Origin of the sequence: Algoriphagus litoralis, from assembly GCF_003259255.1 — a bacterium.
GTDB lineage: Bacteria > Bacteroidota > Bacteroidia > Cytophagales > Cyclobacteriaceae > Algoriphagus > Algoriphagus litoralis.
On record NZ_QGOL01000009.1, the window covers coordinates 57,672 to 288,357 of the forward strand.

General features: G+C 42.0%; 196 protein-coding genes, 1 tRNA gene and 1 riboswitch (2 of these 198 only partly in view). Of the genes, 94 read left to right on the plus strand and 103 right to left on the minus strand.

The features are described from left to right. The 3 genes from DK188_RS11750 to DK188_RS11760 all read left to right on the plus strand — a co-directional run. A protein-coding gene (locus DK188_RS11750) for an FAD/NAD(P)-binding protein (RefSeq protein ID WP_111671024.1) crosses the window boundary here: on the plus strand, nucleotides 1-1,699 show its 3' portion. The gene continues 143 nt to the left of window position 1, outside the view; the window shows 1,699 of its 1,842 coding nt (coding positions 144-1,842); its start codon lies off the left edge, out of view; it ends in the stop codon at nucleotides 1,697-1,699. Next, entirely contained in the window at nucleotides 1,683-3,104 is a 1,422-nt protein-coding gene (locus DK188_RS11755; RefSeq protein WP_111671025.1) for an alanine racemase, read from the plus strand. The genes DK188_RS11750 and DK188_RS11755 overlap by 17 nt, the downstream gene beginning before the upstream one ends. 471 nt (nucleotides 3,105-3,575) lie before the next feature. Beyond that, on the plus strand, nucleotides 3,576-4,055 hold the full coding sequence (locus tag DK188_RS11760; protein WP_111671026.1) for a hypothetical protein: 480 nt from the start codon (nucleotides 3,576-3,578) through the stop codon (nucleotides 4,053-4,055). Nucleotides 4,056-4,117: 62 nt separating this feature from the next. On the opposite strand, the gene DK188_RS11765 is transcribed toward DK188_RS11760, so the two are convergent. From DK188_RS11765 to DK188_RS11775, 3 genes are read right to left on the minus strand one after another with little or no spacing between them, the layout of a single operon-like run. Beyond that, complete coding sequence (locus tag DK188_RS11765; RefSeq protein ID WP_198673011.1) at nucleotides 4,118-6,307, minus strand: ATP-binding protein; 2,190 nt, start codon at nucleotides 6,305-6,307, stop codon at nucleotides 4,118-4,120. A 12-nt stretch (nucleotides 6,308-6,319) separates the two neighbouring features. Then, nucleotides 6,320-6,787 carry a response regulator gene (locus DK188_RS11770; RefSeq protein ID WP_111671028.1) on the minus strand — a complete coding sequence of 156 codons (468 nt, stop codon included), beginning with the start codon at nucleotides 6,785-6,787 and terminating at the stop codon, nucleotides 6,320-6,322. 20 nt (nucleotides 6,788-6,807) lie between these two features. Continuing rightward, complete coding sequence (locus DK188_RS11775; RefSeq protein ID WP_111671029.1) at nucleotides 6,808-7,383, minus strand: helix-turn-helix domain-containing protein; 576 nt, start codon at nucleotides 7,381-7,383, stop codon at nucleotides 6,808-6,810. Between the two features lie 492 nt (nucleotides 7,384-7,875). Between DK188_RS11775 and DK188_RS11780 the strand changes: the two genes are divergently transcribed. Further along, entirely contained in the window at nucleotides 7,876-8,115 is a 240-nt protein-coding gene (locus DK188_RS11780) for a hypothetical protein (RefSeq protein ID WP_111671030.1), read from the plus strand. Nucleotides 8,116-8,515: 400 nt separating this feature from the next. Here the strand turns inward: DK188_RS11780 and DK188_RS11785 are convergent, their stop codons facing one another. Further along, nucleotides 8,516-9,037 (minus strand): hypothetical protein, encoded by a 522-nt coding sequence (locus DK188_RS11785; RefSeq protein WP_111671031.1) that lies wholly within the window; start codon nucleotides 9,035-9,037, stop codon nucleotides 8,516-8,518. 312 nt (nucleotides 9,038-9,349) lie between these two features. On the opposite strand from DK188_RS11785, the gene DK188_RS11790 reads away from it, so the two are divergent. Continuing rightward, nucleotides 9,350-9,883, plus strand: a complete 534-nt coding sequence (locus DK188_RS11790) for a DUF892 family protein (RefSeq protein WP_157963226.1) — start codon at nucleotides 9,350-9,352, stop codon at nucleotides 9,881-9,883. A gap of 41 nt (nucleotides 9,884-9,924) precedes the next feature. On the opposite strand, the gene DK188_RS11795 is transcribed toward DK188_RS11790, so the two are convergent. The 3 genes from DK188_RS11795 to DK188_RS11805 all read right to left on the minus strand — a co-directional run bounded on the left by DK188_RS11795 (nucleotide 9,925) and on the right by DK188_RS11805 (nucleotide 12,490). Further along, nucleotides 9,925-11,340, minus strand: coding sequence for a sigma-54-dependent transcriptional regulator (locus DK188_RS11795; protein WP_111671033.1), 1,416 nt, complete (start codon nucleotides 11,338-11,340; stop codon nucleotides 9,925-9,927). 250 nt (nucleotides 11,341-11,590) lie between these two features. Next, nucleotides 11,591-12,091, minus strand: coding sequence for a hypothetical protein (locus tag DK188_RS11800; protein WP_111671034.1), 501 nt, complete (start codon nucleotides 12,089-12,091; stop codon nucleotides 11,591-11,593). Nucleotides 12,092-12,160: 69 nt separating this feature from the next. Further along, complete coding sequence (locus DK188_RS11805; protein WP_157963227.1) at nucleotides 12,161-12,490, minus strand: hypothetical protein; 330 nt, start codon at nucleotides 12,488-12,490, stop codon at nucleotides 12,161-12,163. Nucleotides 12,491-13,040: 550 nt separating this feature from the next. Here DK188_RS11805 and DK188_RS11815 point away from each other — a divergent pair. Continuing rightward, nucleotides 13,041-13,907 carry a glucose 1-dehydrogenase gene (locus DK188_RS11815; protein WP_111671037.1) on the plus strand — a complete coding sequence of 289 codons (867 nt, stop codon included), beginning with the start codon at nucleotides 13,041-13,043 and terminating at the stop codon, nucleotides 13,905-13,907. A gap of 159 nt (nucleotides 13,908-14,066) precedes the next feature. On the opposite strand, the gene DK188_RS11820 is transcribed toward DK188_RS11815, so the two are convergent. After that, a complete protein-coding gene (locus DK188_RS11820; RefSeq protein WP_111671038.1) occupies nucleotides 14,067-16,229 on the minus strand; it encodes a catalase in 2,163 nt (720 codons plus the stop codon). 797 nt (nucleotides 16,230-17,026) lie between these two features. On the opposite strand from DK188_RS11820, the gene DK188_RS11825 reads away from it, so the two are divergent. The 4 genes from DK188_RS11825 to DK188_RS11840 all read left to right on the plus strand — a co-directional run bounded on the left by DK188_RS11825 (nucleotide 17,027) and on the right by DK188_RS11840 (nucleotide 20,625). Further along, nucleotides 17,027-17,359, plus strand: a complete 333-nt coding sequence (locus DK188_RS11825) for a hypothetical protein (protein ID WP_157963228.1) — start codon at nucleotides 17,027-17,029, stop codon at nucleotides 17,357-17,359. Nucleotides 17,360-17,392: 33 nt separating this feature from the next. Next, entirely contained in the window at nucleotides 17,393-17,713 is a 321-nt protein-coding gene (locus DK188_RS11830) for a hypothetical protein (RefSeq protein ID WP_111671040.1), read from the plus strand. Between the two features lie 483 nt (nucleotides 17,714-18,196). Continuing rightward, on the plus strand, nucleotides 18,197-19,207 hold the full coding sequence (locus DK188_RS11835) for an alcohol dehydrogenase catalytic domain-containing protein (RefSeq protein WP_111671041.1): 1,011 nt from the start codon (nucleotides 18,197-18,199) through the stop codon (nucleotides 19,205-19,207). Between the two features lie 248 nt (nucleotides 19,208-19,455). Next, nucleotides 19,456-20,625 (plus strand): AI-2E family transporter, encoded by a 1,170-nt coding sequence (locus DK188_RS11840; protein ID WP_111671042.1) that lies wholly within the window; start codon nucleotides 19,456-19,458, stop codon nucleotides 20,623-20,625. A gap of 200 nt (nucleotides 20,626-20,825) precedes the next feature. Here the strand turns inward: DK188_RS11840 and DK188_RS11845 are convergent, their stop codons facing one another. From DK188_RS11845 to DK188_RS11880, 8 genes are all read right to left on the minus strand, one after another. Next, nucleotides 20,826-21,350: a PRC-barrel domain-containing protein gene (locus DK188_RS11845; protein WP_111671043.1), complete on the minus strand. Its 525-nt coding sequence runs from the start codon at nucleotides 21,348-21,350 to the stop codon at nucleotides 20,826-20,828. Nucleotides 21,351-22,355: 1,005 nt separating this feature from the next. Next, the gene (locus DK188_RS11850) at nucleotides 22,356-23,138 is read right to left on the minus strand and encodes a LytR/AlgR family response regulator transcription factor (RefSeq protein ID WP_111671044.1); all 783 of its coding nucleotides are present in this window, start codon (nucleotides 23,136-23,138) and stop codon (nucleotides 22,356-22,358) included. Nucleotides 23,139-23,148: 10 nt separating this feature from the next. After that, nucleotides 23,149-24,171 (minus strand): sensor histidine kinase, encoded by a 1,023-nt coding sequence (locus DK188_RS11855; RefSeq protein ID WP_111671045.1) that lies wholly within the window; start codon nucleotides 24,169-24,171, stop codon nucleotides 23,149-23,151. Beyond that, the gene (locus DK188_RS11860; RefSeq protein WP_111671046.1) at nucleotides 24,143-24,325 is read right to left on the minus strand and encodes a hypothetical protein; all 183 of its coding nucleotides are present in this window, start codon (nucleotides 24,323-24,325) and stop codon (nucleotides 24,143-24,145) included. The genes DK188_RS11855 and DK188_RS11860 overlap by 29 nt, the downstream gene beginning before the upstream one ends. Then, complete coding sequence (locus DK188_RS11865; RefSeq protein WP_111671047.1) at nucleotides 24,306-24,983, minus strand: ABC transporter ATP-binding protein; 678 nt, start codon at nucleotides 24,981-24,983, stop codon at nucleotides 24,306-24,308. Before DK188_RS11865 ends, DK188_RS11860 begins: the two co-directional genes overlap by 20 nt. 2 nt (nucleotides 24,984-24,985) lie before the next feature. Beyond that, nucleotides 24,986-26,233, minus strand: coding sequence for an ABC transporter permease (locus DK188_RS11870; RefSeq protein WP_111671048.1), 1,248 nt, complete (start codon nucleotides 26,231-26,233; stop codon nucleotides 24,986-24,988). Beyond that, nucleotides 26,230-27,324: an efflux RND transporter periplasmic adaptor subunit gene (locus tag DK188_RS11875; RefSeq protein WP_157963229.1), complete on the minus strand. Its 1,095-nt coding sequence runs from the start codon at nucleotides 27,322-27,324 to the stop codon at nucleotides 26,230-26,232. Before DK188_RS11875 ends, DK188_RS11870 begins: the two co-directional genes overlap by 4 nt. Nucleotides 27,325-27,335: 11 nt before the next feature. Beyond that, nucleotides 27,336-28,679, minus strand: coding sequence for a TolC family protein (locus DK188_RS11880; RefSeq protein ID WP_111671050.1), 1,344 nt, complete (start codon nucleotides 28,677-28,679; stop codon nucleotides 27,336-27,338). A gap of 300 nt (nucleotides 28,680-28,979) precedes the next feature. Between DK188_RS11880 and DK188_RS11885 the strand changes: the two genes are divergently transcribed. Continuing rightward, a complete protein-coding gene (locus tag DK188_RS11885) occupies nucleotides 28,980-29,579 on the plus strand; it encodes a DUF1684 domain-containing protein (RefSeq protein ID WP_198673012.1) in 600 nt (199 codons plus the stop codon). 307 nt (nucleotides 29,580-29,886) lie between these two features. Here DK188_RS11885 and DK188_RS11890 read toward each other — a convergent pair whose 3' ends face one another. From DK188_RS11890 to DK188_RS11915, 5 genes are all read right to left on the minus strand, one after another. Beyond that, nucleotides 29,887-32,208, minus strand: a complete 2,322-nt coding sequence (locus DK188_RS11890; protein WP_111671051.1) for a cation:proton antiporter domain-containing protein — start codon at nucleotides 32,206-32,208, stop codon at nucleotides 29,887-29,889. 250 nt (nucleotides 32,209-32,458) lie between these two features. Continuing rightward, nucleotides 32,459-33,175 (minus strand): LytR/AlgR family response regulator transcription factor, encoded by a 717-nt coding sequence (locus DK188_RS11895; protein ID WP_111671052.1) that lies wholly within the window; start codon nucleotides 33,173-33,175, stop codon nucleotides 32,459-32,461. After that, the gene (locus DK188_RS11900; RefSeq protein WP_198673013.1) at nucleotides 33,159-33,899 is read right to left on the minus strand and encodes a sensor histidine kinase; all 741 of its coding nucleotides are present in this window, start codon (nucleotides 33,897-33,899) and stop codon (nucleotides 33,159-33,161) included. The genes DK188_RS11895 and DK188_RS11900 overlap by 17 nt, the downstream gene beginning before the upstream one ends. Nucleotides 33,900-34,424: 525 nt before the next feature. Continuing rightward, a complete protein-coding gene (locus tag DK188_RS11910) occupies nucleotides 34,425-34,943 on the minus strand; it encodes a hypothetical protein (RefSeq protein ID WP_111671054.1) in 519 nt (172 codons plus the stop codon). A 59-nt stretch (nucleotides 34,944-35,002) separates the two neighbouring features. Then, a complete protein-coding gene (locus DK188_RS11915) occupies nucleotides 35,003-35,335 on the minus strand; it encodes a hypothetical protein (protein ID WP_111671055.1) in 333 nt (110 codons plus the stop codon). 1,398 nt (nucleotides 35,336-36,733) lie between these two features. Between DK188_RS11915 and DK188_RS11920 the strand changes: the two genes are divergently transcribed. The 6 genes from DK188_RS11920 (at nucleotide 36,734) to DK188_RS11950 (ending at nucleotide 42,905) form a co-directional block, all read left to right on the plus strand. Continuing rightward, nucleotides 36,734-37,306, plus strand: a complete 573-nt coding sequence (locus DK188_RS11920) for an RNA polymerase sigma factor (RefSeq protein ID WP_111671056.1) — start codon at nucleotides 36,734-36,736, stop codon at nucleotides 37,304-37,306. A 626-nt stretch (nucleotides 37,307-37,932) separates the two neighbouring features. Next, nucleotides 37,933-38,334 (plus strand): nuclear transport factor 2 family protein, encoded by a 402-nt coding sequence (locus DK188_RS11930; RefSeq protein WP_111671057.1) that lies wholly within the window; start codon nucleotides 37,933-37,935, stop codon nucleotides 38,332-38,334. 228 nt (nucleotides 38,335-38,562) lie between these two features. Continuing rightward, nucleotides 38,563-39,195, plus strand: coding sequence for an ankyrin repeat domain-containing protein (locus DK188_RS11935; protein ID WP_198673014.1), 633 nt, complete (start codon nucleotides 38,563-38,565; stop codon nucleotides 39,193-39,195). Nucleotides 39,196-39,527: 332 nt separating this feature from the next. After that, complete coding sequence (locus DK188_RS11940; protein ID WP_111671059.1) at nucleotides 39,528-40,925, plus strand: DUF1254 domain-containing protein; 1,398 nt, start codon at nucleotides 39,528-39,530, stop codon at nucleotides 40,923-40,925. Between the two features lie 254 nt (nucleotides 40,926-41,179). Further along, a complete protein-coding gene (locus DK188_RS11945; protein ID WP_111671060.1) occupies nucleotides 41,180-41,998 on the plus strand; it encodes an oxidoreductase in 819 nt (272 codons plus the stop codon). Nucleotide 41,999: 1 nt separating this feature from the next. Next, nucleotides 42,000-42,905: a helix-turn-helix domain-containing protein gene (locus tag DK188_RS11950; protein WP_111671061.1), complete on the plus strand. Its 906-nt coding sequence runs from the start codon at nucleotides 42,000-42,002 to the stop codon at nucleotides 42,903-42,905. 210 nt (nucleotides 42,906-43,115) lie between these two features. On the opposite strand, the gene DK188_RS11955 is transcribed toward DK188_RS11950, so the two are convergent. The 7 genes from DK188_RS11955 to DK188_RS11985 all read right to left on the minus strand — a co-directional run bounded on the left by DK188_RS11955 (nucleotide 43,116) and on the right by DK188_RS11985 (nucleotide 49,877). Further along, nucleotides 43,116-43,892: a glycosyltransferase family 2 protein gene (locus tag DK188_RS11955; protein WP_111671062.1), complete on the minus strand. Its 777-nt coding sequence runs from the start codon at nucleotides 43,890-43,892 to the stop codon at nucleotides 43,116-43,118. Further along, nucleotides 43,889-44,638 carry a glycosyltransferase family 2 protein gene (locus DK188_RS11960; protein ID WP_111671063.1) on the minus strand — a complete coding sequence of 250 codons (750 nt, stop codon included), beginning with the start codon at nucleotides 44,636-44,638 and terminating at the stop codon, nucleotides 43,889-43,891. Before DK188_RS11960 ends, DK188_RS11955 begins: the two co-directional genes overlap by 4 nt. Beyond that, nucleotides 44,583-45,581, minus strand: coding sequence for a glycosyltransferase family 2 protein (locus DK188_RS11965; protein WP_111671064.1), 999 nt, complete (start codon nucleotides 45,579-45,581; stop codon nucleotides 44,583-44,585). Before DK188_RS11965 ends, DK188_RS11960 begins: the two co-directional genes overlap by 56 nt. Beyond that, complete coding sequence (locus DK188_RS11970) at nucleotides 45,578-46,525, minus strand: glycosyltransferase (protein ID WP_111671065.1); 948 nt, start codon at nucleotides 46,523-46,525, stop codon at nucleotides 45,578-45,580. Before DK188_RS11970 ends, DK188_RS11965 begins: the two co-directional genes overlap by 4 nt. Next, nucleotides 46,522-48,342, minus strand: coding sequence for an ABC transporter ATP-binding protein (locus DK188_RS11975; RefSeq protein WP_111671253.1), 1,821 nt, complete (start codon nucleotides 48,340-48,342; stop codon nucleotides 46,522-46,524). The genes DK188_RS11970 and DK188_RS11975 overlap by 4 nt, the downstream gene beginning before the upstream one ends. Nucleotides 48,343-48,352: 10 nt before the next feature. Then, nucleotides 48,353-49,339 (minus strand): glycosyltransferase family 2 protein, encoded by a 987-nt coding sequence (locus DK188_RS11980; protein WP_157963230.1) that lies wholly within the window; start codon nucleotides 49,337-49,339, stop codon nucleotides 48,353-48,355. A gap of 464 nt (nucleotides 49,340-49,803) precedes the next feature. Beyond that, nucleotides 49,804-49,877 (minus strand) — tRNA-Ile (locus tag DK188_RS11985). Nucleotides 49,878-49,976: 99 nt separating this feature from the next. Here DK188_RS11985 and DK188_RS11990 point away from each other — a divergent pair. Both DK188_RS11990 and DK188_RS11995 read left to right on the plus strand, forming a co-directional pair. Next, nucleotides 49,977-50,606 (plus strand): HAD family hydrolase, encoded by a 630-nt coding sequence (locus tag DK188_RS11990; protein WP_111671067.1) that lies wholly within the window; start codon nucleotides 49,977-49,979, stop codon nucleotides 50,604-50,606. Then, on the plus strand, nucleotides 50,599-51,708 hold the full coding sequence (locus DK188_RS11995) for a site-2 protease family protein (protein WP_111671068.1): 1,110 nt from the start codon (nucleotides 50,599-50,601) through the stop codon (nucleotides 51,706-51,708). The genes DK188_RS11990 and DK188_RS11995 overlap by 8 nt, the downstream gene beginning before the upstream one ends. 39 nt (nucleotides 51,709-51,747) lie before the next feature. On the opposite strand, the gene DK188_RS12000 is transcribed toward DK188_RS11995, so the two are convergent. The 6 genes from DK188_RS12000 to DK188_RS12025 form a co-directional block, all read right to left on the minus strand. Then, nucleotides 51,748-52,044 (minus strand): rhodanese-like domain-containing protein, encoded by a 297-nt coding sequence (locus DK188_RS12000; RefSeq protein ID WP_111671069.1) that lies wholly within the window; start codon nucleotides 52,042-52,044, stop codon nucleotides 51,748-51,750. 1 nt (nucleotide 52,045) lies between these two features. Beyond that, complete coding sequence (locus DK188_RS12005) at nucleotides 52,046-53,887, minus strand: T9SS type A sorting domain-containing protein (protein ID WP_111671070.1); 1,842 nt, start codon at nucleotides 53,885-53,887, stop codon at nucleotides 52,046-52,048. A gap of 4 nt (nucleotides 53,888-53,891) precedes the next feature. Next, a complete protein-coding gene (locus tag DK188_RS12010; RefSeq protein ID WP_111671071.1) occupies nucleotides 53,892-54,647 on the minus strand; it encodes a PASTA domain-containing protein in 756 nt (251 codons plus the stop codon). Nucleotides 54,648-54,772: 125 nt separating this feature from the next. Further along, nucleotides 54,773-57,847, minus strand: a complete 3,075-nt coding sequence (locus tag DK188_RS12015) for a M43 family zinc metalloprotease (protein ID WP_111671072.1) — start codon at nucleotides 57,845-57,847, stop codon at nucleotides 54,773-54,775. 13 nt (nucleotides 57,848-57,860) lie between these two features. Next, nucleotides 57,861-58,109: a NifU family protein gene (locus tag DK188_RS12020; RefSeq protein WP_111671073.1), complete on the minus strand. Its 249-nt coding sequence runs from the start codon at nucleotides 58,107-58,109 to the stop codon at nucleotides 57,861-57,863. Nucleotides 58,110-58,115: 6 nt separating this feature from the next. Continuing rightward, nucleotides 58,116-59,210, minus strand: coding sequence for an Mrp/NBP35 family ATP-binding protein (locus tag DK188_RS12025; protein WP_111671074.1), 1,095 nt, complete (start codon nucleotides 59,208-59,210; stop codon nucleotides 58,116-58,118). Nucleotides 59,211-59,371: 161 nt separating this feature from the next. On the opposite strand from DK188_RS12025, the gene dnaG reads away from it, so the two are divergent. The 6 genes from dnaG to DK188_RS12055 all read left to right on the plus strand — a co-directional run bounded on the left by dnaG (nucleotide 59,372) and on the right by DK188_RS12055 (nucleotide 67,034). Continuing rightward, complete coding sequence (gene dnaG, locus DK188_RS12030; RefSeq protein WP_111671254.1) at nucleotides 59,372-61,309, plus strand: DNA primase; 1,938 nt, start codon at nucleotides 59,372-59,374, stop codon at nucleotides 61,307-61,309. 87 nt (nucleotides 61,310-61,396) lie between these two features. Further along, nucleotides 61,397-62,608 (plus strand): bifunctional 3,4-dihydroxy-2-butanone-4-phosphate synthase/GTP cyclohydrolase II, encoded by a 1,212-nt coding sequence (locus DK188_RS12035; protein WP_111671075.1) that lies wholly within the window; start codon nucleotides 61,397-61,399, stop codon nucleotides 62,606-62,608. A gap of 89 nt (nucleotides 62,609-62,697) precedes the next feature. Further along, a complete protein-coding gene (locus DK188_RS12040) occupies nucleotides 62,698-63,339 on the plus strand; it encodes a hypothetical protein (RefSeq protein WP_111671076.1) in 642 nt (213 codons plus the stop codon). Nucleotides 63,340-63,516: 177 nt separating this feature from the next. Next, nucleotides 63,517-64,164, plus strand: coding sequence for a hypothetical protein (locus tag DK188_RS12045; RefSeq protein ID WP_111671077.1), 648 nt, complete (start codon nucleotides 63,517-63,519; stop codon nucleotides 64,162-64,164). 5 nt (nucleotides 64,165-64,169) lie between these two features. Continuing rightward, nucleotides 64,170-64,949: a 5'/3'-nucleotidase SurE gene (gene surE, locus DK188_RS12050; protein ID WP_111671078.1), complete on the plus strand. Its 780-nt coding sequence runs from the start codon at nucleotides 64,170-64,172 to the stop codon at nucleotides 64,947-64,949. Between the two features lie 246 nt (nucleotides 64,950-65,195). Beyond that, nucleotides 65,196-67,034 (plus strand): ATP-binding protein, encoded by a 1,839-nt coding sequence (locus DK188_RS12055; RefSeq protein WP_157963231.1) that lies wholly within the window; start codon nucleotides 65,196-65,198, stop codon nucleotides 67,032-67,034. Here DK188_RS12055 and DK188_RS12060 read toward each other — a convergent pair. The 4 genes from DK188_RS12060 to DK188_RS12075 all read right to left on the minus strand — a co-directional run bounded on the left by DK188_RS12060 (nucleotide 66,984) and on the right by DK188_RS12075 (nucleotide 72,950). Next, on the minus strand, nucleotides 66,984-67,856 hold the full coding sequence (locus DK188_RS12060) for a type 2 periplasmic-binding domain-containing protein (RefSeq protein WP_111671080.1): 873 nt from the start codon (nucleotides 67,854-67,856) through the stop codon (nucleotides 66,984-66,986). The genes DK188_RS12055 and DK188_RS12060 overlap by 51 nt on opposite strands. A 72-nt stretch (nucleotides 67,857-67,928) precedes the next feature. Beyond that, the gene (locus tag DK188_RS12065; RefSeq protein WP_232825721.1) at nucleotides 67,929-69,254 is read right to left on the minus strand and encodes an MFS transporter; all 1,326 of its coding nucleotides are present in this window, start codon (nucleotides 69,252-69,254) and stop codon (nucleotides 67,929-67,931) included. Nucleotides 69,255-69,290: 36 nt separating this feature from the next. Beyond that, nucleotides 69,291-71,729, minus strand: coding sequence for a glycoside hydrolase family 31 protein (locus DK188_RS12070; RefSeq protein WP_111671082.1), 2,439 nt, complete (start codon nucleotides 71,727-71,729; stop codon nucleotides 69,291-69,293). Between the two features lie 192 nt (nucleotides 71,730-71,921). Then, nucleotides 71,922-72,950, minus strand: a complete 1,029-nt coding sequence (locus DK188_RS12075) for a LacI family DNA-binding transcriptional regulator (protein ID WP_111671083.1) — start codon at nucleotides 72,948-72,950, stop codon at nucleotides 71,922-71,924. Nucleotides 72,951-73,291: 341 nt separating this feature from the next. Here DK188_RS12075 and DK188_RS12080 point away from each other — a divergent pair, with 341 nt between their 5' ends. The 6 genes from DK188_RS12080 (at nucleotide 73,292) to DK188_RS12105 (ending at nucleotide 86,809) form a co-directional block, all read left to right on the plus strand. Next, nucleotides 73,292-74,332: a SusE domain-containing protein gene (locus tag DK188_RS12080; protein ID WP_111671084.1), complete on the plus strand. Its 1,041-nt coding sequence runs from the start codon at nucleotides 73,292-73,294 to the stop codon at nucleotides 74,330-74,332. A gap of 91 nt (nucleotides 74,333-74,423) precedes the next feature. Continuing rightward, nucleotides 74,424-77,219 (plus strand): alpha-amylase family glycosyl hydrolase, encoded by a 2,796-nt coding sequence (locus DK188_RS12085; protein WP_111671085.1) that lies wholly within the window; start codon nucleotides 74,424-74,426, stop codon nucleotides 77,217-77,219. Nucleotides 77,220-77,237: 18 nt separating this feature from the next. Next, nucleotides 77,238-78,299, plus strand: a complete 1,062-nt coding sequence (fbaA, locus tag DK188_RS12090) for a class II fructose-bisphosphate aldolase (RefSeq protein WP_111671086.1) — start codon at nucleotides 77,238-77,240, stop codon at nucleotides 78,297-78,299. A 68-nt stretch (nucleotides 78,300-78,367) separates the two neighbouring features. Then, nucleotides 78,368-79,921 carry an alpha-amylase family glycosyl hydrolase gene (locus tag DK188_RS12095; protein ID WP_111671087.1) on the plus strand — a complete coding sequence of 518 codons (1,554 nt, stop codon included), beginning with the start codon at nucleotides 78,368-78,370 and terminating at the stop codon, nucleotides 79,919-79,921. Nucleotides 79,922-80,030: 109 nt separating this feature from the next. Next, on the plus strand, nucleotides 80,031-81,047 hold the full coding sequence (locus DK188_RS12100) for an LLM class flavin-dependent oxidoreductase (protein ID WP_111671255.1): 1,017 nt from the start codon (nucleotides 80,031-80,033) through the stop codon (nucleotides 81,045-81,047). A gap of 362 nt (nucleotides 81,048-81,409) precedes the next feature. After that, nucleotides 81,410-86,809 (plus strand): CHAT domain-containing protein, encoded by a 5,400-nt coding sequence (locus DK188_RS12105; protein WP_111671088.1) that lies wholly within the window; start codon nucleotides 81,410-81,412, stop codon nucleotides 86,807-86,809. Nucleotides 86,810-86,874: 65 nt separating this feature from the next. Here the strand turns inward: DK188_RS12105 and pfkA are convergent, their stop codons facing one another. The 3 genes from pfkA to DK188_RS12120 form a co-directional block, all read right to left on the minus strand. After that, complete coding sequence (pfkA, locus tag DK188_RS12110; protein ID WP_111671089.1) at nucleotides 86,875-87,861, minus strand: 6-phosphofructokinase; 987 nt, start codon at nucleotides 87,859-87,861, stop codon at nucleotides 86,875-86,877. Then, the gene (locus DK188_RS12115) at nucleotides 87,862-88,233 is read right to left on the minus strand and encodes a methylglyoxal synthase (RefSeq protein WP_111671090.1); all 372 of its coding nucleotides are present in this window, start codon (nucleotides 88,231-88,233) and stop codon (nucleotides 87,862-87,864) included. Nucleotides 88,234-88,402: 169 nt separating this feature from the next. Next, nucleotides 88,403-90,445 (minus strand): S9 family peptidase, encoded by a 2,043-nt coding sequence (locus DK188_RS12120; protein WP_111671091.1) that lies wholly within the window; start codon nucleotides 90,443-90,445, stop codon nucleotides 88,403-88,405. 167 nt (nucleotides 90,446-90,612) lie between these two features. On the opposite strand from DK188_RS12120, the gene mscL reads away from it, so the two are divergent. Then, entirely contained in the window at nucleotides 90,613-91,038 is a 426-nt protein-coding gene (gene mscL / locus DK188_RS12125) for a large-conductance mechanosensitive channel protein MscL (RefSeq protein ID WP_111671092.1), read from the plus strand. Between the two features lie 34 nt (nucleotides 91,039-91,072). Here the strand turns inward: mscL and DK188_RS12130 are convergent, their stop codons facing one another. From DK188_RS12130 to DK188_RS12175, 9 genes are all read right to left on the minus strand, one after another. Further along, complete coding sequence (locus tag DK188_RS12130) at nucleotides 91,073-91,501, minus strand: hypothetical protein (protein WP_111671093.1); 429 nt, start codon at nucleotides 91,499-91,501, stop codon at nucleotides 91,073-91,075. Between the two features lie 5 nt (nucleotides 91,502-91,506). After that, nucleotides 91,507-91,866 carry a hypothetical protein gene (locus DK188_RS12135; protein ID WP_111671094.1) on the minus strand — a complete coding sequence of 120 codons (360 nt, stop codon included), beginning with the start codon at nucleotides 91,864-91,866 and terminating at the stop codon, nucleotides 91,507-91,509. 31 nt (nucleotides 91,867-91,897) lie between these two features. Beyond that, nucleotides 91,898-92,443 carry an RNA polymerase sigma factor gene (locus DK188_RS12140; RefSeq protein ID WP_111671095.1) on the minus strand — a complete coding sequence of 182 codons (546 nt, stop codon included), beginning with the start codon at nucleotides 92,441-92,443 and terminating at the stop codon, nucleotides 91,898-91,900. A 90-nt stretch (nucleotides 92,444-92,533) separates the two neighbouring features. Beyond that, a complete protein-coding gene (locus tag DK188_RS12145) occupies nucleotides 92,534-93,457 on the minus strand; it encodes a universal stress protein (RefSeq protein WP_111671096.1) in 924 nt (307 codons plus the stop codon). Nucleotides 93,458-93,895: 438 nt separating this feature from the next. Next, nucleotides 93,896-95,371 carry a lipopolysaccharide biosynthesis protein gene (locus DK188_RS12155; RefSeq protein WP_111671098.1) on the minus strand — a complete coding sequence of 492 codons (1,476 nt, stop codon included), beginning with the start codon at nucleotides 95,369-95,371 and terminating at the stop codon, nucleotides 93,896-93,898. 167 nt (nucleotides 95,372-95,538) lie between these two features. After that, nucleotides 95,539-97,671: a ferrous iron transport protein B gene (feoB, locus tag DK188_RS12160; RefSeq protein ID WP_111671099.1), complete on the minus strand. Its 2,133-nt coding sequence runs from the start codon at nucleotides 97,669-97,671 to the stop codon at nucleotides 95,539-95,541. Between the two features lie 4 nt (nucleotides 97,672-97,675). After that, nucleotides 97,676-97,897 (minus strand): FeoA family protein, encoded by a 222-nt coding sequence (locus DK188_RS12165; RefSeq protein ID WP_111671100.1) that lies wholly within the window; start codon nucleotides 97,895-97,897, stop codon nucleotides 97,676-97,678. A gap of 85 nt (nucleotides 97,898-97,982) precedes the next feature. Beyond that, on the minus strand, nucleotides 97,983-98,603 hold the full coding sequence (locus DK188_RS12170) for a hypothetical protein (RefSeq protein ID WP_157963232.1): 621 nt from the start codon (nucleotides 98,601-98,603) through the stop codon (nucleotides 97,983-97,985). Between the two features lie 88 nt (nucleotides 98,604-98,691). After that, nucleotides 98,692-101,103: a TonB-dependent receptor gene (locus DK188_RS12175; RefSeq protein ID WP_111671102.1), complete on the minus strand. Its 2,412-nt coding sequence runs from the start codon at nucleotides 101,101-101,103 to the stop codon at nucleotides 98,692-98,694. Between the two features lie 534 nt (nucleotides 101,104-101,637). On the opposite strand from DK188_RS12175, the gene DK188_RS12180 reads away from it, so the two are divergent. Both DK188_RS12180 and DK188_RS12185 read left to right on the plus strand, forming a co-directional pair. Continuing rightward, on the plus strand, nucleotides 101,638-106,974 hold the full coding sequence (locus DK188_RS12180; protein WP_111671103.1) for a hypothetical protein: 5,337 nt from the start codon (nucleotides 101,638-101,640) through the stop codon (nucleotides 106,972-106,974). Between the two features lie 24 nt (nucleotides 106,975-106,998). Further along, nucleotides 106,999-111,222 carry a hypothetical protein gene (locus DK188_RS12185; protein ID WP_157963233.1) on the plus strand — a complete coding sequence of 1,408 codons (4,224 nt, stop codon included), beginning with the start codon at nucleotides 106,999-107,001 and terminating at the stop codon, nucleotides 111,220-111,222. A gap of 59 nt (nucleotides 111,223-111,281) precedes the next feature. Here DK188_RS12185 and DK188_RS12190 read toward each other — a convergent pair whose 3' ends face one another. Further along, nucleotides 111,282-112,544: an NAD(P)/FAD-dependent oxidoreductase gene (locus DK188_RS12190; RefSeq protein ID WP_111671105.1), complete on the minus strand. Its 1,263-nt coding sequence runs from the start codon at nucleotides 112,542-112,544 to the stop codon at nucleotides 111,282-111,284. Nucleotides 112,545-112,810: 266 nt separating this feature from the next. On the opposite strand from DK188_RS12190, the gene DK188_RS12195 reads away from it, so the two are divergent. Next, nucleotides 112,811-113,467: a Crp/Fnr family transcriptional regulator gene (locus DK188_RS12195; RefSeq protein ID WP_111671106.1), complete on the plus strand. Its 657-nt coding sequence runs from the start codon at nucleotides 112,811-112,813 to the stop codon at nucleotides 113,465-113,467. A 60-nt stretch (nucleotides 113,468-113,527) separates the two neighbouring features. On the opposite strand, the gene DK188_RS12200 is transcribed toward DK188_RS12195, so the two are convergent. Beyond that, nucleotides 113,528-114,331: a universal stress protein gene (locus DK188_RS12200; RefSeq protein WP_111671107.1), complete on the minus strand. Its 804-nt coding sequence runs from the start codon at nucleotides 114,329-114,331 to the stop codon at nucleotides 113,528-113,530. A gap of 190 nt (nucleotides 114,332-114,521) precedes the next feature. Here DK188_RS12200 and DK188_RS12205 point away from each other — a divergent pair, with 190 nt between their 5' ends. The 5 genes from DK188_RS12205 (at nucleotide 114,522) to DK188_RS12225 (ending at nucleotide 118,495) form a co-directional block, all read left to right on the plus strand. After that, nucleotides 114,522-115,328: a sulfite exporter TauE/SafE family protein gene (locus DK188_RS12205; protein ID WP_111671108.1), complete on the plus strand. Its 807-nt coding sequence runs from the start codon at nucleotides 114,522-114,524 to the stop codon at nucleotides 115,326-115,328. A gap of 8 nt (nucleotides 115,329-115,336) precedes the next feature. After that, the gene (locus DK188_RS12210; RefSeq protein ID WP_111671256.1) at nucleotides 115,337-116,209 is read left to right on the plus strand and encodes a sterol desaturase family protein; all 873 of its coding nucleotides are present in this window, start codon (nucleotides 115,337-115,339) and stop codon (nucleotides 116,207-116,209) included. Then, a complete protein-coding gene (locus DK188_RS12215; protein WP_111671109.1) occupies nucleotides 116,191-116,448 on the plus strand; it encodes a hypothetical protein in 258 nt (85 codons plus the stop codon). Before DK188_RS12210 ends, DK188_RS12215 begins: the two co-directional genes overlap by 19 nt. A 71-nt stretch (nucleotides 116,449-116,519) precedes the next feature. Then, nucleotides 116,520-116,855: a rhodanese-like domain-containing protein gene (locus tag DK188_RS12220; RefSeq protein ID WP_111671110.1), complete on the plus strand. Its 336-nt coding sequence runs from the start codon at nucleotides 116,520-116,522 to the stop codon at nucleotides 116,853-116,855. A 122-nt stretch (nucleotides 116,856-116,977) separates the two neighbouring features. Beyond that, entirely contained in the window at nucleotides 116,978-118,495 is a 1,518-nt protein-coding gene (locus DK188_RS12225) for a DUF4394 domain-containing protein (RefSeq protein WP_111671257.1), read from the plus strand. Between the two features lie 51 nt (nucleotides 118,496-118,546). Here DK188_RS12225 and DK188_RS12230 read toward each other — a convergent pair whose 3' ends face one another. After that, nucleotides 118,547-118,831 (minus strand): TIGR03643 family protein, encoded by a 285-nt coding sequence (locus DK188_RS12230; RefSeq protein ID WP_111671111.1) that lies wholly within the window; start codon nucleotides 118,829-118,831, stop codon nucleotides 118,547-118,549. A gap of 39 nt (nucleotides 118,832-118,870) precedes the next feature. Between DK188_RS12230 and DK188_RS12235 the strand changes: the two genes are divergently transcribed. Continuing rightward, nucleotides 118,871-120,340, plus strand: a complete 1,470-nt coding sequence (locus tag DK188_RS12235; protein ID WP_111671112.1) for a cryptochrome/deoxyribodipyrimidine photo-lyase family protein — start codon at nucleotides 118,871-118,873, stop codon at nucleotides 120,338-120,340. 1 nt (nucleotide 120,341) lies between these two features. After that, complete coding sequence (locus DK188_RS12240; RefSeq protein ID WP_111671113.1) at nucleotides 120,342-120,491, plus strand: DUF2256 domain-containing protein; 150 nt, start codon at nucleotides 120,342-120,344, stop codon at nucleotides 120,489-120,491. 185 nt (nucleotides 120,492-120,676) lie between these two features. On the opposite strand, the gene DK188_RS12245 is transcribed toward DK188_RS12240, so the two are convergent. Next, nucleotides 120,677-121,324, minus strand: coding sequence for a sulfate ABC transporter permease (locus DK188_RS12245; protein WP_111671114.1), 648 nt, complete (start codon nucleotides 121,322-121,324; stop codon nucleotides 120,677-120,679). A 79-nt stretch (nucleotides 121,325-121,403) separates the two neighbouring features. On the opposite strand from DK188_RS12245, the gene DK188_RS12250 reads away from it, so the two are divergent. From DK188_RS12250 to DK188_RS12270, 5 genes are all read left to right on the plus strand, one after another. Next, on the plus strand, nucleotides 121,404-122,600 hold the full coding sequence (locus DK188_RS12250; protein ID WP_111671115.1) for a tetratricopeptide repeat protein: 1,197 nt from the start codon (nucleotides 121,404-121,406) through the stop codon (nucleotides 122,598-122,600). Nucleotides 122,601-122,809: 209 nt separating this feature from the next. Further along, nucleotides 122,810-123,292, plus strand: a complete 483-nt coding sequence (locus DK188_RS12255) for an Lrp/AsnC family transcriptional regulator (protein ID WP_111671116.1) — start codon at nucleotides 122,810-122,812, stop codon at nucleotides 123,290-123,292. A gap of 56 nt (nucleotides 123,293-123,348) precedes the next feature. Further along, the gene (locus DK188_RS12260; protein WP_111671117.1) at nucleotides 123,349-123,891 is read left to right on the plus strand and encodes an NUDIX domain-containing protein; all 543 of its coding nucleotides are present in this window, start codon (nucleotides 123,349-123,351) and stop codon (nucleotides 123,889-123,891) included. A gap of 4 nt (nucleotides 123,892-123,895) precedes the next feature. Next, the gene (locus DK188_RS12265; protein ID WP_111671118.1) at nucleotides 123,896-125,263 is read left to right on the plus strand and encodes an MATE family efflux transporter; all 1,368 of its coding nucleotides are present in this window, start codon (nucleotides 123,896-123,898) and stop codon (nucleotides 125,261-125,263) included. Nucleotides 125,264-125,322: 59 nt separating this feature from the next. Beyond that, complete coding sequence (locus DK188_RS12270; RefSeq protein ID WP_111671119.1) at nucleotides 125,323-126,672, plus strand: M24 family metallopeptidase; 1,350 nt, start codon at nucleotides 125,323-125,325, stop codon at nucleotides 126,670-126,672. Here the strand turns inward: DK188_RS12270 and DK188_RS12275 are convergent. Then, complete coding sequence (locus DK188_RS12275; protein ID WP_111671120.1) at nucleotides 126,666-127,847, minus strand: MFS transporter; 1,182 nt, start codon at nucleotides 127,845-127,847, stop codon at nucleotides 126,666-126,668. The genes DK188_RS12270 and DK188_RS12275 overlap by 7 nt on opposite strands. A gap of 153 nt (nucleotides 127,848-128,000) precedes the next feature. Here DK188_RS12275 and DK188_RS12280 point away from each other — a divergent pair, with 153 nt between their 5' ends. From DK188_RS12280 to DK188_RS12290, 3 genes are read left to right on the plus strand one after another with little or no spacing between them, the layout of a single operon-like run. Further along, entirely contained in the window at nucleotides 128,001-128,672 is a 672-nt protein-coding gene (locus DK188_RS12280; RefSeq protein WP_157963234.1) for a hypothetical protein, read from the plus strand. Nucleotides 128,673-128,701: 29 nt separating this feature from the next. Further along, nucleotides 128,702-128,908, plus strand: coding sequence for a hypothetical protein (locus DK188_RS12285; RefSeq protein WP_111671122.1), 207 nt, complete (start codon nucleotides 128,702-128,704; stop codon nucleotides 128,906-128,908). Beyond that, the gene (locus DK188_RS12290) at nucleotides 128,901-129,158 is read left to right on the plus strand and encodes a type II toxin-antitoxin system RelE family toxin (RefSeq protein WP_111671123.1); all 258 of its coding nucleotides are present in this window, start codon (nucleotides 128,901-128,903) and stop codon (nucleotides 129,156-129,158) included. The genes DK188_RS12285 and DK188_RS12290 overlap by 8 nt, the downstream gene beginning before the upstream one ends. A 65-nt stretch (nucleotides 129,159-129,223) precedes the next feature. Here DK188_RS12290 and prfB read toward each other — a convergent pair. From prfB to DK188_RS12340, 10 genes are all read right to left on the minus strand, one after another. After that, nucleotides 129,224-130,325 (minus strand): peptide chain release factor 2 gene (gene prfB, locus DK188_RS12295; RefSeq protein ID WP_111671124.1). Its coding sequence is split into 2 segments (ribosomal slippage): nucleotides 129,224-130,264 and nucleotides 130,266-130,325, totalling 1,101 coding nucleotides; the frame shifts between segments, so codons are not numbered across the junction. 66 nt (nucleotides 130,326-130,391) lie between these two features. After that, nucleotides 130,392-130,898 (minus strand): hypothetical protein, encoded by a 507-nt coding sequence (locus DK188_RS12300; RefSeq protein ID WP_111671125.1) that lies wholly within the window; start codon nucleotides 130,896-130,898, stop codon nucleotides 130,392-130,394. 45 nt (nucleotides 130,899-130,943) lie between these two features. Then, nucleotides 130,944-132,011, minus strand: coding sequence for a branched-chain amino acid aminotransferase (locus DK188_RS12305; RefSeq protein ID WP_111671126.1), 1,068 nt, complete (start codon nucleotides 132,009-132,011; stop codon nucleotides 130,944-130,946). A 105-nt stretch (nucleotides 132,012-132,116) separates the two neighbouring features. Continuing rightward, a complete protein-coding gene (locus DK188_RS12310; RefSeq protein ID WP_111671127.1) occupies nucleotides 132,117-132,665 on the minus strand; it encodes a cob(I)yrinic acid a,c-diamide adenosyltransferase in 549 nt (182 codons plus the stop codon). Between the two features lie 59 nt (nucleotides 132,666-132,724). After that, the gene (locus tag DK188_RS12315; protein WP_111671128.1) at nucleotides 132,725-133,441 is read right to left on the minus strand and encodes an ABC transporter ATP-binding protein; all 717 of its coding nucleotides are present in this window, start codon (nucleotides 133,439-133,441) and stop codon (nucleotides 132,725-132,727) included. 77 nt (nucleotides 133,442-133,518) lie between these two features. Then, on the minus strand, nucleotides 133,519-136,284 hold the full coding sequence (locus tag DK188_RS12320) for a tetratricopeptide repeat protein (protein WP_111671129.1): 2,766 nt from the start codon (nucleotides 136,282-136,284) through the stop codon (nucleotides 133,519-133,521). Between the two features lie 2 nt (nucleotides 136,285-136,286). Continuing rightward, the gene (gene gatC, locus DK188_RS12325) at nucleotides 136,287-136,574 is read right to left on the minus strand and encodes an Asp-tRNA(Asn)/Glu-tRNA(Gln) amidotransferase subunit GatC (RefSeq protein ID WP_111671130.1); all 288 of its coding nucleotides are present in this window, start codon (nucleotides 136,572-136,574) and stop codon (nucleotides 136,287-136,289) included. 88 nt (nucleotides 136,575-136,662) lie between these two features. Next, nucleotides 136,663-137,394: a lysophospholipid acyltransferase family protein gene (locus tag DK188_RS12330; RefSeq protein WP_111671131.1), complete on the minus strand. Its 732-nt coding sequence runs from the start codon at nucleotides 137,392-137,394 to the stop codon at nucleotides 136,663-136,665. Then, the gene (locus tag DK188_RS12335; RefSeq protein WP_111671132.1) at nucleotides 137,387-137,761 is read right to left on the minus strand and encodes a globin domain-containing protein; all 375 of its coding nucleotides are present in this window, start codon (nucleotides 137,759-137,761) and stop codon (nucleotides 137,387-137,389) included. The genes DK188_RS12330 and DK188_RS12335 overlap by 8 nt, the downstream gene beginning before the upstream one ends. Nucleotides 137,762-137,790: 29 nt before the next feature. Next, on the minus strand, nucleotides 137,791-139,134 hold the full coding sequence (locus tag DK188_RS12340) for an NfeD family protein (RefSeq protein ID WP_111671133.1): 1,344 nt from the start codon (nucleotides 139,132-139,134) through the stop codon (nucleotides 137,791-137,793). A gap of 197 nt (nucleotides 139,135-139,331) precedes the next feature. Here DK188_RS12340 and DK188_RS12345 point away from each other — a divergent pair, with 197 nt between their 5' ends. The 3 genes from DK188_RS12345 to DK188_RS12355 all read left to right on the plus strand — a co-directional run bounded on the left by DK188_RS12345 (nucleotide 139,332) and on the right by DK188_RS12355 (nucleotide 141,966). Beyond that, entirely contained in the window at nucleotides 139,332-140,522 is a 1,191-nt protein-coding gene (locus DK188_RS12345; RefSeq protein WP_111671134.1) for a LysM peptidoglycan-binding domain-containing protein, read from the plus strand. Between the two features lie 122 nt (nucleotides 140,523-140,644). Then, nucleotides 140,645-141,199 carry a hypothetical protein gene (locus DK188_RS12350; RefSeq protein ID WP_111671135.1) on the plus strand — a complete coding sequence of 185 codons (555 nt, stop codon included), beginning with the start codon at nucleotides 140,645-140,647 and terminating at the stop codon, nucleotides 141,197-141,199. Next, nucleotides 141,199-141,966, plus strand: coding sequence for a TIGR02757 family protein (locus DK188_RS12355; RefSeq protein ID WP_111671136.1), 768 nt, complete (start codon nucleotides 141,199-141,201; stop codon nucleotides 141,964-141,966). Before DK188_RS12350 ends, DK188_RS12355 begins: the two co-directional genes overlap by 1 nt. Nucleotides 141,967-142,102: 136 nt before the next feature. Here DK188_RS12355 and DK188_RS12360 read toward each other — a convergent pair whose 3' ends face one another. From DK188_RS12360 to aceK, 4 genes are all read right to left on the minus strand, one after another. Then, on the minus strand, nucleotides 142,103-143,317 hold the full coding sequence (locus tag DK188_RS12360; protein WP_111671137.1) for an ATP-grasp domain-containing protein: 1,215 nt from the start codon (nucleotides 143,315-143,317) through the stop codon (nucleotides 142,103-142,105). 68 nt (nucleotides 143,318-143,385) lie between these two features. Beyond that, nucleotides 143,386-144,807 (minus strand): leucyl aminopeptidase family protein, encoded by a 1,422-nt coding sequence (locus DK188_RS12365; protein ID WP_232825722.1) that lies wholly within the window; start codon nucleotides 144,805-144,807, stop codon nucleotides 143,386-143,388. A gap of 18 nt (nucleotides 144,808-144,825) precedes the next feature. After that, nucleotides 144,826-145,950 (minus strand): alpha/beta hydrolase, encoded by a 1,125-nt coding sequence (locus DK188_RS12370; protein ID WP_111671138.1) that lies wholly within the window; start codon nucleotides 145,948-145,950, stop codon nucleotides 144,826-144,828. 78 nt (nucleotides 145,951-146,028) lie between these two features. Further along, nucleotides 146,029-147,753, minus strand: coding sequence for a bifunctional isocitrate dehydrogenase kinase/phosphatase (gene aceK / locus DK188_RS12375; RefSeq protein WP_111671139.1), 1,725 nt, complete (start codon nucleotides 147,751-147,753; stop codon nucleotides 146,029-146,031). 380 nt (nucleotides 147,754-148,133) lie between these two features. Here aceK and DK188_RS12380 point away from each other — a divergent pair, with 380 nt between their 5' ends. From DK188_RS12380 to DK188_RS12395, 4 genes are read left to right on the plus strand one after another with little or no spacing between them, the layout of a single operon-like run. Further along, nucleotides 148,134-148,811: a bifunctional isocitrate dehydrogenase kinase/phosphatase gene (locus DK188_RS12380; protein ID WP_111671140.1), complete on the plus strand. Its 678-nt coding sequence runs from the start codon at nucleotides 148,134-148,136 to the stop codon at nucleotides 148,809-148,811. 41 nt (nucleotides 148,812-148,852) lie between these two features. Beyond that, nucleotides 148,853-149,464 (plus strand): NUDIX hydrolase, encoded by a 612-nt coding sequence (locus tag DK188_RS12385; protein ID WP_232825723.1) that lies wholly within the window; start codon nucleotides 148,853-148,855, stop codon nucleotides 149,462-149,464. Nucleotides 149,465-149,510: 46 nt separating this feature from the next. After that, on the plus strand, nucleotides 149,511-150,764 hold the full coding sequence (locus DK188_RS12390; RefSeq protein ID WP_111671142.1) for a DUF819 family protein: 1,254 nt from the start codon (nucleotides 149,511-149,513) through the stop codon (nucleotides 150,762-150,764). Then, nucleotides 150,764-151,006 carry a (2Fe-2S) ferredoxin domain-containing protein gene (locus DK188_RS12395; protein ID WP_111671143.1) on the plus strand — a complete coding sequence of 81 codons (243 nt, stop codon included), beginning with the start codon at nucleotides 150,764-150,766 and terminating at the stop codon, nucleotides 151,004-151,006. The genes DK188_RS12390 and DK188_RS12395 overlap by 1 nt, the downstream gene beginning before the upstream one ends. 20 nt (nucleotides 151,007-151,026) lie before the next feature. Here the strand turns inward: DK188_RS12395 and DK188_RS12400 are convergent, their stop codons facing one another. After that, nucleotides 151,027-151,347: a YbjQ family protein gene (locus tag DK188_RS12400; RefSeq protein ID WP_111671144.1), complete on the minus strand. Its 321-nt coding sequence runs from the start codon at nucleotides 151,345-151,347 to the stop codon at nucleotides 151,027-151,029. A 229-nt stretch (nucleotides 151,348-151,576) separates the two neighbouring features. Between DK188_RS12400 and DK188_RS12405 the strand changes: the two genes are divergently transcribed. The 9 genes from DK188_RS12405 (at nucleotide 151,577) to DK188_RS12445 (ending at nucleotide 165,365) form a co-directional block, all read left to right on the plus strand. Next, a complete protein-coding gene (locus DK188_RS12405) occupies nucleotides 151,577-155,899 on the plus strand; it encodes a PAS domain S-box protein (protein ID WP_111671145.1) in 4,323 nt (1,440 codons plus the stop codon). Between the two features lie 58 nt (nucleotides 155,900-155,957). Next, nucleotides 155,958-157,271 carry a hypothetical protein gene (locus DK188_RS12410; protein WP_198673016.1) on the plus strand — a complete coding sequence of 438 codons (1,314 nt, stop codon included), beginning with the start codon at nucleotides 155,958-155,960 and terminating at the stop codon, nucleotides 157,269-157,271. 88 nt (nucleotides 157,272-157,359) lie between these two features. Then, nucleotides 157,360-157,460: riboswitch (SAM riboswitch) on the plus strand. A gap of 65 nt (nucleotides 157,461-157,525) precedes the next feature. Then, on the plus strand, nucleotides 157,526-158,581 hold the full coding sequence (locus tag DK188_RS12415; protein ID WP_111671146.1) for a homocysteine S-methyltransferase family protein: 1,056 nt from the start codon (nucleotides 157,526-157,528) through the stop codon (nucleotides 158,579-158,581). Between the two features lie 7 nt (nucleotides 158,582-158,588). Further along, a complete protein-coding gene (metH, locus tag DK188_RS12420; protein WP_394335845.1) occupies nucleotides 158,589-161,270 on the plus strand; it encodes a methionine synthase in 2,682 nt (893 codons plus the stop codon). Between the two features lie 54 nt (nucleotides 161,271-161,324). Further along, complete coding sequence (gene metF, locus DK188_RS12425; protein WP_111671148.1) at nucleotides 161,325-162,278, plus strand: methylenetetrahydrofolate reductase [NAD(P)H]; 954 nt, start codon at nucleotides 161,325-161,327, stop codon at nucleotides 162,276-162,278. Between the two features lie 38 nt (nucleotides 162,279-162,316). Further along, nucleotides 162,317-163,063 (plus strand): energy transducer TonB, encoded by a 747-nt coding sequence (locus tag DK188_RS12430; protein WP_157963235.1) that lies wholly within the window; start codon nucleotides 162,317-162,319, stop codon nucleotides 163,061-163,063. A gap of 53 nt (nucleotides 163,064-163,116) precedes the next feature. After that, complete coding sequence (locus DK188_RS12435) at nucleotides 163,117-163,968, plus strand: hydroxymethylglutaryl-CoA lyase (RefSeq protein ID WP_111671260.1); 852 nt, start codon at nucleotides 163,117-163,119, stop codon at nucleotides 163,966-163,968. Nucleotides 163,969-163,971: 3 nt separating this feature from the next. Beyond that, on the plus strand, nucleotides 163,972-164,520 hold the full coding sequence (locus DK188_RS12440; RefSeq protein ID WP_111671150.1) for a PepSY domain-containing protein: 549 nt from the start codon (nucleotides 163,972-163,974) through the stop codon (nucleotides 164,518-164,520). A gap of 158 nt (nucleotides 164,521-164,678) precedes the next feature. Continuing rightward, on the plus strand, nucleotides 164,679-165,365 hold the full coding sequence (locus tag DK188_RS12445) for a hypothetical protein (RefSeq protein WP_111671151.1): 687 nt from the start codon (nucleotides 164,679-164,681) through the stop codon (nucleotides 165,363-165,365). 35 nt (nucleotides 165,366-165,400) lie between these two features. Here DK188_RS12445 and dprA read toward each other — a convergent pair whose 3' ends face one another. The 11 genes from dprA to DK188_RS12500 form a co-directional block, all read right to left on the minus strand. Then, nucleotides 165,401-166,528, minus strand: coding sequence for a DNA-processing protein DprA (dprA, locus tag DK188_RS12450; protein WP_111671152.1), 1,128 nt, complete (start codon nucleotides 166,526-166,528; stop codon nucleotides 165,401-165,403). Then, entirely contained in the window at nucleotides 166,500-166,853 is a 354-nt protein-coding gene (locus DK188_RS12455; RefSeq protein WP_111671153.1) for a MerR family transcriptional regulator, read from the minus strand. The genes dprA and DK188_RS12455 overlap by 29 nt, the downstream gene beginning before the upstream one ends. 136 nt (nucleotides 166,854-166,989) lie before the next feature. Then, nucleotides 166,990-167,694 carry a 16S rRNA (uracil(1498)-N(3))-methyltransferase gene (locus DK188_RS12460; RefSeq protein ID WP_111671154.1) on the minus strand — a complete coding sequence of 235 codons (705 nt, stop codon included), beginning with the start codon at nucleotides 167,692-167,694 and terminating at the stop codon, nucleotides 166,990-166,992. Nucleotides 167,695-167,777: 83 nt separating this feature from the next. After that, nucleotides 167,778-169,580 (minus strand): DEAD/DEAH box helicase, encoded by a 1,803-nt coding sequence (locus DK188_RS12465; RefSeq protein WP_111671261.1) that lies wholly within the window; start codon nucleotides 169,578-169,580, stop codon nucleotides 167,778-167,780. A 249-nt stretch (nucleotides 169,581-169,829) separates the two neighbouring features. After that, entirely contained in the window at nucleotides 169,830-170,159 is a 330-nt protein-coding gene (locus tag DK188_RS12470; RefSeq protein WP_111671155.1) for a type II toxin-antitoxin system PemK/MazF family toxin, read from the minus strand. Beyond that, nucleotides 170,144-170,359 (minus strand): DUF2281 domain-containing protein, encoded by a 216-nt coding sequence (locus DK188_RS12475; RefSeq protein ID WP_111671156.1) that lies wholly within the window; start codon nucleotides 170,357-170,359, stop codon nucleotides 170,144-170,146. Before DK188_RS12475 ends, DK188_RS12470 begins: the two co-directional genes overlap by 16 nt. A 95-nt stretch (nucleotides 170,360-170,454) precedes the next feature. Next, nucleotides 170,455-171,246, minus strand: a complete 792-nt coding sequence (locus DK188_RS12480) for a queuosine precursor transporter (RefSeq protein WP_111671157.1) — start codon at nucleotides 171,244-171,246, stop codon at nucleotides 170,455-170,457. Nucleotides 171,247-171,255: 9 nt separating this feature from the next. Further along, on the minus strand, nucleotides 171,256-172,179 hold the full coding sequence (locus tag DK188_RS12485) for a ribonuclease Z (RefSeq protein ID WP_111671158.1): 924 nt from the start codon (nucleotides 172,177-172,179) through the stop codon (nucleotides 171,256-171,258). After that, nucleotides 172,176-172,553: an STAS domain-containing protein gene (locus DK188_RS12490; protein ID WP_111671159.1), complete on the minus strand. Its 378-nt coding sequence runs from the start codon at nucleotides 172,551-172,553 to the stop codon at nucleotides 172,176-172,178. Before DK188_RS12490 ends, DK188_RS12485 begins: the two co-directional genes overlap by 4 nt. A 102-nt stretch (nucleotides 172,554-172,655) precedes the next feature. Continuing rightward, the gene (locus tag DK188_RS12495) at nucleotides 172,656-173,597 is read right to left on the minus strand and encodes a phosphoribosylaminoimidazolesuccinocarboxamide synthase (RefSeq protein ID WP_111671160.1); all 942 of its coding nucleotides are present in this window, start codon (nucleotides 173,595-173,597) and stop codon (nucleotides 172,656-172,658) included. A gap of 58 nt (nucleotides 173,598-173,655) precedes the next feature. Further along, nucleotides 173,656-174,765 carry a toxin-antitoxin system YwqK family antitoxin gene (locus DK188_RS12500; RefSeq protein ID WP_198673017.1) on the minus strand — a complete coding sequence of 370 codons (1,110 nt, stop codon included), beginning with the start codon at nucleotides 174,763-174,765 and terminating at the stop codon, nucleotides 173,656-173,658. Between the two features lie 159 nt (nucleotides 174,766-174,924). On the opposite strand from DK188_RS12500, the gene DK188_RS12505 reads away from it, so the two are divergent. Beyond that, nucleotides 174,925-175,935 carry an FAD:protein FMN transferase gene (locus tag DK188_RS12505; protein WP_111671162.1) on the plus strand — a complete coding sequence of 337 codons (1,011 nt, stop codon included), beginning with the start codon at nucleotides 174,925-174,927 and terminating at the stop codon, nucleotides 175,933-175,935. A 407-nt stretch (nucleotides 175,936-176,342) separates the two neighbouring features. Beyond that, nucleotides 176,343-178,991, plus strand: coding sequence for a DUF3857 domain-containing protein (locus DK188_RS12510; protein ID WP_111671163.1), 2,649 nt, complete (start codon nucleotides 176,343-176,345; stop codon nucleotides 178,989-178,991). A gap of 77 nt (nucleotides 178,992-179,068) precedes the next feature. Here DK188_RS12510 and DK188_RS12515 read toward each other — a convergent pair whose 3' ends face one another. From DK188_RS12515 to DK188_RS12530, 4 genes are all read right to left on the minus strand, one after another. Further along, on the minus strand, nucleotides 179,069-180,247 hold the full coding sequence (locus tag DK188_RS12515) for an acetyl-CoA C-acyltransferase (RefSeq protein ID WP_111671262.1): 1,179 nt from the start codon (nucleotides 180,245-180,247) through the stop codon (nucleotides 179,069-179,071). A gap of 82 nt (nucleotides 180,248-180,329) precedes the next feature. After that, nucleotides 180,330-180,938, minus strand: coding sequence for a hypothetical protein (locus tag DK188_RS12520; protein WP_111671164.1), 609 nt, complete (start codon nucleotides 180,936-180,938; stop codon nucleotides 180,330-180,332). Further along, entirely contained in the window at nucleotides 180,928-181,572 is a 645-nt protein-coding gene (locus DK188_RS12525; protein WP_111671165.1) for a hypothetical protein, read from the minus strand. The genes DK188_RS12520 and DK188_RS12525 overlap by 11 nt, the downstream gene beginning before the upstream one ends. Then, a complete protein-coding gene (locus tag DK188_RS12530; protein WP_111671166.1) occupies nucleotides 181,572-182,537 on the minus strand; it encodes a VWA domain-containing protein in 966 nt (321 codons plus the stop codon). The genes DK188_RS12525 and DK188_RS12530 overlap by 1 nt, the downstream gene beginning before the upstream one ends. A 142-nt stretch (nucleotides 182,538-182,679) precedes the next feature. Here DK188_RS12530 and DK188_RS12535 point away from each other — a divergent pair, with 142 nt between their 5' ends. From DK188_RS12535 to DK188_RS12555, 5 genes are all read left to right on the plus strand, one after another. After that, nucleotides 182,680-185,070 (plus strand): TonB-dependent receptor, encoded by a 2,391-nt coding sequence (locus DK188_RS12535; protein WP_111671167.1) that lies wholly within the window; start codon nucleotides 182,680-182,682, stop codon nucleotides 185,068-185,070. Further along, nucleotides 185,070-185,906: a DUF4249 family protein gene (locus DK188_RS12540; RefSeq protein ID WP_111671168.1), complete on the plus strand. Its 837-nt coding sequence runs from the start codon at nucleotides 185,070-185,072 to the stop codon at nucleotides 185,904-185,906. The genes DK188_RS12535 and DK188_RS12540 overlap by 1 nt, the downstream gene beginning before the upstream one ends. A gap of 74 nt (nucleotides 185,907-185,980) precedes the next feature. Then, a complete protein-coding gene (locus DK188_RS12545; RefSeq protein WP_111671169.1) occupies nucleotides 185,981-186,319 on the plus strand; it encodes an ArsR/SmtB family transcription factor in 339 nt (112 codons plus the stop codon). A gap of 45 nt (nucleotides 186,320-186,364) precedes the next feature. After that, nucleotides 186,365-186,838, plus strand: a complete 474-nt coding sequence (locus tag DK188_RS12550; RefSeq protein WP_111671170.1) for a DUF6428 family protein — start codon at nucleotides 186,365-186,367, stop codon at nucleotides 186,836-186,838. 10 nt (nucleotides 186,839-186,848) lie between these two features. Beyond that, nucleotides 186,849-187,481 (plus strand): low molecular weight phosphatase family protein, encoded by a 633-nt coding sequence (locus DK188_RS12555; protein WP_111671171.1) that lies wholly within the window; start codon nucleotides 186,849-186,851, stop codon nucleotides 187,479-187,481. On the opposite strand, the gene DK188_RS12560 is transcribed toward DK188_RS12555, so the two are convergent. Next, on the minus strand, nucleotides 187,468-188,169 hold the full coding sequence (locus DK188_RS12560; RefSeq protein ID WP_111671172.1) for a hypothetical protein: 702 nt from the start codon (nucleotides 188,167-188,169) through the stop codon (nucleotides 187,468-187,470). The two genes, DK188_RS12555 and DK188_RS12560, sit on opposite strands and share 14 nt — an antisense overlap. A 139-nt stretch (nucleotides 188,170-188,308) precedes the next feature. On the opposite strand from DK188_RS12560, the gene DK188_RS12565 reads away from it, so the two are divergent. The 5 genes from DK188_RS12565 (at nucleotide 188,309) to DK188_RS12585 (ending at nucleotide 191,945) form a co-directional block, all read left to right on the plus strand. Beyond that, complete coding sequence (locus DK188_RS12565; protein ID WP_111671173.1) at nucleotides 188,309-188,680, plus strand: BlaI/MecI/CopY family transcriptional regulator; 372 nt, start codon at nucleotides 188,309-188,311, stop codon at nucleotides 188,678-188,680. Beyond that, nucleotides 188,680-190,053: a M56 family metallopeptidase gene (locus DK188_RS21720; RefSeq protein ID WP_111671174.1), complete on the plus strand. Its 1,374-nt coding sequence runs from the start codon at nucleotides 188,680-188,682 to the stop codon at nucleotides 190,051-190,053. Before DK188_RS12565 ends, DK188_RS21720 begins: the two co-directional genes overlap by 1 nt. 47 nt (nucleotides 190,054-190,100) lie before the next feature. Continuing rightward, nucleotides 190,101-190,883, plus strand: coding sequence for an energy transducer TonB (locus tag DK188_RS12575; RefSeq protein ID WP_111671175.1), 783 nt, complete (start codon nucleotides 190,101-190,103; stop codon nucleotides 190,881-190,883). A gap of 104 nt (nucleotides 190,884-190,987) precedes the next feature. Beyond that, nucleotides 190,988-191,491 carry an energy transducer TonB gene (locus tag DK188_RS12580; RefSeq protein ID WP_111671176.1) on the plus strand — a complete coding sequence of 168 codons (504 nt, stop codon included), beginning with the start codon at nucleotides 190,988-190,990 and terminating at the stop codon, nucleotides 191,489-191,491. A gap of 46 nt (nucleotides 191,492-191,537) precedes the next feature. Next, nucleotides 191,538-191,945, plus strand: coding sequence for an energy transducer TonB (locus tag DK188_RS12585; RefSeq protein WP_111671177.1), 408 nt, complete (start codon nucleotides 191,538-191,540; stop codon nucleotides 191,943-191,945). A gap of 84 nt (nucleotides 191,946-192,029) precedes the next feature. On the opposite strand, the gene DK188_RS12590 is transcribed toward DK188_RS12585, so the two are convergent. Further along, nucleotides 192,030-194,570 carry a M14 metallopeptidase family protein gene (locus tag DK188_RS12590; RefSeq protein ID WP_111671178.1) on the minus strand — a complete coding sequence of 847 codons (2,541 nt, stop codon included), beginning with the start codon at nucleotides 194,568-194,570 and terminating at the stop codon, nucleotides 192,030-192,032. 132 nt (nucleotides 194,571-194,702) lie between these two features. On the opposite strand from DK188_RS12590, the gene DK188_RS12595 reads away from it, so the two are divergent. Both DK188_RS12595 and DK188_RS12600 read left to right on the plus strand, forming a co-directional pair. Continuing rightward, complete coding sequence (locus DK188_RS12595) at nucleotides 194,703-195,470, plus strand: 3-keto-disaccharide hydrolase (RefSeq protein WP_111671179.1); 768 nt, start codon at nucleotides 194,703-194,705, stop codon at nucleotides 195,468-195,470. 191 nt (nucleotides 195,471-195,661) lie between these two features. Next, the gene (locus DK188_RS12600; protein ID WP_111671180.1) at nucleotides 195,662-197,005 is read left to right on the plus strand and encodes a Gfo/Idh/MocA family protein; all 1,344 of its coding nucleotides are present in this window, start codon (nucleotides 195,662-195,664) and stop codon (nucleotides 197,003-197,005) included. Between the two features lie 64 nt (nucleotides 197,006-197,069). Here DK188_RS12600 and DK188_RS12605 read toward each other — a convergent pair whose 3' ends face one another. Next, nucleotides 197,070-197,453, minus strand: a complete 384-nt coding sequence (locus DK188_RS12605; RefSeq protein ID WP_111671181.1) for a hypothetical protein — start codon at nucleotides 197,451-197,453, stop codon at nucleotides 197,070-197,072. 364 nt (nucleotides 197,454-197,817) lie between these two features. Here DK188_RS12605 and DK188_RS12610 point away from each other — a divergent pair, with 364 nt between their 5' ends. From DK188_RS12610 to DK188_RS12645, 8 genes are all read left to right on the plus strand, one after another. Next, nucleotides 197,818-199,461: a TldD/PmbA family protein gene (locus DK188_RS12610; protein WP_111671182.1), complete on the plus strand. Its 1,644-nt coding sequence runs from the start codon at nucleotides 197,818-197,820 to the stop codon at nucleotides 199,459-199,461. A gap of 17 nt (nucleotides 199,462-199,478) precedes the next feature. Then, entirely contained in the window at nucleotides 199,479-200,795 is a 1,317-nt protein-coding gene (locus DK188_RS12615; protein ID WP_111671183.1) for a TldD/PmbA family protein, read from the plus strand. 311 nt (nucleotides 200,796-201,106) lie between these two features. Continuing rightward, nucleotides 201,107-201,727 carry a DUF4159 domain-containing protein gene (locus DK188_RS12620; RefSeq protein WP_111671184.1) on the plus strand — a complete coding sequence of 207 codons (621 nt, stop codon included), beginning with the start codon at nucleotides 201,107-201,109 and terminating at the stop codon, nucleotides 201,725-201,727. A 6-nt stretch (nucleotides 201,728-201,733) separates the two neighbouring features. Continuing rightward, entirely contained in the window at nucleotides 201,734-202,726 is a 993-nt protein-coding gene (locus DK188_RS12625) for an AAA family ATPase (protein WP_111671185.1), read from the plus strand. Further along, the gene (locus DK188_RS12630) at nucleotides 202,716-203,582 is read left to right on the plus strand and encodes a DUF58 domain-containing protein (RefSeq protein ID WP_111671186.1); all 867 of its coding nucleotides are present in this window, start codon (nucleotides 202,716-202,718) and stop codon (nucleotides 203,580-203,582) included. Before DK188_RS12625 ends, DK188_RS12630 begins: the two co-directional genes overlap by 11 nt. Next, entirely contained in the window at nucleotides 203,582-204,739 is a 1,158-nt protein-coding gene (locus DK188_RS12635) for a BatA domain-containing protein (RefSeq protein WP_111671187.1), read from the plus strand. The genes DK188_RS12630 and DK188_RS12635 overlap by 1 nt, the downstream gene beginning before the upstream one ends. Next, nucleotides 204,736-206,913, plus strand: coding sequence for a hypothetical protein (locus DK188_RS12640; protein ID WP_111671188.1), 2,178 nt, complete (start codon nucleotides 204,736-204,738; stop codon nucleotides 206,911-206,913). The genes DK188_RS12635 and DK188_RS12640 overlap by 4 nt, the downstream gene beginning before the upstream one ends. Beyond that, nucleotides 206,910-208,532 (plus strand): hypothetical protein, encoded by a 1,623-nt coding sequence (locus DK188_RS12645; protein ID WP_111671189.1) that lies wholly within the window; start codon nucleotides 206,910-206,912, stop codon nucleotides 208,530-208,532. Before DK188_RS12640 ends, DK188_RS12645 begins: the two co-directional genes overlap by 4 nt. A gap of 365 nt (nucleotides 208,533-208,897) precedes the next feature. Here DK188_RS12645 and DK188_RS12650 read toward each other — a convergent pair whose 3' ends face one another. The 3 genes from DK188_RS12650 to DK188_RS12660 all read right to left on the minus strand — a co-directional run bounded on the left by DK188_RS12650 (nucleotide 208,898) and on the right by DK188_RS12660 (nucleotide 211,340). Further along, complete coding sequence (locus DK188_RS12650; RefSeq protein ID WP_111671190.1) at nucleotides 208,898-210,280, minus strand: glycoside hydrolase family 30 protein; 1,383 nt, start codon at nucleotides 210,278-210,280, stop codon at nucleotides 208,898-208,900. Between the two features lie 63 nt (nucleotides 210,281-210,343). After that, nucleotides 210,344-210,733 (minus strand): hypothetical protein, encoded by a 390-nt coding sequence (locus DK188_RS12655; protein ID WP_111671191.1) that lies wholly within the window; start codon nucleotides 210,731-210,733, stop codon nucleotides 210,344-210,346. A gap of 103 nt (nucleotides 210,734-210,836) precedes the next feature. Next, nucleotides 210,837-211,340 carry a DUF937 domain-containing protein gene (locus DK188_RS12660; RefSeq protein WP_111671192.1) on the minus strand — a complete coding sequence of 168 codons (504 nt, stop codon included), beginning with the start codon at nucleotides 211,338-211,340 and terminating at the stop codon, nucleotides 210,837-210,839. 192 nt (nucleotides 211,341-211,532) lie between these two features. Between DK188_RS12660 and DK188_RS12665 the strand changes: the two genes are divergently transcribed. Then, a complete protein-coding gene (locus DK188_RS12665; protein WP_111671193.1) occupies nucleotides 211,533-211,871 on the plus strand; it encodes a hypothetical protein in 339 nt (112 codons plus the stop codon). 90 nt (nucleotides 211,872-211,961) lie between these two features. Continuing rightward, nucleotides 211,962-212,954 carry a TerC family protein gene (locus tag DK188_RS12670; RefSeq protein ID WP_111671194.1) on the plus strand — a complete coding sequence of 331 codons (993 nt, stop codon included), beginning with the start codon at nucleotides 211,962-211,964 and terminating at the stop codon, nucleotides 212,952-212,954. A gap of 71 nt (nucleotides 212,955-213,025) precedes the next feature. Here DK188_RS12670 and DK188_RS12675 read toward each other — a convergent pair whose 3' ends face one another. After that, entirely contained in the window at nucleotides 213,026-216,250 is a 3,225-nt protein-coding gene (locus DK188_RS12675) for a S41 family peptidase (RefSeq protein WP_111671195.1), read from the minus strand. Nucleotides 216,251-216,865: 615 nt separating this feature from the next. Here DK188_RS12675 and DK188_RS12680 point away from each other — a divergent pair. Beyond that, a complete protein-coding gene (locus DK188_RS12680) occupies nucleotides 216,866-218,173 on the plus strand; it encodes a cation:proton antiporter (RefSeq protein ID WP_111671196.1) in 1,308 nt (435 codons plus the stop codon). Between the two features lie 375 nt (nucleotides 218,174-218,548). Here the strand turns inward: DK188_RS12680 and DK188_RS12685 are convergent, their stop codons facing one another. The 7 genes from DK188_RS12685 to DK188_RS12715 form a co-directional block, all read right to left on the minus strand. Continuing rightward, nucleotides 218,549-219,040 carry a hypothetical protein gene (locus DK188_RS12685; protein WP_111671197.1) on the minus strand — a complete coding sequence of 164 codons (492 nt, stop codon included), beginning with the start codon at nucleotides 219,038-219,040 and terminating at the stop codon, nucleotides 218,549-218,551. 408 nt (nucleotides 219,041-219,448) lie between these two features. After that, a complete protein-coding gene (locus DK188_RS12690; RefSeq protein ID WP_111671198.1) occupies nucleotides 219,449-220,144 on the minus strand; it encodes a DUF2490 domain-containing protein in 696 nt (231 codons plus the stop codon). A gap of 111 nt (nucleotides 220,145-220,255) precedes the next feature. Next, entirely contained in the window at nucleotides 220,256-221,017 is a 762-nt protein-coding gene (locus DK188_RS12695; protein ID WP_111671263.1) for a carbonic anhydrase, read from the minus strand. Between the two features lie 192 nt (nucleotides 221,018-221,209). Continuing rightward, nucleotides 221,210-221,524, minus strand: a complete 315-nt coding sequence (locus DK188_RS12700; RefSeq protein WP_111671199.1) for a hypothetical protein — start codon at nucleotides 221,522-221,524, stop codon at nucleotides 221,210-221,212. Nucleotides 221,525-221,715: 191 nt separating this feature from the next. Then, nucleotides 221,716-223,272 (minus strand): glycoside hydrolase family 99-like domain-containing protein, encoded by a 1,557-nt coding sequence (locus DK188_RS12705; protein WP_111671200.1) that lies wholly within the window; start codon nucleotides 223,270-223,272, stop codon nucleotides 221,716-221,718. Between the two features lie 67 nt (nucleotides 223,273-223,339). Next, nucleotides 223,340-223,888 carry a GNAT family N-acetyltransferase gene (locus DK188_RS12710; RefSeq protein ID WP_111671201.1) on the minus strand — a complete coding sequence of 183 codons (549 nt, stop codon included), beginning with the start codon at nucleotides 223,886-223,888 and terminating at the stop codon, nucleotides 223,340-223,342. A 19-nt stretch (nucleotides 223,889-223,907) separates the two neighbouring features. Then, complete coding sequence (locus DK188_RS12715; RefSeq protein WP_111671202.1) at nucleotides 223,908-224,201, minus strand: phosphoribosylpyrophosphate synthetase; 294 nt, start codon at nucleotides 224,199-224,201, stop codon at nucleotides 223,908-223,910. A gap of 293 nt (nucleotides 224,202-224,494) precedes the next feature. Here DK188_RS12715 and DK188_RS21480 point away from each other — a divergent pair, with 293 nt between their 5' ends. The 3 genes from DK188_RS21480 to DK188_RS12730 all read left to right on the plus strand — a co-directional run bounded on the left by DK188_RS21480 (nucleotide 224,495) and on the right by DK188_RS12730 (nucleotide 226,466). Next, on the plus strand, nucleotides 224,495-224,671 hold the full coding sequence (locus tag DK188_RS21480) for a hypothetical protein (RefSeq protein WP_157963236.1): 177 nt from the start codon (nucleotides 224,495-224,497) through the stop codon (nucleotides 224,669-224,671). Nucleotides 224,672-224,751: 80 nt separating this feature from the next. Then, complete coding sequence (locus DK188_RS12720; RefSeq protein WP_111671203.1) at nucleotides 224,752-225,192, plus strand: hypothetical protein; 441 nt, start codon at nucleotides 224,752-224,754, stop codon at nucleotides 225,190-225,192. A gap of 548 nt (nucleotides 225,193-225,740) precedes the next feature. Further along, nucleotides 225,741-226,466, plus strand: coding sequence for a hypothetical protein (locus DK188_RS12730; protein WP_111671205.1), 726 nt, complete (start codon nucleotides 225,741-225,743; stop codon nucleotides 226,464-226,466). A 191-nt stretch (nucleotides 226,467-226,657) separates the two neighbouring features. Here the strand turns inward: DK188_RS12730 and DK188_RS12735 are convergent, their stop codons facing one another. The 4 genes in view from DK188_RS12735 to DK188_RS12750 are tightly spaced (at most 30 nt apart) and all read right to left on the minus strand, a layout consistent with a single transcriptional unit that may run on beyond the window. Further along, complete coding sequence (locus DK188_RS12735; protein ID WP_111671206.1) at nucleotides 226,658-227,620, minus strand: transketolase family protein; 963 nt, start codon at nucleotides 227,618-227,620, stop codon at nucleotides 226,658-226,660. 24 nt (nucleotides 227,621-227,644) lie between these two features. Continuing rightward, nucleotides 227,645-228,496 carry a transketolase gene (locus tag DK188_RS12740; RefSeq protein ID WP_111671207.1) on the minus strand — a complete coding sequence of 284 codons (852 nt, stop codon included), beginning with the start codon at nucleotides 228,494-228,496 and terminating at the stop codon, nucleotides 227,645-227,647. Between the two features lie 9 nt (nucleotides 228,497-228,505). After that, the gene (gene bcp / locus DK188_RS12745) at nucleotides 228,506-228,955 is read right to left on the minus strand and encodes a thioredoxin-dependent thiol peroxidase (RefSeq protein WP_111671208.1); all 450 of its coding nucleotides are present in this window, start codon (nucleotides 228,953-228,955) and stop codon (nucleotides 228,506-228,508) included. Between the two features lie 30 nt (nucleotides 228,956-228,985). Then, nucleotides 228,986-230,686, minus strand: the 3' portion of a protein-coding gene (locus tag DK188_RS12750; protein WP_111671264.1) for a M23 family metallopeptidase. Its footprint extends 177 nt past the window's final position; only the last 1,701 of its 1,878 coding nucleotides appear in the window; the start codon falls outside the window, past its right edge — the gene reads right to left on this strand; the stop codon is at nucleotides 228,986-228,988.

The window sequence follows — 230,686 nt, forward strand, 5'->3', positions numbered from 1 at the left end:
CCTTTATGCCTTGGATTGCTTGGTTAAGGCTTTGAATAAGGCTGATTTTCCGCCATCGGTTGAAATTTACTGGTTCAATTCTTCAGATAATTTTGGAGCCGGGCCGAATTTTGACCCCAAGCAACCGGATTATCTACTAATCAATACTTGTATTGCCCAGGTTGATGGCTGGATTCGCCAAGATGGTAAGGAGGACCATTCAAATCACCTGAATCTGCTAGCTTGGATTACCAAAAATAAAAGCACCAATAAACAAGTTCAAGCCGCGGACTATGCATCAAGAGCTTTGGTTGGATGTTACTTACAAGATGTAGCCGCCAAAGTAATAGGTTCCATTTCCTTTCCGGTTCGCCTTTTTTTATGTGTCGAAACGATTCAGCAAATCAGATATGAGGGTACGTTTGTACTCAAAGGATCCACGGGTGAATTGCCTTTTCGTCTAGACAACATTTTATTAACTACCGGGCATTGTTATTCGAATCCGAGTTTGATCAGCACCGGATCTAGCATTGACAAAAAGCCGAATGATTCCTATCTGTCGGACATTTGGAAGCGAGAACAATTAGCGCCGATTCCTCCCAATAGCCGAGTCGGAATAGCTGGCATGGGTTTGACTTTCATTGATATAGTCCTCCATCTTACTGAGGGTAGGGGCGGAGTATTTACAGAAAATGGGGAGTATCTTCCATCAGGAAATGAACCGCTGGTATTTCCATTTTCCAGAAGTGGTCAACCTATACTTCCCAGATCAGCCGCATGGGATTCGCATCACTATAGACTTTTTTTCCTAACAGAAGATTGGCTCAAGTCCATGCTCGAGCAGCAGGCAATTAGGAAGATTGATTTTATCAAGGAGGTTCTTCCCATTTTGGAGTGTGAGGTGACTTTTGCGTACTACAGTACACTATTAGGGACAAGAAATCTAAGCAGGGTAAATTCCTTTTGCGAAAACCTGCCTGATTCAGAAAAATTTGACCTTGATCGTCTGCTTTTCGGACTGGTAAGCGAAAAAAGTGACAGGCATAGTGCGGTGATCCGGTTTTTTGATGAGACAGTCATGGAAGCTTCAAAAGGCGAACAAAAAAGTCCTTTATTGGCTGCAATGGCAGTTTGGAGAGAAGCTGTTCCGCTTTTGGGTCAACTTTATTCGCAAGGTGGATTTACAGGAGAATCGCAGCGATACCTGGATTGTAAGTTATTGGGCGCATTGAATCGGACCAGTTTTGGCCCCCCTATCCAAAACATCAAGAAAATCATAGCCTTGGTCCGGGAAGGTATTATTCGCTTTGGTCTCGGTAAAGAAGTCCGAGTTACAGGTCATGATTCAGGCAAATTTTTATTGACTTCCAAAGAGCAGTCTCTTCAGGTAGATTATTTAATTGATGCTCGGGTAGCGCGGCCGCGGATGGACACCAAAAATTCTTCCCTCTATCAGCATTTGGAAGAGGCGAATCTCGCCGAACCTTTCTCGAATGAAGGGTATCATCCAGGCTCGGTAAGTATGGATAAAAAAGGCCAATCCACCGTTTTTTCACCACAATCACCGCCACTGTTTTTTTATGGAAGCAATACGGAAGGAGTGTATTTGGAAAATGATTCCCTCTCCAGAACGCGAAACAATTTAGCTCGACCTTGGGCCAAATTCATTATTAATCAATTATCGAAGCAAAATAGTTTTCACGATGAACTTTCATTCTGATTCGGGATATCTTCCCCTCAAGCCCATTATTCATTCTTGGATAGATTCCCTTATCGCTAGGAAAGATCTGATGCTCGATAAAATCCGAAAGGAGGATTCCCCGGTAAATATTCATTCTCTGGATCCTTTTGTAGAAAATATTCAAACGTACCAGTGCGTATTTCAGAAATACAAACTGAAGCACAAAATCTACTTTGCAAGGAAGGCAAACAAATGTATCTCATTTGCACAACAAGCTTTCAAATGTGGTCAGGGAGTGGACACAGCCAGTTTTAATGAATTGGAGCAATGCCTTGCTGCCGGTATTCCGGCTTCTGTTTTGATCCTGACCGCAGCAGTTAAGAACAGGAAGCTCTTGGAATTGGCGGTTCAAAGCCAAGTGACTATTGTTTTAGACAATCTGGATGAGTATTTCCTGCTCAAGGAGATTGTGGAGGAGAAACAAAAAAATACTGCTGTAGTCATTCGTTTATCCGGATTTACATTGAATGAAAAGCAATTGCATTCGAGGTTTGGTTTTTCTTTAGTCCAAGCTCAAAACCTGATCGAAGAAATTCATCTGGATGCAGGCTTGTTGAGGTATTCAGGGTTGCATTTTCACTTAAATGGATATGCAGTTGACGAAAGAGTGGCGGCTATTGAACAAAGCATCAGGCTCATTGATCAACTTGATGCCATGGGAATTGGTACAGAGTCACTAGATATAGGAGGAGGATTTTTGGTGAATTATTTAAAGGAGGGAGAGCAATGGGCAGCTTTTCACCAGGAATTGAAGCTTGCTGTGTTGGGTCAGCGGACTCCTCTGACCTACCTGAATGATTCCTTGGGAATTGTGAAGTCTGAAATGGGGATTCAGGGAGAACCCTCGGTATATCCCTATTTCAATTCTAATAACAAGGCATTATTTCTGGAACGGATTCTCAAATCCCATTCGGAACTTTTTCATCAACCAATACACGAATTGATCCAACAACGAAACCTTGAATTGAGGATCGAACCCGGAAGATCTCTAGTGGATCAGGCTGGAGTCACGGTAGCCACTGTGCTATTCAGAAAGGCGGACTCTGCGGGGAATTTTTTGGTTGGGATAGAGATGAATAGATCCCAACTTAGAAGCTCAAGTGCAGACTTTTTGGTAGATCCAATTCATCTACCCTTGAAATCTGGAAATCAACATGAAGATCCCTGTTTTGGATTTTTGGTTGGAGCCTATTGTCTCGAACAGGAATTGATCCTAAAGCGAAGAGTAAAGTTTGATAAATTCCCCGAAGTGGGTGATCTCATCCTTTTTCCCAATACAGCAGGGTATATGATGCATTTTTTCGAATCAGAGGCGCATCGGTTTAATTTGGCAGCGAATCTGTTTTTTGACCAGTCGGAAGGCTCGTTAATAAAAGACGGATAAGTGGTGTACGTTCAGGTTGAGTATAAGGCTAACAGGCCTCAGACTTTACAATGGATAAAATAAGACTTTTTCCATGCCCTGTTTTTTCGAAAACCCTATGCCTAAGTTGGGGCTAACTTTTTCCAATTTGAGGTGATGAGGTAACAGACCGGGTTTTGGGGAAGGGGGTAATGTTTAGACTTTTCCGTGAAATAGATTTTTAAACTGGCACAATTTCTTTACTAGTTACAGAAGACTTAAGTGTATTGTTCTGTTTTTCAGTAGGAAATATCCCTGTCACCGCTTTTCTCGAGGTATTTGTGGCTTGGCTAGGAAGATCATTTTTCCACACACCTGCCATTCAACAAAAGTTTGATCATGGGAGGCATGAGGGCATTGATTTTGAATCCTTTAGTATAAATCAATCAAGTCGGAAAGCTGGATGCCGAATCTCAGGCAAATAGTTTTTCCCTAACCAAAATAGATTACCTGATGGAAGAAAATAGCCAAATACCCAGAACTGACGGCAGGGCACAGCCCCGAATAGAAGAACCGGATGAGGAAAACCTAAACTACATGGACATCGCGGGAGAGGGTCGGGAAAATGCTCCTACCGGAGGATTTGCTGAGAAAGATAATCCTCAGGACCTTGATCACCCTGACCATGAAGATGGATCTGATCCGAAGCGACAAAACGAGCGGACTGTTGCTCTTCCCACTGAATACGAAACTCCCGATGAAGAAAATCCAGATCGACGGGATGTCACAAAGACGGATGGCGAGCGACCTGATAGGATACCGGAAATTGAGCGCGAGGATCAGGTGGAATTTCCCGAAAATCCAGATGACGAAGATGAAATGGTTTTGCCGAGACGGGATGAAAGTGGCGAAGAATGGAAGCGACAGCAACCCGCTACTCCTCCTGAAGAAGAGCCGGAAACCCAGCCTACGGAGGACCCAAATCTGCTTTAAATCAAACCCCTCGGAACACCGGGGGATTTTTTTTGCTGTTATTTTTAGAGACTTTCCTGAGGTTAGGTGTTTTGCTGTTTTCTTGGAAAGATCAAGTAAAAACAAGCGCCTTGACCCACTTCAGAGGTTGCGTAAATGAATCCTTTGTGGTTTTCCATCACTTTTTTGCAAATAGAAAGTCCAATCCCAGTTCCTGAATATTCACTTCGGTCGTGCAGTCTTTTGAACGGAGAAAAAATGCTATCCGCATAAATTTTATCAAAGCCTATCCCGTTGTCGATGAAAGCGATCTTGAAGTATTCCTTCGGATTGGAAAGGTTGAAGCGCTCAATTTCTTTCTTGGTGATTTTCTGAGAATCAATTTCCAAGCGGAGCGGTTCGGTAGATTTGGAATATTTCAGGGAGTTTGAAATCAGGTTATCAAACAATTGACGAATCTGAAAAGGAATGACATCAGCCTCAGGTAAAATCGTGTAAGAAACTACTGATTTCTTTTCAAGCAAATCGGGGGTCAGATCTTTAATTGATTCTTCAAGCAGCTGATTTAGAGAAACGATGGAGGAGACTTTTTCTCCTTTCACGATTCGGGTTAATGAAAGCAGATCATTGATGAGCTTGCGCATTCGATCGGCAGCAGTCTGAATCCGGATCAGGTAGTCCGTCTCTTTGGAATCCCGACCAGACTGGTCCTCACTCAGAATCCTTGAGACAAATGTCTGAATTTTTCGCAGGGGTTCCTGGAGATCATGACTGGCAATATGATTGAAGGAGTCCAGCTCCCGTACGGTTTGTGTCAATTCGGTATTATTTTCCTCCAACCTGTTTCTGATGCTGATTTCATCAGAGATGTTTTTGAAAGTGATTATGGAAATATGTTCTTCACCTATGACTATCCGTTTCGTTTTGCAGGTGAGAAAAGCAAAGTTTCCACCGGGAAGTGAAATTTTGATTTGCTTGTCACACTGTTGCTCTATCAAGCGGATTAAATCCTGATCCGTATAAGATTTGCTCTGATCTACTAGGTCAGTTGCTTTCAGAATATGATCCGCAGTAGGCGTGAAACCATTGGTTTTGTACCCAAAAATGCGGTAAAGATTGTCTGAAAATTCGGTTTTGCCGGAGTCATGATGGTAGCTATAGCTGCCTGTACCAGCGAGAATCTCTGCGTTTTTGAAAATGTTGTTTTGGATTTTAAGATCGGAAAATAGCCGTTCTAATTTTGAACTTGATTCTAGCTGCTCAGTCACATCATGGACAGCTCCGATGGCAATTTTTTGAAAAAACTCATTATTCATCAGACAGACCATCATTCGGAAAGTTCGGAAAACCCCGGACTGATGGAGAAGTCTGAGTTCAATGGTGAAGGTATCCTCAGTTTCGAGAATTTTCCGGAGTGTGCTGATCAGTAGTGGGCGATCAGCCTTATGGATATGTCTGATGGCCATTTTAAAATCAGGCTGAACCTGATCATGTTTGTAGCCCAACAGTTCAAAAAAGTTAATTGAAAAGTGTAGCTTTTCATCTCCCATTTTGTAGTACCAATGTCCTGCATTCGAGATTTTTTCGACCTGCTTGTAGATTGTGTTTTGAATTTCCAGATCTCTGTTTGCTGCTTCAAGTTTTTTTAGATTTTTCTCCAAAATGATGTACGCCGTAGTGAATACACCTAATGAAAACAGGATTTCGAGCAGCAGATAAAATAAGTGAATACTGCTTTTTTGTTGATTTTCGAGTAGTTGAAGCCCTGTCTCGTAGTTTTCTGTATTTTTCAGCCCATCGCTGAGTTTTTTGATCTCTTCGATCAGCGAGGTATCACTGCCTATTTCCTCGAGGAGAAATTCGACCTGGCTGTTTGTTGAATCACTGCTAAGTTTTTTATCTAAATAATTGAAATTCAACGTGATTAGAGAATCCAGTTTTTGAAAATGTTTTCTTTTAGGATTCTCAGGCAAAATGGCCTGAGCCAAAGAGTCTAAAATTGGTTTTGTAGCAGTCTTTTTTTCTTGATAGCTTATCAGATATGGATTTTTTTTGGTCAGCAGAAAGGAGTGTTGCGCATTCTCTGCCTCCAAAACCAAAATGTAAAGCTGTTGAAGTTTGTCTTGAATTTTAAAAGAATTGACCACCTGTCCATGGCTGCCAGGAATAGACCTAAACTGTTCTAAAGTAACCACAAAAATCACTGTGAGGATCAAAAATGACACAATCAGGGACAATCTGAGAATTAACTTTGTTCTTTTTGGGTCTTTCATGATCATGGTTTGTTAAATACTCATTACAAACGTATCCGGGTCAAAATCTGAATTCATGTACTGCCAATTGATTTCCATTACTTTTTTGATGATAAGCTTGAGCTTGGAGAAATCATGCGGTTTGTTGATGTAAATGTTTGCCCCTCTGATCAGTGATTCCTCCATATCCCGCTTAGAGGAGGAGGTGGAGTAGATCGCGATTGGAATAGTTTTCAGTGCTTCCATTTTTCTTAAAATTGGCAAACAATCCAAACCGCTCAGGTAGGGCATATTCAGATCCAGAAATATGATATCCGGAATGGGATTCATGGGATTATCAAAGTATTCAATCAGTTCTTTGCCATGGTTTATTGGGATTAATTCGATCGATAGGTTTAGGCTTTCAATAGCATCTTGAAACAGAATTTGATCGTCTTGATCATCGTCTGCCAAGATTACTTTAACAGGTGGATTACTGGTTTTGCTGGGTGGATTGGCCATGAAGAATTCTAAAAACTGGATTAGACAAAGGCAGCTATTCTTTTTGACATAATGGATTGATATTCAGAAGGGGTTAGTCCTGTCTTCTTTTTGAATTGATTGCAGAGGTGACCAACACTGCTGTAATTGAGTTTAAATGCAGTTTCAGTGATGCTGACGTCATTCCGCAGGAGGTATAATTTGACTAGTTCAATCTTTTTGAGGATAATATAATTTTCTATGGATATCAGTGTGGATTCTGAAAAAATGGTGGAGAGGTAGCCGTAGCTGTATCCCAGTTTTTCAGAAAGTAGAACAGAGTTTTTTGTAGTGGGAAGGTTGTTTTCAGAGTAGACCATTTGGTGAATCACTTCTTTTATTTTGGCAACCAGTTTTTCTTTGGGATCTTCTACTACCTGGATGCCATATTCTGCGAGGCGTTTTTTTAGGATTTTCATTTTTTCCTTGCAGGGATTGCCCACCGGTTTGATTTCAGAGGAACTGACAGCTTCAAATGGGATATCAAGTCTTTTAAACTCTTTCTGAAGGACTTTTTTGACGATTTTTGAGTGGTTGAAGAGAAGCATCATGGTGTAGTCGGTTTGAGAGTTTGCCACAGGTTAACTGGTCCATTTGATTACCTGATAAAATTGTTTTTCGATTCAGAAAAAAATGGATTATCCGCTAGTTGATTTTCTTTTTTGTTAATCCAATAGCAATATAGAAATTAATTTTTTTCAAGTAAAGTTCAATTTTAGACAAAAACGGGATGACGTTTTCTGCTGCCAATGATATAAATTCCTTTTTTTTATGTGTGAATTTTGGAGTCTAAATGGGTACATATTGCCACACTTTTAATTTTAATCCATTTAGTCATTACTGCTTGGTCTAGTATGTTTCTAATTCATTTACATTATTCTGTATGTTAGTTTCAAAATATGTATCTGTAGGCCTGATAAGGATGATTTCGATGGAAATGTAAGGTTGTTGCATAAAATGAAAATTTAGGGTATGAACCTTGTTTTATATCTAGTATCGATGCGATAAGAACCTAAAAAGTCTGTTCGATTTCATCATTTAAACTAATTCTAATCTTAAACTATTCTATCATGTCTCAAGGCAAAAAAGAAGGAGAAACTGCGAAAAAAATCGAAAACACCACGTCGGAAATTCCATCTGATGTATATCTCTGGAGTGCTGTAGCTTCCATGGGGGTGTCTTTGACACTGAAAATTTTGAGAAAAGATCATTTGGCACTATTTGTAGGTCAATGGGCTGCACCTTTTCTACTGTTTGGTGTCTATAATAAAATTGTGAAAACTCAAGGCTCTGAAGGTGAAAATAACTAATCATGATTTTGTAAATAAGGGAATCGTTATCTTCGGATAACTTTTCCCTTATTTAATTTTATTTTTTTTAGCAAGATGAAGAGTGAATTTTAATCTCCCTTGTCAAATTAAACTATTGAATTGTTGAAATAAGTTTTTTGTAGCACAGTTTAGTGTTAGGTATCCTAAATAATTCTGTATTTTTATTTATGAATTTTTTAGGATAAAAATATCTGAGAATCCGAACGTTTAAGCGTGAGTTTAATTTTTCCCATTGGAAGATTTATATCATTATTTACTTGGGTGGTCTCAGTTTGATTTATCTGGTTTAAATGTAGTTTTATTCACAAGTAAATAACTTTGTGAAGACCAATAGTAGCATATTTGAAATCCAACAGCATTAATTTTTGATTTTCATTTTTTAATTAGTCAGACTATCTGTAAGAAACAATCCCCGCTCAACCATTTCATTCCATAAGGAACCTAATCCAAATTGGTCGGCATTCTGAAGTGTGAGTAAGTGGGGTGTGACATTAGAATCGAGCGCGTCGGAAGAGGATTCTTTTTTGACGTAGGATTGTAACCAGAGATTGTTGTTTTCCAAAGTATAGACCCATTGATAGTCGTATTCTCCTCTTTTGATCCAGGGTCCTATGGCCATATTCTCTTTTGAATCTATCAGATCCACAGGCTTGTGGAAGGTACTTTTAAAAGCCTCCCAATCGATAGCAGAGCTTGAATTGAGGCCAATCTTGACCGCATTATTTGTGCTGATAGGCTCTTTGTAATCGGGTTGGGGGGAGGAAGTTTTGGGAGTTGAACTTACTTGGGGTTGGTCTTCATTCTCTAACAAGGCTTTCTTTTCTTGATTACAGGAGAAAAGGACCAGAAGTGTTAGGAGGATTGTCGCAAATTTCATGGTAAAGTCGATTTGGTTTTTCATGTCGAGTAAGGGGTTAAGAGTTTCAATTTATATACCTCGGGAGGTTTTGGATCTATGGATCTAATTTTTCAAGTTTTCAGGGATCCGCAGTGTTTCTATTTCGATCAGGCTGGTACATTTCTGCCCCATCTCGTTTCTAAATAGAGACATAGGTGGGGTTCTCTGTTTTCAGGTTTCATCTTTTCCTTTGTTTGATCTTTCAAGAATAGCTGTCTGGATGGTTCAAAGGGTTTTTTTGATTCGGTTTGAAGTTTTTGTTCCCGGCGGTTAAGTGGACTAATTCTTGGAATGTTTTAAGGTGAAACCAATCTTTTGATCAGTCTATTTCAATTTGTGATGAACCACACGCCTTACAGCATATGTCTTGAAAGTTCCTACACCACGAACCAATTGATTCAACTTTTTGAATTGAAAATCCAGGAAATCTACTTTGCTGAAAATAAGGTGCTGGATATTCTTGCATTGCTTCATTTAGTGGCGAAATCTGATTCGCTTAAGGAGACCATCATGCTGTACTATCGGTCAAAAGGTCCTCAGATAGAAAGAATTCAGGAATTATTTCTCCTGATAGACAGTCCGATAGCTGGTAAAGGCAATCCCTTGACCGGTTTTATGTTGGACTATTATTCTACTGTCGCCTCACAAAAACGGGAAATCTCAGATATGGAACTCAGAGGTCTGATCGTCGGACTTTCCCGTTTTTTCCAATGTGAATATCTCTGGCTGCTGACCATGTCCAAAGAATTGGGGCTGGCAACACAGTCGGTTTTAAATCATATGATTGAGGAGGAACTTAAGATTTTCAAGAAATTAGATTCAGCAGAGTCCTCACCTTTTCAAGGTTGATTTGCGAAGGTGTGGTTTGCTGCTAGTAATTCAGGCTAGGATTACGCCATATTGATTTGTTTGAGTTTTGAGTACAGCGTTTTTCTGTGGATGTTCAGGACTTCCGCCGCTTTCGTTTTATTGTATTGAACATCTTTCAAAACCTCTAAAATCCGCTGGGATTCGGCACGGGCCGCTGTAGTCTTGAGATCTTCTGGTTCTGGATTGCGAAGGGGCTGAGGTATGGATCGGTTATAGTTTTTTGGATTGGAATCAAAAACTTCCGATTTATTTACCAGAATCCGATGAGGAAGTGAATCTACCTGGATTTCCATACTTCGATTCACAAATAGGCAACACCTTCTGATTACATTTCGGAGTTCCCTGATATTTCCCGGCCAGAAATACTGCGTAAAATATTCCATCACACCTTCACCTAATTTAGGTTTGGGTTGATTTAGTTCTTTAGCTGTCTGTTCCAGAAAGAACTCCACAAACAAGGGGAAATCATCCATCCGCTCGCGAAGTGCCGGCACTTTCAGCACAAACTCATTGAGCCGGAAAAGCAAATCTTCTCTGAACCCATATTCCTGAGATTTTTCAAGTAGATCCTCGTTTGTCGCTGCAATAATTCTTACATCGATCGGGATTTCCTTGGATCCGCCGACTTTTCGAATGACTTTTTCCTGAAGGGCCCGAAGCAAAGAGATCTGGATTTCCATAGGCAGATTAGCTATTTCATCCAAAAAGATTGTTCCGCCTTCTGCCTGTTCAAAAAAACCTGTTTTCGAGTTTAGTGCTCCGGTGAAGGCACCTTTTTCATGCCCAAATAGTTCGCTACCGGCGATTTCTCTGCTTAGGCTCCCACAATCCACTGCTACAAATGGTTTTTCTTTTCGGGGACTTTCCTGATGGATCAGCCGGGCAAGGGATTCTTTTCCAGTACCTGTTTCTCCTTCTATCAAGACGGTGAAATTGGTGTTGCCTACCTTTTGGGCCTGTTTTATCATCCATTTCGCTTTTTTACTGTTTCCATAGACGATGTCTGGATTCTGGTATGCGGTTGGTTTTGGAGTAGGGGAAGGCGACTTGAAATCACTATTCTGCTGAACCAACTCACTGGAATTTTCACAGGATTGGATGATTTCCAGCAGTTCATCGGGATTGAGCGGTTTTTCCAAAAACTGATGGACCCCTTTTCGGATGAGATTAATGGCACATTTAAGGTTGACTTCCCGAGACATAAAAATGAATTGGACCTCAGGTGCAAGAAGCCTACATTTTTCAAAAAAGGCAGTACCCTCCATATCTGGTAACAGGTACTCACTGATGATGATGTCAAATTTCTTCGAGTTTAAAAGCTCAATGGCATGAGAGCAGGTCGCGGCTGTCTCTACGGTAAAATTGTTTTTGCTGAGAAACCGCTGAAGAAGATCACGATGGGAAAGTTGATTATCAGCTACTAAAATACGTTTCATGGTGCTGTGGATTTAAAATGAGAGACAATTCACAAAATTGATTTCTCAAACCTAGCTATATGAAATAGATTCCCATTACATCAAATGCATACAAATGTTGTATCATTCGCAGATTAAATGATATAAAACAATGGCTAATTCCATGAAAATGAACTGTAGAAGGATGATTTTGATTCTGTTTTTCAGTAGCGATTTTTGATTTTAATTCTTAGAAGTTTAATAATCGAATCGGATGAGTGGTGATTTTTAATTAGTTCATGGCATTTATCCGCTGTCGAAATTCAAACCAAAACTCTGAGGGCTGAGCCAGATATGAATAAAGATTCACGGTGACCAAGCCAAACACTACGTGAGCGATTAATAGTGCGATGAAAAAGTGGAATAAATCAACCTTTGGCGGATTATGGTGCAAGTGGAAATAACTACCCCATACGATCACTGCGATCACCCCGCTAATCAAACCAATCCAAAGTGAATCTCCAATCTCGATAGCGAAGAAGCCCCAGTTCCACAGCAGGAAGTATGACAAGGAGAAAATGATACCGATCCCGAAGTGTCCTACCGTCCCGGCAAGATTTCTCTTCCACTTGTCATTGGGAACAGTTGGGCTGCCTGTTACCATGCTGCCCAGAATTGCCATTACTCTGGTGTTTTGTTGGCTGATTAATGAATAGCCATACATGACCAGTGTCATGGCAACAGTTCCCAGAATGCCGGCGAGGACCGTAGTTAAGAAATTAGATAGTTCCATATTTTACTAAAGTCGTCATAAGTGTGGGTGTGATGGGTAATGAAGGAGTTCGACGGGAACCATGGTCTTTTAATCTGGTAAAATCTGCTTTCTTGTCTTCCTTAAAACTGAGAAATCTCCTTTAATACAGAAATCTTTGCGGGTTTTTGTTCTTTTTCCAAGTGGCGCAATTCGCTGGATTCTTGGATTAACTTCAGAATATTTTTTCCGCTTTGGAACAACAGTACATAAGCAGGTAAACTCAGAAAGCGATTTTTTTGGATCGTGGACTCCCTTATGAGGTAAATGGCTGAAACCGACTGTAAAATCGCTGTTGCAAAAAAGAAATTGAATTTCAGGGTTGCTAGGGTTCTTGATTGGGTCATAGGATGGAAAGTCTTTAATCTGAAATGAAGCCATTTTAAAAGAAGGCGGATGTTTCAGATGAATCGTCTAGAAGTCAGTGCAGTATTATTTACAAGGCCTGTACCATTCAATGAAAGGGGCTGTATTTCACGGAGTTCACAGCAATGCTGTATGCCAGAAGTCAAAAAACCACGAAGTGGTAATTATTGGAAAATATGCTTTGACACCCTGTAAACACCTGATCTCAGCTTTTTTTCCGAAAAAGTTCTTTTCTCTGATATTGCGTAACGAGCAAGTTTTTGGGATTGAAAATCACTCTTGGGATTTTGAATAAAGCCTGACCTGCTTCCTTATTCGTGGTCATCTTGCCCCGATCTGTTTCCCGATTGACTCAGAAATAAGGTATGAAATCCTTAAGGAATTCAGGAGTTTAGTTCAAAGAATTAAAGAGCTGGAATTGAGGTGCGTATGTTGCAACTGACAAGCGAAATGATGTAAGGGGACTGGGTGTTGCCTTCTCTAACTTGTCCGTGCGTAAGGGAATGGGCACCGAGTTAGCTCTGCCCACGCGCCCTATTATTTTCAATTTAATCTTTTAAACATCATGACAGATTCAAAAAAAAGCGATCAAAATCCAGCTCAAAAACAGGATGTACAACCTGGAAAAGAACATAAGATGAACCCTCTCCCGGAATATTCGCCCATACAATCGGCTACAGGTACCCAATTGCGTGGAAAAACGGCGGTTATCACAGGAGGTGACAGTGGAATAGGAAGGGCGGTAGCGGTGCTATTTGCACAAGAGGGAGCGAATGTGGTGGTTTCCTATTTGGAGGAAGATAGAGATGCAAGCGAAACAAAAAGAGTTGCTGAAGAATATGGAGTTGAATGTCTTCTGATCAAAGGCGATGTGGGCAATAAAGAACATTGCGGTTCGATTATCGACACCACTGTTTCAAAATTTGGTGGGATAGATATTGTGGTCAATAATGCTGCGGTCCAATTTGAACAAGAGGATTTAACTGAAATCTCTCAAGAGCAATTGCTTCATACATTTTCAGTCAATATTTTCTCGTTTTTCTACCTGACTCAATTTGCCTTGCCTCATCTGAAATCAGGTTCAACAATAATAAATACCACTTCGGTCACCGCTTACAAGGGGCATGATTCGCTGATGGATTATGCCACAACGAAAGGAGCAATTGTCGCATTCACGCGATCATTAGCTATAAATCTGGCTGAAAAGGGAATCCGTGTAAATGCTGTGGCACCGGGTCCGGTTTGGACTCCGCTGATTCCTGCATCATTTTCCGCCAAAAAGGTAGCTGAATTTGGCTCAGACGTCCCGTTGGGTAGGGCAGGGCATCCCAATGAGATAGCCCCTTCCTACCTTTTTCTGGCAACCGAAGCCTCAAGGTATATGACTGGACAAGTACTGCATCCCAACGGGGGAAAAGTGGTCAATGGATAAATGCAGTAAGTGATTTTAATCAATTAAAGGTCAATATATTATAGCCTTCATCTGTATCCGGATGAAGGCTATTTTTTTTGAGTCTTTAAAAAAAACACACCTTCAGTAAATGAAGGTGTGGTTCTGTAATTTTTAATCATCTGGTTCGTCTTACTGTCACTAGACTAATCCCATGGCTTCCCTTTCCCAAAATCGATGTTTGCCAAGCGCTTTGATGAATTCCAAAGGATTGGAATCAGTAAACACCCCCAAGTCACTAAATGTGGCATGTGGACCAGCATTTTCTTTGATAGTTACTCCAATCCGACTTGAGGCAAACAACTCAGTTCCTTTCTTTGAAAAGCCAATAGGTTTGCAGTGTTTGAACGCCTCTTCAATAAACTCAATCTCCTCGGAAATGGCGGCTTGAGTATACTCGGAATCCTCGCCACCTAGCACATATACTGCGTCGAATAGCACGGAAGAGGAGGTTTTAAAAGTCTCATTTACTCGGACTTTTCCTCCATTGGTATCAGAAATATCTCCCTGCCGGGAAGAAATCAGGACAGGTTTTCCGCCTTTTTCCATGACCGCTTTTTTGAAGTTGTCCAAAGCAGTTTGATCAAATCCATTTGAGACCAACAGCGCAATTTTTCTGCTGGTAATAGGATTCTGGTCCATAGGTTTCATACTCAGGGCTGGGGAGAATTTCACCGATTTTGAATTTGATTTTGGTGATTTGGGTTGGTAATCCGCCGGGTCTGCATCCGCCGGGAAACTATGATTCAATGGGTATTCCGGCTCCGGGATATGAGGCATTCCCAAGCCCTCTGCCACTTTTTCAGCCAATTCCTTATCCACTTTCAGGAGTAGCCCTGTGATGCGTTCCCGGATTTCCAAATAGGTCACTTTTCCTAATTCAAACAAGAATGCAGCAAGTATGTGACCCTTTTCATATTCAGATTGACTGTTGTAAAACAGTTTGGCCTGACTGAAATGGTCTCTAAAACTGGGGCTTCTTTCCCGGACTTTATGAGCATCTATGCGTTCAGCATAATGGGTAAATCCACCGTTTTGCTGACCAGCTTGGAATGGACATCCAGCAGCCATGGTATTTGGATGGTAGCCCCCTTTTCCCATAGGTATCTGTCTTCTTGAGAATCCATCCCGCTGATTGTTGTGAATCGGAATTACAGGCTGATTGATTGGGATTTCATGGAAGTTTGGTCCACCCAATCGGATTAACTGGGTGTCAGTATAGGAAAACAGCCTGCCTTGGAGTAGGGGATCATTGGTAAAATCAATACCAGGAACTAAATGTCCGGGATGAAAAGCAACCTGCTCTGTTTCGGCAAAGAAGTTTTTGGGGTTTTCAGTCAAAGTCATTTTGCCAATAATTTTGACTGGGACTTCTTCTTCAGGAATCAGTTTGGTAGGATCCAGCAAGTCAAAATCGAATTTGTGTTCGTCCTCTTCGGGCACGAGCTGAACTCCCAGGTGAAACTCAGGATAGTTTCCATCTTCTATGGCATTCCACAGGTCTCGTCGATGGAAGTCAGAATCTTTGCCCGATATTTTTTGTGCTTCATCCCAGGCGACCGAATGCGCACCCAATACGGGCTTCCAATGAAACTTGACAAAAGTTGATTTGCCATCCTTATTAATAAATCGGAAGGTATGTACCCCGAAACCTTCCATCATCCGGTAACTTCTTGGCAAAGCCCGATCACTCATCAACCACATAATCATGTGCATACTCTCGGGCATAAGTGAAATCAAGTCCCAAAAAGTATCATGAGCTGAACTTGCCTGTGGAATTCCATTATCTGACTCGGGCTTCAGTGAGTGGACCAAATCCGGAAATTTCATCGCATCCTGAATGAAAAACACCGGGATGTTATTCCCAACCAAATCATAATTTCCTTCCTGTGTATAGAACTTAGTGGAGAATCCCCTGACATCTCGCGCCAAGTCGGTTGATCCTTTTGAACCACCGACAGTACTGAATCGGACAAATACCGGAACACTTGTACCGGGTTCCTGAAGAAAGGAAGCCGTAGTAAATTCAGCCATCGATTCGATCAACTCAAAATGACCATGCGCTCCACTTCCCCGTGCATGGACTACTCGCTCCGGTATCCGTTCATGGTCAAAATGGGTCATTTTTTCCCGAAAATGGAAATCATCCATTAAGGTGCCGCCCCTTGGACCGGCCTTCAGGGAATTCTGATCATCGACTATTCTGACTCCTTGATTACTGGTCATGAACTCGCCTTTGGAATAGGTACTTTCCTCTGACAACTGACGTGTTTTCTCGTTTTCTTTTTTGTTTGGGGTATCCATAGTGGTGAGTTTGTATTGGTTTTGGGTTGTTATTGATTGAAATTCAAATCATTGTATTTGGGATTCGATGGGGGATAAAAGAAGGTTCCAAGCTGCTTTTTATGGAAAAAGGCTTTAGGTTTTTCCATTAAACCCAAAGTTGTCATCTGCTGAATAGATCTTTGGTCCACCCATTTTTTCAGCACAGGCAAAGAATTCCCCTTCGGATAGGACAGATGTAGTCCAATACTCAGACCAAAGGCAAAATCCTATCCTGATAGGTATAAGAGTCTGTTTTAGGCGTCTAGCGTTAAGCTGGTTGGTTTCATGTGGATACACTCTGGGTAAATAGCGTTACACCGGAAAAATCCAGCGGAGTGCTGGTGTAGTATTCAAAAAAACGAATCTAAACTGGAGGATCTTAATAGGCCGGAGAACTTTAGGGCTATGGATTCATCTGAGCCTATTTTTTCTACTTTTTCAATTCGGCTCCTTTTCACTTTTTGTACAGGTATGCCATGCTTTTCAGGCCGAATCATCATTCGGAGGAGTATTTGCAGCGTCATCTAGTATAGCTGCCAAATTGTTGGTCAAACGTGTTCATTAGCAAACACTACCGATAGAAAGAAGTAATCGCCAATGGATTGAAAAATCAGAATGATGTATAGCAAGGCGATAGTAAAGTCCGGTAGATGTGACAAGAACTCAATTGTGAATATGCAATTTGACTTCAATCCGGATTTGTTTTTGGCACTAGAACTAATTCAATAAAGCGACAGAAATAATTTAATAGTTTATCCACATAAATTACATTTCACATGAGCACATCAAAATCAATGACCCCGTATTCCAAAGTTGTAGGATCATTAGAAGAAAAAGGCTACGGTCAGGAAATCAGTGTTGGCAGTGGCGGAGCCCAGTTTGGTGGTAGCGGAATGGCTTATCCTGCTGAGGAACTTAAAATCGTAAAAGTTTATCGTTTTGAAGGAGAGTCGGATCCAGCTGACATGTCGGTGATTTTTGCCATTCAAGCCAGCGATGGAACCAAAGGCTATCTAATCAATGCTTTCGGTCCTTATTCGGGTCAGGACAATGAATATTATGATGATTTTATTCGTCGAGTTCCAGTAGAAGAACTGGAAGAGATGTAATCGCTGTGTCCAAGCTTTAAACCCATCGAAACCATGACAAATCCCACTTTAGTACCCACTGGAGCGACCAAGATGATCTTCTCATATTGGTTTCAGTCGCTCAATCCTAATTCAGGTTGCAAATTTCCCCTATTCCTAATGAGAGAGCGGAAGGATCAGAAAAGTGAAGAAATTCGTAAAAGAAGCCAGTCCAACTTTCCTGACGGCAGAGAAAATAGCCACATTGATCAACAGAGAGAAAAGAGGAATGAAAGTCCTCAGGAGGAATTTATCGAGGACGAGCCCAACTGGACCGAAGAATCTGCGAAGGATCCAAAGGGAAAAAGCAAAAAGTCATCAGAGGACAAAGGTTGAGTAAAGCTAGCAGTTGGAATAAAATGGGATTAAGGGTAAGGTTAGCGGCCATGTGAAAGCCATGAGGTTTTTCATGGTCATCTGATGCCTCAAATGTCACGTGGCGACCGTCACAATCCGATAAACTTGGTTTCCAAGAATAATTGACATTGACAAACTACCCATTTTTCGGTTTCTTCTCAGACTGAAATTTTAGACTATAGAAAATATCCCTGCAATCGAACCCTAACAGACTTGACTCTCTTTTTTCCAGAAAAGAATTCCTCCCTTTTCTTCATTGAAGTCTTTCGCTGAAGGGAAAATGATAGCAAAGTGCTCCCCGGTTGGCTTTTTGGGTTTGTTGCTTAATGACCTCAATCCGAGACTTATTTTTCATTCGGTCAAGGGTAATCTAGGTAGGATTCAGCCTAATTCTTTTGATTCAAAGCTTTTGGTTTGAGGTATACTTATTGGAATCCATATTATACTTCTTCCAAGTACCTTATGCAACAATCGCCTACAGCACCAACTATTTCTGAACAAAAGACAAGCCCTGAGGAATATTTTGCCGCTCAGTTGATCAGTCCCAAAAAATTACAGTTTGTGGCCTTGAAAAAACCATGTGTGGAAAAGTATCAGGTATTGGTTAGAATCCAAGGTTCTGGGTTGTGTGTTTCAGATCTGCCGTATTGGCTGGGGCAGGATCGTGTTCACTATCCGCTACAACCAGGAAGGCCGGGACACGAAGGCTGGGGAGAAATTGTAGAAATCGGATCAAAAGTATCGTATTTCAAGGTTGGGAATCAGGTAACTTTTGTCAATGACCTGACTTTCGCAGAATATGCAGTGGTCGAAGAATCCCAACTGCTTGCCCTGCCTGATGAATTGAAAAATCAACCTTTTCCCGGACAGGCTTTCGGAAGTATTTTAAATGTCTTTCAGCGCGCAGAAATCAATCAAGAGGATTCTGTTGCGATCATTGGTCAAGATTTGATTGCAAGGGGAGTGCTTCAGCTTTGCCTCGATGAGGGGACACAAGTACTGGTAGTTTCATCCAGTCAAGCTTATATCAAGGAAGCATCAGAATACACCCCCCATTGTGTCTTTGCCGAAGATCTGGATGGAATCAATCAAGACTCAAAGCTGCTGAACGGAACCGATTTTTTTACGAGGGTGATTGAATGTTCTGGAAAACAAAGCACACTTAACTTGGCAACGAGTCTGGCTGCTCCATACGGCAAAGTCATTCTAGCAGGATATCATCTAGGAGGGATCAGACAGATTGATTTGCAATCCTGCTACAATAAATCACTCGATATCATCAACGCGCACGAAGTTTCTGAAGAAAATATAAAGAAAGGTATGATTATGGCAACTGCTGCTATTCTGGAAGGGAATCTGAATCCGTTTAAGTTGCTCACTAAAGTGTATCCATTTCGAGCTCTTGAGGAGGCCTTTACCTACTTGGAAAATTCAGAGCAAAATGAAAAAATCTATCTCGACATGTCCATTTGATGATCTTTAAATCTGGCATGGCACAACCTGATTTGAATTGAATTCAAGTGATCAATGTGGTTAAATTTTTATTGGAGAAGCTTCCTGATTTTACTTTAAAACGATTTTTTTAGCTTATCTCGAACAGGATAAGAATTATTCATTTCATCGTCCAGCCCATAAAAAGAGCTATATGGGGAAGACAGAAAGTTGAATTTGGACCCGCTCTGATTTATTGATTACCAAAACAGTAAACCTTACTATCACTGATGAATACTAAAAACAAAAGTATCCTAACTATTTTCGCATTGGTTCTTTTCCTTTTATTTTCTGGAATAAAAGGGATGGTTCTTGGAGCTTCATTTTTTATTCCGCTGTCCTTTGCAATCGTGTTGGCACTTCTGTTAATTCCATTAGCCCGTAAACTTGAAAATAAAGGGTTCTCTTCAGGTCTTGCATCGATCTCGTGTGTGGTACTTGCGATGCTGGCCTATCTCACATTCTTCTTTCTGCTTGCGGCTCAAGGGCAGAATTTATCCGAACAATGGCCTGAAATCAAAAATGAGATTAAGCCAAAAATTGAAACTACTCTCAGTAAACTGGAGGAAAAAACCGGTTATGATTTAGAACGTCACCTGCCCGGATTTTTGCAGGAGGATTCGGGTGAAAAGGCAAAGGAGGACCAAGCGAATCAGAATAATCCTTCCTCTTCTAACTTCGACATAGCTGGTAAGGTAGCTCCCGTTGCCATGAATGTTTTTGGTTTTTTTGGCAATTCGCTACTCACTTTCGTCTATCTGTTTTTTCTGATTTCATTCAGGCATAAGGTTAGGACGGCTGTTTTGTTATTTTTTGAAGAGTCAAAAAGAGATGAGGTGGAGCAAATTTTCAATAAATCGATGGGTTTGGTGCTAAGCTTTTTAGGAGGGAAATTTTTGCTTATTACCTTTTTGGCCATTATTTATTCGATTGGATTAAGCATAGCAGGAGTGGAAAATGCCATCATCATCAGTTTAATGGCAGCCTTGTTTTCATTGATCCCATATCTCGGGGTGATGACCGGTTTTGTGCTCTCGATCACCTTCACACTGGTTGGTGGAGGAGATCTCAATTCCCTCATTATCGTAGCGGTTACCTACAGTATTGCCCAGTTTGTCGAGAGCTATTTGTTGGAACCGTATGTTGTAGGGGATAAAGTCAATCTCAATCCCTTGATGACGGTTCTTGTCGTGGTGGCAGGAGGGATGATTTGGGGTGTGGCTGGAATGGTCTTGAGTATTCCCTTTACAGCCATCATCAAGGTGATTTGCGATGCGGTAAAGCCACTGGAGCCTATAGGGTATCTCTTGGGAGGCGAGGATAACAACAAGGACGATATGCCAGGGCCAATAAAAAAATGGACAGAAAAGTTAGTGAATCAAGTGAAAAAGAGGTTTTAAAATCTCAAAGTTTAATCCGTCTTGAAAGTCAAGGAGCTGGATAAAACCAGATTCACGGGCAAGAATCAGGGAATGATCTTTTCTTAGCTAATTAAAGTAAAAAGAAAAAAGGCCCGGTTTTTACCGGGCCCTTTAAACAAAACCAGCCTCATATTTTCTTTCAATTACAGCTTTGCTGAAAGGAAAAACTTCGATTTTTTTTACCAGATTCTTGATTCAGAGTTTTGGCTATCGTTTCCTTCTTCCATGTCTCCGGTGATTCCCGAACGGGCATTGCTAATGTATTCCTTGTTTTTGTCATTGGTCGAGTCAAACACTTCGTCTTTGTTATAGAAAGATTTGTTTTGATTGTTGTATCGGCCATACAAGCTGCGGGGCTCTTCACTAAAATAGGATCGCATCCTGGGAAGAAACTCGGGTTGAGGACCTGTAGGCCAGTTTTCGCTGTCAAAACCAGGAGCATTTTCCAGAGTCTCTTTCGTTTCCTTTACAATTACGAGGTCATTTTCTGCGGTGCTGAATTCAAAAGATTCAAATGGCAAGGCAAGAAGTTTTGATCCTAGATTTAAGAATCCTTCGTCCACTTTAAGGACCACATAGTCAATTTGACCGGTCTGGGTGTTGATCATAAATTCTTTGATCTTGCCAACCGATTCATCCCTTGACGTTCTGACAGTGCTAGAAAAGACTGTGGAACAGCTAATTTGAGAACTAATAGTATTCATGGTATTGTGGGTTAAATGAATAATAAACTATCAAAAGAATACTGCCAGTTATGTGCCAGTGGATATTCAGCCTGAAATCAGGAAATGAGACCACTATGCTGCCAATTGATGTGGTGATCTTATCCCATTTTGAGGCATGAATAGCCTTTTATTGGGTGATTGTGTAAAAAGTAAAAAAGCTAAAACGAGTAGGGAATTTGTTCAAAACTACTTTCGATGGTAAGTTGATTTTTGTTTTTTCCGAGTCTTCGTCCGGAATTGTATGCTGGTTACTTTTCAGAAAACCTGTCAGTGTTCACTAGCTGAAATTTTTCCGAAATGAAGTTTATTCGAAAAGTTGAATAGGGTACTTAGTGGTGCATTTTTGTGCTCCTGTTTTTTCTCCGTCTCTTTCTTCTGCCGCGCCTTTTCATTTCCATTATCAAGGCGACAAGAATAAATGAAACTAAAATTGCTATCAAAATAATAAGTATTACATCGATCATCTTACCACTGGATTTTTTGTGCTTATACTTGAAAAGTAAATGCCAAAAAAAGGGTTAGGATAAGCAATCCTTTGAATCCTACGATTGAATCCTGCCAAGAGGTTATTTAATCTCATTGCATTTTTTTATCAGATCTATAGGAAAAATTGTTTGTGGACAAGGCAGCTCAAATTGTGGAGGGAGGGCTACATTTTTAATCACATTTATGAGGAGGTGAAACCTGATTTCGAATTACTGTTTGGATTTTCCGGCAGTTTCTGGAAGCTTACTTAAGCTGTTTCTAATCAGAAGTGCCAAAACTTGCCATCTTTTTTTCAATGTCTTTCCTATTTGAAAAATGAAGAATACAGTTTCATTCCATAGACAACTGAGGCCCCGTCAAATCCTGGGCTTTTGTTTTACCTCATATTTGTCTAGATAGGAAAGGAAAGACAGGTGTTAAAACTTTGGAGGATCTGAATGCAAGCATGATTACTTGCTGATTGATACTTCTTTGGAGTCTTTTGGGTTTGCCTGCCAATCAATGCCCGCCTAGCAACCACCGTTTAAATAGAGGACTTCGTTCCCGACTGACTTCTACTGCAGAAATCTGGCTGGTTTTTAGGTGGACTTCCAGCCCTTTGTGCGTCGTTTTGATCTGCTTGATTTCATCTATCCGAATGATGAACTGTCGGTTTGCCCGAAAAAAAATGGCGGGATCCAATTTGGTTTCGAGGTCTTCCATGGTCTGGAAATCGGTAATGAATCGCCTTCCGTCCCGGTGAATGAGAAAGATTAATTCTGCTTTGTGGAATCCTGATATTTCGTCTATTCCTACAGGAATCAAACTATTTTGATGGCTTACAAGTAACCTTTCCAGATAGATTTTTCCTGAATTCAATCTTTCAAGGGCATTCCTGAAATCAGGAAGTCCAAATACTTCACGTCGTTTCCGCAGTTTTTCAAATGCTATTTTTAATTCTGTTTTTTCGATGGGTTTTAGAAGGAAATCCACGCTGTTGACTTCAAAGGCTCGAATGGCATACTGATCAAATGCGGTAGTGAATATTACCGGACATGACGGTTCAAAGCGCTTGAATACATCAAAGCTGATTCCGTCGGCTAATTGGATATCGGCAAAAATCAGATCAGGAGCTGCGGACTTTTCAAACCAGCTGATTGCCCTTTTTACACTTGGTAATACCTCGACAATTTCTGCATCTGGAATCAAATCCCGGATATGCTTACATAGGCCATCCGCAACCAAAGGTTCGTCTTCCAGAATTAGGATTTTGGGTCGATCGATTTGAAAATAGCCATTCATATATTTTTCACTAATACCTTGAAATCAGCGGAAACGATACAACATAGAACGTATCATCCTGAATTATTTTTATCGGAAGTTGGGTCAAATAGCCGTAAAGTTTCTTCAGATTGGGAAGACCTAGTTTATTGGATTCGGCCACCAGAATTTTTGGATTTCTGGAGTTTCTTACATGCAGATAGTGTTCGTCCGAAAAAATTTCGATTCTCAATGGTTGGTCAGAATCAATCGCATTGTGCTTGATGCAATTTTCCAAAGCAATCTGGAGGCTGACCGGAGCAATACCCTGATCCAGAATCTCCGGATCGATCTGGATGCTTATTTCAATCGCTTCGCCAAATCTGGTCTTTAACAAAAAAATGAAATGCCCGATAAAGTCCAGTTCTTCCCGGATCGGGACGAAGGATTGGTTTTCATTTTTAAGCACATAACGATACACTTTTGACAAATTGTTGACAAAGTCTGAGGCAAGGGTCGGGTTGTCAAAAATGAGACTGTGCAATGAGCTTAAAGAGTTGAATAGAAAATGAGGGTTGAGTTGGTTTTTTAAATTATCAAACTGAACCTGGGTTTTTTCTTTCTCCAATCGCTCTGCCCGAAGGATGCTTTTCTTCCATTCATCAAAGAAGTGCTTACCGACAAAAATACTATTGATTAAAAAAGACAAGATGATAAACACCGCATAAGAAGACATGCTAAACATGAGGGTCATGGAACCTTCCATGTATTTTCCTGCGATGGAGAATAGCAGTCTGTTCACTATCACCATGTAGATCACACCCAAAATCAGCTGGGTGTTTAACCTGAGAAGGAAGCGTCCGGAAAAGGGTAGAATCTTATTCAGGTAGCCATTCATTCCCCTGAAAAATTCCCAGGTAAATGCCAGAAAAATGAAAGTGAAAAAAATCGTCTCCGCCGGAAAAGGGCCCACTACTTCAAGTTTGTCCCAAATAGAATATCGGATCAGCCCACTGACTAAGGTGACGACCACGATCACACTGTATTCAATAGCGAAGCTCTTTCTCAAATTCATGGAAGGCTAGTTTTAGCGACTTTTTCTGCTCCTTTTCCAGTTGATCCAGGCATGCGATACTCTGGTTGAATCCTCGGATAAATGCCTGGCTGAGACTGGGCTTTCCGGATTGAAAACTTTTCCAAAATCCGGATTCAGTTCGTGACTTTTCCATCTTTCATTTCGATTATACGGTCGGTTTTGGAAGCAAAATCCTCATCGTGGGTGACTGCAATGATCGTTTGTCCCAAGTCCCGAGTCAGGCCTTTAAAGATATCGAAAACTATTCTGGAATTCACCGAGTCTAAGTTTCCCGTAGGTTCATCTCCCATCAGAATCAGCGGCTCATTGATCAGTGCTCTGGCGATGGCCACCCGCTGCTGCTGACCACCGGAGAGTTTGGAAGATACCTTCGTGGCCTGATCTGCAATTCCCAGCAGATCAAGTTTTTCCATTGCTTTGTTTTTGATCTTGGATTCGGGGTATTTCCCCAACTTCATCGCCGGGATCATCACATTTTCAAGTGCGGTAAACTCCGGAAGCAGAAAGTGAAACTGGAAAACAAAACCAATATGCTCATTGCGAAACCGGGCCAGGTAATCCGGAGATTTCCCCGTCAGTTCCTCCCCATTGATCTGGAGTTTGCCCTCAAAATCCATGTCCATAGTGCTCAAAAGGTAAAGCAAAGTGGATTTACCGCTGCCCGATTTTCCGACCAGGCTGAGAAACTCGCCTTTCTTTACCTCCAAATCAATTTCCTTTAAAACTTGAAAGGTGTTGGGGTCATGAAAATACTTGGTAATCCCCTGAGTGTGTAATAGGATGTCTTTCATGATTAGATGCCTCTTATGATTTCAATTGGGTCAATGTTTCCGGCTTTTCTGGAGGGGATCCAGCCGGCAAGGGCGGTGGTTAAAACCCCGAATACAATTCCGATTACATAGTATTTTGGGTCAAAGTTGATAGGCAGTGAGTCCAGGGAAAGCAAATCTCCTCCATCAAAGGGTACCTGAGCCAACAACAGGGAAAATCCAAATCCAACCACCAAGCCCAAAAGGCTTCCAATCAAGCCGATGATCAGCGATTGAGTCAGAAAGATTCCGGTTACATCTTTAGCGGCGAAACCCGTTGCCTTCAGAATGGCGATGTCTTTCATTTTACTGTAAATGGTCATGTTCAGGATGTTATAGATACCAAATCCTGCCACGATGAGTAGGGTGATGGACACTGAATAGGTCATGATGTCCCGGATGATCGCTCCAGCAAGCAGGGTGGCATTGGCGGATTCCCAGTCCTCTGCCTTTTCCCCAAAAGTGGACTGAATCTTCTCTGCTTTTGCCTTTGCAGCCCGGTAATCGGTGATTTTGATATTGAGATCTGTGATGAATCCAGCATCTTTTCCCAGTAGCTTTTGTACAGTGGAGATGTTGGAATAGCTCCTGACGTTGTCTATTTCTCCCAATCCCAGCTGAAAGATTCCTACCACCTTCATCGTATAGGTGACTCCCTGTGGGGTGGTCAGGATGAGCAGGTCACCTACTTGGGCAGAGAGTTTTTTAGCCAATCCGGACCCGATGATCAAACCGTTGGAAGTGGTCATGAGCGCTGTGAGAGAACCTGCTTTCATTTTTGTGCTGAGATTAAAGAGCTTATCCTCTTCCAGGATGTCTACTCCGGCCACCGATCCATTCAACTTCACGGGTCCAAAATTGTAAAACACCTGACTGGTTAATCTCGGAGCGACTCCTACTATTTCCGGGTCCTTTCTGAGTTCTTCTGCAATCTGAAGCGCATTTCTGATTTTGTCCGATTCATTTTTGGGCTTTACACTGTGTACCTGATTTAGCCCAGAAGGATGAATCCGGTCCAGAATCGTCAATCTAGGTTCAGTCACATCCTTATACATCCGGATATCAGCCGAAGCTATTTTGGTCAAATCTTCGGTGAAGTTGTTTAACCCGGTCATGAGGCTGATCATCATGATAAACATGCCTATGCCAAAAGTGACTCCCAACATGGCTACTAAAGTCTGTTTTGGCTTGGAGAGCAAGTGAGTTTTGGCTATTCTGAGAATTACCTTCATGGTTTGATGAGTGCTGACTGGTTGCTTAAGCCTTCTAGGATTTCCACCTCGCTCAAGGTTCGGATGCCCGGGCTTACTTTTGTTTTCTGGACTTTTCCATCTTTGAAAATGACCACACTGTCTCCGGGCAACAGCAATCCTGCCGGAATGACCAGGGCATCACTTTTTTCCCGAATCAGAATATTCGCCTCCAGAGCCAAGCCGGTCAATCGCTTGGGTAAGGAATCCTTCAGGTGGACATCCACCCGGAGCATTTGATCTGCGGGATCTACTTTGGAATATATTTTTGCGAGCTCTGCCTGAAATGTTTTTCCCGGAAATGCATCCATTTCCAGTAGGACTTTCTGCCCGAGACTGATTTTGCCGATGTCCTGTTCGTCGATTTTAAGGTTGCCGATATAGCCCTCGGAAGAACCAAGCGTGGCCAAGACATCTCCCTTTTTGATAAATTCTCCAATCTCAGCCAAGGATTGGAACAGGATGCCGTCTCGGTCACTTCGGATCTGGTGAAAGGCCAATTCATCCTGAAGCTGGAGCAGGTCTTTGCGGGCAGATTCCAAGTCCAGCAGGACTTGCTCTCTTTTGCTTTCCAATTGACTTTGACTTCTCTTAAAACTTTGCTTGGAGCTTTCAAAGGCAGTTTTTGCGGATTCATATTGGGAAAGAGAAACAGCCTTTTGTTCATATAGCTGGGATTGCCGAAGCCATTTCAGTGAGTCGGCTCGATACTGCTCTTCAGCAATTTTAATCCCCTGTACCATTTCTTCCATCATAGGACTGGAAGGGTCAATGTTGCTTTTCGCTAAGTCAAATTTAAGTTGAGCTGCCTGTAGCCTGCTGTCCAAGGCTAAGCCGGAGATGGTGAAGAGGACTTGTCCGTTTTCTACTTTTTCACCATCAATTCCGAATTTGTTCTGTAACACTCCTTCTGTTTGAGCTCTCAATTCAACTTGGCCAATAGCCTCCAAGAATCCTGATGCATATACAGCTTCCATCACAGATTTGGTTTCAGGTTGAAGGGTTTCTGGGGAGGAGCAGGAGAGAATGCCAGCTAGTAAAGTTGACCCGAGTAATTGATTTATTTTTTTCATGGATTTTTGATTCATTGATTTTGAGAAATGGAGTGGTTTCGAATTGCAACCAAAGCCAGAGAAGTACTGAGATCAGACAATGCAATCAAGTAGTCTAGCTGTTGACTTATCCATTCGTTTTCTACCTGAAGCAATTCATCAACGGGTATCAATCCTTCGATCCATTGGATGCCTGCCAGTCGGTAATTGGCTTCGTAGACTGAAAGCAAGGGTTTGAATCCAGTAATAAGAGCTTGATTTTGAATAAGATCTGCTTCCAGATCCAGTTTTTCCTGCATCATCGACTGGCCTGTTACCTCCAGTTGCTTTTGTGAAATTTGAAGGTCAAGAGCAGCACTTTTGGATTTAAGGCGCTGGCGTCCACCTTGGAAAAGGTTCCATTCCAAACTTAGTCCCCAGATACCCACTTCAAAGGAAGAGGCATCCGATAGATTGAATTGATTGGCCAGTGTCTGCTGAGAGAATCTACCTGAGGCAGACAGGGTGGGGAAATAGCTGCTTCGGGTTTGCCTGAGGACTTGTTCGTTTAAGTTAACCTGCAGCTGCGCTTTCTTATATTCTGGAAGCTGCTCTAATTCATAATCTACTTCCTGATCAGTTTGGGAAGGAATAGCTAGTCTGTCCAGAAAAATAAGTGTAGTACCCTGATCTCCGCCACTGAGGCGGATAATCGAATTCATCGTGGTTTTGACCTGTTTTTCTTGAATATGAACCTGGTTTTTTGCCGAGAGTGCTGAAGCTTCCAGCCGATGATATGGTAATGGCTCCAATTCTCCGAATTCAAATTTCAACTTGGCTATCTGAAAAATGGAATCTGAAATCGCGAATCTGGCGCTTGCCAAATCCAAGCTTTCCTGATGAAGCAGCAATAAGTAGTAGGATCTTGCCAATTGCTCTATCCAAGCTTGTTCCTGACTTGAAATGTCCAGTTGAGTCAGCTCAAACTGAAGTCTCTCGGTTTTTAGCCGGTTCCATAACTCGAGATTGATTAGCGGCATAGTGGCTTCCAATCCCAAGTTGATTTGGTATTGGGTTCCAAATCGTATTTCCGTGAATGTGCCCGGTTCACCCCCCACGGCTTCTGATGGCAGGAGTTGAACGGGAAGTTCTAGGTAGTTGTCCCAAGTGCCATATGCTCTCAAGCTGGGCAAGAGCTCTGATTTGGACTGCCTTTGTGTGTTTTCTGCTTGGAGAAGTTCCAGTTCCCAAATTTGCCTTTCAGCCGAGTTGCTTTTTGCAAAATTCAGGAGGTCCCGAAAGCCTTGTACACTGATTTCTTGACCTTTTACCGGGATCACCCAGAGGAATATCGAAATCAATGTGAGCGCTAGTTGGAGTAAACGGTAGTTTGACATCTTTTCATTTGATGATTGATGTCACCAAATTGAATTCAAGTCTCCATTAGGAAAAAAAAAGGAAAGCGAAGCTGAAGAATTCTATATCGAAGCGGAAGGTTTGAAAATTAAAGCGTTTTTAACTCAGTCTGAAAAAAGGGGAAAAACAGATTTCGGATAGTTTTCAATGCTGTTTTTTGATAGAGATCATGACTCTTGCCTCGAAATTTTAGTTATAAAATTTTAATCTTCAGATTAAAGAATTCACTGAAAAAGATTGCTTAGTTTCACTTTGCTAAACCTTTATTTCGCTTCTCGGATATGCTTCTACGTGTCAGTGTTTTGCTTTTCATCTGTCTGTTTTCGCTCAATTCTTTTTCACAGACCTACCAGGATTCTGTGATGAGTTTTCAGTTGGAATTGAATAAATCCTACGCTGATCCTGTGGAATCCCCATTGGGTATAGATAAATTAATGCGATTTGAAGGCCTGCCCTTTTTCCCCATAAATGAGACCTTCAGAGTAAAGGCAAAACTGGAGATTTTGCCTCCTGCAAGTCCCTTTCAATTGAAAACCAGTGACAGGCAACTCAGGGATTATGATCGGTATGCCATTGCCACATTTAGCTTGAATGGGATCGAGTATCATCTAACCATCTATCAAAATACTGCAAGTAACTTGGATCCGGATGAAGAAAAAAGCCTGTTTTTGCCCTTTACCGACTTAAGTAACGGAAAGGAAACCTATGGAGGAGGAAGATACCTGGATTTTGAAATCCCTGAAGGTGATGTATTGGAGATTGATTTTAATAAGGCTTACAATCCCTATTGTGCCTATAGCAATCGGTATTCTTGCCCGATTCCGCCAAAAGAGAATGATCTTCCTGTAGCAATTCTGGCAGGGGTTATGTATGAGAAATAGGGTAGTACGATTAGGTTGTTTGAGTCCTAAAAGTTATTCTTCTCTTATGGATGAAAGGGCCCTTGAAGCATCTTAGATTTAAAAGTTCTGTATTAGAATGGAAAACAACACCCCAAAACTACCCTGCTCATCCAGTTATGCTCCTGTATCAGGAGGTGGTAAAACTTTTTCACAACAAATTAGAAGTTGAGGTTTGAATTGACTCCAACTAGAAGCTAAGCGCCTTCAATTAGTTATAGCGTGGTTATATTCGTGTTACATTGTTTTCCAGAAAACATGGTGCCATTTCGTATTTCTGGTTCCTGTATTAGGATTGTGAAGGAATGCTTTCTTCTTGAATTTTAATTTTTTCAGATTTTTTATCTGCTAAAATCAATACTGATGGGGAATCGGAAAACCAATCCGGTTTACCTTCAAGCAGCCTTTTCCAACTTCTATATGAAATGACCATTAAATCCTGAGAACTTAAAAAATCAGAAGTAAGGTGATTTTCAAACCGTAATTGAATATGATTTGGAGCTACATGTTCAATGGCCCGAATTGCCTCTTTTATTTCAGTTCTTCCTTTTACTTCTCCAACCGCATCGATCAAGGTGACTTGGGCCCCGGAATTGTTGATCCATTTTTGAGCAAAGGGAACTAAGAAATCATCTTTTGATGAGAAAATGGGGATGAATATCCGGTCAACATTTTTGAAGCCTTTGTCTATCAATACTCCGACGGGTAACCGGCTGTTTCTGATAATGCTTCTGGTTCGTTCGTCAAAAGGAAGATTTTCAAACAGATTTTCCCTTCCTGTCACTTGATTCATCAATCTGTCGGGACTGATAATTCGTGTGGTAAATCCCAACACCTTACCCAGTAAACTTCCCTCGAAGATGGATTGACCCACACCGATGAGGAGCAAATCATAATCACCTTTGTTGGCTACTTCTACAATATCCCCTTCGATATCTGAAGAAGCTTTGAACAGCGTAGTGACTTTTTGATGAAGTGCTTGGGATTCCTGAATGACAGGTGCAAAGCTTTCCCGTTCATAGGCAGTTTGATTGAAATAGTTCAGTTCATCCACTGGACTTAAATGCATGGCCGTGATTGAGGCATTGCCGTTCAATTTTCGAATCAGTCCATGGGCCAATCTTACCAGCGATCTGCCACGTTCGGGGTGGCCGAAGGAAACCAATATTCGGTAATTGCTTTGTTGGATAATTTCCTGGGGAATAAGAGAAGGTTTGGCACGAAAAGACCAATTAATAAGATCCAATGCAGGGCCAGTCATAAAGGTAGTTACCAATGCCATGATCACCATCATCGCGAATATTTCAGGGCTCAATACACCCAGATCGTATCCGATATTGAGCACTACCAATTCCATTAAGCCCCGGGTATTCATAAGTGCTCCTATGGTAAGGCTGTCTTTCCAATTTTGCCCTACAAAACGAGCAGCTACTGCACTGCCCACAAATTTTCCTACGACAGCAACCAGAATGATCATTCCTGTCACTTTCCACAGGTAGGGATCGTTTAAAAGTCCGATTTCTGTCCTCAATCCTGTGTACACAAAAAATAGGGGAAGCAAAAGAACTAGGGCCACGTCTTCCACTTTTTCGATAAAGATATTTCTGAACTTGGTGTTCTCAGGCATAATAGCACCTGCCATGAATGCACCAAATAAGGCATGGATTCCGATCACTTCTGTGGCGTAGGCTGAAATGATTAGTGTAAGAAAAAAAATGGCTACAATTGGCTTGCTGAGGTTTTCTCGCGAGGTATGGAGATCACCGATCCGCTTAAGAAAGGGCCGGATCACTTTGATCATGACAAAAACATAGGCAATAGCCAGTGCAATGACATAAAGTGAGCTGACAAAAGAACCTGCTTTGACGATAGCAATCACGGCTGCCAAAATGCACCAGGCAGTGATGTCGTCTGCCGCTGCACAAGTAATGACTACAGTACCGAGTCTGGTTTTCTGCAAGCCTCTTTCCTGAACAATTCTGGCCAAAACCGGAAATGCCGTAATGCTCATGGCAATGCCCAAAAAAAGACCAAATGAAATAAATTCCACCTCCTCAGCGGCAAATGAAAAATAGATAAAATAGGCCAACCCTATTCCAAGGGTAAAAGGTATCACGATACTGGCATGGCTGATAACCACGGCATCATTTGCTTTATTTCTAAGGACTTTTAGATCGAGCTCCATGCCGATGACGAACATAAACAGGATTAAACCTATCTGGCTTAGAAACTGAAGGTTGCCTAAAGATTCAACTGGGAATAGGGAAATGGAAAGTTCAGGAAATACCCAACCCAAAAGTGAAGGACCCAATACTATCCCGGCAATGATTTCACCGATCACCGTGGGCTGACCGATTTTTTTGCTAAACCATCCAAAAAGCCTTGCCACCAAAATAATGGTCACAATCTGAGCCAATAAAATTGCCAAAGGATGATTCAGATTGTAAGACATGGAATTTAAAAATTCCTGCCATTGGCTGGTCTTAGATTCAGTAATTTCAACGTTCCTTCCGACTTCGAGGATTTTTCCTTTTCCCAGAATGAAGTACATCAATGCGGAAAAGAGTCCGATAGTCGAAAAGTAAAAAATGGTATTCCGGTACTTTCCCATCTATAAGGTTAGGCTATGTTTTTTGGTCCGGGCGATGCAGGTAGCTAGCTCTTCTGACTTATTGACAATCTCAATTTTCAGTAAGAAAAGGCTACCTGGCCTGGCTTGGATCAGGCAATCATCCCCGGATATTATTGGCTGTAGGCCATTCCAAATCGATACTAATTTGAGTTATATTGGATGAATAAAAACAGTCCATGCCCTGAAAATCCGCGCAAATGAATTGAGCTGGTGATTTTTTGTAACAAGTTTAGGATTTCATGTTTTTTAGAAATTCTTCCCGGAATCGATCGCTGAGCGTTAGGATCATGGGTTTGCCAGTGGAGTGGTGCAAAACCGTAGTAATCTGGTCATGGGAAAAGTACTGGACAAAATCCAGGTTTATGATTTCTTGTTTGTTGATCCTGACAAAAGACTTTGAAAGGGTTATTAAAAGGGAATCAAAAGATATGTTTTTAAGGACAATGGAAGAACCGTCTTTCATTTGTGCCAATTTGTCGCGGCTATCCACTGGCGAAGTTCCGATCCAGGCCAATTGTTCAAGTGAGATCCTGGCTTTGCCTTTGTCTGTATTGCAGGTGAAATATCTGCTGGGTTCTGCCTGTGATTTGATCTGGGTTCTAGCCTTCGATATTGCCGTTTTCAATCGTTCCAGCGAAACCGGTTTAAGCAGGTAATCCACTGCATTCAGATCAAATGCCTCAGCGGCATATTCCTTGTAGGCAGTAGCAAAAATGATCGCTTTTCCCTGAAGTAGGTTCGCTACTTTAAGTCCGTTGAACAGGGGCATTTCAATATCAATTATGCACAAATCAAATTCAAGGGCGGGGAATTCTTCCAAAAACTTAGATGGATCATTGAAAGCCTTGATGACACGCAGCCCAGGTACCTGTTCGCAAAGCATTTTGAGATAGGTCAAACCTGGCAATTCATCATCCAGTAACAGGCATTTAAGCACCTTTTCCATCCAGGTCTATTTTCAGTTGCGCCAGATAAACTTCCCCTTCCTTAAATCTTTCCAAAGTATACTTTCCCTTGTAAAGAATACTGAGTCTTTGGTCCAACAATTCCATTCCCAAACCACTGTTTGATTTTGAAAGAGATTCTCGTTCCGATACTTTATTGCTTACTAAAATTGAGAATATCCCAGATCTTAGTTCGATAATAATTCGGACAAAGGAGTCCCCACTTTGAAGATCAGCATGCTTGAAAGCATTCTCTATTAAGTCTATTGAGATCATCGGGGCCAAAACCTTGGCGAGAAAAATTGGGTCATTTTCATCAATTTTGGTTTTTACACTCAATTCAAAAAGTGGACTTAACTTTATTTTATTGATTTCAATCAGATTCAAAGCAAACGCAATTTCTTCCTTTGGGCTTACGAACTTCTGTCTGCTTTCGTAAAGTATGTAATCCAGAACATTGGCTAGTTTGTCTAAGGCGAAGTAGGTTTGATAGGCGTGGGATTGTATTGAATTGAGGATATTTTTAAACAAATGGGGATTGAGTTTGGACTCTAGGTTCTCTAGTTTGAGGGAACCGGTGTTTTCCTCCAGCTGACGTAAAAGTTCAGCAGATTGTCGGTTTTCAGAAGCGGTTTTTTGAAGCTTTTTGTAAAGCACTAAAACCGCAATCACTCCTGCTAGCAGGAGTAAGCTCAGAACCGCTATGCTGATATGTTCAATTGTCACGCTTGGTAATTAAAGTTTACCTGAAAATTAGATAAAAGTGTTTGATAATGGGCGAATTTGATGGTTTCTCTATATCAGGTAAATGGGATGCTAGCACTGCAAGCGATGGAAATTTTTATTCCTGTCCAGATAGTGATGATAAGGAGAACTGAAGTGAAAGCAGGTGGATGGTTGAACCCTCTCAACGATTTTTTTATTGGGAAATTGCTACCCAAGTTAACTTGGGAGGAAACAGAATCAGCGTTTAAAAGGATTTGAATAGACTAGAATAATGACTTTCCGAATGGTATAGGTATAGAAATTTCCTGTAGCTGAGAAGTTAACTAAATGACCAACGAAAAGTGCCTTATGGATCGATTAAAAATTATCGACTTAATGGCCTAGGTATTTTTTCGATTTTTACCTGAAAGGGTCTTCTCGCTCCTTAAAAGTCAATTGTTGAAAAATCCATTTGTTTCTTTTTCATAATAAACTGGGTGTAATCATTTTTGAATGCAAAATGACCCCACCCAGTTGAGTTTAGATTTATACTGCCAACTTGATTTTTTGGCCAGATTTTAAATGTCCATTGATGGTTTGAACCCAATAGTTTGCAATGGAGACTTCATCGTCCAGCTTGGCGTCTTCTTTTTTGTCATAGACAGAAATGCTTTTTACCGCTTTCTTGGGGTCTTTGAAGTATAGCAGGATATTCAAGTATTCTGGTCTTTTGATGCGTTCCTTTTTGTGTTTCAGTTCCTCGTAGTGAACGTCCAGAGAGGCATGGTCTACTTCCTCCAAGTTGACCGTTATTTCAGAAGGGAACTGGCCATATTTGTAGTAAATCAACATGTTTTTTTCAGTGTCCAGACCCAGAATGTAATGGTTTCGCCACTTTTGGACTTTGTTCAACACCACGTTTTTTTCAGAAGTAAATTCCTGAAATGAATGGGTGGTTTTGCTTTCCATTCCATTTGATTGGATGATGTAATACAGGTATGGCAGGCTGATTAGAAACAGCCCAAGAAGGACAATCCAAAGATTGTCCAGTGGATTAAATTCCATAGATTTTTAGAGAGTTTAGTAAACGTTAATTAGAATGGGATTCGATAATTGACGTCTCTCTACCAAGTATGGAAGAAATGAATAAATAGTTTTTTTATATCAAAAAGTGGAAGGCTTGAAAAGCTGGAGTTGAGTGTGGTAGTGTAAGAATAAATACCAAGGGAGGAGCTCCATCCTGTAGCGTGCATGAAAATCTGGGATTTCCATTCAAACTCGAAGGATATGCTTTCAGGGATCTGAAGGCATTCTGATAGCTCGACATTTACGGATTGAAGCGTTGATTTGGAATCCTCCTGAAATTGAGGCCTAAGCTCTGGAGAGAAGGTAAAAAATAGGATCAGGCCAACAATCCAGTTGAATAAAAGAACACCTAGTGTCAGCCTTGATTTCATGATTTTACAAACACATGAAATATACGATATTTTTCATTTGCTACACGTAGCATAAAAGTTTTCGAGGAATTAATCCCTTGATAAAACTTTTTCCAGGCAAATCCAGCCCCTGATTTTTTCTGGGCCAGAGACTTAGTCCATTTCAAGGAGTTTCTTCTAGTTTCGCTTTGGATGTTTGGTGGATTTGATGGAAAAGCTGTGGGATTCATCCATGCTTTGATGACCAAACCGGCCTGTGCCGACAGGCCAGATTTCTATTTAGATCGAGCTTAGAACTGACCCAGATATTTCGCCATATCCAGTTCGAGAGCGTTAAAGGAAGCAGTATCTATGGAGGGTTAAGTTGGGAGCTGGGTACCAGAGTAATTTTTGGAGGTAAAAATCCAGGAATAGACCAGTTGGGACGGTTGGAGTTGAAGGCTAAGCTTTCAAAAAATCCAAGCAGGAGTATAATTGTCCAATCTCTGGAAGTAATTTGTTGCTGGAGTTCAATAGCAGATCAATTTAGTATGGAGTAATTCCACCAAGAAACCTAGTTAAACCCAGCTATTCGATAAGTCCTTATCTGAGTAACCTTTGACTTAATCCCATGCTTTATTGAAGCCGGGTTTAATCCCTTAAAAAAAAAATTAGGTGTAGTGACGGCGGCTTTTCAGTGTATGTGCCTGAGACAGAATTTCATCCTAAGAAGTCGTGGGACAGGTGCCCTTGTTGCAGGTTTTGGGGAAGGATAAGATGTTGAAAAAAATGTCGAATCGAATTAAAGGAACAGATTGCCTAATTTCAGATCAATTTATACACAATTAAAAGTCAGGTAAGTGAGATAAAATTAAAGTTGCCGAAAAGCTGGTGAAACAAGATTTATCACCTCGGCAAGTTGATTCATTTGCTTGTGATTTTTTATTTCATGTATATCCGCAATTGCACCAGCACTAAAGTGAAAGCAGAATAAGATTTATGAAGTCGAAATTTTTACAAAAACTCAAATAGCCTTCTTAATTAGCTCCGAAGGAGCCAAACCATTCATGACCCTGTACGGAGTGCAGGGTAGTCATTGATAATTTCCTTCCTTTGAGCCCTGAAAGGGTGAAACTTTAACGTGTCACCCTTTCAGGGCTCCTTTTCTAATATCTTGACTTTGCCCCCGGCTACACTGGGGGTTATGAATTGTTACGATCCTTCGGATCTTAGGCTACCAAACATTGACCTTTATATCTCCTAATTAAATTTGCCTAGTGGCATCTTTGCGGATAATCATATTTTATTTTTTAGGAAAACCTGTTGATAATAAGTCAGAAACATAGGCTCATTTCTAAAAGCTAAAAAAAATGAAGAAAAAAAAGTCATGCTTGTAAGGTTGGAGGTGTTTTTTTCATCTTATAGGTAAATTTTATCCGGATGTCAAACTTAGTCAGTTTTGAAAAAACCTATCAGACTAGTTATTCTTCAATACGGCGATTATGCAGGGGGTATGCCAACGACCCTGAGGAAGCTGAGGATCTTGTTCAGGAAACATTTATATGTGCTTGGGAAAACTGGCATCGGTTCAGACAGGAATCTCTTGTAAGCACTTGGATTTACAGAATTGCTGTGAACGTTTGTTTAGCACATATTCGGAAAGCTGGCAAAAAGCCGATTTCCACCGTAGGTGATGTACAGAAGTTTGATTCAATACCGAGTTCAGATGATGGAGTAGAAGAGAGGCTTGAACAGCTATATCAGTGCATTAGTCAACTTCGCCCCTCAGACCGAATCCTCATCACCTTGGTTTTGGAAGAATTACCCTACCTGGAAATAGCGGCGATCACTGGAATCAAGGAGAATACGATTGCTGTAGTGCCTCCTCTGCGTTTGCCTTTGGGAAAAATTGCCTTGCAATCCCTCAATTCCAAATTGGAAAGTGTAAGTGCTGATATTCAATTCTCTAGACACATTGCAGAAAATGTGGTTTTCAATCCAGATCCTGGATAATGAAAAGATTAATACAAGACTGAAATCTGCTTGAACTATATACCTTGTCAATTCGTGCGTAGGTCGAATCACAATAAGGATACTGTTAAGACCTGTCCAATTCAATGAATATGTTTGATACACCCAGAAGCTACTTTCCAAATTGGAACAGTTTACCTTTTCTTTTTACCCGATTAGCAGGCGCTGAAAAAAATAAAGCTCTTAAGGTTGATCCGAAGTGGTTTTGATACCATATCCCGCATATATTTTAACAGTTGATCACCTTGATTTAAAGGATCCGAGCTATGAAGTGAATAGTGGAGAAAAGGTACTTTTACAAAGGAAAAAGAATACGAGTATCTGATTTGGTATTCGGACTTTACCAAAAATGCAGACTGTCAAAATATTGCAGAACTATCCGCATCTTCCTGAATTAGAATATAGGAAGAATGTCTAAAAACAGTTGAATAAAGAACAATTGCCATCAATGGTAAGAAAAGTTTAAATAGCGCTATATTCCAGAGTTTCGTGCTTATACCACTTGAGGTTTACAGGAAGTTTGGTGTTTCCAAAAAGTGTTATTTGATAAACTTACATGCGATCCGATATGCCTCCATTATAATTACACTTTACTGAACTCAAAGATTATGAAAGAAAAGAATACCAATAAAGAAATTATAAAAAGGATTTTCATGGAGCTATCCAAAGGCAATGATGAACCTCTCTTAGAAGCAATGTCAGAAGATATGCAATGGAATTGGAAGGGCTCAGGAAAATGGTCAAAATCCTTTGTGGGTAAGAAGGAAGTCATCAATGATTTATGGGCAAACGTGAGAACTTCAATTAAACAACCTTACACGGTTTTAGTACATCGAATCATAGCTGACGGAGCGAACGTGGTTGTTGAAATGACAGGACAAAATCAAACTATTACGGGCAAAGATTACCTTAACAATTATTGTTGGATTTGTAGGCTTAAAGACGGAAAAATCTGTGAGATTAATGAATACATGGACACAGAATTGGTGACAAAAGCGTTTAGCGATTAAAATAAGGAAATGATTGGGCAAAACTTTGTAGTTGATTTTGGATTGTCCTAATCTGTTTTACACTTCCAATGTCAGCATGAGCGATATTTTTGAGCACTATTAAATTTGGTAGGAGAAATGGACTATTTGCAAAAAATCCTAACGGACTTTGAATTGCATTCCGCTGACGGAATAAAGGAGTGTTTTAGAAACGGGGTGAATCCAAATCAGGAGCTCAACGGGAAACCTTTGATTTATGAACTTATTAATATGTACACCCGGGGTCCCTTGTTCAAAAATTGTGTACAGGTTTTTGTTGAAAATGGATTAGTCTTTAATGATGATGTGTTGCTTTCTGTGTTATTGGACGAGGCTTCAGCACTTGACCAATTCCTAGTTGACAATAGGGCGGCTATTTCAAAGAGGTATTCTTTAAACTGTGCATTTACACCGCTTTATGAAGTTTCACTGCTCCACATTTGTGCAGAATATAACCATGTAGCCTGCGCCAAAGTCCTGGTAAACCATGGGGCTGACATTAATTTCAAAGCAGGAATTGATGAGCATGGGTTTGGGGGACATACACCCATCTTCCATACAGTAAACCAAGATGGAAATAAGAGCATCGATGCATTGAAATTTTTGATTTCCAAACAGGCAGACTTAGCCATTACTGTGAATGGGCTTATTTGGGGAAAGGGCTATGAATGGGAAACATTTATTCCATCTGTAAATCCAATCAGTTATTCAATGATGGGTTTGCTGAGGCAATTCCAAAGAACGGAAAAACAAATTTATGAGGTCGTTTCATTATTGATTAAATCTCAATATGGCATTGACTATTTTCCAACTAACATTCCAAACAAATACTTGAAAAGTTAATAAGAATGACATAATTAAATGACAGCTACCGAGGGTTAGGTAAAAATCAATCTTGGGAATCCAAAGTCCTCAACCATCTTTTTACGCTTTAACTTTAAGTAAAAAAAAGATGTCAGTTCGATTTTTTTTATTTGAAATGGGTATTGGATCCATTAATTCAAATAACCAGTATTTACCACTTCCTTTTCACCTTAATACCCAACTCAGAATTTCAACTTTTTAATTATCTTAATCCTAATATTTGAAATCTATTACCCGCACAGTGTTAACCTTCCGATTCGATAGGTTCGATTAAAACTGAATAATTCGTTCAATAATAAAATAAGCTAACCATGAAGAGAATTAGCATGAGATTATTGTCATTTCTCCTCCTAGCTATTTGGGGATGTCAAACAGGAAACGAAAGCATTACACCTGAAGAAGCTCGTACGATAGCTAAAGAGGCTTACATTTATGGTTTTCCTTTAGTGGATAACTATAGAATCTCATACGCTTACTTTGTGGACGAGAAAAATCCGGAGTATAAAGGACCTTGGAATCAAATTAGAAACTTTTCCCGCGTTTTTACTCCTGAAGACAAAGCTGTTCAGACTCCTAACTCAGATACTTATTATTCATTTCTGGGCTTAGATTTACGAACAGAACCGATAGTTCTCACCGTTCCTTCCCTAGAAAAAAACCGCTATTTTAGTCTTCAACTTGTGGACGCTTACACTTTTAACTTTGACTATATTGGAACTCGTACTACAGGGAATGACGGTGGGAAGTTTCTGATCGCGGGGCCAAATTGGAAAGGGGAGCAACCTGAAGAAATCGAGAAGGTTATTTATTCAGAAACAGAATTGGTATTGGTTCCCTTCAGGACCCAGTTATTCAACCCTGATGACAGTGAAAATGTGGTGAAAATCCAGGAAGGCTACAAAGCCCAGCCACTTTCTGAATACCTCGGTCAATCAAGTCCAGAAGCAGCAAAACCAATCGAGTTTATCCAGCCACTTACGCCAGAGCAACAAAAGTCTTCGCTTGACTTTTTTAAAGTCCTGAATTTCACATTGCAGTTTTGCCCTACACACTCCTCAGAAATGGAATTGATGGAGCGGTTTTCAAAAATCGGAGTAGGGGCCAATAAGGATTTTGATGCCGAAAAGCTCTCCCCAGAAATTAAAGCTGCCATTGCGCAGGGTATGGAAGACGCCTGGACTGAATTTGCGGAATTGAAGAAAGAAATGGATGCGGGAAAGGTGGTTTTTGGAGATTGCTTTGGAACCCGGGAGTTTCTTAAAAACAATTACCTATATCGAATGGCAGCAGCAGTAATGGGAATTTATGGCAACTCCAAGGAAGAAGCGATGTATCCGATGTATGCCGTTGATTCCAACGGAAACGAACTCGATGGCAATAACAAATACATGGTCAAATTTTCCGCTAACCAACTCCCGCCAGCTAATGCATTCTGGTCGCTGACCATGTATGAACTGCCTTCAAGCCTGCTTTATGCCAATCCGATCAACCGCTACCTGCTCAATTCTCCGATGATTCCAGATTTCAAGCGGGATCCAGACGGTGGACTTACGCTATATATCCAAAATGAGTCACCTGGAAAGGAGTTGGAAACTAACTGGTTACCTGCTCCAAAAGGACCATTCTTGATGGTTTTACGCATTTACTGGCCAAAGGAAGAGGCATTAAACGGAACTTGGAAACAGCCAGCATTAGTTATGGTCAATTAACTGACATTACCAATGAGCTAATCGCAAGTAGGGGAGGCCGAGCTTCGAAAGATTCGAAAATGCTAAAATCGGTAGGTCGACTCGAGAGAGGAGTTTATTGGGATTAAGCAGGCGATTCACCTGTACTTATCGGTGATTGAAAGAAAGCCTTCGAACTCAGTAATCTGTAAAAAGTATACAACATCCTTGAATTTGTATTAACAGTCAGCTGTTTGCGTGATCTACTTTTGCATGGTAAACATTAGATCAAAGAAATGGACAGGAAAGTAATATTAATCACGGGTGCAAGCTCAGGAATGGGCAAAGAGACTGCCAAGGCTCTTATAGGACAAGGTCATACAGTTTATACTGTTGCTAGACGTATTGAACAAATGCAGGATCTAGAATCTTTGGGCGGGTATCCAATCCAAATGGATGTGACCAATGAACGTGATATTCAAAATGTTGTGGATACAATCATTTTGAAAGAAGGGAAAATAGATGTGCTTTGGAATAATGCAGGATATGGCCTTTATGGAGCTGTAGAAGATATCCCGGTAGATGAAGCCAGAAAACAATTTGAAGTAAATTTATTTGGCTTAGCTTCCGTTACCCAAAAGGTTTTGCCTAGTATGCGAAAAGCAAAAAGCGGAACCATAATCAATACCTCATCGATGGGAGGTAAAATGTACACGCCTTTGGGTGCTTGGTATCACGCGAGCAAACATGCTGTTGAGGGACTTAGTGACTGCCTGAGACTAGAGCTGAAAGAATTTAACATCCATGTTGTTGTTTTGGAGCCGGGAATTATTGTTACTGAGTTTGGGGATGTCATGCTTCAAAATATAAGTGCCTTTTCGTCAAAAGGTTATTATGCGTCACTTACAGGCAAACTTATAGCAGCGACGAAAAAAATGTACGATAGTGGGCGAGGTTCAAAGGCTACTGTAATAGCCAATACAGTAAGCAAAATCGTCAAATCTGAAAAACCAAAAACAAGGTACAGAGTAGGCTTGTGGGCTAAACCAATGGTTTGGATGAGAATTTATCTTGGAGATAGCCTATTTGATAAAATTGTAATGAGTCAAGTGTAAAATGAAGCCAATTATCCAACTCAAAAGCATTTTCGAGATTAACAATTTTGTACAGTGTAAAACCAAACACCCTTTGGTGGCGGTAGTTGACTTTAGCAAAACCGACGAATTTATTGAAAATGAAACCCGAATAAGTGCAGATTTCTATTCAATCATGTTTAAAAACTATTGTGCAAACAAACTTAGATATGGGAGACAGGATTACGATTTTCAAGATGGAAGCTTGATTTGCATTGCGCCCAAGCAAGTCCTAATTATGGACAATGAAATTGAAAGGAAAGAAAATATGATGGGTTGGGGTTTGTTTTTTCACCCTGACTTGCTACGAGGGACTTCATTAAGTAACAAAATGAAGGACTATACCTTTTTTTCTTATGAAACTTCGGAAGCTCTGCACTTATCAGACAAAGAAAAGCAAATCCTGTACGATTGTATTCTGAAAATAGAAAATGAGCTACATGAAAACATTGACAGTCATAGTCAAAAATTAATTGTAACAAACATTGAGCTTTTGCTAAACTATTGTGATCGGTATTATGGGAGGCAATTTATTACTCGGAAAAATACCAATACAAATACTGTTGCTCAAATTGAAAATCTATTAAACACCTATTTTAAATCCGAAAAGCTGAAGGAAAAAGGTTTGCCAACGGTGAAATATTTAGCTGACCAGGTGCATTTATCGCCAAGCTATCTAAGTGATTTACTCAAAAAAGAAACAGGAAGAAATGCACAAGACCATATCCATTATCACCTGATTGAAGAAGCAAAAAATATTTTACTGAATACAGATAATTCAGTAAGTGAAATAGCCTATTCTTTGGGCTTTGAGTACCCACAATATTTTAGCAAACTTTTTAAGAAAAAGACGGGACAAACACCAATCGAGTACAGGAAATTAAATTAGCAGAGCAAAAGTGGAAAGTAGTACTAATCTTCCTGCTATTTTGATCTAAGTCTGGGGAATTACATTTCCGCTGGGGTTATTGACGATTTTTTCCTTTATGATTAAATAAAAGCTGCGTTTTTTTCTTTTTATTAAATCAATTATCCCTGGAATTCAGGCATTGATTTTTAAAGTCTTTCGATTTTTTGGTTTCTTGAGTGGAGAGGGGTTTTATCCAGCTAGAAATCGGAGCGGTGGGTTGATGATTTTTGATAATCCTCTGGGATTCCGCAAAGGGCCTTTGAGATAGCTTTCGAAGAACGCTGCGTGTTTTCGATTGAGAAGTTGTATGGTTAGTTTTTTGGCAAAAGCATTCGTGGATTTTCTTCGAGATCCCTCCCGGATTCGGTAATAAAACCCAACCAGCTGCAATTTTTCAACTTTTCCTCCCTCCTTAAGCATGCTTATCCAAAACTCCCAATCTTCCCAGCCATAGGTGAATCGGGGGTCAAAACCACCTACTTTATGCCAGTCTGATTTTCGAAAGAGAGCTGAGACAAAAATCATGTTGTCCAGAGCAAGCTGGTTAAGTGAAAAAGGTTTTAGGCTCCAAAAACCACATTTACTGCCGAATTTCTCGGCTTCACAATATACTACCTTGACCTCCTGATCCGCTTCGATTTTTTTCACAGCGAAAGTAATGTAATCGGGGTGGATTTTATCGTCTGAGTCTAAAGGCAGAATGTACGTTCCGGAAGCGAGATGGATCGCTCGATTTCTGGCAATGGATGGTCCTTGGTTGCATTGCCGATAGACCTTGATTTTATCCGGATGGCGCTTGGACCAGTCATCGAGAATGGCAAGGGTTGAATCCGTAGAGCCGTCATCCATTACAATCAATTCGAAATTGGGATAGGTGATAGCTAAGGCAGATGCCAGCGTCTCTTCCAAAAATGTCGAAGAATTGTATGTTGGCATGACGATAGAGACAAGTGGGGAATCATTCATCGGAGGCGTATTTGTGGGTTTTTAAAAAATTGTTTTCGTTTATAATTCAAATACGAGAAGTAAGATCTGGACTCCCATTTGCATTCGTAGAAAAAACGCTCTTCGGTGGTCAACATCAGCTGCTCCCGTTCGGATTTTGTTTTCAGGGTTTGACTTTCCAGATGATCCACCTGGGAGGAGCTGACCAAGCCGTGAAGGATCTTATGCTTCTTAAGCGTATTCGCATAGTCATTGTCTGCGTACCAAAACCGAAATCGTTCATCCAATAATCCTGTTTTACGAAGCATGCTGCGCTTGAAAAACAGACACCAGCCCGCTATGTGTCTTCTGACCTCATAACCAAAATGAGTTCCGGTATTTGGGTATATCCCCCGTTCCCGATGATTAATTTCACAGAGCGGAGATGCACTTTCCAGTTCCGGATAGGTACGAAAAGTTTCAAGGATACTACTTGCCCATCCCGGCTGAAAGACCAAATCATTGTTGCAAAGGACGACGTAAGAGGCTCTTCCCTTTCTTATTCCCCAATTCATAAACCGATTGTAATTAAAAGGCTTACGGGGAAATATCGTTTGGCAAAATGGATAGGAATAGGGATTCGTATTGGCAGATTCATAAACCTGAATCAGAAAGCGGATTTTGTTGGGATCCTCCGAATTGATCAAGGACTCCAAGGCTTGGCAGGTCAACTTACGCAGTTCTGGAGTCTGTGCGTTTGACAGGATAATGATGTCTAGTTCTTGCATGGATTTTATTGATTGTTTTTCTTCTGAAATTGAGTGCTTTCAGGTAATAGGAAAAGACCATGGTCCAAGGGTAAATCCTTGACATTTTAACCAAATGGCGCATACTGGCGAGGGGCCCATGGTACATGATGTATTTGAACAGTGCCTGTTTTCGGCTTTCATTCAGATTTATCAAAAAAGACTTTTCTCTCCCAGAAAGAAATTGAGCTTCCTTGATCTGGTTTTTTAGCCAATCTCTCAGATGAAGCTCACCGTATCGCATAGTTTGGGTCTGTTGGCTTACACTGGATCGATGCACCCGAATGAGCGTATAAGCTGCTTCATTGTGTAAGTACTGAACGCGTGCCCCAGCCAAAACACACTGTGCCCAAAATTGCCAGTCCTCAGTATGGGAGACATTTTCTGGAAATAAACCAGAATGGGTAAGGATACTTTTGCGGATTAAGGGACTGCTGACCACAGCAAGATTGTTTCGAATCAACTGCTCCAAGGCAAAGACTCCGTGGCCGGAAAAGCGGATCATCCATTCCCTTCCCAAAAATTCCTGATCAGGATAGCGGATTTCAGGCACACCATCTTGGAAATAATGGTTTTCTGTATAACAAAGATCCACTTCGGGGTGGCTTTGAAAGAAGTCCACTTGAAGCTGAAGCTTAGCTTCGCTCAATAGATCATCGGCATCCAAGAACTGGATAAATTCTCCATTGGCTTTTTTCAATCCAAGATTTCTTGCAGAAGAAACCCCTGAGTTGGGTTGGTAGAAATATTGAATTCGGGATTCATAAGCCTGCCACGAGCGGACTACCTCCATGGTTTGGTCGGTGGAGCCATCGTCTATCACAATAGCCTCCCAATCGGAATAAGTTTGGGATTGCAAGTTTGAAAAGCATTCTGCCAAATACCTTCCATAGTTGTAACAGGGGATGATAATGGATACTTTCATCGGCTTCGATAGAATAGGGTTTTTAATTTTAATCCCAGGGTATATCGGAATACAAATCCCAATTGGCTGAAAAGCGAGTAGGGAAGGATTTCTAGGATCTCCGAACGTTGTTTCCAAATTTCCAAGCCCAAGTCCAAGCAGAAATACTTACGCTCTCTTGATTTGGCGAGCTTTTCAAACCTGAAAACAGGATGGGAATCGCTTCGATTTCGGATAAAGTTCGAACATTGACTGAGCCAATAGTTTTCTCTGGATATCCTTGTTAAGACTCGCTCCCTTCCGCTTACCTGTTTTTTGTTGCCCAAAATGTCGGTTTGGTTGGATTGATGTTGTCTATACTTCACCAATACCTCAGGACAGTACTTGATGGAGCCGCTTTCCAAAGCCACAAATGCCAGCCAATGATCGTAAAATCCCTGTTCGGGAAACGGCAAGGCATAGTTCAGTAGCTGTTTGTTGAATAACATACTATGGCCTGAAATACAGTTGAACAACAGGAAAGCGGATTGCCGATTCCAGCTTTTCAATCGAAATTTATCCGACATCCGAAATTCAAGACTTCGACCATGTTCATCAATCAACAGAGAGTCGTGATAGGCAATCTGATGCATACCGATGGCTTGGTGTATCCTCTCCAGTTTATGTGGCAACCAAATGTCATCCTGGTCACAGGGGGCAATAAATTCACCCTGACAATCTGTGAAAACAGCCTCAAAATTCTTTTGCAAACCCATCCTAACAGGGTTTTGCACCAGATGTATGTTTGGGAATCGCGCTTGAAATTCCTTGATGATTGCCACCGTTTCATCCTCTGATTGATCATCTCGGATTCGGATTTCGAGTGATGGATAGGTTTGTTGGACAAGAGAATCAAGCTGTTGCCTTAGGTAAGGAGCTCCGTTGTAAGTGCATAGGCCTATGGAAATCAATGGGAACTTGGTCATACTTTTTCCAGGCTTTGTTTCTCAATGAGTCTACTGTAGCTGCCTTCTTGATAGAGCAATTCAAAATGGGTTCCCCGTTCAGTTATTTTTCCGTTTTCAATAACCAGGATCTGATCCGCTTTTTGAATGGTGCTCAGCCGGTGAGCTATAACCAGAGTGGTCCGGTTTACCATCAGTTTCTGCAAAGCATCCTGAACCAAATGTTCGGATTCAGTATCCAAAGCAGAGGTGGCTTCATCCAAAAGTAAAATCGGTGGATTTTGCAAAACAGCTCTTGCTAAGCATATTCGCTGACGTTGGCCCCCTGATAAGCGTGCACCTCGATCTCCTATGGTAGTATCATATCCCTTTTCGGTGGCAATGATAAATTCATGCGCATTGGCTATGCGTGCGGCTGCTTCGACTTCCTGATCACTAGCTTCAGGTTTGCCAAAAGCAATGTTATTTCTGATACTGTCATGGAATAGAATGCTTTCCTGATTCACCATGCCGATAAGTGAGCGTATGGATTCCGCTTTGATCAGCTGTAAATCAATGCCATCAACTGTAATCTTACCCAGTGTAGGGCTGTGGAATTTGGGGATGAAATCCATTAACGTAGACTTTCCACCGCCAGAGGGGCCGACCAGTGCGATGGTTTTGCCCTTTGGAATAGTGAAACTTATTTCTTTTAGAATAGGCTTTGCTTCGTAGGCGAATGTGACGCATTCAAATCTGATTTCTTTGGAAAAAGTAGACAGATGGATTTTGTCATTGCCAGCGGATTGGCTGGGCTTTTCATCTAAAACTTCCAGAATGCGTTCGCCGGCAGCTAGTCCGGAGTTAAGCGAGCTGAATGATTCAGTCATTGCCTTCGCTGGGCGCATAATCTGAGAGAATACAGCGATGTAAGTGATAAATGAGGCTGCTGAAAGACCTGCGTCTCCCAATAAAACCAAGTTCCCTCCGTAAAGAACCAAAATGGTAACCATCACCACCCCCAGAAATTCGCTGGTGGGTGAGGCCAATTGCTGTCGGTAAGCCATTCTTTTCCCTAAGTCAGAAAATGCGAGATTCTCTTTGGAAAATTTAGCCTTAGTCCGTTCGCTTGCATTGAATGCTTTCACCACGCGAATCCCTGACAAGGCTTCATCGAGATAACTGATCATCATCCCAAACCGCTCCTGGGCTTCTTTTGCCTGAGCTTTGAGTCTACTGACAATTTTAGAAATTGCCCATGCGGACACGGGAATGACCAGACTTGCAAACAGGGTTAATTTGACAGAAATGGAAAATAAGATGACCAGATAAGCAATCAGTTGGAGAGGTTCTTTGAATAAAACCTGAAGTGTACTGGTTACTGAGTATTGAACTACCTGTACATCTGAGGCAATTTTTGATATAATATTTCCTTTCCGTTGGGCGGTAAAGTAGGCCAAATCCATGTCCAGCACATGGTTAAACAGGGAGTTCCTCAGGTTAAGAAGCGTGTGGATTCTGAAGTTTTCCATCACACGGAATGAGAAATAGCGGAAGAGATTGCTGAGCAACACAGAGGTTAGAATGGCTCCACAAATCCATTTCAATGCTTCCATCTGCCCTAACTGCTCCTGAATCCGATGCGTGGCATATTCCAACCAGGACATAAAATCCAAGTTTGATTCGGGCGGAGTCTTTTGAATTCCCTCTGAATTCTTAAATAAGGCAGCAAGCAAAGGAGCCAAAAGTGCTAGATTCAGTGTGTTGAAAACGGTGGCAATCACCGTTAGAAAAAAGTATGGAATCGCATACTTTTCTATGGGTTTGGCAAATCCCAATAGTCTCAGATAGGTATTCATATCGGATGGTTCAGGATTTCCAAACAATTTGTTGAGATTTCATCAGCCGATCGAATTCCCTGACTACTTGGCTCAGCGATCGAGAACCCTGTTTCTTTTGAAGCTGGAGTAACAACTTGTTTCGTGATTGCGAAATTCCACCCTCGAGCGCCTTCAGAGCCTTGAAGCTATTCCAGATCCACGTTTTACCGATAAGTAACTTTGGCAAAACATCCATGAAAATGGCCTGAGCTCTCCACCATCTGAGCTCTTCGACATCCAGATGTATGGCATGAAACAGCATTCGGTTTCTGAAATAGATGGTTTTGACCCACTCTTTTTGGACCTGGGTTTTCATTGTCGCTGAGCCAAGGTGGTAGCAATAGGATTGCTCGTGGAAATAACATTTCCATCCCATCCTCCAAGCCCTGATTCCTAAATCAAGGTCTTCGGAGTAAAAAGGGCTGAACAGCTCATCAAATCCACCAAGCTCAATGAGTTTCTTTCGGTCTAGTAATGCATTTGCACCTGAGAGAAAGAGGGTTGGGGCGCTGTTTGATCCTGAATTGGGAAGATATTGGAAGTCGGTCTTTACATATTTGCCGATCCTTCTGGGAATTTTTGCGCCGATTTCCAGTTTGGAACCATCCCTACTTAAGATTTTCCCCATCACTCCAAAAGTATCCGGGTTGGAAAAATAGGTGAATAACCCACTGAAATACTCAGGACTCAATTTGATGTCGGAATTGAGCAGAAAGACTAACTCATTGACTGATTCAAAAATTCCTCGGTTACAGGAATATGAAAATCCCCGATTTTCTTCGTTTTTAAGGATTCGGATTTGTGGGTAATGATGGGAGATAAATTCAATGGTATCGTCGGTAGAGCAATCATCCACGAGTAAAAATTCATAGATACACCCTGAATTTTCGAGCGCCTTGAAAGTGTAAGGCAAATAGGATTCCAGGAGGTCCCGTCCGTTGAAATTGGGCAGGACCACAGATAGCGTTGTGGTCAAAATTTTAGTGGTTTAGTTTCCTAGAAGACGAAAAGACGCTGGTTTTCCGCTACAACAAAATTGATCTGAGTCAAAAAAATATGCCGTTTAGGCTGCTGAATTTTCAGAACAGCTTCTGAATTAAGGAGGTAAAGTTTTGCACTGGTTCAAACAAAAATCTAAAGACGATTTGAGTCTTGTGGTAATTGACCTACATCCGACTAACTCCTGATCAAGCTTTATCAAAAATTTCACAAAAGCAGTCTCAATCACAAGAAATGTTGATTTTCTTTTTTCTCACGGAGATTTAAGCCGAAAAAGTAGAATTATGGATTCTTTGTTTCTACAACTGTCACTTTTGATGAGCTAATAAATCGAAGGCTTGAATTAGCGAGATAGTCCATGTTATTTGTATGATAAACAATGGTATCCGGTAAAAAAAAAAGTGGGCAAAATCATCCAAAAATGACTTTGCCCACGGGGGGTGGGCCCACCTGGGCTCGAACCAGGGACCCCCTGATTATGAGTCAGATGCTCTAACCGGCTGAGCTATAGGCCCGAGCGAAAACCTTAAATTATTGGCTTCAATCGCCTCAAACCTTGGTTTTGGGAGTGCAATGTTACATATTTGAGTCCATATACACAACCAGTTTGGCGAATGAAAAAAGCTATAGATGCTGACTTTTTGATCTTTGATTTGGGGAATGTGATAATAGATATTGATTATCAACGATCTCTGAATTTGATTAAATCCTTACTACCCATATCATTTCACGAAAAAGTAGACTTTTTCTATGCTACGGGGTTTCATAAGGACTATGAAAAAGGTTTGATTGATACGTTCACTTTTCGAAATGAAGTCAGAAAGTATTTTGAGCAAGATTGGGAAGATGAAAAAGTGGATGAAATTTGGAACAGCCTACTAGGAAATATTCCCCGCGAACGGCTGGAATTAGTTTCCAAACTTAAGACCTCCTATCAAATCGGTATCTTGAGCAATACGAATGAAATCCACATCGAGGCAGTCTACAAGCGTTTAAAATCGGATTTTGGAATGGACCGATTTGAGCCTCTTTTTGACCATGTTTTTTACAGTCATGAAATGGGATTAGCCAAGCCTTCAGCAGCGATTTACACCACCATGCTCGAGCTACTTGACACCACTGCAGATCGGGTAATGTTTTTTGATGATTTGGATGCAAATGTAGTAGGAGCGAAGTCCGTCGGAATCCATTCCGTTCAAGTGACGGGTCCGACTGTACTATTTGATTTTTTCGGTCATGTATAAAACCAAAGAGTACCTGATCCACGGATCACTATTTCTAATTACGCTGATTACCACGACCCTTGCAGGCGGGGAGTGGGTATATGGGAAGTCTGTGATAGGTGAAGGGGATTCGTTTATTACTTGGGAATATTTCCTGAAGTCTATGACCTTTTCCATTCCCTTTGTTGGGATTTTGTTAGTCCATGAATTGGGACATTTTTTTACATCAATCTACCATAAAGTGAAGTGTAGTCTGCCGTTTTTCATTCCGGGCTGGTTGGGATTCATAGGAGCTCCATCTATTGGGACTTTTGGCGCTGTCATTCGAATGAAAGGATTTATCAATAGCAGAAGAAAATTCTTCGACATTGGTGTTGCTGGTCCGATTGCTGGTTTTACGGTCGCGTTAGGGGTATTGATTTATGGATTTACTACCTTGCCCCCCGCTGATTACATCTATACCATTCACCCGGAATATGCAGATCCCGGATTCGAAGGATACGGTGAAGATGTCTTAGACTTTGAACTTGGGGGCAATTTCCTTTTCTGGGCAATGGGGGAGCTTTTGGCAGACCCAGACCGACTGCCAGAGATGTCTGAGGTAATCCATTATCCATTCCTTTTTGCGGGATATTTAGCTCTTTTCTTTACTGCGCTTAACCTTTTGCCAATTGGTCAACTGGATGGGGGACATGTGGTATTTGGACTTTTTCCAAAATATCACAAAGAAATCTCTATCGCTGTATTTACACTTTTTATGGGTTATGCTGGTTTGGGAATTATAAGTCCGTTGATGCCCTTGGAGGAGCTAGTAATTAGAATTCCACTGTATGTAGGCTTCCTATATATCTGTTATTCCAGAGCTGGATTTACCCAGCAAACGCGAATAACTTTAGCCCTAAGCATAGCTGCTGTCCAGTATGTTTTGGCATTTGTCGCTCCAGACTTGGAGGGGTATCAGGGTTGGCTTTTTTATGGCTTTCTGTTGGGAAGAGTGATGGGATTAAGGCACCCCGAAGTTTCAGGACTTCGACCATTGGATACCAAAAGAAAAATAATTGGCTGGTTGGCGATCTTACTATTTGCGCTCTGCTTTACCCCAAGACCATTCATTTTGTCATAAAAAAATCCCGAACTCGTTTGGTCAAGTTCGGGATTATTTTCAAAGGGATCGGTAAGCCAAAATTCCACCGAGGACATTTCTGACTTGGCTGAAGCCTTTGCTTTCAAGGAATTTTTTGGCATTCCCACTTCTAGCTCCGGATCTACAGTGTACGACGATCTCATCGTCTTTGTGTTTTTCCAATTCAGAAATACGATGCGGTAATTCGCCCAAAGGAATATTTTCTGCTCCTAAGTTATCTTCTTCGTATTCCCACTCTTCACGTACATCAAGGAAATAAAACTTTTCTCCTTTGTCCAGTCGATTTTTCAATTCTGAAACAGTAATATCTTCCATGCTATTTTGTAACTAAGATTCGAAATGATTTAGAACCGGTATCGGATGATAGATTAATGATATAAATCCCCGGTCTTTGTCCTTCAAAATTAATAATTTCACCGTCTTTCACTCGCTCTCTAGGTAATTTTATCTGCCTGCCAAATGAGTCGAAAATCGAAATATCAGCAAATTCACCCGCTATCGTCAGACGGTCCACTACCGGATTAGGGTAGATCCGGTATCCCGCACTCGGTACTTCACTCTGCTCAAACGGGGCTGCCAAGGATACGTGAGGTCGGATCATCAGAGATCCTTTGACGTCTTCATTTTGTACCCAGCCTCCTCCTACATTATAGAATATTTTGCTGCTGTTGTCATTGATCTTATCCAATCCTACATGGATGAAATCATTGGAAAACTGAGTGAAGCCAATGTAGAATTCCCCACTTACTCTGAGGTTGGTATCCAAAGAATAGTAGATGAAATCCTGTCCGGGAACTTTGACCGGGATAGAAGACTCTATAGTTAGAATTGGGCTTTGATCTATTTCATCCCAAACCACAATATCCAAAGGCTGATTGGCTTGGCTTGCATTGGTAAAGTTGATAGAGATGCCCTTTAAAAAAACGGGTTCGCTAGCGGAATAGCGTACTGCAAGCTGTCCAGACCTTTGATTTATCCCAGCTGCATAGTCTGCCGAGCCGTTGTCATAGGCGAAGAAATCACGGATAGGAAATTTGGTTCTTACCGTATCATTGAGCCGATAGTCTACCGAATTATAGCGTATGGTATCTCCATTGACGATTTCAAAGAGAAATTCATCTCCTGATGTGAGTGCTGTCTTAATCACTAAATCCCCTGCTATCAACGGTACTGGAACCTCGTCAAATTCTCTACTCAAAAATGATCTTCTTTCCAGAGAATTGGGAACCGGATTGAAAGGGGTGTCATCGTTCACTAGGAGTGTGGTGTTACCCAAAGTGTCCTCAATCTCAATGGAATACTCCATGGCTCTAAATCGGTCTTGAAGATTTAAAAACTCATTTTTAATTTGAGACCAAAGCCCATTTTGATCTGACTGAAGCAGCTCCAATGGGTAAGCAGTGTACTCTCCCAAGGTAACTTGATTGGGTTGAGTGATTGCCCGATCGTTGTAGAACAAATCGTTTTCATCTCTATTGAAATTCAAATAAACATAGTCCAACAACCAACTGTCAAAAGGTCCGACCTGCCTACCATTGGAGAAAAAGCGAAACTGAAATTCCTCGTGTTGCCATTCAGGTAGAATCTTGATGATTTCTTGGGTGAAAACAGACCTGTCTAAATCGTCACCTCCCGGTTGAAGCCAAACTGTAATCCACTCTTCATTGGAATTGAAAACTTGGAGGCTAAGTCGGTCATTTCTGTCAGGTGCTTCGGCTTTGCCACCAGATTGCCAAAAGAAACTTAAAAAAAGACTCGCACTGGCCTCAGGACCGAGGGTACTTAGGTCAAAAGGCTTGCTGGTCAGGAAGTCACTCTCGCCCTGATCTCGGATTTGAAGGGAGTAGGGATTTCCATTTTGATCTACGCCATTAAATAGCACAGCACCGATGGAGGGGGCATTCTGAGCAATCGTCTCCGTGTGAGATGCTCCTTGAATAGTCCACTTTAGCGTGTCTATGCCTTTCGAAAAATCATCCCAAAAGGGAAGTGAATTTTGGTTGAGTGATCGTGCAGAGCTGGGTAAACCGGAATTGGGTACAAACTTTTCACGGTGAACCGGGGCAAACTCAACAAACTGGGCAGCACTTTCCCTACTTTGTAATAGAAGAATTACAAAACAGAAAAAGATCAGCCTGAAGTTTAGAATCTTCTCCAAATGCTTAGTCTTTGGATATCCAAATATTGATTAATTCTCCGGTCCTAACTTGCATTCCCACGGGAGGAGCCTGGAGAAACACCCTTCCGGCAGGAACTGAATCGGAGGCAGCATAGTTTTTATCCCCAACTCGCAATCCAGAACCCAAAATTAAGAATTCTGCCTCTTCTTCTTCAAGGCCAGTCAAATCAGGAACTAGCAAAAGCTGATTTCCCATCCCATCACCCACGACCAAATCGATAGTGGCACCTTTTGGAATTTCAAACCCTTCCTTGACCGTGACCCCTCTGTATCGCTGTTCCAAAACGACATTGATTCCGATATCTGGCACATACACGATATCGCCCCTGTTCAAACCGATATTTGAAAGAATCTCCTGAACATTTTTCAGCGGCATATTCACCAAGTTGGGCATCTTAATTAACGGTGCATTTCGGGCATTAAGTGTCAGGTAGATTTTTCTTCCTGTTTTGACTTGAGAGCTTGCTTCAGGAATCTGCTTCAAAATTGCCAACGCTGGCAGATCTGTACTGAAGCCTGAATCTAGCGATACCTCATATTGCAAATCTGAATTTTCCAAAAGTTCAACTGCTTCTTGAAATTCATAGCCGGATAGATCTGGGACAGATACCGTCTCACCATGATTGGTGTAGTAGGGTAGGTAGACTTTCAAAAATGCAAAACCCAATAGGGCGGTCATTACCATAATGACGAGCAAATTGATGAGTATTTTCTTGAATGGGGAATTGAATGAATTCATTGATGCTAAGGAATCAGTCTAAGTTAAGGGGAAATTTGATCGGTCAACGAACAAAAATGTTAAAATCAATTCAAATCACGAGGCAAAAAATAAGCCGAAGCTTTCACCTCGGCTATTTTTTTAGATCAATTAATTATCAATCGCTTCATTTCCTGCAGAGTTGGACTACTTATTCGAAGGATATACACTCCAGTACGGAATAATTCTGTGGTGAAAGTAAAGGTCTGATTAAGAGTGCCTGGGTAAATTACCTCGTGAACTACCTGACCTGTCGCTGAGATAATCTGTATGGTGACGTCCTCTCGCGCTGGAAGATTAAATGCAACATTGAAGTAATCTGTGGCTGGATTAGGATATAGAACAGATGAACCTTGCGCAGGGATGACTGGATCTGGGTTTGCGTTTAAGAAGAGTTCGATATTGTCCAGAAAGACTGGGTTATTGTCGGTTCCCGAGATTGATAAAACAAAAGCTAATCGCACTGACAATGCTTCCGGTCCTGCATAGTCACTTAGATTGACATATTTTCGACTATAATCTCCTGGGCTGTTGGGATTAGCCTCGCCTGTTGAGACCGTTGCTAATTCTTGACCTGTAGCGATCCATACCGTATCGTAATTGATCCCACCATCCCTACTGGCCAATAAGTGTAAATTAGTAGAAGGATTGACCTGACCAGCAGCTAGATCAAAGAATATACTGGCTTGTCGGGAACCCGTCAGGTCAAACACTGGTGTACCAAGCCAATAGGAATTATTGGCATCTCCGTTTTCCAAACGGGCGGCATTATTTACTCCGGTTCCATTGGCTACTGGTGTGACAGTCCAAGAAGGCTGGTCGTTTTCCGGGTTGATGGTAGACCAAGGACTTAGGTTAGTACTGTTGTTGAAATTCTGACGCCAAGGCACCTGGACACTTTCTGAATCTTCCAAATGATACCTACTCAAAACGAAGGATTCTGCAGTATTTTGGTCAAAGTTTGGCTCACTTGTCGAGAATCGTAGTCTGTTTTTGCCGTTGGAAGTGGATTTGCTAATGTCCAATTGAAGTTGTTCCTCTGGATCTAGGGATATCTCAGAGACCAAGTATGTCTCTGGAGAGTTGGAATTTGTTGTTCGGGTAAACAGGAATTTGCTCAATGGTAAGTTTCCTGTATTCGTGACCCGAATGATTTCATCTTCATGCGTTCCTGAATTGATCGCTGTTGGGCTTAGAATTTCCTCCACTTGAACTCCGTAGCGTAATTCCTCAGTTGGAAGAATCCGAATGTTTCTCAAATAAATGTTATTCCCAAACGCATTTCTGGTTGCGAAGGAAAGGCGCACTTTCCCCAAATCCTTGAATTCGCTGAGATTAAATAATTCAGTTCGAAACTGGTCGTTTGAGGTTGGAATAAACTCATCCAATGTAGGTGGAGAAGTCTCAAGCCTAGCTCCCGATTTTTGATAATTGACATCTAACAAATCAAAGCTTGTACCACAGTCTTCCGACACAGATATGATCAATTCATCCTGAAAACCTGCTTGATTATAGGGAGCGTGTGCCACCTCAAAAACCAGTTGCGCATTCGGATATTTTGTAAGATCGATGGTTGGAGAGATGAAATAATCCACTTGACCAGGACCTTCGTATTCGTAATGCCGAATAAAGACTGTTTGTTGATTTTGTCCACCGATGAGGATATTTCTGCTTTCCCAAGTGAAAGATTGGTCAGGATTTGAAATCACCCAATTGTTTGGAAAATTTTGGATGTCAAAAGTATAGGGCAAATCAATTTCGCCCTGAAGAACAGGGGTGGAGAATCTGGAATTATTGGATTCATTTTGATCAACTTGATCATTGGCTTGAGTGATTCGAAACTCAATTTGATTGTTTCCCGCTTGCAATGATGTGCTTGCAAATTCCAGAATGGTAGATTCACCGGTATCCAAGTCGAGCGGAAATCGTTTACTTTCTACTACAATCCCATTTCGGATGAAATCAATTCGAGCTGAGGTGATCTTTGAAGAACCAGCGTTTTGAACTTCCACTTTTGGAGTAATTGTCAATTCGCAGATTGCATCTACTGGCTCGATGATTTTGATAAGCGATAAGTCAATGGTTTCCAAGACAGGGCTTTGCGTAGCTCTATTATTGACAAGAGTGACTCTTCTTGGGCTGTTTTCCAATACAACATTAAATCGCTCTACTTGTCCCACCGTGAAAAGGTTCATGCATGCATCTGGGGTATAATCCATGTAGTTCTGGATCATATCATTGGAATTGCATGAAAATCTACTGGGATTCGCGTTACAGGTGGTGTTGGAATTATCCTGATCTGGAGTATCACTTACAAAATCATCCACCCCACATCCTCCGTCGCCCCAGATATGCCTTAGACCAAAGTAATGCCCAACCTCATGTGTGGCCGTCCTTCCCAAAGATGCCGAAGTTGCATTGCCTCCTACACCAAAAAACCGGTAATCAATAGTCACACCATCGATAATGGCTGGAGTAGGAGAGAAATTCAATCCTGGCAGGTCCGAAATCGGAAATGAGGCATATCCTATAAATGGCTGAACTAGCGGAACTACATACATATTCATGTATTCCACGGGATTCCATTGACTCAACTGCCCAATGAGGACTGCGTCAGTTTCTGGGTTATAGGATGTCTTTGGTCCCTGAATACGCACGATCCCATCTGTAGGAAGTCCATTTGGATCCTGCTTAGCTAGTACAAACTCAATATTTGCGTCCGCAGCAACAGGCAAAAATTCAGCGGGAGTCCTAATGGCGTCTGCGTTCAATCGCCTAAAGTCCTCATTCAGGATTCTGATTTGTTCAAATATCTGTGAATCTGGAATATTGGTTCCAGTACCTACCGCATTTCCGTTATGGACGACATGGACTACGACGGGGATTAGCCGAGGTCCTTCTGCAGTTCTGGAAAGGGGTTGGGGCCTTAATCTTCGTGCCTCAATTTTTTGATCTATCCAACTTTCGAAAAAAGGCTTGGATCCAAAAAAGCCCATTTCCTTTTCTATTCTGGATTCAATCACTCCATGCGCACACTTATCATCATGGGCATGAGAACCTGATGATGTTGAATTCAGTGCAACGTCTATTGGCGTGATTTTTTGCCCAAAAGAGTGAATTGAATTAAAAAGAAATCCGATAAGAAGGATTACAATGCTAAAAAACTTGAGACTTGTTTTCATTAAATGGGAATAATCAAGCCACAGTTAAATTCACTGCCTCAACTCGAATGATCTCTGGAATCGCTCGCTTGATTGCCTCTTCTACACCTGCCTTCAAAGTCATTGTAGACATAGGACATGATCCACAGTTGCCCATCATTTCAATCCTGAGCACCAGATCTTCTGTCAATTCTACAATTCTGACATTTCCTCCATCGGCTTCTAGATAAGGTCTAATGGTATCGAGTGCAAATTCTATTTTTTCTCTTAGTCCAGCTTCCATTTTCAATTATGCTTTTACTTCTACTATTGATGTTTTTTGGATTGAGGCATTTCGGATCGCAATCTGCCGGGCTACGGCTTCAGCCAGATCCATGTAGGCGCCTTTCGTCAATCCGTTTTTTAAAACTGCTGGAAATCCTGTATCTCCACTCTCTCTAATACTCTGTACAATCGGTATTTCTCCTAGAAACGGAACGTCATACTTTTGTGCTAGTTTTTTTCCTCCTTCTTTTCCAAAAATATAATATTTGTTTTCTGGAAGTTCCTCGGGAGTAAAATAAGCCATATTTTCTATAACACCTAGGATAGGCACGTTAATTTGTGGCTGGCGAAACATAGACAAACCCTTATTCGCATCCGCCAAGGCTACTTTTTGCGGTGTGGTGACGATCACTGCGCCTGTCACAGGGACAGTCTGCACCATAGTAAGGTGGATATCTGAGGTACCCGGTGGTAGATCAATCAGCAAATAATCTAGTTCGCCCCATTCGACATCCGCGATGAATTGTCTCAATGCCGAACTGGCCATAGGACCTCTCCAAACCACTGCACTGTCTGTAGGAGTCAAAAAGCCTATGGACATCAGCTTGACACCATATTGGGTAATGGGAATGATGATGTTCTTTTCGCCTACTTTTTTCACTGAGGGTTGTTCTCCCTCGACATTGAACATCGTAGGAATCGAAGGCCCTGAAATATCGGCATCAATTAGACCTACTTTTGCCCCCAATTGTGCTAGAGCGACGGCAAGGTTTACCGAGGTAGTTGATTTTCCCACACCGCCTTTACCAGAAGCTATTGCAATGATATTTTTTACCTCAGGGAGTATCGGTGTTGCCTCTCTGACTGTAGTCACTTGCGAGGTCATAAAAATATCCCATTCCCAACCGCTTCCATGGTCATCATTTAGTACTTCAAGGCAATTGTTTTTGATTACCTCTTTCAGTGGGCAGGCTGGAGTAGTGAGTACGACCTTGAAACTTACTTTCTTACCTTCTATATGTATTCCCTGAATCATTCCCAAGGTTACCAAATCCCGCTTCAAATCAGGATCTTGAACTTTAGAGAGTGATTTTTTTATCGATTCTTCGGTCAATTGCATTCCAGATTTTTAAATTTTTCGCAAGTTACTTTAAGATTGCCGTTTTCTAAAGCCGGTTTCTCATCTTCTCCATGCGAAACTCTGGACTTTGGCAAATAGTTCTTTTGGTACTCCTTCCTATTCCCATCCCAGCGCTTAACTTTGCTAAGAATCCTCTATCTATGACCATAAGTAAGCTCACATCTGACAAAGTAAAAGAACGGGCAGACATCGTCGAAGTCGTGGGGGATTATGTGCCTTTGAAGAAAAAAGGTCAAAATATGTGGGCATGCTGCCCTTTTCATGGAGAAAAAACGCCTTCCTTCTCGATTTCTCCTGCCAAGCAGATTTACAAATGTTTCGGTTGCGGCAAAGCGGGCGACCCGATACAGTTTGTCATGGACATCGAAGGAATCGGTTTTCAGGAAGCTATCCGACACCTAGCTGGAAAGTATGGCATTGAGGTAGAGGAAGACGAAGCTCGAACTCCTGAACAAAACCTCGAGCAAAATGAACGCGAAAGCCTTTTCATTGCGCTGAATTTTGCCAAAGACTTTTTTGTAAAAAACCTTCAAACGGATGAAGGGAGATCTATTGGCTTAAGTTATTTCAAAGAGCGTGGTTTTTCTCCTCAGATCATTGATAAGTTTGATTTGGGATATGCATTGGATGGTTGGGATAATTTGCTCAAGTCTGCTAAAGCAGCCGGTTTTGAAGAGGATATTTTGCTCAAAGCAGGTTTGATTCTTCAAAAAGAGGGTGATCCAAGCAGGCTTTATGACCGATTCCGCGGTAGGGTTACTTTTGCGATCCACAATATCAGTGGCAAACCGATCGGATTTGGGGCACGTATTCTGACCAAGGACAAAAATCAACCGAAATACATCAATTCCCCAGAGACGCCCATTTACCATAAAAGTGACGTCCTCTACGGGATGTTTCAGGCGAAAAAAGCCATTCGCGATCTCGATAATTGCTTTTTGGTAGAGGGGTATACCGATGTCATTTCCATGCATCTCTCCGGCATAGAGAATGTTGTCTCTTCCTCAGGGACTTCACTTACCGAGGGGCAAATTAAGTTGATCAAGCGCTTTACCAATCAAGTCACAGTATTGTACGACGGAGATGCTGCGGGGATCAAAGCTTCTATCCGAGGCATCGATCTTTTGTTGGAAGGTGGATTGAACGTCAAAGCGGTTGTTTTTCCTGATGGAGACGATCCGGATAGCTACTCAAGAAAAGTGGGTACGCAGGCTTTTCAGGACTATCTCAAAAATCACAGCCGTGATTTTATCGGATTTAAAATCGGGCTATATCAGGAGGAGTTTGAGCGAGATCCGATTAGAAAAGCCGAAGTCATCCGCGAAATCGTGCAGAGCATTGGAAAAATCCCGGATCCAATCATCCGCTCAGTCTATGCAAAAGAAGCTTCTGGTTTGCTTCAAATAGAAGAAGAAATTATTCACGCTGAACTGAATAAGTCACTGATTAAAAGTCAGAAAGATCATTTTCAGAAAGCAAAAGATGAAGTAGAGGCGGAGGAAAAACTCGAGGAGTTGATTTCCACTAGCGCGCAGGTCTCCTTCATTGAAAAGCTCTCAATCCATGAGCGTGAGATCTTACGGCTCATGTCCCTCTATTCAGCTGAAAGTCTAGATGAAGAAGGCAAGACAGTACTGGAATATTTACTAAGCGAGACATTAGAAACCAAATTTCAAACTGCCAATTATGAAAGGATATATAATCTTTTCAGAGGACTGATTTCAACTGATAAGAAACTCGATCTAAAGGGTCTTTTAAATACATTTCCAGGCGAATCAAAGAATGAGATTATCGACCTAGTGCAGCAACGCTGGGAAGTCTCAGCACACTGGACTGGAAGGCATGGTATTCTCGTACCCACAGAAAAGGACGATCTGGCTATTAGCAGCTATCGTGCTTTGCTTTGGTACAAAAAGCGCTACGTGGAAAAATTAATGGCTGAAGCGAGCATGAACATTAAATCCTCAGAAGGCAGCAATGAAGATTTTGAAAAGATATTGGTGCTTCAAAGCATTTATCTTGAAGTGAAGAAAATTCAGGTTCTATTAAGTAAAGAACTTGGAATCGTGATTGGGTAAAACCAAACTTTCTTTTGTCTGTTCCGGTTTTAAAGTGTGAAAGCGCCTAACTTGCGCCCTGAATAATTACTCCCAAAAACTATCCAAGTGGAAAACTATCCTCTAGACCCAATTGAAGAAGCAATAGAAGCCATCAAAAACGGTGAAGTGATCATTGTAGTAGACGATGAAGACCGTGAAAATGAAGGTGACTTCGTCTGTGCTGCTGAAAAAATCACGCCTGAAATAGTCAATTTTATGGCTACCCATGGACGCGGATTGATTTGTGCGCCTTTGATTGAAGACCGCTGCGATCAGTTGGGACTGGAATTGATGGTGGGAAATAATACCGCAGCGTTTGAAACTCCATTTACAGTCTCAGTCGATTTGATAGGGCATGGATGTACTACAGGAATATCCGCATCAGATCGGGCAAAGACTATCAAAGCATTGATTGATGATTCGATTCATCCCAGCGAATTGGGTAAACCCGGACACATTTTTCCTCTGAAAGCGAAGCGGGGAGGAGTTTTGCGCCGAGCGGGACATACAGAGGCAGCAATAGATTTTTCCAGACTTGCGGGATTGGCTCCGGCGGGAGTTTTGGTTGAAATCATGAATGAAGATGGATCAATGGCCAGACTTCCTGATTTGGTAAAAGTAGCCGAACGATTCAATCTAAAACTGGTGTCGATCAAAGACCTGATCGCCTACAGGCTGAAAAATGAATCTTTGATCAAAAGGGAGATAGGTGTGGACTTGCCCACGAGCTGGGGGGACTTTGACCTAATCGCATTCCGTCAGACCAATACTGATGAAATTCACATGGCACTGATCAAGGGGACGTGGGAACCCAATGAACCCATCTTGGTCAGAGTTCATTCTTCCTGTGTGACAGGTGATATTTTTGGGAGCTGCAGGTGTGACTGTGGGCCCCAGTTGCATTCAGCCATGGAAATGGTCGAAAAAGAAGGCAAAGGGGTGGTTCTATACATGAACCAAGAAGGAAGGGGGATCGGACTGATCAATAAATTAAAAGCTTACAAGCTTCAGGAACAAGGAATGGACACTGTCCAAGCCAATCTGGCACTGGGTTTACCAATGGATAGCAGAGATTATGGTGTAGGAGCTCAGATTCTTAGGGATTTGGGTATTGGTAAAATCCGGTTAATATCTAATAATCCGCAGAAGCGAGTCGGTTTACTTGGATATGGACTTGAGATCGTAGAGCAGGTTCCTATCGAGATTAAGCCAAATCCACACAATGAAAAATATCTTACGACCAAGCGAGATAAAATGGGCCACAATATTCTCAAGTAACAGAAAGTTTATAACTTAAAGAAGATTGCTTGAATGGATTTGAAAACCCAATCATCATTTGATCGTTAATTCTAAGCACAACTATCACCATGAAACAGGCAGGATTTACACTTTGCTTCATTTTTCTGGGCTTGGTTTCGGTCTTCGCTCAGAATAACCAATTTCCTTCACAGATTTGGCATAAAGGAAATATATACCTCAACGACGGTACGACGCTTTCGGGATCTATCAAATATGATCTGGAAAACAATTTGGTTCAGCTCCAAAATGAAACCGTGAATACGTTTACGGCCTCCTCAGTCTCCAACTTCGAAATTTTCGATGAATTATTCGGTGGAATTCGCAATTTCTACAGCCTCCCTTATGCGATCAATGGAGAATACGAAACGCCAACCTTTTTCGAGGTTTTGACTCAGGGAGATAATATTGCCTTGCTTTGTAGGGAATACATCGCTACCGATACCCGGGGAATGAACAATAACTGGGGACCCATGGCAATGAACCCACTTTGGGGACCGCAAAACAGTTTCGGATATCGCCTTGCTTTCAATTATTTCTTTTTCAAAAATGGCAGACTAGAGCGCTATAGTTTAAAAAAGAAAGACCTGTACTCCATGCTTCCTGGATACGATGAAGAGATTGATCTCTTCATGAGAAAAAATCGGTTAGAGCATGATAAGCGTGGAGATCTTCTTCGAATCACAGCGTATTACAACGAATTGCAGAATTAACTTTAATTCAACGCCTCTCATCCTTGTCTCAAATGACAATGGTACTAGCCAATAAGGATCTACACTAATTTTCAGAAAATAGTGTGCTCGGTAGGATTTGAATTGGAGTTTAAAGAACCTGTGAGGATAAAGAATCAGGACTTTCGATCCTATTATTCAATAAACCTATAATCAAGCATGAAAGAATCCTTATTTAGAGCAGTATTAACCATGTCTTTCCTGTTTGTGGGGATGCTGTCTTTGCTTGCGCAAAATCAATTTCCCTCCCAAATGTGGTACAAAGGTAATATCTATGGTACAGATGGTCAGACCTATGCAGGGTTGGTGAAATATGATTTGGAGAATAATGTTGTTCAATTACAAACTGAAACCATTTCTACCTTTACAGCTTACACTGTCAGTCATTTTGAAATTCATAATGAAACAAATGAACGGCTAAGAACTTTTTATAGTATTCCTTATAGTCTAAATGGCGATAATGAAGTGCCGGTTTTCTTCGAAGTATTGACAGAGGGCAATCATATTACGCTTTTATGTAGGGAATATATTGCAACATTATACGAAAATGTTGGGACTAAAGGGGTTATTGGAATGAATCCTTCAAATGGACCTCGGACCAAAACATCGTATCGACTTGCCTTCAATTTTTACTTTCTGACAAACGGAAGTATCGAAAAATACAGCCTGAATAAAAGAGACTTATTTACGATGCTCCCAGGCTACGATGATGAGATTTCACTTTTTATGAGAAAAAATCGTCTGGAGCATGACAAGCGCCTAGATTTGCTTAGAATTACCGCTTATTACAACGAATTGCAGAATTAATCTTTATGTCAAAGCCACTCATCCTCGTCTCCAATGACGATGGAATTACCTCCAAGGGAATCCGAGTTTTAGTCTCCGTTATGAAAAGAATAGGGGATGTCGTCGTAGTTGCCCCTGACAGTCCACAATCTGGGATGGGCCATGCGATTACAATTGGTGAGACACTGAGATTAAATGAAGAAGATATTTTCGAAGATGTCTTGGCATATAAATCCAGCGGAACTCCGGCGGATTGTGTGAAGCTTGCCAAGCATTATGTGCTCAAAGACCGAACACCTGATTTGGTCGTCAGCGGCATCAACCATGGTTCCAATACTTCAATCTCAGTATTGTACTCAGGGACAATGTCTGCTGCCATTGAAGGCGCCTTGGAAGGACTTCCTTCTATCGGCTTTAGCCTTTGTGATTATTCTTCAAAGGCAGATTTCTCCCATGTCGAAGAGTGGGTAGAGAAGATTGCCAGACAAGTGTTGGAAAAAGGAATTGCCAAAGGCGTAGCCTTAAATGTGAATTTTCCTCCCAAAAGAAATGAAGCAATCAAGGGAATAAAAATCTGCAGACAGGCAGATGCCAAATGGCAAGAAGAATTTGCCGAACGATTTGATCCCACTGGCCGAAAGTACTTTTGGATGGCTGGTAACTTCGTGAATTTTGACAAAGGAGAAGACAACGACGAATGGGCCATTGCCAATAATTATATTTCAATTGTTCCTTGCCAGTATGACTTGACTGCCCATCATGCGATTACTCAAATGAACAAGGAGTGGGATTGGGATAAATTGTGAAAGTGCCCACAATCTTTTTTATTTTTTGATTCGAGAAGCATTGCTTATCTCTGATTATCTTTATTTTGCGTCAAAAATTGAATTTAAAAAATCATAGTGAGTCGCCCGATTCTATATTTAATCTTTACCTTCTTTCTAGTTGCCAATACTGTTGAGTCAGCCTTTTGTCAGGCTAATTCTATTGACAGTCTTGCTTCGTTATTGCCTTCAAAAAATGGGGAGGCACGTGTTGATTTATTGAATGAAATGGCTTTTTCTCTTCGGGAAAATGCCCAAACTGAAGCAATGGCTTATGCACTTGAGGCAGATTCTCTGGCGAAAGAACTCGGCTACTTATCTGGGCAAAGCCGCGCCTTGGAAAATATAGGGTGGATTTATTACCGTAGAGGGTCATGGGAAGATTCATTTGAGTATTCCGAAAGAGCTTTCAATTTGGCGCTTCAGGCCAACGATAAACTACAGGCCGCCAGATTAATGAATAATATGGGAGCGCTCTATTACGAGCAGCAAAACTACCAGATGGCGATTCAGCAGTTCAAGAAGGGCTATGAGTTGGCAACAGAAATCAATGATCTTTCTACCCGGATTCGGTCTTTGAATAATGTTGCCTTAAATCTCGTCCAGACCCAACAGTTGGATTCTGCGATGGCCTATGCAGAGCTTTCCTTAAATCTCAACCAAAGTGCAGGATCTCCCTACCTGATGTCATTTGCAAATAGAGTCATAGGTGACGTATACTTTGCTAGGGAAAATTATGATTCTGCGCAGGCCATATACAAGCGCTCACTGAATATGGCACAGGCACAAGGGGTAAAATCGTTTGAAGCCGGAGTTTTGCATCGCCTTGGCAATGCGTATTTGAAAGATGGTCAATTGGATTTGGCTGAAGAATTACTTTTGTATTCCGTTACGCTCTGTGCCCAAAATGGATTTTTGGATGAACTATCCAAGAGTCATCGGTACTTGGCTGAATTGTATAAGAAAAAAGGTCAATTGGATGTCGCTTTATTCCACCAGTCTGAATTTATTGTATTGTATGATTCGCTGCTGAATAAATCCAACCGTGACAGACTTGCCCTTCTCCAGAATATGTTTCAAAAAAATCTGGAGGAATCAGAATTAGAATTGCTAAAAGCACAGAACGAAAATCAATCCTATAGACTACAGACTTCCAGGCTCTATGCCATCTTTTTTGCGGTAACTGCGCTGCTGGTGGGAGCTTTGGGCATAAGACTTTATTTTTTGAATAATAATGTAGTTAAGTTTAACTCAGAGCTTTTGGAGCAGCAAGAGAAGATCGAGGAACAAAACTTGGCACTTGCCCAGCAGTCGGAATTGCTGAAGGAGATGAATGAAACGAAAAACAAGCTTTTTTCAATTCTTGGCCATGATTTGAGAGGACCTGTTTCTCAGGTTAAATCTGTGGTTGATTTGCTTTTGGCAGGCCATCTTTCCCAGCAAGAATTCAATGAATTGCTTCATGTCCTGAACAAAGACATTGACTCGGTGAATTTCACTTTGAACAATACGCTCAAGTGGTCCATGGCTCAGATGGATGGTTTTCAAGTCAATATTACTACGATTGATCTCAGAGAAGTAGTCGATAACTCACTTAATCTGTTGCAGGCATCAATCAAAGAAAAAGAGCTGTCAATCTTCAACCAAATGGAATCAAAAGTTGAGGTGAATGCAGATCAGGATCTGATGGAGGTAGTGGTACGAAATATCCTCAATAACGCCGTGAAGTTTTCAAATCCGAATGATGCCATTACCATTTTTTCCGAAAAAGATGACAATTGGGCCTATTGGTGCGTCATGGATCAGGGAATCGGGATGACAGAGGAGCAAATCCAACTTTTGCTGTCTGACTCCTATACACTCACCAAATCCCGCCTAGGTACGAACAAAGAAAAAGGATCAGGCCTAGGACTTCAGCTTGCAAAAGAATTCACCAGAAAATGCGGGGGAGATATATCTATTGAAAGTCATCTTGGTCATGGTACGAAATTCTGTGTCCGCCTTCCTCTGGCCAAGTCAGTCGTGAAAAGTCAATCCTTCAGTGGCCAAGAAGAGCTCAGGACTTAGAATTTCTTTGATGATTCCTAGAGTTCTCATTGTCTGCATAATCGAATTTAATTTCGCTCTCGAGATTTCGTTAGAAGTACACCAGGAGGTTTGTTTGAGCCATTCTCCCACATCATCCCGATCAAGTTGGTAAAAGTCGGACAGGACCTCAGCCCTATTGGGGTGATCACTGAATGTTTCTGCAATGCTGTAAACTTGGTCTCGAACTTCAAAAATCGAATTTCCCCAATCAGCCAATGCTTTTTCCGAGGCCACCATGATAAAGCAAGGCCAAGGACTTTGAACTTCCCCGATTCGATTCATAGTACCATTTTTCACCATAGGTGCTGTGGTGTATTTTTCCCAAAGGAACATCCCTTCATTCCCATTGTCCATAGCCTCTTTGGCACCATCCATATTTCCGACTAACTCAAAGGTCAATTCGTCCAAATTCCATTTCTCCCGATTTGCCAGAACCATTGCCATCAGATGAGATCCAGACCCCATTCTGCTGACCAAAAAATGCTTCTTTTCTAGTTTTTCCAAATTAGATACCGATGTGCTGGCACCTAAATGGACGCCCCAGGTTAGCGGGGTTTCGACATGATATCCTATCATTTTGGAGGGATTACCCGCCTCAAAATCTTTGAGAAAGCTTTCTGTCAATAGGATGGCAATATCGGCTTCATCATTTCGAAGTGCCAAATTCATTTGACCCGAACCTCTAGATTCATCGATCCACTGAATCTCAATTCCTTTTTCCTGGAAAGGCTGACTTTGCTCCAATAGCCGAAAGGGATAATTAAAATGCTCAGGTACTCCGACGATGCGTAGGGTTTTCATAGAATGGGATTTGGTGCAAAAATAAAAAGCCAATCCTAGAAAGAATTGGCCTTTGTGATGGTTTGGTTTTTTTTAGTCGTGGGTGGCAGTCCGGTCAGTTATCAGGAGATTGGACAATCCAGCCAAAATCAACAAGGTTCCTGCTAAAAGCATGGTATTGATTACGGCTTCGCCAAAGAGGATTTTGTACAGAAAATTCACTCCTCCAAGTGCAGCAATAATCTGGGGAATCACTATAAACATATTGAAAATGCCCATATAGACCCCCATTTTCTTAGGTTCAACAGAACTGGATAGCATGGCATACGGCATAGATAGAATACTCGCCCAAGCGATACCTACCAGAGAAAAGCAAATATGAAGCATCCATGGCTCCGAGATGAAGTAGATCAAAATGAAACCTGCGCCACCTGCCATCAGGCTGACCATGTGGAGAAGCTTCCGGTTGATTTTGACTTTGGATGCTACAAAGGCCAAAATCAAAGCATAAAACATGGATACTAACCCATAGGTCCCCAAGTAATTTCCCACACTGTCAGCGGCATTGTTGTATTCCACTGAAGTCGTATCAGTAGCCCCAAAAATATGTTCGGTGATGGCCGGAGTCGCAAAACTCCACATGGTGAAAAAGGCAAACCAGGAGAAAAACTGGACCACACCAAGCTGCTTCATCACTGTTGGCATGGTAGCTATGTTTTGGACGATTTCCCCAAAGCCGCTGAAAAAGCCTTTATTTTTTGATTTTTCGCGTTCAAATTCATCCAAATCATCAGGAGGATACTCGTCTGTAGTGAGGATGGTGTATAGAATGGAGGAGAAAAGCACGAGCGCGCCGATAGCAAATGCATATTTCACCGAATCTGGTACCACTCCCTCAGCAGCGGTATTGGGTACACCGATTTGAGTCATCATCCAGGGTAGGTTGGAGGCCACCCAAGTTCCTATTCCGATGATCAAAGTTTGAACCACAAAACCATAGGACCGCTGGAAATCAGGAAGCTTGTCCGCTACCAAAGCCCTAAATGGCTCCATAGAAATATTGATAGATGCATCCAGAATCCAAAGTGCTCCCGCTGCCATCCAAAGGGCCGATGAATAAGGAGCAAAAAATAAAGCAACGGTAGAAAATAAAGCTCCGACAAAGAAGAACGGTTTTCTACGCCCAAACTTAGGATGCCAAGTCCGATCACTCAGGTATCCTACAATTGGTTGGACCAGAAGTCCCGTCAAAGGGGCAGCAATCCAAAGAAAGGGAATGGCGTCCTTGTCTGCTCCTAAGGTCTGGAAGATCCTGGACATGAATCCACCCTGCAGGGCAAATCCAAACTGTATTCCCAGAAATCCGAAACTCATATTCCAGATTTGCCAGAAACTCAGTCGCTTTTTGTTTAGAGTCATTTTGGGTTGAGTGGGTTAGAGGTATTGTTTGGTGGATTAGTTGAGTCCTGTGATAGAGAAAGCGGACAGGCTATGATCAAGTTCAAGGTATGGAAGATCTTTGATCTCGAAATAGGGGTGTTCGTTTTCTGGAAGAGGGTCAAATTCTGTCAGTCTTTCCAAGAATGCAAAATCCTCTTTTTTCAATGGGAAAAGAGCTCCATCCACAGTGACAGAAGCTGAGTCAAACCCATGGAAATAAATTTTCAGTTTCTTAAAATCACTACTGTAACTTCCCTCTGCTGTGCCGAATGCCAAAGAATTTGATTCGGGATGATAGCTTATGGTTCGCTTCAAAAAGTCACCTTGTAGATACTCCAATCCTTCTCCGGCATCTTCATAGTGCAGAAATTCAGATCCTTTTTCGCCTTTATAAACATGAATTCTCAGGACTCCATCAGTTTTTTGTCCAGTAAATTCTACATCAGATTGCATGGTAAGCATCTGACCACCTTTGACAAAAACAGGGAGATAATTGAGCGGACAATCTTTGTAAATCGTGCCCTTTCCGTGATACTTTTTGTCCGTGTATAAATAATACCAGTCTCCTTCAGGCAAATAAACTTTGGTGATTTCTTTGGTGCTCTCCACCGGAGCGACCAGCAGTGAATCACAGAAGAGGTATTCATTTTGGTAAGCCGTCAAGTAGATTTTTTCATCTTGAGGATATTGGATTGCTAGACTTTCAGAAATTGGTAAGCCGGTGATGCTACTTAAGTAAAACTTGCTGTAGATGGTGGGTAAAAATCTATATCTCAGCTTCATATAGTTTCTACTAATCTCCTCCACTTCCTCACCGAATGCCCAAGGTTCGGCATCATTGCTATTGATCATAGAATGAGCTCGATAGAACGGTGCAAAAGCACCTATACTCATCCAGCGAGCAAAAAGTGATTTGGTGGATTCTCCTGCAAAACCTCCCACATCATAGCCTGCAAATGATACACCGCTCAATCCTAAACTATTTACCAGCCGGATGCCTGCAAGCATGTGTTCTTCAGAAGCAACATTGTCACCAGTCCATGCTGCTGCAAATCGCTGGATTCCTGCAAATCCCGATCGGGTTAAGACGAAAGGCCGTTTGTCAGGATTTTGGAAGGCCGCACCTTCCTGTGCGCTTCGGGCCATCTGCATCCCGTAGATATTTCTTGCTTTTCTGTGAGAGGCTTTTTCACCTTCGTATTCAAATTCGATCAGATTCGGCGTGAACTGCCCCCAGGAAGCTGGTTCGTTCATATCTGTCCAGAATCCGTCCACTCCGGCTTCGGTGTAAAAAGCCATTTTTTCTGCCCACCAAGTTCGGGTTTCTGCTTTGGTGAAATCTGGAAATCCACACCAGCCCGGCCAAACTTGTCCTTCATAAATTTTTCCGTCGGGATATTTTACAAAGAGATCCTGTTCCAATCCCTCTTCAAATGGGAAATAATCACGCTGAGTTTTGATTCCGGGATCCATGATGACAACTACTTTGAACCCTTTTTCTTTGAGCCGGGAGATCATGGCTTTTGGATCTGAAAATTTTTCCCCATCAAAAGTGAAAACCTTGTAGCCTTCCATATGATGGATATCCAGATAGATCACATCGGCGGGCATCTTTTTGTCCCGAAAAGTCTGGGCAACAGTATATACTTCTGAGTCTGGATAATATGAGTATCGACATTGCTGGAAGCCCAAGGCCCATTTGGGAGGCATCTGCATCCTGCCAGTCAAGGATGTGTAGGCTTTGATTATTTCAGCCACAGAAGGCTGAAAAATATAATAGTAATCCAAATCTCCATCCTCAGCACTGAAGTATACAAAGCGATTGTTTGAAGCACCAAAATTAAAAACGGATTTGTGGGTGTTGTCGAAATAGATCCCATAAGCTCCTTTATCATGAACTCCGATATAAAATGGAATACTCATGTACAGCGGATCATCCCCGATACCGTATCCGAAATAATCCGTGTTCCAATTGGTGTAGGCTCTACCTGATCGATCCAGGTTTCCGGTTTTTTCCCCGAGTCCAATAAATCGCTCATGCTCTTGTACCTGCTTGTAAGCGGTCACTTCTGACCCAATCCAAGCCGTACCCAGTGTATCGTCTGCATTCAGTAGGTTTCCATTTCTGTCAAAAAATGAAATGGAGAAATTATCCAAATCTAAATTCAGCGCGATTAGAGTAGTGGATATTTCCAGTTGATTCCCTTTTTGTTCAATTGAAAAATCGACCTGAGCTGGCTCAGAAATTACGGAATAGGGGTTTGATTCAAAGGAATCAAATCTGCTGGCTTGAATCCTGATAATTCCCTCTTGGAATACGGAAATCCGAAACCGGGCAAACTCACTGTGTCCTTCGATACCTGTTTCTGTTTGTATCCATTCTTGGATTCTCCCAAAACTCTGATGACGAGATGAATTGTGTGAAGTTTTCGGAACAGAGCTTTTACTATTCATGGATGGAGGCAAGGAAAATTCTAAATGACTGCCGCTAAAATAGCTAGTAAACCGAATATAAAAATCAAAAAGTCGGCGGTGAAAATCTGTTCAAACTCCTCCTAGACTGGATTGAACCTGCCTTATTCCGAATTCAGGACTATTCAAACGTTTGCATTTTAGGAAGGCAATTGATAAGAATTTTCTTTTTTTTTATCGAACAGAGGATTTTCTGATCAATAGCTCGGTGTCAAGCACCACTGAATTGGAAAATTCATGGAGCTGGATCTTTTTTTCAACTAGGTCTAACAGGATTTCAGTTGCTTTGGCGCCCATGTTGAAACCAGGCTGAGCTACAGAGGTCAGCGTAGGGTCAATCATGGAGCAAAACTGCCAGTTGCTGAACCCAACGATCCCGACATCTTCGGGAACTCGCAGTCCCGCTGCCTTGCAGGCAAGCATCGCTCCAACTGCCGCCATATCATTATTTGCAAAAAATGCATCGGGTTTCTTTTTGAACGATTTCAGGATTTCAGTTGTCGTTTTTTGAGCTTCATCATCTGTTCCTAGGGTACATTCAACAATAAACTCAGGATCCGGAGTGAATCCATGGTCAATCAGTGCATTGGTATAGCCTCTTTGGCGTTCTCTTGAAATATTCAAATTGGATGGCCCTGAGAGGTGGACGATATTTCTATACCCCTGTCGGAGTAGATGCTTTGTAGCTTCATAGGCGCCACTGTAATCGTCGACAGTCACTGTGATCGCTTGTTCGATATTGGGCACCCGGTCAAAAAAAACAATAGGAAATCCTTTGTCCAGTAGCTGGCTGAAATGATCAAAATTCGTGGTTTCCTTTGAATAGCTGACCAAAACGCCATCGATCTGATTTGCTAGCATCGTGTCAATACTGGATTTTTCACGAACTAATTTTTCATTGGTCTGAGTAAGAATCACCTTATATCCTCTATCAAATGCTACTTCTTCAATTCCACTGATCACTGTCGAAAAGAAAAAGTGCACCACTTCCGGGATGATCACCCCAATCGTAAATGAACGCCCCTTTTGGAGTGAGAGTGCAATAGCGTTTGGGCGATAGTTCATTTTATCGGCCAGTTCCTTCACTCTTCTTTTTGTCTCATCGCTTATACCAGGATAGTCTTTTAATGCCCTGGAAACAGTGGAGGAGGAGACTTTGAGTTCCCGTGCAATATCTTTAATAGTGACTTGGTCGAGTTTCATAAATTATACTATTCCCAGAATAAATTTAATGAGATCCTAAATACTCCCATTTGAAAAGGCGCAATCGATTTTTTAACATTTTTTTCAAAGTACCAAAAAATTATTTACCAAGGGAAAAAAATGTTTGGGGATGCAAACGTTACCGCAAACGTGTGCATTAAAAAATTCTTTTGAAATCGATTTCCTTGTGTTGCTTCAATTGAAAACCTGTTTTAAGTTTTCATAAAACAAACTATTTCACTTTTAAATGAGGATTAAGTTTTTAGAATCAATCAGATTAAAAAGTGAAAAAATGTAATAATTCTAAGAAAATCTAAAGTCAATTTAACAACTCAAAATTTATGAAAGCAATTCGACAAATTGGATGGGTAGCTACGCTTATTCCCATACTTCTGGCCTGCGACAATTATGAAATGCCGCCAATTATCCCTCAGACCGGTGCTGCTCTTTCAAGCCCAGCCCCAGGCTCTTCCATCGTTTTGGAAAAAGATGGCGCAGATGAAGCAGATATTGAATTCACTGTGACCGCTGCTGATTTTGGTACCACAGGAACTGTAAAATACCAGCTTCAGATGGATTTGGCAGGTGCAAATTTTGCCGCTCCAGTAGACTTGGGGGCTGAATCAGAGTCCAATATTCTAGCGGTAAATGTAGCAGAGCTAAATGAAGCCTTGTTGGCCAAAGGTCTTCCATTCGAGGTAGCATCCAATGTTGATTTCCGTGTGAAAGCTTCCATCAACCTACCACTCGCTCCGATTTTCGGTGATCCTATCACTTTATTAGTGACTCCCTATGATGCTACTGTGGCATTTCCAGTGATGTATGTGCCAGGTGATTATCAGGGCTGGGATCCAGCCAATACAATGACAGTTCTTTATTCAGAAAACTTTGACAATAAATTCAAAGGCTTTGTTCACATTATCGGAGGTTCAAGAGAATTCAAGGTAAATGAAGGTCCAAATTGGGACGTGAACTACGGTGATACAGGAGCTGACCTGACGTTGGACAGAGACGGTGACAACATCAAAGTAAAAGATGATGGTACGTATGAACTCAATGTGGATTTGGGAACTAAAACCTACACCATCAGTGCTCCAAAAAGATGGGGAATCGTAGGTGATGCTACCGCTGGAGGTTGGGATGCGGATACACCAATGGATGCATTCGACAAAGTGACCAATTCACTCAAAATCACGACAGACTTAAAGGCGGGAGAGATGAAATTCAGAGCTAATAATAACTGGGATTTCAACTTTGGAGGAAGCAATGGAGAGTTGACAGCTGGTGGAGCTAACATTCCTGTGGCGGAAGCAGGTAATTACACCATTACACTGTATTTTGGTGCTGAGGGTGTTGCTACCTACACCCTTACCAAAAATTAATTCAAATTAAGAATACCCAGTATAACTAAGACGGACCGGCTTTTTGGATCTACTCCAGAAAGCCGGTTAGTCATTTTCATTTAATTCAACTATGAATATTAAGACAGGAGTCATTTTTCTTTTATCATTTTGGTTAGGGCTTGCTGGCTTTGCTCAGGTTACTACCGAACCAGCAGTTCCGAGTGCCTCGGGTAGTGTTAAGATCATTTATGATGCGTCCCAAGGAACGACCGGGTTAAAAGACTGCAACTGTGATGTCTATATTCATATTGGTGCGGTGACAGGGGGAGAAACTTCCACTACTTGGGCCATCGTGCCATTTACTTGGGGAACTGCTGATCCTGCAGCCAAAATGACCAAAGTGGATGGACAGGCAAACAAGTACACTTTTGAGCTTATACCAAATGAATTTTTCGAAAACCCAAACAACCTCACAATTTTCAGGCTGGGAATGGTCTTCAGAAATGCAGACGGAAGCAGGGAAGGGAAAAGCAGTTCCAATGGAGATATTTTTGTCAATCTCGCTCAGGGATTTGATGTCTCTTTTGTTTCCCCTGCAGCAACAGGAGCTGTCTCATTGGAAGTGGGAGAAAGCTTTGAATTCAAAGCCTCAGCTACAGAAACTGCTGATCTGAGTTTTGAATTGGATGGAGTTAAGGTAGCGGAAGCACTCAATTCTCAAGAAATAACATTGAACTACACTGCCACTGAAGCGGGCAATTTTGATCTGGTAGCCAAAGCAAAAAAAGGTGATCAAGAAGACAGTCAGACGGTCAATATCGTAGTTTTTTCACCTTCAGAAACAGCCCCTTTGCCTGTAGGAGCAAAATTGGGCATCAATTACCTATCTGGTACAGAAGTGATTTTGGCGCTGCAAGCACCAGGCAAAAGTCTTGTCCACGTGATAGGGGACTTCAATGATTGGAAAGTATTGCCTGAGTATCAGATGAAACGAACTCCTGATGGAGAAATCTTCTGGTTGAAAATTTCCAATCTGGTACCAAAGCAAGAATACATCTTTCAGTATCTCGTGGACGGAAATATCCGAATTGGTGATCCTTTTGCGGACAAAACTTCAGATCCCTTTAATGACCAAGAAATCATTGACCAAAATCGATACCCTGGTCTCAAGCCTTATCCTGCAGGAAAAACAGAATTTCAAGCTACTTATTTGCAAACTTCCCAAGACCCGTATCCTTGGAAAAACCTGACGTACGAAAAGCCAAACCCTGAAGAATTGGTGGTGTATGAGCTGCTGGTAAGGGATTTTGATGACCGAAGGACATACAATGCAGTAATAGAGCGTTTGGATTACCTCAAAGGATTGGGAGTAAATGCGATCGAACTGATGCCTATCGGTGAATTTGAGGGTAACCTTTCTTGGGGATATAATCCTTCCTTCTTTTTTGCCCCGGATAAGTATTATGGAACCAAAAATGACCTAAAACGGCTAATCGACGAGGCTCATGGTAAAGGCATTATGATCATTTTGGATATGGTGCTCAATCATGCCTTTGGCCAAAACCCAATGGTTCGTCTTTACAATGATGGTGATTATGGAGCACCTACAGAAGATAACCCATGGTTCAACAGAGTAGCCAAACACCCATTCAATGTGGGTTATGATTTCAACCATGAGAGTAAATACACGCAAGCCTTTGTGGATTCAGTCAACAACTATTGGCTCACGGAATACAAAGTGGATGGGTTTAGATTTGACCTTTCCAAAGGATTCACGCAAGTGAATTCAGGCGATAATGTCAATATATGGTCTCAGTACGATCCTTCACGAATCAAAATCTGGAAACACATCTACGATCGAATCAAAGCAAATCATCCGGATGCCTATGTCATCCTGGAACACTTGGCTGCAAATGATGAGGAAAAAGAGCTGGCTGATTATGGGCTGATGTTTTGGGGAAATATGAATAGAACCTCCAGAAATCTGGCCAAAGGTACCAACGACAACATGGAGTGGGCTTACTTCAAAAATAGGGGATGGCTAAAGCCAAACTTGATGCCGTATCAGGAATCTCACGATGAAGAGCGGGTGATGTGGGAATCCCTGAATTTTGGGGCAACCTCACCGCTTAATATTAAAGCTTTGGAAAATGCCGTCAATCGAAACCAGATCATGACTGCATTCTATTTTACTATTCCCGGTCCCAAGATGCTGTGGCAATTTGGAGAATTTGGATATGATCAGGAGCTCAACAATGACCGCCTTGGAATCAAACCAACCAAATGGGAGTATTTGAATGATCCCGAAAGAATCCGTCTCTTCAAGTTGTATCAGGAAATGATCAAGCTGAAAAGCGAACATGATGTTTTTAATAATCCAACCACAGCAACCCTTAACCTAGGTCCAACTTTCAAATCCATTTATCTGGATCATCCTGAAATGGATGTTGTACTTTTTGGGAATTTTGATCTTAATTCTAAAGGAAATCAACTGTTCTCATTTCCTCGAGTAGGGAAATGGTACAATTATTTTACGGGTGAAGAGCTCAATGTCACAACTGCCCAAGTTTCTTTTGGCTTGCGACCCAATGAGTTTTATCTCTTTACCGACAAGCCACTCCCCAAACCGGAGTCGGGCATTCTACAGCAGGATTTTGTGACTTCAATTCCTGAAATCATTCCGGTAGGAGATTTTAAAGTTTATCCTGTTCCTACTTCGGCCAAGTTGACTGTGAAGCTTCCTCAAGATATGATTCAGGCTAATTATCGGATCGTGGATATGGCCGGCAGAGTAGTAATTGATGGTCAAACTGGCAAAGGAGAGCAGATTTTAGATTTTGATCTAAGCGGAATTCAGGCAGGGATTTATATCTTTGAGGCTTTCGATACAAAACGGGTGCTACATAAGCGCTTCATCAAAGAATAACCAAACCTAATTCAAAACATGAAATTTAAACCTGGAGTAAAATACGGAAACGAGCTTCGCGACCTGTACGCTTACGCAAAAGAGAATGAATTTGCGATGCCAGCAGTCAATGTGATAGGTTCCAATTCAGTGAACGCTGTGCTGGAAACAGCCAAAAAGGTAAATTCACCTGTGATCATTCAGTTTTCAAATGGAGGAGCCCAGTTTTTTGCAGGAAAAGGCCTGGCAAATGATAAGCAGCAAGCAAGCATAGCCGGTGGGATTTCTGGAGCGCATCACGTTCACCAAATGGCAGAAGCCTATGGTGTACCTGTGATCTTGCATACAGATCATGCCGCTTTGAAGCTATTGCCTTGGATTGATGGCTTGCTTGAAGCGGGTAAAGCATACCATGCAGCCTACAAAAGACCTCTCTACAGCTCGCATATGTTGGATCTTTCCGAAGAGCCTCTTCACGAAAACATAGAAATCTCCTGCAAATACTTCAAAGAATTCACCAAACTGGACATGGCCATCGAAATCGAACTGGGTGTAACCGGTGGTGAGGAAGATGGGGTAGACAATTCCGATGTAGATTCATCCAAATTGTATACTCAGCCTGAGGAAGTAGCCTATGCTTATGATCAATTGAAGGAGATCGGGGATCTGTTCACCATTGCTGCTGCTTTTGGCAACGTACACGGTGTTTACAAGCCTGGAAATGTGAGTTTGAAGCCGATTATTCTGAAAAACTCCCAGGATTTCATCAATAAGAAATACGGTACTACAGGCAAACCGCTAAACTTTGTTTTCCATGGTGGATCAGGATCTACCGTAGAGGAGATCCGTGAAGCAAATAGCTATGGATCGATCAAAATGAACATCGATACGGACATGCAATGGGCGATGTGGGAAGGTATTCTGAATTATTACAAGAAAAATGAAGGCTATCTCCAATCTCAGCTGGGAAATCCTGAGGGACCAGACAGTCCAAATAAGAAATATTATGATCCGCGCAATTGGTTGAGAAAGGGCGAAGAGAACTTTGTGAAGCGTCTCGAGCTTGCTTTTGACATGCTCAATGCTGTGGGAAGAAATTAAACCAAATTTTACCCAACCTAGGAAAAAGTCACTTCAACAGGGTGACTTTTTCTGTTAAATAAGTTATGATGAAACAAACCCTGTTAATCCCATCCATTTTGGCACTTGCGCTTTTTTCCTCCTGCGAAAAAGAAGAAACCCCAGCAGTCAAAAACTACTGGCCTGAGGCTGGTGTGACCTATGAGATTTTTGTACAATCCTTCTATGATTCCAATGGTGACAGCATTGGCGATTTCAATGGAGTGACGCAGAAACTCGACTATGTCAAAGAATTAGGGGCAAATGCGATCTGGTTTATGCCAATTATGCCTTCGCCAACCTATCACAAGTATGATGTGACGGATTACAAAGCGGTTCATCCTGACTATGGTACAATGGATGATTTCAAAAAACTCCTCGAAGAAGCACACAAGCGGGATATCAAGATTGTGATCGATATGATTATCAACCATACCGGAAGTGACCATCCTTGGTTTATTGAGGCGAAATCCGGCCGCGATAACCCTTATCGGGATTATTATGTTTGGGCGCAAAAGGACACAATTGCAGACTTTTTGAATAAGAAAACGATTACTCTGGATTCGGATAATATCCGTCAATGGCATGATCCTGGACAGGGCGAGGACTATTACTATGGATTCTTCTGGGGAGGAATGCCCGATCTGAACTTTGACAACCCCAAAGTAAGAGAGGAAATCTATGAAATCGGTCGATTTTGGCTGGAGGACATAGGAGTGGATGGATTTAGACTGGATGCTGCAAAGCACATTTTTCCAGATGATCGTCCACTGGACAATCATACATTTTGGAAGGAGTTTCGTGAGAAAATGGTAGCCATCAAACCAGACGTTTACCTCGTTGGCGAGGTCTATGACAAAAAGGAAATCGTAGCACCCTATCTTCCAGGATTACCTGCACTCTTCAATTTCGATTTCCATTACACGCTGTTGGAGACCATGAATACCGAAAACGGTATGCTATTGGCAAATAAGCAAAAGGAGGTTCTGGACTTTTATCAGGCGATTACACCGAGTTTTATCGATGCAACATTTTCTTCCAATCATGATCAGCCTAGGATTCTAAATGAACTGGGTTCTGATCCTGCCAAATACAAACAAGCCATCGCCATTCTGTTGACCATGCCGGGTGCGCCTTATTTGTATTACGGAGAGGAAATCGGTATGCTCGGTTTGAAGCCTGACGAGCACATCAGGGAGCCATTTCTTTGGGATAAAAAATCAAAGGACACCGGCCGGGCCCAATGGATCAAGCCAAAATATTCCAAAGACTCCACAGTGGTTCCCTTGGAATTGCAGAGAGCTGATCCTAGCAGCTACTTCAATCACTACAAAACCTTAATCCAACTCAGAAACTCCTATCCAGCGCTAGCTTTGGGGAATTTGATGCTTCCTGAAACCGAACTGCCAAAAACTGTGATGGCCTACCATAGAAATACTGGCGGGCAGGAGATTTTCGTCGTTCACAACGTAGGAAAAGCACCAGTAGAAATTGAGGTCCCGGAAGGTTTCGAAGAAGTGATTTTCAGCTTAGGAGAGACAGCGTTAAGTTCAGGAAAGTTGAAATTGTCGGGAAATTCAAGTCAGGTATTTCTTAAAAAGTAAAACCAAAGGAGGTGTTTCACCTCCTTTTTTGTTTTTAGGCAATCCAAAATCGAGACGCTCCGAACGAATTGAAGAAAATCAAAGTTGGAAGTGAGTAGTGAAAGATGAAATGAAAGATTCTATTCCGTATTCCATATTAGATTTAGCCATTCTCCGAAAAAACGCTGATGCGGCTGATGCTTATCACAGGAGTTTGGACTTGGCCCAGCATGCCGAAGCATGGGGGTATTCCCGATTTTGGCTTGCCGAACACCACAATATGTCCAGCGTCGGTAGTTCCGCTCCGATGATCCTGATGGGGAATATCGCGGGAGGTACAAGCAAAATACGCGTAGGCTCAGGTGGAATTATGCTGCCTAATCACAGTCCGCTAATGGTTGCTGAGCAGATAGGGACACTGGAAACTTTATATCCCGGCCGAATTGATTTGGGCTTGGGCAGGGCACCAGGTACTGATCAAAAAACTGCTTCTGCACTTCGAAGAGGCAGGGTGGAAACTGTCAATGATTTCCCGCAGGATCTGGAGGATCTTCAACTTTACTTTTCTTTGGAAAATTCTCGATCGGAGGTAAGAGCTTTTCCAGCAGAAGGACTTGAGGTCCCGATTTACCTGTTGGGATCAAGTATGAGCAGTGCCGTATTGGCTGCAGAAAAAGGACTGCCGTATGTTTTTGCGAGTCACTTTGCTCCGACTTATTTTTTACAGGCTATTAGATATTATCAGACTAATTTCAAACCTTCTGAACAATGGAAGGAACCGTATGCGATTGCCTGCGTCAATGTAATCGCTGCGGAAACAGATGAAGAAGCAAATTTTTTAGTTACCTCATTTTATCAAATGGCACTTGGGATCATTCGGGGCAAATCTTATCCGCTGATGCCACCTGTGGATGATATGAGTGAGGTGTGGACCGCGCAGGAGGCTGCTGCAATTCAGAATATGATGGCGGTGACATTTGTAGGTTCAAAGGAAACTATTGCCGCAGGTCTGGAGGATCTGATCAAATTTACCAAGGTCAATGAATTGATGATTACGACCAATATCTATGATCACGAAGCGCGATTAAAGTCATTTGAAATCACTGCCGAAGTGATGAAGGAAATGAATTTAGATCGAGTAGGTTGAGTTGTTAAGCTGATCATTTTTTCTGCTTTGCTTGGATAGCATTAATACAAAAATGCTTCTATTTCTGAAAAACATATTTTTTTCCTGATTTTTTATTGATGCATCTAGCTCAAATTAGGTTTTGGAATTGCTGACAGTCTATCGAAAATTCAGCTGTTTTTCCCGATCGGGTCCCTTTTACTTTATTAGTAGTCTGAAATAACCCTGACCTGTTTTTTGTATTCTTTTAAATAACTGGTTAGCTTTAATTGATTGTATATCTAACGCTTAGCCAGCTAATTCTCGGTGCAACGACTTTTTAAAGTGCCCTGATGATTACCTGGATTTTTAATTGAATGCCGATTTTTAACACCTAACACCTTATGTCAACACTCAAAATCAAATTACGCGGGCAAGAATTGCCAAAGGAAGTTTCCCAGATTGAGGATCAGTCACTTGAATTTTATAATGTTAGGAGGACTTTTTCAGTGGAGAGCTCCACGAGAAGTGATGTCCCTGAGCAGGTATTGGAACTGAATGATGACGAGATTCTTGAGCTCGACTTTGATGACAATACTTTCTGGCTGGGGGATGCTGATTCGATCAAACAGATTTTTTCAAAAGAACTGAAGCGGAGTGGGGAAGGAGAGGAGATTTACCTCACAGGTGACATTGAAACAGACGAACAGGATCGAAGTTTGGTCCAGAAAGTAGTCATCAAGGCTGCCAAGGTTTTTGTAAAAAACAAGGTCATCCGCCCAGGGATTCGTACACTGGCTACCAAAGCTGAAAATGCCGCATTGAAGTTTGCCGGAAAGCCATTTGATCAGGTGGGCCCAGCTATGATTTTATCCGTGTCTAAAGACTTTGATCTAGTCGAAACAGACTTTTCAAAACTGGATACAACCAAAAAAAGTCTACTGCTCATACACGGAACTGGATCCTCGTCTTTGGGATCTTTCGGAGAGATGAAAGGTACAGAGGAGTGGAATAAGTTAGTGGATTACTATGGAGGGACTAATCTATTTGCATTGCAGCATCGGACACTGACTTGCAGTCCTTTGCAAAATGTGTTGGCGGCATTTGAGGCCTTACCTAGCGGAATCACGCTGGATTTGATTACCCATTCCAGAGGTGGTTTGGTGGCAGATTTGCTGGCCAGATTCGCCTCGCATCCTGATGGATTTGGTGCAGATGAGTTGGATGTTTTGAAGGAAAATGAGCGGGAAACTGACCTGACAACCATAGCAGAACTGGCTAAAGTTGCCAAATCTAAAAAAATCACCATTGATCGGGTCATTCGGGTAGCTTGTCCTGCCAATGGAACCACACTGGCTTCTCAGCGAATGGATATGTTTCTCAATGTGACCATCAACCTCCTGGGAGGGGCGATAGGCGGAGTGACCAATCCGATTTTCAATTCCCTGAAAGAGCTCGTGTTGGCAACTGTTGAGACAAAAGATGATGTCTCTGTTTTGCCAGGTCTAGAGTCCATGAACCCTGAGTCCCCATTTATCAAAGTGCTCAATTTTCAGGGGACTGAGAAAAAAATTGATTCCCATCTGATCGTCATAGCTGGCAGCAGCGAACTTAGCTTGACGTTCAAAAGCTTGTTGGTATTGGTAGGGAAGTTCTTCTTCAGAGGGAAAAATGATCTCGTCGTAGACACCGCCAGTATGGAATTTGGGGCGCTTCGAAAAGAAGGGAACGTGTATCTCTTTTTGGAAGAAACAGGGAAAATTGACCACATCACCTATTTCAAGACTCCCAAAATCAGAAAGATCATTCAGACTGGGCTATTGGGCAATTTGGAAGAATTTACCGGTACCAAGAGAACAGATGATATCACTTTTGTAAGAGGTGGAAGTGTGCTGGAGGGAGGTACGTACATGGGAACAGAAGTCACAGGCAAGAGACCGATTCTTGTCCTCCTGCCCGGTATCATGGGATCTAATCTCAAAGACAAGGATAATTTGTTGTGGATTAATTATGGACGCTTTTTGCTTGGTCATCTCAAAGGCCTAAAGCCATCCGAAAATGATGGGATTGACCCGGATTCACTTATCAAGACCTCCTACATGGATTTGGGTGAATACTTGAAGAAAAATTACGACATCGTCGCATTTCCCTTTGACTGGAGACTCAGTATGAAGGGCAATGCAGCACTTTTGAATCAAAAAATTGAAGAGCTTCTAGAATACCAAGTGCCAATCAAAATGGTTGGGCATAGCATGGGTGGTGTCTTGACCAGGGATTTTATATTGTACCATCCTGAGACCTATGCGAAACTAAAGGTAGTCCCAGGCTTCAAAATTCTATTCCTCGGTTCTCCACTGGGGGGGTCCTACCGCATTCCTTATGTGCTTTTTGGAAAAGACGGAATTATCAAGTTATTGGCAAAAATTGACATCAGAAATTCATCCAAAGAGCTGTTGACTATTTTCGTCAATTTCCCAGGGATTTTGGCGTTACTTCCCATCAACTGGTCAGGAAAGCATGATTTCTCGGATCGTTCCTTTTGGGAGAAGCTTCGCAAAGCTTCCGGAGATGATTCGTGGCCTATTCCCAGCGAATCTGACCTCAAGGAATTTGGAGAATACCAGAATTTGGTATTGCAGCAGAAAGGAAAGATTGACTATGACCAGATTTATTACATCGCTGGACAAAGCAGGAAGAAAAAATCAACCATCTCAGATCTTGAGATTCGGGATGGTAACCTGACTTTTATTGCGACTAATCAAGGAGATGAAAGTGTGACCTGGGAAAGTGGAATCCCAAAAGAAATCATCGAACAAGACCATCTTTACTATGCCAATGTCACCCATGGTGGACTTTCCAACCAGAAAAAAATATTTGGAGCCATCGAGGATATTTTGAATCAGGGTAAAACGGGACGTTTGCAAAATAGCCTTCCTTTAGCCCGGGGAAATACAAAAAGTTTCGAGGCAAAAGAAGAGGAGATTTTTGATTTGAGCAAACAAAACACAATTCAAACCTTACTGGGGCTTGGTCAGGATGGAGAAGCAATAGACTATGAGACACCGATTCAGGTCAAAGTTTGCCATGGAGATTTGGTTCATGCAGAATACCCCGTTTTAGCCGGCCATTTCAATTTTGATGCGATCCTGACTACAGAAAAGGTAATTGATAAAAAATTGGACGGGGAATTGACTCGACTGCTCAACTTGGGCTTATATCCAGGTCCGATCGGGACCCACCAAATTGTACTCTCCAAAGATGTAACGAATGTGGACCGGGAGTTTAAAGGTGCTGTAATCGTGGGTATGGGTGTGCCGGGTGAATTGACCCCTTTCCAGCTCATGACCACCGTATCCAGAGGTATTTGTAGGTATTTGACGATTAGGAATGTCAGAGAAGAAATCCCTGATAGAAACTTGAATGAGTCATTGGAAGAGCTAGAAAATGAACCAACCGCTGACAAGAATGCCAGTGAGCGGGAGGTCTTGGGGATTTCAGTGATTGCTTTGGCAAATTCCTATGGAGGATTTTCGAATGAAAGTTCCATTAGATCCATCATTTTGGGTATTCAGGATGCCAATCGAAAGATCCGGGAAACCTACAAAGGGAAAGTTCAGGTCATCGAAGAAATCGAAATAATTGAGCTCTTTCATGACCGTGCGTTGGGAATTCTCCGCACGGTCAAAAACCTGGAGCAAGACGAAAGCCGGGAGTTTAATATTTCTGTTCCGACACTTACACTTGTCAAAAAAGTCGGTAGACTTTCACGGATTCCATTTGACAATACTTCCGATTGGTGGTCAAGAATCAAAGTAACAGAGGAAAAGGAAAAAGAAGGTGCTCAGGCTTTTGGTAAAAGAATTCTAATGGCTATCGCCACCAACGGTGCCAAAGAAAATGAATTACCGCTCTTGGCGAATGTGAAAAACATTGAGACTCTGCTTGAACAGATGACTCACAAGAATCAGTTTGAGCCGGAAATCGCCAAAACTATGTTTGAACTTTTGATTCCCTACGGATTCAAAGAGGATCTCAAAAGGCAGAATAACATCACCTGGGTAGTAGATAAGCGTACGGCCAGTTTTCCTTGGGAGATGTTGCAGGAGGACCTGAATGGAATGCCGCTTAGCATTCACTCCGGAATGGTTCGACAATTGGCCACATCAGACTTTAGGAAAAATGTAACGCATGTCCAAGAGAGGAAAGCCTTGGTGGTGGGAGACCCTGAGCTCAAAGGCTATATGCCACAGCTCAAAGGTGCTGAAAAAGAGGCAGTGATGGTCAGTGAAATGCTGAAAAACCAGGGTTTTGAAACCCAAAGTTTGATCAAAAGCACAGCTCCGAGTATTGTTTTGAAGCTTTTCACTCAGAATTATAAAATCATCCATCTGGCAGGTCATGGAGTCTTCAATGCTGGGACTGGGGCTGGAAGTGGTATGGTTATCGGTGATGGTAATTTCCTCACGACAAGTGACATCGCCCAAATGAGCAAAGTACCTGAGTTTGTGTTTGTCAATTGTTGTTACTTGGGTCAGATGTCGGGTGAGGCTGAGGAGGAGTATCAAAACAGAAACAAACTTGCCGCAAATATCGGTACACAATTGATCGAAATAGGCGTCAAAGCAGTAATTGTGGCTGGTTGGGCAATAGACGATGCCGCTGCGGTTGACTTCTGCGAACGATTTTATGCGTGTTTGCTTTCAGGGGTGACATTCGGAGAGGCTACCAAGTCTGCTCGTAAGCTGGTTTTTGAGCGGTACAAGGGACGAACCAATACCTGGGGAGCTTACCAGTGTTATGGTGATCCTTTCTATAAACTGGACGGGTTATCCTCGGGATCCCATCATAGTTCCAAGTTTTACCTCAAGGAGGAGGTTGAACTTGAACTTTTCAATATGGCTTATTTGCTCGAGTCCAAAAGTCTTAAGCCTGAGGACGCATTGAAAAAACTGGTCGTTTTAGAAGACGCGATCAAGCAATCTGATTTTTCAGGTGAAAAAATCACAGAGTACAAGGCTGATGTCTACAGTAAGTTGGGGGACTATAAAACTGCTCTCATTCACTATGAGAAATTGACTAAACTGGAAAAAGCCGGATTCTCGCTGAGAGCCCTGGAGCAATATTGCAACGTGACCTGTAAGTATTGGGTAGAAGAATTTGCAGCTAATCCCAAAAAGAAAAAAGAAGCGCAAACTGAAGTTGACTCTGCTATTTCGAGAATAACAAGCCTTTTGGCACTCGGTGAGACATCGGAGCGATATAGTTTGCTGGGTAGTGCTTACAAACGAAAGCTAATGCTTCAAAAAGATGATAAGCAGGCATTTATTGAGACTGTAAAGAATTCCTCCAAAGCCTATTTTAAAGCTGCTGAGATTTCCAAATACAAATTAGCCTACCCTATAAACAATGCACTTCAGCTGGGAAAAATTTATGAACTTGTCTCAGGTCTTGATTTGCCAAGTGAAGGAAAAACCAAACTTAAATTTGATAAAATCTTAGATTCATTGGACCTTCATATTAGATCCAATCCAAAGGAAAAGAAGGATTTTTGGGACATGGTTACTGATTTTAATTTATTGCTATCCAGACTGTTGATTGAAAAGAAGACAAGTAAAGCTTCATTGGAAAATCTCAAAAAATCTTACCAAGATGTTTGGAAAAAGGCTGGAAGTACCTCTGACCGAAAGGCGGAGGAAGAACATCTGGATACCTTGATTTCTGGCCTGAATTTTATCGAATCAGCAAACGGAAATCAGTTGAAAGAGCAGCTTGAAAAACTCAAAATAGATTTGGTAGTGGACTGAAAAAAGAGATAGTATTAATCCAAAAAATAAGACCCACAGCTGGAAGTTGTGGGTCTTTGTTTTAATTAGGTAGAGAGGATGTTGGCTACTCTGAGATCATCTTCATCGACTTTTTTATCATCGACGATAGCTTTGACTATTGGAGTGAAGACCACTTTATGATTAATTAGGCCCGCCATCACATCGTATTTTCCTTGCATCAGACCTTCCACCGCCGCAACGCCTAATTTTGAAGCTAGAAGCCTGTCAAATGAGGTAGGTGCTCCACCACGCTGCAAGTGACCTAAGATGGTCACCTTGATGTCATAATAAGGAAGAAATTTCTTCACTTTATCCGCAATTTCCTGAGCTGAGCCACTTTTCCCACCTTCAGCAACGATGACGATGTTTGACGTTTTCATCGCTTTGGTTCTGGATTTTAGTTTTTCCACCAATGTTTCGATTGGCGTTTTATTTTCCGGAATTAAAATCGCAGCTGCTGCGCTGCCAATTCCAGCATTGATTGCAATGAATCCTGCATCCCGTCCCATAACTTCCACAAAGAACAATCTGTCGTGGGAAGTAGCAGTATCTCTGATTTTGTCTATGGCTTCGATGGCAGTGTTACAAGCAGTATCAAAGCCTATAGTTGAGTCAGTTCCAGAGAGGTCATTGTCGATGGTGCCAGGAAGCCCAACAGCTGGAATTCCATATTCCTGAAAGAACAAATGAGCTCCAGTAAGGGAACCGTCTCCTCCGATTACTATCAGTGCATCAATCCCATGTGTCTTGAGATTCTTGTATGCTTTTTTCCTTCCTTCCGGAGTTCTAAACTCTTCACTCCGTGCAGATTTCAGAAATGTTCCGCCTCGCTCCAACACATGGGTGATGTTCTTGGAATCGAGTTTTTTGATGTCATTTTGGATCATCCCTTCGTAGCCACGATAGATGCCATACATTTCTAAATTATAATAAAAACCCGCTCTAACTGCGGCGCGAATGGCTGCGTTCATTCCGGGGGCATCTCCACCTGAGGTGAGCACGCCAATTTTTTTTATGGTTTTGAGTTCCATTTAAGGTAGTGTTAAGGCTTTAAACATGAGAGCTGCTGACGCAGGATTGGTGGCCAATGGGATATTGTGTACATCACAAATCCGCATCAGCATTTGTACATCCGGTTCGTGGGGATGCTTATCAAGTGGATCGCGGAAAAAGATGACTGCGTCAAGCTTCTTTTCAGCAGCCATGGCAGCGATCTGCGCATCACCACCAAGCGGGCCTGATAATAGACGCTCGACTTCAAATCCAGCCCGCTCGATATGAGAACCTGTTGTACCCGTAGCGACCAGATCGATATCCACGCGATGCAAATCATCTCGGAATCCGCTTAAAAAATGTACCATGTCGGCTTTTTTGCCATCATGGGCGATTAGGGCGATTTTCATTGATAGGTGCTAATAGGTTCAGGTCAAAGTTAGGAAAAATTCGGATTTCCCTTTAGAAGACATGTTTTTTAAAGGCTGAAATATGCAATTGAAAGTCGAAACCGATGGTTAGTTTTCAATTCATCTCTTTTTTTTCAAAAAGGAAATTTGAGATTCCGGCAGAGAATCGCTAGCTGATTTTTCCTTCCAGCATAAGCAGAAAGGTGTATTCCAATGCAAGTTCCTTTAAAGCATTAAACCTGCCCGAAGCTCCTCCGTGCCCAGCTTCCATATTGGTATCCAAAAGCAATAAATTATCATCGGTTTTCATCGATCTAAGCTTAGCTACCCATTTGGTGGGTTCCCAATATTGCACCTGAGAATCATGTAAACCTGATGTGACCAATATGTTTGGATAAGCTTTAGGCGCTACATTATCGTAAGGTGAGTAGGAGAGCATGTATTCGTAATATTCCTTATCCTTTGGATTTCCCCATTCCTGAAATTCCCCCGTGGTCAAGGGAATACTTTCATCCAGCATGGTGGTGACTACATCTACAAAGGGTACATTGGCTATAGCACCATTGAATAGCTCTGGTCGTAAATTTATCACAGCACCTACCAATAGGCCTCCAGCGCTACCACCCATTGCATACAGATGTGCTGCCGAAGTATATTTCTGCGCGATAAGATGTTCGGCGCAAGAGATGAAATCCGTGAATGTATTTCGCTTGTTGAGCATTTTCCCTTGCTCATACCAATGGCGCCCCAAGTCTTCTCCTCCTCGGATATGAGCTATCGCAAAGACAAATCCCCGATCCAATAGACTCAGTCTGTTGCTCGAAAAGTAAGCATCCATGCTATATCCGTAAGATCCGTAGGAATAGAGTAAAAGGGGATTTTCACCGGTTTTTGAAAAAAGTGATTTTCGGTAAACCAAGGAAATCGGAACCAATGTTCCGTCTTCTGCTTTTGCCCAAATTCGCTCTGAATGATACAATCCTGGGTCATGACCACCGACTACTTCTTGCTGCTTGAGTAGTGTTTTTTCACCGGTGATCATGTTAAAATCAAATACTGAGCTGGGAGTTACTAAGGAATTGTATCCAAATCTCACTACATCTGTATCAAACTCTGGATTGGTACTGACCCATGCGGTGTAGGTTTCATCGTCAAACGTAAGGGAATAGGCTTCACCTTCCCAAGGCATAATCTGAATTTGAGTAAGGCCATTTGACCGCTCTTGAGTCACCAAGTATCTTGAGAATAAGTCGAAATCTTCCAACAAAACCGAAGAACGATGAGCAATCACATCGATCCAATTTGATTTTCCTGGATCGGAGATCGGAGCCTTGACCAATTTGAAGTTTTGTGCGTTTTCGTTGGTTTTGATCCAAAAGAAATCCCCATAGTAATCCGCTGCATATTCCAAATGAGGAATTCGTTCCTGAAGAATCTGAAATTCACTATCAGGCCTATCCGATTTCAAAAATCTCATTTCTGAAGAAATAGTACTCTCTGAATGAATAAACAGGTACTCTTCGCTTTTGGATTTGTGGACCATGCAGGAAAACTCTTCGTCAGGCTCTTCGTAAATCAATTGATCCTTTTTGAAGTCTGATCCAAGTATGTGCTTATAGATTTGGTAGGATCTCAGGGTTTCAGGATCTTGTTTGGAATAGAATACCGTCCGATTATCAGCTGCCCAGACTAGGTTTCCGGTGATTTCGGGTATAGAATCAGAAAGAATCTCCCCAGTTTCTAGATTTTTGAAATGGATAGTATAAATTCTTCTTCCGACTTCATCTGCTGCAAAGGCTAGAATTTTTTGATCTGGAGAAGTAGCGGTACTTCCTACCTGATAGTAGGATTTTCCGTTTGCCAATTCGTTTACATTGAGTAAAACTTCTTCGGGGCTCAGTTGGGAACCTTTTCTTCGACAGTAGATAGGGTATTCTTCCCCTTTTTCGTAACGGACATACCAGAAATAGCCTGATTTGAAATAAGGTACAGTCTGATCATCCTCCTTGATTCGAGCTTTCATTTCCTCAAAAAGATTCTCCTGAAACTCTTCTGTGGGTTTCATGACAGTTTTGAGGTACTTGTTTTCTGCATGTAGGTAATCGATGACCTCAGGATTTTCCCTGTCATTCATCCAATAATACTCATCGATGCGCTGATGGCCGTGAATTTCTAAAAGTTGTGGTTTTTTCGGTGCGATGGGTGATTGCATTCCAATAGAATTAGTGTGCAAGGTTAATGAAAATTAAATAGTCTAAGTTCAAAAAAAGGAAGTATATCCCTTCATTTCTCAATCGCTGAGATCTAATTTATTTCAGCTATTGGAGATCAGCGTATTTTTCAGAATATTTATCGATACATCAACCAACCTGATAATTTATGGGAATGCTTAAAGAGTTTAAAGAGTTTGCCGTCAAAGGCAATGTCATCGATCTGGCGGTCGGTGTAATCATTGGTGGGGCTTTTGGAAAGATTGTCTCCTCCTTTGTCAACGATGTGGTCATGCCACCAATTGGACTTTTGATAGGTGGAGTAGATTTTAAAGATCTCAATCTTGTTTTAAAAGAAGCCAGTCTCAGCGAAGCTGGAGAAGAGATAGCTGCTGTCACATTGAATTACGGGATGTTTATTCAAAATGTGGTCGATTTTGTCATCATAGCATTTGTGATTTTCCTTGCTATAAAAGGCATCAACCAAATGAATAAGAAAAAAGAAGAGGCTCCGGCACCTCCGCCACCACCACCGGCACCTACACCTTCGGAGAAACTCTTGGAAGAAATCAGAGATTTACTGAAGAAACAATAAAAAAATGGCCCTGAATTAAATTTCAGGGCCATTTTTAATTTCCTCCTCTCCCTCGTTGGTAGAGTTGTCGGTTAAAATCTCTGGCAATATTATTTAGCATGAGGATTTGTCTGGAAGAAAGAACTTTTGAAACCTCTGAAACAAATGCCTTTTCTTTTTCGAGTAGGTCTGCTTGGAATTGAAATCGTTTTGCAATGCGGGACTTTGCTTCCTCCTCGCTCACAGATTCTGATCCTCTACCCAAATCAGAAATTTGACGCATAATTTTCTCCCTGTCATCATTGTATTGATTGAATATAGGCCAGAATTTTTCCGCCTGTTCTGGTTTGAGATCTATGCGTGTAGTAATGAAAGCAATGCGCGCAGCCTGGAGTTTTTCAGGATCTATGGATGGCCTCTGTGCAAAAGCATTGGATCCGAAGATCAAAACAATAAGGAGAGCTAGTATATGGGACTTTTTCATAGTATTTAAAACCAATTTAGTTCGTTTTCTGTCCAAAGATCTTCGGACAAAGGCATTTCTTCTTCAATTATCTGATCAAGAATCGCATTGGGATCGTCAGTCATACTCAAAATATCCTCAGCAGTCCAGACTTGACTTTCTATGTAGAGATTGGCGACTTCCTCAGCGGACAGCACCGGCGGTTCGGATTTGAAAACTCCTGCTTGCCAAGAAAGTCCAAGGCCGATAATTATCGATGCTGCTGCCGCGACACGAATCCAGATGTGTTGTTTTTTGACTCTGGATCTAACTAGGATTTGGTCGGGCAATCGGTCAAAATATCCCTCAGGTGCTTCAAAGTCTTTTAATTTTGGCAAATGATTCATAGCTAGTTAGACAAGGATAGTGGGTTTAAGTTTACTCTGAAAGTACAGAATGTTCAATTTTTTTTACTGCATGATGGTAGCTGGCTTTTAGCGCACCGATACTTGTTCCTGTGATTTCGGCCATCTGTTCATAGGTAAGTTCTTCTTGGTATTTCAGGTGAAATACTAGCCTCTGTTTCTCAGGAAGGGTAAGCAGTGCTTTTTGAAGTTTGATTTGGATTTGATCTCCATTCAACGTTCCCGGTTGATCGAGGTAGGATTCTAGTTTTTCTTGGTGATCCTCTAGAGCAAATGAAAATCGTTTTTTCTTTTTTTCCAGGAAAGTCAAAGCTTCATTCGTTGCGATCCGGTACAACCAAGTGAATACAGAAGAGTTTCCTTCAAACTTATCCAGGTATCTGAAGGCTTTGATGAAGGTGTTTTGGGTGAGATCATCTGCATCCTCATGGATGAGCACCATCCTACGAATTACCTGATACACTCTCTTTTGGTATGTCTCAATCAAATGCCGGAACCCTATCTCCCTGGTGAATGGTGATTTGATCTGCTCCAGTAATTGTTGATCGGTAGGTGACATACTTGAGTCGTTAGACTGGAGTAGGGAGTCAGAGTTTAACGAAAAAGAAAAAGAGCCCAAAAATTAAGGCTCTTTATTTCTTCGATCCAGTTAGATCTCGAGAATGTAATCCAGGATTCCGGCATTTTTTCCCTTTGGTCGGGTGACAAGCAATGGTAAGCTGTCATTGTATTGAATCAGGCGCTCGGCCATGCTTCCAATAAAGAGCGCAGTAGCGGCGGTTCGTCCCTTTGCTCCGATGATGATTCCATCAGCATCAATTTCAAGTGCTTTGGCTACGATTTCTTGTACGGGGTCATCATCGTCGTCTTTGGTGTAAATCGGCGTGATTTTGATGCCTTTGGTATCTATTTTTCGAATGAATTTTTTAAAATTGATTTCGGCATGCATCTTCATGATCTCAGTAAACTCTTCGTAGCTTTTTCCGGTGAAGTGATACCCTGTGGGCACTGAAAATACATTCTGGCAAACAATTTCAGCTTTGCCTCCATGCTTGGCTACAATCATGATCGCTTCCTCGAGTGCATCTTTAGAATAATCAGAAAAGTCGCTCGGTACGAGTAATCTATTAATCCGCGGTCTGGATCCTTCTGGTACAATCAACAAGGAACAGCTGGCTCGTCTGGCCAGACGCTGAGAAGCTACTCCAGTTCCAGGAAGATCTACTTTTCGCCCGATGATGATCATGTCAGCGGATTTTTCCTCAGCCAACTTCAGGATTTTCTTAGAAAGGTTTCCTTCTTTGACAACAAAACTGATTGAAATCCCTTTCAAATCCTTAAAATGATCGCTCACCAATTTTTCCATGGCTTCTTTCCGCTCATTGATCATGTTTTCGATCAGATTGGGGAATTCCTCCAGGACTTCTTTTGGGATAGAAAGGTTCTTTATGATGTTTGCAAAATATATTTTTTTCGTCTGATTGACCTTTGCTATGAATACAGCATGTTCAATTAATGTCTGATCTAAAGGTGTCTGGTCAAGACAAACAATCAATTTCTTAATCAGGTACATAGTAACTGTGGGTTTTGCGCTACAAAGTTAAGTTTAAGCAAATGAATCTATCCAGAAATCCGCAAAATAAAATTTTGATTTTTTGAACGGCAATTCCTTCATTTTGATTTTCGCTGGAATTGGGAGCTTTCTTTAGAAAATAATATTTGGAACTTAGGACGTGATCTCCAATGTGATGGAGATTTAATTGAGGCAGAATTGATTTTGAAATCGTTTTTTTCCAAACACTCCCGGCTTCAACTCGTATATTTGTGGAGTCCGGGCCGCCGACTTGTTCAAACTTCACAATTTAATTACAATATCGAGTGAAGCCCTTTCCAAAAACAGGCCTCATCCAATTCTTCAACGAAAAGGACCTCGCCCAAAACGCAGGATAACAGTGGAAGTTTGCGGATTTAAGGCAGCTCAAATCTTGTCAGTACGGAGGTTTGTAACACTCTAAGGCCCGGACTTTTTTAATTTACTTTTTATCCAAGCCCATTCTTCTTTTCCCACTCCCAAAAGGTAGGATGAGATAAAAAACACGGCAAAAATCAGAATGGATCTACTGGTGATTTGCAGAATCGGGTGGACACTTGCCATTTTCAGATACACAGGCAAAAAAATCAAAAATCCTACGAGGAGAATTTTGAGAGTTTCAGCGCTGAATGGGTCCAAGCCAAGTTTGATTTTCAAATACCCATATTTGACCAGATTAAATGCAAGCATTATGGAGGCGGAACCGATTGCTGCTCCTTCGATTCCATAGATAGGAATTAACCAATAATTCACCGCCACGATAAAAACACTCATCGCTATGGTCAGGATGAGATTAAAACGGAAATACTTAGAAAAGACAAGAATCTCACCGTTTACAGAGAAGGCTACGTCAAAGATTTTACCCAAGGCAATATAAAAGACGACCATTTTACCTGTTTGATACAGTTCACTATTGGGTACAAAATGATAAATGCTATCAATGTTTGACCAGATCAGTGCAAAAAGTAAAAAACAGATGTAAAGTTGGCGATTGGAAATCTGCCGATAGAGTTTATTGATTTCCTGAATTTGATCTTTGGCAAACAGATCAGCAATCACCGGCATAGCCACCTGTGAAATAGCCCGTCTGGGTAACTCGACCACCAAAGCCATGTAAAATGCAATGGAATAGATCGCATTGGCCTCCAGACTTACCATTGAGCTGACCATAATGCTGTCTATTTTCATGATCAGCGTCGATGCAGCAGTGGCCAAAAAAGTCACCAGGCTGAACCGAATAAATGAACTCCTGAATCCAGCGGGGAAATTTTTCCAGTTAAAATCGATGTGGATTTTGCCAAGCCAGATGAGGTACATCACTACACCAAATAGTGCCAAACCATACACGACCACCAATCCTGCCATCACCTGATCAAAATTAATCCAGTCCAGTAGGTAAACTCCCACCAGAATCGAGGTCAAAAATCTGAGAAATACCTCTCGGAAAAAGGTTGGAATGGCTACTTTCAAATAAGACCTGCTGTAAGCATCCATCACACTACTGAGTAAGGCAAAAAGTGTGATCATCAACACAACCCCCAAAAAACCGATTACCTCTGGAGAATTGGTAGCAAACAAGGCCATGATCTGGACTTTGAATCCAAAGAAAATCACACTCACCGTAGCAAAACCCAAAAGTGATACAGCGAGGCTATAGGTCAGAAAGGCCGATTGGTTTTGCGCTAGCTTAGGAAAATACCGCGTAATGCCATGGCCTACACCGAGCTGCGCAAAAGGAACGAAAAGTAAGCCTAAGTCCTGAATCGTTCGGAATGTTCCAAGCTCAGTCGCGTCGAGCGCATAAGGATAGAGCCAAAGGACATTGATGTAGCCCAATACCACGCCGATATAAGAAAAAATGGTGGTTTGGATACTTTGCTGGGCGATTTTACTCATTGCTGAAAAGTAAAAAAAAAACGGGAATTCTTATGAACTCCCGGTCTTTTTAGGGTTTTACGCATTTATCGCAGCCCGGCTGAGTTTTGGGTTTTAGAAAGTACTTTCGACCCAAATAGATCAAAGAGGCCAACACCAATAGAATTACACCTATTTCTTGCCACATATTAGGAGAATATTTGATACGTAATAAAAGACATCACATATGCCAATACAGTCATGTATGCTGTCTGAATCAACGGCCACTTCCAACTTTTAGTTTCTCGTTTTACGATAGCCACGGTACTCATACATTGCATCGCGAAGACGTAAAAAACCATCAGCGAAAAGGAAGTTGCGACATTGAAGGTCTTTTGGCCTGTATTGGCGTTGACTTGCTGATCCAGTTTTTCACGGATGGTAAGCTCGTCTTCCAGATCACCGCCGATACTGTATATGGTTGCCATAGTAGATACGAATACTTCTCTGGCGGCAAATGAGGTGATCAGGGCTATCCCTATTTTCCAATCGTAGCCAAGTGGTTCTATCGCAGGTTCTATCGCTCTTCCCATGATTCCAATAAATGAGTTCTCAAGGAGCAGGGAAGTAGTCTCTGCTTCGATTTCAGCGATTTGAGCTTCATCGGATACATTTTCCAACTTGGATTCACCATCCATTCGGATTTGATCCATTCGGGAAGGGGGGCCATAGGACGCCAGCACCCAAAGTACCACAGAAATTGCCAAAATAACCTTTCCTGCTTCGAATACGAAGGTTTTGGATTTTTCAAACATCGTGATTCCTACATCACTCCATCTGGGAATTCGATAGGGGGGGAGTTCGGAAAGCAAGAAGCTTTTCTCGCCTGTTTTTAGAATCAACTTAAGCAAAAGCGAAGTGCCCAATACCCCCAAAATACCAAGAAGGTACAGACTCAACAGAGCCAAAGCTTGGAGATTGATGAATCCAAAAACGGTCTCATCGGGTACAGTCAAGCCGATCAAAATGATATAAACAGGCAATCTTGCAGAGCAACTCATCAAAGGCGTGACCAAAATGGTGATCATTTTTTCCTTCCAGTTGGATATATTTCGAGCTGCCATTACACCCGGTATCGCACAGGCTATACCTGATACCAGCGGAACGATACTTTTGCCATGAAGTCCAAAGGGTCTCATCCATCGATCCATCAAGAACACCACTCTGGACATATAGCCTGTGTCCTCCAAAATCGCCAGAAAGCCAAACAACAAGGAAATCTGGGGAATGAAAATGACTACTCCTCCAATGCCGGGAATAATTCCCTCGGCCAATAAGCGGGTCAAAGGACCATCTGGAAGCATCCCTGCTAATCCAGCACTGATGTCTGCAAACAATCCATCAATCAAATCCATCGGGAAGGAGGCCCAAGTAAAAATGGTCTGAAAAATCAAAAGCAGAATTCCCGCAAAAATCACATACCCAAATACCGGGTGGAGAAAGATTTTATCGAGATTGGAGGCAGGTTTTGGAATAGATTTTTTGACCAATGCATTGGTGACCAGCTCCGTGATCTTTCTGTAACGGATTTTGGTTTCTTCCAACTGGGCTTCTTCAAGATCAAAATTGGCGGATTGAACTACCTCCTCAAGATAGGCCCGATCACTTGCGGGAATGGCTTTATCCTTTGTGCCAAAACGGATCAGTTGATACGCTTGGTAATTATTTTCAAGGTCAAATTTGTCACGAACCTTGCTTAAGATTTCAGTAGGAACTACCTGCTGAATATCCAAGAAACCCTTCGCTTTTTTGAAGTTTCGCTGGCTAATCAGGTTTTTTACTTCATCCAGACCTTTTTGATTTCGGGCGTCGGTAGAGAGAATGGGTACACCAAGTGACTTAAATAGCTCAAAGGTTCTAATCTCTATATTTCGCTTTTCAGCCAAATCCACCATGTTGAGGATGATGGCCAGATTGATTCCCAGGTCAATTAATTGGGTGGCAAGAAAAAGCCCTCTCGAAAGCTGGGAGGAATCGATGACCATCAGCACAAAATCAGGCCGATCCTCCAATTTGGTGTGATTCAGCACCCGATGGGCGATGATTTCGTCTTCTGAATTTGGAAATAGACTGTAGGTTCCCGGTAGATCGAGTATTTCAAATGTTTCACCTGTGATCTGAATGAATCCACTTTTTTTGTCAACTGTAACCCCTGGGTAATTTCCGATTTTCTGATTTAACCCGGTGAGGTAGTTGAAAATAGTCGATTTGCCCACATTTGGGTTGCCCACAAGAGCAATCCTGGTGGTCAGAATTTTCTGAGTAAGAGTGGTTTCGGACATGAATTTAAATCAGTTCTACACGAATCAGGGCTGCTTCTGATTTGCGAAGGGCTAGGAGGGTCTCATCCATCAGAAAAGCCATTGGTCCTCCCGATGGGGCTAAGTGCTGAAGAAGAATTTGTCTTCCGGGCAGAAATCCAAGTTCCATCAGATTGATTTTCAATGGGGAAGGTAAAATCTCTATAATTTTTCCTGCTCTGTTGATCGGAAGGCTATCGGCTGTCATAGGGTCATTTTCTCCTGACCGCAAAAATAGACTATTTGGAATGAATCTAATGAAAAATAGACAAGATTTTTATCAGCTTTTCTGGCTATTTTACAGAAAGGAGCTGATTGGAAAGTACAAACTCCTGCGCATCGTCAAAAACCAATCGCATCTTAAACTCAAGGTTGAGTTCTTTTTCCGGATTTTGCAGCAAGCCAACTTTTAGATCCTCATATTGGTAAAGCTCTAGTCCTCCTTCCAAAAAATCCTCCAAAGCCGTCAATTCTGCCCCAAAAAAATAATTTACTCCAAAGAGTGAAGAGATGTCATCTCCCTCAGCGTAAACGACTCCATTACTTGTGGTGAATTCTTTCTCGTTGATGACTTGAATCAGACTGAGTGCATTTACGCTTTTAGGGGGAATGGGGCTGCAGGCAAATGCAGTTCCAAAGGAAGAGATCGCTGTTGCCTGATTTTGAACTTCCGCCAAAAATTCGACCTCATCTATTCGGATGGATTTAAACACTTGATCAAAGGCTTTACCTTCCGTGGCTACAACGGCTACACCAGACTTATCAACCGTAGATACCGATAAAGATTTGATTCTTATTTCTTGGAGTTTGGGACTAGGTCCGCAGCCGCAAGAATCTCGGCACAATAGTCCACAACTAATAGGCAGGAAGGCAAAAAACGCGAAAAGAGTAACTGTCGCAAATAATTTTTTCATCACGTTTTTCATTGTAAATCTGTTCGTCCCGCTAAACATAACGCTTGAATTCCTATCAATTAGGAATTGGAATGTTAAGTTTTTGAAATCAAAAACGGGTTTTTATCCCAAACGTGAAATTCCTGCCACTTGCTACAATCCCTGAGCTGTAGGGGCGATACAGTTTATTTCCGATGTTTTCTATTCCAGCAGCCAGATGAATCCAGCCTTTCAGTTCCCAAGTCGTATTGAGGTTAAAGATGGTCCAACTGGGAGAGAAAGGATTTCCATTTTCATCTACAGCATAGATGGCTGGCTTGCCAATTTCTTCCAAAGGCATTTCCTCAAAAGAGCGCTCTAAATTGTAAAAAGCAGTGAATTCCATCCGGAGTTTCTTGTGCTGGTAGGTGAGTCTGCTCAGTCCAAAGGCCGGAGCAGCATGCCTGGAAGGACTTTTTGTTTCGTCTTCCAACTCCTCTGTTCCTTTTTGCCAATTGTACCTTGAGGTAAGTAGGAATTTTTTACTGATTGCGATTTCAATACCCGTTTGGAAACCATAAACTTTGGCAAAGGCTGCATTCTGTAGGGCTAAAACTTCACTCAGCTCTCCATCATACATGATTTCAGCTTGACCGTTGAGGGTAAATAGTCGTCTGACCATGGCCTGGTCCAGTAAGGTGTAAAAAGCCGTAAAGTCCAACCTTACCCGATTTTGAAAATGTTTATTCAAGTTGATTTCGGCATTGTAGGCATATTCAGGCTTCAAGTCAGGGTTTGGAACGATGACAGTACCTGGCTCAGAATCAAATATTTTTCCGATATCATCGACATTGGGTGCTCTAAATCCTGTAGATATAAGCGGAGATATGGAAAAAGAAGGTTCTGGCTTGTAGATCAGGCCAATATTTCCTGTGATGGAGTGGTATCTATTTTCAGATTTTGAAAAAGGAAGTGGGAAAAAGGGCTGATTATTGGAAAAATCAGACGATAGGCTAGTGTAGTTGTACCTTAGCGCTGTTTGAAATTGTAAGTTTCCCGAAAGCTTGGAATGAAAGTTTACATAGCTTGCCAAAGAGGACCAGTTGGAGTTTGGATATCTGGCTGATGCTGGATCTATTTGACCTGAAGAGATATCGGTGACGCTCCCGTCGGAATTTACCTTGTTCAGTACTGATTCAAATCCATAAGTTAGGTAATTTTCATTTTTGAGATTTTTTAATAAATCTACGTTTAATGAAAATGAATGAACTTTTTCGGTTCTGGTAAATTCTTGTGACTGCCCAAACCTTCTGTCGATTCTGCTTTCTTCGAACAGTTGATGCGCACCGATGACTTTAATTTGATCAAACCATCTGGAATCCGATCTGTGGGTCATTTTCAAATTATTCATCATCCAGACCTGAGGTCCATAATCCCATCTGGCAAATCGTAGTTTTCCCTCTCTTTTTTCAATTAATCTGTCATATCTGGGGATGTCTGTCGATTTGCTATAATGAAATCCATATTCCCAAATGGTTTTTTCACTTGCTTGGAATTTGACCTTCTGCATCAGATTGAATTGGTCATAACCACTTCCTACTTGAACTCGTGGATCAGGATTCTGGATCTGGAGGTCTGTTCCGTTTTCTGTGGATTGATATTCGGATCTTAAATATGAATCGGGCCCGCCATTTTTGCCCATTTTCAAATCTCCATAATCAAAATGGCTTACACTACTCAGAAAGCTCCATTTGCCACTTCCATAAGTAAAATCAGCATGAAAGGATTTCTCTGAATAAGCAGAGGCATACCTGCCTAGTATAGTTCCTGAAAGCGATTTATCCTTTCTGTTTGGTGAAAGCGTCTCAAAAGCCATCACGCCTCCAATAGCATCCGAACCATACATAACCGAACCCGGGCCAAAAAGAATTTCAGTAGTCTGAAGGGTAAAGGGGTCTAAAGAAATGACATTTTGCAGGTTTCCACTGCGAAAAATAGCCGTGTTCATCCGGATACCATCCACTGCATAAAGCAACCGATTCGCCGAAAAACCTCGAATCATTGGGCTTCCTCCACCCAGTTGGCTTTTTTGAACAAAGACTTCTCCGCTACTAGCTAGCCAATCTGCTGCATTGCTTGGATTTCGAATGTCCAGCGTTTCAGGATTGAGCGACCGAACTTTACTAGGTAAGTCTTGGGTATTTTGTCTCCATCGTGAAGCCGAAATAACGGCGATATCCAAAGTAATCTGACTTGGGGTCAACTCGATTTGAAATCCATCTTCAGTTAATTTTTGCCAAGTGATAGAAATGGATTCGAATCCTAGCAGCTGAAAAACAATCGTAGGTTGACCCTGAAACATCCCAATATCTGCCTTACCAAATGCATCGGATACAGTACTTTTTCCAGGATCTCTGGAGTAGATCAATACCCCTTGCAAGGGTTCTTGGTCTTCTTTATCCAGCACAAGAACATGCTGTGCTACTGAAAAATCAATTCCCAGCACCATCAAAAGAGAAAACGCAATAATTAACCGAAACATAAAATTAATTTCCGCTCGAATTTAAAAGAATTCATTCATAGCACAGGGATAGAATTGACAAATGGTTTTTTTGATAGATGTATACCTCTTTTTCTCAGCTGCAGCTCAGGCAATAAATAGACTTCATTTCACTAGATAGTCAAGAGACCATAGGCTCTGGGATTGACATTCGATACGAGTCTGTCTTGAGATGACGGGCCTAATTAGTTTGAATTTAATGCAACTTTAACCCAAAAAAAGGTTTGTTTACCCATTGCCACATTATTTGGAGTTCTGGATCCTTCACGCAAACAATTTTTAGTGTAGAAGGAAATAGTACGGAACTTTTTTACCTAAAGTATTTTATCACTAGAAGCTTTAATTATAAGAAAATCAATATTTTATCAATCATTTTGTTGGATTCTTTGGTAGAATTTTCCTAGCTTTTAATTCTATTTTTCAATTTTTGTCCGGTTTCATAGAAGGTTTTTTAGTGGTGGTTGAAATCCTACCTTAATTGAAAATAGGTTATCCTATAACCAAAATTTTTTTCTCATGGAAAAAGACCAATTAAATGCGCTTTTGGCTGACCTGTTTGGACATTTTCAACTCAATACAGCCCAAGAAACAAAACTCTGGAATGAAGGTTTGCCGCTCATGGCAAAGAACCTTCTCGCCGAGGATGGCCAAAAGTTGAAAGCTGATTCTTTCAGTTTCGAGCGGACACAGCTATTTGCCTACGATCGGATTAAGCCAGCGCAAATGGAGAAAATCCGCCAAGTGGCCGAAACGGTAAATGTCAAAGAAAGCGAACCCGAATTGAAGGCCTTTGTAAGAGAAGTGCCGATCAAGTCTACCCAAATAGGCCGCAGTGTGCCCAGCTGGGCTGCAGGTGCAAAAATTGAAAAAACCATAGGTCCATTGGTGAAAGATGATGGCCGTATAGTTGCGATTGACTTTTACCGTGTGGTGAAGCTTATTGGGATTTACCAGCAAAATAGCCCTTTGCCCGTAATCTTATTTCAGGCTCAGTTTCAGGACCGAAAAGTAAAGCCAGTTAATGCTCCACCTATAGAGGTGACCAAAAATTATGCAGTGGTAGCTGGAAGTGTATGGGTCCGCTGCGACATGCTAGCTCAAAACGCTCCGTCCAACCGCTATGTAGGTCTCAAGGTCCGATCAGGTCAGATTCAGCTCAGTCAAAACCCAGTCTTACAAAACGGAAAACTAGTATTAGGAGCCCAAACGGGTGTTCAAGTGGCCTTGGTTTTGGGGCAAACTGTACCCGAACCCTTTACTAAAAAGAAACATGGTACTGACGCCGCGGCAGCCAAAATCAAAACCCCAGAAAATTTTTCCTTTTCATTTACAGGTGTATCAAAAGCACAAATCTCTGCTTTAGGATCTGGTGAGGCAGAGCTCTATGGGCAGCAATTTACCTTTCAACAAAAGAATGCGGCCCCAAGCTTTTCAGCGCAGCTGAGTCGCCTGTTGATTCCAATGGCCTGCAATCAGTCCGAGCTCAAACCTGCAAAACTGCAGAGTCCAATTTTTGAACTCAGTGAACGTGCGCCTATCCAGTCTACAGCTTGGGCCATACCAGCTGCTGAGCTTGATGTTAATAATCCACTTGAAGTATCTGGTGCTGGTGGTTTTTTATTGGAAGGAAAGCCTGGATTGAAATGTACGTGGACAGGGTTGCAGATTAGAAATTTGAAACTGCAAGCTCCCCAAATTCTGGTAGACCCAGGAAGAATTGGATTAACAGATTTGCTTGGTGTAGGAGAAGGTGCATTTCAGGAGTTTGGACATTGGCAAGACGCGCAAAATCCCCACGGAACAAGCCTTCATTTATCACTGGGCAAGCAGACTTCCCTCCTGTATAATTCACTCGCTGAAGGAGTAGAAGCGGTTGTATTTAAGGCAAATGCCGTCCACCATGTGGATCGACCAGTTCTGGTAAGTAGCTTGCCAGTGGAGATTAAAACAAAAGATAGTCTGGTCGTTTTGGCCGGAGGAGAAGACAAGAATTTCCTTTATCTCATCGATGACAATATTCTATGGGACAATAAATTACCCTTCGATAAGGTTCCTAAATTTAAGAGTTTAGCTCTTGCCTTGGAGAATGCACTATTTACGGTGACTCCAGTGAATGGCGCGATGATTTTTGGGGAATGTTCTTTGGATTGGACTCGGATTATCAAAAGTGAGACCTTTCTTGTTTTTGGACTATTAAAGTACCTTCCGACCTTGCCAGATCCCTATTTGGCAAATCTTGGTGTGCTCAAGCGGTTTTCAGAAATCAAAGACAAAAAAGGATTTGAAGGGATAGTCAGTTGGCTGGTATGTCAGATATCACAGCATCCAGTCGTCAATAGACCGGATAAGGTCAAGGTAAATTTTCACTTTGGTCTTGAATCCAATACACAACAAAACGCTGGATCAGTGGAATGGTCAGCTCGTGCCATGAGTGGTGAGTCGTTTGTATCAAACGCTATCATCCATACCGACAGTTCGGTAGTTAATAGAAAGCTGGTAAAGCAGGAGCCGTTACCTCCATATGAGCAATTTTTGGCGCCTCATATTCAAAAGTATGAGAATGATTATTTCTCCCTCTTGGATGTCAGTTCCAATGCCAACCAGATGGGAGTTAGTTTAGGAGCTTCTTTGATGAGGCGTGTTACCACTGGTATAGCTGTCGGCAGAGGGGTAAATGATGCCCATATAGAATCCAATTCCAATCCGATGTTTGGAGTGGAAGGGATGGAAGTGATCGTTCGAGGTTCGGCTGCCCGTCTTTTTATGCTTCCCCAGGTTGCATGGGAGCCCGTTTTCAATCTGACTCCTCCAGGAAATAATGTTGTGGGCGATCCTCTTTTGTTTTTTAATTACTACCCAAATGACGGGGGGCCTACCCGAATTGCCAATTACCATTCCGGGCAGGTTCCCCTTGCACCGAGACCCTTAGTAAAGTTCACGCTTGAGCAATACAATAAGCAAAAAACAGCGGTAGACGCTTTGTTTACGCTTCCGTTTGGGATCAAAGCATTGGCCGAGCTTTCTCATACTGAACCTCGAGAATCTCAAAAACCTGAGCTTAAACTTATCAATCCAAGTTTCCCCAATGATTTGATAGGAGGAATTCAGTTAAGAGCTGTCGCCAAAGATTATGGAAAAGACGCCATTGAAGGCGCTGGTCCGGACAGTGCAATGTTTAAGGGATTTACTATTCAGTTGGCTAATATTCTTAAAATGAACGGCCAGCCTAATAACACGAGTACCTTAGGCAGAAGTGTAACCAAAATTTTCAACAGTGAATTTTTTGCAGACGAATCTACACCTGCTACACTTAAAAAACGTGGAGTTCCCTTGTCCTACATTGATTTTACCGGATATGGAGCAAGTACATTCAGCAATTGGTTTAGCCCAAGAGCTGCAATAGCTGAGACCAGTCAATCAAGGTTTGATATTATGTTGGGTCGAACGGGGCATGAGGTAATTCAGGTGAAAAGTCTGCTCTATCCTTGGGGGATTCGTGTAGTAAGAACTATCACACTTTTCCGAACCGGCTCAGGATATGTGTTCAGGACTGATAGTGGCTGGCAGGCAGAATCGGATGGCCTCTTTGATTTTCAATACAAGTACATTGATAAAAATAAGCCTACCGAAGGAGTAGATGAATCGGGAAATACCATTTACCATACAGTCACCAAAACACCATACAAACTTCATACAGGTCCCATCCGAGGATTGTTTAATGTGACCAATATTCAAGAAGATGGAAGCATAGCTGAATACAATGTGCCAAAAGCCATCAAAGTTCCGAATGGTCAGTTTTACGTAGATGAGTTTGGTGAGTGGAGCAAAAATGAAACTGGGGAGGAAATCACCCGAGATGTAATTCTAGCGGCTGTCTGGTTTGATGCGGATATCAAGATGGATAATTTGGTCCAAGGTCATAAGAATGGTATGACTCCATCCAAAAAGATCTTGGGCTATGTTCAACTTGCACCACAGGGCATTACTATTCCTGAGCAGGATTTTGTGAACCTTTTGACTATCCAGGGAGGATTAATTGGAGGGGATGTCGACTGTGTCATGGACCTGAACAAATCAGGCCAATTGATGCGAATTACCCGATTTGATATTTCGCCTTCTGTTGCCAAAGACAATACTTCCCCAGTATTTGTAGCTGCTGCTAGAGGAAGCGTGCTTTTACCTAAAGACGGTAGTTGGTCCCTAGTCCAGCATGAGACAGGGACGGGAGAAATAACCCCACTTCCAACTTATGTTCCTGTACCGGTCATTCGAGAGGGCCTTTGGAAACCCGGAAATCCACTCGAAAATTCTGTTTTAAATACTAAACTACTTCGAATTGCTCATCCTAAAGAAATTCTTAGGGATCCTGTGGAGGAGACGATAAATTTTGGATTTCTTCAGACTACAGCTACCCAAAAGGCCTTATTTCTCACTCCAAGCTTCAAGCATCAGACCAAGAAACTTCTGAGCAAAACGCCTCCAGCCTTTGCCGATGCATATCGATTAATGAATAGTAGCAGCATTTTCCCAAACATCGGCGATGGGTATTCTAACCTTGGAAAGGCGGTTGCCCTGGTCAATGGGATAGACGCCAACGGTAATCCCCTCGCCGCATTTAAATCTAACTCCATTCTGGATGGTGATCGGGAAGTTTTCGAGTTACTGGATTTGGTTGTAAAACAACAAGCGGGCGAAATAGTCGACCGCGGATTTAAGCTGCTTTCAGGGGAAGCAAATGACTTGCTCAATAAGGCTATTGCTTTTGATATACCCACATTAGATCCTTTGTATTTGGTCAATATGGATGCTTTGAAAATTTATATTGAATACAAAGCCAAGGAGACCAAACCGGGAAATAATACCTATGTAGATTCCAAGTTGAATTTTGACGTGGATTCATTTGCCAATGATCTCAAGGATACTTGGAAAAGCCGTGTAAATAATGTGGCGATGGTAGTTGACCTCGGGTCATTTGAGCGGTTGATGACCATCAAAGGAAACTTTGACGCCCAAAAAGGAAAAGAATCCGGATATGAAGGCGGACCAAATAATCCTTCCAAACTCGAAGGTCTTCCGACTCCAGAGATCGAATTCAGCGAGGACCTTCAGCCGGTCATAGACTTGCTCCAACTTTTGGCTTCCATGTCAACCGGGAATTATGCGGAGGTGATGAAAAAAGGCCTGCAAATAGCAATGAGCAATGCAGGTGAAATCTGGGAATATAAGTTCGAAGCCACGAAAGAGATTCCTTTGGTACGGTTTCCACCGGAGGACAACCTGTATAATTCTCCTCAATGTCCGCTTCGACTGGAAGCAGGACTTTCACTCGGGGTCTACTTCAATGCAGCACTAAAAGTCACTACGGATCCCACTCAGCTTTTGCCAACGGCAGGTGGATTTATCCAATTCAAAGGTGGACTTGAAGTCATGTGCGTCACAGTAGGAGGAGCGACTATTTATGCCATCGGTGCTGTGGAACTTAAGCTTGCCTGTGATACCAAGATCGGACCGAGCTTGCAAATGAAGTTTGGGTTTGGCGCTTCGATATCGGTAGGATTGCCGGTGATCGGGACTGTAAGTGTCACCTATATGGTGGGCTGCGAAATCTATGCTTCTGCCAATGAAATTGCAGTGACAGCATTTATGCTCTTCAAAGGACACGCAAGCCTGGCATGGGGCTTAGTCAGTGTGACAATTTATATCGAAGCAAGTGGGACCGTCAAACGTATCGGTGGATCTAATGGAAAGACGGATTGCACTGCCTCAGTCACCTTCGGACTAGACATCAGCATCTGCTTCGTCATCGATATCAGCTTCGAAGAAACCTGGCAGGAAAGTCGTCAAATCGCCTAATTTTTTCACAAAAATATTTTCATCATGGAACCAAGAAGAATCCTAACACTTATGACTTTCCCTCAGCGATTTGAGGGAAATGAATTAACTGTAAATATTGTCGTCGTACCGAGAAATAGCGACCCCTTCAAACCTTGGCCAACTGGCTTAGGCAATCCTTTTCCCTCACAAGTCCCAGGTTTTGCCAGCTTACAACCCAAATTCCAACTGGCAATTGTCAGAGGTACCGATGATTTCCCCTTGAGTAATGCCACTGCAGAGAGTAGAAAGCCCATCCAAAAAAGTGTGGAAGTAATCCCTGCAAGCAAGAAAGCTGAGTATATAGATCAGGTGGCCAAGTCATTTAAAATGCCAATCACCGACACATCGGATAAGCTGCCGGACCCTGTTCCTTTAAACGAAGCGGGTAAGCGAGGAATTAAAAAATACCTGCCATTGTCCTACCGTGAGCGGTTCAATTTCACGGTTCCGCGCCATCCCAATGCAGTCACAGATGATTCCTATGAATGTGCTGTCCGCGACAAATTTGAACTTATTCAAGATTACAAGCCCAAAGCTGCTATCAGCTGGGGTAAGGTTTTTGCGACTATTCTAAGACAGCCCGTTTTAGCCAAAGCCTGCGGAATGATCTATGAGGTGAAGTTGCAAGTGGAGCCGGGTTGGTTTGAAAATGGAGGTTACCTCTATGCCGAAATTCTCGAAGGAAGTTATGAGTCTGCACAAAAAGAATTATTGAATAAAAATGATGGACCCCTTATCAAGCGGTATGCTGCAAAGATTCCCAATCTGAAAAAAGGAGAAAATAGGCCTGTTTTTGCCCCAGTGCTTTTTCCTGTCCTATACCAAAAACCAAGCGATGCTACCGAACCTATACCTCCAGGGCCATGGGATGAGCTATTTCTGGAAGCACACTTGTACAGCGATGGTTTTGCAAAAATAGTCCACGCCAATCAAGCTCAAAGTGGAAACCTACTCCAAGAAAAACCGGATGGATTACCACCTCAGTCGGATTCGGGAATCAGATTGGGTTGGGATGATGAGCAGATTTTGATGTGGTATTTGAGACAAGTATTGGAAAATCCAGGAGATAGTCTTGGTTCCGGAAAGCGTCTCGATTCTGCCTTGGGAGTCCTTGGATATCATATCGATGTCAAGAAAGCCGAGGAGGGTGCTGAATGGGAAAGTTTGAATGTGGTTCAAATAAATAAGACCGAGGATCAATTAACTGGAGATTTCGCAAATCAAAAAGTGGAGCTTCCCTATCAGGTATATCCTACAAAGAATGCTGGTCAAAATAGTGATGGCTACTGGCTTCCGATGTATTATTCATATTGGATTGGAAAAAGTCTCTCTACAGAGGATAAAGATGCAATCGCTATTTACAAAACAGATCAGGATCATGGAAAGGAACTCAAAAGTACAGAATCCAATAGAGTTTCTCCCAATCGAACCTTAGTTCCGGGTGAGATCAAGACACTGCTTCGGTACGGAAATACGTATCGTTTCCGAATCAGAATGGCGGATATTTCCGGTGGAGGTCCATCTTTAAAAGATAAACCGATCAATTCTGCCCCTAGTCCCGAGACTTCAGTGTCTTTCAAACGATTTGTAAATCCAGGGATGTTGAGGATAGACAAGCCACTTGATTTTAGATCAACCAAGGCAGCTTATTTTAATTCTGCTGATCAGGAGGATTCTACATTTAATGACAATGTCACCTTGACCATCGAGAGACCACTTTTGGAGTATCCAGCGGTAGTCTTTACGGATAAATATCAAAAAATCGGGCAAGACCCAATTGCCTTGCTGAAAGCTATTGATACTGGAAAAATTCTAAAGCCAGCTCTGCCAGATCCAGATGTCACCAAGGTGCAAGTCCTAGTAGAAGTGAAATCTCTACGAATGGATACTCAACTCAGTCGGTCAGGTCAGGATAGCTTTATTCCACTTTATTCTCGAGAGTGGGATTTTCCTTTGGATTTTCATGAAAAAATTGATCTTCCGGTCAATTTTATCGATGTCCCTGTCCTCAATCTTGGTGAGCAGGCAGATCCATTTTTATCCCAAAAGGCACTTTTTGATGAGCTTTCTCAAAATTCAATAGTCTTGCCTACAGGGCGACACATCCGCGTTTCCCTCCGAGCTGTGGCCACGACTGAAGGTGATGAGGTCTCATATTTTGGGATACTTGATTCGGATGAAGATAAGGATAGCCGATTTGGTAAAGTACAGCAGTTGATGTTTTACAAGGAAACAGAGAATGAGGAGGATTTACTAGTACCCTACAAAAATATTCCTGAACTCCAGGCGCTTTACCTTAAGCCAGATCCGGTCCCAACTGTTAAGCAGCTGAGTCTGGGTGCTAGACTCCGTAGAAAATCCGAAAATGATCAACCTGATGTGGTGAAGCGGATTGCAGATGCGCTGGGACTGGAGTCAAAAGGATTGACCCTCATGGCAAGGAAGGGAGAGCGGGTGGCATTTGGATGCAGCGCTAGAATTCGACATTCACTTGCGCCAGATGGAAGTAGTATCACATTTGCATCCAAATCGGACCTGTATTACCATTGGGTGACTTGCCTGAGCTATCAATTGAATAGAGATTGGAGTTGGGATGGACATGAAGATGTCGCTTTTGTGATCCAGCGAAAGCACCGCTTCAGAAGAGAACCTAAAAAGGATATTCGAATCAATGACTATTTGGATGACATTGAGATCAAGCACACCGTTTCCTTTGAGGCTTTGCAGTCGGATGGCTTTGATAGAATCAACCGAAATTATACCCGCATAATCTACCTCGATGCCCTAGAACCCAAAAATGAGCGGCTGTTGTCTAACTCGCTGAATCCCAGATATCCTGATGAGCTATGGGCAGAATATACCTTGGTGCCCAAAATGAAGAAAGGTCATGCCAGCGCTAAGTCGGTGGAAAGCGATTTGATCAAATTACCTACGGTCTTGAATCCTTCGCAGACTCCAAAAGTGGTCAGTGTGGGTCTGGCTTTTTCCCCATATGAGCGATCCGAAGATTACAGCAGCTCAGAGGCGAGAAAGAGATTTCTTTGGGTGGAGTTTGAAGAGTCGATTCAAAACCCGGATGACACCTATTTCTGCAGGATGCTGGCAAATGCTCCAGATCAGCTGATTTCAAATAATGACTGGGATCTACAGCAAATACCTGAAGAGGCTTCGCTGAGCTTGGACCCAGAAGTTATCCGCAGGATTATTCCCGGTCAGAGTGATGATAAATCCGGTATCGATGCCATGCAGATGATGATCAAATCGACAGATAGCGATAGGCATTATTTACTTCCCATTCCTCCTGGTCTCCATCCCGAAAGCCCTGAGATGTTTGGCTTTTTCACCTATGAATTCAGAGTTGGACATGCACATTTCATTGATCGGGAAAAAGAAGATGATGAATTGGATGATTTGACCTTTAGTTCTATCAACGATTTTGAATTTACAGATGGCACGCCAAAAGGTAATTTGTGGTCTACCGCACAGGGAAGATTTGGTAGAGAGCTGCGAGTGACTGGTTTGCAGCATCCTGTTCCTACTTTACTTTGCACACTCAATAGAAATGAAAACCACATGTATGTCTCTGCACCTTTTGCAAAAGCCGTTTTTCAGGGTAAAAATGTGACATCCAAGCCGCCTAGAACCAGCCTCTGGACCTTGCTGTATGCCCAGGTACATCAAGCTGATGGGCTGGATCACCGTAATATTTTGCTCGCTGAGCGAAGGATGAGAACTGATGTGAGAGTCAATACAGATCCAAAAGAATTGAAACGAGTGGCAAAACTCACAGAAGAGACCTACTTCAGGCCTGATTTGCCTAAATATTCAAAAGGAAAATTTGAATTCAGTGAGGCACAGATTTCTGCAGCGACCTTTTTTGCAAATCTAAAAGAATCACATCCGGTAGGAACAGCCGTATTTACATCTCAGGAAATTGCCGCGTATTTGACGGATATGGGATTGCCTGAGGACAGTTCCTTGAGTGTTTTAGTCGTGGAGATTTTTGGCAATATCACCAATATCCGTCAGCACTTAAATAGCTTCAACTTTAGGAATCAGCGAATCAATGATACGGAATTTGAAACAGCAGCCAGACGGATGATGGAGACTACCACCGTAAGTCAGGAGGATAGAGATGATCTAGGGGATAATCTGGGAAAATTCCGAATTCTCAGAACTTCACCTTTGACCAAGGTTCCTTTTGTTTGCTGTCCGACATGTGAATGAGTTTTTATGTAACTAAAATCAAAAAATCCCGGCCCAATGGTCGGGATTTTTTGATTGGATTAGGCCTTGCCTCTAAGCATCAGATTCCAATACATAAAAGGAAGTCCGTATTTTTTCAGCAGCCACATGCTGTACTGCTCTTTGGTAGTATCGACGAAGGTAGATATCAAAGGATCGCTGTCTTTGACATTGTCATATTTGAATTCGCAGAGGAGCATTTTGCCATAGCCTGTCACAATAGGGCAGGAGGAATATCCTTCGTAAGATTTTTCTCCCACTTTACCGGATTCGATGAGTTTCAATAGATTTTCCACTAGGACTGGGGCCTGTTTTCGAATAGCGGCCCCTGTTTTTGCAGTAGGTAAATTGGCTACATCACCGATAGAAAATACATTCGGAAATCGCTTATGCTGCATGGTATGAATGTCTACATCTATCCAGCCTTTTCCCGGACCATCCTGTATGGAGATTTTTGATTCCTGAATGAATTTGGGGGCCATTTGCGGAGGGGCAAGATGGAGCATGTCAAAATGAACTTTGATTTCAGTAGCTCCGAGGATTTCTTCTCCCAGAGGATTTCCTTCCATGATAGTACAGTTGCTTTCTCCGGGTTTGGAATATTGGAAATAGATTTCCTGCTTTTCGGCGTCAATTTTCACAGGAGCATAGAATGGCTTAAAAATGATATTTTGGTCGTGAATGATTTTGTTCAGTGTTTTGGCAAACTCCGGAACTCCGAAAATCACAGTACCCGGTGTGGCAAATAAGACATTGGTTTTATCTCGAACACCTGATTTTCGGAAGTATTCTTCAGCCATATACATGATTTTTTGTGGAGCACCGCCGCATTTGATTGGTGTGGTGGGTTGGGTAAAAACTGCATTGCCTCCTTTGAAATTCTTGAGTACTTCCCAAGTGTGTTCTGGATTCGTGTAATTGGAACAAACTACGCCTTTGTCCAATGCTTCGGTTAATCCTGGTAAGAGCTCAGGAGCCATCACCAATCCCGGTACAGGAATCAAGAAAGTATAGCTAAAATCACCTGATTTGGCAGTTGAAACCTTATTTAGGTCAGGATCGATAGTGGTTGCTTTATCCTGAATCCAATCCACACCTTTAGGGATGTAGTACGCTTCCTCTCGCTCAGTTTCTTTGAAATCAAAAGCTCCTGCGCCGACCAAAGTCCAAGCGGGTTGGTAATAGTGTTTCGAGGATGGTTCTATGATGGCAATCTGGAGAAAAGCGTCTCTTCTTTTCAATTGGGCTGCGATAGTAATACCTGCAGTGCCTCCGCCAATTATTAAGATCTGATAGTGTTTCATGTCTAACAATTTTGATTTTTAAGTGAACCATGAAATCTTCACATGACCAGAACCAGTTTCTGGGTGATACCGGCATGGAAATGATTGATTTCGTGGTCTGGGTTATTTTGTTTCAGGAATTTAACTGTAGGCCAAATCAGAACATGTGATCAAAGTCACTCAGAAATCTGAACTGGAGCTAGTTTGCCCAATTATGACCTGATAAGTGATTTTTATCACTAAATTCAATCCCTAGTGATGCCATTTTTGTATACAAGTCCAAGCAAATGACTATCGAAAAACTAAAACAAGCACTTCCCAATATTACTGATCCAAAACTGCTGCAAGCTATTTTGGACAAGGGTCAAGTTTTGAACCTAGAGCCTGGAAAAGTATTGATGGAACCGGGTCAATTCATCAAAGCCGTACCCATTGTCATCGAAGGTTCTGTGAAAATCATGCGTATGGATGATGATGGAAAAGAATTGTTCCTGTATTATCTGGACCAGGGAGAGACGTGTGCCTTGTCCTTGACCTGCTGCTCTGCAGCTCGACCCAGTGAGATCAAAGCCGTGGTGGAAGACAAAGCCGTCATGATTTTTTTGCCAATTGAGATCCATGAGCAATTTTCGAATGAATTCAAACAATGGAAAGATTTTGTCTCAACCACCTATCAGATGCGATTCCAAGAACTTCTGGTGGCCTTGGATGCGGTAGCTTTCAAGCGGATGGACCAGCGCCTGATGCAGTATATTGTCACCAAAATGAAACAGCACAAAGCCAACGAACTCCATACAACCCATCAAGAAATAGCGAATGAATTGGGGACTTCCAGAGAAGTGATATCCCGGCTTTTGAAGCAATTGGAGAAGAAAAAATGGATCGAGTTGGGGCGAAATGTGATTTATATCCGAGACGATTTCGAAGAATTGATTAGTAAGTGATTTGAGAATTTCGCTGAAAAGAAAGCCTGATTCATTTCATTTGAATCAGGCTTTTTGATTTTAACTCAAGATCAGCAATGGGATGTGGGTATGGTAGGCCATTTGAATGGATTTACTTTTTTGAATGATATGGTCCCAGAGATTTCGGTGCGCATGGCACATGACCAAGATCATATGGTCATGTTCTTGCATGTAGAGATCAAGGCCTTCTGCGGCACTTTCAGCATAGAATGTGTGAATTCTTACAGAAAGGTCCGGATATTTTTTTTTGAGGTAGTTTTCCATTCCCAGGATGATCAACTCTTCTTTGAATCCTTGGTTGGTCTGTACATGGAGGATTTCAAGACCAAGTCCCCATTTTTCACACATGAAAATGATCCAGTCAATAAATCTTTCCTCATGGTTGGCAAACTCCAAGGCCAAAGTGACCTTTTTGATTTCTGCTACATTTGCCTGAGCAGGCACGACCAATACCGGGCAATTGGCCTCACGGATCAGGGTGACAGCGGTAGTTCCCATGAGTGCTTTCTTGATTCCACTGGCCCCTTGGGTTCCCATGACTATCAAGTTAGCGTTGATTTCATCCGCGATTCTTGCCACACTGATCGAAGCTACGCCTTCGGTAAGTTTATAGTCTAACTTTACACCCGAAACCTCATATTTTGCGACAAGTTTCCTTAGCAGGTTTTCGCCATCAGTAAACATCGAGTCCAGCGCGATTGCTGCTTGGGAGGCAAAATCATAGACCACTTCTACGACGTGGACTAAGGTGATTTGGCCGTGTTTTTTATCAGCCATGAATATGGCGAATTCCAGCGCTTGGATGGAATTTTCGGAAAAGTCAATGGGAACAATGATCTTCATAACTTGGTGATTTTGGGAAATTTAGGTGTTTGCTAGTTAAAATTACAGGATAATTATCAACTCAAGACCTGATTTGGTATTATCTAAATTTTAATTTAAAAAGTCAGCTAAACGTTTAAACTGTAACAATTGTCACCGCATACCGCTACTTGGCCTCTGTACTTTTGTAGCAAATAAAACAAAAGAAAAAATGGACATAGTTACCATAATTGGTTTCGCTGCTGCTGTTCTTATTGGAGTGAGTCTAGGTTTAATTGGGGGCGGAGGATCTATTTTGACGGTACCTGTACTTGTTTACATTCTTGGGGTAGATCCAGTTTTGGCTACCGCATACTCACTATTTGTTGTAGGCTCCACGTCTTTGGTAGGTGCCGGGACTTTTATGAAAAAAGGACTGGTCAATTACAAAACAGCCGTTGTTTTTGCTATCCCATCCTTTATTGCTGTATTTCTCACCCGCAAGTTTCTAGTTCCCTGGCTGCCAGATCCGCTATTTATGCTAGGAGAGTCAGCGATAACCAAGAATGTAGGCATTATGGTCTTCTTTGCATTGATCATGTTGGCTGCATCGATTTCCATGATCACGGGTAAAAAATGTAAGGATTGTGATGAAAATGAAGCGATCAAGTTCAATTATCCGATGATTGCCCTCGAGGGTACAGTGGTAGGGGTCATTACGGGAATTGTCGGTGCTGGAGGAGGTTTTTTGATTATTCCTGCTTTGGTTCTTTTGGCAAGACTTCCGATGAAAATGGCCGTAGGTACTTCGCTTTTGATTATTGCTGCAAAATCGCTGATAGGCTTTTTGGGAGACGTTTCTACCCAAGAAATTGATTGGAAAATGCTAGTAATCTTTACAGGTTTGTCGATAGTGGGGATTTTTATAGGAAGTGCGCTATCCAAAAAAATCAATGAGAAGATTCTAAAGACAGGCTTTGGTTGGTTTGTTTTAGTGATGGGAATCTATATAATCGGTAAAGAATTATTTGCTCTTTGATCGGTATGATTCGGGAGTATTTCAAAATCTTCCTTGACGGATATTCCGGCTATTGGAATTACCTCCGTTCCGAAATTCTCAGCCCTTCTTGGCACAATTACTTTTGGTGGCTGGTCGGGTTGTCTTTGGCAGTTTGGATGATGGAATTGATTTTTCCTTGGAGAAAAAATCAGTCAGCCATTCGCCAAGACTTCTGGCTGGATGGATTTTATACATTTTTCAATTTTTTTCTTTTCTCTCTGATCGTTTACAATTCACTTTCGAATGTGGCTGTTGAAGCATTTAATGACTTGCTTGGATTAGCTGGGATTGAAAATATAATTGCGCTTCAGGTAGGCACATGGCCAACATGGACCCAATTTCTCTTGATGTTTTTTATTGCCGATTTCATCCAATGGAATGTCCATCGCCTGCTTCATCACAATGCTTGGCTTTGGGAGTTTCATAAAGTCCACCATTCTGTGGAACAAATGGGCTTTGCCGCTCATTTGCGCTATCACTGGATGGAAACGATAGTTTATAAATCGATCCAATATGTGCCTTTGGCAATAATTGGTTTTGGATTGGATGATTTCTTCATCTTACATATCGTGACCATTGCAATTGGGCATCTCAACCATGCAAATGTCAAAATCTCATACGGTCCTTTCAAATACCTGCTGAATAACCCGGTCATGCACCTTTGGCATCATGCCAAACACCTACCGGAGGGAAGCCATGGGGTCAACTATGGTATTTCACTGAGTATTTGGGATTACCTTTTTGGTACAGCTTACATTCCAAATGAAAATGAAAATGAGCCGCTTGGCTTTGATCACATCGAAGAATTCCCAAAGACCTTCTGGTCACAAATCACCTACCCATGGAACAAAAAGAACTAAACAGGTCAAATCCGCTTAACTCCTGGAAAACCGTACTCATTGTCTGTGCTACCCTGGGATTGGCACCGTTTGTTCCTGAGCCACATATTTGGGGTAAGCTTAAGTGGGTAGCTGGCGGGGCAGTGGGTATGAAGTTGATAGATTGGGGAGATTTAGTTTTTCATGGATTTCCCTGGATTCTGGCTATACGTCTTGGAATTCTTGAATTGAAGGGTCGATTAAAAATGAAGCAGGCCTGAAGCCTCAAGGTGACTTTTATTACTGATTAGCTGGTTATTGCAGGCTTAAATTTGAAGAAAAAAAAACGACCATGTTTAATTTCTTTAGCACAAAATCAAAAAAATACGAAGATATCCCATCAGGCACATTTCACGACTTGATGCTTCAGCTTGACACAGTCATTATCGATGTCAGAACTGCCGGTGAATTTGCTGGAGGCAAAATCAGAGGTGCAAGAAATCTCGATATCATGTCCTCGGTATTTGAAAATCAAGCAAAAAATCTCCCTAAGGATAAAACATATTTGTTGTATTGCCGAAGTGGAAACAGAAGTGGCCAGGCCTGTGAAATTATGGCTGAAATGGGATTTGAAAAATTAAAAAATCTCTCAGGAGGCATCATGAGATGGCCATTCGAAACAGTATGAGTTATAGGTTAATTTTGGGTTTCGAGTCAAAAAAGTGGGCCAGTCGGTTCACTTTTTTTTTTTTGAGTAAATCCAACGGCGAACACCACTTCGTAAGTCCACTATCAACCAATAACACTACAATGAAAAAAGGAACCTTTTTACCCGCAGGTTTTGCCATTGCTTTTTTGGCAGCCACATTGATTTCCTGTAATGATGACGAAAATATGCCCGTCATCGAAACTCCAGGAACAACTCCTAATGAAAGTTTTACAGCTTTAGGGGAGGGAAACCAGCTTTATTATTTTGAAGATGGAAATTTGACCTCACCGACCGAGATGATTACCATTTCGGGATTAGGCTCAGGTGAATCGATCATTTCGATTGATTACCGTCCAGCAACGGGTCAATTGTACGGATTGAGTTCTGGCAGTAGACTCTATGCGATCAATGAAAACTCTGGAGTAGCTACGGCATTGGGCATGGCAGCTTTTTCTCCGGCAATAGAAGGAGGAAATGCTTCTCTGGATTTTAACCCAACGGTAGACCGAATTCGCTTGGTTTCGACGTCTGGTCAAAATTTGAGATTGCACCCTGAAACAGGTGCAGTGGTAGCAACAGATGGTAGAATCAATGGTGGAATGAACCCGATGATCGGAGCTGTAGCTTATACAAACAGTGTCTCTGGCGCCACAGAGACTGTCCTTTTTGACATCGATATCGCTACAGACAAACTTTACCGCCAAGTTCCGCCAAATGATGGGGGGCTGCAGGAAGTGGGTGACCTCGGAGTAGATTTTGGAGAAATGGTAGATCTAGACATTATCGCAGATAATTCACTTGCCCTTGCCGTGAATCGTATGGATAATGAGACAAGATTATATTCTATTGATCTTACTTCCGGAGCTGCTTCTTGGGTTGGAGTTTTTTCACAGCCTGTGATCAGTATAGCAATGAAAACTAATCCAATTGCCTATGCAGCAGATGCTTCTGGTAAATTATACCGATTTAATCCAATGAGCCCTCAGCCTACTATGGTTGATTTTCAGGGATTGGGAATGGGAGAGATGATCGTTGGTCTTGATTTTAGACCTGCAAATGGACAATTGCTTGCCATCTCCAATAGGAGTCAATTGTATGCAGTCAATCCTTCCAACGGAATGTTGACCGCTATCGGGAATCCATTGATGCCAATGATTGAGGGAGATTTGGTAGGATTTGACTTTAATCCAACAGTAGATCGGATTCGATTAGTGACCAACTCAGGACAGAATCTAAGATTACATCCAGATCTAGGAACTGTAGTAGCAACAGATGGAGATCTTAATCCAGGAACTCCAATGGTGTCAGGAGCTGCCTATACAAATAATATTGCCGGAGCTACCACTACTTCGCTCTTTGTTATTGACCACATGACAGATATGCTTTATGCCCAAACTCCTCCAAATGATGGAGTTTTGGTGGCTGTTGGAGCATTGGGCGTCGACGTGGCAGGTGACAATGGATTTGATGTTGGAGGAAATTCGGATGCGGCCTTTGCTGTATTGACCGTAGGAGGTCAGGCTGGAGTTTATAGCATTAATTTGACGACTGGTGCAGCGTCAAAAGTAAGCGACTTGAGTTTTATGCCGGTTGCTATGGCTGTTGGATTGGGATTTTAAGATAGTAGTTTGGTTTGTTGAATGTAAAGGGCCGATTGTTTAATCGGCCTTTTATCGTTTTGAGATTTTGTTCAATGCTATGCTCCGCTGCATTCTGGATTTGAAGGTATCCATGTCTTTCGGACTTTTCTTTTGGTGTTTGGTTGCTCTTCCTTGAACTCTCGCACGCCACATTTTGAAGGAGCTCAGCTTCATGTTTCGACGCATGATTTCGATTGTTTCTCCTTCACTGATTCCGAATTGAGCCAAAATGGCATCGAATGGTGTTCGATCCTCCCAGGCCATTTCGATGATTCGATCGATTTCTTCTCCAGTCAATTCTTTGATTTTTGTCATGGGGTTGAAACTTTCCAGAATCCGTAAAGTTTCTATACCGTGCAAAAAATCTCCATTGTCTGGCTGAAACGGGACTTAAGACTAAGTGACCATGAACCGCTATCGGAAGCGATAGTGGCAGGCTATCCGGTGTTGATGATGTATTGTTTTGAGCCCTCACTGGTGGCAGCTCCTCAGAGTGACGATCGCCATTGGAGGTTTGTATGGGAAAGTCTTGTTGATATGAATACTCGTCTGAAACCCTTTCAAACTTCCATCTCCATTTTTCATGCAGAAGTTAAGGAGGTCTTTGCGCAGTTGATGGAAGAATTTGAAATCCAAGCTGTCTATTCACATCAGGAAACAGGGATCAAATTAACCTATGAGCGAGATCAGGAAATGAAGCGCTTTTTTGATGAGAATAGCATCGAATGGAAAGAATACCTGCAACAAGGTGTGCAGCGGGGTAGAAAAAATCGAAACCGTTGGAGAAACGCTTGGTTTGGCTTTGCGAAAGCACCTTTAAAAACTCCAGACCTGAGAAAAGCAGCTTTTATCAGCCTTTCCGAACATTCCTGGGAGTCTTTTCCTCAAAAATCCATCCCGGAATCTTGGCAGACTCCAAATCCCCAAATGCAACCCGGAGGTGAATCCAAAGGAAGGATTTATCTGAAAAGTTTTTTGGAAGATCGGGTCAAAAATTACAGCCGACACATCAGTAAGCCTGAATTGGCGCGAAAAGGTTGCAGTCGACATTCCCCATATCTCGCTTGGGGATGTCTTTCGATTCGCGAGGTGTATCAGTTGGCGGAAGTAAAATCTTCGACTGGATTTCAGGTAAGAAATTTTACCAATTTCCAATCGCGGCTTCGCTGGCATTGCCACTTTATCCAAAAGTTTGAGATGGAATGCAGGATGGAATTTGAGCCAATTAATAAGGGCTTCTTTAAGTTTGAATACCAAAAGCGGGAAGACTGGATCAAGGCATGGGAAAATGGCAAGACCGGGTATCCTCTGGTAGATGCCTGCATGCGCTGCCTGAAAGAGACTGGATATTTGAATTTTCGGATGCGGGCGATGGTGGTTTCTTTCCTCACGCATCATCTTTCGCAGGATTGGAGAAGCGGTAAAAATCACCTGGCAAGGATGTTTTTGGACTTCGAACCAGGGATTCATTATCCTCAATTGCAAATGCAGGCAGGTGTCACTGGGATCAATACTGTTAGAATTTATAACCCGATCAAGCAATCCCAAGACCATGATCCAGAAGGAGTTTTCATCCGAAAGTGGGTGCCTGAATTAGCGAATTTGCCAAATTCGCTACTCCATACGCCTTGGGAACTGACACCATTGGAGCAGCAGAGTCTAGGGTTTCACTTGGGAGAAGATTATCCATTTCCTTTGGTCAACTCGGAAATAGCGGCTGCTGTGGCCCGAGATAGAATCTGGGGAGCTCAAAAAGACCCAGAAGTCGTACATGAAGCCAATCGAATCATCACCAAACATACCTTACCCAATCGCTGGGCATAAGATGAAAAAAGAACATTTACCCGAAAAGATCTGCGTCGTCTGCCATCGGCCATTTTCTTGGCGAAAGAAATGGGAGAAAAACTGGGAAGAAGTCAAATACTGCTCCCAGCGATGCAGTGGAAATGCCAAAAAGTTCAGAAATGCACTTTAGAAAGAACTTTTCTCACAGGGGGAGAATAGTTATGACGTATCATTTGACTGCTAATATCAAATTAGAAACAGATGAAATCGAGGGTGCAGCGAATATTATATGATGGGATAATTATCCAAAATGCGAGACCTTCCTGCCTCAGGCAGGGAATCCATAGACCATCAATATATTAACACATAATAATCCTAGCGGTAAGCACCAATATAAAATCCAAGCCATAAGAGGAGCGGAAGATAATAGGCAATCAAAACGACCAGAGTACTTTCTTCCAGTGACCTTCTACTGATCATGTGAAAACCTAAAACCCAGATGACTCCGTAGATTAATTCGAAAATATTCAATACCGAAAGCGGATAGTGAAATTTCTCATCAATATTACTCGGACCTACGATCCAAAGTGCGGACAGCGGTTCGAAATTTTGAATGTCTAAATAGGAAACTCCACTTGATGGATTGATGTAAACGAGGATTCTGAGCAGTTCAGGAAAAATAAAGACCACTTCTGCAACTAAAGCAAACTTCCAGAGCTCCTTGAAATTAGCTTTGTACCCGATCATCAAGCCCATAGACCAAAACAAAAAAGCGATGACGGTAAACTTCCAAAGCAGGGCGAAGGGTGTCCAAACATAATCTAAGGTGTTGAATATGTGGAAAAACATTAATCCACCTTGTGCTTCGATGGTTTGGTAGTCGGGAATTGATTCCAAAATCAGCGTGTTGGTCAGATATCTGATGACCAAAAACATCAGGAGTAGCATAAAAAAATATACTCTTTTATCGAAATCTATTAGCTCTTGGAGTCGTTGTGCAAGGGGTGAAGCAGATTTTGCCATTATCAATTGTTAATCTATCCAAATCTAAATGATTGTTTGGAATTCGCCGTAGTTTTGCAATCAGAACCCATATAAAGTAATGAATAGTCGAGTTTGGAAATTGATTTTAAGTTTATGGATTGGCTTGATGTCCCTTCAGGGATTTGCCCAAGCGGTGGATTCGGCTTTTGTGGCCAATCCTTCGGGGTATCTCTTATTGGATAAAGGGCTTCAATATCGAATCACCAAGTCGATTAACAGCATGTATAACTTTGATTTTCCGACTGCTGAGCGGGATTTTGCAGTGATCATGTATCAATATCCGGAGCATCCTTTACCGGATTTTTTGATGGCTTTGGGATACTGGTGGAGAATCGAGGTGGATGTAACCAATACTCGCTTTGACAATATTTTTATACAATATCTGGACCGGGCAAATGAAAAAGCCGAGCGGATGTTTGATGAGGACCCTAAAAACAAGGAGGCAGCGTTCTTTTTGGCAGCCGGTTATGGTTTTCAGGGAAGACTTTACAGCGAGCGGAAAAGTTGGACCAAAGCTGCTTGGGCTGGACGAAATGCGCTGAAATACATGGAATTAAGTAGGGGAGAAGAAGAGTTCAATCCTGAGCTTTTGCTTGGTGATGCCTTGTTTAATTACTTCTCGGTCTGGATCCCAGAAAACTATCCACTGCTAAAACCTGTGATGGCTCTTTTTCCGAAAGGAAATAAAGCCTTGGGATTGCAACAGCTGGAAACTGTAGCTTCCAATGCATTTTATACACGTGTTGAAGCCCAATACTTCCTTTTCAGATTGTATGCCTCAGAAGAGAAGCGACCCTATGATGCACTCAGAATTTCGGAGTATTTACATACCAAATTCCCCAATAACCCTTATTTCCACAGGTCCTATGCGAGGCATTTGTATACAGTAGGAAGGTGGACTCAGGCCGTAGAGCAATCATTTGAAATACTCGAGCGGATCGATCAAAAACAATATGGGTATGAGTCCAACAGCGGTCGATACGCAGCATTTTTTGTAGCGGAGTATTATGATCGGGTAGGACCTAAATCGGAGGCAAAAAAATATTACCTCAAAACGATAGCCTATGGCGAGGAGTCAGAGTCTCAGGAGAGCGGATATTACCTTCATTCCTTAATTCAACTCGGAAAAATGGAAACTGAGGCCAAAAACAAAGCTCAAGCGCGGAAATATTTCGATCAGGTAAAAAAATATGCGAAGCGTAAACATCCTGCTCATAAAGAGGCAAGAGATTTTATTAAAAAGAATAAACTTTAAGTAAATTTTTCCCGTTAATCGACGTTATAACAGGAGATAATTTGAATTTTTGGGAGTGGGCAAAGAGTTTCAATTGTATTCTTTGTCGATTTATGGTAAAAGATTAACAAAATTTTGATTTCCGCTCATCAAAAAGGTTTATTTCGATTTAAAACATTCATCAATTATATTAATTTTGTACCACATAAAATTTTGTAAATCCGAAAGACATGGATAATAGCGTTAGAATAAAATTTGATAAAATAGATCGTAGGATTCTTGAAATCTTGCAGGCAAATGCCAAAATCACCAATGCCCAATTGTCAAAAGACATCGGACTGTCTCCGGCTCCAACTTTGGAACGAGTTAAAAAATTAGAGCAGTCAGGTATTATTAAAAGCTATCATGCCAAGTTGGATCCTGAGCGAATTGGTCTTGGTGTCAGCACTTTTGTATTAGTAAGTTTAATTGGTCATAACAAAGGGAATATTGATGCTTTCATGAAAGAAATCAACGAAATCCCCGAAGTCATTGAATGTCACCATATCACTGGAACGGGTGATTTTATTTTGAAAATCATTGCAAAAGATATTACTGCTTATCAAAAATTGATGTTGGAAAAAGTTTCCGAGATCAAAGAGGTGGATTCAATGCAATCCATGGTAATTCTGTCTACCTTTAAGGACTCAAAAGTGCTCCCTATTCCTGCCTAAGCAGGATTTTAATTATACTCAAGGGCGGCCCATCCGCCCTTTTTTTTTGAAAAAATATGACTGAAAACCCCTGGAAGACACTCAAAAATTCGAAAATCTATGAAAATCCATGGATAAGACTTGAAGAGCATGAGGTCATTAACCCCGCTGGAAATGCTGGGATATACGGAAAAGTTCATTTTAAAAACAGAGCTTTGGCCATTATTCCCTTGGATGAGGAAGGCAATACCTGGCTCATCGGTCAATATCGATACCCATTAGATCGCTATTCTTGGGAGATTCCTATGGGCGGAGGTCCACTTGAAATTGACTATTTAGAATCGGCTAAGCGAGAGCTCAAAGAAGAAACAGGCCTGACGGCTGAGAAATGGACCCAAATTATGACTATCCATACTTCCAATTCGGTAACCGACGAAGAGGGGTATGTTTTCTTGGCAGAGGGACTTACCGAGGGAGAAACGGAGTTTGAGGAGACAGAAATATTGCAGGTCAAAAAACTTTCCTTCCGGGAGGCGCTTGAAATGGTGATGTCGGGGGAAATTACTGACAGTTTAAGTATAGCAGGACTTTTAAAAGCAGCCCGAATTTTAGGCTATTGAGCACATGACACTTAGAGATCATTTAAATACTACATTTCACTTGGCCTATCCAGTGATGCTGAGTCAGCTTGGGCAGGTGTCAGTCGGTGTAGCTGATAGTATGATGGTGGGACGCTTAGGTGCATTACCTTTGGCTGCTGCATCTTTGGGAAATAGTATATTTTTCGTTTTGATGATGTTTGGTATTGGAATATCAATGGGGATTACCCCACTTATCTCAATGGCAGATGGCAAGGGGAAAACGAAAAGAATTTCCCGACTTTTCAGCCATGGGCTTTGGATAAATATTGCCACGAGTATTTTGTTGACATTTGTAGTTTTGGGATTGTCTCAGGGGCTCCATTTCCTGAATCAGCCTGAGGAAGTAGTGGTACTTGCTATTCCTTATCTTTTGATAATAACAGCGTCACTTCTACCGATGATGGTTTTTCAAACCTTTAAGCAGATGGCAGAAGGACTTTCTCAAACCAAACAGGCGATGTATATCACGATTTTATGCAATGTGATAAATGTCTTCTTGAATTGGGTATTGATCTGGGGATATCTTGGCGCTCCTGCATTAGGTCTTAATGGAGCTGGTTGGGCGACCTTAATTTCAAGAGTGTTGATGATGGTCATGATGGGTGGCTACGTCTTCTATTCCAAGCGCTATGAAGTATTTAAGCTGAACTTTTCCATCCGAAATGCCAGTTTACCAATGATTTCAAGAATATTAAAAATCGGTATCCCCACTGGTTTTCAGTTCATATTTGAAGTTTCTGCTTTCAGCGCAGCTGCGATTATGATGGGATGGATAGGTGTCAACGCCTTGGCAGGTCATCAGATTGCCTTAAACTTGGCCTCAATCAGTTACATGATGGCGACTGGTTTGGCGACAGCCGGGATGATTCGAGTAGGTAATCAGATCGGTAGGGGAAATATCAAGGCCATGCGAGAAGCCGGCATGGTAGTTTTTGGGATGGTGATTGTATTTATGTTTGCAGCAGCAGTTCTGTTCATTGCAGCTAGATTTTATCTGCCTACATTATACATTGACGATCCAGAGGTGATTGCACTGTCGGCATCTTTGTTAATCATTGCGGGTCTCTTTCAACTTTCAGATGGGGTTCAAGTAGTTGGCTTGGGTGTTTTGCGGGGAATGGAAGACGTCAAAGTTCCTACATTAGTTACGTTGATGGCCTATTGGGTTTTGGGCTTACCCTTAGGGTATCTTTTTGCCTTTGAATTTGGAATGGCTGAAAAAGGTATTTGGTATGGACTGCTTATAGGATTGAGTATTACAGCCGTGATGCTTTTTTATAGATTTAGGACGTTGAGCAAGAAAAGGCTTCTGGCCAATACCCCTATGTCAAAACCTGTGTCGATTTCGTAAAAGCCGTTTCTACTTTTCATACTTACCCTTATCTTGGGTTCAAATCTAAACTGAATCCCATGAAACAATTTTTATTTCTTTTGATTGCGCTTTTTGTCGCTATCCCTTCTTTTTCACAACAACCTGCTGTACTTACCCAGCGGGCTCAGGCAGAGGTGATTGACTCGTGGTTGGAGGATCGGATTCAGAATCTTTTACCCAAGCTGATGACCGAAACCGGAATTGACATGTGGATTGTGATGTCCCGGGAATACAACGAAGATCCGGTAATACGTACGCTTTTGCCGGCTACTTGGCATGCAGCTCGTCGGAGAACCATTCTGGTAATGTTTCAATCAGCTCCAAATGGACCTGTAGAGACCTATGCCATTGCTCGCTATGATGTGGGAAAATCTTTTAAAAAAGCTTGGAATCCTGAAGCGCAACCGGATCAATGGAAGGCTTTGATGGAAATCATTTCTTCTAAAAATCCAAAAAAGATTGGCCTCAACTATGCCAAAGATTATGGGCATGCAGATGGATTGACGCATTTTGATCATGAGGAATTTATCAAAAACCTGCCTGAATCACAAAAGAATAAAGTTGTCTCTGCCCAGACTTTGGCAGTAAGGTGGCTGGAAACCCGAACGCCAGCTGAGATGGCGGCTTACAAGCATATTCAGGAATTGGCCCATTACATCATTGCTGAGGGACTTTCTGAGCGGGTGATCACACCAGGCGTGACGACTACCGAAGATGTGGTTTGGTTTTATCGGGAGAAAATTGTGGAAATGAAGCTGGATACTTGGTTTCATCCGACAGTAGATATTCAACGTCCTGATCCTGCTTCGGATGAGGCAAGTCGCTCTTTTGCAGTGAGACCTAGCGAGCAGGTGATTATGCCCGGAGATTTACTTCATATTGATTTTGGGATCAACTATTTAAGATTGAATACTGATACTCAGGAACTGGCCTATGTGTTAAAGGCGGGTGAAACAGAAGTTCCCCAATATCTTCAGGACGCCTTAGCAATCGGAAATCGCCTTCAGGATATTTTGACATCCAATTATAAAACCGGAAGAACAGGAAATGAAATTCTTCGTGAATCCAAAAAGCAGATGGAGTCGGAGAAGATCAGGGGAAGTATTTATACACATCCTTTAGGTTTCTACGGACATTCTGCTGGCCCTACGATCGGGATGTGGGATAATCAAGGCAATACTCCAGGAGCGGGTGATTTTCCACTTCATGCAAATACCGGCTACGCAATCGAATTGAATGCGGTAGTCTTCGTCAAAGAGTGGAACAAAGATGTCAGAGTGATGCTGGAGGAAGGTGCTTTTTTTGATGGAGAAAAAATAACCTATTACAATGGTCGGCAGAAGTCTATTTTGGCTATTCCTAGAGTAAGTAATTACTTAGGTTACTGATGATGGAGAAAGGTTTTTCTGTCCCTTTTGATAAAAAACAGAATTACGAAAGCCAAAAATGCCACACCGCCTGAGCTTAGGAACACCAAGCGGAAGTTCTCGGGATTGTTAGCGTAAAGCCATCCCGAGATCACTGCTCCGACTCCAATTCCACTTTCTAGAAAAATATACATGGTAGCTAAGGCTCTACCTCTGAATTTATCAAGTGATCGGTCTACTACCCAAGCCGTTGTTGTGGGACTATACATGCCTACTGCCCCTCCAAATAGAATTCCAGAGGAAAGCAATACTACTTTGGTTTCGGCAAAAGCAACTGCAACCATAGCTAGCATCATACAGATCACAGCTGCGCGAAGGACGACGACACGTCCATACCGGTCTGATGTTTTGCCTGCGATTAATCTGATTCCCAAGGAGGAAATTGTAAATACTGCGAAGAACAAGCCTTTATTTTTTATACCCAAGTATGTTGAAAAGTCAGGGATGATTGTCAACACAACTCCAAAGGAAAAGACCGAAAGGAACAAAATGATTGAAGGGAGTAATACCCGCTTCTCGATGATTTCATTTCGATTGAGCTTAAATAAGCTCAGGGAAAGCGGTTCTTTTTCCTGAAGTGTTTCTTTCAAGCGAAGCAAGATCAGTATCGAGAAGATTGCAGTGAAAGCCGCGCAGTAAAAGACCGTATTGATAGACCAGATACTTGCGATCCAACCACCCACGGCAGGTCCTGCAGCCATTCCCAGTGAACCAAAAAGTGATTGGATCCCCATGGCTTCTCCTCTTTTCTGGAAGGGAACAATATCGGCCACGTATGCCGAAGCTCCGGTAGGAGTGAAGCCTGCCGAAAATCCATGAGCAAATCGGAGAAACAAAAAGCCTGAAACAAAAGTCAGGATGGGGTAAAGCAATCCGACCACAAAACAAACTGTTGCCCCGACCATCATTACGGGAATACGGCCTATTTTATCAGCTAATTTCCCACTAAATGGTCTTGACAGTCCCGCCGACAATGTAAATAAGGCAATGATCAAACCCTTGTAATCCTCACCTCCCAAGGAACTTAGGTAAGCCGGGAGTTCCGGGATAATCATGTTGAATGAAGAGAAAAACAAAAATGAGCTTGCGCAAAGCAAGAAAAAATCGAGCGTGAAAAAAGAGGGGACGAATCGCATTTTGCACAAAAGTGTTAACAAAGGCGCGTAAATCCAATTGGGAATTTTCCTAGAGCATACTCATTTTCTAAATACCAATGAGTTAGACTGCATCGGAACTTGACAATTTTGTTTATTTTGACGTATTAAAACATTAAATTATTCCGCAAGAACTTGAGATTCACACTGCTTATTCCAATGTTACTTATTTGCTGGACTGATGTAAAAGGACAACAAATCCTAGTAGATCAACCCTTCAATGGATTCACCGTTTATGGTCAACATGCAAGTAATATTGATTCAGTTTCTGAACTTCCGGTTCAGATTAAAACTGCTTTGGAAGAATATTTAATAGATATGGTTGGAAGCAATTTTAAAAATGTAACCTTTTCACATGGTCAAAATATAGACTTGAAAAGTTACTTTTCTAGTCCAAATCACAAAGTATCTAATTTCCGGTGGCAGGTTCCGGCCTACGATTTGAACTTTGTCCTGAGCGATATAACTCTTGGAATAAAAAGTTATTTCTTACAATTGCGGCTTGATGAATACGGTCAACTTTTATTTGTAAACTGGCCAAAAAAGGGATACTCTAATAAGGAAAAGTTCCAGTCTACTGCTAAAATCATTCAAATTGCGTTAGAAGAAGCAAACTCGAGAGGATTTTTAGCCTTCAAATACGAAACTGACCTAAAATTTAATCCGAATTCAGAATCACTAAATTGGGTTTTTAAATTTCCTAAAACTCGAAACCCTGACAATGAACAGTTTGATGTGATTGAAATCAGCTTGACCTCATTGAAAGTGGTTGATGAATACACAATTGTAAAAACAGTTTACCATTAATTTGAATATTGAATTTAAATATCTGAGATATGAAAACTATAAATCCTCAATACATAAATGATGCGAAAGGTGTAAAGGCTTTAGTGGTCTTGCCAGTAGAAGAATTCGACGCACTGATGGAGGAGCTGGAAGAATTGGAAGATATCCGACTTTATGATGAGGCGAAAAAAGAAGATGATGGAAAGAGAGTTTTGTTTGATGATTATTTAGAATCCAGAAAAAAGAAGGATGCCTAAATACACGGTTTATTTGTCCAAGAGAGCCAAAAAGGAATTGGATAAACTTAGTGATTCAAATGCACAACCAATTCTATCTGCCATTGCCAATCTTGCTGAAGATCCTCGGCCTAATGGCTGTAAAAAATTAAAAGGGCGTGATGGTTTTCGAATTAGGATAGGTAATTACCGTGTAATTTATGAAGTTATTGATAGCCAATTAATTGTAGATGTCATCACTTTAGGCCATCGAAAAGATATCTATGATTAAACTTTGAAGGAAAAATTGAAATCAATAAAATCAAAAGAGGCCGGATTTTTTCCGGCCTCTTTTGATTACTCTTTATTCGCTTCTTCCTCGCTTTGGGCGAGAAGGAAGGCTTTCATAAACTCATTCAAACCTCCGTCCAATACACTTTGTGCATCAGAGGTCTCATGTCCAGTACGGTTATCTTTCACCAATTTGTAGGGGTGAAGGACATAGTTTCGGATTTGAGAACCAAAGTCCACCCGAAGTTTGGAAGACTCGATCCGCGCGATTTCTGCATTTCGCTTCTCCAATTCCAGCTGATAAAGTCTAGACTTCAACATTTGCATCGCCTTCTCCCGGTTGGCTAACTGAGATCGTTCGATCTGGCAAACTACGACGATTCCAGTGGGTTTGTGAGTCAATTGGACTTTGGTCTCGACCTTGTTCACATTTTGACCGCCAGCACCACCAGATCGGGAAGTGTGTAATTCCACGTCGGCGGGATTAATTTCGATTTCGATCGAATCATCCACTTCCGGATAGGCATACACAGAAGCAAATGAAGTGTGCCGTCTTCCTCCTGAGTCAAATGGCGAAATTCGAACCAAACGGTGTACGCCTGTCTCCGATTTCAAAAATCCATAAGCAAGTGGCCCTTCAAATTCCAAAGTCGCTGATTTGATTCCTGCAACTTCTCCTTCTTGGACATCTACTTCACGTACTTTAAATCCATTTTTCTCACCCCACATGATGTACATTCGCATCAGGATGGAAGCCCAGTCATTACTTTCTGTTCCTCCTGCCCCGGGATTGATTTCTAGGACTGCATTGAGTTGATCTTCCTCATTGGAAAGCATCTTTTTGAGCTCAAGTTCCTCTACGGCTTCTTTTGCTTTGAGATAATCTGCTTTCAATTCCTCTTCTGATACTTCTCCAGCACTATAAAATTCATACAGCACTTCTAAGTCCTGGATTTTTTGATCCAAGTTTTCAAAAGATGAGGTCCAGCCTTTTCGGGCCTGGATTTGTTTCATTGTTTTTTCGGCTTCTTCTGGGTTGTTCCAGAAGTCTGCCTGAGCCGATACGGCTTCGAAGTCTTCTATTTCTGCTTTCTTACGATCGTAGTCAAAGATACCTCCTCAAAGCCGAAGTGCGGGCTTTCAAGTCTTTCAGTTGTTCTGAAGTCATCTGTCTAGGTGAAAATTTAAGTTGCAAAAGTCTGAAAAAAAAACCGCTTTTGCCAGCAAAGTTCGATTATTCCACACTCATGATAATAATCTGAATTCCGTACCCTGTGGTGTTTTTGAAGGTTTTGTAGCGTAAAGGCATAAGCGCTAGACCAGTCCCAATCAGGATACCTGAAGTAATAGCCACCCCACCATCCACACTCAACTGATCTTCTTGGTAAATACTATTGACTGCGTCCACAGTTAATAAAATAGTTCCAGCACCGAGGAATAATGCCGTTAGATTTTTGAGAGTTCGATTTCTTGGATCTTTGTTTCTGATATCCAACTCAATAATGTCTGCTGGACTTAAGATATTTTCTGTTAAATAAATGAAGTCCTTGTCCACACTGACTATCTGGTCGGTAACGAAATACCCCAGTTTTTTGCTTTTATAGGTGATATTTTCACCAGGATAGTATCTGAGTTGAGTTTTTTGATTTCCTCCTCTTTTGACTAGAATGAAATCTTTGGATTGTGCTTGGATCCCAAGGAGAATTGAAAAGAACAAGACGATTGTTAATCCTATTTTCATAAGTGAAAAATTACAAAAACGAGAGGTTTCCCTCTCGTTTTTAACTTAGATTTTTACGATCCACCCTCTGGTATCAGCGATAGTTCCATATTTTATTCCATCAAGTTCTTTCAAAACCTGATTTGAAAATGCGCTATGATCTATTTCTGGTAAAAAATAGTCTTTGCCACCTACATTGATTTTAGCAATATGGGCGATAGTGGCTGCGGTTCCAGTACCAAAAGCTTCTTTTAAGGACCCGTTTTCAAGGGCTTCTTTTAGCTCGGAAACAGTAAGAAAACGTTCTTCAAGCGGTTTACCCCAATCTTTTGCCAGTTGAATTACCGAATCTCTAGTGATCCCTTTGAGGATAGTTCCAGTATGGGTAGGAGCAGTGATCAATGTTCCGTTGATGTCAAACATCACGTTCATAGTTCCGCTTTCTTCGATCTTGCTGTGCGATTTTCCGTCTGTCCATAGCAGCTGATCGTAGCCAGCACGCTGGGCCTGAAGGGCAGGGAATAGCGATGCGGCATAGTTTCCGGCAGTTTTAGCAGCGCCTGTACCTCCTTCAGTGGCTCGGGTAAAATCAGTTTCTACCTTAACATTCACTGGTTTGCTATAATAAGCACCAACTGGACATGTGAAAATGATGAATTTATAGGTGTCGGAGGGCTTTACGCCAATGTAATTGTCCATAGCAAACATGTATGGACGGATATACAAACTAGCACCTTTACCACTTGGTACCCAGTTTCGATCCAAATCAACCAGTTGAATTAAACCTTCCATGAAAATCTCTTCAGGAATCTCAGGCATACACATCCTTATGGCAGATTCATTCAGCCTTCTGGCATTGGCATCTCCTCTGAAAATCAAGATTTCGCCTTTGTCATTTTTGTAGGCTTTCATTCCTTCGAAGATGGATTGACCGTAGTGCAGTGCAGCATTTGCCGGATGAAGATCTAATGGCCCATAGGGTTCTATTCTCAAATCTGTCCACTCTCCATCGATATAATCAGCCACAAACATGTGGTCAGAAATCGTTTTTCCAAACACTAGATTTGAAAAGTCAGTCTCATGAATTTTAGACTTTGCTATTTTTTGGACAGGGATGGCTAGAGAGGTCTTCATGCGCAATTCGTTTGAGGCAAAATATTGGACTATTATTCTTTTTAGATCTGCTTGGTATCACCAAGTCAAAAATGCTTCGGCAATTTAAAAAAAAGCATTGGGTAATTATAATCTGGGTTTCCAGGTGACTTCTTCAACTTGTAGCTCCTGAGCCATCAGTCTCCCCAATACGAATAGGTAATCAGAAAGTCTGTTGAGGTATTGAATTACAAGCTCGGAGACTGGTTCAAACGATGCCAATTCGACCACAATTCTTTCGCTTCTCCGGCAAACTGTTCTGGCTAAGTGACAAAAAGAAACAGACTGATGTCCACCAGGCAGTATGAAGGCAGTAAGCATAGGAAGTTTTGCATCCATTTGGTCCATTTCCTGCTCGAGTGCTTCGACATCTTCCAGATGGAGATCCGGCTTCTTGACTTTATCTTTTCCAGGTACTGTCGCCAAATCTGCCCCGATTGTAAATAAGCGGTCTTGGATTTCTTTCAAAACCAAGGATCTTTTACCGTTAACTTCCTGATCTCTAAGTAATCCAATATAAGAATTCAGCTCGTCAATGGTGCCGTAGGCATCTATTCTTAGGTCTGATTTTGGGACACGCATGCCCCCAAGAAGTGATGTGATTCCCTGATCTCCAGTCTTGGTGTAGATTTTCATTCTGCCGCTTTTCGTTCTCTGGCAAAAATAAGAATCTATTTCAATTTACTTGGTTAAAATCAAACGGGCATCATTACGCCACGGGTCGGATTGGGATTGATTTTATCCGTTTCTACCAATCCATCGCGAAGGCGAATCACCCGATGGGCATAGTGGGCGATATCATCTTCGTGGGTAACCATGATGATGGTGTTGCCACTTGCGTGAAGCTCATGAAAAAGCTCCATGATTCCGTAGGAGGTTTTAGAATCCAAGTTACCTGTAGGTTCATCGGCAAGGATGATACTGGGATTGTTTACCAGTGCTCTTGCGATCGCAACACGCTGGCGCTGACCACCAGAAAGTTCATTTGGTCTATGTTTGGTTCTTTCTCCCAAACCTACATTCGAAAGCGCCTGAAAGGCCAATTCTTCCCGATCTGCTCTACTATAACCAGCATAAACCAACGGCAAAGCCACATTGTCCAGACAGCTTGCTCTTGGCAATAGGTTAAACGTCTGAAAGACGAATCCAATTTCTTTGTTTCTGATCTCAGCAAGTTCATTTTCACTCATATCACTGACATCCTTTCCCGATAAAATATAGGTGCCTGATGTAGGAGAATCCAGACATCCAATGATGTTCATCAGGGTAGATTTTCCAGATCCGGATGGCCCCATGAAGGCCACATATTCACCACGGTCTACAGAGATACTGACTGATTTGAGGGCTTGAATGACTTCTGAGCCCATTTTATAGGTTTTGTTGATTTCGTGGGTTTCAATGACTTTGCTCATAGTAGAAAATTTTGCTTAAGATAGTGGTTTAGTTTTTTTATTCGGAATACCAATTTCTCAAAATACGTGAAAAAAGGTCAATAGTTGGTACCCATCAGCAATTCTATTTCATCCCATGTAAGCCAGTTACTCATCTCCTGCAATGCTGCACTGGCATAATTATCCAATCCAATCCGTTTTGCAGCCTCTACTTTTCTCATCCAAAGCATAGGATCTTGATTGAATTCACTGGCTGTATTGAGTAATTCATATTGGTCCAGTGGATCGCTCAGTCGATCTGCCGCACTTAGCACCAATGGGGTTTTGTAAGGATTTGCATTCAACTCATCACTTACTTTCAGAAACTCAGTAAAGGCAAGTAAAGATTCTTCATTCGCCCAATCCGGATTTTTGAGAAAAACTGCGAGCTTCTCTTCATTTTCTACTTTTCCTTTCAGGAAATTTCCCAGTTCATTCAATTGATAATCTGTAAGACCATGTGCCTTTCTCTCCAGAAGGAGAAGCGCAAAAGTCGTCTTCCAATCGACATTTTCACTTGAAATCCATTGGTCAAAAAGTTGGTCTGGGATGGATTGATTGAATCTGGAAAGAGAAATCAAAAATTCATCAGGTATACTTGGCCCTGGGAATTGATACTTTTCTTCCAGCTCCAAAGCTTTTTCTTCAAACCCTCCTAGCCTTAAAATCAAAAAATGATTTGCCCGTAAGGCCCTGAACCCCTTTTCCTCTGCTACAATGATGTCTTTACTCGATTTTACAAAATCAAGGTTTTGAGCCAAAATACCTGCGGTCAGGTTTAAATAATAGCCAGCATCTCCAGGGTTTCGAAATGCCAACCCGTTTAGATTTTTGACAGATTCTGTAACCCTTCCGGCGGAAAGGCTTCGGATTGACGCTGTTTCCTGGACCTGCATCAGGTAATCCAGCATCTCTTCTTTTTTGCTCAAAGAATCAATCCATGCAAGGTCATCGGAAGTGTTATGGTGATTTTTGATGGAGAATAGGTTTCTGATTCCCGCATTCACCAGCATTGGTGAAGTTTCTTTCTCAAGTAACTTTCTCAGATTCTGTATTTCCGCCGAATCAATTGGTCGTCCATTTAGGTTATGACTTGCCAATTGATTGATTCTCGGGATGAGCTGGTTTCCACTACTGGTGGCAGTACTGTCCGTTTTCATTTTACTCAGTAAGGCAATGCGGTTGGCCTCCAGCACCTGATCTGCGGATGTGCTTCCAGAAAGGAGGGCAATTGCCTCTTCTGGTTTTTGTAATTTGACATAGACCAAGGCAAGATTATTGATCAAAAATGGATTTTCCGGAAATCGCACCAATCCATTTTTTAGGTAAAATTCAGCCTCAAAGGGTTTGTTTTCCCGAATCATCCGAGCGCTGAGCAGCAAAATATTATCTACCTGTGGTGCTTCTGCGAAACTCTGATCCAGATGCTGCTTAGCCAGTGTAGGCTGGTTGAGGTCAAAAAGAAGATGGGAAGTGGCATTTTTGGCTTTCGGGTTTTTGCGATATGCCGCCCATGCATTCTCATATAGAATACTCGCTTCGAGCTTTTGGCTGGTTTGGTAATAGTAGTCTCCCAAAATATTGGTTGTCATTGAATTAGTCTGAGGAGCTAAAACTGCATCCATGTAGATCGTGATGACCAAAATTGTAATCAGTCCACCAATTCGCAAATGATAGTAGGGGAGTGAAAAGGGTTTGTACAGGATTTTGTCTATGGCTTTGCCCGAGTCCATTACTGAAAAGAAATTGCTGATCAGGTAAACGACAAAGAACAAGGAAAATCCAAATTGAGAATAAATGAGGAGGTGCTTCAAAAATTCGGATGCGGCCTGATTTCCTGAAATATTAAGTTTCCAAATCATCCAAAAGGAAATGCCAAAACCCAGGATAAAAAGTGCTTTTAAAAACTTGGGTTCTGAAGCAATTTCTGAAACTTGACCCAACTTTTCTTTAGTAGATAGCCATCCTAAAATTCCAATCGGCAGCAACAAATAAAGTGGTGAGAACGTGGGAAAAGGCAGGTTTACCTCACCTTTCAAATCCAACAATAAAAATATCAGCGTCAGAAGATATAGGGCTGAGATCCCCAAAATTTGCCAGGAGATCTTCATACTCACATTTTTATTCGCTCTGGCGAGAAGAATGTATATGCCTGAGATTATGCCATGTCCTTGCCAAAAAATCCATGAAATAACCATTCCCAAGCCAATTATCAGACTTTGTTCGGCGAGGTAAAGGGATGGGTTGGTAATTGGGCTAAGTTGGATCAAAGCGAAAACTGCCATCCCTGTAGACACGAAGGAAGTGATCCAACGAATCAAAAACCCAGTATTGGGTTTCCACACATGGAAAATGGTAATTGGTAAAATGGTGCCAACGATCAAAATAAGTAAAGGAGTATTGGTACTTGGAGCGCCAATATTCAATCCGTTAGTCCCTGAAAGGGTCAACAAGACAATCCAAGCAGCTCCAAAAATCAAAAAGGGGATCTTTCTGAATGTACTGAATAGTGCCAATGCCGACACAGATAGCAAAAAGATCATTCCACCAAAAAGGTAACTTTCAGTCAAGGTAAATCCCGGAGGAAGCACTTGATATTCCTGAAATACCAGAAAATTATCCACTTGAATGGGAAAGGAAAGCTTGCCTAAATTCACCCAATCCAAATTGATGGGGAGGGAATCCAGAAATGCCCCAGGGATAATATTTGGATAATAGGAAGAACCAAAAATGGCCGAATATCCAGCAAAAAAAACTCCCGTCACTAAAAACAGGAGCGCGGTAATTTTTCCCAGATGATTGAAAATGGCTTTGTCTTTACCCATCGTTATTCTAAAACCTTTGGAACACGGAAGTAGTCGGTATCCCGTTTAGGAGCATTTTTAAGTCCCGCTTCCTTAGCTAGATGAACACCGCCTTTGTCCTCTCGCATATCATTTATTTCTGAGGACATGGTAGTCAGTGGTTCAACGCTCGTCGTATCCAGTTCATTGAGTTGCTCCACCCAATCCAGAATTTGGGACATGTCTTTGGACATTTTTTCCGCAGATTTTTCATCAAATTCCAATCGAGCCAAATGGGCTATTTTCTTGATGGATTCTTTGTCTATTTTCATTTTTTGCAAAAATTAATCAACGCTGGGTCAAACGATATCTTATCGGATAAATCCTAGTTTTGCTGATAGGAATTTTAAGATTTCTAATCTAAACATTAGAATTATCCAGATTGAGTTGGTTTTGGATAATTTCAAAACAAGCAGCTTTCAATGCTTCATCTGACTCGAAATTATTTGGATTCAAACCTTCATGAAGAACCATTTTTGCCCTTCGTCGATGAAGTAAAAGACGGCTGTCATCGGGTAAAATTAGGTGATTAAATGCTAACGTGACAGGGATGATGGGGATTTGTTTTTCCATTGCCAGCCTAAATGCACCGTTTTTGAATGGAACCATTTGTGGTGGTTCTTTGGTATAAATCCCCCCTTCCGGAAATAGCACAATCCCACTTCCCTGATCCAATGCTTCAGCAGCTCTTCGCATGGTCTCTGCACGACTCTTGAGCCGGTCCCGATCCACAGCGATGTGTAGGCTTTTGAAATAATAGCCAAAAAGAGGGGCTTTCCTGATTGAAGCTTTTCCCACAAAAAGTACATCTCCAGGTACAAATCCCATCATGGCTACATCGAGATAGCTGAAGTGATTTGCCAAAAAGATATGCGGTTTTGACTTGTCGAATCTGCCGCGTATTTCAATTTCCACTGGAATAAAAATCAAGGTGAAATACGCCTTGGCCCAATACCGATTGATTTTTCGTCCAAACTTTTTCCAGCCGGGTACCCAAATACAAATCAGAATAAATGGGAAAATCAGGAGGAAGGTAAATAGAAATGTTACCGCAGCATAGACTGAATGCAATCGGGACAAAATATTATTCATGATTAATCATATGATTGGCCACCTGAATGAAGTACTGCATCATGAGCTCTTTCACATTTTGCTCAAGTTTCAGTTTGTCCAGGGAAGTAAGCATGGCATTGATCCAGTGGTCCCGCATCGCAGAATCGATCTTCCATTCGAAATGTCTCATCCTCAATCTTGGATGTCCCCGCTCTGCAGAATAGGTGCTAGGACCTCCAAAAACCTGCAACAGAAAAAGGAAAAGTTTTCTCTCAGCTGGCTCAAGGTTTTCGGGATAGAGTTTTCTAAGAGAAGGATTCGCTTCTACCTCCAGGTAAAAATACCTGACAAGTTCTTTGATTTGCGATTCTCCGATGGTTTCGTAGATCGACTGAAATGGGTTCATGCCGCAAACTTAGCGAAATAATTTTTCGATCAAGCTTCGAGCCTTTTTACCTTTAAAGATGTGCCCTCAGTAGAAATGACTACGATTTTTTCCCCCTGTTCGATAAAATCACCCCGAGAGTAGGCATCATATACTTCGCCATCTATCGCTACTCTACCACTTGGCCTAAGGCGGGAATGGACAACTCCTTCTTTTCCCATCAATGTATTGGAATAGAAACTTGACGTATATCCATCGCTTCTTTCCTGTGTGCTTGCCAGCGTGATGGTGCTGAACGCACCCCATTGGTTGACTTTGGGTGTGAGCCAAAATACCAATCCCACCGATGCCAAAGCGGCTAGAATCACGGTCAGTAAAGCTGCAAAAAGTTGTGATGCCGGTACAAAATCAAAATTGAATTCCTGATTAGGAAGCATGCCTAATACCAGGCCGCCAAGAATGAAAATTATACCCAAGACGCCAAATATTCCGAATCCGGGTATCACAAAAAGCTCAACCGCAAGTAGAATAATTCCTAGAATGAAAATGATGATCTCCCAGTTTTCCGCAAGTCCATTGAGGTAGTAGGGGATGAAATAGAGCAAAGTGGCTACAATAGCCGCAAGAATCGGAAAACCTACTCCCGGCGTCTGAAGCTCAAAATAAATCCCGCCTATGATGATCAATATTAAAACTCCACTAATTGCGGGGCTTAGAAAAAACGAAATGATTTTGTCAATTGAGTCTTCCTCATAAGCCACAATGGGCATATCTTGAAGATTCTGCGCAGCGAGAATAGCATCGATAGACTTATATTCTCCTTCGCAAAAACCATAATTTATTGCTTCCGAGACTGAAAAAGTGATTACCGAACCAGCTGCAGACACTCCTTCGATTTCTATTTTTTCATCTACCATTCCTTCGGCAATTTTAGGATCTCTGCCTGTAGCTTCTGCTGTACTGCGCATCATGGAGCGCATGTAAGACTGGTACTTGTCTGGAGCTGCAGCACCGTCTGTTCCGTTGACCACTGTTGCGGCACCGATACTTCCCCCTGGCGCCATATAGATGCTGTCACAGGCTATTGAGATCAGAGCCCCTGCTGAAGCTGCGTCTTTGTTGATAAAGACATACACTGGGATCTCTGATTCTAGGATCATGGTGCGGATATCATCTGCATCATTGACAGCACCTCCATAGGTGTCCATTTCGATGATTATCAAAGACGCTTCCTCGGCTACAGCTTCTTCCAGCGCAATTTTTACCCTTCGATTCATGGCTGGATCGATATCCTTATCAATCTTGAAGGTGTAAATCTTACCCGTCTTTTCCTGAGCAGCGACAGAAAGGGTCAGGAAGCAGAGTAAAAATAAGAAGAGATTGCGGAGTTGCATTTGGAGTCTTGGATTACAGCCATAAGATAGCTATCAATAGAACAATACGCCAGTTTTTTATTTTTGGATACCCAAACCTATTCATCATGTGTTTTTTTAAGCAAGTCCCTGAGTTAAAATGGCGTTTTTTTCTATTTCTAGCATAATTCTTGTAAAAAGAGCTGTTGATCCAATTTAACTAGTAACGTTTTTACACTATGATCTTCAAACACAGATTTATAAGCACTTTATTCCTCATTTTTTCGCTCTCCAGCTCTATTTCTCTTGCCTCTGAATTGATCGCAGGAGATTCTATAGGCGTAGAGCGGGTAGGAGACAAAACGTACATCCTACATAAAGTAAGCCCGCAGGAGACGCTTTTTGCAATTTCCAGAAGATATCAGGTGCCAGTAGGAGAGATACAAAATTCAAATGAAGTCCTGAAGCAAGGCCTAAAAATCGGTCAGACGATCCGGGTCCCATACTTTGCCAAAAGTGATTTGGCTCCTGGTTCAATGCTCCATAAAGTCGCTCCGGGAGAAACACTTTTTTCTATTTCGAAAAAGTATAGCGTTTCTGTTGATTCTTTGAAACAATGGAATAAGTTGCTGGGCAATGATCTAAGTATAGGGCAAGCCTTGATAGTAAAGGAAACGACACCTGAAAATCCAGTGACTGCAGCTCAGCCCATAGCAATCGCTACAACCAGTTCTCCGGTTACTACTTCCAAATCCACTTCAGTGGTAGAAGAAATCAAACCAAAACCAGAGCCCAAACCTGCAGAGAAAAAAACTGAATCCGTTCAACCTAAAAAATCACTTCCTGAACCTGTAGCAGTAAAAAATGTATCCACCGAGCCGACAAAACCTACCTCTGCTCCTGTAGCTCCTGGAGAGTGGATTTCGCATACAGTAGCTGCTGGTGAAACATTGTTTTCTTTATCCACAAAATATGAATCCAGTGTCGAGGATCTGATCAAATGGAATGGACTGACTTCCAATAATCTCCGATCCGGACAGGTCATCAAAGTAGGTCGAGCTCCTGAGGCACCGGTTACTGTTCCAGTGATTGGCACCCCAAGCGTCGCAACCTCTACCACAGAAATGTACACCGACGAAACTCCTGAAAATACCTCAGGTGGATTCAAAAACATCAAAGAAAATGGTCAGGCTGAACTTATTGAAGGTACAGGAGGGCATAAGAAATACCTTGTTTTGCACCGAGATGCTCCAGTTGGGAGTATCATGCGTGTCAAAAATGAAGAAAATGACATTACTATATTTGCAAGAGTTGTTGGTAAGCTACCAGAGACTGGCGATAACTCTAAGCTGGTAATTAAGCTTTCTCAGGCGGCATTTGACCAATTGCGTGCAGTTAATCAGCGCTTCCCTGTAGAGGTACTTTATTGATTTTACCCCTAAAATATCGCAAAACGAGCCGGCAGACGTCGGCTTTTTCATTTTAAGGCTGAAAGTTCATTCTTTGCCTTTCTTATCAGGCAAGCGTACCTTTGTCCTGTCAGTATTGCTCAATGAACAAATTTCAACTTTTCTTTCATCACGCATTCCGGTTGGTTTGGAATGTCATCTTCATTATCTCTTACCCTATTTTGGCGAGTTTTGGGCTACTTTTTATTGGATTCACCTACTTGTTTTCTAAGCTTTCTTCCCTGCTGACCCGTCTGAGACCAGAGGGGAAAGCCATCGTTTTGAAAGAATCAGAATGGAAAACCATGGAATATTCCAATAACCTGCTCGAAGCAAAAGTTTTTTTGCAGATCATGTTCGGCCCGGCGGGTTTTAAATTGAGGAGAAAAGATGGAGTTCCTTCCATTTTGGAGGATTATGTTTTTGGTAACAAAGTCAGGGTACTCGAGGAAGGGTTTATTTTAGAAAAATGGAATACCCAAGATCCCAAAGAAATGCCTGATTTTGATATTTGCCTCTATGATCCTGATCGGGATGCGCTCAGATCACTGACTACGATTAAGAGTTTCGATTGGCATGTTTCCGAAAAAACCGAGGATGCACTGTGTTTAAAGTGGTTTGATGGGACTCAGGGTGGTGAGATAAAAGTTCAGCTCTGATGCAAGGACTTAAGGAATTTCTCGACCTGAAAGTTGAGCAATACAATCGACCAGAATTCATCCCGAACGACCCGATCTCCATTCCCCACCGGTTTACCAAAAAGCAGGATATTGAGATTGCCGGATTTTTTGCAGCAATACTAGCCTGGGGACAGCGCAAAACGATCATTAACAAATGTCTCGAACTCTTCGGGATGATGGATAATGCCCCTCATGATTTTCTTTTGAATCATCAAGAGGAAGATTTAAAGGCTTTTTTGACATTTAAGCATCGGACTTTCAATGATGTGGATACACTCTACTTCATTCATTTCCTCAGTTGGTTTTATCGTACCCATGAAAGTCTGGAAGAAGCTTTTTTAGTTGGCCAGACCAATCATATTGATGCCATGGAATCGATTCTTGTGCAATTCCATCAGTTGTTTTTCAGTTTGGAAAATTCGCCCGGCCGTACAAAAAAGCATATTGCAACTCCTGCCCGAAAGGCAGCCTGCAAGCGAATCACAATGTACCTACGCTGGATGGTGCGTACAGATCAAAATGGAGTTGATTTTGGTCTCTGGAAAAACATCTCACCCGCCCAGTTGCTCTGTCCCTGCGATTTGCATGTGGACCGTGTCGGGCGAAAGCTGGGACTGATCACCCGAAAGCAGACTGACTGGCTTACAGTCTTAGAACTTACTCAAAAACTTCGGACGTTTGATCCTTTAGATCCAGTCAAATATGATTTTGCTCTTTTTGGTCTAGGGATAGAGGAGAAGTTTTAAACAGGTTGCGGTTGCAAACTTCTTTCCTTGTATTTTATCCTCTCGAACTTAGAATTTCCTGAAGATGGAAGTTGTAGCAGTTGAGTACCTTTTTAACTAAATATAGACGGGTTACGATGGTGGTAGACCAGAAAATTCAATGGAATTTCTTCACTTCTGGTGCATCCGCGCTGGCCGATAGATCAGTGGCAAATCGTTCTGAATAATTATCCAATAATTCCATCACCCGTTCTTGCTTTGCTGACCTGACGATAAGTCCCGCATGATAATCCAAGGGTACCCGAAAGCATACCTCAGGATCATCGAATGTACTGAGATCAGGATGCTGGTATTTGGAAAGCGTCAGTATAATACCCGCATAGTTTTTACCCACTTTTGGCAACTTGTATTTTTCATTTTTTGCAATAGCATCCTCAATCTTTGCCCATTCTTGCCAGAGATTGATGTCAGTGGCCGCTTCGACCATTTCGGCTAGATGTGCTCCGCCGACTCGCGAGGCTGTTTCCAAGAAGTAGATTTTACCGTCTTCCCGATTTTTGATGAATTCAGTGTGAGAAGCTCCATGTTTTAGCCCAAACGCTTTCATGATCTGCTCATTCATTTTCTTTATAGCTTTATCATCCTCAGAACCATATTTTATATTGGCTGAACGAAATATTCCACCTCCCTGGGATATTTCCATGGGAGTAGCCAAGTAGCGGGAAACAGTCACAAACAAAATTTTCCCATCGATCTGGAGGCCGTCAGCATGAAAAACATCTCCAGGTTTAAACTGCTCTACGAGATAGTAAACTCTGTTTTCACCCAACTCATGAATATGCTTCCAAAGGTCTTCCTTCGAATGAACTTTGATGATGCCATGGGCGGATGCCTCTGACCGAGGTTTAAGAACCCAGGGGGGAGAAACGGTATCCGCAAATTGGTTGATTTCTTCATTGTTGAAAAGCGGTGAAAATGCAGGCACTCGGATTCCAGCATCTTTGGCACGCATCCGCATGGCCAATTTATCGCGGAAATAGCGGCCAGTCGTCTGTCCCATACCGGGAATTCGAAGATTTTCTCTAAGGAAAGCTGCCTTTTCTACGTCGTAGTCATCCAAGGCGATGATTGCTTCTATTTTGTGGTCTTTCATCAGTCCACCGACACCTTTCAGTAATAAATCCATGTCCCAATCCAAATCCTGACCTGGCATGTAAAATATTTCATCAATGTACTCAAAGGCCCATGGCTTATCCCGAAGCTGTTCTGTGGTGACTAGAAAAACCCGGTTTCCCTGCTTTTTGAGTGCAGTCAAGAAAGCATTTCCTTTAAAATAATTGGAGATGCAAAGAAAAGTTTTCGGTGAGCTCATAAGACGTAAATTTTGTATTCAAAAAGTGAAAAAAAATCCGACAAATCGGAAGACTTGTCGGATATATTTTAAAGTTGGTTTTCGATATGCCGCAATAAAAGACTTACGCCATAGGCCGTTCCGGTTTTGGTTTTGGCAAATTCTCCATCTCCAAAAGCGACCCCGGCAATATCCAAATGTGCCCAGGCAGGATGATCATGGGTGAAAGCCTGAAGGAATTTCGCAGCCGTGATTGCTCCTGCAAATGGTTTTCCATGGTAATTTTTGATATCGGCGATCTCCGAATCCATCTCTTTTCCATAATTCTCCCAAAGTGGAAGTGGCCAGGATTTTTCGCCTATTTCTTCCCCAGCGCGCTGCAAGCCATGGGATAGGTCTCCGTCATTGCTGAACAATGCTGCACATTCAAAACCAAAAGTTCCGATAGAACTTCCAGTCAACGTAGCCAAGTCGATCACTTGATCCACCTTGTAATTTTTGACCAAATAAGAGAGCCCATCTGCCAAAATCAGTCGACCCTCTGCATCTGTGTCAATCACTTCAATGGATAAGCCTGCATGGCTGCCAATTACCTCCGAGGGCAAGTAAGCATCTTTGTCAATCGCGTTTTCGACTGCCGGGACGATGGCTGTGAGATTGATTGCCAGGCCCAAATCAGAAACAAGTTGGGTCGTGGCTAATACAGCAGCTGCACCGCCCATGTCGGATTTCATGTGGTGCATGGCTTGTGTTTTCACATTCAGTCCTCCGGTATCAAATGTCACCCCTTTACCCACTAGGCCTAGATGAAATTTGGCTTTGGGATGGCGGTATTCTAGGATAATGAACTTAGGCTCTTTGGCTGAGCCTCTTCCTACTGCCAAAAAAGCCTCCAAACCTTCAGATTTGGCTTTTTTTACATCCAAAACCTTTACATCAAGTTTATATTTTTTGGCTTGTGTTTTTGCCCAGTCACCAAGGTATTCAGGCGTAATTTTATTGGGAGGCAAGTCTACTAGTCTGAATGCTTCTATTTTGGCCTCTGCAATTTTTTCTGCGCGCTCCACTATGGATTTGGCTTTTTCGATGCCTGTGATGACCTCCACTTTCAACTTCGCGAAATCTTTTGCTTTCTCTTTTTTATAAAAGCCAATGGAGTAGGTCCCTAGTTTAAATCCAACAATGGCTGATTCGATTTGCTCCGTGGAGAAAGTATCGGGAAAATCCAGAATCACTTCTTTTTCAACCAAATCCGAATGTTTTGATAGGATCCTCCGAAAAGTCGTTTCGAGGGTTTTGTATTCTGGATTTTCTCCAAGACCCAAAAGCAAAATCACTTGGGTATCTAATTCCAAACTGTAGCTCGTGTCTTTTTTACCAGAAAAAAGGGCCTTAGATGGGCCTGACATCCCGAGTTTTGCAACAAGTGTTTCTTCGGCATTTGCTTGAAACACAGGGATGACTCTCAACGCACTAGTTGAGAGGTTTTTGGGATTGGTTTTGATTTGCATAAGTTGATCAGGAGTAGATTACTCCGGTTTATCATTGAAAAACAGCCATTCGATGGCTTTGGGGAACTCGTCGCTCCAATAGGATTCGTTGTGTTTGCCGTTTTCGTTAATGGAAAGACGGACTTTCATTTTGCCTTCAAGGCTTTCGCGCTTGAGGAGTCGCTTTCTAAGCTTGGTCACATGGTTGACCATGGTTTCGCTTTCATCACCACCCGCATAGAGGTAAATCCGCGTTTCCTGAGGTTCAAAGAAGTCGAGAAACCCAAGTTTTATCTTGGGAATGACCCAGAGAGATGGGGAAAAGACCATCAATTTTCCAAATACTTCGGGATAAATCAAACCGGAGAAAATGCTGACCAGACCGCCCATTGAGCTTCCACCGATTCCGGTATGATCACGCTCAGGTTTGGTTCGAAAGGTCTTGTCTACGAAGGGCTTCAGTGTGTCCGTGATGAACCGAATGTATTGCTTTCCATTGCCTTGGCCAAGCAAGGTTTTCCCGACGTTATATTCGATCAGGCGCTCTTTTTCTCCATGTTCTACAGCGATGACAATGATCTTCCCGATCCCATAGTCAGCCATGACTGCTAGTTTTTTATCTATTTGCCAATTGCCAAATTCTGCATTTTCATTGAAGAGATTCTGAGCATCATGCAGGTAGAGAACCGGGTAATGTTCTGTGCTTGTATCGTAGTCATGCGGTAAAAGCGCCCAGATTTTGCGCGTTTTATTCAGCTGTGGTATTTCAAATTCTTCAGAGATCAAGTGAATTTTTGGAAGCTGAGAAGGACGGTAGGGGAGCCAGTTTTTTCGCCATTTCGCCACTTTTTCAAACTTCACAGGTTTGTCATCATTCCAGTGGCGATTGGGAGTTCTGTTACCATAGCGATCGATTTCTACCTCAGACCAATCTCCTTTAGTGAATTTGTAGATGAGTTCACCTGTAAATTCGGGCCCTTCGGGAAAGTTAAACTCATACTTTCCAGGCTCAAGTTTTTTCATTTTGAAATGAAAATCCTGAGTTGCCCAATTGTTGAAGTTTCCGGAAAGATAAACGGGTCTCTCGTCATCTTCAGGAGTTTGAAGGACGATTTTTTTTATACGCGTGACGGTAGTATGAGGATTTGAAACTTCTGAAATCATGGGTTGGGAGGTACGAAAAGGGCTAACCCGATTTGCCAAAAATAAGTTTTGTCTGGCTAAGAATGAAACATTGTTTTTCTACACGGGTTCATTTGGCCGGAATCTGATCTCGTCCGGATAAGGAAACGCATGGATCAATTCCCCTTTTTGGATCCGTTCTTGAAGAGATTTCCAGTAGAATGGATCGAATAAATCCTGATGATATTCTAAAAAGTGAGGCTTTAGGTCTGCTCTGCCGATCATCCACCTGCGAAAATCTTCAGGGAAAACATCATTCTTTTTGATTTCATACCAAGGCTCCGAAGCATAGATTTGTTCATAAGTTTCTGGCTTTGGTTTCACTCTGAAATTCATTTCTTCCAGAAATTCGATTTCATCATAATCATAGAATATGACGCGTTTTTGACGGGTAAGTCCAAAGTTTTTGGTCATCATATCCCCGGGAAAGATATTGGCCTGCGCCAATTGAAGGATCGCACGACCATAATCTTCTACCGCCCGCCTGCCTTCTTCGGTAGTGCAGGTATCCAGAAAGAGGTTGAGCGGAATCATTTTTCGCTCGGTATACAGGTGTTTAATTACCAAATGTCCTTCATTAATCTGCAGCAATGAATTTGTGGTGTTTCGAAGCTCCTTCAGCAGCTCTTCACTGATCCGCTCAAGCGGGATTTTGAAAAATTCAAATTCATGCGTATCCGCCATTCTGCCGACGCGATCATGTAGCGAGACCAACTTGTATTTTTCACGAACCTCTTGGCGAGTCATACTCTTCGGAGGCTCAAAGTGATCTTTAATCAATTTAAATACAATGTTGAAGGAGGGAAGGGTAAAGACAGTCATCACCATGCCTTTGATCCCTGGTGCCACGACAAATTTGTCAGTGCTATTTTCCAAATGATTGAGGAAGTCTATGTAGAAAAGTGTCTTGCCATGCTTATTGAATCCAATAGCATTGTAGAGTTCATGTGTTTTTTTGTGTGGAATCACCGAAAGCAGAAAGCTGATAATCTGAGATGGAATCTCGGCCTCAACCATAAAATAAGATCTGGTAAAGCTAAAGAGGTGACTCATTAAATTGGGGTCAAAAATCAATGTGTCTACATAAATCCCTTTGGGCCCATTCATGAAAGGGATAATAAATGGCATCCATTTATTGCCAACAAAGGTTCTTCCGATTAAATAGGCAGCTTTATTTCGATAGAAGACTGGTTTCAATAGTTGCGTTTTGGTACCAACTTCTACTTGGTATCGGGTGAGAATGACTTTTTTGACACCTTCTACGAGAAATTCGACATCCTTTTCTTTATCCATGTATGAACTCCCAAATTCAAAATCTTCCAAGATTTTACGGATGATCTGTTCGAGTCCCATCGAGGCTGGATAGGTCCTTAGCAGGGTTGAATTTTCTTGAAATTCTGCTATTCGATGACTTCCTGTGACATACATGAGTTCCTCATCCAAAGGATTATCTGGAAAAGTCTTGCGAAAAAGTGAATTGAAAAAAGTCTCAGCCAATTCCACATCCGGCCTCTCAGCGATCATTTTTTGATATTCCATTCGGATGAGTTGCCAGATTTGTCGATCAGAGGAGTCTTCTCCCAAAAGGTCCTGGAAGACTTTCTTCAACTCAAAAAGAAGGTCTTTGTATAGCCGAAGCCGTTGGCGATGATTGAGTTGGGTGGCTTGCCAATTCCGCTGCGCAAAGTAAAGCGGAGCAAGTTTGGTATAGGTATTAAATGATTCTATATAGGTGAGATAGCCTTCGAAAATTTTTGTAGCTAGTGGTAAAGAGCGATGTGGCATAAGTTGGAAACTGGATCAGTGAAGAAAGATTAAATTTTTTAAGGATTTTTCTAAATCTAAGAATTCAAAAAGCAATTGATTTTCTGCGATTTATCTTCTTGGAATCTTAACCGAATAAAATTTTGAATATTTTTCGCAATCGATTGTTTGGAGGGAATGAAAACATTTTCTACTTTTCGCAGGTATTCATCAACTGAATATCTACAATAGGTTTAATAGGTTTGAGAGCAGGAAAAGGTCGGAGTCATATTCCGGCCTTTTTTGTTTTTAGAATGAATTTGGCCTTTGCGGCATTTTCAATTCTTTGTTTGGAGATTCATTGTTCAAATCCGTTTGATTTTTCGATCCCTTGACTTAGCTTCAACGCTCAAATTTTCGCTATGAAAGTGTCAACTAAAATCTTTCTCCCAGTTTGGTTGGGAACGCTTATTTTTTTTTCGGCTTGTGAATCTTCCGATTCTTCAAAATCTGAAGATTCTCTTGCTGTAACCTCAGATGCAGGGAGTTTGGAGGTTATGCAGAGCAAAATAAACCAGGCACTCGCTCAAAAATCAAGTTGGCAAAGTCATTGGGCTGCTTCGGTGGGGCTGTTTGATTCTTCTGATTTCGAATTGGTCATGACAGACTCCATCGATCCTATGGAGATGCCGGAGAAGAATCCTATTCTAGCTGAAGATCCGCTTTTCCCATATCAACTGCCACATCCTGAGGGGAATGGAACCTTGGATATTTATTCCTATAAAGTAGAAGCACAGGAGAGTTTGGATCAGCCTTTTCTTAACCCTGATTCAGAAGTGATCTGGTACCGAGCAGACGGGATGAAAGAACGATTGTTATTCATGGGGCCTTCCGGAATGTTTGAGGAGGCATTGTGGATGAATGCGTCGGAGTTGATGGTTTTGGGATTTTTTCAGGAAGAGGACGGATTTAGACCAATGATTTGGATCATTAATGTCCAGAATCATTCCCTAAATCAATTCAGAATGACCAAGGTGGTGAAAGAGTACCAGCATGATTCCTATCTCGATACCAAGTTGAAAACGGTGGATTTAACCTGATTATGAATTTTGACCTGCTCATTCGTCGGTTGGAGCAAGCCATGAAATTTCCCCTGCCTGGAAAAAAAGCCCACCTTCAAATGTCACCGATGCCGGTAGATATGCGGCGATTTGACTCAGTTTTACCGGAAAATCATAGAAAAAGCGGAGTCCTGATTTTATTTTATCCGATTGGTAAGGATACTTATTTTCCTTTGATCAAGCGGCCCGAGTATCAGGGTTTTCATAGCGGTCAAGTCGCTTTTCCAGGAGGTAAAATGGAACAAGGTGACGAAAACATTATCCAGACTGCACTGAGAGAGGCTGAGGAGGAAGTGGGTGTCGACCGCAGAGATGTTCAGGTTTTGGGAAGTCTAACAGAGCTTTTTATCCCGACCAGTAAATTTTTGGTAAGTCCTATTCTTGGGTTTGTCGAAAAGCAGCCTGATTTCATTCCGGAGGCCAAAGAAGTATCGCGGATCATTCAGACCGAATTGCCGCTGTTGTTTGGTGCCGAGGTGAAAAAACGAAAAACGCTGACAGTGAGCCAAAACGTCAATCTGGATACCCCATATTTCGAAATTGACGGAGAGGTAGTATGGGGAGCGACAGCCATGATTCTAAGTGAATTGATCCAAGTACTAAAAGGATCAGATGGAGAATTATTGGGCTAATTGCTCATTTGGTTGTATCGTTGTAGCTGTAAATTAAATCCTGCGAATGGAAGAAAGTACACTCTTGATTGGAAATGACGCGGTAGTTTTTGGCCTTTTGATGGCAACTCTGGCATTTGTATTCGCTACTTCAGCGAGCAAAAAGCCATTTTGGGTAAAGTTTTATACCTATATCCCGACGGTTTTACTTTGCTATTTTATTCCAGCAGTATTCAATTCTTTAGGACTTATCTCTGGAGAATCATCCGGTCTGTACAAAGTGTCATCCAGGTATCTTCTTCCTGCCTCTTTGGTTTTATTTACGATAAGTATCGATTTAAAAGGGATTCTTAAACTCGGACCAAAAGCCCTGACGATGTTTCTGGCTGGATCAATAGGAATTATGATTGGTGGTCCCCTGGCCCTTTTGACAGTAGGGACTTTATTTCCGGATGTTTACTCCGGGACAGGTTCTGATGAGCTTTGGAGAGGATTGTCTACGATCGCAGGCAGCTGGATCGGTGGCGGAGCCAATCAGACAGCTATGCTGGAAGTATTCGGTGCCAGTCCGACACTGTTTGGGCAAATGATTGCCGTGGATGTGTTGGTTGCAAATCTTTGGATGGCTTTTTTGCTGTATTGGGCTGCAAAACCTGAAAAATTAGACAAACTGCTCAAAGCCGATACTTCTGCGATCTATGAACTCCGGGATCGAATTGCCAAGCATAGGGAAGGAATCATGAAGATTCCAAGTCTAGGAGATACCATGTTGATTCTAGGGATTGGATTTGGAGTCACTGGTTTTTCTCATTTGTGTGCAGATTTTTTGGCGCCATGGTTTGAAAATAACTATCCGCAACTCAATCAATATTCCTTGAATTCTGCCTTTTTCTGGATTGTGGTGATTGCAACTACTGCTGGATTATTGCTTTCCTTTACCAAAGCCAGAGATCTGGAAGGTGCAGGTGCCTCACGGATGGGGAGCGTTTTGCTTTATGTTTTAGTAGCGACTATTGGGATGCAAATGGATTTGGGTGCAGTATTGGATAATCCTATTTTCTTCCTGATCGGGATAGTTTGGATGATTTTCCACATTCTGATCATGTCCTTGGTTGCTTATCTGATTAAGGCACCTTTTTTCTATGTAGCTGTAGGATCACAAGCCAATGTAGGAGGGGCAGCTTCTGCACCGATTGTAGCCTCAGCATTTGATCCATCGTTAGCGCCGGTGGGTGTTTTATTGGCAGTCTTGGGATATGCTGTGGGAACCTATGGAGCCTATTTGGCTGGATTAATGATGCAGGCTATTTGGGCAATGTGATGCGATACAATAGGAAATTGGTATTTATTTGCGCGGGTTCGGACTGTAAAAAATCCGGATCTAAAAAAATTCGAAAAGAATTGAAAGAGGCGGCTACTGTAGGGACTTTAAAAGGACATTGTAAATTTTTTCAAACCAAGTGCATGGATATGTGTAAGTCAGCTCCGGTAGTAATCGTGGACAATCATTTTTGCAAAAATACGGATGTGAAAAAAGTCATGGAGCAAATCAAAAAGGCCTGAATCTATCAGGCCTTTTTCCATTAAAGCTTTGTAATCTTCACTGCCGTACCACTTACCGTCACCATCAGCATTCCTTCCCGTATGGTTTCATAATCCAGGTCTATGCCAACTATTGCATTTGCACCAAAATGCCTGGCCTGAGCTTCCATTTCAGATATTGCAGTGGCTTTAGCTTCCCGGAGTACTTGCTCGTAGGCAGATGACCGGCCACCCACAATGTCGGTGATGCTTGCGAAAAAATCTTTGAAAATATTGGCGCCGATAATGGTCTCTCCGGAAACGAGTCCAAGGTATTGGTCAATTTGATAGCCTTCAAGGGAAGGTGTGGTGGAAATAATCATAAAGAATATTTTTTTAGTTTAAGTTGAATTTATTTCAAATGTCATCACGGAATTTTTCTTCAAAATGTTTGAAGCAAGGTAAAAAAACAAGGGTCACAAGATCATCTCAAACCTAAGTAGAGTCATGAAAAATAAAGAGAATTAAGGTTTGTGTTTAAGGTTTTCTTTTTAAATATTACTGAGCAATTTGATTCAAGCCACGTTGATGCCCAACCCTTACTTATGATTCATGTCTCAATTCCAGCAGTTTGATATTTCTGATTTTCTAAATGAAATCCAGGAACCTCTGTTTTTGATGGATTCTGAGGAAATTATTTTTTTCAATGCCTATTATTTGAAGCATTTTCAACCCTTACCTGAGGATTGGAGGTTGGTATTTGGAACACCTGAGCAAATCGCTGAATTGGATGAATTTTTCATGGATGGGAAAAAACCAATTCATCAGTTAAAGTTTGATTTAAATCGGATCCAAGGGGATTCGGTTGAATTTACTTGGACTTTTATCAATCTTCCATCTAGCTACAACTCCCGATTTTTGATTGCAAAAGGAACTGAGCCAGTGGCGGTGCCTTCCGAAGCGGAGCAAGTAATCCAATCAGGCGGAGACAATGCGGAGGAGCTTAGCTACATGCAGAGCATCCTCAACCACAGCCATGACCTGATAGCAATCTTGGATAAGAATGGGAACTACAAGTTTATCAGCAATTCTGTTTCCCATAAGTTAGGATTTGAATCCTCTGAGATTATTGGCAAAAATTATCGGGATTTTGCAGCCATGGGTTCGATAGAAATAGTCAAGGGAGATTTCTTTGATGTTCTTAAGACCAGTGAAGAAGTGTCCATTGACTTTTGGGTAAAGCTTCGCAATGGAAAGCGGATTTTTCTGGAGAGTTATGCCAAAAATCTTCTCAATCATCCTCAAATTCAGGGGATTATTTTTAGCTCTAGGGATGTAACTGAATACATTCTAACCGAAAACTCACTTCAGAGCAGGTATAAGATAGAGGACCTGATCATCCAGCTTTCTTCCCGGTTGATTGGAGGGAATTTTAAGGCGCTGGAGTCTGAGTTTTTTGGAGCTCTGTCTGGGTTTGGCGAGTTTCTGAATGCCAATCGGGCAGAAATTATGGTTTTCAACAAAGAGTCGGAGGAGTTGGAGGCAATTAGTTCGTGGTCGTCTCTCAAAACCGAGGACCGAAAATTATTGCCAACTGAGGATGAACTGAAACTGATTTTTGAGAATCAAATTTTTCTGGAAAAGGGAAAGGTCCGCTTGATTTCAAGTGAGCCAAATTCCAATCCTACTTTTAACCATTGGGTACAATGTAGGATTTTGATACCGATGATCTCTGGTGAAAGGTTACTGGGGTTGATTCGGTTTGAATCTCATGATGAGGATTTCAGATTTGAAGAAAAGGAACTTCAAGTCTTGCGCCAGTTGGGAGATGTGTTGGCCGGAGCATTTTTGGGTAGCCAAATGAATCGGAAAATGGAGCGCAATGAAAATTTGCTCACCTATACTGAAGAATTATCCAAATCCGGGTCTTGGAGGTACAGTTCTCACAAAAGCCGGTTTTATTGCTCAGCTGGTTTTGCCAGATTATTTGGTCTAGGATCACAACCGGTTATTGAGGAATTTTCAGCATTGATCTTCCGAATAGATAAGCAATACCGGGCTTCTTTTATTTCTAATTTACGTCGGGCCAGTTCGGACCTATCCCGTACATCAGGTGAATTTACACTTACAGGAAGTGATGGGGAGGTCCGATTTATCAGTTATGAAATTGAAGGTAAGCAGGAGTTTTTGACTCAGGGCTTAGAGGTGTTTGGGTTTTGCACCGACATCTCACATAAGCGTGCCTCAGATAGTTATCTCAAGCTTCAGTCCCAAATATTAACCCAAGTCAGTGATCCTATTTTGGTGACAAACCTGGATTTGCATGTTATTTATCTCAATGAAGCCGCGGTTCAGTTATGCTGTCCCGAAACTGCCCGCGAGTTCGTCGGGTTGCTGAACGATTTGATTACCGTCCATTGGGAAAATGGAGAGGAATTAGCCCGGGTTTCGTCAATGCTTCAAGTAGGCGAACTTTGGAAGGCAGAGCGGTATATCCAAACCAAGCATACACATTTCTCCCCATTTGAGATTTCCATCCAAGCCATTCATGCCGATGGGAAGGATAAAATTGGCTACTCGGTCATATTGAGAGGTTTGGAGGAAAAATATAAATCCGAACAGATCGCTAAAAGAGCCCAACTAATCGTGGAAAACAGTCCCGCTGTGCTCTTTAGAGTAGATCCAAACAATGATTTTGCCATCCAATACATCTCTGAAAACATCAATTTGTTTGGTTATGAGGCCACTCATTTGATGGAAAGCAAAAGCTCATTTTTGGATTTGCTCCATCCTGAGGATAGGAAATTTATAGTCGAAAATAAGGAGAGGAGGCTTACCGAAAATGGACTTCCGGCATTTTCAGGGGAATATAGGATCAAGACTTCCGAGGGGAATTTTATTTGGGTAGAGGACCGGACTAGAGATGTCATTTCTGAAAATGGAATGATCCAGTTTCACGAAGGATTATTTCAGGATATTTCAGATCGTAAAAATCTGGAAATTGTCAATTCTCAGCGGGACGAGCAGTACCGGGTTTTGGCTTCCAATATTCCAGGGACAAATATCTTTTTACTCGATAAGGAACGAAGATACATATTGGCAGAGGGTACCAATTTTGAAAAATGGGGGTTCAAGCGCGAAGATTTTGAAGGAAAAATGCTCAGCGAGCTTCAACTCACGCCACTGGATGAGATCAACGCCATTTTGGATCGGGTGTATTTCAATCAGGAGATTGTTGATTCTGAGTTTTTTCTGAAGGGAAGATGTTACCAAAGGACAATTAGGCCGATCATCGAAAATGGACGTGTCGAATATGCCTTGAGTATTATCAGAGATATTCAGGACGAGTACCAGGCAAAAATGGACTTGCTTCAATCTGAAGAAAAATACAGGCGACTAGTTGAGGAGTCTACTGAAATCATCTTTTCGCTCTCCGAAGCGTTCCTGCTTCAGTATGTCTCACCAAATGTCACCCAATTCTTGGGCTATCAATCCAATGAGGTAATTGGACGTAGTATTTTTGATTTTATCAATCCCGATGATCTGGATGTTTTTCAGGTCATGCTCGGAGAGGAGAAGGACTTTCTGGCCCAAAATCAATTTCTTGAATTCAGGCTTCGGCACAAGGACGGGGACTATCGAGTTTTCAGTAGCAACGGAAGATTAATTGAGGACAAAAATGGTATCCACCGATTCTATACGGGAGTGGCCAGAGATATTTCCAAGCTCAAGGAAACACAGCGGGAATTGCGGTTGGCCAAAGAACGTGCTGAACAAGCCTCTCAGATAAAATCGCAATTTCTCTCTGTGATGAGTCATGAGATTCGGACTCCGATGAATGCGGTGATTGGTCTTGCCCATTTCCTAATGGAAGAGGATCCTAGGCCGGATCAATTGGAAAATCTAAAGACCTTGCAGTTTTCTGCAGAAAACCTCATGGCGCTCATCAATGATATCCTGGATTACAATAAAATCGATTCGGGGAAGGTGGAGTTGGAGCAAGTTCAATTTGATATCCGTAATATGATTCATCGAATTGTTCATTCGCACAGTTTCCAGGCAAATGAAAAGAATCTGCGAATCAGCTGTGAAATAGACGAAGCGATTCCTGAGATCTTAATTGGAGATTCTCTCCGTATTGGTCAGATAGTGAATAATCTAGTCTCCAATGCGATTAAGTTTACCGATTCAGGTTTTGTCAGAATTTCTATTTCCAGAGAATATACCAAAGACAATCAGACAGACATCAAGTTTTCTTTTGAAGACAGCGGGATAGGAATACCGGAAAATAAGCGAAAATCAATTTTTGAGGCATTTACCCAAGCATCTTCTTCCACTTCCCGAAAATACGGTGGTACAGGTCTGGGATTGGCAATCGTGAAGCGTCTGGTCGAACTACACGGAGGGGAGATCGAGGTCAGACCCAGAAATGGAGGGGGAAGTATTTTTGAATTTATAATTCCATTCGAGTTTGTGGATTCCCGAAAGCTCGAAACCCAACGATCAGGGGCCTTTGTGCAGCAGCGTTCTTTGCAATCCGCATCAATTTTGGTGGCAGAAGACAATATGGTCAATCAGATTTTGATCCGTAAATTCCTCAATAAGTGGGAGGTAGGGAATCTGGTGATCGCTTCTGATGGGCAAGAAGCCTTGGATCAATTTGAGAGCGGAAGTTTTGATCTCATCCTGTTGGATCTTCAGATGCCTGAATTGGATGGATTTGAAGTGGCTACTTTTATCAGAAATCATCCCGATCCAAAAATGAACTCCATTCCTATTTTGGCTTTGACCGCAGCTTCGATTAACGAGGTGAAAGATGAAATGAAAAGCAGCGGAATGAACGATTTTATTCCCAAGCCCTTCACACCTGAAATCCTGTACGAGAAGATATTGAATTGCCTTAATCCAAAAGAACCTAATGAAAATGAGGTTTAGCATTAATTTTGCCGAGAGATGGCAATAGTTTATTGCTTCAGGTATCACTTACTTCATAATGCGAATCAGAAGGTTTTTCCTTTTCCTGTTTTTATCTTCAATCTCTTTCACCCTGCAAGCGCAAGGTCTGCTGAATAAGCGATCTTCATTTTATGGTTTTACAGGGATATCAGGAGCCAATCTCCGTCAATTTAATGAGATGCTCGCCCAAAGGGGGCTTTCCCCTTTACAAAACCGATATCGATCTTACGGGCTTGGTTATCAGGCTAGAATAAATGATTTTTTGGTAGGTTTTGAGCTTTCGCAGCACCAAAGCAAAGCCAGTGATTATGATGATTTTGAGATCCGATACCGGACGAGTCGGGCGCTGGTTAATGTTGGCTATTCTCTGACAGAAGAAGGTAAATTCCAGCTGATCCACTACATGTCTTTGGGCGTGGGATATTTGAATTTCGAGATGTTGCCTGCTGATGGTACCCAGAATCTGGCAAGTTTTCTCCTAGATCCCAAAGAAGGTTTTATTCTTAGAGAAAACGATATCCAAAAAGGAACCCCATATTTTGGAGATTTTCTGACAGAAATTGGTTTCCAGTTGAGTTATGATTTTGACCTGCCAGGGAGAAAAGAGTCCCTAGAGATTCTAGCTAAAGTGGGCTATTCCTTTAGTCCGTTCGAAGGAAAATGGGAAATGAACGGAATGTCATTTGACAATACGCAATCAGGGGCCTTCTTAAGAGTGGGAGCTGGGATTTCACTCCCGGATCGGAATTTCTTCTACAAGGACGCTTCCATTGGAATATCACTGTTTCGGGGATTCCATTTCAGCAAACCAGATGTGCTAAATCAGGAGTTAAGTAAATATGGTTTCGCTGAATTTGAAGGTGCCCCATCCAATGTAGGGTTGAGAATATTGGGTGAAACAGACGGGTTGCTTTACGGAATTGATGTATTTAATTCTTCGTTAAAAGGTAGTGCTTCCACTACCCAATCTCATTCCCTGAATAGCTTAAGAATCTATGGAAATGCTGGTATGAAGTTTTTCCAACTCAAAAACTTTGCATTCGGTGCACTAGGAGGGTTGGGATACGGAAATATCCGATATACCTTGAATCAAGGAGGCAAGCCTGATTTCCCAGAGCTATTTGAGCAACGGTATTTCGATGGTTACCTTAAAAGCTCCGGCCTGATGGCAAAGCCTGAGTTGGTTTTCGAATATGGTTTCCCCATGACCAAGCGAAATATTTTTGACATCGTCCTGAGTGCGACAGCCGGTTATGAATTGGCTTTGGGTAATTATAAGTTGGGCGAATTAAATATGGGAAAATATCTCAGTGGCCCTATGATAGGATTAACAGTGGGAGTTAGACCATAATTGAGAATTTCTTAACGAGGGGCAGGTTGCTTACTTAAATTCTGAATTAAACGTAATCTTTTTTATCAAAATGCTATTACCTTTGTGCAGCTTATCGAGAAAGACTGAGGGAAGGGCCCTACGACGTCTTAGCAACCTGTAAACAAGGTGCTAACTCCCATTTCGGAAATGACCGGAAACAGATGAGCGGAAAAGTCTTCCCAGACTTCAATCCGTGTTTTGCTCGATTTGCTTTTTGATCTAATTAATTGACGATGCAAAACAGAACACAAACTCTGCTTCAATCTATTCAAAATAGAATTCTCATACTCGATGGAGCTATGGGAACAATGATTCAGCGCTATAAACTGACTGAAGAGGACTTCAGAACTCCCGAACTGGTCAATCACCCCAAATCTTTGAAAGGAAATAATGATTTACTTTCGCTGAGTAGGCCAGACATCATTCGGCAGATCCATCGGGAATATTTAGAAGCTGGAGCCGATATTATCGAAACCAATACTTTTTCCGGTACTACCATCGCACAAGCAGATTATGAATTGTCTCATCTGGCATATGCGATCAACTTTGAATCTGCCAAGATAGCTCGTGAAGTTGCGGATGAGTTTTCTGTAAATGAACCAAACAAACCGCGTTTTGTCGCAGGTGCTATCGGACCGACTAATAGAACAGCTTCACTTTCTCCAGATGTAAATGATCCGGGCTATCGGGCCATCACTTTTGATCAACTCGCTGAGGCTTATGCGGAGCAGGTACGTGGGCTTTTGGATGGTGGCGCTGATATCATTCTAGTAGAAACCATCTTCGATACGCTAAATGCAAAAGCAGCTTTGTATGCGATTCAGGACGTGTATGAGGAGCGAAATATCCCACTTGATCCAAGAGATGGCGGGATTCCCATCATGATCTCGGGCACCATTACCGATGCCTCTGGGCGTACACTTTCCGGCCAGACCACAGAAGCTTTTTTGATTTCTATTTCCCATGTTCCGCTACTTTCTGTAGGCTTAAATTGTGCCTTGGGAGCTAAAGAGTTGAGACCCTATTTAAAAGTCCTAGCACAAAAGGCTCCTTTTTATGTCTCTGCATATCCGAATGCCGGATTGCCTAATGAGTTTGGGGCATATGATCAGGGAGCCAATGAAATGGCAGATCAAGTCCGTGACTTCTTGAAAGAGGGTATGCTCAATATTTTAGGTGGTTGCTGTGGGACAACCCCAGACCACATCGCTGCATTGGCCAAAATGGCCGCAGAATTTAAGCCAAGGAAAATCGAAGAAGTATCAGGAGAGGAGGTAGACAATGTCTAAAAACTATATGAAATTATCAGGCTTGGAGCCTTTGGTTTTCACCCCAAACATCAATTTTGTCAACATCGGAGAGCGGACCAACATTACAGGTTCGAAGAAATTTGCCCGCCTAATCCTCAATGGACAATACGATGAAGCACTTGATATCGCATTGGATCAAGTACGGGGAGGAGCTCAGATCCTGGACGTATGTATGGACGAAGGGATGCTGGACGGGGAATTTGCTATGGTCAAATTCCTCAATCTGATCGCTTCAGAGCCTGAGATCAGTAGGATTCCCATCATGATTGACAGCTCCAAGTGGAGCATCATTCTTGCCGGGCTTAAATGTGTTCAGGGAAAAGGAATCGTCAATTCCATTTCATTAAAAAACGGTGAGTCTGAGTTTATCCAACAAGCCAAAACGATCAAGAAATTCGGAGCAGCAGTTGTGGTGATGGCTTTTGATGAAAAAGGCCAAGCCGATACCTATGATCGGAGAATTCAGATCTGTGAACGGAGCTACCGGATTTTGGTAGATCAGGTAGGATTCAATTGCCAAGACATCATCTTTGACCCCAATATCTTCCCGGTAGCTACGGGGATGGATGAGCACCGAAAGAATGCCTTGGACTTTTTCCTTGCCACCAAATGGATCAAGGAGAATCTCCCTGGAGCAAAAGTAAGCGGTGGAGTCAGTAACGTATCGTTCTCTTTCCGTGGAAATGATCGGGTAAGGGAAGCGATGCATGCAGCGTTTCTCTATCATGCGATTAAGCATGGCATGGACATGGGGATCGTCAATCCGACCATGCTTGAAGTCTATGACGATATTCCCAAAGATTTGCTGGAGCGAGTAGAGGATGTGCTTTTTGATAGGAAGGAAGATGCCACTGAGCGACTATTGGATTTTGCTGAAACGGTAAAAGCTGCAGGAAAAAAAGAGGTCGTCAATGAAGCTTGGCGATCAGATCCTGTAGCTAAGCGAATAGAACATGCCCTTGTTAAAGGCATTTTGGATTTCATCGTGGAAGATACCGAAGCAGCTCGACTCGAATTGGTAAATCCCCTTAAAGTAATCGAAGGTCCATTGATGGACGGGATGAATGTGGTCGGTGACCTATTTGGAGAAGGAAAAATGTTTCTTCCCCAAGTTGTGAAATCGGCCCGGGTCATGAAGAAGGCTGTGGCCTACCTGGAACCCTTCATGCCCTTGCCTGAGGAAGGACAAGAAGCTTCTTCGTTGAAAAAGATTCTTTTGGCCACCGTCAAAGGTGATGTGCACGATATCGGGAAGAACATTGTAGGGGTGGTCTTGGCTTGTAATAGCTACCAAATAATAGATCTCGGTGTGATGGTGGATTCCCAAAAGATCATCGATGAAGCGATCAAAAATAAGGTTGACATCATCGGTCTGAGTGGGCTGATCACTCCATCCCTGGATGAAATGGTCAATGTAGCTTCGGAAATGGAGCGACAGGGATTAAAGATTCCTCTGCTTATTGGTGGCGCTACGACCTCAAGAATCCATACTGCAGTAAAGATTGATCCAATGTATTCAGGAATCGTCATACACGTGACGGATGCGAGTAAATCTGTTCCAATTGCTGGTGAAGCAATTTCGGAGGAAACCAAAGACGCTTATCGTCTTCAGATAAAGGAGACTTATCGGGAATTGAGAGAGGAACATGAAGCGAAGCAATTGGTGAAGCAGCTTGTGAGCTATGAAGAAGCCAAAGCTAATCCAGTGGCAATCGACTGGAATTCTTTCGAACCTGTAAAGCCCAAGACCCTTGGACGTACCATTTTGGAAGATTTGGATCTTTCAATTCTTAGAAAATACATTGACTGGACTCCATTCTTCAGTACCTGGATGCTGAGCGGGAAGTATCCCAAAATTCTCGAAGATCCCATCGTAGGGATTGAAGCGAAAAAGCTTTTTGCCGATGCACAGCAGATGCTAGATCAGTTGATCTCAGAGAAATGGCTTTCGGCTAAGGCTGTTTTCGGACTTTTCCCAGTGAAGCGAATTGAAGACGATGCCGTGGTATTTGAGCCTAATGATTCAAACGTGGAAATTGCGAAATTCCACTTTTTGCGTCAGCAAGGAAAAAAAGGAAAAGGAGTCCCAAACAGATCCCTTGCCGACTACCTCCATCCAGAGAAGACGGACTATTTGGGTTGCTTTGCGGTGACTTCTGGACTGGGAATGGAAACCAAACTGGCAGAATTTCAAGCCGCAGGTGATGATTACAATGACATCTTATTCAAAGCCTTGGCCGATCGTTTGGCTGAAGCTGCAGCAGAGTATGTACATGAACTAGTAAGAAAAAATTATTGGGGCTATTCTACTGAGGAAGGATTGGATAATGATTCGCTTATTCGCGAAGAATATCCCGGAATCCGACCTGCTCCCGGCTATCCGGCTTGCCCCGAACATTCGGAGAAAATCACCATTTCTGAACTGTTGGATTTGGAAAAATCGATCGGAATTACCCTGACTTCCAGCTTTGCCATGTATCCGACTAGCTCGGTTTCAGGTTTTTACTTTGGAAATCCTGAGAGTAAATATTTTGGATTGGGCAAAATCGGAGAAGACCAAGTAGCTAGTTATGCCGAGCGTAAGGGCATTACCCTGAAGCAAGCTGAGCGACTTTTATCTCCAAATTTGGCTTATTCACCTATTCAAACAGTAGCTACGACGTCCTGATTAACTATCCCATTCTGAGAGTCCAATAAGGGACTGAAAACCACCACTAATTTTATGAAAATAACTGAACACCTTAAAAATGCCACTTCAACACTTTTTTCTTTTGAAGTTTTGCCTCCGCTCAAAGGCCAAAGTCTGAAAGAACTTTTGGAAGGTATTGAGCCGCTGATGGAATTTAAGCCGCCATTTGTAGATGTGACTTACCATCGGGAAGAATTCATCTACAAAAAGCACCCAAATGGACTGTTGGAGAAGGTAAGTACCAAAAAGCGTCCAGGAACTGTCGGGATCTGCGCAGCGATCATGAATAGATTCCAAGTAGATGCTGTTCCGCATATTTTGTGCGGTGGTTTTACCAAAGAAGAAACCGAAAACGCACTGATTGACCTCAATTTCATCGGAGTGGACAATGTTCTTGCACTGCGTGGTGATGCGCCAAAGTCTGAGGGAAAGTTTATTCCTGAGCCAAATGGTCATGGGTATGCCAGCGAATTAGTAGAGCAGATCGTCCGGATGAACAACGGTCATTACCTGCACGAAGAGACTGAAAATAGCTTTCATACTGATTTTTGCGTAGGAGTATCCGGGTACCCGGAGAAGCATTTTGAAGCGCCAAGCTTAAAGTTCGATTTGAAATACCTCAAAGAAAAAATTGATAAGGGAGCCGAATACATCGTGACTCAGATGTTTTTTGACAATCAGAAGTATTTCGATTATGTGAACAAAGTGCGTGACGCGGGGATTGATGTACCGATTATTCCGGGGATCAAACCGATCACAACCTTGGGTCAGATTACGATGCTTCCACGCACTTTTTTCCTGGATTTCCCGGATGATTTGATGGATGAGCTGGAAAAATGCAAGACCAATTCCGATGTCAAAACAGTGGGAATTGAGTGGGCAATTCAACAATCCAAAGAACTCGTGGCAGCAGGAGTTCCATCGCTTCATTTCTATACGATGAGTAAAGCAGAAGCTACATACAAGATTGCAAAAGAGGTATTTTAATGAAATTGCTCCCCATTTTCCTCAGAATAAATTTTGGAATGAGAAAAAGCAGTTTATTCGTAATACTGCTTTTTATTTCTTTGGTTTCGGCTAAGGCTCAACAGCTTGACTACCTTAATTCCTATTGGTATACCGTTCAAGACACCAGCAAGTATCCCTTTTCTCATTATAGAATCACACTTGAAGATAGTATGCGAAAGTCTGTCCGAATCTTTACCAGAGATTCGACTCTGGTCTACCAGCGGGTGGAGATGCTACCGCAGCGAAAAGAGCCGATGACACAGACTGAAGTATGGTATGCCGATGAAACGGGAATAAAAATCAGATCCGCAATCTATTCTGAAAAGAAAAAGAGGAAGGAGACGACCCGTTTCTACGAAAGTGGACAAAGAAAATCTTTAACAATCACTGAAGATGGTGAGGTTCTGAAAGAAATATATTTTTCTGAAACCGGTCAGGAAATGCCAGTGCCGGAAATAATTCAGGCTTTACCAAAGGATGGAATAGCTGGTTGGAATACGTATTTAGGCCAAAACCTCGTCTATCCCGAGGACGCTAGGTTTCTTGGAAAGGAAGGATTGGTTTACCTTCATTTTTTTGTGACAGAAGAGGGTAAAATGGAAGAAATCGAAATAATGAACCCTGAAGAAAACCATCCTAGTCTGAACAAAGAGGCATTTCGTGTGGTATCAAAATATCCGCATTCTTGGACACCCTGCATCGAAGACGGAAAAGTAATTAGATCAGAAATGCGCCTGCCGATCCGATTTAAACTTGCCGATTAGACCATATGCGTAATTTCCTTATTTGAGATTTGGAAATGAAGTTATCTTCGGGAATGATTAAACTGGTCGAATGCCCTCGGGATGCGATGCAAGGGATTCCCGAATTTATAGACACTGCGATCAAAGCAGCTTACATTAATCAATTGATGGAGGTAGGGTTTGATACGATAGATTTTGGGAGTTTTGTGAGCCCTAAGGCAATCCCGCAAATGCGGGATACTGCAGAAGTTTTGGAATTGCTGGATTTGCATGCTGCCAAGTCAAAGCTTTTAGCGATCGTAGCCAATGTCAGGGGAGCAGATGATGCGCTTCAATTTCCCGAAATCGACTTTTTGGGCTTTCCCCTTTCGGTATCAGAGACTTTTCAGCAGCGCAATACCAACGCAAGTATCGATGAGGCATTGAAAACTGTCGAAGCGATTCAAAATCGTTGCGAAGTAAAAAATAAAAAACAGGTCGTGTACCTCAGTATGGGCTTTGGAAATCCATATGGAGACGCATATTCGCCGGAATTGGTAGCCGAGTTTGTCGAAAAACTTGCTCAGCTTCAAGTCGAAACCATTTCCTTGTCAGATACAATCGGTGCCGCTACGCCTGATTTGATTACCAAGTTATTTGAAGTTCAGATTCAGGCATTTCCACAGATTGAATTTGGAGCACATTTGCATAGTAGGAGAGAATCGATTTCTGAAAAAGTACTTGCAGGCTTAAAGGGAGGATGTAGACGATTTGATGGAGCCTTGAAAGGTTTTGGAGGATGTCCGATGGCAAAAGATGAATTGGTCGGAAACATGGCTACTGAAGTGATGATCGAAACACTTGAAAATGAGGGCTATCATCTCGGTCTCAATCAAACAGAATTTGCTGAATCTATGAAACTTACACAGTTTGTATTTAATTTCTAATTGATGTCGGATTCTAAAATTCAGCCTAAGGTAAAGGCACTTCGCTGGATCAGAAATCTGCATAAATGGCTTGGGCTTCCATTGATCATTTTTTTCTTCATCATTGGCATTACCTCCATTCTTTTGGCTTGGAAGAAGAAAGCAGAGCTTCTACCTCCCACACTCAAGACAGAAGTGGAAGGTGGTATATGGATTTCTCCATCGGAGATGGTACGGATCGGAGAGGAAGAAATGATCAAGTTAGGCCAAGACTCTGAGGTAGATCGTATCGATATCCAACCGGACAAGGGGGTGGCAAAAGTTACGTTTAAAACCCATTTTACCGAAGTCCAGTTGGATGGCCTATCCGGCAAAGTGCTTTCCATTGAGACGCGTCATTCGGACTGGATCGAGAAGGTTCACGATGGAAGCATAGTGGATTTCTATTTGGGTGGAGATGAAGCGACTAAACTTACCTATTCTACTCTTACAGCTTTGGGCTTGATTTTGATGAGTTTGAGTGGATTTTACTTGTGGTATTTTCCCAAAGTAATTCGGAGATTGAAGAAATAGAAATTCAAGATTCTAAAAGTGTTTTATTAAAAGGAGAAGATGATTTTAAAGTTGGCATAATTAACCTTATTTTATGACTAAAAAAATAATCATTGTATTTTGAATTTAAACTAAGTTTTTTACTTTAGATTTTAACTAAATCCTAAAAGAAAGAATCTATGCCCAAATTTGTTTTTTTATTCTTAATAACCTTTCTCGGATATTCTCTTGGTTTCGCTCAATCTTTAGAATCCCAAAGAGAAATCTTGGTTGTTGAGCTTTGTAATATTTTGACTTCAGCTGAAAAATCATCTAAGCCTGACAGATTACAGATAAAAATTGACGAGTTGCTAAATCAATATTTTCTTTCAATTCCTGAAAATGACCATGAGGAAGAATCAAAAAATATATTTTTTAGACTTGAACGGAATTGTGATGCATTTCAGCGGTTTTTAGATAAGAAGAGTCCCCCCCAAGGTGATTGGCTTCTGGAAAAGGAATCTCCAATCTCAAAATTAACCAAGGAAGAGTGCGGGGAATTTTTAAAAAACCAAGTTCATTACTACATCGATCCGAGTGGTGAAATTGTTACGGTCAAGATTATGGATGGAACATATATTGAATCATATCCAGACGGAACTTATTCTAAACTTTCATTTCATTGGCTTGAGAACTGTGAGTTTATGTTGGAGTTCATTGAAAGTGATCATGAAGTGAAGAAGCGATTGAGCATTCCGGGGGATCAGTATTTTTATAGGCTTATTGATAAAAATGAAGGATCATATATTGCGTCAACCGAAATAAAGGGTAGCACTAATTACTATAGCTTCAAAATTTACATTAACAAACCAGTAAAGTTCAAGTAGTATTTAAATTTTAATTTGAGATTCGATTAAATCATTTATACCAATAACTTAAACTTTTTCCCAGGCAAGGACTTTACAATTCCCTCAAATTCAAGTGATAAAAGTCTGGACGAAAGCAACCCCAATGGAATCTCAGTCAAAAAGCTGATTTGATCGATTTCGGATTCTCCTTTTTCCAAAAGCAACTTCAAGATTGCCGTATCTTCTTCATCCCGTCCATTCAAATCGAGGATAGGCTTTTTGGTTTTTTCTTCTCCTGGCTTACTCCAAAACAAAGCCTCGGCGATATCATTTGGACCGGTGTAAATCGAGGCTTTCATTTTTCGAATTAATTGATTACAGCCTTCAGAAAAAGGAGATTGGAGGTTTCCCGGAACCGCAAATACGTCTTTGTTGTAGCTGTAAGCAATCTCTGCTGTAATCAAAGCACCTCCTTTTTCCGCTGCTTCCACCACAATCAATGCATCCGAAAGACTAGCGATGATCCGATTTCTAGCAGGAAAATTTCCAGGTACCATGATACTTCCCGGAGCATATTCACTTATGAGTAGTCCAGTTTCTTGAAGCTGATCGGCTGTCTTCTTATGGACGGCAGGATAGACTTGTGTGATTGGCGAACCCATCACCGCCATTGTAGGAAGGCCAACTTGAAGTGCTGCACGATGCGCCTCGATGTCGATCCCATAGGCCAAACCAGAAATGATTATCGGTTGATAGGGAAGGAGGTCTTCTACGATTTTACGTGTAATCGCTTTGCCGTATGCGGTTGCACTGCGGGTACCGACGATGCCGACACTTCGCTCAAAATTGAGATCCCCATTTCCCTGAGTGAAGAGAATAACCGGCCCGTCTTCTTGCATTTTCAGACGGGAAGGAAACTGGGGATCAGTTGATATCAGGATTTTAAAGCCCTTTTTCAGGCTGAGGTTTACCAGTTCATCCGCTTTTTCCAGCAGGGAAGTAGCCTGCTGCTGGATAGATAAAAGTTTGTCTCCAACCCTAGGGATTTTGGATGCTTTGCCTTTAGTGAGCGTAAAAAATCCTCGTGCAGATCCACTGTAAGCTAAAATTGCTTTAAAAATACCAGGACCGACTTTTGGGGCTAGTGATAGTGCAAGGTGATACCGGAGGTTTTCAGGATCCGTTTCGGGTTTTGAGTTCATTCTTCAGATTGATTAAAAAGTCCTTGATTTCCTGAAGTTTCTGGACTGCGGCTACTTTGTCAAAGCCTTGAGTTTTGCCGGAAGCGATGACTTCCTGAGCTCCCTGAAGGGTGTATCCTTTTTCTTTGACAAGGTGATAGACGTATCTGATCTTTTGGATGTCATCTTTGGTATAGCGGCGGTTACCTTTTTTGTCCTTTTTTGGTCGAATGATATCAAACTCACCCTCCCAATAACGGATCAATGAAGGCGCCACTTTGAACATTTCCCCGACTTCCCCGATGGAATAATATTTCTTTTCTATTTCACGCTCTTTGTACGGCACAGGTCTTAATTTTTTGTAACCCTCCGGTGGTTCAATTCTTTGGAGGGTTGGTTTTTCTTGCTATATATCTAAGTTAAAAAATTGCTTGATTACTTCAAGGGTTACTTTAAGAGCCAAAGATAAAAGAACGCATTTTTCAGCGATTTAGTACTTGAATCATCTGAACTGCAGCCAATCCGGCAGTCTCTGTTCGAAGTCTGCTTTTTCCCAGTGATACCGGTTCAAAGCCCGCCTCCAGTGCTTCTTGAATCTCTTTTGGATCAAAATCACCCTCAGGGCCGATCAGAATAAGATACTTTCCGCCAGGTTTGGCTACATCTAATAGATGGTTTTCATGAGCTTCATCCACATAAGCGATGAATTTTTGAAAATCTTCAAATTCCTTCGAATGGATTAATTTAGAAAGTTTGGTTGTCTGATGTAACCTAGGAATCCGGTACTTCAAACTCTGCTTACAGGCTGAAATTACCTTTTTGTGCAGTCGATCCGTCTTCAAAAAGCTGCGCTCAGAATTCATCGTCTCCAAAAGGGTTAATTCGTGAAATCCAATCTCGGTGATTTTCTCCACCATCCATTCCATGCGATCCGGACTTTTGGTTGGAGCAATGGCGAGATGAATCTGAAAGGAGTCATTGGGTACTTCACTTGAGGCGAGTACTTTCAGGCTTGTTTTCTTTTGATTTGCTTCCAAAATCACACAATCAAAGACCATTCCTCTACCATCTGTGAGCCGGATCTGATCGCCTTGTTTTTTGCGCAGCACTTTCACGAGATGACGAGATTCTTCTTCGTCAAGGTGCGTGATGGGTAAGTCTATTTTTTCCTGAAAGAAAAGCTGCATGCTAAAACTGAAAGTTGAAGACACAAAAAAAGCACATTTCAATGAAGAAATGTGCCTTTAAACCTAATTAACCTTAAACCAAATTAACCTTTAGAAATTTCCATGTTGACGGACTTTCCTTTGATGGTGTTGTTCTTCATGACTCGGATTACATGTTCCGCGTCTTTCTGAGGTACATCCACAAAAGAGAAGTTATCAAAGATGTCGATGCCACCGATGCTTTTGCCCGGTACGCCAGTTTCTCCTGCGATTGCACCTACGATATCGTTAGGACGGATTCTGTCTTTATTTCCAAGATTTAAGAACAAACGAGTCATGTTAGCATCACGAGTACGTTCTTCTCTTGGTCCTCTTCTTTCGAATTCTCTAGGAGCACCACCTTCTTTGCGATCTCCGAATCTTCCACCACGCTCGCCACCTCTTTCGAAACGACCACCGCTTTCTCTTTCGCCACGTCCGAATCGGTCAGAACCACCTCTTTCGCCACGACCGAAACGATCACCACGACCTCCGTCTCTTGATCCATCTCTTCTTCGATCTCCACCACCGAATGATTCGATGCCGAAATCTTGCTCTTTCATTTCTTTCACGGTTTCACCCATGTTCATTTTGATCAAGCCTAAAGCGATCTGCTCGATAGTCAAACCTTCGGTCAACATCTGACCGATAGTTGCTTCAAAAAGCTGATTATCTTCATCGACCGCCAAGGTTCTGTATACATCTTTGACCAATTGAGCCTTTTTCAGCTCAACCAATTCTGATACAGAGGGAGGGGTCATTTTATTGATAGTAGCCTTGGTATAACGCTCCAAGTCTCTAAGTTTCATCGTTTCTCTGCGACCGGTGATAAAAGTGATCGCTGTTCCTGACTTGCCGGCACGGCCAGTACGACCGATTCTGTGTACATAATATTCTTCGTCCAAAGGTAGATCGTAGTTGAATACTGCCTCTACATTGTCCACGTCTATACCACGAGCTGCCACGTCAGTAGCTACCAATACTGAGCAAAGTCCTTTGCGGAATTTGTTCATTACTTTATCCCGCTGAGCCTGGGACAGGTCACCGTGAAGTGCCTCTGCCAAGATTCCTCTCGCTCCGAGACTTTCAGTCACCTCATCTGTCATCCGCTTAGTGTTACAGAACACTACGCTCAAGGCGTAATTGTTGATGTTCATCAAGCGAGTCATTAATTCCATTTTCAAAGAAGGTTTTACTTCATAGTAAACCTGCTCGATTTTAGAAACAGTCAACTCGTTTTTGGCGACTTTAATGATTTCTGGATTAGTCTGATACTTTCTGGTCAAATCCATGATTGGTTTAGCCATAGTTGCAGAGAAAAAGACGGTCTGTCTTTCCTGTGGCATTCCGGATAGGATTGCTTCGATATCGTCTCTGAAGCCCATATCCAGCATTTCGTCAGCCTCATCCAAAACGATGATTCCAATGCTGTCAAGCTTCAAAGTGCCTCTGTTAATGTGATCCTGCACACGACCAGGGGTACCAACCACGATCTGCACTCCTTTGCGAAGGACTCGGATCTGACGGTCTATTGATTCACCACCGTATATCGCCACAGAGTTGATTCCTCTATGGTACTTGGATAGTTTTTGGATTTCTCCTTCTACCTGTACTGCTAGTTCACGGGTTGGACAAAGGATGATGGCCTGTGGCTTGTTCAAATCCGAGTCGACAAGATCGATGATTGGAATTGCAAAAGCTGCAGTTTTACCCGTTCCGGTTTGAGCCTGACCGATAAGATCGCGTCCTTCCAAAACGAAAGGAATAGCCTGTGATTGAATTGGGGAAGGGGTTGTATAACCCATCTCTTCCACGGCCCGTAAGATTTCTACCGAAATCCCCAGGTCTGAGAATTGTGTTGTTTCCATGAATGTTTCCTTACTTTTTCTTGCCATGTACTCCTAAATCCCAGACAAGCGACAGTAAGGATTCACGGCACGAAAAATAGCTACGTCAAAATTGACGATGCAAAAGTAGGATTAATAAATTGGAATTGCAAGACAGGATGCAAAGATTTTAGAATAATCTTAATGATTGAAGTGCCAAAAACAAAATAAATTTGGTTTCAATCGATTTCGGAAGTCAGTAAGGGCGATTTGTTCTGCTGAAAAAAAATTCTAAGAAATTAATCTAATAATAGCATTAACGACCTTAATTCTCATTGCTTGTGTAATTTGGCCTACCTTATAATTAATGATCGATTGATCGGCAGTAAAAAGTTTATTAGGTCGAATGTTACTTGATTTGAATAATTCTCCTTCTATAATTTCGCTTTCAGGCAATTCCAAAGCCCAAGTATCTTTGATGGATTTGGATGTAATCTGACAAAGTAAATAATCTCCATTTTCCGCATAGGCTATGACTAAAGCTGGTCTTCTTTTGGTTGAACTAAGGTCAGAAAATGGAAAATTTACAGCAACAATATCGCCTTTCACAAATCCTTCCATGCCGCTTCCTCTTCTTTTGATAACCAATCTTTTGCTAAAGTTTTTTCTGATAGCCTATACGTTTCAAAAGGTTCGCTTACCTCATCTTTAGAAAGTTCGGATTCTAGAAATGAATAAATTTCTTTTTTTTCCTGATTGGAAAGTTTGCTTAATGACTTTAATAAGTCTTCTAAAGAGATATTTAGTGCTAGTGTAGTCATAAGCTAAAGTTAAGTTTTATCTAGTTAAAAAATTGATTTTTAGGCTATGAAGAAATTTGAAGAAATGTAAAATCTTCAAATCTTCCAATTTCCAATCACAAAAAAGACCGATCCTGACTCGCTTCTTTAGCCATATCCTCTGCTAGCTCTTTGCCCAAATACTGATCAATCAGTCCATGACCAACATATAGTAAGGGAGTCAAAAGAATCGCAACGGTGAACTTGTAAATGTAATTTATCAAACCAACTGCGATGATCTGGCTGATACTCCAATTACCAAAGACATAAAACGCAATCCCAAGTACTACAAAAGAATCAATAAACTGGGAAACCAAGGTTGAACCCGTAGCCCGAAGCCAAATCATCTTTGGTCCTGTAACAGCACGAAGGTGTTGAAAAACAAACACATCAATCAATTGGCCTAAAAGAAAAGCTGTGAGCGAGCCGATGATTATTCCCAACCCTTGTCTGAAAATCGTGTTGAAAGCATAACTGATGTCAAAGCCTTCGCCTGTCGGAGTCTGAGAATTAACATCAAGCCAAAAGTCAGCTGGTGCCAAAACCGTGACCAGACTAATGACCAAGAAAACATAGGCGATCAATCCGGCTGTAATGAAGCTGATCTTCCGCACTCCTTTTTTTCCAAAATATTCATTGATTATATCCGTCGTAATAAATACAATCGGCCAAATCACTGCTCCGGCAGTCAGGTTAAAATCAAGCACGAATTCTCCAAAAAATGTCCAGTTGACGGGGTCAAGTCCCAGCGTTTTTTCTGCAGAAAAAATTTTTACACCAATGATCTCAGCAAGTATGGCATTGGTTAAGAAGATTGATCCAAGAATAATAAATAGGTTGGTCTTACGCGTCTGTTGAAGTTGATTCATTGGTCAGGTTCAGGGCAAAATAGCATACGTTTTTCCTTCTTCACTCAACTCAGTTTCGGCAAAAACGGTTTTTGCCTCTTCCAGCATTTCTCTCAAATCCACATATCTCGATGAGAAATGTCCTAAAAGTAATGATTTTGCTTTCAGAAGATTAGCCATTTCCCCAGCTTGTTTTGCGGTGCTGTGAAAAGTCACAACTGCCCGAGCAGCATCCAATTCCATGAAGGTAGATTCATGATAGAGCAGGGTTGGTTTCTGAATATACCTTGCAAGTTTAGGTTCGTAGCAGGTGTCCGAGCAAAAGGCATAACTACGCATTGGCAAAAGCGGTAGAGTATACTCTTCTACTAGATAGCGGTCTCCATTTTCATCAACAAAGTCATGTCCATTTCTAAGGCTTTGAATGGCCGCGAGTGGGATTCTTTTTTCCTGTAGTTTTTCTTTTCTCAGATTCCGAGGCCCTTCTTTTTCTGAAATTAAAAAACCTGTAGTAGGAAGTCGATGTGTCAGCGGAAAGCTGTGAACTGAAAATCTAGGATGGTCCAACAAGAGATTCAATCCGTCCGGTTTGGTTTCAACAAAGGTGAGGGGAAAGGTCAGCTTGGTATTGCTCCAGCGGAATTGAGTCGTAATGATTTCGTCCAGGCCTTTGGGGCCAAAAATGGTGAGCGGTTTGGTCCTCTTGGAAAGGTTGTAACTAGACAAGACTCCCATTAGCCCCAGGTAATGATCTCCATGAAGATGGGAAATAAAAATGTGAGCAATCCTGGAAGATTTTACCCGGAATTTGCGCATCTGGATCTGCGTGCCTTCTCCACAATCCAGTAATAAACACTCCTGCCCAAATCTAACGACTTGGGCAGTGTGATTTCTTCCATGAACTGGGATGGAAGAGGTATTTCCTAAAACTGTAACTTCAAAATCAGGGATCAAGCCTCTTCTTCGTCTTCGCCTCCCTCAATTTCATGAATGAAAATGGCCTCACCAGCTTCTTCAAGTGTATTAACAAGGTTCAGCTTTTTATCGAGCATGGAGATTTTCAATAATTTCATCACATGATCCTGAACGCCGGAAATGATAAAAATACCACCATTTCGACCGAATTCACGATCACCGACCAGCAACGCACTTAATCCGCTGGAGTCAACATATTTCACTTGACTCATGTCCAATACTATATTGGAGTATCCTTCTGCATGAATGGTCAGTAATTCTGACTTCAACTTTGGTGCGAGTAGGGAATCGATTTTCTCTTCTAATGGAGCAAACACCACGTATTGCTCTTTTTTATCAATAGTGTATTTCATCTGTATTGTTTGTGTTTTTCTGTGGTCTGAAGAAGTGCCTGGAATACGCTTCATTTTCATAAGGAAGCTAACCGTCGGGCATTTCTGGTTTAGGTATAGTTTTTATTGGCTCAAATGCGCCAAAATCGCATTTTCTATTCTTGATTCGATGTTTTGTATGTCTCCTTTGACAAATTTATCTCCGGTGATCTTTTCGAACAGCTCAATATAGCGATCAGAGATGCTTTCTACAATTTCATCGGTCATTTCAGGCACAGTTTGTCCATCTTTTCCCTGAAATCCATTCGCAATCAACCATTGTCTGACAAACTCTTTAGATAACTGCTTTTGGGCAATTCCGTTTGCCTGATTTTCTTCGTAGGAGTCTGCGTAGAAATATCTGGATGAATCCGGAGTATGGATTTCGTCAATCAACAAAATCTCATCACCAAACTTCCCGAACTCATACTTGGTGTCGACTAATATCAAGCCCTTGGCTTTGGCCATTTCCTGTCCGCGCTGAAAGAGTGCTCGAGTATATTTTTCTAAAATCAGGTAATCTTCTTCACTTACGATTCCTTTAGCAAGAATTTCCGCTCTTGAGATGTCTTCATCATGTCCTTCGGAAGCTTTGGTAGTAGGGGTAATGATTGGAGTAGGGAAAGGGTCATTTTCACGGAGCCCTTCTGGCATCTCCACACCACAGAGTGTACGTTTTCCAGCTTTATATTCTCGGGCTGCATGACCTGCCAAATATCCTCGGATGACCATTTCCACTTTGAAAGGCTCGCACCGCTTTCCTATGGTCACGCTTGGATCCGGTGTAGCAGTGACCCAATTTGGGACTATAGCAGCTGTGGCTTTTAGAAAACCGGCAGCAATTTGATTCAATACCTGACCTTTGAATGGAATGGCTCTTGGCAATACTACATCAAATGCAGAAATCCGGTCGGATGCTACTACAACCAGTTCCTTCTCAAAGATATAGACGTCTCGAACCTTTCCTTTGTAAAAACCCACCTGATTGGGGAAGTTGAAATGGGTTTCCTTGATGGCGTTGCTCATGTGAAAATCGTTTCGGCAAAAATAGAAAAATGACTTTCCTATGCGGTAGACTTACAGGTTATTTATTGATTTTATTTCCGTTTTCCCAGATCTCAGTTTTAACCAATTGACCAGCTTCATTATATAGTTCCCGTTTTCCATGAATTCTTCCTTTTGAATAGTTTCTGATCTCCAGTAGGTTACCCTCTTCATTGAAAATCTTCACTTCACCTTCTTCCAAGTCTTTTTGAAAGCGGACAGAAGAGATCAACTGCTCGTTGGGAAAATAATTTTCTTCGAGAACTTTCTCCCCTTGGGAATTGTAGCTGGTCCGTTGTCGAATTGTACCATTTGGATAAAAGGAAACAATTGGAGTGGCAGGGATACCTTTTTGGTAAATGGCTTTCATCCGGACTGAGCCATCAGGATAGTATTCGATCATTTCGCCTTCGGGAGATCCTTTAGTATAGGTAGCTCTTCGCTCCGGCTTCCCATCGGGATAATTCAACTCATAGACTCCGCTAAGTTCCCCCAATCGGAAATCCCGAACAGCCTTCACTTTGCCATCAGGGAAGTATTGAATCTCTTGACCGTCTACCAGCCCTCGGGAATAATTTGAGGAAAATACAATTTGACCATTTTCATCAAATTCAAGATAGGGACCATGAAATTGTCCTCCAAGAAAATTTATTTTAGTTTTAGGTTTTCCGTTTGGGTAAAAAGCCTCAGAAAGGCCATCAGGTTTATTGTTTCGAAAGGTAGTCCGATCCCGGATTTGCCCATCTTCAAAATAGGAAATCACTACCCCTTCCAATTGATTATTGACAAAATTGGACTCCTGGCTCAACCTGCCATCGGCAAAGTAGCTCAGCGCTTTTCCTTCTCGGAGGTTATTCTTGAATTCCACGATACGGAGCGTGTCTCCTGATTCGGGATCGAGGTCATAAAAAAATCCATTTCGCTGGTCATTTTTGAGATTTCCGATCAAAATTAACTTACCGTTGATGTCAAAAAGCCTGACTTCACCTTCTGCTTTTCCATTGATTTTAGTCAAAATCTCTTTGATATGAACGGAATCTTCATCGTAATAGGTCCTGATGGTATCTTGTCCAAAACAAGGTAAAAACATACTTAAAATCAGAATGAAAGCGAGATTCAAAACATATACTTTCCTGTAAACTTGGCTCATTTTTGAAAGAGATTCGGAGATAAAAGTTCTGTAATTTATAGCCTGATTACCTGACTTCATGGGAAATTAACGGTGAAGGAATTCAATTTGATTATTTTTGGGCATAATTTCTATTTCTGGCAGAAATCCCTTTTCTGTCGCACATCCAAACCACTGCATATGCGACTCACCTTGAGTTATTTATTGATTTCGTTAGTTTTATTTTGCTCCTGTAAAGAAAAAGAGAAACCGTATAAAATCTACGAAGGTGAAATTTTTGGAACCTACTACCGAATACAGGTAGCTGATTTGGGAAAAGATTTGCAACCTGAATTTGACTCTGTTTTTTCTTTGATCAACAAGGCATCAAACTCCTATATCCAGGATTCGGAAATCTCAAATTTCAACCAAACTGGCAAACTGATCAATCCCTCATCCACCTTCAAGGAAATGCTGGACTCCACCAGCAAATTCTACCAAATGTCTGAGGGATATTTCGAACCGACACTCTATCCATTGTTGAAATCCTGGGGGTTTTCCTTTGAGCAGCGGGAGCAAATGGACACTACAAAAGTCGCAGATTTGATTGATTTGATCGGTTTTGATAAAATGATTCATGCGACAGATTCCGGTTATTTTGCTGCAAAACCCGGCGTAATGCTAGACATCACTGGTCTGGGAGAGGGCTATGCGATCGACAAATTGGTGGAAGTAGTGGAGCGAAATCAAATCTCTGACTATATGGTAGAAATAGGAGGTGAGATGAAAGCAAAAGGGATGAATTCCCGAAAAACCGTTTGGACTATTGGTATCGAAGATCCTGCAAAAGCCGAAATGGGAATTACGAGTTCGATGCTGACAAAAGTAGAATTGGATAATCGTTCGATCAGCAGCTCGGGAAATTACCGTAAGTTCTACATCGATGAGGAAGGAAATCGTCGGGCGCATATTTTGGATCCGAAAACCGGTTTTCCTGTTAGTCATACCATGGTTTCTGTTTCCGTTTTAGCACCTTCGGCGACGCAGGCAGATGCCTTGGCCACAGCATTTATGGCGATGGGCCCAGAAAAAGCAAAAATCCTAGCTGAACGTCTTTCTGGAGTAGAAGCGATGTTTGTGATTGGGGGAAAAGAAAAATTGGAAATGGAGTTTACAAGTGGGTTTCCGAGATCAGAAAAAATTGATCAGTAGGCAGTCCCAGTTTTTTTAGTCACGGGAAATTCAAAAAAATATGCTGTTTAAATAGGAATGTTTGTGTCAATCTGAACCTTCGATTTTGATACCGATGACGGGAAATTTTTTGTAAATTGAATGTATGGCATTCCAAGGACCCAACAGACGAGAGTCTGGCGGTTCGAGAACTCTTCGGCTTCAAGACTCTCGTCTCTCAGGTAATCAATGTGACAAACATCAGTTACGAGATAGCCTCATTTTTTCGTACTCAAAAGAGAGTTCTATGTAAGATGTATGTAGAACCAAATTCACCTTACTAACTACTGATAGTTATTCCCGGTCTTGGGTCCAGCTGTTAAATTATTTTAAATTAGTTGAGGTCTGAAAAAATAATTAAGTAACTCATAGTCAGTTTTTTAAAATCCATGAATTACAAGCTGAAGAAAATTAGATTTTTTAGGTCGAAAATCAGAGAATTAAATATTTATATTTTCGGAATTAACTCAACTATCTCCTTTATGAAGAGAACTCTATTCCAAGGAATGTTACTTTTTGCGTTTACCTTCACTACTCATGCTCAGAAGCTTGAGGTGTATGAGAAACCAGTTTGGGTTAAAACTACCCCTATTGATTTGAATAATAAACGTGAGATTCCGATTGGTGAGGGTTTTCGCTATTTACTTTTTGAAAATCAGGTTAATTTAAAGGATAAACAAGTTTTCTATAGATATAGTATGCAGGTATTATCTGCAGATGGTATTGCGGAAAATTCTGATTTGGTGATTGAGTACGATCCCACTTTCCAGAAATTGGAAGTGCATGAAGTGAATATTTACCGTGATGGAAAGAGGATAAATAAGCTGAACCCAAGTGATTTTAAAATTATACAAAAGGAAACTAGCGCTGATCGGAATATTTACGACGGGGCCCTAAGCGCATTGCTTCACCTGACTGATGTTCAGAAGAATGACATAATCGACTATAGTTATACATTGAAAGGATTCAATCCTGTATTTGGAGATCAGTTTTCGGGCTTCTTCTACCATAAACTGGGGATAAAAGTGGAGAAATTCAACTATAGGATTGTAGTGCCTCATAATCAGAAAATCCAGTTTCAAGCTGTGAGGCATGAATATAAGCCAGAAATAAGTAGTCAAAATGGTATTGATATTTACCATTGGAATCATGATGGACTTCAGGCCGTAAGTTTCGATACCAATGTGCCTTATTGGTCAGTTTTGTATCCGATGACTTCGTATTCAACATTTCCGGATTGGAAATCAGTTGTGGATTGGGCTTTGCCTCTTTACAGGTATTCAGAAAGCGAGGTCAATGCGATAAAGAGTCAGTTGAAAGGGAGTAAAGACAACATTGCTAGGATCACTGAGATTATACGATTTGTCCAAGATGACATTCGGTATTTGGGATTGGAATCCGGGATGAGTTCATATCGCCCAAATTCACCTCAAAAAGTATTCAATCAGAAGTATGGGGATTGTAAGGACAAATCATTGCTGCTGGTTTCCTTGCTCCGGAGTGAAGGCATAGAAGCTTTTCCAGTCTTAGTTAACACGCAATGGAAAAGTAACGTTGAGGTTTTCCCGGCAAATGCAATTGCGTTTGATCATTGTGTAGTTACTTTTAATTGGAAAGGTGAGGATTTATACGTTGATCCAACGATTTCCAATCAAGGGGGGAATTTGATGAATATCTATTTTCCAGATTACAGAAAAGGACTGGTTATCAAACCTAATAATACTAGCCTCACCAGCTTTCCAGAAGTACCAAAGTCAGTTCAAAAAGTAGATGAGTTTATCGTAGTGAAAGATTTTGAGGGAAATGCTTCTCTGGAAATCCGAACTGAATATCGAGGCAAAAGAGCTGACGAACTTCGTTCAAGCTTTATAAATAGCACAGTCGAGGAAATTTCTAAGTCTTATCTGGACTTTTACGCTGGAATTTATCCCGGAATTAAGGCCGCTGGACCCATTGAGTATCTTGATGCTGACAGAAATATCTCAAATGTGATTACAACTTTAGAGACTTATGAAATAGAGAATTTTTGGCAGAAATCTGAAGAGGATGAAAACCAACTTTACGCAGAAGTTTACCCGCTTGAATTGAATTCCAGAATAAGTTTTCCAAAAACAGCTAGCCGGGAAATGGAATATTTTTTAGGTGAGCCAGAAGTTTTTTCCATCTCCACCAAAATCGTAATGCCGGAAAGCTGGCCTGTTCAATCCTATCAAAAGCGGATAGATGCAGGAGGTTTTGTTTATGAAAACGAAGTAAATGGCGAGGGAAACATTATTAACATCAGTCATAAATACGAGTTGCTGAAAGCCAGTATACCAGGATCCGATGTTCCCAAACTCATTGAACAGAAAAATTTAATGGCCAATGAGTTGAGTTTCTTTTTGACTTACAATCCAAATAGTAGTGGATCAGTGAATTTTCTTGCCGTGTTTTCCTTCACTTTATTGTTGTTTTTGTCGTTTGTTTTAGGCTTGAGAATCTTTAAACAATACAATCCAGAACCTCAAGCTCGGAGCCTTTATGATAGTATTGGGGGTTGGCTTATTTTACCTTCAATTACGGTGATAATTATCCCCATTGCTGTCATTGTTAATCTTGTGACAGGAGAATACTTTAATAATTCCGTTTGGGTTGGAGCGGAAGCTTATGGAACTTCTTTGCAAGTGTATTGTGTCGTTAGCTTTGTTTTCTTGACGATTTTATTTGCCTATTCAATCCTGACCTTGATTTTCTTTTTCAAATTGCGAACAGCAGCACCTCAAATGGTTATCATTTTGTTGGTCGTGAATTTTGTTTCGCTTTTGCTCGATGAATATGTTGTTAACCAATATTTCCATGAATTAGGGGTCGAATCTTCTTCCAGAGATATTGGTCGGAGTGTAATAGGATTATTTATCTGGATTCCATATTTCGTTAAATCAAACCGGGTGAAATCCACATTTACTAAAACGTATTCAGAAAATAAATACAATCTGATTCCAATGGAAAATGGTGTGAAAGAAGAAGAGAATAACTCAGAAAAACCTTATTTGGAATAAGTCCCTGAAAAGTAAAGGGAATAAAAAAAGCCTTCATCTTTCCACAAAATGAAGGCTTTTTAAGTTTTAAAATTTAATTACATCTTCTCAATCACAATCGCAGAAGCTCCGCCACCGCCGTTGCAGATACCGGCAACTCCAATATTTCCGCCTTTTTGGTGAAGGACGGAATTCAGCGTGGTGATGATTCTGGCTCCGGAAGCCCCAAGTGGGTGTCCTAAGGAAACTGCGCCGCCAAAGACGTTGATTTTATCATTATCCAAGTTCAATTCGCGCTGATTGGCAATCGCAACTGCAGCAAAAGCTTCATTGATTTCATAGTAGGAAACCTCATCAGCTGAAACTCCAGCATGTTTTAGTGCCTTTGGAATAGCCAAAGCAGGAGCTGTGGTAAACCAAAGTGGATCAGTAGCCGCATCGGCAAAGCCGCGAATTTTGGCCAAAGGCTTCAATCCCAATTCCTCTGCCTTTTCTTTGCTTACCAGAACCAAAGCAGAGGCACCGTCATTCATGGTGGATGCATTTGCCGCTGTGACAGTTCCATTTTTATCAAAAACAGGCTTTAGCGAAGGAATCTTTTCAAACATGACGTTTCTGAATTCCTCATCTTCTTCAATCCGGATAGTTTCACCTTTTCGGCCCAGCATTTCTACAGGAATAATTTCATCCTTGAACATTCCCTTTTCCCAAGCTTCAGCTGAGCGCTTGTACGATTGAATGGCATAGGCGTCCTGATCTTCACGCGAGATGTTCATTTCTTTGGCTGTATTATCCGCACAATTTCCCATCGGGAATTTGTAGTAAACCTCAAAAAGTCCATCTTTCACCAAGCCGTCTACCATTTCTGCATTGCCGTATTTATAGCCAAAGCGCGCTTTTGGAATATAATAGGGCACGTTGGACATGCTTTCCATTCCGCCAGCTACTACTACATCGTTGATGCCAAGCATGATAGATTGAGCGGCGAGCATGACGGCTTTCATTCCGGAAGCACATACCTTATTTACAGTAGTACAGGGTACATCGTAGGCGATTCCTGCACCTATAGCAGCCTGTCGAGCAGGCGCCTGACCTAGATTTGCCGATATCACATTACCCATAAATACTTCGTTGACTTTTTCCGTAGGAACTCCGGATTTTGCAAGCGCTCCTTTGATGGCGATGCTTCCCAGCTCAACAGCTGTCAAGGTTGACAGTTTTCCGCCAAAACTTCCTAAAGGTGTGCGGACTGCGGATACGATATAGACTTCTTTGATCATGTTTATTTGGGTTTAATTTGCTAGAGAAAAGACCGATTCAGAACGGGACTTCAGGCTCAGATCTTCCTTCACTATTATTTTACCAGTCTGGCAATCCCCGTTTCGGGCGCTGAGTAGGTTTTTTCTTGTTTTCTTGGATATAGCGAAGCTCAGCTGCGTTGAGAGATTCCAAAATCTGAGCCGCTTGTTCTGGTGTGAGGTTCATACTTTTCAGTTTTTCGCGCATTTCCTCCAATTTTTTCTGTCGGTCAGCAAGATTGGCATCCATCTGATCATTTGCATTTTCTCCAGCCTCTTCGCTTTGCTGTGAAGGATCTTTTCCTTCTTGGCCTTCTTTGGCTTGATCATCCTCTGTTTGTTCGCCGTCTTTTTGCTCAGAAGGATTCTCTTGCTTTTCCCCTTCGCTGTCTTGGCTTTGATTCTGCTGATTTTGCTGCTGCTGATCTTGCTGTTGTTCTTGCTCTTCTTCTTTTTGTTCTTTTTCCAGCTTTTCTTTCAAGGCTTTTAGTTTGGCGTCATTTGGAAACTGACTCAAACCCGCATTTACTTCCTTAAGCGCATTTTCTTTGTCAGTTTTCACATAGGACCTTGCCGCCCGATTGAAAAATTCACCGGAGGTCTGAGCAGCCATTTCTTGTGAAAAGAAAAGAATACCGGCAAATACGAATAGGCTAAGTTTAATTTTCATCGATTTCCACTACCTCCTGAAGTGTGGTCATAAAATCCTGATAAGCCGCCACAGTTTCATCCTGCGTCATGGCTTCCTGCATAAGGTTTAAAGCGTCTTTGAAGCGGAATTGTTCCACCAGCCGGTCAGCTTCGGCTTTCTTTCGCTTCGCAAATTCCGAGGGCTCGGGTTTGTTTTGATCTTGATTTTTCCGCTCTTCATCCCGCTGAAGCCATCTGGCAAGCATTTCATAGTTGTATCTTGCCTGTTCATTTGTAGGATCTTTGATTAGGGCTGACTGAAATTTGCTTAATGCAGCCTCATATTCTTTTTTGTTTCCTAAGATTACTCCACTCTGATTGTAGGCAAAAGAAACCAGCATTTTGTTCGGACTTTGGGTTACTTGGTCGTACCATGTCTGCGCCTCATCCATTTTATCCGAGTAATGATGGCTCAACCCAAGGTTAAAGCTCAATTCCGGAGATTTGTATTCAAATTCATTCACTAAAACCAAGTGATCGGTCACAGACTGTTCGTAGTTAGCCTCAGCATAGCTTCTTTCTGCTGCTTCAATAGCTGTGTTTAATCTGCTCACACGAGTCCATGAACTGGGAATTATCAAAAATACCGTCAAAATCCACTTGCTATAGCTCATCAGAGTTTGATTGTTTTGATGGGTAAAATCATATCCAATAGGGCTAATCCCAATGCTGCCAAAAGAAAATAGAAGTACTTATTGGAGCTTGCTTCGACCATTCGGGTATTGGCTACTCCGCCTTCGAGGCGATCAATGGTAGCGATCAGATCCCCAATCTGCTGCGATTCATTTGAGATTTCAAAATAATCCCCTGAGGTCTCAGACGCCGCTAGTCGGAGAGAGTTTGATTCAAGTTTTGAGATGGCAGGTTCGCCTGTTGCAGGATCAATCACCATTCCATTCCCTCTTGGGATTTGGCTTCCATTTTCGGTACCTATTCCAAGCGAAAACACTTTGATGTTATTATCAGCTAGGTCTGCAACGATTCCTTCGAGATCATCTCCAAAATTTTCTCCATCGGAGATTAGGATCACTGATTTCGCTTTGACTTCCTGACTTTCATCTTTTAAGAACCTGTCGAGCGCCATCCTCAAGGGAGCGGTCAAATCAGTGCCGGCGTTTGGTACCAAGCCAGTATTTAATCCATCGATATAAAGTTGGATAACTGCCTGATCAAAAGTCAATGGGCACTGCATAAATGCTTCAGAACTGAATATGATAAGTCCGATTCGGTCAGAGGGAAAACTTTTAATCAGATTTTTAAGCTCAAATTTGATACGCTGTAGGCGGCTGGGACCAATATCAGTAGCATTCATAGACTGGGAAAGGTCGACTGCAATGAATATATCTTTGCCTTCTTCCTTTACTTCTTTAAAAGAATTGCCAATAGATGGCCCGGCAAATGCGATAAGGAACAGCGCAAAATAGGCTGTACGGATGATGCATTTGGTGAATAGCCGCTGCTTCTCCACTTTCAACCGACGGTTGATGGACCAAAAGCGTGTCAGGTAAAGTATATAAAGAAGTACAAAGACTCCCGAAAGAAGAAGGGTGAGTCTGATGTCAGGGTATGCCCAAATCATGGCCTGAAATTAGGAAATTAAACCTAAATTGAAACCCAGGATTCTGTAGAAGGTGAATAGTAGTCGAAACTTTTACCAGAATTAACAAACATTAATTTTGTGAGGCCGTTCGCCTTACATATTCCGATTCAATTTCTGCTACATGTCCCTTTTCAGAGTTCTGACGCTGTTTTTTATCACCGGTCTTTCTGTTCAAGCTTTTTCTCAAGATCCAAAAATAATTTCTGGTGAAGTAATGGATGTGAGTAATTCGGAGCCATTGATTGGTGCGAATGTCTACTGGGAAGGGAAAAGCGAATCTGGAGTAGTGACAGATTTGAATGGAAAATTTGAACTGGAGCTGGTAGATCTACCCAACCGCCTGATCATTTCTTATGTAGGATTTGAGCGCTCTATCCGAGTGATTAATCCAAAGGATGCGGAGAGGCCGATCCGATTTTTTCTTAAACCAGAGGAAATGTCTCTTGATGAAATCATAATTCAAGAGCGAAAGCCAGATGAACAACTGAAGAATTTGGAGATGGGAAAGTCCACTGTCCCCATTGAAACCATTAAAAATATCCCAGCGCTTTTTGGTGAGGTAGATTTATTCCGGAGCCTACAGCTTTTGCCCGGTGTACAGACTGCAGGTGAGGGCACTACGGGTCTGTTTGTGCGGGGAGGTTCTGCTGATCAAAACTTGGTTCAATTAGACGGAGCTCCTGTTTACAATGCTTCTCACTTTTTTGGAATATTCTCTGTATTTAATCCAGATGGACTGAAAAGTGTGGATCTGTACAAGGGTAATATGCCTGCTTCTTTTGGAGGGAGGGCCGCATCGCTGATCGACGTTTCGCTCAGAGAAGGCAATAACCAGCAAATCAGAGGGGAAGGAGGGATTGGCAGTATTTCATCCAGATTGACAATCGATGGACCGCTTTTTGGAAAAAATTCGACCTTTATCCTAAGTGGCAGGAGGACCTACGCAGACATTTTCTTAGGACTTTCCTCGGATGAGGCGATCCGAAATAACAAACTCAATTTCCATGACTTGAGCGGGAAGGTTTCATTTATACTTGGCGACCGGGACAAGATTTCTATCTCTTCCTACGAAGGGAGTGACTTTTTGGGACTCGACGAAGCTTTTGGCTTGGGTTGGACCAATTGGGTGACTGCTGTGAATTGGAATCGGGTGAGTTCAGAGAAGTATTATTTTGATCTCCAAGGATACCATTCCAGATACAACTACAGCGTAGAATTCGACGATCCTGAGACGGGATTCGAGTGGAGCAACAAACTATCCGAATCAGGGCTCAAGGCAGTTTGGACATTTCTGCCAGATGACCAAACGCAGTTGAACTGGGGCATTCATTCCCAATATTACAATTTTGCACCTATCGATCTGGATCCTTCTCCAGGTAGTGCAATAGAATCGATTGTGACCAATCCTAAAAATGGTCTATTGAACAATATTTTTGTCAGCGGAAATTATGAGTTTTCGCCCAAGCTTAGTGCCGAGGCGGGTTTGCGATGGGGCTTGTTTAATCAGGTTGGAAAGGGAGTGGATTACCTCTATGAAGACGGACTGCCAGGTCCTGAGGTAGAAATTATTGATTCCTTGAATTATGGCACGTTGGAAAACATGCAATTTTATCAAGGGCTCGAACCCAGAATCGCTTTCCGTTATCGAGTAAACGATCTTTTTTCAATCAAAACTGCCTACAACCGCAATTTCCAATACATCCAAATTGCTTCAAATAGCTCTGCCGGCTTGCCTATTGACCGATGGATTCTTTCTGGAAGGTATATAGCGCCTGTCAAAAGTGATCAAATCTCTTTGGGGCTTTTTCACAACTTTGATCAAAATCGTTGGGAATTGTCTATTGAAGGATATTATAAAGATCTGGATAATGTCATTGACTTGCGAAATGGGGCCCAAGTCCTGTTTACTGACCAGGTGGAAACAGAACTACTGGCCGGAAGGGGATGGGCTTATGGAACAGAATTTTTGCTCAGGAAAAATATCGGAAAAACTACAGGTTGGCTTGCCTATACCTGGTCTCGTGCTTGGAGAGAAATCGAAGGGGTAAGCAAAAATGAACCCTATAATCCACGATTTGATCGACCACATGATGTTACATTGGTATTGAACCACGAGTTTTCATCCAGTTGGTCTGCCGGGTTGACATTTGTACATACCACTGGCCAAGCAGTATCCTACCCGGTTGGGTCTTATCTCGTGGACAATCAGTCTGTACCGCTTTATTCGGAATTCAGGAACTTGGACAGGTTTCCAGACTATCATCGGATGGATGCTTCCGTAACCTGGAAAAACGCTGATAAAGGCCGAAAATGGCGCGGAAGCTGGAACTTTAGCATATATAACCTTTACGGCAGAAAAAATCCGTTTGCGTATGAATTTCGACAGATTTACAATGATGACATCACGTTTGACGCAGGTTCAGATGGGGAGATTTTCTCTTCAAGACCTGGAGTCGTAATGACTTATCTGTTTACATTTCTTCCTTCGATCACCTATAATTTCCAATTCTGATGCACAGGTTTGTGTGGATATTGCTCGCAGTTTTTACCTGGTCTTGCCAAGAAGAAGTGACCTTGCCATTGGGTACCAAGTCCGAATTGGTTCCTACCATTGAGGGATTTTGGACTGATCAAGGGATCTATAATGAAGTCAAATTCACCTTGTCTAAAGATTACTATGACTCTACTGAAGTGGTGGTAGTTACTGATGCAGAGGTGTTCATTACCAGTCCGGGAACTGATAAAGTTATTCCCTTTGTCTATTTGTCAGGCACTAAATCTTATAAACCCCAAAATCCTTTGGATAAGGCTGTGATAGGTGAAAGGTATCAATTGAATATCAGATGGGGTGAAAATGTCTATGTGTCCGATGGCCTGATGCTTGAACCTCCCATTGTAGACAGTGTCACTTGGAGATTTGAAGAGGAACGTCTTTTTCGGGATGAGGGCTATTACATCAAAGTATACGGACGAATCCCATTTGAGGAGGATAATAATTATCGGATTCGTGTCATCGAAAATGACACGCTTAAAAATCAGCGTGAGGATTACCTCTTGTTTGACGACACTTTTGGATTGACATTTTTTGAAGAAGGCCTTGAGCTAGGATACACTTTTGAGGAAAAAGATCGCGTACGTCTAGAGCTTTTCCGGTTGAATCGGGATGCATTTGATTACCTCAATCAACTGGTCAATCTTCTTTTCAGTGACGGTGGACTATTCAGCCCTCCTCCGCAAAATCCAGATACCAACATTCGTGTGGTTTCTGGAAATCCTGAGGTTTTGGGATACTTTGCCGTTACTCCAGTACTTTCCAGATCGCTGGTGATTCAAGCCAAATACGATTAAGTGAAAATTTTTTATAGAAAAATGGATAACCATTGTTCTTTAATTTTTATTCATCGTAATATTGCAATGTAACTATGGGAATCACTAAAACAGATTTATTTACAGCTGACCAAAATGAATTGGCAACTCTGGCAAAAGCACTTGCACATCCAGCCCGAATTGCAATTCTTCAGTATTTGCTCAGAAGCAAAAAATGCATCAACGGCACCTTGGTACAGGAGCTCGGCTTAGCTCAAGCCACCATATCTCAGCACCTGAGAGAACTAAAGGAAATTGGCTTGATCAAGGGTTCTATTGAGGGAGTTTCTGTAAGCTACTGTATCCATTCCGAAAAGTGGGAGCAAGTTCAGGGGCTTTTTAACGGTCTTTTTGATGAATTCAATAATTCCTGTGAATCGGATACCTGTTGTTAAAAAAATTGAAATCAGCTATCGTACCCGTACTCTAAAACATACTTTATGAAATTATCAGAAATTAAATCCAAACTACCTCTTTTGAGCGAATTGACTTTTTTATTGCCCGATGGCTCGGCTGTTCCGGCTCATTTTCACATTACTGAAATCGGTCAAGTAACCAAGCGATTCATTGACTGCGGCGGGACTCTTCGGGATGAAAAATCAATCAATTTTCAGCTGTGGGAAGACGGTGATTATGACCATAGGCTGGGAGCTAAAAAATTACTGGACATCATTCAGCTTTCTGAAAAAGTTCTTGGGTTGGAGGATTTGGAGGTAGAAGTGGAATATCAAGGCGATACCATCGGTAAATATGGGCTTGAGTTTACCGGAGAAGCTTTTGCCTTGACGCGAACCATGACTGATTGCCTTGCAAAGGAAAAATGCGGAATCCCAGACCAAAAACCTAGACTCAAGATGTCGGATCTAAAAGTAGTAGCTGCAGATGGCTGTTCACCAAACTCCGGATGTTGTTAAAATACTTACCATGAAGAATTCTTTTTTTCCATCCGTGCAAAACACCATTTTCGAACTCCCGATTTCCCAAATTCCAGCCGATCGATTTCCAATAATCGAAGAATTTGTTGCTTACATTTTGGAAAAAATAAGGGTAAAAGAAGAGATCAGACTCAATTTTATCTGTACACACAATAGCCGACGGAGTCAGTTTTCTCAGATCTGGGCGCAAACTGCAGCGGATTATCATGGGATTGAGGCATATTGCTACTCCGGTGGAGTAGAGGTGACAGCTTTCAATGAACGAGCCGTGGCTGCCATCCGAAGAGATGGGTTTAAAGTCGTACAAAAAGGAGATGAAAATCCTATCTACTTTGTTTTTCATGGTGAAGAATCCGAACCTATTGTTACTTTTTCCAAACTCTACGACGATCCCATTAATCCCAATCGTGGATTTTCTGCTGTGATGACTTGTGATCATGCCGATGAGAATTGTCCTTTTATTCCTGGCGCAGAGAGGCGATTTCCTTTGCGTTTTGAGGATCCCAAAGCATTTGATGGAAAAGCGTTGGAGGAGAAAATGTATACTGAGCGCTCCCATCAGATCGGGGCCGAACTTTTTCTGATTTTCCAAAAAGTGAAAGAATCACTCAAAACCGACTGAGCTCCCAAGCCTCTACATATATCCCAAGCAGAATATGCCAAATCAAGTAATGCCCTAATCTAAGGCTGAGCGTGGCGATGAATCCTGCTTGCTTAAAATAGATTGCCTGCAAAAAATTCATAGCGAAACCTGAAATCAAGGCATAAGTAACAAACCACCATTCCCCTCCGGGCAGCTGCTCCAGAGGCTCCCGAATGGCAGTTAAAATAGCGATGATCCAAAAGGCTTGATTTTGGTAATTGCCATTTTTTATCCTTGAAAATATATAAAGCACCAGGACTATCGGGATGAGTCTGTAAAAAAGTTCTATTTCGAGTGCTCCTGAGAAATACAGAAATAGGGAGTAGGGGAATGGTTGAAGGAAAGGAGGTAATTCGGAATAAGGCTGAGGGTGTAGTATTCCTTTAATGATAATGACATCCAAGATTCCAAATCCGATTCCAATCAAGACAGGTGTCCAGATTTTGCTTCGGGTAGGAAGGTTTCTTTCCCAAAATTCAGGAATTTCAGCAGGCCTTTGCAGTGGTAAAAATGGTAAGGCTATTAGTAAAATTATAATCGAGGTCCAATCCCACACCCTCAGAAATGGATAGGGGTCTACCCAATAATTTCCCCAAAGTATTCCTAATACCGCGATCAAAATGAAGAAAAAATATAAAATGATCGATTTTTTTTGAGTGAGATCCATTGTCGTCAAACCTTGAATTTGGTTTTTTCTTAGGATGAATTGTCCTGAAATTAGGTTGCATCGGAAAAGAAATAAATTATACTCGTACTACTACGATAAAAACGTAGGAAAATAGGTTTTACTTTTTTACCTTACAGCTATGGAAGAACTTAACCAAAACGAAGAGCAGATCATGTCAATCTTCTGGAATCAGGGAGAATTGTTGATCAGAGATGTATTGGATCAATTGCCGGATCCAAAGCCACCCTACACCACCTTAGCCTCAACTATCAAAAACATTGAGCGAAAAGGATATCTCACCCATAGGATGTATGGTACAGTAAACATTTACAAACCAGCAGTCAATCAAGAAGACTACAGCAAAAAGAGTTTCAATCGGCTAGTCACCCATTTCTTTGGGGGCTCCGTTGGGAACTTCCTGTCCTTTATGGTCAAGGAAAAAAACATTTCCGATAAGGAAGTGAAGGACCTTCAGCAGATGATTGACAAGATGGATAACTCCAAGAAGTAATGAACTCGCTGCTGATTTATCTAGTTGAGGTTTCTATTTGCTTAGGGATCTCCTTGGTGATCTACAGAGTTCTGTTGAGTGGATTGACCTTTTTCTCCTGGAATAGGTCAATCCTTCTCAGCCTTCTAATTCTTTCGGGTTTGATTCCATTGCTCGAATTGGATTTTTTCGGTTTAGCTCCAGAGGTTACAGAAATGACCCTACCAGTATTTCTGGTAGGAGATGATGTGAATCAAGACCAAACAAGCACCTTTTCTTGGACTATGGTAATTGTATGGGGATACTTGATCGGAGCGGCATTTACAGCAGCTCGGTTGATCCTTGGATTTATCATTTCCCAAAGGCAGATCGGAAAGGCTCAAAAAATCTATCACAACAAGCATTTCATTGCCATTCATCCGGATTTTGTCCCTGCATCATTCTTTGAGTACATTCTCATGCCTGACTTCAATCCTGAAAGTTCTGAGCAAAAACAAATCATTCTCCATGAATCCATGCATGTCAGACTACGTCACAGTTGGGATCTGTTGCTGGTGAACTTTGCAAAAGTACTTTTTTGGTTTAATCCGTTGATCTATAGTTTTGAGCGATCGCTGCGAGAAATCCATGAATATCAGGCGGATCAGGGAGTCACCTACTCCTTTGCTCCTCGAGAATACGCCACACTCCTCCTGAAGTTGATTACAGCTAAACCGGGTTGGCAGTTTATGAATAACTTCAATCAATTTCAGACCAAAAAGCGGATCATCATGATGGGGAAATCAAAATCTTCTCCGATGCAACGGTTGCGTTTTTTGACCTTGATCCCTGTTATTGGGCTGTTGCTTTTTGTTTTCTCCTGTGAAAAAGAAGAAATGGAACCGGATATGGCGCGATTGGATGATTTTCCTGAAACCCTAGTAATACCCTTTGAAAATCCAGTCAATACGTTCCAAAGTCCTGATCAGGTTTTTGATATAGTAGAAGTACAGCCCAACCCTCAAGGTGGAATGGAAGGGTGGAATACTTATCTGGCATCCAATCTAAGTTATCCGCTTGAGGCCAGAGAAAAGGGAATTGAGGGAACCGTGATTGTGGTGTTTGAGATTCATCAAGATGGCTCTATCCATAATGTAGAAATTCTGAGAGGAATCGGGGGAGGAGCAGACGAAGAAGCGATCAGAGTGGTTCAAAGTTCACCCAATTGGATTCCAGGAAAGCAAAGAGGTAGAGAAGTCATCACCCGTATGAGATTGCCCATTCGCTTCCAACTTGAAAAGTTTGGCGAATCCAAATCTACCCTCACGGTGAATTCACTGAAGGATAAAAACTACGATCCATCAGGTCTTTTGCAGGAATTGGCTGTGATAGGCTATGTTCCCTCCATCGATTGAATGTAGTATGAGTTGAAAAGTCAATTTTATAACTAAACCGATTATCTATGAAACAGACAAACCCAAAAAATACAGCCTTTTTAATTTTGATTCTCTTCATCTCCATGTTCATTCAAAATGAATCTTTTGCACAAAAAAGTAATGAAGGAATCAAAATCAGTGGAAGCGTAGTAGATCAGAATGGCAAAATTGTGAAAGGCGCGGCTATTTTAATCAAAGGCACAACTTCTGGTACAGCGACTGATCTGGAAGGGAATTTTAACTTGACAGTGCCTTCTGAGTCCTCGGTTTTAGTGGTCAGTTTTGTTGATATGAAGTCGGAAGAAGTTCCTGTAGGAAAAAAGAAAAACTTTCAAATCACGCTGGAAACTGAGGCGAAAACTCGGGAACCGCAGTACCAAGTTTCTGAAGATGGCTACATGGTCCACAATCAAATCGATCAATTTCCAATACCTACTAATGGAGTAGATGAATGGAAGAAATACATGGCAAAAAATCTTACCTATCCCAAAAGCGCTAGAAATGCAAAAACGCAAGGGACTGTAATTGTAGGTTTCAAAGTCCTGGAGGATGGATCTGTGGCAAATATCGAAGTGATCCGAGGTATTGGAGGGGAGTGTGATCAGGAAGCTGTCAGAATCATAGCTGAAGGTCCTAAGTGGAATCCTGGTAAAAAAGATGAACAGGCTGTAGTAACTCAAATAAGTTTGCCTATTCGCTTTGTAATCGCTAAAGACTCAGGAATAGCCACGCTAAATCAACGAGAGGAAAAAGCAATTGCTGATCGATTCGGCAAACATGTGGTTGTGGTAGGGTATCAAGCCGATTAAACCCAAGTAAATCAATTTCAATTTAATGTTTTCTCAGTTTCATTGGATTACATCCAAAGGCTGGAAAATTCATTTTAAACTTTAACCAATAAATCCTAGAAATCATGAAGATTAACTTATTGAAAAACAGTAAAATAGCATGGATTCCTTTGTGTTTCTTGGGCCTTTTAACCTTCTCATGTGACATTGCAACTGAACCTGAAATAGAAGGACCAACACAAGTAGAAGCCAAGCAAAGCATGGGGCCAACTGATATAACTGCAAGGATCAATAATGTAGGAAAGGATGGTAAGGAGATCTTTGATGTGACCGAAGTAATGCCAGTTCCACCTGATGGAATGCAAGGCTGGAATACCTACTTGACGGAAAATTTAATTTACCCAGAAGATGCCAAAAGCCTCGGTATTGAAGGAACTGTCATTTTGATGTTTGTAGTCAATTCAGATGGTTCTGTCTCCAATGTAGAATTGGTGAGAGGAATAGGTGGTGGTGCGGATGAAGCTGCACTTGAAGTGGTGAAAAACTCTCCAGATTGGACCCCTGCAATGGAAAATGGAAAAGTTGTTAATTCACGGATGAAACTTCCCGTCCGATTCAAGTTAAGTTAACTCCCTCAAATTAAACCAACTCCAACAACTATAATACCATCTAATCATGAAAACAAAATTGATTTTCACGCTATCATTGACCCTCTTTTTTGGCCTGATCGCCAAGACAGAAGCACAAGTTACCATGTCAAAGACAGAGGGTGTCTATCAGGTAGTTCCTGACATGCCAAAACCTCCAGGTGGCAGTATGGAGTCATTTATCCAATACTTTCAGGAAAATCTGAAGTATCCGGAACTCGCTAAAGAAAAGGGAATCGAAGGATTAGTTGCGGTTTCATTTGTTGTGGGGGAAGATGGAAGTGTCAATGATGTGGTTATTCTCAGGGGGATCGGAGGTGGTTGCGACCAGGAAGCCACTAGACTGGTGAAGGAAAGTGGAACTTGGACTCCGGGAAAAATAGATGGGAAGGCAGTTGCAGTACAAATGAGATTGCCGATCCAGTTCAAACTTTAGTCAAGAGTCATGATCAATAAAAAGCCGCTGAACATACGCTCAGCGGCTTTTTTTTTAACTTTCAAATCTCAAACTTGAAATTCCTCAATCCATTTTATCCCCATGGAAAATGGCATTCAAAAACAGTTTGTTAGTGCCAAACCATGTGCCTCGGAAGTTTGGACTGTCGAAGAAATGGACGACTCTACCTTGTCCGGAAGCTGAAATCACAACACCAGCACTTTGCTTCAGCTTTTCCAGGTTGGTTTTGGAGATATATCCACCCAAGTGAGGATTAGGAGAATACTTAATTGGTGTCAAATATTTGTCAGAAGAAGGCTTGATAAAAATATCTGTGTTACGATAGACAGGGAGAGTTTTGCGATGATAGCCATAAGCTATTGGATGCGTTAAGTCCAACTCAGCCAGATAGATACTGCCTCCGACCTCTTTTGCTCCTTCAAAATCATTTCTGGTAGAAAAAGGCAAGACAGCAGGATCTTTCTCATCCTCCAGTTTGACTGCTTCCTCTTTGGTGATTCCTTTTTGATTGAGCCAAAGTGAGGCGCTTTTCATTGCGATTACTGTTCCACCACGGCTGATCCAGTCTTTCAGATGATTTACCTGCCCTTCAGAAATCGAATTGTAATTTCCCGAAGGCAAGATCAAGGTGGTGTAATCATGAAGGTTCACCCGACCAAATTGATCCAGATTCAGCTTGGTCATCGGCATTCTCAGGTGTTGATCCATTAGATTCCAGATTTCACCTGCCTCATTGGAATTTACTCCGGGCCCGACTAGCATCAGGACTTTTGGGATTTGGAGCGCTGATACCAGATTTGATCCCAAATCAATGCCTGCCAGGTTTAGGCCTGTTTGAACGGAATATACTTTCTGTCCTGTTTTGGCCGCCAGTTCTTTGAGTTTAGCAGTAACTTCCTCTGCTTTCAATTTTTGAAAGCCCATCGGGATCATCAGTGTACCCGCAGGGAAATCCACTTTTCCTTCCTGAGTTTGGGAAGAGAATGCTCGATGTACTGCTTCCACATGGATTCCGGCCTTTTGCATTTCAAAAAGCATTTTAGGGGCATAATAATCTGACCAATCTATCAGATAAGCGTATGCTTTTCCTTCCGGGAAAGTGAATTTTGGAGCTGACACTTCAGAGACTATAGTTCCGGCTTTTGCCGCAGCAGCAGTCGAAAATGGCATCCCATACGCTGCGGCCATCGTCCAAGCTGAGGCATCATAAAAGACCGAATCAGCAAACTCTTTTTCGTACTCAAACATGGTTCGCACCATTCTATACTGCTGCTGATTCGTTGGTACGATCCAAGATTTGCCCTTTTTGAAAGTCTGACCAGCTAAAGTCAAATCTGCTGAGTTTTCATAGACCTTGATCTTATGGTCAAGTAGAAACTGTACAAAAAGCCTGTTTCGGCTTTCGTCATATTCATCCCCAAAAACATAGCTTTTTGCAGCGTCTTTTCCTCCTTCTGCCACTGCACTTTCAAAGAACTCACGCAAATAATCATGCATGTAAACTCGATTATCCAAAGCCGCTTCCATGGTCGCCAAGGAGTTGACCACATGGTTTCGAATGGTGAAAGCAAAAGTGATGTCACCCCGCTGACTACTTTGCACATGTCCTCTGGAGCTAGCCGTTTCAAAAACAAGGCCTAAACCTCCATGAATGTCAGGATAGGTTGATCCATAGCCGGGATAGCTATTGTCAAAGACCTCTTTGGTCCAATACAAGCTTCCGATTTCGTCCATGTATTTCGCAAAGTATTTCGCAAATCGAGGATTGATGTCGTCGTAGTTTTTTCTTGGAACAACCGGATTTTCGGAACCAAAGGGTTTAGTCGGCTCAAAGAAATACGTACTGTTGGTCCCCATTTCATGAAAATCTGTAGTCACGTTTGGATACCATTGATGATACCAGTCCACTTTGACACGGGATTCGGGATGAGCCAATGGCAACCAATCCCGATTCAAATCAAACCAATAATGATTCGTTCTGCCTCCTGGCCAAGCCTCATTATGTTCCCGATCCAATGGATCCGCGACAGGTGGGAAGCCTTTGTTTGAATTTGCCCAAAGACTGTGACGATCGCGACCGTCAGGATTAAGTGTAGGGTCGATATGGACGACCATATTTTCACGAAGGTTCTTTGCCAAGTCCGATTGACTAGCCATGATCCAATAGGCTGTCAGCATTGCAGCCTCTGCTGAGGAAGGTTCATTGCCATGAACTCCATAGCCCAGATGAACGATAGACGGCATAGCATTCACATCAGGTTTGGGTTGGCTAGGATCTGCGAGTTGGATTTGTTTTTGTCTGATTTGCTCCAAATTGCCCATGTTTGCTGCCGAAGCTATGGTCAGAATGACTTTCGGTCGATGCTCGTGGGTATAGCCTATGGTTTGAAGTTGGGCCATTGGACTGATTTGGTCCAGCTTTTCGAAGTACTTTACAATCAGATCGTACCGCGTATGCCAGTCACCGATAGGATATCCCAGAAACTGTGAAGGTGAGGGAATGGAGGGATCGAATTTCTCCCCAGGAAAATAGTATTCTTCCTGAGCTACCGCAAGATTGCTCAGAAAAAGGGTGAAAATCAGGTAGAGTAAGTTTTTTTTCATGGTTGGTAATTTTGTGAAAAGTATAAAAGGAAAGTATCATTTCCAGCAAAAATCCATCAGCGGCTTTCCTATTCACGGCTTTTTTCCTGTAATTTATCGGGTTAACAATCCATCCCTAAAATATTCTATTGTATGAACAAGCCATTATGTATCGCATCTTTTTTGACGCTCGGACTTTCCATAAGTTCCCTGACACTGGCGCAAGAGCAAACTCCTCCAAAATTACCGCCACAAGCAACCGAGTTTTATACCCCTGTACCACCAAAGGTCACTCCTGGCGCAAACAACACTGCACCTCCATCTGATGCAATTGTATTGTTCGATGGGACAAGCCTGAATGGTTTCGTAAGTGCAAAAGAAGGCAATGGACCTGCTGAGTGGACTATTGAAAACGGGGAATTGGTCGTAGCCAAAGGAAAAGGTGACATCCAGTCCAAGCTTGCGTTTGGTGATGCGCAATACCACGTGGAATGGTCTGCTCCAACGGAGATCGTGGGTGAAGGTCAGGGACGTGGAAATTCAGGGTTTTTCCTAATGGGCATGTATGAGGTTCAGGTTTTGGATTCCTACGAAAGTAAAACCTATACCAATGGACAAGCCGGAAGTATCTACAAGCAACATCCTCCATTGGTGAATCCACTGAGAGCTCCAGGTGAGTGGAATTACTACGACATAATTTTCAAAGCTCCCCGTTTTGACAAAAATGGAATGGTCACTTCTCCAGCTACGGTTACCGTATTGATCAATGGAGTTTTGGTACAAAATAATGTGATCCTCAAAGGTCCTACCGAGTACATTGGTATCCCCAACTACAAAGCGCATCCTGAGGAATTGCCGATCAAACTGCAAGATCACGGCAATCCGGTAAGATTCAGAAATATTTGGGTCAGACCGCTTTGATTTACGAAGTACGAATTACGATTTACGAGGTCTTTAGCTGAGTCAAGCTCTTTCTCCAAATCAAACTTTTGTGAGAAAAAAGAAAGAGTTTAATCGGGTAATTTGGGTTTGATGCTCTTTTATACCTCGTAAATCGTAATTCTAAAATCGTAACTCGTATAAGTTCTACAACATTTAACCCATAACAACTCATGACATCCAGAAGACGATTTATACAAAACACCATGCTCCTAGGGGCTGGGCTGAGCATGCCGAGTGTGCTTACTGCAGCTGATTTTGGAAGATTTACACGCAGCATCGGCCCTAATGACCAAATCAATTACGGTCTCATCGGATGCAAAGGGATGGGCTGGTCTAACATGAACGCCCACCTTAAAATCCCTCAGGTCAACTGTGTCGCTTTGGCCGACGTGGACCAAAGTGTACTGGACCAGCGAACAGAAGATGTTTTCAAACTCAGAGGTACACGTCCTAAGCAATACAAGGATTACCGTAAACTGCTCGAAGACAAGGATATCGATGTGGTCATCATCGGTACGCCGGATCACTGGCACTGCCTGAATATGGTAGATGCAGTTTCCGCAGGCAAACACGTCTATGTAGAGAAGCCCATTGCCAATACCATCGAAGAGTGCCAAATCATGGTAAAAGCTCAGGAGCGCTATGGAAAAGTAGTTCAAGTAGGGCAGTGGCAGCGATCAGGTTCGCAATATGACGAAGCCATTCAATATGTCAAATCAGGAAAGCTGGGACAAATTCGTCTGGTGAAATGCTGGGCGTATCAAGGTTGGATGAAGCCGGTTCCGGTCGTGCCAAATGGTCCTGCTCCGGCTGGTGTCGACTACGACATGTGGCTAGGTCCGGCTCCAAAGAGAGAATTTAATGCCAACCGATTCCATTTCAATTTCCGATGGTTCTGGGATTATGCAGGGGGATTGATGACCGATTGGGGAGTCCATGAGATTGATATTGCGCTTTTTGCTATGGGCGTAAGTGCTCCCAAATCAGTAATGGCTTCCGGTGGAAAATTTGCTTATCCGGATGATGCATCTGAAACTCCGGACACGCTTCAGACGGTGTATGAATACGAAGGCTTCAATATGCTTTGGGAACATGCAACTGGCATCGATGGAGGAAACTACGGAGCTACAGAAGGTATAGCTTTCATTGGAAACAATTCCACTTTGGTTGTCAATCGAGGTGGCTGGAAAGTAATCCCAGAAACCGAAAATGTGGATGGACAGCGTAAACCAAAAGTGGAAGAGGTACCTCACACTCGACCTCAAGGTCCGTCTGCTTTGGATCTCCATGCGGTCAACTTCGTGGAAGCGATGACTGCCAATGATCCGAAACTGCTTAAATGCGCGATTCAAACCGGTTCGGTAGCAGCGATCAACGCCCAAATGGGAAATATTGCTTACAAGACTGGAAAGAAAGTTTACTGGGATGCGGGGAAAAATATGTTCACCGACTCAGAAGCCAATCAGCTGATGAAAGCCAATTATCATAATGGCTGGAATGTGCCGAAAGTGTAAGGATTTACGAATTTAGATTCACGATTTACGAGCCCTCCGAAGAGATTTGGAGGGTTTTTTCATTTTAGCTTGGAATAATCCCCAATCGCACCACCATCATTCCAGGTTCCAAGGATAATTTCTCAATTGTAAATTCCTGAGTGGCTATCTTTTCTTTCTCAGGAAGAAACGAAAATGGATCGATTTCAAATCGCTTCTGCTTTTTATCCCAGATTATTCCTTCTTTTTCCAGTTTGACAAACCAGTTTACCGCCAGATTTTTCCAAAACCCCAAGTCATACCCAATCACAAAAGTTCGTGCCGTATATTCCAAAAGCCTACAGGATACTGTGGCCTTGGGATGATGGACGAGAAATTCATCGAGCCCCGTAATTTCAAATTTCACTTCCGATTCACCGTTTTTTTCTATAAAAAATTGAAGTTCTTTTTCAGATAATCTGATTTCCATGGTAGTACAATTAGGTATTAAAAATGCATGAGATGTTCTCAAACCAGAACTTTTCCAACGAATTCAACCCAAGTCCAGTTCAACTCTTTTAGTTTGGGAGGTAGTTTTTGGTCTTTTAATTTAGACTGATAGGCTTTTGACAGTTTTTTGGTTCAATTAACCTAGGCCCGGAGAAAATGATCCAAAAATGTCCGGTTTTGCAAATTCTGAAAACCAAGATTCGGTGTTTTATCGATTCAAACTGAATTTTCCCCACCAATTAAACCCATTTACCACCATTGTAACAATCCCATTGAATCCCGTGAAGAATAGGATTACATTTAAAGCATATAGAAAATAAACTAACCATTAAACAAGCGATCCATTGAACAGAAGAGATTTTATCCACCTTTCAGGGCTTGGATTGGGAGCGATGATGACTCCCGGTCTGGTTGCCTTTAGTCAGCCTGTCTCTGCTGAGCACTTGCTCATGCCGGGGATGGATGCCGCCGCCAAAAAACTCCTTGCGGATGTGGCACTAAATACGACCAAATCCCTTGGTGCCACTTACACCGATGTAAGAATCGGTCGTTACCTGCAGCAGTTTCTTTTCACCCGAGAGAAAAATGTGCAGGGAATCACCAATGCAGAGTCCTTTGGCGTAGGTATCCGTGTCATTGCCAACGGTACCTGGGGCTTTTCCGCTACTTCCGACGTGACTCCTGATGGGATCAAAAAATGCGCGGAGACTGCCGTAGCAATCGCCAAGGCCAATTCCAAATTACAAAGCGAGCCAGTAGTCCTAGCTCCTGTGGAGTCGTACGGCGAGGTGAGCTGGAAGACGCCGATCAAGAAAAATGCCATGGAAGTGCCGGTCAAAGACAAAATTGACCTATTGCTTTCTGTGAATAATGCCGCCTTGGATAACGGTGCGGCCTTTGTCAATTCGGCCTTATTTATGGTCAACGAGCAGAAGTATTTTGCATCCACCGATGGTTCATACATTGATCAGGACATTCACAGGATCTGGCCAAACTTTACCGTCACGGCCGTCAACAGACAAGAGGGAGTATTCCGCTCCCGTCAGGCGCTCAGTGCTCCCATGGGTATGGGATATGAATACTTAGATGGAATCGCATCTGAAAAATTCATGAATCCAGCCGGATTCAATAGCTATAAAAATAGCTATGATATGGTCGAAGACGCTGTCGCTGCTGCGAAACATGCCAAAGAAAAACTGACTGCCAAGTCTGTTCTTCCAGGCAAATATGACTTGATGCTGGATCCTGATCACTTGGGATTGACCATTCACGAGTCAGTAGGTCACCCGCTTGAGCTCGACCGCGTGTTGGGCTACGAAGCGAATTATGCAGGTACCAGCTTTGCCACTTTGGACAAATGGAAATCAGGTGATTTCAAATACGGTTCGGACAAGGTCAACATTGTCGCTGACAAAATCCAGCCAAATTCCCTTGGAAACGTGGGTTGGGATGATGAAGGTGTGAAAGCCAAAGAGTGGGATTTGATTAAGAATGGTGTCTTAGTGAATTACCAGGCGATCCGTGATCAGGCTAAAATCATCGACGAGAAAGAATCGCACGGTTGCTGCTTTGCAGACAATTGGTCTTCGGTTCAGTTTCAGCGTATGCCAAACGTTTCTCTGAAACCAGGCGAAGAGAAAATGAGTCCACACGACATGATCAAAGACATCGAAAAAGGAATCTACATCATCGGTCGTGGTTCATATTCTATCGATCAGCAGCGGTATAATTTCCAATTTGGTGGTCAGCTTTTCTACGAAATCAAAAACGGAGAAATCGCCGGAATGCTCGAAGACGTGGCCTATCAGTCCAATACTCAGGAATTTTGGAACAGCTGCTCAGCTGTTTGTGACAAAGACGACTACCGATTGTTTGGGTCTTTCTTTGACGGAAAAGGTCAGCCATCTCAGGTTTCCGCAGTTTCTCACGGTAGCCCAACTACCCGTTTCGACGGAGTCAATGTCATCAATACAGGTAGAAACATTTAATTCTGAACATCATTACTATGGCTATACTAACTCAAGAAGAGGCTAAAGCGATTATTGATAAAGTTTTGTCCTATGCAAAAGCCGATGAAACCGAGGTTTCGATCCGTGGTGGACGCACAGGCAATATTCGCTACGCTAGAAATACAGTAAATACCAGCGGTGAAACGAATGAGATCAGTCTCAGCATCACTTCTGTATATGGAAAAAAATCAGGCTCTACCAGCATCAATGAACTGGATGATGAGTCTTTGAAAAGAGCAGTGGCACGTGCAGAAGAAATAGCTGCCTTGGCTCCCGAAAATCCAGAATATATGCCGATGCTCGGTCCTCAAAACTATGGTGCATCCAAGACTTTTGCCAAGGCTACCGACTCCATCAACCCCGATTATAGAGCTCAATTGGCAGTGGACAGCATCAAGCCCTGTGTAGAAAACAATCTGACTGCTGCAGGGTATTTGGAGGACTTCTCCGGATTTGTGGCTACTGGCAACAGCAAAGGGCTTTTTGGCTACAATCAAAGCACTTCAGTTGATTTCACGGTGACTGTTCGTTCCGCTGATGGAACAGGTTCAGGCTACGCAGGTCGCGACTTCAACGATGCTGGCTTACTCAAAGCAGGTGAAGTGACCAATGTCGCTGCGCAAAAAGCAATGGCCTCTGTCAATGCACAGGCGATTGAGCCTGGAAAATATACAGTGATCCTAGAGCCAATGGCTGCAAATGATTTGCTGAGACTACTTGCTTCAGGTATGGATGCTCGAAGTGCTGACGAGGGAAGAAGTTTCTTGAGCAAAAAGGGGGGTGGAACCAAAATCGGGGAAAAGCTATTCGACGAGCGGGTGACCATCTATTCTGATCCGGCACATCCTGAGATTCCATCGGCACCTTGGTCGGGCGAAGGTTTTCCATTGGAGAAAACCACCTGGGTAGAGAACGGTGTCGTTAAAAACATGTTCTATTCCCGCTATTGGGCAGAAAAGCAAGGTGTACAACCAGTTCCTAGACCTCAAGGATTTATTTTCGAGGGTGGAGATCAATCATTAGCTGATATGATCCGAAATACGGAACGGGGAGTTTTGGTCACTAGATTCTGGTATATCCGGGCAGTAGATCCGCAGACTTTGCTCTATACAGGCTTAACCCGAGACGGTACTTTCTACATCGAAGACGGTAAAATCAAATTCCCGGTGAAAAACTTCCGCTTCAACGAAAGTCCAATCATCATGCTCAATAACATTGAAGCAATGGGCAAACCTGAACGGACCAGCGGGAATATGGTCCCTCCGATGAAAATCCGAGACTTTACGTTTACCAGTTTGTCGGACGCTGTTTAATTCAGTGGGCAGTATTGTGTGGTCAGTTGGCAGTTTTGATACTGCTAACTGATCATTTATTCAAATAATTATTTACTCGAATGTTGGGTGTGTCACCCTGAGTACCTTACAGACGTGAGTCTGGAAGTTCGAAGTGTGATTCCACTGTTATTTAATTAACAAAGCTTCGAACTTCCCAACTCTCGTTGGTAAAGTGCTCAGCATTACAAATGTGTCTGCAAATTTTCTATTTAGACAGATCACACTTCGACTAATCTCTGCAAACTGCGACTGCCAACTGTAAACTGATCACTGTAAACTGCGACTGCCAACTGAAAACTTCAACCTTCTTCTTCACTCGCCTCAAGTACAACTCCGGCAATTGGGATACGGATCAGCGCATGCCTTCCAATCTTCTCAATAGCCTGGTCGAGTATACTACGATTCCGGTGGATGAAAAGGAAAAGATCGTCGAACTCAGCAGTGAGGAAATCTTTAAAAGTCCTTTTTGCTACCTCAGTGGACATAAGTTGGTGGAGTTTTCTCAGGAAGAACGGAAAAATTTCAAAACCTATGTCGAGCAGGGTGGGTTTGTGTTTGTAGACGACTGCAATCATGACATTGACGGTCTTTTTGCCAAGTCCTTCGAGGAAGAAATGAGTCGGACTTTTGGCCAGGATGCGCTTCAAAAAATTCCCAATGACCACTGGATTTACCGCTGTTTCTTCGAGTTTGAAGACGGACCTCCTGCGACTTCCTTTGAATTGAATGGGTGGGGAGATGACCTTGTTCATGATTATCTCAAAGCCATTGAGATCAACGGTCGAATCGGAGTCCTCTACAGCAACAAAGATTACGGTTGCGAATGGGATTACGACTTTCGAAATAAGCGATTTCTAAAAATTGACAACACCCGATTTGGTGTAAATATCGTGGTGTATGCTTTAACCTAAAACCTATTGGAAACTGACCTAAAACACTACCAAAATCTGGTAGATAAGCTTCCCAAGCTGAAAAAAGAAATTGCCAAGGTCATCGTCGGTCAAGAAGAAGTACTGGACGAGGTGATCATAACCTTACTTGCTGGTGGGCACTGCCTGCTCGAAGGAGTTCCTGGATTGGCAAAAACACTGATGGTGAAGACCATTTCTGAAGTGATGGAAATGTCTTTTAAGCGGATTCAGTTTACTCCGGATCTAATGCCCGGAGATATTATCGGTACGGAGATTCTGGAAGAGGATCACAGCACCGGAAAGAAGTTTTTCCAGTTTTCGCAAGGGCCAATTTTTGCAAATATGGTCTTGGCTGACGAAATCAACCGAACTCCGCCCAAAACCCAGGCTGCGCTTCTGGAAGCTATGCAGGAAAAAATGGTCACTTATGGAGGTAAAAATTACGCCTTGCCTAATCCATTTTTGATCATCGCTACGCAAAACCCGATCGAGCAAAGCGGTACTTATCCACTTCCGGAGGCTCAGTTAGACCGCTTTTTACTCTATATCAAACTGGGATATCCCAGCGAGCAGGAAGAGCTGGAAGTCCTCGAAAAAACCACAGGAATCTACAAACCGGAGATCAATAAAATCATTTCTGCTGGGGAAATCATCCAACTACAGCAACTGACGCGTGAAGTTCATTTGGATTCAGCGCTGTTGTCTTACATCACTCGATTGATTCGAGCGACTCGGTTGGAAAACTCAACTGTTCCAGAAGTAAAATCTTATGTAGAATGGGGTGCTGGAACCCGTGCTGGTCAGTCTTTGATCCTCTGTGCCAAAGCTCGGGCAATACTCAAAGGACGCTATTCGGTAATTCCTGAGGATATTAAAAGCTTAGCTTTTCCTGTGCTTAGACACCGGATTTCGCTTCACTTCAAAGCTGAAGCGGAGCAAATTGATACCGATTTCATCATTTCAAAACTAGTCGAACAAGTTCCGGTTCATGCCAAGTAATCTGGAGATCATCAAGCTTAATGACTTGCGCCTTTCTGCCAAGCTCGTCAGCGAACAGCTGCGGCAAGGCATCCATTCGGGCATCCGTGTAGGAGTGGGGAGTGAGTTTGAGCAATACCGGCATTATCGACCGGGTGATGATCTCAAGCGGATAGACTGGAAGTATTTTTCCCGTTCCGGAAAGTACATGGTCAAGGAATCTACCACCGAAAGTAATCTGCACATCAGTTTGATTTTGGATTTGTCCGGATCAATGAATTATGCTGAAAATGACTATTCAAGACTGGATTATGCGAAAAATCTCTTGGCATCTCTGGCTTATTTGGCCTATTTACAAGGCGATTCCTTGAGCTATTATACCTTGAAAGAAGGGGAGTTCACCCAAAAAGTCGCTCCAACTCCCAAGAGCTTTCAGCGGATTTTGTATCATTTGGAACTGGAAAAAGCGTCAGGGACTTGGCCTTTGGATTCGCCTCAGCCTGCGTTGCCGATGGACCGAAATAGGGAATTGATCGTATGGGTATCTGATTTTCTTCAGAAAAATGAAGAGTGGGAAAATCTCGTGGAAAAATTCCGTCACCCTCGAAAAGAACTCATGCTTGTTCAGCTTTTGGGTGAACAAGAACTTGACTTCAATCTTCAAGGAAATCTCATTTTCAGAGACTTGGAAACTGGTAGAGAAATGGTGAGAGACGGGCAGGCTTTGAAATCCGAGTTCAAGAAGAACTTCCAATCCTATTTGGATCATTTGGATGCAAGGTTCCAGCAACCTCAAGTTCATCTATTGCGCGAATCAATTCAGACACCACTGGCGACGCTTGCTCGGAAGATTTTGAATCTTAAAAAACTGTCCTAATGGAGTTCTTGCAGCCAATTTACTTTTGGGGATTAGCCGGAATATCCATTCCGATACTCATTCATCTTTGGAATGGACGTCGGGGGAAAGTCTTGGACTGGGCTGCTATGAACTGGTTGAATGCTCAGGAATCACAATCCAGTCGGTCCTTTAAGCTGGAGCATTTGCTTCTTTCGATGCTTCGGATTTTGATCTTTTGTATTTTGATCTTGCTTGCAGTGGGATTGTGGTTTGATTTTTTGGAAAAAAATGAATCAAAAGCCACTATTCATCTTGTACTTCCAAATCCCGAAGTGGAAGCTGAATTTCGCTTTGAAATTGAACAGGCTTTAGAAAAAGGAGAGCAAGTTTTTTGGTTGGCTGAAGGATTGCCAGAATATGAGGCTGAACAAATTCCTGAGGAAAATCCAAAAGAGTATGATTTTCAAAAAGCCTTTGATTTGCTACCAAGGCATTTGGATTCGCTTCACATTTATTCTTCAGGTTTAGAAAATGACTTCGGTTCAAATGCACTATTTGTGCCTAGTATCCCCATTTTTCACGTTTCCACTCTGGATAAAAGGAGTTTTTCGAAAGCCAGAATTGGAGTGGATTCGATGCGATTTCTTTCCGTGAATGAATTGGGCTTGCTTCAATTAGACTCGGCGGATCGAAATGCAGATCTGGTATTTTCAGGACCAATTGATTATAGTTTTTCTTTGGAAAATCTAGAGAAACGAGATGAAATAATGGCCGCGTTTGAAGCGATTGAAGATGTTCATGGATTGTCTTTTTCCGAAGTTTCGGAAGGAGGAAAATTGGTGCTAACCGATCAAATTCCTGAAATTCTTTCCAAGAAAAAACTCTATTTACTTTTGGAGTCAGAAGATCGGATTTTACCACAAAATGTAATAAATCTAGAAAATCAGGCAGGTTTGACCTGGGCGGAAGTGATCGAAAAAGGTCTTCTCCCGGAATTAATCTTAGAACCAATGGTTGACTTTCTAGGGATTCAACCCTTGGAAAAAAGGTTAACAATCAATCAACTGGAACAACGATTTGTCCAAATTCCTGAATCAAAGATGGCCATATTGCCAAATTCTGCGGTTCTTCTTTTGGTGCTTTTCCTGATCCTTTACGGCGTAGAACGCTATTACGCTTACCGACTAAATCTGTGAATAAACTCAAGCAATCCATACGGTCTCTAGAGTTGCAATTGCAGCTGAATGCCTTGGCAAAAGCTTTGGTGTTGGGGACATTTCTTGGGTTTTTGGCTTGGGTCTTTGGAATTCAATTGTGGATTGCTTTAGGACTTTTTCTTACGGGCACCTTCGTTTTTGCTTGGTTTTTTGGAGCATTCCAAAATCAGCGAAAATTGGCTGTTCAGCTTTTGCATCAGGAAGTGAAAGGTTTAGAATTCAGCCTCGAACTCCTAAATAAACCAGCTTTCAGCATTGCAGACCAACTTCAACTTGAACGAATTTCGGACCGAATTCCACCTAAGATATGGGTGATTCAGCGGGGATTGGTTCCGTATGTTTTGGGCTTTGGATTCTTGGTTTTGGTTTACTTCGGATCTGGATTTCTTGATTTTTCTAAATCTGTGAACAATCCTGAAGATCAATTTGAATTGGCTGAAACAGTCGCTCTGACAGAAGCTATTCAGGTAGTGAACTTTAGCCAAACTCAATTGACTATTCAGCCACCACCTTATACCAAAATCCCTAAATCCGTCCAGCAAGAATTAGAAGCCAAAGCAATCAAAGGTTCGCGATTGACTTGGGAAATTGATTTTTCAGGCGATTCCGTATTGGAAGTTTTTCTCGTGAATTCCACTGGCGAGAAGCTCTCCTTTTCTCAAAATGACCGAGGATTCGAACTTTCGGAAGAACTGAGTAATTCAGGAATTTACTCGATCCATGCCTTTCGCGATAGCGTACAGGTATTTGAAAGTGACTTTTACACACTCGAGGCAATATCGGATCAAAGTCCTCAAATCATTCCTGAAGAAAAAGAAATCTACCGATATCATTTTCAGAAAAATGCTTCTTTTCTAAATCTAAAGGCAAAGATCAGCGATGATTTTCAGGTAAATGAGGTCTATTTGGTAGCTACATTGGCAAGAGGAAAAGGCGAAAATGTGAAGTTTCGTGAAACACGATTTCCTGTTTTGACCCAAGCTTTCAGAGAGAAAGAAGCAAACTACAAACTTGATTTCAAGGCCTTGGATTTCCAACCCGGTGACGAACTCTATTACTACTGGGCCGCTGAAGATAACAAAGAACCTGAGGCCAACCTTTCCCGCACGGACACCTATTTCATCAAATTCGTCGACGAAAATGACCAAAGCGATGCTGCTTTAGAAGGCATGGTGGTCCAGTTTCTTCCGGAGTATTTTCGTAGTCAGCGTCAAATTATCATTGATACTGAAAAACTAATAGCCGAAAAATCGAAGAAAACCGAGAAAGAATTCGGGTTCACCTCGAATGAAATCGGATACGATCAGAAGCTTCTTCGGCTTCGCTATGGGCAATACATGGGCGAGGAATTTGAATCGGATGCTGGCGGTGGGACAACAGAAGAAGGTGGCGATCTACTCATCGGATATATGCATTTGCACGATCAGGAAGGGGAAAATGAAGTAGTGGTAGTAGAGTCGCATGAAGGCCATTCGCATGAAGAGGAACAGCCCGCAGAAACTTCCTCATCAGGGGGAGGGATTGAAAGTTTACTGAGTGAGTACATGCATGCGCATGATTCAGAGGAAGTCAACACGTATTTTGAGCAGTCCACCAAAGGAGCGCTGAAAGGAGCTTTGGAGCAAATGTGGCAGGCAGAGCTGTATTTGCGGCTTTTCGAACCTGAAAAGTCACTTCCTTTTCAGTACAAGGCACTGGAACTACTGAAAACAGTACAACAAAAATCACGGGTCTACGTGAAGCGGACGGGCTACGATCCCCCTCCAATCAAGGAAACTGAAAAGCGACTCACAGGTGAATTAAAGGACTTGGATGCCCGTTTGCAAAAAGAGTTGGTCGAATTGGAAAAGCAAATCGAACCGCTAGCATCAGAGGTTTTGGGAATGCTTCTCAGATCTGAACTGACAGTAAGCGATAGACAAACTGTGCACGAACTCGGAGAAATCTGGAGTCGACGCATGGAATACACCGGGCTGAACGATTTGAAATTGCTTTTGCATTTGCAGGAACTTGAATCAGGGAAATTGGACCAACGTGGAAGAAATGAGTTGAGAGAAAAACTTTATCCTTTTGCAGGCAGCTATAAGCAGACCGGTGCGTCCTATTTGTCTCCAAATTCATTGAAAGACTCATTTCGGAGGAAAATACAATGATGGAATTTAATCCCATGACTTCTCTGCCGATGCTGATCGGGATTTTGGTATTAACAGCTTTGGCTGGTGGAATTCCTATTCTTTTTCAATTAAAAAGTGGAATTGCATCTGGGAAAATCTGGATCAAATCAGGATTGCTATCCCTGTTTTTGTTGTTTTTCGGGCTTTTTCTCCTTCAGCCGAGCAGACTTGTTTCCGAAGATGATGACTCAGTTTTGGTTTTTTCGGATGAAGTTGACCGCGAGTTAATTCGGTTTTGGCAGGATAGTTTGGAGATCAAAAAAGCAGTTTCAATTGATGATTATCAGGAGTCTGGTCAGCAAGTGTTTTTATTGGGAGAATATTTTTCTAAGGAATCACTTTACCCAGTTCGAAATCAAAATCTCAACTGGATTTTGCCTGAAAATGATCAACAAATCAGCGATTTAGCATGGAAAGGCTATGTCAGGAAAGGGGAGAAGCAAAGACTGCAGTACCGTATTTTTTCTGAAAAAGACAGTGCAAAGCTCAATTTGCAACAAGGTGAAATCGAACTGTCCAAAATCATTCTGGCCAAGGGTTGGAATGCTGGCGAACTCGAATTTCAAACCGCTGGGCAAGGGAAGGTTGAGATTCCGCTTCTGGTGGATGGTGATTCTCTGGCAATTTTGAGATATTTTGTCGGTCCGGCTGTTCCCAAAAAATACCATTTTCAGTTTTCATTTCCCGGGCAGGAAGTGCGGGTGCTGAGTCAATGGCTGGAGAGCAAAGGTGAAACAGTAAGTCAGGAGATCCAACTTTCCCGGGCAACTGTTTTGGAAGGTGGAAATGCTAATTCCGATTCACTGCAAATTCGACTGATTGATCCGCAGCAATTGGAGTTGAAGGAAGTTCAGGATTGGGTAAAAACGTCAGAGGGTGCATTGGTAATTATGAACCTGAACAAACCCGAAGAAACAGTAAATCAAATCAACCGCCTGTTTGGAACGGATTTTCAATTGCAGCGAACTGAACAAAATGAAAGCAGAATCCTTGAAAATCAACTGGAAGTTGCCCCCTTTAGGTGGGTAGAAAAGCCCAGGCAAAAATTATTTGGAGCAGATGCCATCGCTGTTCAGCGGACAGGGGATGTTCAGATCGCAATCAGCCTCTATGCGGCTACATTTCCTAAGTTTCTTAAGGGAGATGAAACAGGCTATGAAACCATTTGGGGAGAACTTTTTGGTGCCTTGGAACCTTCCGAACCACAATCTTGGAAATTTACAGCGCCGGTCTTGTCCGGTTTTTCTACAGAAATCCAATTGAATAAATCAGACAGTATTCCGGAGTGGATTTACAGCCAGTCGGATTCTATGAATCTGGTCAGGGCATTGATTAATCCTTTTTTGGCAAAAGGAGATTTCCAGTCAGATTCCGCTGGCTGGGTTGATTTTCGGGATGACTTTTCAGTCTATGTTTATGGAAAAGGGGAATTGCCAAGTCTGCATGCTTCGGCTTTATTGACACCTATGACTTTTGAATCTGCAGAAAGTGAGGCTACTCTAGGTTCTTTCTATGCGAAAATTTCCAATTGGGTTTGGTTGATTGGAATGATGCTGAGTTTGGGTTTGATGTGGCTGGAACCGAAGATTTCTTTTTAAATTTTTCACCAAGGAGTTCACGAAGGTTAAATGAGCGTGCGCAGAGGGTTTTCCCGCAAAGGCACAAAGTCGCGAAGCGTTTACAAGTTGGCGTTGAGGTGAATTTTTCGCAAGTCTTCAGACCTGTCTTGCCGTCAGGCAGGCTTGTGTTTATCAAAATGCAGTTTTTGACTGCTTGATCGAAAGAGTTTGAAAAGCTTCCTTACCGGGAGGTTAATCTGAAGACCGCATAATCGTGAGTCCAAGACGGAAGTCTTGAACCACTTGGCCTCCAACCTCCTTTTTACCCATTCAGCTTTGGTAAAAAACCCTTGCGTTCCTTGGCGAACTTCGTGGTAAAAACCACTAGCTTCAAATAAATCTTCCTACCAAATCCAAGTTCCCGTCGCTCCAGGATTGAGTTCTGCTAGGAAGATCTTTTCCTTATCTACGATTTGGAAGCTGATCGGATTTTTGGCGTCATTGAGTGCGATAAGGACTTTTTTGCCGTCAGGCCTAAGGAAAACTACATTAGGAAGACCTTCAAATAGGTTGCTATCTATCCTTGCCGATCCCGGGTCTACAAATTTACTTGCATGTGCTATGACGTAATACGCTGGATTTCGGGATACTGAATCCCCATCGACGGTCACAGCGCCAAGGCATTGGCTGCATCCGCCACGATCAGTGAATGGGGTAAGTTCGGGATTGGAGGTCAGATTCCATTCCAAAACCGTCTTGGCCCAATTGCGGGAAGCACCGATAATCAGGTTTTTGATATGCCAGGGCATGTCCCCTTTCAAACTTCCCGGCGCTCCGATCCACTGCTCAGTGAAATATATGTTCTTGTCCGGAAATGCCTGGTGCACTTCAGACAGTGCATCGATTTCTCCTCCATAGAGGTGGAAGGCCGACCCATCAATAAATGGATTTGCCAAGGAATCAGAGAGCACTGTAATCGGATAATCCGGTCGGTCGGCATTGTGATCGTAAATCAGGATTTTTGTTTTGATGTCATTTTCTGCGAAAGCGGGACCCAAATGGACGCCTATGAATCTGGCCTGCTGCTCAGGAAGCATCAAAAGTGATGGATTATTTCCAGGATGAAGGGGTTCATTCTGAATGGTCAAGGCATCGATCTCAATACCTTCTGCTTTCATTGCTTTGATGTAATTCACCAAATAGCAGGCATAAACACCTTCAAATTCTTCCAATAGTGATCCTCCTCGGGTATCTTTAGAATCCTTCATCCATTTGGGCGGTGACCAGGGAGAAGCCATCAATTTGAGGTCTGGATTGATGATAAGAATCTGCTTCAAAACCGGAATTACATCCAAAGTGTCGTAACTCAGACTGAAGTTTTCCAATGCTGGGTCAGTGGCCAAAGAATCAGCAAGGTCATTGTACGAAAATGGAAATTCGTTCAGGTCAGAAGCGGCTACTGCCAGCCTGAGATAGGAAATGCGAATGTCAGTATCATTTTTACCAAACAGTTCTCCCAACAAAGCAGCCCTTGCCGAGTCACTCATCTCCAGAAGATGTTTGGCACTCCCTTGACTCAGGGTAAATCCAAATCCATCCATAAGCTGGAAGCTGGTTTCAGCATCGACGATTAATTGCAGCTCCGTTTCCGAATTTGGTTCTGAATTAATTTGCTTTTGAAGCAGGATATTAGCTTGGGGATCAGTCAGCCAAAATTCAATGTTGCCTTTTGGTTTTGAGCAGGAAAAACAAAGGGAGAGGAGGAGGAAGCTGAGGAGTTTTCTCATGAATTTGAGGCAAATAAAAAGCCCTGGAAATGTTCCAAGGCTTCAAAGTGAATCAAAAAGACGTCAGAATGCAAGCGCGGCGAGTCCTAATTTGGATTTGAGCGGATTGATTCCTTTCAGAACATTTCCCAAATACTTGTTGGCTAGATCACTTCCAAGTAAGTCAGTCAGAAACTTCGTTCTGCTATTTTTAAGATTTAGAATACTTGATTTTTTCTTGTCTTCCGAATCGGTGCCTGAAGTGATTTTAAACAATTGATCTACAAATGACTTGTTGTTGCTTTTGAGTTTAGTTGTTTGATCTCCGGAGAGATTGAGGCCGTTGGTATTGTCCAAAATCCCTAAAACTTGCTTTGAAATGTCGCCTGTGGGGAGTTTGGGGATCTGAGCATGTGCAGCAAAGGCCATCAAAAACATGATCAAAAAGGCAGAGAGAAATTTAGAAGCATTCATACGTTTGATTTTTAAAATGTAGTAAAATTTAATCCATTTGTATTGTATTGAAAACTGTAAACTAATGATAGGCAAATTTTTGTCTAAAGCGGAGAACTAATTCCTATTTAAATAGACCTTTTCCCATATTCATCAATCCACCCAGATCAAAACCATCCCCTTTAGTTCCGCCACCTAGAAGACTTCCCATGATCGATTCCAATCCTCCGCCGGTACCTTCTCCCTGAAGGGATTTGGCGATGGAAGACATGATATCTTCATTGTCCTGAGGTGCGTCGTTTACTTTTTTATTGAAGAAATTCATTAAAAGTGGAAGGGCTGCTGCTGCCATGCTCATCGCCTGCTGGGAGTCGATCCCCAATTTTTCTATCAGTCCATTTGACAGATCGCCTGATAAGTTATTGACCACCGCACTGTTGGCAGGAGTTTCCCTTCCGGAAAACATTTCTTTCACTGCTTCTGTATTTCCGGATTTTGCCTGCTTTTGGAGAAGAGATCCCATAATGTCTTCTATGGCACTCGCTGCACCTGGTCCTGCATTAGCTCCTGATTTGGCCAATGCTTCCTGCAAGGGTCCTTCAGCCATTTTTAATAGTTTATCCAGCATTTTTATTGGGTTTTGGTTAATTCAAATTAGGCATTCTAAAGTTGAAAAGTTTTAATCCCATATTAATTTTTTCAAAACTCGGGTTCAGAATAAGTATCAAAGAAATAGTCTGAAGTCTTTTTTTACAATGTTTTCAGATGGGTTCCAATTCGACTTACAATTGTCCTACATTTGTGCAGCATTTTGAAATCCATGAAAAAGCAGGTGATATTTTCAATTTTATTTCTGAGTTGGATTTCAGGTGTTTCACTTGCCTGTTTTTTTCATCCCGTTCCTGATTATCAGTCCACTGAGAATCATTCCAGCTCAATAAGTTTGGATGAAAGCCCAAAAGTACATCAGATCTTAAATTCAGGTTTTGGAGTAACTTTTGGGGACCATAGTGTAAACTTTTCTGCTTTTGTTCAAGAAAATGTTTTTTTCCTGAATGATGCCTTTGAACTGCTGACTCAATCCATTGGCAAATCGGCTGAAATCCGCCCACATTTTAATAGTAGAATCCTTTTGGCCGCATTTTTTGAGACTTGGTAGGAAAGCTTTCCAAGCTGAGCGCAGCCATTTCGCGCTAGCTTAAGACCAAGCTTTAATCTTTTTATTCCAAAAATCTTCATTCTACTCCGTATGGATTCATTAATCAATCATCCCGGTATTCTTATCGGGTTTGCCCTGCTGGTATGCATTATGCTGCTGCTTGATTTGGGCGTTTTCAATAAAAAGAGCCATGTCATCTCCAATAAAGAAGCCGCTATCTGGTCGATTTTTTGGATTGGACTTTCCATGGTTTTTAGTGTCTTCATCTACATTGTCACCAATGAACAGGTGGGGATGGAGAAGTTTTCTCAGTTTCAGTCTGCTTACTGGATCGAAAAGGCCCTTTCGGTAGATAATCTGTTTGTATTTATCCTCGTGTTTGGTTTTTTCAATGTACCTCGAGAGTATCATCACAAGGTACTTTTCTGGGGAATTATCGGCGCTTTGGTGATGCGTGCGATTTTCATTTTTGCAGGTGTGGGAATTATCAATTTGACCTACCTGCCGGAAATGACCATCTGGGAGCGAAGTGTAAAGATAAATGTTGTATTGACGCTGTTTGGTGGGTTTTTAGTTTATGCGGGATTTAAGTCTTGGTTTGCTAGTAAGGAAGAAGAAGGGGAGAAGGACTACAGCAAAAACCCCGGAGCACAATTGATCTACCGATTTTTCAAGGTGACTCCAGAATATCACGGCGATAAATTTTTTGTGGTTAAAAACGGAGTGAAAATGGCCACGCCGCTATTAGTGGTTGTTGCCGTAATTGAATTCACTGACTTGCTATTTGCGGTGGATTCTATCCCTGCGATTTTTGCCATTGCTCCCGACGATCCCTTCATACTCTATACCTCGAATATCTTTGCTATTCTTGGACTTCGATCCCTCTATTTTCTTTTGGCTAATTTCATTCACATGTTTAGTCGACTGAAATTTGGACTGGCCATCATCCTTGCTTTTATCGGATTCAAAATGCTCTCAGCACCGATCTACCATGTTGACTCTACGCATTCCTTGGCTGTAGTAGGCAGCATTTTGATCTTGTCAATTGGGGCTTCGGTGATTTGGCCAGAAAAGAAGTCCTGATCACCTAAACAAAAAAGGTTTCACCATCGTCTTTGGTGAAACCTTTTTTGTGTTAATGGATAAAATGTTTTCTAGTTTCCTTTAGGTCTGAAGTAGCGAATCGGTGCTTTTGGTTCAGGTTTCAATTCAATCCCTTCAGTAGGAATTCTGTCCAATGCTTCTTTGACGGCTCGCTCCAGTTGTGGGTCACGACCTTCGATCACGTCTTTTGGCGTTTGCTCCACAGCGATATCAGGAGAGATGCCTACCCCTTCCACGGCCCATTCCCCATTGACATCATAGAATCCACCGCGAGGTGCAACCATTCTGCCTCCGTCTACAAATGGTGGGGTATCCCAGGTTCCAACCAATCCGCCCCAAGTTTTGGTACCGATCAATGGACCGATTTCCATCTTGTGGAAAAGGTAGGGCAGGAGGTCTCCACCCGAACCAGCTCGCTCGTTGATCAGCATGACTTTGGGACCCCAAATGCCTGACATTGGCGTGGTAAATGGTCGGTGGTCGTTTGCTCTTGAATTGAAATAACCGTGTAGGTCTCGGGCCATGATATCGACCATGTAATCCGCAGCAGAGCCTCCGCCATTGTTTCGTTCGTCGATCACTGCGCCTTTTTTATCTTGCTGCGCAAAATAGTATCTGTTAAACGAGGTATATCCTGGCTGACCCGTGTTGGGTAGGTAGACATAGGCCAGTTTTCCTCCGGAAAGTTCATCTACCTTGCGCCGATTCCCTTCTACCCAAGCGATACTGCGCAATTGACCTTCATTCGCCACAGGAATCACCTGGATGACTCTGGCGCCTTGTAAACCTGCTTTCGAATTCAAATGAATTTTGATAGGTTGACCAGCAGTTCCTTCAAAATAGCTGTAGAAATTGACTCCGGGTTCAATTGGTTTACCATTTACCCCAACTACATATTCACCAACTCTTGCCATAGCTCCTGGCTGGGCGAGAGGGGCTTTTAGGTTGGGATTCCAGCTTTCGCCAGTATAGATTTTTTTGATTCTATACAGACCATTCTCGACTTCGTAATCAGCACCAAGCAAACCGATCGGTACCGAATTCACCTCTGGAAAATCTCCTCCTCTGGTGTAGCTATGACCCACGGCCACTTCTCCACCGAGGATATCGATGATGTAATTCATATCGCTGCGGTGGCGGACATGATTCACCCAAGGCTTGTACCATTCGTAGATTTCATCCCAAGGAGCGCCGTGTACATTGTCTACATAGAGGAAATCCCGCTGATATCTCCATCCTTCGCGATAGATCTGTTGCCATTCCTCCATCGGATTGACTTTAACTTTCATCGAGCTTATTGCTTTCAAGGCTCCATCACCAGACTTTTTACCCGATCCTGAAGTTTCCACGATTCCCCATGTTGCGCCACTTTGGTAGAGAAGAGATTTTCTGTCTTTTGAGACGACTACTTGGTTGACATTCGGGAAAAACACCTCTGATTTGCGCTTTTTCAGATCGTACTTGTGCAGTGTAGTGCCTTGGTTGGGGATGCTTTCCATGTAAAAGATAAAACCTTCCGGAGCGGGTGCCAATCCAGTATAATCCCTCGCTGGAACGTCTAAAGCAACGATGCGCTGTTGGATTCCTTCCTCATCGATCTTCACTGTGACTGCACTCTCCGATTTCTTTTCCTCTTTTTTGGTCTCGGTTTCTTCGTCGCTCAGTGGCAAGAAGGGTGAAGAATCGCTGGCATTTAATACTGCCAAATACAGGCTTCTGGTAATCGGATGATCGTAGCTACTCATGTCTAACCATCCTGTGTTCAATCCAAAATCTGTACTTGCCAAGAAATACAAGTATTTCCCACTTTCATCCCAAACTGGAGAAATCGCATCTGCCATCGCATCGCCAATCTGAATCTTTTTGTTGGTTTCCACATTCAAAACAAATACGGATTTGAATTGATTATCCATCAGTCGTACATAGGCGATCCACTTGCCGTCTGGTGACCACACTGGATTCATGCTGCGATTGGGATGGGCAAATCGGTCTGTTTCCACCACTTTGGCATTGCCGGTGGCTACATTGACCACCCAAATCTGGTAATCGGTATCTGTAAAAGCGATATGTGCACCGTCTGGAGACCATTCCGGCTTGAAGAAAAAGCTGGGATCTGGTAAATTGATTGTTTTTTGGGTTATTCCCTCCTGATTGGCGATGACCAATTCATATTCTCCCTTTGCATCGGAAAAATAAGCTATCTGCTTGCCGTCCAGTGACCAGACCGGAGCCCGCTCAGCAGACAGCGAGGAATTGGTTACATTTCTACCTGCTCCGTTTTCTTTGGGAATGGTGATGATCTCACCCCGAAACTCAAAAATTGCACGCTGTCCGGTAGGAGAAAGCTGCGGATTACTGAGCGCATTTGCACTGACATTTACCCACCGCTCACGCGCCCAATTAAAGTCCCCATTAACATTGATAGTAAGTTGTTGACTTTGACCTGAGGCTGGGTTTAATAGGTGTAAATAGCCTGCTTGTTCGTAGACGATTTCGGATCCATTTCCATCCAGACTTTTGATGTCAAAGTCTTTTAGGAAAGTCTCCTGCTTCTCCTGTCCGGTGGCTGGGTCAAATGACCAGATGTTGGCTAAAAAATCCCGCTCCGAAATGTAATATACTTTGCCTCCCAGCCAGATCGGATCGGTATGTCGTTCATTATCTGTTTGGGGGGTCATGGTTAAGGAATAATCTTTTAAATCCACAATCCAAATTGGCTTGGCTTGTCCCCCTCGGTGATTTCTCCATTCTGGATCCCAAAATGAAATCTGTTGGTAAGCGATGTGATTTCCGTCCGGAGAAATTTCACCATTTACAGCTCGGGGAATTGGCATAGCTTGAGGGATTCCGCCATTTTTGCTTATCGTAAAAAATTTGGATTCTTGGGTAGCATGGCCTTCCCTTCCTGAGGTGAAAGTGATATGATTTCCGTCTGGCGTCCAGCCTGTAACTAAGTCAGCACCCGGATGCCAGGTAAGCCGTTGCGGTTCACCGCCAGTAGCAGGAATGAGGTAGACGTCGGTATTTCCATCGTATTCGCCCGTGAAAGCGATGTGTTTTCCGTCTGGAGATAAGTGGGGGAGCGTCTCTTCCCCTTCGTTGCTGGTAAGGCGAATAGCACTGCCTCCGGATTTAGGTACTTTCCAAAGGTCATTGGCATAGACAAAGACGATCTCTGTTTGACTCAAAGTGGGTTGACGAAGTAATTGGGTTCCTTGCCCGAAAGCTGAGAAACCAAGCCCTGAAGCTATAATTAGCGTTACTATTCTTTTCATCAGAATTAGAAAATGATTTGATCTAAAGTAGGATACTTCGAATCAATTCCACAAACCGACGATAAAAATTATCAGACTAGTACTGAGCCATTGGAATCCCTTAACTTAACTTCCTGATCCTGATTCTTGCTTCTTGAATGATATGATCCATTTTTTGCTTTACAGCTTTTGACCTAAAACAGCCATTAACCATAAAATTTGAATTTCTTGGAATCGTATTCAATACATTAGAAGAATGGTTCAATACTTGATTTTCAATTGTCAGACCGAAACCCCATAGAAGATTTCATTTGAAAGATTGAAAGACAAAAATGGTTTCTGTGCGTTTTTATTTTAATTCAAAACGAAAGGTATTCGGTATGACTGGGTGGATTGACTAGTTTCCTCCTGAAAAAATGCTCACAATGGGTAAATTATTAGACATTTTGAAGCCCTTTTGCAGAATGGCTGTTTCATTTAGTTTTGATTATTTTAGGAGCAAAGCATTTAAAAGCTTTTGAAAGAATGGAAAGATTTTTTCATCGACCTAAAGGTGAAAGAAAACCAAAACACTGATTTTACTCGATTTCCGGTTTAAACTGAATTGAGCATTACCTATTTCTAACTGAATATAAAATGGAGTTTCTGGAGAGTTTAGCATTTTTTGATCCATACGAAATTCTTCTATTAGCTCTAGGTCTGGCAATTCTTGCCGCAACTTACCTCCCAAGATTTCTATCTACATTTCCCATATCAATGCCCATGGTAGTCCTAGCTTTAGGACTTTTTACCAGTTTTTTTTCCTTAAACCTTGATCCGGGTTTCATGTATTCTCAAACCAAGCTAATGGAACATGTGACCGAATTGGCGGTCATCATAGCTTTGATGGAAGCAGGCCTGAAGATCGACCGGTTGTTTGATTGGAAATCATGGAGAATACCCTGGAGACTGTTAGGTGTCACGATGCCATTGACAATATTGTTCGTTTGGATAGCGGGATGGTGGGCAGGAGGTCTTGTATCTTCGACAGCTTTATTGTTAGGATCTGTCATCGCACCGAGTGACCCGGTATTGGCAAGTGATATCCAAGTGGGAGGGCCAAATCAAGGTGCAAAAGATGAAGAGACAGGAAAAGAGGAATCGGAAGCAAAGAAAGAAGAAGATGAAGTAAGATTTTCTCTTACCTCAGAGGCTGGTTTGAATGATGGATTGGCTTTTCCGTTTACTTACCTGGCAATATTCATCGCTGCATCGGGCTTTAGTCAAGAATTAGTATGGTCTTGGCTTGGCACCCATGTTATTTTTAAAATTGGGGTTGGAATAGCAATAGGGTATTTAGGCGGTCGGGTAGCAGGCAGATATTTTTTAAATACTTCAGCCTACAGCCATCAATCTAAAGCAATTTCAGGATTAGCTTCCTTGGCCCTGACACTTATCATTTACGGGTTGACTGAGCTTGTAGCAGGCTATGGATTTATTGCAGTTTTCGTAGGAGCCCTTACTTTGAGACAATTTGATCCTGATCATTTTCAGCATTCTCATCTTCATGGTTTTATTGAAAAGACCCAGCGTGTGTTTACCGCCAGTATGATTCTGATTTTGGGAATCATTGTGGGTCAGGGAATATTGGCAGAAGTAACGATTGAAGAGATCCTGATCACGATAGTAATTGTATTTATCATTCGGCCTGTGGCAGGAATTTTTGGGCTGATTGGGGCCAAGCTTCCAAAAATGGAAAAGTGGGCAATCAGCTTTTTGGGGCTTAGAGGGATAGGCTCCCTGTATTATTTCTATTATGCCATTAACCAGCAGGAGTTTGAAGGTCAAAACTCAGTTTTGAATATAATCCTGCTCACGATACTCTTTTCTATTGTAATCCACGGAATACTTGCTCCATTGATTATAAAGCGACTGGAGAAATCAAAATCTAGCCTTCAATCCTGAGCGGATTTGATAATCTCGTTTCCTAATCCTAATCATTTATTGATACTAGAGCCTCTATACTTGGTGCTAAAAAATACTTTCTGCCTTACTTCTCTGCTCTTTTATCTAAAAATAGCCAATGGCGCCTCCTCACGGCTTCTTGATCATATCAAACCTCAATTGTGCATTTAATTAAGCAATTGGGTTGAAGGTCCATCTGCTGGGTCAATTAAACTGGCACATTTTCGTCACCGGTCAAGGGAGGCATCATCAGCTTTACTAGAACTCAGTCTTCCTCTTTAAAAAAGAGTGTATTCTTCTAATTGTCCATTAAACTGGGAAATAACTCAGAGAGCAAATCCTAAGCGAGGGTACGCAAAGGATCTTCGCTTTTACTCAAAAATCTGTTTCCGTATTTTCATTTGGGTTTGAACCTTTTTTTTCATTCGACAGACTTGATTTGTCGGCGTCATGTCCTGGACGATAGGGGTCATCCACTTCCCGGGTAGGCTCCTTGATAATGGATCCTTCTTCATCTACCAAGTAATTGTTTTCTTCTTCTTCTTCAATCTCCTTGTACGGATCTGGTTGCTTTTCATCTTCAGGCAGATGACCTTCTGTGTCGGTGTGGATTCGATTGGGATCAGATACTTTTTCTACAGATCTGTCCTCCTGTTCTTGGTCACTGTCCTTTTTTTTGGAAGGAACTTGGTGATCATCCATTTTGCTGTTTTGAAAGAAATTTTGATGATTTTGATCCAAATGACGAAAGTATAATACACTATCGTAGTTACGCCTCCGATAGTGGCTTTGCGTGGCCACTTGATTTTTTGGAGCTTGATTTTCCAAAACAGCGGAAGAATCTGAATTTACGTTTGTAGTAGTCATGGTTATTTGCTTTACGGTTCATAGAAAAGAAAACCAAAAGTCAATCCGAAAAAAGCCTCTGCCAGGAATTCCAAAGAAATCAGCCGATTTTGAATCGCTGGAAAAATAAATTATTAGAAATGATTTCGATTGCCGGGATAATTAAAGAATGAGAGGTGTGGAAAATTAACCCTGAATTCCACAGGATGGGAAAATACTGCACCATAACAGCTGTTTCCTTTAGAAGAAATTGGGAGAGACCCTCAATAAAGTCCACCTCACGATCACTGCGCTTGTCTACAAATCGAGGCCATTTTGACCAAGTGGCAGAGAAGCGGATAAACTGATTTCTTGTATTGAGGAATCAAAAACCCCTTCCCATAGAAAGGGATTTTGAATTCAGGTGCGGCAGATCTACTGATGCCTCAATCAGAACGTATGATGAATACTAAATTGTGCTTGAGCTTTACTGTAGCTATCTACGGTCTGATTCATCCAGCCTACCTGAGTTCTTAGGTTGTCTTTGATTCCATATCCTAAACCCAGATAGGTTCTGTTTCTGTCGAAATACTGCACTGTTCTCCCATTACCGATGGATTTTTGCCCATTTATGAAAATTTCATTGTATAGCGCCAGATAGACAGTTTTTTTCTCCAGGGCGGTTTTATTCAGCGGGATATTGAGCAATACATTATACCGGTACCGGGTTCGAAAATCCTGATTTTCGACCCAACGCTGCTCATATCTAAACCGGTGAGTGAAGTAAAACCGTTCCCCGACTTTCTGGGGTAGCAGTGCCTCTTGGTAGATTCGATGTTCGATAGCATTTTCCCGGCTTTCACCAAATTCTCCAGAGGAGATAAAACCATACCCAAGCGTCAAGGTGACTCCTGTATTGACCGGCCGATAGGTGAGGCCGGTTCGTAGAAGCAATTGCTCTTTATCCGAGCCAAAATTCCAATAGCGAAATTGGTAATCACCCTGAATTCCAAACCTACTTTTTTCAAAGGGCTTGTTAAAGAAATACATGTACCATGCTCCCAGCTGGTCATCGTCCACTTGCGTTTGTGCTTTGCTTGAAAAAATGGACAGTGACACTACGATCGATAGAAAGAGTTTTTTCATTTTTGGATAAGGTAAGGGCTATCTCAAAATGCTACTGGATCATTTACCTGTGACAAATTCAATTGTGAATGATTAGCGCTTTTGAGACAGCCTCTTTTGATTTTAAATCGATTAATTGGCAAATTTTGGTAAGCTTGTAATAGTCTCTTCGATAAAGTTGACATACCCTGTCTTCAGATCATATACCGCGCCTACGATCAAAACTTCGCCTTTTTCTGCCTTCCTGCTTAGGACAGGCTCCAAGTTACGTAGCATCTTGACTTGCTCAATTACATTTTCACGAATGGCAAAATCCAAAGCCTCTGCTGGTGCAAGATTTGCTGCTTTTGCCCGAAGCGAAGCTGGTTTAATGGCATTGATCAGCGTGACTACATGCCCTGGAGGATTCTCAGGTAGTTTCATGGCAGCATCTACGGCTCCACAGGATTGATGACCCAACACCACGATTAAGTTGGTCTTCAAGACAACTGTAGCATATTCAATAGTTCCAAAAGAGGCTTCAGCCATCACCTGACCGGCAGTTCTCGTGATGAAAAGATCACCTACCCCCTGATCAAAGATAATTTCATTGGGAACACGGCTGTCCGCACAGCCAATGATGGTTGCAAATGGGGCTTGTCCTTTTTCAGTGTTTTTGAGGTCAATATCCGCTTGCCTTGGCTTGACACTTTTATCTTCAGCAAACCTTCGATTTCCATAAATCAGCTTTTTTAAGCCATAATATGGGTCAAGGTATGCACTGTCACGATCTGCGAAATATTGGTTTTTCTCTAGTTTCAGCAGACTGTCTATGACGGTTTGTGCAGCTGCATTTCCGGAAAATGCAAGGAATAACAGGACGCCAGCTACTGCTAGCTTTGAGTTTAGTTTCATAGAATGAAGATTAAATACTGTCTTACCCATTTAACAATCCATTAGTCAAAAATGGATCTTTGAGCTACTCTCTCTTAGGGTAGAAGTATTGTTTTTAGATAAGATTTAGCGATCGATGGATCATACAGGAATCCCGAAGAAGAATTCTAGAATGAAGCAATCGAGATAAAATTGGAATTTATAGAGCTGGGCTTATGAGCAAAAAAAACACTCTGGAGGGAGATCAATAGCTAAAAAAGGGGAGTAGGACTTTTTCAAAATATACTTGTCAGCATGTTTTAAAACTAACCCAAAACCAAAGCTTATACTTGGTTTTTTGTGGAAATAATTATCCAAATTTTCATCTTTTTCATTTTTCTCTTCCTCACTGTCAAAATCTACTAATTCAAAATGTCCAACTATTCCGGCATTCGAAAGACTATCAGCTCCTTTAAGTCCAATGGAGACTAAGAGACTTAGTGAAAAAAGAAGTACAAATGAATGAGATATTCGCAAAATCTGAGGCATTTACAACCAAACCTGAAATTTCAGATTTGGTTTGAGAACGGTATAAAAAAAATTGATGAAGCCTCTAAAATCGATTGATTCTCAGAAGCCTCAATCTATTCACGCTCCTTGTGACAAAAAGGAAAGCGATAAACTCCTAAACCCGATTTCAATCTTTTCAACTTTCAGATCCTGGAAACGGAATACGGCTCTCAATTCCCAAAAACCTCTTTTATAGCCTCCAAATAGCTGAATCCGTGCCCCTCTGTCGGTTCGATGTAATTGCCCTCCAGGTATTCGTTCCAGCAGCAGATCATCACCGTGTTGCCATTGGCCGGACGGTATTTCCTGGAGACTTGTTGGGCTTCTTTGAGTTTGGCGGTGAAGGAAGACTTGTCGCTATGGACTTTGTCTTTGTAGGGCTCAGAAGGGAATCCAGTCGATTGGGGCCAGGTACCTCCTGCAGGACGCATATCCCAGCCCATGGCCACGGGTACTTGGTATTCGAAAGTAGGATCTCCTTTGAACTTTTCGCTCCACATGTTCCAATGTCCTCTATATGTTTCCCGCATATCGGCAAAGGAGCGATTGTCTTTTTCCATAAAGTTATGATAGACATAGGCGGTCATTCCTTCAAATCCCATCGACTTAAGTCGGGGTACAAATTCCTGTAAAAGCATGCGCTTTTGGTATTCTCCTCCTTCCCAGGGTTGATTTGGATTATTGGGTTTCCAGAGTGTGGGCAAACCATACATTCGCTCCCGCTCGAGCATAGGTCCTGCCATCACTGCGATGAATTTGATTCCCGGCAGCCCAGATTTTTTGGCGGTAGCCTGAGAGAGCTCCAAGAGATCGTTTAAAGTCAACCCATAGTATGCAGCTCTAGATTCCGCATCTTGAGGAAAATAAAAATAGACCACGGGACGTCCATCCTCAGCCTTGAGGTAGTCTGCTCGGGAGAAATACTGATCAATCCAGAGCTGGGTGATTTTTTGGTGCACTTGAAGATAAAGTTCTTTGGTAGGCTTTTCTCCTTCATAATTTGCCTTTCGAGCGAGTTCTTCAGGTGAGCCGATTTTCAGCCAGAGTTTCCAGCGTTCATCAGAATCATCACACCAATTGATGGCGAACTTCATTTGTTCTGCTTTCGGGAGTTTGGCGTTTTCTGCCAATAGCACTTCCAACTGATCTCCCCATTCAACCAGTCCAGGCACTGCCACGCGACCATCCCGATTTGGATCAATTTTGCCTCCTTTGGGATAATAGATTTTTGACTGGGGACCAAAGTAGAGATGGTGATAATAATGCCTTCCAAAAAACCAATCGTAAGCAAAAAAATCAATCCCGTAGCTTTTCATGAATTGAAGTTGTTTCCGCGCTACTTCTGGATCTGTCCGTTTGTAGAAGCCCTTGAGTTCTTTGATGGGTTTCCGGTTTAGATAGGGGCCTTCATAAGGATACTTGGAGTTGTAGATCCTACCCTTAGGACCCCAAATCCCGGGATTCTGAAGGCTGGAACAGTTTTTAGGATCTTGGAGACATGACCAAAAGCTATCGCGGTCTACTGCGGGGTCAGGAGAAGTATTCCAAGAAGGCATAAAATAAACCCCAACCAATTCATCAGGATCATCATCGGAAAAAGCAACAAAGCTCGCCAAAGGATTTAATTCGGCAGTTTGGGTATGAATGGCCTCTGCTGTTTTCTTTTGGCAGGCGCAAAGTAACAACCCTATGAGGCAGGAAAAAAGAGGAATTAAAACCTTCTTCATGGTGGTAAATTTTATTAAAACTAGTTTCAATATTTAAAATAAACCACTGATTCTCTACATGTTTTAATCAAGTCAAGCTTTTCTTCATGATTTGAATTTGCCGGTACTGAGGAAAGACCCGCTCAAAATCCAACGTATAGGTCAGTACTTTTTCAAATCCTATTTTTTGATAAAACCGCATGGCCTGCGGCTGGCATTCCATCGCTTCCAGCCAGATCGCCTCGATGCCATTTTCAACAGCTACATTTTCACAATGGGCGAGAAGATGCTGAGCGATACCTTTTCCGTGAAAATCCGGATGCAAATAAAGCCTGTGAAGTTTCATCGCATTCGGGATCTCCACTTCCCGTGGAGAAAAGGGGAAGTCATACTTTAGAATCCCGATTTTTCGATCCGACACTTCCACAAAAAAGTAGTGGGTCAGGGATCTTTTGAGCTCTTTGTAAAGCGTGTGCGGATTGTAAATCAGATTGACATACCAATCTCCCTCATCCGTCCAAATGTACCGATACCCCAAACGATACACTTCGTCCATTAGGGCAAATAATGTGGGTTGATCTTCTTTTTGAACAGGAGTTAAAACAAGCCTTAGCTGGGAATCAAGGGTGATTTTCATTCCCGAAATTAAAAAAAAACTACTTGAATTTTTCCATCAGTTCGGCTGTCATATCGTCCGAATATACCCCGTAAGAATTAACTACAACGCCTTTGACTTTTCCGTCCAGAGATGATATGGCATATAAGATCGCTTCATCAGAGGGATTTGTGTTTCCTTCGAATCGAAAGGTCTTATCAACTTCAAATTGAGACGGGAGCAGGCAGATATCGCCGCAGATCAAACTGTCAAATCGGATATTGAAATCTTCGGTATAGCCTTCTTTTCGGAGTTTTTCGAGAGTTTCGACGAGTGTGGTTTCGTAGTGCTGCATGGTTTTAAAAATTGGTTGCTATAGTTTACGAGGATAAGGGAAGAAAGTGCTATTTGCAATAATAACATTTGCCACAACGTCTCAAAGGAATCAACAAGCAAATTGAGTGAAACGCTTTCCTAAATGGTTGGGCTGATTCTCCTCTAAGAGTAAAATTCGGGTTCAAACTTGGTGTAATTTTAGAGCCCTGCTTCCGATAACTATCGGGCCGGGCCTTTCGCAAAAAAGGTTTACAAAAGTTTTTTCTTGCGCCCGACCCTGTTTTGTTTTTCAACCAAATTTGTAATTTGCTTATGATGAAAGACGCTATGAAAGTAGACCAATTGCATCCCGATAGCTATCGGGATGGTAAGGATATTAGGGTAGGACAAGGTGTTAAGAAATCTTCCCTTTGGAAGATTTTAACCTTGGGGCAGTATGCAGGGCGGGCAAACTTGACCCAGCACCTACATGGATTTCAGAAGTGCTAAGGTGATAGAGAGTAAAGGGGATTTCTTTCTAAGTAAAGGAAATATTTATCCCAAGTCAAATCAAAAATATTTTAATAGTTATGATATTTAGTAAGTTCTATTTTATTTTGTTTTTGTTTAATATTTCGTGCACCCAATATTCCAAGAACTGTATCGTTGACTTTCATTTTGATAGGCCAGATTATCCTTCTCCTGACGTTATTGAATTAGTTATTCAAGTTGCTGATGAAAAGCTTTTTAAAGATATTGTTAACGGTGAGTTTAGATCTATTCATATTGATAAATTGACTGACCAAAACTTGAAGTATCATTTTCCAATTCCTAAAGAAGATGTTTTGAGTAATTTTCAATTTCGGTTGTATATCGAAACCTCATATTTTCATAAAAAATTAATTAATAGTTATGAGCTAGATAAAAGGTTAGAAGAACTTTTGAATACTCTTGAGGTTGTAATTTTTTTTAAAAATGAAAAAGTTATAATCGGATCTTGTGAATCCCTTTTGGGTGTATCAGGATCATGATTAGGACTAGAAGGGGATTTATAGGTTTTATAGTTGAAACTGAATTGAATCAAAGGAAGTGATTTTAGTTTTTTATAAAGCTCTTTTTTATAAGTATTTTATTTGGCTAAAGCGGGTGTTTCCTAGTTATCTAGGTATCGAGGATACTGCGAGCTCCATTATTATAGGAACATTGTTTTATTTAAAAATCTTAGTTATATTTTTATGGATAAATAATTTTTTAATTAACTTCATCTATTTTAATGATACTGTTTTTTATCTTTTGTATCTTATCACCTTGATTTATTTTTATATATTTTTGGTAAAGAAAAACTGGGAAGAGATTGAAAAAAAGTTTAAAAATAGCGAATATTTAGATACTTTTAAATGGACTGCCATTGGCATAATCTATCCAATTCTTGTAATCTTTGTTTTTGTTAAAACAATAATTATTGTCCTAAATTAAAATCTAGTTTTGAGTCCCCCACTTAACGTAGTATGGAAATGATTAGGACTCGGTGTAATATAGAATTACAAATTCCTTTCAGCCTCAGAAAAGACGATAGAAAATGAAAGTAAATAAAGTGAAATTATTATTAACTATATTTTTTATTTTAATAGGTTTTTACCTTTTTAGGAATAGATCTATTGATTCATCTAAAAAGATGGAATTAGCTGTTCTTCAAGATCTTGAGACAGATTTCCTATGGAGAACTTTGAGGTATATACCAGAGGATGTTTCTCGGAGATTTAACTTTAAGTTATTTGAAGAAAAAGGAAGAGAGAAAATATATTGTGTGGAGTATTTCTATAAAAGTGTGTTCTTATCCTTTTATTTTGGAGTGTCTGAAGATGGGGATGTAGATATTATTAAAAATGGCTTTATCGTAGAGACAAAAAAGAATTATCAATTATCCGATTTGATAACGATAAAAACATTTGACAAAGTGGCTAAAGTGTTTGATTGGTCAGAGTTAGAGATAAAGAATAATTTTTCTTTTTTTCTTTCGAGTTATTGTGATATTGAAAATAGTCACGTTTTAAGGAGTTTGGATGATTATGAGGATATTATTAGGTTGTTTCCTATAAAGGATAGAGATGAAACTGTGCTTACCAATATATTGACTGAGGATAATATCATTGATGTTTTGAATAGTCAAAAAAATGATGATTTTTTTTTCTGGTATTATGATAAAGGGTTGTACAAGTTCGTTTTTAATATAGATAATGGTGAGGTAAAAATGATTGAATCAAAGTTTATTGGAAATTTTGGGAATGAGATTGGTCATCTTTAATTACTGATTGATTTTTAAATTGAGGTTTTGAGCTGGGATTAAAACCCCCACTTGGTATTATAGTGATATGATTTGGGTTATGTATATGATATAATTTCAAATTCCCCCAACATCAACCCAAAACAAAAAATCCTGCCTCCGAAGAAGCAGGATTGCTTATAAGACCTTTTAGGTTTGGAAAACCTTAAAGATTATTTCCTCGCCAAAGCTCTTTTTGCAGCTTTCACGATATTCTCAGCATTCAGCCCGTATTTTTCCAGCAGTTGAGTAGGCGTACCTGACTCGCCAAAGCTGTCATTGACCCCCACATACTCCAAGGGAGCTGGATTGTGGCGAATCAGGGTCTGCGCAATGCTATCGCCCAAGCCACCGTTGATCTGATGCTCTTCGGCAGATACCGCGCAACCTGTCTTTTTCACTGATTCCAAGATCGCTTCTTCATCCAGAGGCTTGATCGTGTGGATATTGATCACCTCGGCATGGATTCCTTCTTCTCTTAGCATGGCTTCAGCAACCACAGCTTCCCATACGAGGTGGCCGGTTGCGAAGATGGTCACATCTTTTCCATCGATCATTTTCCAGGCCTTGCCGATCTCAAACTTCTGATCAGCAGGAGTGAAAATCGGCCAGCTTGGTCGACCAAATCTCAGGTAAACAGGTCCTTCGTATTCCGCAATCGCCAAGGTTGCAGCCTTGGTTTGATTGTAGTCGCAAGGATTGATCACCGTCATGTGTGGGAGCATTTTCATCATTCCCAAGTCCTCTAGGATCTGGTGCGTAGCACCGTCTTCACCCAAAGTCAAACCCGCGTGAGATGCACAGATTTTCACGTTTTTATTGGAATAGGCGACGGATTGCCGGATTTGGTCGTAGACTCTGCCTGTGGCAAAGTTGGCGAAGGTGCCTGCGAAAGGAATCTTGCCACCGATAGCCAGACCAGCCGAGATACCAATCATGTTTGCTTCTGCAATCCCGGTTTGAAAGAAGCGTTCCGGAAATTCTTTTTGGAAATCGCCCATTTTAAGGGATCCGATCAAGTCAGCACAAAGCCCAACGACATTGGGGTTTCTTCGTCCTGCTTCCAGGAATCCATCCCCGAATCCGGAGCGGGTATCTTTCTTTTCTGTATAAGTATATTTTAAATCTAAGCTCATGATAAAGTCTTTTGGAGGGAGGAATTAATAATCACCGAGGGTTTCTTCGAGTTGACCCAACGCTTTGGCAAGCTGCTCATCGTTAGGAGGAGAGCCATGCCACTTGTGCGTACCCACCATGAAATCGACTCCAAAGCCCATTTCAGTGTAAAGCAAGTTCAATACAGGTTTTCCTTTTCCAGTCATCGACTTCGCTTTTTCCAAACCTTCAATGACAGATTTCATATCATTGCCTTCCTTGATTTCATTCACTTCCCAGCCAAAAGCTTCCCATTTGGCCTTGAGGTTCAGTAGATCCATGATTTTGTTCGTTGGACCATCGATTTGCTGCCCATTGTAATCTACAGTAGCAATCAAATTGTCAACTTTGTGGTGAGCTGCATACATCGCTGCTTCCCAAACCTGTCCCTCTTGTAATTCACCGTCACCCATCATCACGTAGACAAGGGTATCGTCCTTATCGATTTTCTTAGCTTGAGCTACACCCAAAGCCACAGAAAGTCCCTGACCAAGTGAACCGGAAGCTACTCGGATACCCGGTAAATGCTCATGGGTAGCTGGGTGCCCCTGAAGTCTGGAGTTTAGCTTTCTGAATGTTTTTAGCTCAGAAACAGGAAAATAGCCACTTCTGGCAAGGACGGAATACCAACCTGCCGATAGGTGTCCATTGGATAAGAAGAATAGATCTTCACCTTTACCGTCCATTTTGAAGTCGGGATTGTGGTGAAGCTGGTCGAAGTACAAGGCGACGAAAAATTCAGCACATCCAAGGGGTGCGCCCGGGTGACCTGACTGAACGGCGTGAACCATTCGTAGCACATCTCTTCTGAGCTGAGTACAGATTTTTTGGAGTTGTTCAATTGATTGTTTTTCCATTACATAGGTTTATTTTAGGATTTGAGCCGTGTGATTTTTGGTGTCGACCTTTTCGATCACCTCTGCTATTTTTCCTTCCTCGTCGATCACAAAAGTAGTTCTGGCGGTGCCCATGTATTTACGTCCGTACATGGATTTTTCTACCCAAGTACCGTACGCTTCATGAACTTTCAGATCTGTGTCTGCGATCAGAGAAAAGGGAAGCGATTGTTTTTCAATGAATTTTTGGTGGGATTTTTCAGCATCAGAACTGATTCCGAGTACGACATATCCCGCCTTAAGCAGTGCGTCGTAATTGTCACGTAAGTTGCATGCCTGAGCGGTGCAACCCGGAGTGGCATCTTTAGGATAAAAGTAAAGCACGACCTTCTTCCCTTTGTAGTCGGAGAGCTTGATCGTTTCTCCTGTTTCAATTTTAGCTTCGAAATTTGGGGCCATTTGGCCTACTTCTAGAGACATACTGTTTTTGTATTTGTGTGGAACAAAGATTTAAGAAATGGTACCCCTCCATTCGGCAACATTGCCTGCCATGTCGGTCACCTTTAGTAAAACTGCACCTCTCAGCGGTTGTTTATCCAATGTTTCAGACCAAATCACGGCTTGCTTATGTTCATAGCGCATCAGGACCCATTTGCCATCTACAAATGCTTCAAAATTGCGAATCCCTGAGAGATTATCCTTGATCGTAAATCTCATTCCCTGACCATTGACTCGAATTGGTGTTATTGTTGGTTTGACATCGTCAACGGCCAAAACAAAACTACCAAAATTTCTGGTTTTGAAGCGGATTTGTCCACCGTCCCATTCGCCTCCGGCAAAAGATCTTGATCCATTAGGGGAGCGCAGGTACACATGAGTCCTGCCTTTGTCACCAATATACCCACTTACATCCCAAGTCACTTCGATGGGATTCCATAGGTATTCGGTCGTTTCTTGCATTCGCAGGATAGGAGCACTTTCCGAGCCAGATATGGAGGCCCGTAAGTACAAGTCCTCCAAAAGACTGGTTTCCTCAGTCCGAATTTTTAACTTATCCGTGGCAAGCAGCTGTTCTTTTCCTACAGGAAAATGACCAATCAGCTCAGGGATCAAAATTTCTGAACAAAGGTCAATCTTGCTTGGGATTCCAAATCGCAAATCCCAAAGGTAGGTTCGAGTTTGGGCATCCTGATAGGCAGGAAGGATTTCGTAGACATTGTTGCCTATGAAAAATTGAGCAAGACCACCTTTGTCTGTCTGGGCGACTTTGATTTTCATATGATGCTTCATATAGCTCGTCTGAGCCTTGGCAGGAGCTGCTCCATCGGAGATTGTAGAATCCAAATCTGCTCCTGTCAGCGTCAAATTGACCATTCTTGCATTCTTATTTGCATCCAAAAGCTTGACGGTCACAGCACGCTTTTCTCCGTGAGCCAATTCAAAATACCCCGTTTCGGGTACATTTGGGGTGAAATACTCAAACTTTAAATTAGGCTGATGGTAAAGTCGGGTGAAGCGATTCTGGTGCGTATGCAAAAGAAAATGTCTCGTGAAATTGAAATCGACCCGATCTACATGTAAGGTATATAACAATCCACTAGCATCTGAAACCTCAAATCGGGGAAAGCCATTTTGATTTTCGGCTCCGTCGAGTTTGTCATAGGCTTGGATTTCCAAACCTACTTTCCCAGTGACACGAATGGTCTCTGCAATTCGGTAGCTGCCTCCGCTCAAAACTGGCGTGATTTCGATCCGTTGAAATTTACCATTGACACGGCTGTCGACCTCAAGGGGAACGATGGCGATCTTTTGAGGAGTAGGGGGGATGTTGTCCAGGATCTCAGGGAATCCTGCCAAAAGCGGGTCCATCGCCCTGTCCAAGCTATCACGAATTTCAAAATGCAAATGCGGGCCGCCTGAACTTCCTGTATTTCCTCCATTGGCGATTAATTCACCTTTTTTCACCAATAGCTCTCCGGGTTCGGGATAGACTTCCAATTCATTTTGCTGGGCGTCATACATTTTCTGACGCATCCATTCGGTCAGCTTTGGATTGAAATTCCTGAGGTGACCATAGAGCGTAATGTGTCCCGAGGGATGTTTGAGGTAGATGACGTTGCCATAGCCAAAGGATGAGACCTTGATGCGATGCACCCAACCGTCGGCTGCTGCGTAGATCGGCTCGCCCTCTGTTCCGCCAAACTTGTAATC

Excerpts from the sequence above, each read along its gene's own strand:
- DK188_RS11755 (WP_111671025.1), top strand. The coding sequence starts at position 1,683 with ATGAACTTTCATTCTGATTCGGGATATCTTCCCCTCAAGCCCATTATT.
- DK188_RS11760 (WP_111671026.1), top strand. The coding sequence starts at position 3,576 with ATGGAAGAAAATAGCCAAATACCCAGAACTGACGGCAGGGCACAGCCC.
- DK188_RS11765 (WP_198673011.1), bottom strand. The coding sequence starts at position 6,307 with ATGAAAGACCCAAAAAGAACAAAGTTAATTCTCAGATTGTCCCTGATT.
- DK188_RS11770 (WP_111671028.1), bottom strand. The coding sequence starts at position 6,787 with ATGGCCAATCCACCCAGCAAAACCAGTAATCCACCTGTTAAAGTAATC.
- DK188_RS11780 (WP_111671030.1), top strand. The coding sequence starts at position 7,876 with ATGTCTCAAGGCAAAAAAGAAGGAGAAACTGCGAAAAAAATCGAAAAC.
- DK188_RS11785 (WP_111671031.1), bottom strand. The coding sequence starts at position 9,037 with ATGAAAAACCAAATCGACTTTACCATGAAATTTGCGACAATCCTCCTA.
- DK188_RS11795 (WP_111671033.1), bottom strand. The coding sequence starts at position 11,340 with ATGAAACGTATTTTAGTAGCTGATAATCAACTTTCCCATCGTGATCTT.
- DK188_RS11800 (WP_111671034.1), bottom strand. The coding sequence starts at position 12,091 with ATGGAACTATCTAATTTCTTAACTACGGTCCTCGCCGGCATTCTGGGA.
- DK188_RS11805 (WP_157963227.1), bottom strand. The coding sequence starts at position 12,490 with ATGGCTTCATTTCAGATTAAAGACTTTCCATCCTATGACCCAATCAAG.
- DK188_RS11815 (WP_111671037.1), top strand. The coding sequence starts at position 13,041 with ATGACAGATTCAAAAAAAAGCGATCAAAATCCAGCTCAAAAACAGGAT.
- DK188_RS11820 (WP_111671038.1), bottom strand. The coding sequence starts at position 16,229 with ATGGATACCCCAAACAAAAAAGAAAACGAGAAAACACGTCAGTTGTCA.
- DK188_RS11825 (WP_157963228.1), top strand. The coding sequence starts at position 17,027 with ATGAGCACATCAAAATCAATGACCCCGTATTCCAAAGTTGTAGGATCA.
- DK188_RS11830 (WP_111671040.1), top strand. The coding sequence starts at position 17,393 with ATGACAAATCCCACTTTAGTACCCACTGGAGCGACCAAGATGATCTTC.
- DK188_RS11835 (WP_111671041.1), top strand. The coding sequence starts at position 18,197 with ATGCAACAATCGCCTACAGCACCAACTATTTCTGAACAAAAGACAAGC.
- DK188_RS11840 (WP_111671042.1), top strand. The coding sequence starts at position 19,456 with ATGAATACTAAAAACAAAAGTATCCTAACTATTTTCGCATTGGTTCTT.
- DK188_RS11845 (WP_111671043.1), bottom strand. The coding sequence starts at position 21,350 with ATGAATACTATTAGTTCTCAAATTAGCTGTTCCACAGTCTTTTCTAGC.
- DK188_RS11850 (WP_111671044.1), bottom strand. The coding sequence starts at position 23,138 with ATGAATGGCTATTTTCAAATCGATCGACCCAAAATCCTAATTCTGGAA.
- DK188_RS11855 (WP_111671045.1), bottom strand. The coding sequence starts at position 24,171 with ATGAATTTGAGAAAGAGCTTCGCTATTGAATACAGTGTGATCGTGGTC.
- DK188_RS11860 (WP_111671046.1), bottom strand. The coding sequence starts at position 24,325 with ATGGAAAAGTCACGAACTGAATCCGGATTTTGGAAAAGTTTTCAATCC.
- DK188_RS11865 (WP_111671047.1), bottom strand. The coding sequence starts at position 24,983 with ATGAAAGACATCCTATTACACACTCAGGGGATTACCAAGTATTTTCAT.
- DK188_RS11870 (WP_111671048.1), bottom strand. The coding sequence starts at position 26,233 with ATGAAGGTAATTCTCAGAATAGCCAAAACTCACTTGCTCTCCAAGCCA.
- DK188_RS11875 (WP_157963229.1), bottom strand. The coding sequence starts at position 27,324 with ATGAAAAAAATAAATCAATTACTCGGGTCAACTTTACTAGCTGGCATT.
- DK188_RS11880 (WP_111671050.1), bottom strand. The coding sequence starts at position 28,679 with ATGTCAAACTACCGTTTACTCCAACTAGCGCTCACATTGATTTCGATA.
- DK188_RS11885 (WP_198673012.1), top strand. The coding sequence starts at position 28,980 with ATGCTTCTACGTGTCAGTGTTTTGCTTTTCATCTGTCTGTTTTCGCTC.
- DK188_RS11890 (WP_111671051.1), bottom strand. The coding sequence starts at position 32,208 with ATGGGAAAGTACCGGAATACCATTTTTTACTTTTCGACTATCGGACTC.
- DK188_RS11895 (WP_111671052.1), bottom strand. The coding sequence starts at position 33,175 with ATGGAAAAGGTGCTTAAATGCCTGTTACTGGATGATGAATTGCCAGGT.
- DK188_RS11910 (WP_111671054.1), bottom strand. The coding sequence starts at position 34,943 with ATGGAATTTAATCCACTGGACAATCTTTGGATTGTCCTTCTTGGGCTG.
- DK188_RS11915 (WP_111671055.1), bottom strand. The coding sequence starts at position 35,335 with ATGAAATCAAGGCTGACACTAGGTGTTCTTTTATTCAACTGGATTGTT.
- DK188_RS11920 (WP_111671056.1), top strand. The coding sequence starts at position 36,734 with ATGTCAAACTTAGTCAGTTTTGAAAAAACCTATCAGACTAGTTATTCT.
- DK188_RS11930 (WP_111671057.1), top strand. The coding sequence starts at position 37,933 with ATGAAAGAAAAGAATACCAATAAAGAAATTATAAAAAGGATTTTCATG.
- DK188_RS11940 (WP_111671059.1), top strand. The coding sequence starts at position 39,528 with ATGAAGAGAATTAGCATGAGATTATTGTCATTTCTCCTCCTAGCTATT.
- DK188_RS11945 (WP_111671060.1), top strand. The coding sequence starts at position 41,180 with ATGGACAGGAAAGTAATATTAATCACGGGTGCAAGCTCAGGAATGGGC.
- DK188_RS11950 (WP_111671061.1), top strand. The coding sequence starts at position 42,000 with ATGAAGCCAATTATCCAACTCAAAAGCATTTTCGAGATTAACAATTTT.
- DK188_RS11955 (WP_111671062.1), bottom strand. The coding sequence starts at position 43,892 with ATGAATGATTCCCCACTTGTCTCTATCGTCATGCCAACATACAATTCT.
- DK188_RS11960 (WP_111671063.1), bottom strand. The coding sequence starts at position 44,638 with ATGCAAGAACTAGACATCATTATCCTGTCAAACGCACAGACTCCAGAA.
- DK188_RS11965 (WP_111671064.1), bottom strand. The coding sequence starts at position 45,581 with ATGAAAGTATCCATTATCATCCCCTGTTACAACTATGGAAGGTATTTG.
- DK188_RS11970 (WP_111671065.1), bottom strand. The coding sequence starts at position 46,525 with ATGACCAAGTTCCCATTGATTTCCATAGGCCTATGCACTTACAACGGA.
- DK188_RS11975 (WP_111671253.1), bottom strand. The coding sequence starts at position 48,342 with ATGAATACCTATCTGAGACTATTGGGATTTGCCAAACCCATAGAAAAG.
- DK188_RS11990 (WP_111671067.1), top strand. The coding sequence starts at position 49,977 with ATGAAAAAAGCTATAGATGCTGACTTTTTGATCTTTGATTTGGGGAAT.
- DK188_RS11995 (WP_111671068.1), top strand. The coding sequence starts at position 50,599 with ATGTATAAAACCAAAGAGTACCTGATCCACGGATCACTATTTCTAATT.
- DK188_RS12000 (WP_111671069.1), bottom strand. The coding sequence starts at position 52,044 with ATGGAAGATATTACTGTTTCAGAATTGAAAAATCGACTGGACAAAGGA.
- DK188_RS12010 (WP_111671071.1), bottom strand. The coding sequence starts at position 54,647 with ATGAATTCATTCAATTCCCCATTCAAGAAAATACTCATCAATTTGCTC.
- DK188_RS12015 (WP_111671072.1), bottom strand. The coding sequence starts at position 57,847 with ATGAAAACAAGTCTCAAGTTTTTTAGCATTGTAATCCTTCTTATCGGA.
- DK188_RS12020 (WP_111671073.1), bottom strand. The coding sequence starts at position 58,109 with ATGGAAGCTGGACTAAGAGAAAAAATAGAATTTGCACTCGATACCATT.
- DK188_RS12025 (WP_111671074.1), bottom strand. The coding sequence starts at position 59,210 with ATGCAATTGACCGAAGAATCGATAAAAAAATCACTCTCTAAAGTTCAA.
- dnaG (WP_111671254.1), top strand. The coding sequence starts at position 59,372 with ATGACCATAAGTAAGCTCACATCTGACAAAGTAAAAGAACGGGCAGAC.
- DK188_RS12040 (WP_111671076.1), top strand. The coding sequence starts at position 62,698 with ATGAAACAGGCAGGATTTACACTTTGCTTCATTTTTCTGGGCTTGGTT.
- DK188_RS12045 (WP_111671077.1), top strand. The coding sequence starts at position 63,517 with ATGAAAGAATCCTTATTTAGAGCAGTATTAACCATGTCTTTCCTGTTT.
- surE (WP_111671078.1), top strand. The coding sequence starts at position 64,170 with ATGTCAAAGCCACTCATCCTCGTCTCCAATGACGATGGAATTACCTCC.
- DK188_RS12055 (WP_157963231.1), top strand. The coding sequence starts at position 65,196 with ATGGCTTTTTCTCTTCGGGAAAATGCCCAAACTGAAGCAATGGCTTAT.
- DK188_RS12060 (WP_111671080.1), bottom strand. The coding sequence starts at position 67,856 with ATGAAAACCCTACGCATCGTCGGAGTACCTGAGCATTTTAATTATCCC.
- DK188_RS12065 (WP_232825721.1), bottom strand. The coding sequence starts at position 69,254 with ATGACTCTAAACAAAAAGCGACTGAGTTTCTGGCAAATCTGGAATATG.
- DK188_RS12070 (WP_111671082.1), bottom strand. The coding sequence starts at position 71,729 with ATGAATAGTAAAAGCTCTGTTCCGAAAACTTCACACAATTCATCTCGT.
- DK188_RS12075 (WP_111671083.1), bottom strand. The coding sequence starts at position 72,950 with ATGAAACTCGACCAAGTCACTATTAAAGATATTGCACGGGAACTCAAA.
- DK188_RS12080 (WP_111671084.1), top strand. The coding sequence starts at position 73,292 with ATGAAAGCAATTCGACAAATTGGATGGGTAGCTACGCTTATTCCCATA.
- DK188_RS12085 (WP_111671085.1), top strand. The coding sequence starts at position 74,424 with ATGAATATTAAGACAGGAGTCATTTTTCTTTTATCATTTTGGTTAGGG.
- fbaA (WP_111671086.1), top strand. The coding sequence starts at position 77,238 with ATGAAATTTAAACCTGGAGTAAAATACGGAAACGAGCTTCGCGACCTG.
- DK188_RS12095 (WP_111671087.1), top strand. The coding sequence starts at position 78,368 with ATGAAACAAACCCTGTTAATCCCATCCATTTTGGCACTTGCGCTTTTT.
- DK188_RS12100 (WP_111671255.1), top strand. The coding sequence starts at position 80,031 with ATGAAAGATTCTATTCCGTATTCCATATTAGATTTAGCCATTCTCCGA.
- DK188_RS12105 (WP_111671088.1), top strand. The coding sequence starts at position 81,410 with ATGTCAACACTCAAAATCAAATTACGCGGGCAAGAATTGCCAAAGGAA.
- pfkA (WP_111671089.1), bottom strand. The coding sequence starts at position 87,861 with ATGGAACTCAAAACCATAAAAAAAATTGGCGTGCTCACCTCAGGTGGA.
- DK188_RS12115 (WP_111671090.1), bottom strand. The coding sequence starts at position 88,233 with ATGAAAATCGCCCTAATCGCCCATGATGGCAAAAAAGCCGACATGGTA.
- DK188_RS12120 (WP_111671091.1), bottom strand. The coding sequence starts at position 90,445 with ATGCAATCACCCATCGCACCGAAAAAACCACAACTTTTAGAAATTCAC.
- mscL (WP_111671092.1), top strand. The coding sequence starts at position 90,613 with ATGGGAATGCTTAAAGAGTTTAAAGAGTTTGCCGTCAAAGGCAATGTC.
- DK188_RS12130 (WP_111671093.1), bottom strand. The coding sequence starts at position 91,501 with ATGAAAAAGTCCCATATACTAGCTCTCCTTATTGTTTTGATCTTCGGA.
- DK188_RS12135 (WP_111671094.1), bottom strand. The coding sequence starts at position 91,866 with ATGAATCATTTGCCAAAATTAAAAGACTTTGAAGCACCTGAGGGATAT.
- DK188_RS12140 (WP_111671095.1), bottom strand. The coding sequence starts at position 92,443 with ATGTCACCTACCGATCAACAATTACTGGAGCAGATCAAATCACCATTC.
- DK188_RS12145 (WP_111671096.1), bottom strand. The coding sequence starts at position 93,457 with ATGTACCTGATTAAGAAATTGATTGTTTGTCTTGACCAGACACCTTTA.
- DK188_RS12155 (WP_111671098.1), bottom strand. The coding sequence starts at position 95,371 with ATGAGTAAAATCGCCCAGCAAAGTATCCAAACCACCATTTTTTCTTAT.
- feoB (WP_111671099.1), bottom strand. The coding sequence starts at position 97,671 with ATGTCCGAAACCACTCTTACTCAGAAAATTCTGACCACCAGGATTGCT.
- DK188_RS12165 (WP_111671100.1), bottom strand. The coding sequence starts at position 97,897 with ATGACAGCCGATAGCCTTCCGATCAACAGAGCAGGAAAAATTATAGAG.
- DK188_RS12170 (WP_157963232.1), bottom strand. The coding sequence starts at position 98,603 with ATGAAAAAATTATTTGCGACAGTTACTCTTTTCGCGTTTTTTGCCTTC.
- DK188_RS12175 (WP_111671102.1), bottom strand. The coding sequence starts at position 101,103 with ATGTTTCGGTTAATTATTGCGTTTTCTCTTTTGATGGTGCTGGGAATT.
- DK188_RS12180 (WP_111671103.1), top strand. The coding sequence starts at position 101,638 with ATGGAAAAAGACCAATTAAATGCGCTTTTGGCTGACCTGTTTGGACAT.
- DK188_RS12185 (WP_157963233.1), top strand. The coding sequence starts at position 106,999 with ATGGAACCAAGAAGAATCCTAACACTTATGACTTTCCCTCAGCGATTT.
- DK188_RS12190 (WP_111671105.1), bottom strand. The coding sequence starts at position 112,544 with ATGAAACACTATCAGATCTTAATAATTGGCGGAGGCACTGCAGGTATT.
- DK188_RS12195 (WP_111671106.1), top strand. The coding sequence starts at position 112,811 with ATGACTATCGAAAAACTAAAACAAGCACTTCCCAATATTACTGATCCA.
- DK188_RS12200 (WP_111671107.1), bottom strand. The coding sequence starts at position 114,331 with ATGAAGATCATTGTTCCCATTGACTTTTCCGAAAATTCCATCCAAGCG.
- DK188_RS12205 (WP_111671108.1), top strand. The coding sequence starts at position 114,522 with ATGGACATAGTTACCATAATTGGTTTCGCTGCTGCTGTTCTTATTGGA.
- DK188_RS12215 (WP_111671109.1), top strand. The coding sequence starts at position 116,191 with ATGGAACAAAAAGAACTAAACAGGTCAAATCCGCTTAACTCCTGGAAA.
- DK188_RS12220 (WP_111671110.1), top strand. The coding sequence starts at position 116,520 with ATGTTTAATTTCTTTAGCACAAAATCAAAAAAATACGAAGATATCCCA.
- DK188_RS12225 (WP_111671257.1), top strand. The coding sequence starts at position 116,978 with ATGAAAAAAGGAACCTTTTTACCCGCAGGTTTTGCCATTGCTTTTTTG.
- DK188_RS12230 (WP_111671111.1), bottom strand. The coding sequence starts at position 118,831 with ATGACAAAAATCAAAGAATTGACTGGAGAAGAAATCGATCGAATCATC.
- DK188_RS12240 (WP_111671113.1), top strand. The coding sequence starts at position 120,342 with ATGAAAAAAGAACATTTACCCGAAAAGATCTGCGTCGTCTGCCATCGG.
- DK188_RS12245 (WP_111671114.1), bottom strand. The coding sequence starts at position 121,324 with ATGGCAAAATCTGCTTCACCCCTTGCACAACGACTCCAAGAGCTAATA.
- DK188_RS12250 (WP_111671115.1), top strand. The coding sequence starts at position 121,404 with ATGAATAGTCGAGTTTGGAAATTGATTTTAAGTTTATGGATTGGCTTG.
- DK188_RS12255 (WP_111671116.1), top strand. The coding sequence starts at position 122,810 with ATGGATAATAGCGTTAGAATAAAATTTGATAAAATAGATCGTAGGATT.
- DK188_RS12260 (WP_111671117.1), top strand. The coding sequence starts at position 123,349 with ATGACTGAAAACCCCTGGAAGACACTCAAAAATTCGAAAATCTATGAA.
- DK188_RS12265 (WP_111671118.1), top strand. The coding sequence starts at position 123,896 with ATGACACTTAGAGATCATTTAAATACTACATTTCACTTGGCCTATCCA.
- DK188_RS12270 (WP_111671119.1), top strand. The coding sequence starts at position 125,323 with ATGAAACAATTTTTATTTCTTTTGATTGCGCTTTTTGTCGCTATCCCT.
- DK188_RS12275 (WP_111671120.1), bottom strand. The coding sequence starts at position 127,847 with ATGCGATTCGTCCCCTCTTTTTTCACGCTCGATTTTTTCTTGCTTTGC.
- DK188_RS12285 (WP_111671122.1), top strand. The coding sequence starts at position 128,702 with ATGAAAACTATAAATCCTCAATACATAAATGATGCGAAAGGTGTAAAG.
- DK188_RS12290 (WP_111671123.1), top strand. The coding sequence starts at position 128,901 with ATGCCTAAATACACGGTTTATTTGTCCAAGAGAGCCAAAAAGGAATTG.
- DK188_RS12300 (WP_111671125.1), bottom strand. The coding sequence starts at position 130,898 with ATGAAAATAGGATTAACAATCGTCTTGTTCTTTTCAATTCTCCTTGGG.
- DK188_RS12305 (WP_111671126.1), bottom strand. The coding sequence starts at position 132,011 with ATGAAGACCTCTCTAGCCATCCCTGTCCAAAAAATAGCAAAGTCTAAA.
- DK188_RS12310 (WP_111671127.1), bottom strand. The coding sequence starts at position 132,665 with ATGAAAATCTACACCAAGACTGGAGATCAGGGAATCACATCACTTCTT.
- DK188_RS12315 (WP_111671128.1), bottom strand. The coding sequence starts at position 133,441 with ATGAGCAAAGTCATTGAAACCCACGAAATCAACAAAACCTATAAAATG.
- DK188_RS12320 (WP_111671129.1), bottom strand. The coding sequence starts at position 136,284 with ATGGGTAAAGACAAAGCCATTTTCAATCATCTGGGAAAAATTACCGCG.
- gatC (WP_111671130.1), bottom strand. The coding sequence starts at position 136,574 with ATGAAAATAGACAAAGAATCCATCAAGAAAATAGCCCATTTGGCTCGA.
- DK188_RS12330 (WP_111671131.1), bottom strand. The coding sequence starts at position 137,394 with ATGAATAATATTTTGTCCCGATTGCATTCAGTCTATGCTGCGGTAACA.
- DK188_RS12335 (WP_111671132.1), bottom strand. The coding sequence starts at position 137,761 with ATGAACCCATTTCAGTCGATCTACGAAACCATCGGAGAATCGCAAATC.
- DK188_RS12340 (WP_111671133.1), bottom strand. The coding sequence starts at position 139,134 with ATGCAACTCCGCAATCTCTTCTTATTTTTACTCTGCTTCCTGACCCTT.
- DK188_RS12345 (WP_111671134.1), top strand. The coding sequence starts at position 139,332 with ATGATCTTCAAACACAGATTTATAAGCACTTTATTCCTCATTTTTTCG.
- DK188_RS12350 (WP_111671135.1), top strand. The coding sequence starts at position 140,645 with ATGAACAAATTTCAACTTTTCTTTCATCACGCATTCCGGTTGGTTTGG.
- DK188_RS12355 (WP_111671136.1), top strand. The coding sequence starts at position 141,199 with ATGCAAGGACTTAAGGAATTTCTCGACCTGAAAGTTGAGCAATACAAT.
- DK188_RS12360 (WP_111671137.1), bottom strand. The coding sequence starts at position 143,317 with ATGAGCTCACCGAAAACTTTTCTTTGCATCTCCAATTATTTTAAAGGA.
- DK188_RS12365 (WP_232825722.1), bottom strand. The coding sequence starts at position 144,807 with ATGCAAATCAAAACCAATCCCAAAAACCTCTCAACTAGTGCGTTGAGA.
- DK188_RS12370 (WP_111671138.1), bottom strand. The coding sequence starts at position 145,950 with ATGATTTCAGAAGTTTCAAATCCTCATACTACCGTCACGCGTATAAAA.
- aceK (WP_111671139.1), bottom strand. The coding sequence starts at position 147,753 with ATGCCACATCGCTCTTTACCACTAGCTACAAAAATTTTCGAAGGCTAT.
- DK188_RS12380 (WP_111671140.1), top strand. The coding sequence starts at position 148,134 with ATGAAAGTGTCAACTAAAATCTTTCTCCCAGTTTGGTTGGGAACGCTT.
- DK188_RS12385 (WP_232825723.1), top strand. The coding sequence starts at position 148,853 with ATGAAATTTCCCCTGCCTGGAAAAAAAGCCCACCTTCAAATGTCACCG.
- DK188_RS12390 (WP_111671142.1), top strand. The coding sequence starts at position 149,511 with ATGGAAGAAAGTACACTCTTGATTGGAAATGACGCGGTAGTTTTTGGC.
- DK188_RS12395 (WP_111671143.1), top strand. The coding sequence starts at position 150,764 with ATGCGATACAATAGGAAATTGGTATTTATTTGCGCGGGTTCGGACTGT.
- DK188_RS12400 (WP_111671144.1), bottom strand. The coding sequence starts at position 151,347 with ATGATTATTTCCACCACACCTTCCCTTGAAGGCTATCAAATTGACCAA.
- DK188_RS12405 (WP_111671145.1), top strand. The coding sequence starts at position 151,577 with ATGTCTCAATTCCAGCAGTTTGATATTTCTGATTTTCTAAATGAAATC.
- DK188_RS12410 (WP_198673016.1), top strand. The coding sequence starts at position 155,958 with ATGCGAATCAGAAGGTTTTTCCTTTTCCTGTTTTTATCTTCAATCTCT.
- DK188_RS12415 (WP_111671146.1), top strand. The coding sequence starts at position 157,526 with ATGCAAAACAGAACACAAACTCTGCTTCAATCTATTCAAAATAGAATT.
- metH (WP_394335845.1), top strand. The coding sequence starts at position 158,589 with ATGAAATTATCAGGCTTGGAGCCTTTGGTTTTCACCCCAAACATCAAT.
- metF (WP_111671148.1), top strand. The coding sequence starts at position 161,325 with ATGAAAATAACTGAACACCTTAAAAATGCCACTTCAACACTTTTTTCT.
- DK188_RS12430 (WP_157963235.1), top strand. The coding sequence starts at position 162,317 with ATGAGAAAAAGCAGTTTATTCGTAATACTGCTTTTTATTTCTTTGGTT.
- DK188_RS12435 (WP_111671260.1), top strand. The coding sequence starts at position 163,117 with ATGATTAAACTGGTCGAATGCCCTCGGGATGCGATGCAAGGGATTCCC.
- DK188_RS12440 (WP_111671150.1), top strand. The coding sequence starts at position 163,972 with ATGTCGGATTCTAAAATTCAGCCTAAGGTAAAGGCACTTCGCTGGATC.
- DK188_RS12445 (WP_111671151.1), top strand. The coding sequence starts at position 164,679 with ATGCCCAAATTTGTTTTTTTATTCTTAATAACCTTTCTCGGATATTCT.
- dprA (WP_111671152.1), bottom strand. The coding sequence starts at position 166,528 with ATGAACTCAAAACCCGAAACGGATCCTGAAAACCTCCGGTATCACCTT.
- DK188_RS12460 (WP_111671154.1), bottom strand. The coding sequence starts at position 167,694 with ATGCAGCTTTTCTTTCAGGAAAAAATAGACTTACCCATCACGCACCTT.
- DK188_RS12465 (WP_111671261.1), bottom strand. The coding sequence starts at position 169,580 with ATGGAAACAACACAATTCTCAGACCTGGGGATTTCGGTAGAAATCTTA.
- DK188_RS12470 (WP_111671155.1), bottom strand. The coding sequence starts at position 170,159 with ATGGAAGGATTTGTGAAAGGCGATATTGTTGCTGTAAATTTTCCATTT.
- DK188_RS12475 (WP_111671156.1), bottom strand. The coding sequence starts at position 170,359 with ATGACTACACTAGCACTAAATATCTCTTTAGAAGACTTATTAAAGTCA.
- DK188_RS12480 (WP_111671157.1), bottom strand. The coding sequence starts at position 171,246 with ATGAATCAACTTCAACAGACGCGTAAGACCAACCTATTTATTATTCTT.
- DK188_RS12490 (WP_111671159.1), bottom strand. The coding sequence starts at position 172,553 with ATGAAATACACTATTGATAAAAAAGAGCAATACGTGGTGTTTGCTCCA.
- DK188_RS12495 (WP_111671160.1), bottom strand. The coding sequence starts at position 173,597 with ATGAGCAACGCCATCAAGGAAACCCATTTCAACTTCCCCAATCAGGTG.
- DK188_RS12500 (WP_198673017.1), bottom strand. The coding sequence starts at position 174,765 with ATGAGCCAAGTTTACAGGAAAGTATATGTTTTGAATCTCGCTTTCATT.
- DK188_RS12505 (WP_111671162.1), top strand. The coding sequence starts at position 174,925 with ATGCGACTCACCTTGAGTTATTTATTGATTTCGTTAGTTTTATTTTGC.
- DK188_RS12510 (WP_111671163.1), top strand. The coding sequence starts at position 176,343 with ATGAATTACAAGCTGAAGAAAATTAGATTTTTTAGGTCGAAAATCAGA.
- DK188_RS12520 (WP_111671164.1), bottom strand. The coding sequence starts at position 180,938 with ATGAAAATTAAACTTAGCCTATTCGTATTTGCCGGTATTCTTTTCTTT.
- DK188_RS12525 (WP_111671165.1), bottom strand. The coding sequence starts at position 181,572 with ATGAGCTATAGCAAGTGGATTTTGACGGTATTTTTGATAATTCCCAGT.
- DK188_RS12530 (WP_111671166.1), bottom strand. The coding sequence starts at position 182,537 with ATGATTTGGGCATACCCTGACATCAGACTCACCCTTCTTCTTTCGGGA.
- DK188_RS12535 (WP_111671167.1), top strand. The coding sequence starts at position 182,680 with ATGTCCCTTTTCAGAGTTCTGACGCTGTTTTTTATCACCGGTCTTTCT.
- DK188_RS12540 (WP_111671168.1), top strand. The coding sequence starts at position 185,070 with ATGCACAGGTTTGTGTGGATATTGCTCGCAGTTTTTACCTGGTCTTGC.
- DK188_RS12545 (WP_111671169.1), top strand. The coding sequence starts at position 185,981 with ATGGGAATCACTAAAACAGATTTATTTACAGCTGACCAAAATGAATTG.
- DK188_RS12550 (WP_111671170.1), top strand. The coding sequence starts at position 186,365 with ATGAAATTATCAGAAATTAAATCCAAACTACCTCTTTTGAGCGAATTG.
- DK188_RS12555 (WP_111671171.1), top strand. The coding sequence starts at position 186,849 with ATGAAGAATTCTTTTTTTCCATCCGTGCAAAACACCATTTTCGAACTC.
- DK188_RS12560 (WP_111671172.1), bottom strand. The coding sequence starts at position 188,169 with ATGGATCTCACTCAAAAAAAATCGATCATTTTATATTTTTTCTTCATT.
- DK188_RS12565 (WP_111671173.1), top strand. The coding sequence starts at position 188,309 with ATGGAAGAACTTAACCAAAACGAAGAGCAGATCATGTCAATCTTCTGG.
- DK188_RS21720 (WP_111671174.1), top strand. The coding sequence starts at position 188,680 with ATGAACTCGCTGCTGATTTATCTAGTTGAGGTTTCTATTTGCTTAGGG.
- DK188_RS12575 (WP_111671175.1), top strand. The coding sequence starts at position 190,101 with ATGAAACAGACAAACCCAAAAAATACAGCCTTTTTAATTTTGATTCTC.
- DK188_RS12580 (WP_111671176.1), top strand. The coding sequence starts at position 190,988 with ATGAAGATTAACTTATTGAAAAACAGTAAAATAGCATGGATTCCTTTG.
- DK188_RS12585 (WP_111671177.1), top strand. The coding sequence starts at position 191,538 with ATGAAAACAAAATTGATTTTCACGCTATCATTGACCCTCTTTTTTGGC.
- DK188_RS12590 (WP_111671178.1), bottom strand. The coding sequence starts at position 194,570 with ATGAAAAAAAACTTACTCTACCTGATTTTCACCCTTTTTCTGAGCAAT.
- DK188_RS12595 (WP_111671179.1), top strand. The coding sequence starts at position 194,703 with ATGAACAAGCCATTATGTATCGCATCTTTTTTGACGCTCGGACTTTCC.
- DK188_RS12600 (WP_111671180.1), top strand. The coding sequence starts at position 195,662 with ATGACATCCAGAAGACGATTTATACAAAACACCATGCTCCTAGGGGCT.
- DK188_RS12605 (WP_111671181.1), bottom strand. The coding sequence starts at position 197,453 with ATGGAAATCAGATTATCTGAAAAAGAACTTCAATTTTTTATAGAAAAA.
- DK188_RS12615 (WP_111671183.1), top strand. The coding sequence starts at position 199,479 with ATGGCTATACTAACTCAAGAAGAGGCTAAAGCGATTATTGATAAAGTT.
- DK188_RS12630 (WP_111671186.1), top strand. The coding sequence starts at position 202,716 with ATGCCAAGTAATCTGGAGATCATCAAGCTTAATGACTTGCGCCTTTCT.
- DK188_RS12635 (WP_111671187.1), top strand. The coding sequence starts at position 203,582 with ATGGAGTTCTTGCAGCCAATTTACTTTTGGGGATTAGCCGGAATATCC.
- DK188_RS12645 (WP_111671189.1), top strand. The coding sequence starts at position 206,910 with ATGATGGAATTTAATCCCATGACTTCTCTGCCGATGCTGATCGGGATT.
- DK188_RS12650 (WP_111671190.1), bottom strand. The coding sequence starts at position 210,280 with ATGAGAAAACTCCTCAGCTTCCTCCTCCTCTCCCTTTGTTTTTCCTGC.
- DK188_RS12655 (WP_111671191.1), bottom strand. The coding sequence starts at position 210,733 with ATGAATGCTTCTAAATTTCTCTCTGCCTTTTTGATCATGTTTTTGATG.
- DK188_RS12660 (WP_111671192.1), bottom strand. The coding sequence starts at position 211,340 with ATGCTGGATAAACTATTAAAAATGGCTGAAGGACCCTTGCAGGAAGCA.
- DK188_RS12665 (WP_111671193.1), top strand. The coding sequence starts at position 211,533 with ATGAAAAAGCAGGTGATATTTTCAATTTTATTTCTGAGTTGGATTTCA.
- DK188_RS12670 (WP_111671194.1), top strand. The coding sequence starts at position 211,962 with ATGGATTCATTAATCAATCATCCCGGTATTCTTATCGGGTTTGCCCTG.
- DK188_RS12675 (WP_111671195.1), bottom strand. The coding sequence starts at position 216,250 with ATGAAAAGAATAGTAACGCTAATTATAGCTTCAGGGCTTGGTTTCTCA.
- DK188_RS12680 (WP_111671196.1), top strand. The coding sequence starts at position 216,866 with ATGGAGTTTCTGGAGAGTTTAGCATTTTTTGATCCATACGAAATTCTT.
- DK188_RS12685 (WP_111671197.1), bottom strand. The coding sequence starts at position 219,040 with ATGACTACTACAAACGTAAATTCAGATTCTTCCGCTGTTTTGGAAAAT.
- DK188_RS12690 (WP_111671198.1), bottom strand. The coding sequence starts at position 220,144 with ATGAAAAAACTCTTTCTATCGATCGTAGTGTCACTGTCCATTTTTTCA.
- DK188_RS12695 (WP_111671263.1), bottom strand. The coding sequence starts at position 221,017 with ATGAAACTAAACTCAAAGCTAGCAGTAGCTGGCGTCCTGTTATTCCTT.
- DK188_RS12700 (WP_111671199.1), bottom strand. The coding sequence starts at position 221,524 with ATGCCTCAGATTTTGCGAATATCTCATTCATTTGTACTTCTTTTTTCA.
- DK188_RS12705 (WP_111671200.1), bottom strand. The coding sequence starts at position 223,272 with ATGAAGAAGGTTTTAATTCCTCTTTTTTCCTGCCTCATAGGGTTGTTA.
- DK188_RS12710 (WP_111671201.1), bottom strand. The coding sequence starts at position 223,888 with ATGAAAATCACCCTTGATTCCCAGCTAAGGCTTGTTTTAACTCCTGTT.
- DK188_RS12715 (WP_111671202.1), bottom strand. The coding sequence starts at position 224,201 with ATGCAGCACTACGAAACCACACTCGTCGAAACTCTCGAAAAACTCCGA.
- DK188_RS21480 (WP_157963236.1), top strand. The coding sequence starts at position 224,495 with ATGATGAAAGACGCTATGAAAGTAGACCAATTGCATCCCGATAGCTAT.
- DK188_RS12720 (WP_111671203.1), top strand. The coding sequence starts at position 224,752 with ATGATATTTAGTAAGTTCTATTTTATTTTGTTTTTGTTTAATATTTCG.
- DK188_RS12730 (WP_111671205.1), top strand. The coding sequence starts at position 225,741 with ATGAAAGTAAATAAAGTGAAATTATTATTAACTATATTTTTTATTTTA.
- DK188_RS12735 (WP_111671206.1), bottom strand. The coding sequence starts at position 227,620 with ATGAGCTTAGATTTAAAATATACTTATACAGAAAAGAAAGATACCCGC.
- DK188_RS12740 (WP_111671207.1), bottom strand. The coding sequence starts at position 228,496 with ATGGAAAAACAATCAATTGAACAACTCCAAAAAATCTGTACTCAGCTC.
- bcp (WP_111671208.1), bottom strand. The coding sequence starts at position 228,955 with ATGTCTCTAGAAGTAGGCCAAATGGCCCCAAATTTCGAAGCTAAAATT.